General features: G+C 64.3%; 208 protein-coding genes, 1 tRNA gene and 1 pseudogene (2 of these 210 only partly in view). 98 read left to right on the forward strand and 112 right to left on the reverse strand.

Going from position 1 to position 227,968, the window contains the following annotated elements; translation table 11 throughout:
- Positions 1-618, reverse strand: partial view of an NADP-dependent oxidoreductase gene (locus IVB45_RS02430; RefSeq protein WP_247363000.1) — the 5' portion only. It extends 384 nt beyond the left edge of the window; only the first 618 of its 1,002 coding nucleotides appear in the window; the start codon lies at positions 616-618; its stop codon lies beyond the left edge, outside the window.
- A 208-nt stretch (positions 619-826) separates the two neighbouring features.
- On the opposite strand from IVB45_RS02430, the gene IVB45_RS02435 reads away from it, so the two are divergent.
- Together IVB45_RS02435 and IVB45_RS02440 are read left to right on the forward strand one after the other, a co-directional pair.
- The gene (locus tag IVB45_RS02435) at positions 827-2,122 is read left to right on the forward strand and encodes a dicarboxylate/amino acid:cation symporter (RefSeq protein ID WP_027569994.1); all 1,296 of its coding nucleotides are present in this window, start codon (positions 827-829) and stop codon (positions 2,120-2,122) included.
- Positions 2,123-2,134: 12 nt separating this feature from the next.
- On the forward strand, positions 2,135-3,055 hold the full coding sequence (locus IVB45_RS02440; RefSeq protein WP_247362998.1) for an amino acid ABC transporter substrate-binding protein: 921 nt from the start codon (positions 2,135-2,137) through the stop codon (positions 3,053-3,055).
- A gap of 72 nt (positions 3,056-3,127) precedes the next feature.
- Here the strand turns inward: IVB45_RS02440 and IVB45_RS02445 are convergent, their stop codons facing one another.
- From IVB45_RS02445 to IVB45_RS02460, 4 genes are all read right to left on the reverse strand, one after another.
- Entirely contained in the window at positions 3,128-3,493 is a 366-nt protein-coding gene (locus IVB45_RS02445) for a nuclear transport factor 2 family protein (RefSeq protein WP_027569996.1), read from the reverse strand.
- Positions 3,494-3,651: 158 nt separating this feature from the next.
- Positions 3,652-4,002: a RidA family protein gene (locus IVB45_RS02450; RefSeq protein WP_007599359.1), complete on the reverse strand. Its 351-nt coding sequence runs from the start codon at positions 4,000-4,002 to the stop codon at positions 3,652-3,654.
- Between the two features lie 114 nt (positions 4,003-4,116).
- A complete protein-coding gene (locus IVB45_RS02455; RefSeq protein ID WP_247283113.1) occupies positions 4,117-5,037 on the reverse strand; it encodes a PHB depolymerase family esterase in 921 nt (306 codons plus the stop codon).
- A complete protein-coding gene (locus IVB45_RS02460) occupies positions 5,038-6,696 on the reverse strand; it encodes an FAD-binding dehydrogenase (protein ID WP_247363195.1) in 1,659 nt (552 codons plus the stop codon). It lies immediately after the preceding gene.
- Between the two features lie 292 nt (positions 6,697-6,988).
- Between IVB45_RS02460 and IVB45_RS02465 the strand changes: the two genes are divergently transcribed.
- The 5 genes from IVB45_RS02465 to IVB45_RS02485 all read left to right on the forward strand — a co-directional run bounded on the left by IVB45_RS02465 (position 6,989) and on the right by IVB45_RS02485 (position 11,424).
- On the forward strand, positions 6,989-7,459 hold the full coding sequence (locus IVB45_RS02465) for a hypothetical protein (RefSeq protein ID WP_027569999.1): 471 nt from the start codon (positions 6,989-6,991) through the stop codon (positions 7,457-7,459).
- Positions 7,460-7,763: 304 nt separating this feature from the next.
- Complete coding sequence (locus IVB45_RS02470) at positions 7,764-7,958, forward strand: hypothetical protein (protein WP_027570000.1); 195 nt, start codon at positions 7,764-7,766, stop codon at positions 7,956-7,958.
- Between the two features lie 24 nt (positions 7,959-7,982).
- Positions 7,983-8,573, forward strand: a complete 591-nt coding sequence (locus IVB45_RS02475) for an SCO family protein (protein WP_247283115.1) — start codon at positions 7,983-7,985, stop codon at positions 8,571-8,573.
- A 92-nt stretch (positions 8,574-8,665) separates the two neighbouring features.
- Positions 8,666-9,601: a transporter substrate-binding domain-containing protein gene (locus tag IVB45_RS02480; RefSeq protein ID WP_247362996.1), complete on the forward strand. Its 936-nt coding sequence runs from the start codon at positions 8,666-8,668 to the stop codon at positions 9,599-9,601.
- A gap of 179 nt (positions 9,602-9,780) precedes the next feature.
- Positions 9,781-11,424 (forward strand): lysine--tRNA ligase, encoded by a 1,644-nt coding sequence (locus tag IVB45_RS02485; protein WP_247362995.1) that lies wholly within the window; start codon positions 9,781-9,783, stop codon positions 11,422-11,424.
- Positions 11,425-11,551: 127 nt separating this feature from the next.
- Here IVB45_RS02485 and IVB45_RS02490 read toward each other — a convergent pair whose 3' ends face one another.
- Positions 11,552-12,205, reverse strand: a complete 654-nt coding sequence (locus tag IVB45_RS02490) for a helix-turn-helix transcriptional regulator (protein WP_247362994.1) — start codon at positions 12,203-12,205, stop codon at positions 11,552-11,554.
- A 204-nt stretch (positions 12,206-12,409) separates the two neighbouring features.
- Here IVB45_RS02490 and IVB45_RS02495 point away from each other — a divergent pair, with 204 nt between their 5' ends.
- Complete coding sequence (locus IVB45_RS02495) at positions 12,410-12,754, forward strand: DUF952 domain-containing protein (protein WP_247283121.1); 345 nt, start codon at positions 12,410-12,412, stop codon at positions 12,752-12,754.
- Complete coding sequence (locus IVB45_RS02500) at positions 12,751-13,848, forward strand: quinone-dependent dihydroorotate dehydrogenase (protein WP_247283123.1); 1,098 nt, start codon at positions 12,751-12,753, stop codon at positions 13,846-13,848. Before IVB45_RS02495 ends, IVB45_RS02500 begins: the two co-directional genes overlap by 4 nt.
- A gap of 100 nt (positions 13,849-13,948) precedes the next feature.
- Here the strand turns inward: IVB45_RS02500 and IVB45_RS02505 are convergent, their stop codons facing one another.
- The 5 genes from IVB45_RS02505 to IVB45_RS02525 form a co-directional block, all read right to left on the reverse strand.
- A complete protein-coding gene (locus tag IVB45_RS02505) occupies positions 13,949-15,280 on the reverse strand; it encodes an MATE family efflux transporter (protein WP_247362993.1) in 1,332 nt (443 codons plus the stop codon).
- 1 nt (position 15,281) lies between these two features.
- Positions 15,282-16,016, reverse strand: coding sequence for an MBL fold metallo-hydrolase (locus IVB45_RS02510; RefSeq protein WP_027570008.1), 735 nt, complete (start codon positions 16,014-16,016; stop codon positions 15,282-15,284).
- A 78-nt stretch (positions 16,017-16,094) separates the two neighbouring features.
- Positions 16,095-16,397: a DUF6460 domain-containing protein gene (locus IVB45_RS02515; protein WP_247362992.1), complete on the reverse strand. Its 303-nt coding sequence runs from the start codon at positions 16,395-16,397 to the stop codon at positions 16,095-16,097.
- A gap of 121 nt (positions 16,398-16,518) precedes the next feature.
- Positions 16,519-18,177: a cisplatin damage response ATP-dependent DNA ligase gene (locus tag IVB45_RS02520; protein WP_247362991.1), complete on the reverse strand. Its 1,659-nt coding sequence runs from the start codon at positions 18,175-18,177 to the stop codon at positions 16,519-16,521.
- On the reverse strand, positions 18,174-19,211 hold the full coding sequence (locus tag IVB45_RS02525; RefSeq protein WP_247362990.1) for a ligase-associated DNA damage response exonuclease: 1,038 nt from the start codon (positions 19,209-19,211) through the stop codon (positions 18,174-18,176). The genes IVB45_RS02520 and IVB45_RS02525 overlap by 4 nt, the downstream gene beginning before the upstream one ends.
- A gap of 66 nt (positions 19,212-19,277) precedes the next feature.
- Between IVB45_RS02525 and IVB45_RS02530 the strand changes: the two genes are divergently transcribed.
- The 4 genes from IVB45_RS02530 (at position 19,278) to pdeM (ending at position 24,954) form a co-directional block, all read left to right on the forward strand.
- The gene (locus tag IVB45_RS02530) at positions 19,278-20,204 is read left to right on the forward strand and encodes a methyltransferase domain-containing protein (protein WP_247362989.1); all 927 of its coding nucleotides are present in this window, start codon (positions 19,278-19,280) and stop codon (positions 20,202-20,204) included.
- 114 nt (positions 20,205-20,318) lie between these two features.
- Positions 20,319-21,548, forward strand: a complete 1,230-nt coding sequence (locus tag IVB45_RS02535) for an ABC transporter substrate-binding protein (protein ID WP_247283131.1) — start codon at positions 20,319-20,321, stop codon at positions 21,546-21,548.
- Between the two features lie 104 nt (positions 21,549-21,652).
- Complete coding sequence (locus tag IVB45_RS02540) at positions 21,653-24,229, forward strand: ligase-associated DNA damage response DEXH box helicase (RefSeq protein ID WP_247362987.1); 2,577 nt, start codon at positions 21,653-21,655, stop codon at positions 24,227-24,229.
- A gap of 53 nt (positions 24,230-24,282) precedes the next feature.
- Entirely contained in the window at positions 24,283-24,954 is a 672-nt protein-coding gene (gene pdeM, locus IVB45_RS02545) for a ligase-associated DNA damage response endonuclease PdeM (RefSeq protein WP_247283134.1), read from the forward strand.
- Here pdeM and IVB45_RS02550 read toward each other — a convergent pair.
- Positions 24,951-25,814, reverse strand: coding sequence for a LysR family transcriptional regulator (locus IVB45_RS02550; protein WP_247362985.1), 864 nt, complete (start codon positions 25,812-25,814; stop codon positions 24,951-24,953). The genes pdeM and IVB45_RS02550 overlap by 4 nt on opposite strands.
- A 99-nt stretch (positions 25,815-25,913) precedes the next feature.
- Here IVB45_RS02550 and IVB45_RS02555 point away from each other — a divergent pair, with 99 nt between their 5' ends.
- Positions 25,914-26,825: a DMT family transporter gene (locus tag IVB45_RS02555; RefSeq protein ID WP_247362983.1), complete on the forward strand. Its 912-nt coding sequence runs from the start codon at positions 25,914-25,916 to the stop codon at positions 26,823-26,825.
- A 12-nt stretch (positions 26,826-26,837) separates the two neighbouring features.
- Complete coding sequence (locus tag IVB45_RS02560; RefSeq protein WP_247362981.1) at positions 26,838-27,611, forward strand: MBL fold metallo-hydrolase; 774 nt, start codon at positions 26,838-26,840, stop codon at positions 27,609-27,611.
- 54 nt (positions 27,612-27,665) lie between these two features.
- Here the strand turns inward: IVB45_RS02560 and IVB45_RS02565 are convergent, their stop codons facing one another.
- From IVB45_RS02565 to IVB45_RS02580, 4 genes are all read right to left on the reverse strand, one after another.
- Positions 27,666-28,436, reverse strand: a complete 771-nt coding sequence (locus tag IVB45_RS02565; protein ID WP_247362979.1) for a TIGR02186 family protein — start codon at positions 28,434-28,436, stop codon at positions 27,666-27,668.
- The gene (locus tag IVB45_RS02570) at positions 28,433-29,350 is read right to left on the reverse strand and encodes a sulfite exporter TauE/SafE family protein (RefSeq protein WP_247283142.1); all 918 of its coding nucleotides are present in this window, start codon (positions 29,348-29,350) and stop codon (positions 28,433-28,435) included. The genes IVB45_RS02565 and IVB45_RS02570 overlap by 4 nt, the downstream gene beginning before the upstream one ends.
- 332 nt (positions 29,351-29,682) lie before the next feature.
- Positions 29,683-33,120: a tetratricopeptide repeat protein gene (locus IVB45_RS02575; RefSeq protein WP_247362977.1), complete on the reverse strand. Its 3,438-nt coding sequence runs from the start codon at positions 33,118-33,120 to the stop codon at positions 29,683-29,685.
- Positions 33,121-33,347: 227 nt separating this feature from the next.
- Entirely contained in the window at positions 33,348-33,938 is a 591-nt protein-coding gene (locus IVB45_RS02580) for a PadR family transcriptional regulator (RefSeq protein WP_106941654.1), read from the reverse strand.
- Between the two features lie 214 nt (positions 33,939-34,152).
- On the opposite strand from IVB45_RS02580, the gene IVB45_RS02585 reads away from it, so the two are divergent.
- From IVB45_RS02585 to IVB45_RS02600, 4 genes are read left to right on the forward strand one after another with little or no spacing between them, the layout of a single operon-like run.
- A complete protein-coding gene (locus IVB45_RS02585) occupies positions 34,153-34,539 on the forward strand; it encodes a hypothetical protein (protein ID WP_106941655.1) in 387 nt (128 codons plus the stop codon).
- A gap of 38 nt (positions 34,540-34,577) precedes the next feature.
- On the forward strand, positions 34,578-36,368 hold the full coding sequence (locus IVB45_RS02590) for an acyl-CoA dehydrogenase C-terminal domain-containing protein (RefSeq protein ID WP_247362975.1): 1,791 nt from the start codon (positions 34,578-34,580) through the stop codon (positions 36,366-36,368).
- 57 nt (positions 36,369-36,425) lie between these two features.
- Complete coding sequence (locus tag IVB45_RS02595; RefSeq protein WP_247362973.1) at positions 36,426-37,634, forward strand: acetyl-CoA C-acetyltransferase; 1,209 nt, start codon at positions 36,426-36,428, stop codon at positions 37,632-37,634.
- An 18-nt stretch (positions 37,635-37,652) separates the two neighbouring features.
- The gene (locus IVB45_RS02600; RefSeq protein WP_247362971.1) at positions 37,653-39,866 is read left to right on the forward strand and encodes an FAD-dependent oxidoreductase; all 2,214 of its coding nucleotides are present in this window, start codon (positions 37,653-37,655) and stop codon (positions 39,864-39,866) included.
- A gap of 71 nt (positions 39,867-39,937) precedes the next feature.
- Here the strand turns inward: IVB45_RS02600 and gstA are convergent, their stop codons facing one another.
- Entirely contained in the window at positions 39,938-40,552 is a 615-nt protein-coding gene (gene gstA, locus IVB45_RS02605) for a glutathione transferase GstA (RefSeq protein ID WP_063994563.1), read from the reverse strand.
- Positions 40,553-40,678: 126 nt separating this feature from the next.
- Between gstA and IVB45_RS02610 the strand changes: the two genes are divergently transcribed.
- The 3 genes from IVB45_RS02610 (at position 40,679) to IVB45_RS02620 (ending at position 43,316) form a co-directional block, all read left to right on the forward strand.
- Entirely contained in the window at positions 40,679-41,173 is a 495-nt protein-coding gene (locus IVB45_RS02610) for a MarR family winged helix-turn-helix transcriptional regulator (RefSeq protein WP_027570026.1), read from the forward strand.
- A gap of 99 nt (positions 41,174-41,272) precedes the next feature.
- Positions 41,273-42,643: a glutamate--cysteine ligase gene (locus IVB45_RS02615; protein WP_027570027.1), complete on the forward strand. Its 1,371-nt coding sequence runs from the start codon at positions 41,273-41,275 to the stop codon at positions 42,641-42,643.
- A 112-nt stretch (positions 42,644-42,755) separates the two neighbouring features.
- The gene (locus tag IVB45_RS02620) at positions 42,756-43,316 is read left to right on the forward strand and encodes a PAN domain-containing protein (protein WP_027570028.1); all 561 of its coding nucleotides are present in this window, start codon (positions 42,756-42,758) and stop codon (positions 43,314-43,316) included.
- 123 nt (positions 43,317-43,439) lie between these two features.
- Here the strand turns inward: IVB45_RS02620 and IVB45_RS02625 are convergent, their stop codons facing one another.
- The 4 genes from IVB45_RS02625 to IVB45_RS02640 form a co-directional block, all read right to left on the reverse strand.
- Positions 43,440-44,006 (reverse strand): nucleotidyltransferase family protein, encoded by a 567-nt coding sequence (locus IVB45_RS02625; protein WP_247362969.1) that lies wholly within the window; start codon positions 44,004-44,006, stop codon positions 43,440-43,442.
- A gap of 54 nt (positions 44,007-44,060) precedes the next feature.
- Entirely contained in the window at positions 44,061-44,837 is a 777-nt protein-coding gene (lepB, locus tag IVB45_RS02630) for a signal peptidase I (protein ID WP_247362967.1), read from the reverse strand.
- Positions 44,834-46,261, reverse strand: coding sequence for a metalloprotease TldD (gene tldD / locus IVB45_RS02635; RefSeq protein WP_027570031.1), 1,428 nt, complete (start codon positions 46,259-46,261; stop codon positions 44,834-44,836). The genes lepB and tldD overlap by 4 nt, the downstream gene beginning before the upstream one ends.
- 118 nt (positions 46,262-46,379) lie before the next feature.
- Complete coding sequence (locus IVB45_RS02640) at positions 46,380-46,925, reverse strand: invasion associated locus B family protein (RefSeq protein ID WP_247362966.1); 546 nt, start codon at positions 46,923-46,925, stop codon at positions 46,380-46,382.
- Between the two features lie 448 nt (positions 46,926-47,373).
- On the opposite strand from IVB45_RS02640, the gene coxB reads away from it, so the two are divergent.
- The 9 genes from coxB to IVB45_RS02685 all read left to right on the forward strand — a co-directional run bounded on the left by coxB (position 47,374) and on the right by IVB45_RS02685 (position 54,466).
- The gene (gene coxB / locus IVB45_RS02645; protein ID WP_247362964.1) at positions 47,374-48,213 is read left to right on the forward strand and encodes a cytochrome c oxidase subunit II; all 840 of its coding nucleotides are present in this window, start codon (positions 47,374-47,376) and stop codon (positions 48,211-48,213) included.
- 88 nt (positions 48,214-48,301) lie between these two features.
- A complete protein-coding gene (ctaD, locus tag IVB45_RS02650; RefSeq protein ID WP_007605061.1) occupies positions 48,302-49,927 on the forward strand; it encodes a cytochrome c oxidase subunit I in 1,626 nt (541 codons plus the stop codon).
- A gap of 60 nt (positions 49,928-49,987) precedes the next feature.
- Entirely contained in the window at positions 49,988-50,932 is a 945-nt protein-coding gene (locus IVB45_RS02655; protein ID WP_027570034.1) for a heme o synthase, read from the forward strand.
- Positions 50,929-51,105 (forward strand): hypothetical protein, encoded by a 177-nt coding sequence (locus IVB45_RS02660; RefSeq protein WP_007599435.1) that lies wholly within the window; start codon positions 50,929-50,931, stop codon positions 51,103-51,105. Before IVB45_RS02655 ends, IVB45_RS02660 begins: the two co-directional genes overlap by 4 nt.
- 5 nt (positions 51,106-51,110) lie before the next feature.
- On the forward strand, positions 51,111-51,761 hold the full coding sequence (locus IVB45_RS02665) for a cytochrome c oxidase assembly protein (RefSeq protein ID WP_247283160.1): 651 nt from the start codon (positions 51,111-51,113) through the stop codon (positions 51,759-51,761).
- A gap of 77 nt (positions 51,762-51,838) precedes the next feature.
- Positions 51,839-52,735 (forward strand): cytochrome c oxidase subunit 3, encoded by an 897-nt coding sequence (locus tag IVB45_RS02670; protein ID WP_007599437.1) that lies wholly within the window; start codon positions 51,839-51,841, stop codon positions 52,733-52,735.
- A gap of 100 nt (positions 52,736-52,835) precedes the next feature.
- Positions 52,836-53,237, forward strand: coding sequence for a DUF983 domain-containing protein (locus tag IVB45_RS02675; RefSeq protein ID WP_247362962.1), 402 nt, complete (start codon positions 52,836-52,838; stop codon positions 53,235-53,237).
- Entirely contained in the window at positions 53,234-53,986 is a 753-nt protein-coding gene (locus IVB45_RS02680) for an SURF1 family protein (protein ID WP_247362960.1), read from the forward strand. The genes IVB45_RS02675 and IVB45_RS02680 overlap by 4 nt, the downstream gene beginning before the upstream one ends.
- A 114-nt stretch (positions 53,987-54,100) precedes the next feature.
- The gene (locus tag IVB45_RS02685; protein ID WP_027570038.1) at positions 54,101-54,466 is read left to right on the forward strand and encodes a nuclear transport factor 2 family protein; all 366 of its coding nucleotides are present in this window, start codon (positions 54,101-54,103) and stop codon (positions 54,464-54,466) included.
- 64 nt (positions 54,467-54,530) lie between these two features.
- Here IVB45_RS02685 and IVB45_RS02690 read toward each other — a convergent pair whose 3' ends face one another.
- Positions 54,531-55,871, reverse strand: coding sequence for a histidine kinase (locus tag IVB45_RS02690; RefSeq protein WP_247362959.1), 1,341 nt, complete (start codon positions 55,869-55,871; stop codon positions 54,531-54,533).
- Between the two features lie 85 nt (positions 55,872-55,956).
- Here IVB45_RS02690 and IVB45_RS02695 point away from each other — a divergent pair, with 85 nt between their 5' ends.
- Positions 55,957-56,601 (forward strand): response regulator transcription factor, encoded by a 645-nt coding sequence (locus IVB45_RS02695; protein ID WP_008541266.1) that lies wholly within the window; start codon positions 55,957-55,959, stop codon positions 56,599-56,601.
- A 66-nt stretch (positions 56,602-56,667) separates the two neighbouring features.
- Here the strand turns inward: IVB45_RS02695 and IVB45_RS02700 are convergent, their stop codons facing one another.
- Complete coding sequence (locus tag IVB45_RS02700; RefSeq protein WP_247362957.1) at positions 56,668-56,979, reverse strand: hypothetical protein; 312 nt, start codon at positions 56,977-56,979, stop codon at positions 56,668-56,670.
- Positions 56,980-57,156: 177 nt separating this feature from the next.
- On the opposite strand from IVB45_RS02700, the gene thrC reads away from it, so the two are divergent.
- The 4 genes from thrC (at position 57,157) to IVB45_RS02720 (ending at position 61,268) form a co-directional block, all read left to right on the forward strand.
- Positions 57,157-58,575, forward strand: coding sequence for a threonine synthase (gene thrC, locus IVB45_RS02705; RefSeq protein ID WP_247362955.1), 1,419 nt, complete (start codon positions 57,157-57,159; stop codon positions 58,573-58,575).
- Positions 58,572-59,861: a pitrilysin family protein gene (locus tag IVB45_RS02710; protein ID WP_247283171.1), complete on the forward strand. Its 1,290-nt coding sequence runs from the start codon at positions 58,572-58,574 to the stop codon at positions 59,859-59,861. Before thrC ends, IVB45_RS02710 begins: the two co-directional genes overlap by 4 nt.
- Before the next feature lie 40 nt (positions 59,862-59,901).
- Positions 59,902-60,489 (forward strand): GNAT family protein, encoded by a 588-nt coding sequence (locus IVB45_RS02715; RefSeq protein WP_007605081.1) that lies wholly within the window; start codon positions 59,902-59,904, stop codon positions 60,487-60,489.
- Between the two features lie 122 nt (positions 60,490-60,611).
- A complete protein-coding gene (locus IVB45_RS02720) occupies positions 60,612-61,268 on the forward strand; it encodes a hypothetical protein (protein ID WP_027570042.1) in 657 nt (218 codons plus the stop codon).
- A 125-nt stretch (positions 61,269-61,393) separates the two neighbouring features.
- Here IVB45_RS02720 and IVB45_RS02725 read toward each other — a convergent pair whose 3' ends face one another.
- The 5 genes from IVB45_RS02725 to IVB45_RS02745 form a co-directional block, all read right to left on the reverse strand.
- Complete coding sequence (locus tag IVB45_RS02725) at positions 61,394-61,879, reverse strand: ATP F0F1 synthase subunit B (protein WP_027570043.1); 486 nt, start codon at positions 61,877-61,879, stop codon at positions 61,394-61,396.
- A 5-nt stretch (positions 61,880-61,884) separates the two neighbouring features.
- Complete coding sequence (locus tag IVB45_RS02730) at positions 61,885-62,448, reverse strand: ATP synthase subunit B (protein WP_027570044.1); 564 nt, start codon at positions 62,446-62,448, stop codon at positions 61,885-61,887.
- Between the two features lie 60 nt (positions 62,449-62,508).
- Positions 62,509-62,739 carry a F0F1 ATP synthase subunit C gene (locus IVB45_RS02735; RefSeq protein WP_007599451.1) on the reverse strand — a complete coding sequence of 77 codons (231 nt, stop codon included), beginning with the start codon at positions 62,737-62,739 and terminating at the stop codon, positions 62,509-62,511.
- A 53-nt stretch (positions 62,740-62,792) separates the two neighbouring features.
- Positions 62,793-63,542 carry a F0F1 ATP synthase subunit A gene (locus tag IVB45_RS02740; protein ID WP_018459993.1) on the reverse strand — a complete coding sequence of 250 codons (750 nt, stop codon included), beginning with the start codon at positions 63,540-63,542 and terminating at the stop codon, positions 62,793-62,795.
- A gap of 114 nt (positions 63,543-63,656) precedes the next feature.
- Positions 63,657-64,031, reverse strand: coding sequence for an AtpZ/AtpI family protein (locus IVB45_RS02745; RefSeq protein ID WP_247362952.1), 375 nt, complete (start codon positions 64,029-64,031; stop codon positions 63,657-63,659).
- Between the two features lie 406 nt (positions 64,032-64,437).
- Here IVB45_RS02745 and IVB45_RS02750 point away from each other — a divergent pair, with 406 nt between their 5' ends.
- On the forward strand, positions 64,438-64,974 hold the full coding sequence (locus IVB45_RS02750; RefSeq protein WP_247362951.1) for a hypothetical protein: 537 nt from the start codon (positions 64,438-64,440) through the stop codon (positions 64,972-64,974).
- Between the two features lie 127 nt (positions 64,975-65,101).
- Positions 65,102-65,575: a secondary thiamine-phosphate synthase enzyme YjbQ gene (locus IVB45_RS02755; protein WP_247362949.1), complete on the forward strand. Its 474-nt coding sequence runs from the start codon at positions 65,102-65,104 to the stop codon at positions 65,573-65,575.
- 80 nt (positions 65,576-65,655) lie between these two features.
- Here the strand turns inward: IVB45_RS02755 and IVB45_RS02760 are convergent, their stop codons facing one another.
- Positions 65,656-67,281 carry an MFS transporter gene (locus IVB45_RS02760; RefSeq protein WP_197031213.1) on the reverse strand — a complete coding sequence of 542 codons (1,626 nt, stop codon included), beginning with the start codon at positions 67,279-67,281 and terminating at the stop codon, positions 65,656-65,658.
- Positions 67,282-67,624: 343 nt separating this feature from the next.
- On the opposite strand from IVB45_RS02760, the gene IVB45_RS02765 reads away from it, so the two are divergent.
- Complete coding sequence (locus IVB45_RS02765) at positions 67,625-68,296, forward strand: response regulator transcription factor (protein ID WP_247283180.1); 672 nt, start codon at positions 67,625-67,627, stop codon at positions 68,294-68,296.
- 400 nt (positions 68,297-68,696) lie between these two features.
- Here IVB45_RS02765 and IVB45_RS02770 read toward each other — a convergent pair whose 3' ends face one another.
- Positions 68,697-71,537, reverse strand: a complete 2,841-nt coding sequence (locus IVB45_RS02770; protein WP_247362947.1) for a winged helix-turn-helix domain-containing protein — start codon at positions 71,535-71,537, stop codon at positions 68,697-68,699.
- 200 nt (positions 71,538-71,737) lie between these two features.
- Here IVB45_RS02770 and IVB45_RS02775 point away from each other — a divergent pair, with 200 nt between their 5' ends.
- The 3 genes from IVB45_RS02775 to IVB45_RS02785 all read left to right on the forward strand — a co-directional run bounded on the left by IVB45_RS02775 (position 71,738) and on the right by IVB45_RS02785 (position 73,851).
- The gene (locus IVB45_RS02775; protein WP_247362945.1) at positions 71,738-72,157 is read left to right on the forward strand and encodes an organic hydroperoxide resistance protein; all 420 of its coding nucleotides are present in this window, start codon (positions 71,738-71,740) and stop codon (positions 72,155-72,157) included.
- A gap of 37 nt (positions 72,158-72,194) precedes the next feature.
- Positions 72,195-73,226 (forward strand): alpha/beta hydrolase, encoded by a 1,032-nt coding sequence (locus tag IVB45_RS02780; RefSeq protein WP_247362943.1) that lies wholly within the window; start codon positions 72,195-72,197, stop codon positions 73,224-73,226.
- A gap of 73 nt (positions 73,227-73,299) precedes the next feature.
- Entirely contained in the window at positions 73,300-73,851 is a 552-nt protein-coding gene (locus IVB45_RS02785; protein WP_247362942.1) for a cytochrome P460 family protein, read from the forward strand.
- Between the two features lie 10 nt (positions 73,852-73,861).
- Here the strand turns inward: IVB45_RS02785 and IVB45_RS02790 are convergent, their stop codons facing one another.
- From IVB45_RS02790 to IVB45_RS02820, 7 genes are all read right to left on the reverse strand, one after another.
- Complete coding sequence (locus IVB45_RS02790) at positions 73,862-77,371, reverse strand: PAS domain-containing hybrid sensor histidine kinase/response regulator (RefSeq protein WP_247362941.1); 3,510 nt, start codon at positions 77,369-77,371, stop codon at positions 73,862-73,864.
- 144 nt (positions 77,372-77,515) lie between these two features.
- Complete coding sequence (hemA, locus tag IVB45_RS02795) at positions 77,516-78,745, reverse strand: 5-aminolevulinate synthase (protein WP_247362940.1); 1,230 nt, start codon at positions 78,743-78,745, stop codon at positions 77,516-77,518.
- 201 nt (positions 78,746-78,946) lie between these two features.
- Positions 78,947-80,008 carry an MBL fold metallo-hydrolase gene (locus IVB45_RS02800; protein WP_247362939.1) on the reverse strand — a complete coding sequence of 354 codons (1,062 nt, stop codon included), beginning with the start codon at positions 80,006-80,008 and terminating at the stop codon, positions 78,947-78,949.
- A gap of 94 nt (positions 80,009-80,102) precedes the next feature.
- The gene (locus IVB45_RS02805) at positions 80,103-82,256 is read right to left on the reverse strand and encodes a methyl-accepting chemotaxis protein (protein ID WP_247362938.1); all 2,154 of its coding nucleotides are present in this window, start codon (positions 82,254-82,256) and stop codon (positions 80,103-80,105) included.
- A 165-nt stretch (positions 82,257-82,421) separates the two neighbouring features.
- Positions 82,422-83,147, reverse strand: a complete 726-nt coding sequence (locus tag IVB45_RS02810) for an outer membrane beta-barrel protein (protein ID WP_027570056.1) — start codon at positions 83,145-83,147, stop codon at positions 82,422-82,424.
- A 223-nt stretch (positions 83,148-83,370) separates the two neighbouring features.
- On the reverse strand, positions 83,371-83,691 hold the full coding sequence (locus IVB45_RS02815) for a hypothetical protein (protein WP_247362937.1): 321 nt from the start codon (positions 83,689-83,691) through the stop codon (positions 83,371-83,373).
- A gap of 84 nt (positions 83,692-83,775) precedes the next feature.
- Entirely contained in the window at positions 83,776-84,180 is a 405-nt protein-coding gene (locus IVB45_RS02820) for a Rid family hydrolase (protein ID WP_247362936.1), read from the reverse strand.
- Positions 84,181-84,295: 115 nt separating this feature from the next.
- Between IVB45_RS02820 and IVB45_RS02825 the strand changes: the two genes are divergently transcribed.
- The gene (locus IVB45_RS02825) at positions 84,296-85,063 is read left to right on the forward strand and encodes a helix-turn-helix transcriptional regulator (RefSeq protein WP_247362935.1); all 768 of its coding nucleotides are present in this window, start codon (positions 84,296-84,298) and stop codon (positions 85,061-85,063) included.
- Positions 85,064-85,105: 42 nt separating this feature from the next.
- A complete protein-coding gene (locus tag IVB45_RS02830; protein ID WP_247362933.1) occupies positions 85,106-85,396 on the forward strand; it encodes a hypothetical protein in 291 nt (96 codons plus the stop codon).
- A 133-nt stretch (positions 85,397-85,529) separates the two neighbouring features.
- Here the strand turns inward: IVB45_RS02830 and IVB45_RS02835 are convergent, their stop codons facing one another.
- Both IVB45_RS02835 and IVB45_RS02840 read right to left on the reverse strand, forming a co-directional pair.
- Positions 85,530-85,739, reverse strand: a complete 210-nt coding sequence (locus IVB45_RS02835; protein ID WP_027570060.1) for a hypothetical protein — start codon at positions 85,737-85,739, stop codon at positions 85,530-85,532.
- A complete protein-coding gene (locus IVB45_RS02840) occupies positions 85,736-85,900 on the reverse strand; it encodes a hypothetical protein (protein WP_247362932.1) in 165 nt (54 codons plus the stop codon). Before IVB45_RS02840 ends, IVB45_RS02835 begins: the two co-directional genes overlap by 4 nt.
- Before the next feature lie 343 nt (positions 85,901-86,243).
- Here IVB45_RS02840 and IVB45_RS02845 point away from each other — a divergent pair, with 343 nt between their 5' ends.
- The gene (locus IVB45_RS02845; protein ID WP_247362931.1) at positions 86,244-86,513 is read left to right on the forward strand and encodes a hypothetical protein; all 270 of its coding nucleotides are present in this window, start codon (positions 86,244-86,246) and stop codon (positions 86,511-86,513) included.
- 18 nt (positions 86,514-86,531) lie between these two features.
- Here IVB45_RS02845 and IVB45_RS02850 read toward each other — a convergent pair whose 3' ends face one another.
- The 5 genes from IVB45_RS02850 to IVB45_RS02870 all read right to left on the reverse strand — a co-directional run bounded on the left by IVB45_RS02850 (position 86,532) and on the right by IVB45_RS02870 (position 92,133).
- Complete coding sequence (locus IVB45_RS02850) at positions 86,532-88,151, reverse strand: ABC transporter ATP-binding protein (protein WP_247362930.1); 1,620 nt, start codon at positions 88,149-88,151, stop codon at positions 86,532-86,534.
- A gap of 2 nt (positions 88,152-88,153) precedes the next feature.
- Entirely contained in the window at positions 88,154-88,993 is an 840-nt protein-coding gene (locus IVB45_RS02855; protein ID WP_247283205.1) for an ABC transporter permease, read from the reverse strand.
- Positions 88,990-89,961, reverse strand: a complete 972-nt coding sequence (locus tag IVB45_RS02860; protein ID WP_027570062.1) for an ABC transporter permease — start codon at positions 89,959-89,961, stop codon at positions 88,990-88,992. The genes IVB45_RS02855 and IVB45_RS02860 overlap by 4 nt, the downstream gene beginning before the upstream one ends.
- A 91-nt stretch (positions 89,962-90,052) precedes the next feature.
- Positions 90,053-91,603: an ABC transporter substrate-binding protein gene (locus IVB45_RS02865; protein WP_247362929.1), complete on the reverse strand. Its 1,551-nt coding sequence runs from the start codon at positions 91,601-91,603 to the stop codon at positions 90,053-90,055.
- A gap of 218 nt (positions 91,604-91,821) precedes the next feature.
- A complete protein-coding gene (locus IVB45_RS02870; protein WP_247362928.1) occupies positions 91,822-92,133 on the reverse strand; it encodes a hypothetical protein in 312 nt (103 codons plus the stop codon).
- Between the two features lie 177 nt (positions 92,134-92,310).
- Here IVB45_RS02870 and irrA point away from each other — a divergent pair, with 177 nt between their 5' ends.
- Positions 92,311-92,793 carry an iron response transcriptional regulator IrrA gene (gene irrA / locus IVB45_RS02875; protein WP_247283207.1) on the forward strand — a complete coding sequence of 161 codons (483 nt, stop codon included), beginning with the start codon at positions 92,311-92,313 and terminating at the stop codon, positions 92,791-92,793.
- A gap of 7 nt (positions 92,794-92,800) precedes the next feature.
- Here irrA and IVB45_RS02880 read toward each other — a convergent pair whose 3' ends face one another.
- A complete protein-coding gene (locus IVB45_RS02880) occupies positions 92,801-94,351 on the reverse strand; it encodes a winged helix-turn-helix domain-containing tetratricopeptide repeat protein (RefSeq protein WP_247362927.1) in 1,551 nt (516 codons plus the stop codon).
- 134 nt (positions 94,352-94,485) lie between these two features.
- On the opposite strand from IVB45_RS02880, the gene mddA reads away from it, so the two are divergent.
- Both mddA and IVB45_RS02890 read left to right on the forward strand, forming a co-directional pair.
- The gene (mddA, locus tag IVB45_RS02885) at positions 94,486-95,271 is read left to right on the forward strand and encodes a methanethiol S-methyltransferase (protein ID WP_027570067.1); all 786 of its coding nucleotides are present in this window, start codon (positions 94,486-94,488) and stop codon (positions 95,269-95,271) included.
- 230 nt (positions 95,272-95,501) lie between these two features.
- Positions 95,502-95,924 carry a GFA family protein gene (locus tag IVB45_RS02890; protein ID WP_027515305.1) on the forward strand — a complete coding sequence of 141 codons (423 nt, stop codon included), beginning with the start codon at positions 95,502-95,504 and terminating at the stop codon, positions 95,922-95,924.
- A 44-nt stretch (positions 95,925-95,968) separates the two neighbouring features.
- On the opposite strand, the gene IVB45_RS02895 is transcribed toward IVB45_RS02890, so the two are convergent.
- Positions 95,969-97,528, reverse strand: a complete 1,560-nt coding sequence (locus tag IVB45_RS02895) for a winged helix-turn-helix domain-containing protein (protein WP_247362926.1) — start codon at positions 97,526-97,528, stop codon at positions 95,969-95,971.
- A 420-nt stretch (positions 97,529-97,948) separates the two neighbouring features.
- Here IVB45_RS02895 and IVB45_RS02900 point away from each other — a divergent pair, with 420 nt between their 5' ends.
- Together IVB45_RS02900 and IVB45_RS02905 are read left to right on the forward strand one after the other, a co-directional pair.
- Entirely contained in the window at positions 97,949-99,310 is a 1,362-nt protein-coding gene (locus IVB45_RS02900) for an adenylosuccinate lyase family protein (protein ID WP_247362925.1), read from the forward strand.
- A 113-nt stretch (positions 99,311-99,423) separates the two neighbouring features.
- On the forward strand, positions 99,424-100,680 hold the full coding sequence (locus tag IVB45_RS02905) for an aminopeptidase (RefSeq protein ID WP_027570071.1): 1,257 nt from the start codon (positions 99,424-99,426) through the stop codon (positions 100,678-100,680).
- 159 nt (positions 100,681-100,839) lie between these two features.
- On the opposite strand, the gene IVB45_RS02910 is transcribed toward IVB45_RS02905, so the two are convergent.
- Positions 100,840-101,394 carry a hypothetical protein gene (locus IVB45_RS02910; RefSeq protein ID WP_247362922.1) on the reverse strand — a complete coding sequence of 185 codons (555 nt, stop codon included), beginning with the start codon at positions 101,392-101,394 and terminating at the stop codon, positions 100,840-100,842.
- A gap of 235 nt (positions 101,395-101,629) precedes the next feature.
- Here IVB45_RS02910 and IVB45_RS02915 point away from each other — a divergent pair, with 235 nt between their 5' ends.
- Positions 101,630-102,085: a cupin domain-containing protein gene (locus tag IVB45_RS02915; protein ID WP_027570072.1), complete on the forward strand. Its 456-nt coding sequence runs from the start codon at positions 101,630-101,632 to the stop codon at positions 102,083-102,085.
- 98 nt (positions 102,086-102,183) lie between these two features.
- Here IVB45_RS02915 and IVB45_RS02920 read toward each other — a convergent pair whose 3' ends face one another.
- The 6 genes from IVB45_RS02920 to IVB45_RS02945 form a co-directional block, all read right to left on the reverse strand.
- Positions 102,184-103,233 (reverse strand): amidohydrolase family protein, encoded by a 1,050-nt coding sequence (locus tag IVB45_RS02920; protein ID WP_247362920.1) that lies wholly within the window; start codon positions 103,231-103,233, stop codon positions 102,184-102,186.
- Positions 103,234-103,350: 117 nt separating this feature from the next.
- The gene (locus IVB45_RS02925; protein WP_247362918.1) at positions 103,351-103,872 is read right to left on the reverse strand and encodes a hypothetical protein; all 522 of its coding nucleotides are present in this window, start codon (positions 103,870-103,872) and stop codon (positions 103,351-103,353) included.
- 75 nt (positions 103,873-103,947) lie between these two features.
- Complete coding sequence (locus IVB45_RS02930; protein ID WP_247362917.1) at positions 103,948-104,892, reverse strand: EamA family transporter; 945 nt, start codon at positions 104,890-104,892, stop codon at positions 103,948-103,950.
- Positions 104,893-104,962: 70 nt separating this feature from the next.
- Complete coding sequence (locus tag IVB45_RS02935) at positions 104,963-105,775, reverse strand: MBL fold metallo-hydrolase (RefSeq protein WP_027570076.1); 813 nt, start codon at positions 105,773-105,775, stop codon at positions 104,963-104,965.
- A gap of 109 nt (positions 105,776-105,884) precedes the next feature.
- Complete coding sequence (locus tag IVB45_RS02940; protein WP_247362915.1) at positions 105,885-107,411, reverse strand: permease; 1,527 nt, start codon at positions 107,409-107,411, stop codon at positions 105,885-105,887.
- A complete protein-coding gene (locus tag IVB45_RS02945) occupies positions 107,408-108,157 on the reverse strand; it encodes an ABC transporter ATP-binding protein (protein WP_247362914.1) in 750 nt (249 codons plus the stop codon). Before IVB45_RS02945 ends, IVB45_RS02940 begins: the two co-directional genes overlap by 4 nt.
- 252 nt (positions 108,158-108,409) lie before the next feature.
- Here IVB45_RS02945 and IVB45_RS02950 point away from each other — a divergent pair, with 252 nt between their 5' ends.
- The 6 genes from IVB45_RS02950 to IVB45_RS02975 all read left to right on the forward strand — a co-directional run bounded on the left by IVB45_RS02950 (position 108,410) and on the right by IVB45_RS02975 (position 115,238).
- Positions 108,410-109,285 carry a branched-chain amino acid ABC transporter permease gene (locus IVB45_RS02950; RefSeq protein WP_027570079.1) on the forward strand — a complete coding sequence of 292 codons (876 nt, stop codon included), beginning with the start codon at positions 108,410-108,412 and terminating at the stop codon, positions 109,283-109,285.
- Positions 109,286-109,289: 4 nt separating this feature from the next.
- Positions 109,290-110,441, forward strand: coding sequence for a branched-chain amino acid ABC transporter permease (locus tag IVB45_RS02955; protein ID WP_247283228.1), 1,152 nt, complete (start codon positions 109,290-109,292; stop codon positions 110,439-110,441).
- Positions 110,438-111,196: an ABC transporter ATP-binding protein gene (locus tag IVB45_RS02960; RefSeq protein ID WP_027515318.1), complete on the forward strand. Its 759-nt coding sequence runs from the start codon at positions 110,438-110,440 to the stop codon at positions 111,194-111,196. The genes IVB45_RS02955 and IVB45_RS02960 overlap by 4 nt, the downstream gene beginning before the upstream one ends.
- A gap of 4 nt (positions 111,197-111,200) precedes the next feature.
- Complete coding sequence (locus tag IVB45_RS02965; protein ID WP_247363193.1) at positions 111,201-111,989, forward strand: ABC transporter ATP-binding protein; 789 nt, start codon at positions 111,201-111,203, stop codon at positions 111,987-111,989.
- 131 nt (positions 111,990-112,120) lie between these two features.
- Positions 112,121-113,959: an AMP-dependent synthetase/ligase gene (locus IVB45_RS02970; RefSeq protein WP_247362913.1), complete on the forward strand. Its 1,839-nt coding sequence runs from the start codon at positions 112,121-112,123 to the stop codon at positions 113,957-113,959.
- Between the two features lie 79 nt (positions 113,960-114,038).
- A complete protein-coding gene (locus IVB45_RS02975) occupies positions 114,039-115,238 on the forward strand; it encodes an ABC transporter substrate-binding protein (protein ID WP_027570084.1) in 1,200 nt (399 codons plus the stop codon).
- Between the two features lie 185 nt (positions 115,239-115,423).
- On the opposite strand, the gene IVB45_RS02980 is transcribed toward IVB45_RS02975, so the two are convergent.
- Positions 115,424-116,548 (reverse strand): lysozyme inhibitor LprI family protein, encoded by a 1,125-nt coding sequence (locus IVB45_RS02980; RefSeq protein ID WP_247362912.1) that lies wholly within the window; start codon positions 116,546-116,548, stop codon positions 115,424-115,426.
- Between the two features lie 180 nt (positions 116,549-116,728).
- The gene (locus IVB45_RS02985) at positions 116,729-117,460 is read right to left on the reverse strand and encodes a transglutaminase-like cysteine peptidase (RefSeq protein ID WP_247362911.1); all 732 of its coding nucleotides are present in this window, start codon (positions 117,458-117,460) and stop codon (positions 116,729-116,731) included.
- Between the two features lie 728 nt (positions 117,461-118,188).
- On the opposite strand from IVB45_RS02985, the gene IVB45_RS02990 reads away from it, so the two are divergent.
- Positions 118,189-127,395, forward strand: a complete 9,207-nt coding sequence (locus tag IVB45_RS02990; RefSeq protein ID WP_346015321.1) for a VCBS domain-containing protein — start codon at positions 118,189-118,191, stop codon at positions 127,393-127,395.
- A 161-nt stretch (positions 127,396-127,556) separates the two neighbouring features.
- Positions 127,557-129,788: an adenylate/guanylate cyclase domain-containing protein gene (locus IVB45_RS02995; protein WP_247362909.1), complete on the forward strand. Its 2,232-nt coding sequence runs from the start codon at positions 127,557-127,559 to the stop codon at positions 129,786-129,788.
- Between the two features lie 199 nt (positions 129,789-129,987).
- Here IVB45_RS02995 and IVB45_RS03000 read toward each other — a convergent pair whose 3' ends face one another.
- Complete coding sequence (locus IVB45_RS03000; protein ID WP_247362908.1) at positions 129,988-131,583, reverse strand: ABC transporter substrate-binding protein; 1,596 nt, start codon at positions 131,581-131,583, stop codon at positions 129,988-129,990.
- Positions 131,584-131,793: 210 nt separating this feature from the next.
- Between IVB45_RS03000 and IVB45_RS03005 the strand changes: the two genes are divergently transcribed.
- The 13 genes from IVB45_RS03005 to IVB45_RS03065 all read left to right on the forward strand — a co-directional run bounded on the left by IVB45_RS03005 (position 131,794) and on the right by IVB45_RS03065 (position 146,402).
- Positions 131,794-133,452: an ABC transporter substrate-binding protein gene (locus tag IVB45_RS03005; RefSeq protein WP_247362907.1), complete on the forward strand. Its 1,659-nt coding sequence runs from the start codon at positions 131,794-131,796 to the stop codon at positions 133,450-133,452.
- 193 nt (positions 133,453-133,645) lie between these two features.
- Positions 133,646-134,599 (forward strand): ABC transporter permease, encoded by a 954-nt coding sequence (locus tag IVB45_RS03010; protein WP_247362906.1) that lies wholly within the window; start codon positions 133,646-133,648, stop codon positions 134,597-134,599.
- Positions 134,600-134,601: 2 nt separating this feature from the next.
- Positions 134,602-135,504, forward strand: coding sequence for an ABC transporter permease (locus tag IVB45_RS03015; RefSeq protein WP_027570091.1), 903 nt, complete (start codon positions 134,602-134,604; stop codon positions 135,502-135,504).
- Positions 135,505-135,506: 2 nt separating this feature from the next.
- A complete protein-coding gene (locus tag IVB45_RS03020) occupies positions 135,507-136,568 on the forward strand; it encodes an ABC transporter ATP-binding protein (protein ID WP_247362905.1) in 1,062 nt (353 codons plus the stop codon).
- Entirely contained in the window at positions 136,565-136,762 is a 198-nt protein-coding gene (locus tag IVB45_RS03025) for a hypothetical protein (RefSeq protein ID WP_247362904.1), read from the forward strand. Before IVB45_RS03020 ends, IVB45_RS03025 begins: the two co-directional genes overlap by 4 nt.
- The gene (locus IVB45_RS03030; RefSeq protein WP_247362903.1) at positions 136,759-138,174 is read left to right on the forward strand and encodes an amidase; all 1,416 of its coding nucleotides are present in this window, start codon (positions 136,759-136,761) and stop codon (positions 138,172-138,174) included. Before IVB45_RS03025 ends, IVB45_RS03030 begins: the two co-directional genes overlap by 4 nt.
- Positions 138,171-139,148: an ABC transporter ATP-binding protein gene (locus tag IVB45_RS03035; RefSeq protein ID WP_247362902.1), complete on the forward strand. Its 978-nt coding sequence runs from the start codon at positions 138,171-138,173 to the stop codon at positions 139,146-139,148. The genes IVB45_RS03030 and IVB45_RS03035 overlap by 4 nt, the downstream gene beginning before the upstream one ends.
- A gap of 95 nt (positions 139,149-139,243) precedes the next feature.
- Complete coding sequence (locus IVB45_RS03040; RefSeq protein ID WP_007605178.1) at positions 139,244-139,513, forward strand: GlsB/YeaQ/YmgE family stress response membrane protein; 270 nt, start codon at positions 139,244-139,246, stop codon at positions 139,511-139,513.
- Positions 139,514-139,771: 258 nt separating this feature from the next.
- Entirely contained in the window at positions 139,772-141,517 is a 1,746-nt protein-coding gene (locus IVB45_RS03045; protein WP_247362901.1) for a type I secretion system permease/ATPase, read from the forward strand.
- Complete coding sequence (locus IVB45_RS03050; protein WP_027570097.1) at positions 141,514-142,848, forward strand: HlyD family type I secretion periplasmic adaptor subunit; 1,335 nt, start codon at positions 141,514-141,516, stop codon at positions 142,846-142,848. Before IVB45_RS03045 ends, IVB45_RS03050 begins: the two co-directional genes overlap by 4 nt.
- Before the next feature lie 178 nt (positions 142,849-143,026).
- Positions 143,027-144,505 (forward strand): AMP nucleosidase, encoded by a 1,479-nt coding sequence (locus tag IVB45_RS03055; RefSeq protein WP_247362900.1) that lies wholly within the window; start codon positions 143,027-143,029, stop codon positions 144,503-144,505.
- A gap of 77 nt (positions 144,506-144,582) precedes the next feature.
- The gene (locus tag IVB45_RS03060; protein WP_027570099.1) at positions 144,583-144,858 is read left to right on the forward strand and encodes a DUF1488 family protein; all 276 of its coding nucleotides are present in this window, start codon (positions 144,583-144,585) and stop codon (positions 144,856-144,858) included.
- Between the two features lie 167 nt (positions 144,859-145,025).
- Positions 145,026-146,402, forward strand: coding sequence for a hypothetical protein (locus tag IVB45_RS03065; RefSeq protein WP_247362899.1), 1,377 nt, complete (start codon positions 145,026-145,028; stop codon positions 146,400-146,402).
- Between the two features lie 21 nt (positions 146,403-146,423).
- Here IVB45_RS03065 and IVB45_RS03070 read toward each other — a convergent pair whose 3' ends face one another.
- Together IVB45_RS03070 and IVB45_RS03075 are read right to left on the reverse strand one after the other, a co-directional pair.
- Positions 146,424-147,512, reverse strand: a complete 1,089-nt coding sequence (locus IVB45_RS03070) for a Zn-dependent alcohol dehydrogenase (protein ID WP_027570101.1) — start codon at positions 147,510-147,512, stop codon at positions 146,424-146,426.
- 44 nt (positions 147,513-147,556) lie between these two features.
- A complete protein-coding gene (locus IVB45_RS03075) occupies positions 147,557-149,341 on the reverse strand; it encodes an acyl-CoA dehydrogenase family protein (protein ID WP_247362898.1) in 1,785 nt (594 codons plus the stop codon).
- Between the two features lie 231 nt (positions 149,342-149,572).
- On the opposite strand from IVB45_RS03075, the gene IVB45_RS03080 reads away from it, so the two are divergent.
- Positions 149,573-150,274, forward strand: coding sequence for an SDR family NAD(P)-dependent oxidoreductase (locus tag IVB45_RS03080; protein ID WP_247362896.1), 702 nt, complete (start codon positions 149,573-149,575; stop codon positions 150,272-150,274).
- A 124-nt stretch (positions 150,275-150,398) separates the two neighbouring features.
- Positions 150,399-151,229, forward strand: coding sequence for an enoyl-CoA hydratase (locus IVB45_RS03085; RefSeq protein WP_027570104.1), 831 nt, complete (start codon positions 150,399-150,401; stop codon positions 151,227-151,229).
- 51 nt (positions 151,230-151,280) lie between these two features.
- Here the strand turns inward: IVB45_RS03085 and IVB45_RS03090 are convergent, their stop codons facing one another.
- Positions 151,281-151,904 (reverse strand): GNAT family N-acetyltransferase, encoded by a 624-nt coding sequence (locus IVB45_RS03090; protein WP_247283337.1) that lies wholly within the window; start codon positions 151,902-151,904, stop codon positions 151,281-151,283.
- Between the two features lie 80 nt (positions 151,905-151,984).
- Positions 151,985-152,188 (reverse strand): DUF1127 domain-containing protein, encoded by a 204-nt coding sequence (locus tag IVB45_RS03095; RefSeq protein ID WP_247362894.1) that lies wholly within the window; start codon positions 152,186-152,188, stop codon positions 151,985-151,987.
- 110 nt (positions 152,189-152,298) lie between these two features.
- Between IVB45_RS03095 and IVB45_RS03100 the strand changes: the two genes are divergently transcribed.
- On the forward strand, positions 152,299-153,198 hold the full coding sequence (locus IVB45_RS03100) for a transcriptional regulator GcvA (RefSeq protein ID WP_027515345.1): 900 nt from the start codon (positions 152,299-152,301) through the stop codon (positions 153,196-153,198).
- 33 nt (positions 153,199-153,231) lie between these two features.
- Here IVB45_RS03100 and IVB45_RS03105 read toward each other — a convergent pair whose 3' ends face one another.
- Genes IVB45_RS03105 through IVB45_RS03115 form a run of 3 tightly spaced genes read right to left on the reverse strand, consistent with a single transcriptional unit; the run spans position 153,232 to position 155,836 of the window.
- Positions 153,232-153,645 carry a Rieske (2Fe-2S) protein gene (locus IVB45_RS03105; RefSeq protein WP_027570108.1) on the reverse strand — a complete coding sequence of 138 codons (414 nt, stop codon included), beginning with the start codon at positions 153,643-153,645 and terminating at the stop codon, positions 153,232-153,234.
- Positions 153,645-154,754 (reverse strand): amidohydrolase family protein, encoded by a 1,110-nt coding sequence (locus tag IVB45_RS03110; protein ID WP_027570109.1) that lies wholly within the window; start codon positions 154,752-154,754, stop codon positions 153,645-153,647. The genes IVB45_RS03105 and IVB45_RS03110 overlap by 1 nt, the downstream gene beginning before the upstream one ends.
- Positions 154,755-154,777: 23 nt before the next feature.
- Positions 154,778-155,836, reverse strand: coding sequence for an amidohydrolase family protein (locus tag IVB45_RS03115; protein ID WP_247283339.1), 1,059 nt, complete (start codon positions 155,834-155,836; stop codon positions 154,778-154,780).
- A 167-nt stretch (positions 155,837-156,003) separates the two neighbouring features.
- Between IVB45_RS03115 and IVB45_RS03120 the strand changes: the two genes are divergently transcribed.
- Positions 156,004-156,486 carry a CinA family protein gene (locus IVB45_RS03120; RefSeq protein ID WP_027570111.1) on the forward strand — a complete coding sequence of 161 codons (483 nt, stop codon included), beginning with the start codon at positions 156,004-156,006 and terminating at the stop codon, positions 156,484-156,486.
- A gap of 57 nt (positions 156,487-156,543) precedes the next feature.
- On the opposite strand, the gene IVB45_RS03125 is transcribed toward IVB45_RS03120, so the two are convergent.
- The 9 genes from IVB45_RS03125 to IVB45_RS03165 form a co-directional block, all read right to left on the reverse strand.
- A complete protein-coding gene (locus IVB45_RS03125; protein WP_247362892.1) occupies positions 156,544-156,897 on the reverse strand; it encodes a nuclear transport factor 2 family protein in 354 nt (117 codons plus the stop codon).
- A gap of 10 nt (positions 156,898-156,907) precedes the next feature.
- Positions 156,908-158,380 (reverse strand): amidase, encoded by a 1,473-nt coding sequence (locus IVB45_RS03130; RefSeq protein ID WP_247362890.1) that lies wholly within the window; start codon positions 158,378-158,380, stop codon positions 156,908-156,910.
- Positions 158,381-158,611: 231 nt separating this feature from the next.
- Positions 158,612-159,583 carry an iron exporter MbfA gene (mbfA, locus tag IVB45_RS03135; protein WP_027570114.1) on the reverse strand — a complete coding sequence of 324 codons (972 nt, stop codon included), beginning with the start codon at positions 159,581-159,583 and terminating at the stop codon, positions 158,612-158,614.
- Positions 159,584-159,645: 62 nt separating this feature from the next.
- Positions 159,646-160,797 (reverse strand): alpha/beta hydrolase, encoded by a 1,152-nt coding sequence (locus IVB45_RS03140; RefSeq protein ID WP_247362889.1) that lies wholly within the window; start codon positions 160,795-160,797, stop codon positions 159,646-159,648.
- A gap of 133 nt (positions 160,798-160,930) precedes the next feature.
- Entirely contained in the window at positions 160,931-161,800 is an 870-nt protein-coding gene (locus IVB45_RS03145; protein WP_247362888.1) for an MBL fold metallo-hydrolase, read from the reverse strand.
- 16 nt (positions 161,801-161,816) lie between these two features.
- Entirely contained in the window at positions 161,817-163,013 is a 1,197-nt protein-coding gene (locus tag IVB45_RS03150; RefSeq protein WP_247362887.1) for a serine hydrolase, read from the reverse strand.
- Positions 163,014-163,032: 19 nt separating this feature from the next.
- Positions 163,033-163,644, reverse strand: coding sequence for a glutathione S-transferase family protein (locus tag IVB45_RS03155; protein ID WP_247362886.1), 612 nt, complete (start codon positions 163,642-163,644; stop codon positions 163,033-163,035).
- Between the two features lie 144 nt (positions 163,645-163,788).
- Positions 163,789-164,631: a fumarylacetoacetate hydrolase family protein gene (locus tag IVB45_RS03160; RefSeq protein WP_247362885.1), complete on the reverse strand. Its 843-nt coding sequence runs from the start codon at positions 164,629-164,631 to the stop codon at positions 163,789-163,791.
- 72 nt (positions 164,632-164,703) lie between these two features.
- Positions 164,704-165,609, reverse strand: a complete 906-nt coding sequence (locus tag IVB45_RS03165) for an MBL fold metallo-hydrolase (RefSeq protein ID WP_247362884.1) — start codon at positions 165,607-165,609, stop codon at positions 164,704-164,706.
- Between the two features lie 123 nt (positions 165,610-165,732).
- On the opposite strand from IVB45_RS03165, the gene IVB45_RS03170 reads away from it, so the two are divergent.
- On the forward strand, positions 165,733-166,212 hold the full coding sequence (locus IVB45_RS03170) for a DUF3775 domain-containing protein (RefSeq protein ID WP_247362883.1): 480 nt from the start codon (positions 165,733-165,735) through the stop codon (positions 166,210-166,212).
- Positions 166,213-166,224: 12 nt separating this feature from the next.
- On the opposite strand, the gene IVB45_RS03175 is transcribed toward IVB45_RS03170, so the two are convergent.
- The 3 genes from IVB45_RS03175 to IVB45_RS03185 form a co-directional block, all read right to left on the reverse strand.
- A complete protein-coding gene (locus IVB45_RS03175; RefSeq protein ID WP_247362882.1) occupies positions 166,225-167,214 on the reverse strand; it encodes an NADPH:quinone reductase in 990 nt (329 codons plus the stop codon).
- Positions 167,211-167,993 carry an SDR family oxidoreductase gene (locus IVB45_RS03180; RefSeq protein WP_027570121.1) on the reverse strand — a complete coding sequence of 261 codons (783 nt, stop codon included), beginning with the start codon at positions 167,991-167,993 and terminating at the stop codon, positions 167,211-167,213. The genes IVB45_RS03175 and IVB45_RS03180 overlap by 4 nt, the downstream gene beginning before the upstream one ends.
- Before the next feature lie 127 nt (positions 167,994-168,120).
- The gene (locus tag IVB45_RS03185; protein WP_027515361.1) at positions 168,121-168,633 is read right to left on the reverse strand and encodes a CvpA family protein; all 513 of its coding nucleotides are present in this window, start codon (positions 168,631-168,633) and stop codon (positions 168,121-168,123) included.
- 127 nt (positions 168,634-168,760) lie between these two features.
- Between IVB45_RS03185 and IVB45_RS03190 the strand changes: the two genes are divergently transcribed.
- Entirely contained in the window at positions 168,761-169,522 is a 762-nt protein-coding gene (locus tag IVB45_RS03190) for an SDR family oxidoreductase (RefSeq protein ID WP_247362881.1), read from the forward strand.
- Between the two features lie 63 nt (positions 169,523-169,585).
- Here IVB45_RS03190 and IVB45_RS03195 read toward each other — a convergent pair whose 3' ends face one another.
- Positions 169,586-171,178: a choline dehydrogenase gene (locus IVB45_RS03195; protein ID WP_247362879.1), complete on the reverse strand. Its 1,593-nt coding sequence runs from the start codon at positions 171,176-171,178 to the stop codon at positions 169,586-169,588.
- A gap of 120 nt (positions 171,179-171,298) precedes the next feature.
- Entirely contained in the window at positions 171,299-172,768 is a 1,470-nt protein-coding gene (locus IVB45_RS03200; RefSeq protein ID WP_247362878.1) for a coniferyl aldehyde dehydrogenase, read from the reverse strand.
- A 311-nt stretch (positions 172,769-173,079) separates the two neighbouring features.
- On the opposite strand from IVB45_RS03200, the gene IVB45_RS03205 reads away from it, so the two are divergent.
- Together IVB45_RS03205 and IVB45_RS03210 are read left to right on the forward strand one after the other, a co-directional pair.
- Positions 173,080-173,156, forward strand: a tRNA-Met gene (locus tag IVB45_RS03205).
- Positions 173,157-173,442: 286 nt separating this feature from the next.
- Positions 173,443-174,342, forward strand: a complete 900-nt coding sequence (locus tag IVB45_RS03210) for an alpha/beta hydrolase (RefSeq protein WP_247363191.1) — start codon at positions 173,443-173,445, stop codon at positions 174,340-174,342.
- 143 nt (positions 174,343-174,485) lie between these two features.
- Here the strand turns inward: IVB45_RS03210 and IVB45_RS03215 are convergent, their stop codons facing one another.
- Complete coding sequence (locus IVB45_RS03215; RefSeq protein ID WP_027570125.1) at positions 174,486-174,977, reverse strand: hypothetical protein; 492 nt, start codon at positions 174,975-174,977, stop codon at positions 174,486-174,488.
- A gap of 291 nt (positions 174,978-175,268) precedes the next feature.
- Here IVB45_RS03215 and IVB45_RS03220 point away from each other — a divergent pair, with 291 nt between their 5' ends.
- From IVB45_RS03220 to IVB45_RS03230, 3 genes are all read left to right on the forward strand, one after another.
- Entirely contained in the window at positions 175,269-178,322 is a 3,054-nt protein-coding gene (locus IVB45_RS03220; protein WP_247363189.1) for an adenylate/guanylate cyclase domain-containing protein, read from the forward strand.
- A 313-nt stretch (positions 178,323-178,635) separates the two neighbouring features.
- Positions 178,636-179,853 carry an OpgC domain-containing protein gene (locus IVB45_RS03225; protein WP_247362877.1) on the forward strand — a complete coding sequence of 406 codons (1,218 nt, stop codon included), beginning with the start codon at positions 178,636-178,638 and terminating at the stop codon, positions 179,851-179,853.
- Between the two features lie 46 nt (positions 179,854-179,899).
- Positions 179,900-180,388, forward strand: a complete 489-nt coding sequence (locus IVB45_RS03230) for a DUF2059 domain-containing protein (RefSeq protein ID WP_247362876.1) — start codon at positions 179,900-179,902, stop codon at positions 180,386-180,388.
- A 47-nt stretch (positions 180,389-180,435) separates the two neighbouring features.
- Here the strand turns inward: IVB45_RS03230 and IVB45_RS03235 are convergent, their stop codons facing one another.
- A complete protein-coding gene (locus tag IVB45_RS03235; protein WP_247362875.1) occupies positions 180,436-181,638 on the reverse strand; it encodes an ABC transporter substrate-binding protein in 1,203 nt (400 codons plus the stop codon).
- A 212-nt stretch (positions 181,639-181,850) separates the two neighbouring features.
- Here IVB45_RS03235 and IVB45_RS03240 point away from each other — a divergent pair, with 212 nt between their 5' ends.
- A complete protein-coding gene (locus IVB45_RS03240) occupies positions 181,851-183,464 on the forward strand; it encodes an acyl-CoA synthetase (protein ID WP_247362874.1) in 1,614 nt (537 codons plus the stop codon).
- Positions 183,465-183,480: 16 nt separating this feature from the next.
- The gene (locus IVB45_RS03245; RefSeq protein WP_247362873.1) at positions 183,481-184,488 is read left to right on the forward strand and encodes an NAD(P)-dependent alcohol dehydrogenase; all 1,008 of its coding nucleotides are present in this window, start codon (positions 183,481-183,483) and stop codon (positions 184,486-184,488) included.
- A gap of 144 nt (positions 184,489-184,632) precedes the next feature.
- On the opposite strand, the gene IVB45_RS03250 is transcribed toward IVB45_RS03245, so the two are convergent.
- Entirely contained in the window at positions 184,633-185,835 is a 1,203-nt protein-coding gene (locus IVB45_RS03250) for an MFS transporter (RefSeq protein WP_247362872.1), read from the reverse strand.
- Positions 185,836-186,026: 191 nt separating this feature from the next.
- Between IVB45_RS03250 and IVB45_RS03255 the strand changes: the two genes are divergently transcribed.
- The 3 genes from IVB45_RS03255 (at position 186,027) to IVB45_RS03265 (ending at position 188,961) form a co-directional block, all read left to right on the forward strand.
- Positions 186,027-186,827: an MBL fold metallo-hydrolase gene (locus IVB45_RS03255; protein WP_247362871.1), complete on the forward strand. Its 801-nt coding sequence runs from the start codon at positions 186,027-186,029 to the stop codon at positions 186,825-186,827.
- Between the two features lie 154 nt (positions 186,828-186,981).
- Positions 186,982-187,998, forward strand: a complete 1,017-nt coding sequence (locus IVB45_RS03260) for an alpha/beta fold hydrolase (protein ID WP_247362870.1) — start codon at positions 186,982-186,984, stop codon at positions 187,996-187,998.
- Between the two features lie 15 nt (positions 187,999-188,013).
- Positions 188,014-188,961, forward strand: a complete 948-nt coding sequence (locus IVB45_RS03265) for a fatty acid desaturase (protein WP_247362869.1) — start codon at positions 188,014-188,016, stop codon at positions 188,959-188,961.
- Between the two features lie 68 nt (positions 188,962-189,029).
- On the opposite strand, the gene IVB45_RS03270 is transcribed toward IVB45_RS03265, so the two are convergent.
- Both IVB45_RS03270 and IVB45_RS03275 read right to left on the reverse strand, forming a co-directional pair.
- Positions 189,030-189,263 carry a hypothetical protein gene (locus IVB45_RS03270; RefSeq protein WP_027570136.1) on the reverse strand — a complete coding sequence of 78 codons (234 nt, stop codon included), beginning with the start codon at positions 189,261-189,263 and terminating at the stop codon, positions 189,030-189,032.
- 99 nt (positions 189,264-189,362) lie between these two features.
- A complete protein-coding gene (locus IVB45_RS03275) occupies positions 189,363-190,382 on the reverse strand; it encodes a YafY family protein (RefSeq protein ID WP_247363187.1) in 1,020 nt (339 codons plus the stop codon).
- 82 nt (positions 190,383-190,464) lie between these two features.
- On the opposite strand from IVB45_RS03275, the gene IVB45_RS03280 reads away from it, so the two are divergent.
- Entirely contained in the window at positions 190,465-191,109 is a 645-nt protein-coding gene (locus tag IVB45_RS03280; protein WP_247362868.1) for a glutathione S-transferase family protein, read from the forward strand.
- A 17-nt stretch (positions 191,110-191,126) separates the two neighbouring features.
- Positions 191,127-191,561 (forward strand): DUF6157 family protein, encoded by a 435-nt coding sequence (locus IVB45_RS03285; protein ID WP_247362866.1) that lies wholly within the window; start codon positions 191,127-191,129, stop codon positions 191,559-191,561.
- Here IVB45_RS03285 and IVB45_RS03290 read toward each other — a convergent pair whose 3' ends face one another.
- The 4 genes and pseudogenes from IVB45_RS03290 to IVB45_RS03305 all read right to left on the reverse strand — a co-directional run bounded on the left by IVB45_RS03290 (position 191,562) and on the right by IVB45_RS03305 (position 195,386).
- Positions 191,562-192,347: an enoyl-CoA hydratase/isomerase family protein gene (locus IVB45_RS03290; protein ID WP_247362864.1), complete on the reverse strand. Its 786-nt coding sequence runs from the start codon at positions 192,345-192,347 to the stop codon at positions 191,562-191,564.
- Between the two features lie 30 nt (positions 192,348-192,377).
- Positions 192,378-193,487: pseudogene (locus tag IVB45_RS03295) on the reverse strand (cyclic nucleotide-gated ion channel).
- A gap of 112 nt (positions 193,488-193,599) precedes the next feature.
- The gene (locus tag IVB45_RS03300; RefSeq protein WP_007605264.1) at positions 193,600-193,818 is read right to left on the reverse strand and encodes a hypothetical protein; all 219 of its coding nucleotides are present in this window, start codon (positions 193,816-193,818) and stop codon (positions 193,600-193,602) included.
- Positions 193,819-193,940: 122 nt separating this feature from the next.
- Positions 193,941-195,386, reverse strand: a complete 1,446-nt coding sequence (locus tag IVB45_RS03305) for a TAXI family TRAP transporter solute-binding subunit (protein ID WP_027570142.1) — start codon at positions 195,384-195,386, stop codon at positions 193,941-193,943.
- Between the two features lie 402 nt (positions 195,387-195,788).
- Between IVB45_RS03305 and IVB45_RS03310 the strand changes: the two genes are divergently transcribed.
- The gene (locus IVB45_RS03310; protein WP_018458457.1) at positions 195,789-196,136 is read left to right on the forward strand and encodes a DUF3307 domain-containing protein; all 348 of its coding nucleotides are present in this window, start codon (positions 195,789-195,791) and stop codon (positions 196,134-196,136) included.
- 276 nt (positions 196,137-196,412) lie between these two features.
- Positions 196,413-196,811: a hypothetical protein gene (locus tag IVB45_RS03315; RefSeq protein ID WP_247362862.1), complete on the forward strand. Its 399-nt coding sequence runs from the start codon at positions 196,413-196,415 to the stop codon at positions 196,809-196,811.
- Here the strand turns inward: IVB45_RS03315 and IVB45_RS03320 are convergent.
- On the reverse strand, positions 196,808-197,131 hold the full coding sequence (locus IVB45_RS03320; protein WP_247362860.1) for a YkgJ family cysteine cluster protein: 324 nt from the start codon (positions 197,129-197,131) through the stop codon (positions 196,808-196,810). The genes IVB45_RS03315 and IVB45_RS03320 overlap by 4 nt on opposite strands.
- A 13-nt stretch (positions 197,132-197,144) precedes the next feature.
- On the reverse strand, positions 197,145-197,843 hold the full coding sequence (locus IVB45_RS03325) for a YafY family protein (protein WP_027570145.1): 699 nt from the start codon (positions 197,841-197,843) through the stop codon (positions 197,145-197,147).
- Between the two features lie 112 nt (positions 197,844-197,955).
- Between IVB45_RS03325 and IVB45_RS03330 the strand changes: the two genes are divergently transcribed.
- Together IVB45_RS03330 and IVB45_RS03335 are read left to right on the forward strand one after the other, a co-directional pair.
- On the forward strand, positions 197,956-198,261 hold the full coding sequence (locus IVB45_RS03330; RefSeq protein WP_247362858.1) for a hypothetical protein: 306 nt from the start codon (positions 197,956-197,958) through the stop codon (positions 198,259-198,261).
- 38 nt (positions 198,262-198,299) lie between these two features.
- The gene (locus tag IVB45_RS03335) at positions 198,300-199,028 is read left to right on the forward strand and encodes a glutathione S-transferase family protein (protein ID WP_247362856.1); all 729 of its coding nucleotides are present in this window, start codon (positions 198,300-198,302) and stop codon (positions 199,026-199,028) included.
- Between the two features lie 215 nt (positions 199,029-199,243).
- On the opposite strand, the gene IVB45_RS03340 is transcribed toward IVB45_RS03335, so the two are convergent.
- The 11 genes from IVB45_RS03340 to IVB45_RS03390 all read right to left on the reverse strand — a co-directional run bounded on the left by IVB45_RS03340 (position 199,244) and on the right by IVB45_RS03390 (position 208,690).
- Positions 199,244-200,395, reverse strand: coding sequence for an ABC transporter substrate-binding protein (locus tag IVB45_RS03340; protein ID WP_027570148.1), 1,152 nt, complete (start codon positions 200,393-200,395; stop codon positions 199,244-199,246).
- A gap of 78 nt (positions 200,396-200,473) precedes the next feature.
- Positions 200,474-200,905: a thioesterase family protein gene (locus IVB45_RS03345; RefSeq protein WP_247283456.1), complete on the reverse strand. Its 432-nt coding sequence runs from the start codon at positions 200,903-200,905 to the stop codon at positions 200,474-200,476.
- A gap of 10 nt (positions 200,906-200,915) precedes the next feature.
- Positions 200,916-201,677 carry an SDR family NAD(P)-dependent oxidoreductase gene (locus tag IVB45_RS03350; RefSeq protein ID WP_027570150.1) on the reverse strand — a complete coding sequence of 254 codons (762 nt, stop codon included), beginning with the start codon at positions 201,675-201,677 and terminating at the stop codon, positions 200,916-200,918.
- A 25-nt stretch (positions 201,678-201,702) separates the two neighbouring features.
- A complete protein-coding gene (locus tag IVB45_RS03355; protein ID WP_247362853.1) occupies positions 201,703-203,589 on the reverse strand; it encodes a feruloyl-CoA synthase in 1,887 nt (628 codons plus the stop codon).
- Entirely contained in the window at positions 203,586-204,395 is an 810-nt protein-coding gene (locus IVB45_RS03360; protein WP_247362851.1) for a crotonase/enoyl-CoA hydratase family protein, read from the reverse strand. Before IVB45_RS03360 ends, IVB45_RS03355 begins: the two co-directional genes overlap by 4 nt.
- 181 nt (positions 204,396-204,576) lie before the next feature.
- Positions 204,577-204,876: an addiction module antidote protein gene (locus IVB45_RS03365; protein ID WP_007605286.1), complete on the reverse strand. Its 300-nt coding sequence runs from the start codon at positions 204,874-204,876 to the stop codon at positions 204,577-204,579.
- Between the two features lie 3 nt (positions 204,877-204,879).
- Complete coding sequence (locus IVB45_RS03370) at positions 204,880-205,176, reverse strand: type II toxin-antitoxin system RelE/ParE family toxin (protein ID WP_247363185.1); 297 nt, start codon at positions 205,174-205,176, stop codon at positions 204,880-204,882.
- A gap of 66 nt (positions 205,177-205,242) precedes the next feature.
- On the reverse strand, positions 205,243-205,704 hold the full coding sequence (locus tag IVB45_RS03375; protein ID WP_247362847.1) for a DUF3237 domain-containing protein: 462 nt from the start codon (positions 205,702-205,704) through the stop codon (positions 205,243-205,245).
- 11 nt (positions 205,705-205,715) lie between these two features.
- A complete protein-coding gene (locus IVB45_RS03380) occupies positions 205,716-207,035 on the reverse strand; it encodes a TRAP transporter permease (protein ID WP_027515392.1) in 1,320 nt (439 codons plus the stop codon).
- Between the two features lie 2 nt (positions 207,036-207,037).
- Positions 207,038-207,547, reverse strand: a complete 510-nt coding sequence (locus IVB45_RS03385; RefSeq protein WP_007599673.1) for a TRAP transporter small permease — start codon at positions 207,545-207,547, stop codon at positions 207,038-207,040.
- A 126-nt stretch (positions 207,548-207,673) separates the two neighbouring features.
- On the reverse strand, positions 207,674-208,690 hold the full coding sequence (locus tag IVB45_RS03390) for a TRAP transporter substrate-binding protein (RefSeq protein ID WP_247362846.1): 1,017 nt from the start codon (positions 208,688-208,690) through the stop codon (positions 207,674-207,676).
- A gap of 214 nt (positions 208,691-208,904) precedes the next feature.
- On the opposite strand from IVB45_RS03390, the gene pobA reads away from it, so the two are divergent.
- Together pobA and IVB45_RS03400 are read left to right on the forward strand one after the other, a co-directional pair.
- On the forward strand, positions 208,905-210,074 hold the full coding sequence (pobA, locus tag IVB45_RS03395) for a 4-hydroxybenzoate 3-monooxygenase (protein WP_247362845.1): 1,170 nt from the start codon (positions 208,905-208,907) through the stop codon (positions 210,072-210,074).
- 238 nt (positions 210,075-210,312) lie between these two features.
- On the forward strand, positions 210,313-210,732 hold the full coding sequence (locus IVB45_RS03400; protein ID WP_007599679.1) for a PaaI family thioesterase: 420 nt from the start codon (positions 210,313-210,315) through the stop codon (positions 210,730-210,732).
- 5 nt (positions 210,733-210,737) lie between these two features.
- Here the strand turns inward: IVB45_RS03400 and IVB45_RS03405 are convergent, their stop codons facing one another.
- Positions 210,738-211,622 carry a LysR family transcriptional regulator gene (locus IVB45_RS03405; protein ID WP_247362844.1) on the reverse strand — a complete coding sequence of 295 codons (885 nt, stop codon included), beginning with the start codon at positions 211,620-211,622 and terminating at the stop codon, positions 210,738-210,740.
- 119 nt (positions 211,623-211,741) lie between these two features.
- Between IVB45_RS03405 and IVB45_RS03410 the strand changes: the two genes are divergently transcribed.
- Positions 211,742-212,377: a pyridoxamine 5'-phosphate oxidase family protein gene (locus tag IVB45_RS03410; RefSeq protein ID WP_247283502.1), complete on the forward strand. Its 636-nt coding sequence runs from the start codon at positions 211,742-211,744 to the stop codon at positions 212,375-212,377.
- Between the two features lie 131 nt (positions 212,378-212,508).
- Here IVB45_RS03410 and IVB45_RS03415 read toward each other — a convergent pair whose 3' ends face one another.
- The 3 genes from IVB45_RS03415 to IVB45_RS03425 are packed head-to-tail and all read right to left on the reverse strand — an operon-like array spanning position 212,509 to position 216,054.
- Positions 212,509-213,240, reverse strand: coding sequence for an ABC transporter ATP-binding protein (locus IVB45_RS03415; protein ID WP_027570159.1), 732 nt, complete (start codon positions 213,238-213,240; stop codon positions 212,509-212,511).
- Positions 213,237-215,006 (reverse strand): branched-chain amino acid ABC transporter ATP-binding protein/permease, encoded by a 1,770-nt coding sequence (locus IVB45_RS03420; protein ID WP_051462974.1) that lies wholly within the window; start codon positions 215,004-215,006, stop codon positions 213,237-213,239. Before IVB45_RS03420 ends, IVB45_RS03415 begins: the two co-directional genes overlap by 4 nt.
- Positions 215,007-215,013: 7 nt before the next feature.
- Complete coding sequence (locus IVB45_RS03425) at positions 215,014-216,054, reverse strand: branched-chain amino acid ABC transporter permease (protein WP_247362843.1); 1,041 nt, start codon at positions 216,052-216,054, stop codon at positions 215,014-215,016.
- A 176-nt stretch (positions 216,055-216,230) separates the two neighbouring features.
- Between IVB45_RS03425 and IVB45_RS03430 the strand changes: the two genes are divergently transcribed.
- Complete coding sequence (locus tag IVB45_RS03430; protein ID WP_027570162.1) at positions 216,231-216,752, forward strand: MarR family transcriptional regulator; 522 nt, start codon at positions 216,231-216,233, stop codon at positions 216,750-216,752.
- Positions 216,753-216,809: 57 nt separating this feature from the next.
- On the opposite strand, the gene IVB45_RS03435 is transcribed toward IVB45_RS03430, so the two are convergent.
- From IVB45_RS03435 to IVB45_RS03475, 9 genes are all read right to left on the reverse strand, one after another.
- A complete protein-coding gene (locus IVB45_RS03435) occupies positions 216,810-218,906 on the reverse strand; it encodes an EAL domain-containing protein (RefSeq protein ID WP_247362842.1) in 2,097 nt (698 codons plus the stop codon).
- Positions 218,907-219,128: 222 nt separating this feature from the next.
- Positions 219,129-220,412, reverse strand: a complete 1,284-nt coding sequence (locus tag IVB45_RS03440) for a glycerate kinase (protein ID WP_247362841.1) — start codon at positions 220,410-220,412, stop codon at positions 219,129-219,131.
- Between the two features lie 193 nt (positions 220,413-220,605).
- Entirely contained in the window at positions 220,606-221,835 is a 1,230-nt protein-coding gene (locus IVB45_RS03445; RefSeq protein WP_027570165.1) for an ABC transporter substrate-binding protein, read from the reverse strand.
- 239 nt (positions 221,836-222,074) lie between these two features.
- Positions 222,075-223,301 carry an ABC transporter substrate-binding protein gene (locus IVB45_RS03450; RefSeq protein WP_247283526.1) on the reverse strand — a complete coding sequence of 409 codons (1,227 nt, stop codon included), beginning with the start codon at positions 223,299-223,301 and terminating at the stop codon, positions 222,075-222,077.
- A 120-nt stretch (positions 223,302-223,421) separates the two neighbouring features.
- The gene (locus IVB45_RS03455; protein WP_247362840.1) at positions 223,422-224,657 is read right to left on the reverse strand and encodes an ABC transporter substrate-binding protein; all 1,236 of its coding nucleotides are present in this window, start codon (positions 224,655-224,657) and stop codon (positions 223,422-223,424) included.
- A 31-nt stretch (positions 224,658-224,688) separates the two neighbouring features.
- Positions 224,689-225,705: a branched-chain amino acid ABC transporter permease gene (locus tag IVB45_RS03460; protein WP_247362839.1), complete on the reverse strand. Its 1,017-nt coding sequence runs from the start codon at positions 225,703-225,705 to the stop codon at positions 224,689-224,691.
- Between the two features lie 2 nt (positions 225,706-225,707).
- Positions 225,708-226,586 carry a branched-chain amino acid ABC transporter permease gene (locus tag IVB45_RS03465; protein WP_007599708.1) on the reverse strand — a complete coding sequence of 293 codons (879 nt, stop codon included), beginning with the start codon at positions 226,584-226,586 and terminating at the stop codon, positions 225,708-225,710.
- 12 nt (positions 226,587-226,598) lie between these two features.
- On the reverse strand, positions 226,599-227,312 hold the full coding sequence (locus IVB45_RS03470) for an ABC transporter ATP-binding protein (protein ID WP_007599709.1): 714 nt from the start codon (positions 227,310-227,312) through the stop codon (positions 226,599-226,601).
- Positions 227,309-227,968, reverse strand: partial view of an ABC transporter ATP-binding protein gene (locus IVB45_RS03475; RefSeq protein ID WP_007599710.1) — the 3' portion only. Its footprint extends 138 nt past the window's final position; only the last 660 of its 798 coding nucleotides appear in the window; its start codon lies beyond the right edge, outside the window; the stop codon is at positions 227,309-227,311. Before IVB45_RS03475 ends, IVB45_RS03470 begins: the two co-directional genes overlap by 4 nt.

The raw sequence follows: 227,968 nt of genomic DNA on the forward strand, positions 1-227,968 counted from the left end.
CGCCTTGAACACCGCGCCGTCCTTGTAGTCGACGGCTGCATCGAAGCCGAGCTCGGAGGTCAGCCAGTTGCACTTGTCGGCGCCGCCGGCGATGCCGACCACGCGGCATCCCTTGATCTTCGCGATCTGCCCGACGATCGAGCCGACCGAGCCCGCGGCCGCGGAGACCACGACCGTCTCGCCCTCTTTGGGCTTGCCGATCTCCAGCAGTCCGAAATAAGCCGTGAGGCCGGCGATGCCGAACACGCTGAGCAGATGCGTCATCGGCTCGAGCTTCGGCATCTTGGTGAGGTGCTTGGCGGGCACTGCCGCCAACTCCTGCCAGCCGGTGTCGCCGAACACGATGTCGCCCGGCGCAAGCCCCGGCGCCTTCGAGCTGACGACCTCGGCGATGGCGCCGCCGGCCATCACGCTGTTGGCTTCGACTGCTGAACGATAGGTCGCGCCGTGCATCCAGGCGCGGTTGGCGGCGTCGAGCGAGATGTATCGCACGCGCAGCAAGGCCTCGCCGTCCTTCGGCTCGGGCACCGCACCTTCGACCAGCTTGAAGTGCTCGGGGCCGAGCTTGCCGCTGGGCTTTTCCACCAAAAGAATCTGACGATTGACGCTGCCGCTCATGATGTTTCCCCTCGGTCGTTTGACGATTATTGATGCAGCTGCCGCAAGAAAAACGTGCAAGCCGCTTTCGTTGTGCGCTGCATGAAGGCTAGATCGCGGGCGCCAGTTTCGCAACGGGAACATCCGCCCCGACGATCGCACGCCAAGCGTGTTGCGCAGCCGTCATATCTGCGACATCATGAAGCGGTCGGTGTAGCGGGGGTGTTCAATGTCGAACAGGTTTACGCAATTCATTCTGGTGGCGATGGTGCTCGGCATCATCATGGGCGCGGCGATCTACAACTTCCTGCCCGATACGCGGGGCGATTGGGCCTCGTCCATCAACCTGATCGCCGTGATTTTCCTGCGCCTGATCAAGATGATCATCGCGCCGCTGGTGTTTGCGACCCTGGTCGGCGGCATTGCTCATATGGGTTCGGGCTCCAAGCTCGGCCGCATCTTCGCCAAGACCATGGGCTGGTTCGTCAGCGCCTCTTTCGTCTCGCTGATGCTCGGCCTCGTGATGGTCAATCTGCTCCAGCCCGGCGCGAATTTCCCGGGTACGCTGCCTGACAAGGCGCAGTCGACCGGCCTGCCGGTTTCCGCCTTCTCGATCGAAAAATTCCTGACCCATCTGATCCCGACCTCGATCGCGGACGCGATGGCGCAGAACGAGATCCTGCAGATCGTGATCTTCGCCGTGTTCTTCTCGGTGGCGATGGGTTCGATGCCCGAGCGCTCCAAGCCGATCCTGGCGCTGATCGACGATATCGGCCACATCATGCTCAAGGTGACGGGCTATGTGATGCTGTTCGCGCCGTTCGCGGTCTGGGCCGCCATCACCGCGACGGTTGCCAAGAACGGCCTGCTGGTGCTCTGGAAGCTCATCGTCTTCATGGGTGGCTTCTATCTCTCGCTCGCGCTGCTGTGGGGCATCCTGGTGGTCGTGGGCTTCATCGTGATCGGGCCGCGCTACGCCCATCTGCTGAAGCTGATCCGCGAGCCGCTGATGATCGCGTTCTCCACCGCGAGCTCCGAAGCGGCCTATCCGAAAACCCTGGAGGGGCTGAACAAGTTCGGCGCCTCGTCGCGGATATCGAGCTTCGTGCTGCCGCTCGGCTATTCCTTCAATCTCGACGGCACCATGATGTACTGCACCTTCGCGAGCGTCTTCATCGCGCAGAGCTACCACATCGACATGCCGCTCGGCACCCAGCTCGCGATGCTGGCGACCCTGATGATCACCTCGAAGGGCGTCGCCGGCGTGCCGCGCGCTTCCCTCGTGGTGATCGCCTCGACGCTGTCGCAGTTCGGCATCCCCGAGGCAGGCCTGTTGATGATCATGGGTATCGACACCTTCCTCGACATGGGCCGCAGCGCCACCAACGTGATCGGCAACACGCTCGCGACCTCGGTGGTAGCCAAGTGGGAAGGCGAACTCGGGCCCGAGCACGAGCTTGAGCCGGGCGATGCCGTGCCGGGGGACATGATCCCCGGCGAAGTGCCTGCGATGGCCGGCCATTGATCGGAGTGCATCATGCGCCTTTCAATGGCGATATCGGGCGGCTTGTTGCTGGCAGCGTGCCAGCTGGCCACGGGTGCCTCCGCCCAGACCGGTGGCAGCGAAGGGCTTAGCCCGACGCTGTCAGCGATCAAGACCGCGCACACCGTGCGGCTCGGCTATCGCGAGAGCTCGCCGCCGTTCTCCTTCCTCGATCAGGCCAACCGGCCGATCGGCTACAGCCTCGAGCTTTGCGAGGCCATCGTCGAGGAGATCGGCGTCGAGGTCGACGATCCCAATCTCAAGATCGCCTACGTCAAGGTCACCTCGGATGACCGCATCGACGCCGTGCTCCAGAACAAGATCGACCTGGAATGCGGCTCGACCACGGCCAATGCCGAGCGCGGCAAGCGCGTCGCCTTCTCGCCGCTGATGTTCGTTGCCGGCACCAAACTGATGGTGCCGAAGGCGTCCAGCGTCCAGTCACTGGCTGATCTGAAGGGCAAGACTATCGTGGTGACGAAGGGGACCACCAACGAGCAGGCGATCCAGGCGGCCGACAAGAAGTCCTCGTTGGGACTGACCATCGTTGTCGGTGCCGATCACGAACAGTCATACCAGATGCTCGTCGACGGCAAGGCCGATGCGTTTGCGACCGACGACATCCTGCTGTCCAGCCTGATCGTGCGCCACAAGGCACAGGACAAGTTCCGCGTCACCGGCGATTACCTGTCCTACGATCCCTACGGCATCATGTTCCGCAAGGGCGAGCCGCAACTGACGGCCGTGGTCGATCGCACCTTCCGCAAGCTCGGCTCCAACCACGACCTCGTTCCGCTCTACAACAAATGGTTCACCGCAAGGCTTCCGACCGGCGAACGGCTGAACGTGCCGATCTCGCTGCAGCTGGAGGAAGCCTTCAAGGCGATGGACGATTCTGCGAGCGCGAATAACTAGTGCCTGTGCGACGAGCGCCGCTGCGCCCTCTCCCTTTACAAGGGAGAGGGCCTGGCAACGATCAGCGCGTGCTCACGCGCCTGCGGGCACCTGGTCCAGAAATCCCGTGATGCTCCTGATGCGGCCGTCCTTCAGCACGGCGAAATCAGTCCCCTTGATCGGGCTGTCGATGCCATCGGGACCAAGGCCCCAACTGAAGCGGACATGGTCGCCGTAGCCGTTGGGCTCGCCGATCAGCTTGAACTTGAAATCGGGAAAGCGCTGCTGCACGCCTGCGATCAGCGCATCGACGCCGTCATGGCCATCCCCCTTCATCAGGGGATCGACATAGCTCGCATCCGCCGTCCAGTTCTGGCTCAGCAGTTCGCGCCGGCGGCCGGCTGCACGTTCGTTCCAGAGATCGATGTAGCGGCGGGCGATGGTGATGGGGTCGGTCATTGTCGTCTCCTTCGATGGCGCCGTGTCGTTCGGCTGACCTGACTATCGAAGGTTTGCGCGCGCTGATCGATTACCTCGGAGGTCATGCGCATGATCCGGGAAGGCGGTTTCCCGATCGGATCATGCGTCGACAAGCGCGCGCAAATGTCGTCGCGAACTTACTTCGCCGCGGTGACCATGATTTCGACGGTGTATTGGGCTGCCGCGAGCTTGGCTTCGACGGTGGCGCGTGCCGGCGTGTTGCCGGGCGAGACCCAGGCGTCCCACACCGCGTTCATCTCGCCAAACGTCTTCATGTCGGTGATGTAGATCGTGGCCGAGAGCAGCTTCGACTTGTCGGTGCCCGCTTTGGCGAGATGGCTGTCGATGGTCGCCAGGATGTCCTGGGTCTGCTTCGTCACGCTTTCGCCTGCGGCGTTGTTGGCGACGACACCGGCGAGATAGACGGTGTTGCCGTGCACCACGACCTGGCTCATGCGCGGGCCGGTTTCAAGACGCTGAATGCTCATTGGGGTCTCCTTTGAATGGCGGCCCTGTCTAGCGCAGCGGCTTGCCTCGTGCCACCCCAGGCACGCATGCGTTGCCGGGCACGCATGCGTCGCCGGCTATGCATGCGCTGCACTTCAAGGAAACTGGCCGAAGAACGTCCAGATCGTCTCGGCGGCGTCGATGTCGCCGTTCTGCGATCCGAGCAAGCTGGCGGCGACCTTCGGGAAGCGGGCATCCGGAGAAAATCCGGGCATGCGGTGACCGCCTTGATTGATGCGATAAAGCACGACGTCGTGCCCTCCAGGACAGCGCGACGAGATCCGTGTCACCGTGGACTGATCTGCGGGCGCCCTGTCGGGCAAATCGGTCGCGTCGGCGTTGTCGGTCTCGCAGCCGTTGAGCTTGCGCCAGAACGCAAGCGTCTCGTCGGTGGACCAGAACCCGTCTGCGGCATAATAGCTCGATCCGCGGCCGCCCTCGTAGGGGACCAGCGGATCGGCGGTGCCGTTCATCAGCAGCATCGGCAGCGGCCGCGACGGATGGCACGTGACCGCGGCCTCATCGGTGAGGTTCATGCTCACGCTCGCGCCGGCAGCAAACAGATCGGCGCGGGCACAGACCAGCGTCATGGCCATGGCGCCGCCATTGGAGATGCCGGTGACATAGACGCGGCGAGGATCGGCGGTGCCGCTCGCCACCAGCTTCTCGACGAGCTTTGCGATGAAGGCGACGTCGTCGGTGCCCGCGGGCGGGCCACGGAGCGCCGGTCCCGCCTTGGTCCTCGCATCGGCCCATGCGTGGTTGAGGCCATCAGGAAAGACCACGGCAAACCCTTCGCGCTTTGCGACCTGCGGCCACGCCGTCCGTGTCATCATGTCGGCGCCGCGCTGGGTCTTGCCATGCAGCACGACGACGAGCGGCACGAGCCGCTTCGTTGGCAGTTGCACAGTGTAGGACCGCTTCACGCCGTCGATGTCGATCGTGTCGGCGGACGCAGCCGAAGTGGCGGCCAATGCCGCGACAAACGCCGCGATGCGCGTTCGCCGCCGCATCATCTAGCCCACGGCTTTCGCCGCGGCGCGGCCCGCATTGCGGCCCGAGAACAGGCAGCCGCCGAGGAACGTGCCTTCCAGCGAGCGATAGCCGTGCACGCCGCCGCCGCCGAAGCCGGCGGCTTCGCCCGCTGCATAGAGACCGGGGATGACGCTGCCCTCCTCGCCGAACACGCGCGAAGAGAGGTCGGTCTCGAAACCGCCCAGCGTCTTGCGCGTGAGGATGTTGAGCTTGACCGCGATCAGTGGCCCTTGAGCGGGATCGAGGATGCGGTGCGGGGAGGCGGTGCGGATCAGCCTGTCGCCGATATAGCGCCGCGCATTGTGGATGTTCATCACCTGCGCATCCTTGACGTAAGGATTGGCGATCTCACGGTCGCGCGCCTCGATCTGCATCTTGATGTGCTCGAGCTTGAGGAGGTCGCTGCCGGCCAGCTTGTTCATGGCCGCAACGAGATCCTCGATATTGTCGCGCACGATGAAGTCGACACCATGGCTTTTGAACGCTTCCACCGGCGCCGGCGCGCCCTTGTTGGTGGCGCGCTTGATGGTCATGCGCCAGCTCTTGCCGGTGAGGTCGGGGTTCTGCTCCGAGCCCGACAGCGCAAACTCCTTCTTGATGATGCTCTGGGTCAGGATGAACCAGGAATAATCGTAGCCGGTGGACATGATGTATTGGAGCTGGCCGAGCGTGTCGGAGCCGGGAAACAACGGCGCCGGCAAGCGCGTGCCGGCGGCGTCGAACCACATCGAGGAGGGGCCGGGCAGGATGCGGATGCCGTGGCGCGGCCAGATCGGTGACCAGTTCTGGATACCTTCGACATAATGCCACATGCGGTCGCGGTTGATCAGCCGCGCGCCTGCTTTCTCGGTGATGCCGATCATGCGGCCGTCCACATGCTCGGGCACGCCGGAGATCATGAATTTCGGCGGCGCACCGAGCCGCTTCGGCCAGTTCTGCCGCACCAGCTCGTGATTGCCGCCGATGCCGCCGGACGCCACGATCACGGCTTGCGCCTTCAACGCAAACTCGCCGACGACGTTGCGCGATGAGCTCTTGCCGCGCTCGACATTATCCGGGGCGAGAATGGCGCCGCTGACGCCATCCACCGTGCCGTTGGTGATCGAGAGCGCATCGACGCGACGGCGGAACCGGAAGCTCAGCCGGCCGCTTCTGACGGCCTCGCGCGCGCGGCGTTCGAACGGCTCGACGATGCCGGGCCCGGTGCCCCAGGTGACATGAAAGCGCGGTACCGAATTGCCGTGGCCCATGGCGTCATAGCCGCCGCGCTCGGCCCATCCGACCACGGGGAAAATGCGATGGCCCATCGCGCGCAGCCACGCACGCTTCTCGCCGGCCGCGAACGCCACATAGGCCTCGGCCCATTGCCGCGGCCAGAAATCCTCGTCACGGTCGAAGCCGGCGGTGCCGAGCCAGTCCTGCATCGCGAGGTCGAAGGAGTCCTTGATGCCGAGCCGGCGCTGCTCCGGCGAATCGACCAGGAACAATCCGCCGAACGACCAGAACGCCTGGCCGCCCAGCGACTGCTCGCCCTCCTGGTCGACCACGATCACGTTCTTGCCGGCGTCCGCGATCTCGGTTGCGGCCACGAGGCCCGACAGTCCTGCGCCGACAACGATGACGTCAGTCTCTTCAGCCATCTGTTCGGCCATATGTTTCCCCCTTCATGTGTCTCCCCTTCACAGGTTCCCCCCTGTAGTTGCCCGGATTGAAGCCGGCGGTTGCAACTGAGATCAAGAGTGTGCCGCGTAAGACATCGTTAACTTGTTCCACTTCGGGAAAAAGACCGGCTGAGTGCAGCGCCGGCGCAACACTGGATGTGAATTTGTTTTGAGCGAGCCGGCATGCCTAGACAAAACCGCGGTTACGACGGACCCTAGCAGGGCATCACCACCTGACACACAGATTCGAATTCGACTGGGGCGGGGGCCAATGAAGTTTCTGACGGGGTTGCTTGCGGCGGTTCTCCTGATCGCGAGCATGGGCGCTTCTCACGCGGTGGTTCGGATCGCGGATGACCGCGGTGGCCGGATCGGAACCTACGTCGACAAATACCAGGACCTGCGACAGTCGGGCGACACCGTCATCATTGACGGTCTCTGCGCCTCTGCCTGCACCATCGTCCTCGGCGCCATCCCGCCTGACCGCATCTGCGTGACGTCGCACGCGACACTGGGCTTCCACGCCGCGTGGGATTTCGGCAGCAACGGCCGCGCCGTCACCAATACCGAAGCGACCCAGATGCTCTATGCGATGTATCCTTCGCAGGTGAAACGCTGGATCAATCAGCGCGGCGGCCTCACCCCGCATATGCTCTTCCTGAAGGGCAGGCAGCTCCAGGCCATGTACAAGCCCTGCTACCTCGACGCGCAGGCCTCCGCCAACAAGCCATCGCCGCGGTAGGGCGCGGCAGTCATTCGCCTTTCACTAATTGATCGTCATGGCCGGGCGTAGCCGTCCGAAGGACGGCGTCGCTTTCGCTCGCCTATGTCCCGGCCATCCACGTTTTTGGCCCGGCTGGAAAGTCCGTGGATGCCCGGGCCTTCGCCTCGCCGGAGCGGCTTCGGCCGCGCAGGCGGGACAAGCCCGGGCATGATGGAGATCCTCCGCCCCAATTGATCTCCGGCCCGCCGGCTGCGCTTGCCCGGTCCCGTCCCAGCGCCTATTTGAAAGGCAGGGAATTCCGGCCTTCACCCCGATCGTTGTCATGGCTCAACCACTGCACCCCGCACATCCTGTATCGGACAATTCGCCCACTGCCGGCCGGATGCCGTTCGTGCTGCTGTTGGCGGGTGCTGGCGTCGGCGGCCTGGTCGTGCTCGGCGTGCTCGCGCTCTGGTTCCACTACGGCAGCCAGGTGTTCTTCGAAATGATCAGGACCGGTTTCGCCGCCTGCTTCTGACCCGCGACAGGAAGTTTTCCGCCCATGAGCTCCGCCGCCCGTCCGCTGGTGATCGCGACCGCCTTCGCCGCAAGCCTCATCCTCGGGCTGCTGATCGTATTCTGGGCCATGGGCGGGGTCAGCAAGGTGGCGCAGCCGGCCGCGATCGGCGGCCCGTTCCAGCTCACTGACCAGAACGGCAAGGCCGTCACCGACAAGAACCTCAAGGGCAAGCCGACCCTGATCTTCTTCGGCTACACCCATTGCCCCGACGTCTGCCCGACCTCGCTGTTCGAGATCTCGGAAGTGCTGCGCGCGTTGGGCAAGGACGCCGACAAGGTCAATGCTGTCTTCATCTCGGTCGATCCCGAGCGCGATACGCCGGCGGCGATGAAGGATTATCTGTCGAGCTTCGACCCGCACCTCGAGGGCCTGAGCGGCGATCCTGCCGAGACCGCCAAGGTGATCACCTCCTACCGGGTCTACGCCAAGAAGGTCCCGACCAAGGACGGCGACTACACCATGGACCACACCGCGCTGATCTATCTGATGGACCGCGACGGCCGCTTCGTCTCGCCATTCAACCTGAAGCGCACGCCTGAAGAGGCCGCGGTGGACTTGAAGCGGTATCTGTAGGCTTCCCTATTGGCCGCAATCCGCGCTCGCGTTCCCGGCCGGATGGGCTATAAGGCCCTCCGATCTCAACGAAATTCGTTCATTTTCAGCCGATGGCCCCATCGCAACAGGCGAAATCGTCCAAATCCGCCCGTGGCTTGCTGACCGGGCTGGTCGTCGGCGTCTGCCTGCTCGCTGCTGCGCCGCGCGCGCAGGCGCAGGCCCCGGCCAAGCAGCCCCCAACGGCGCCGCAAGCCTCACCCCAGCTCGCGCCGCAAGCCGCCCCGCAGGCCGTGCCGGGCTTTTGGGACCCGCGGCGGCGGCCGGAGCGGCCGGATTTGTCGCGCCTGACCGTGATCCGCTTCCTGACCGAGACTGATTATCCGCCCTTCAACTATACCGGCGCCGACGGCAATCCGGCCGGCTTCAACGTCGACTTCGCCCGCGCGCTGTGCGAGGAGATCAAGGTCACCTGCACGGTGCAGATGCGCCGCTTCGAGACGCTGGTCGATGCGCTTGCCTCCAACCGGGGCGACGCCATCATCGCCTCGATGGCGGTGAGCCCGCAGCTCCGCGCCCGGGTCGACTTCACCGACCCCTATTACCGCGTGCCGGCGCGCTTCGCCTCGCGCAAGGACGCGGTGATGCCGGAGATCCGTCCCGAATATCTCGAGGGCAAGAAGGTCGGCGTCATCGCCGGCTCCGCGCATGAAGCCTATCTCAAGGCGATGTTCACCGACGCCGAGCTGCACCCCTATCCCAACGACGATGCCATGCGCGGCGCCTTGCGCAAGGGCGAGGTCGATTTCATCTTCGGCGACGCCATCGCGCTCGCGTTCTGGATCAACGGCACCGATTCCGGCGATTGCTGCGCCTTCTCCGGCGGCCCCTTCGTCGAGAGTCGTTTCTTCGGCGAAGGCATCGGCATCGCCGTGCGCAAGGGCAACGACGTGCTGCGCCAGGCCCTGAACTGGGCGATGTTCCGCGTCTGGGAAAAGGGCCGCTACACAGATCTGTGGCTGCGGTATTTCTCGGTGAGCCCGTTCTAGTTTCGCTGCCTGCTCTGCCGTCATTGCGAGGAGCCCTTGCGACGAAGCAATCCAGGCTGTTTCCGCAGTGGCAGTCTGGATTGCTTCGCTTCGCTCGCAATGACGGCGCGGTGGCAGTACCCCGCAAAATTGCATTCTGCCTGGAAATCGCTATTTTCCGCGCCCCGGAGGCCCCTTAGATGTCCGTTATCGATCTTGCCGCGAACCCGAGCGATCTGCGTGCGCTCGCCGAACAATCCAACGCCTGGCCGTTCGAGCAGGCGAAGGCCATTGTCGCGCGGCTGAAGAAAAGCCCGAAGGACGAGGTGCTGTTCGAGACCGGCTACGGGCCATCAGGCCTGCCGCATATCGGCACCTTCGGCGAGGTCGCGCGCACCTCGATGGTGCGGCACGCTTTTCATGTGCTGACCGAAAACAAGATCAAGACCCGCCTGCTCGCGTTCTCCGATGACATGGACGGGTTTCGGAAAGTGCCCGACAACGTCCCCAACAAGGAGATGCTGGCCGCGCATCTCGGCAAGCCGCTGACCCGCGTGCCGGATCCGTTCACCAACGAATATCCGTCGTTCGGGCACCACAACAATGCGCGGCTGCGCGCCTTCCTCGATCATTTCGGCTTCGACTACGAATTCGCGAGCTCGACCGACTATTATACGTCCGGCCGTTTCGACGCGACGCTGCTCAAGATGTTAGCTGCCTACGACAAGGTGATGGCGATCATCCTGCCGACGCTCGGACCCGACCGCCGCGCGACCTATTCGCCGTTCCTCCCCATCAGCAAGACCACGGGTGTCGTGCTGCAGGTGCCGATGATCCGCCGCGACGTTGCGGCCGGCACGGTGACCTATCTCGATCCCGATACCAACCAGGAGGTCGAGACACCGGTCACCGGCGGCAACGTCAAGTGCCAGTGGAAGGCCGACTGGGCGATGCGCTGGGTCGCGCTCGGCGTCGATTACGAGATGGCCGGCAAGGATTTGATCGACTCGGTCAAACTCTCCGGCGCGATCGCGAGGGCGCTCGGCGCCACGCCGCCGGAAGGCTTCAACTACGAGCTCTTCCTCGACGACAAGGGCCAGAAGATCTCGAAGTCGAAGGGCAACGGCCTCACCATCGACGAATGGCTGCGCTACGCCTCGCCGGAATCGCTGTCGCTGTTCATGTATCGCGAGCCGAAGGCGGCCAAGCGGCTGTATTTCGACGTCATCCCGCGCAACGTCGACGACTACCAGCAATTCATCGACGGCTTTGCCAAGCAGGACGCCAGGCAGCAGCTCGGCAATCCGGTCTGGCATGTCCACAGCGGCCATCCGCCGAAGTTCGACATGCCCGTCACGTTCCAGCTCTTGCTGACGCTGGTGTCGTCGTCGAATGCGGAGAATGCCGAGACGCTGTGGGGTTTCATTGGCCGCTACCGGCCCGGCGTGAGCCCGCAAACGCATCCCAAGCTCGATGCGATGGTCGGCTATGCCATCAACTATTATCGCGACTTCGTCGCGCCGACGAAGACGTTCCGCGAACCGACCGACACCGAGCGCGCGGCGCTGCAGGATCTGCGGGATGCATTATCGCAGCTTCCGCAGGACGCCTCGGCCGAGGACATCCAGAACGTCGTCTACGAGATCGGCCGCCGCGAGCCGTTCCTCGACCAGGTCAAGAAGGGCAAGGACGGCCGTCCCGGCGTGACACTCGACTGGTTCAACATGCTCTACCAGGTGCTGCTCGGCCAGGAAAAAGGCCCGCGCTTCGGCTCCTTTGTCGCGGTGTATGGCGTGCAGAACGCGGTGAACATGATCGACGGCGCGCTGGCGCGGAGTGCGTGAGTCCAGCACTCACCGTCATCGTCCGCGAAGGCGGACGATCCAGTATTCCAGAGACCGCCGTGCTGAACCGAGACGCCGCGGCGTACTGGATTCCCCGCTTTCGCGGGGAATGACAGCGGAGCACCCCTCACTGGCTCGCCCACACGATCCTTGCGATCCACGCAACCTCGCTCGCTGCCATCGTCCGCTCGGGCTGTGGCGGATCGAGCGGCTGCAAATCCAGAACCTTTGCTGTGCGGCGCTTCAGCGTTGCCACCGTGACCTCGCCCGCTTTGGTCTTCACCACCACGCGATCGCCTTTGCGGACCGGTGTGCCGGGTGAGACCAGGATGACGTCGCCGTCGCGATAGGCGGGCTGTAGCGCTTCGCCGGAAATCTGCAGCGCGAAGCTGTGGCTGTCTTCGGCGGTGGGAAGCGCAAACTCGGTCCAGCTCTTGCCGATGGGAAAGCCGGACTCGTCGAAGGCGCCGCTCGCGCTCGCCTGCGCGAAGCCGAGCAGCGGCACCGAGCGGCCGCCGCCCGTCTCGTCGCCGACCAGCCTGGCAAAGGTGTCGATCGAGGAATCTGCCGCCGCCAGCGCTTTCGCGATCGATTCGGTCGAGGGCCAGCGCTCGCGGCCGTCGGAGGTGACGCGCTTGGACTTGTTGAAGGTGGTGGGATCGAGCCCGGCGCGCTTGGCAAGGCCCGACGGTGACAGGCCGGCACGCTCCGCCAGCCGATCCAGCGCGCCCCAGATCTGGTCGTGAGAGAGCATCCTCTGCGCTTTGGCCTGTCTGACCATGGAAGGTCCAGCCCGTCGCAACTCAGGAAAACTATCCTCAAATCAATCGGTTTTCCGTTTTCGGTGCAAGAGGCGGCGTCTAAGTCTTGAGTTCGGCAGGGGTGGCCTTTACGGTCCCGCCCGGGATTTAACGACCCACGAGAGACGAAAATCCCCAGGAGACTCAAAGAGCTGTCTCCACGGGCAAACAGGACTGCGTAAGCGGTGGTCAAGATCTACAAAATCTGTCCGGCCTCGGCCTGGCGTGAGGCGGAACGGCAGGGTGTCTACCGCGGCAGCGCGGACGATTCGCGCGACGGATTCATCCATTTCTCGACCGCATCCCAGGTTCCCGAGACCCTGCAGAGGCATTATGTTGGGCAGCGCGCGCTGTTCCTGGTCGAGGTCGACGGCGATGCGCTCGGCAGCGCATTGCGCTGGGAGCGTTCGCGCAATGAGGAGCTGTTTCCGCATCTCTATGGCGAGCTCGATCTCGGCGCTGTGATGGCCGTGATGAACCTCAACACGCGCTCCGACGGCGGCCACGACGTTCCGGAGCTTGCCCCGTGATCCGCGCTTTCGACGCTCTCTCGCTGCCGGTGTTGCGTTGGCTCGATCCGGAGGATGCGCATCGCCTCGCGATCCAGGGCCTGCGCTTCCTGCCGCCGGGCAAGCCGCAGGCTGACGATCCCAAGCTCGCGGTGCGTGCCTTCGGGCTCAACTTCCCCAATCCGATCGGCATGGCCGCGGGCTTCGACAAGAGCGCCGAAGTGCCGGATGCGCTGCTGCGGCTCGGCTTCGGCTTCGTCGAGATCGGCTCGGTGACGCCGAAACCGCAAAGCGGCAATCCGCGGCCGCGGCTGTTTCGCCTGGAGCGCGACGAGGCCGTGATCAACCGCATGGGCTTCAACAATGACGGCGCGGAGACCGCCCTGCGCCGGCTCGCGGCGCGCGCGCAGCACGGCGGCATCGTCGGCGTCAATGTCGGCGCCAACAAGGATTCGCCCGATCGCGTCAATGACTACGTCAAGCTGATCGAGACCTTTGCGCCGGTCGCGAGCTATTTCACCGTCAACGTCTCCTCGCCGAACACGCCGGGCCTGCGCAATCTGCAGGAAGGCGCGCTGCTCGACGATCTCCTCGCCAGGGTGATCGACGCGCGCCAGCGGGTGCGCGAGAGCGCCGGCGACACGCCGGTGCTGCTCAAGATCGCGCCGGATCTGAGCCTCGCCCAGCTCGACGACGTCGTGCAGGTCGCGCGCTCGCGCCGGGTCGACGGCATGATCGTGTCGAACACCACCATCGCGCGGCCGAGCACGCTGCGCGAGGAGATGCGCGCCAAGGAGCAGGGCGGCCTGTCAGGCCGGCCGCTGTTCCGGCTGTCGACGCGGATGGTCGCCGAGACCTATGTGCGCGTCGAGGGCGCATTCCCCCTGATCGGCGTCGGCGGCGTGGATTCGGGCGGCGCCGCGCTGACGAAAATCCGCGCCGGCGCGAGCCTGATCCAGCTCTATTCGTCGCTGGTCTACAAGGGCCTCGGCCTCGTCGACGAGATCAAGCGCGACCTCACCTCAACCCTATTGCGCACCGGGCGGGATTCTCTCTCCGAGATCGTCGGCTCCGACGCCGCCACGTTGACGGCGGAAACCTGGCCGGGGATGTAGCTCTTCGCGGTGTAGCCCGGATGGAGCGAAGCGCAATCCGGGATTCGATCCGCGGACGCGAAGGCCCCGGATTACGCTTTCGCTCCATCCGGGCTACGCGTTACAGCGACTGCTTCGAAAACGTCTTCCTGTACAGCGCCGGATAGCGCGCGGCCTGCAAGCCGCCGCGCGAGACGTAGGAGGCGATCAGCGCGCTCCACAGCCCGGCATTGCCGAACGATTGCAGCGCCCACCATGTGGCGAGGAAGATCGCGAGCGAGGCCAGCATCAGATTGCGCATTTCGCGCGCCCAGGTCGCGCCGATATAGATGCCGTCGAAACCGAAGGCGAACACGCCGGGAATGGGCGCAAGCACGACGAACGGCAGGAATTCCCGCGCACCGCGACGGACGGCCTCGCTCGCCGTCATGACATCGATCAAATTCGGCCCAAACAGCGCGAACAGCGCGGACACGACCAGCGCGAAGCCGAGCCCCCATAGCAGCACCAGCCGGGTCGAATCCGCAAATCCCCTCGCGTCGCGTGCGCCGAGCGTACGGCCGCAAAGCTGCTGGGCTGCGTTCGCTAGACCGTCGAGGAAGAAGGCGCTGACCAGCAGAAAATTGTTGAGCACGGAATTGGCGGCCAGCGTGACGTCGCCAGCCCGTGCGCCCTTGGCGGTGAAAAACAGAAACACGGCGATCAGTGCCGCGGTGCGGATCAGGATGTCGGAATTCACCGCCAGCAGCCGCATCAGCTTGGTCCGGTCGAACAGCTCTGCGTATGGCACCGCGAACCCGCCGTCCGCATAGCGGCGGCAGACCATCATGCCGAGCCCGAATCCGGCCGCTTCAGATAGCAGTGCGGCGATCGCAGCACCCGCGATGCCGGTGTCGTAGAGCAGCACCAGCAGGATCGTCGCCGCCGCGTTGACGAGATTGATGACGACCTGGAGCGCGAGCGCCGGATTGGCGCGGGCCTGGCCGACCAGCCAGCCGAGGATGACATAATTGGCGAGCGCCAGTGGCGCCGACCAGATCCGGATCACGAAATAGGTTTTCGCCGCGCGCGTAACGCCTTCGCTGCCGCCCATCAGGTCGAACAGCACGGCGGCCAGCGGCAGTTGCAGCGCGATCAGGGCTATGCCGATCAGGCCCGCGACGATGAAGCCGCGAACCAGAATCGCGGTCAGCTCGCGCGTCTCGCCGGCGCCGAGCGCCTGCGCCGTGAAGGCGAGCGTGCTCATGCGAAGGAAGCCGAATAGCCAGAACAGGCAGTCGAAGATGACGGACGCGATGGCGACGCCGCCGAGCAGCGCGGCATCGTCCAGCCGTCCGATCGCGGTGGTCGAGACCACGCCGATCAGCGGCGTGGTGAGGTTCGCGACCATCGCAGGTCCTGCGATGGCGAAGACCTGACGGGAACCGATCTTCACGTGAACGGGTGCGTGCATGTCAGAACACGAGCACCATGCCGTCTTCGGCGGCGAGATGGGCGATGTCGTCGAGGCGCGACAGCACGTCTTCGCTCATATGGGTGAGCACGAGCCGTTTTGCGCCGATTTCGGGAAGGTGCTGTTCCAAGGTCTTCAGGCTGAGGTGATTCTTGACCACCTTCTCGTACATATAGGCCTCGGCGATGAAAAGGTCCGCGCCATGCGCCAACGGAATGAGCGTCTCCGTCCATTCGGTATCGGCGCTGTAGGCCAGCGTGCGGCCTTCCGCTTCGACGCGATAAGCGAGGAACGGTCCGCCGGATTCACCGTGCACGACGGGGTAGGGCGTCACCGTCACCGCGCCGAAGCTTTGGCTCTGCTCGGGCGCGAGCTCGACGACCGACAGCTCGAAGCGCTGTTTCGTCTTCGAGGAGTGCTCGAACAGAGCCTCCATCACTGCACGCAGCCGCGTCTCGATGCCTTTGGGGCCGGCGATCGTGAGCGGCCGCGTCCGCCGCGAGAATTGCGCGTCGAGCAGAACAAACGGCAGCCCCGCAAAATGGTCGCCGTGGAAATGCGTGATCAGGATGAGATCGATCTCATTGCAGTCGATCTCAAGCCGCTTCAGCGCCGGCAAAGCCGACGCGCCACAATCGATCAGGAAGTTGGCTTCGCGCCCCGAGACGTGGAAGCAGGTGTTGAGCCTGCCCCCCGATCCGAAGGCGTCGCCGCAGCCGACAAAGCGCAATTGCATCGGCTGCGAGCTCCCTAGAGCATGATCCGGAAAAGTGTGAAGCGGTTTTCCGACAAGATCATGCTCAAAACTAACGGCCTACCTGCGCGGCGCGCCGAAAACGCGCATCAGCAGCCAGATCGGGATCACGATGACAGCGCCGAGCAGGAAGTAGCGCCACAGCCAGTTCACGGTATCGAAGCCGAGATCCCACAACCGCTGGAACAAGAGACGAATGCTGTAGAGAATATTCCAGGGATCGAAGCCGATCGTCGCCAGCACGACGCCGACCAGGATCGAGAGCAGCACCAGGCGAAACGCGACCGCCAGCGGCGAGCCGCCGAGAAAGCGGTTCAGGCCATCACTGCGGCCGGCCGGCAAATCTCTGACGTCGTGGGCCATCTCAAACTCCTCAGGGGATTCGACCCTATCATAGGGCAAGGCGGTGGACATGGGGAACCCGTGAGGGGGCGTCAATCGGCTTACGGGATTTTAATTCGGGCAAGCACACGCCCGGGGCTTCTTAAGCCTCAATCTCCGCCGCCTCCGCTTTCAGCATCTTTTCCAGCGTTTCCAGTCGGTCGGCCTCCCGCGGCGGCTTGTCCCAGCGCAAGCGGCTGATGCGGGGAAAGCGCATCGCGACGCCGGATTTGTGCCGTGGTGAGCGCTGCAGCCCCTCGAAGGCGACCTCCAGCACCAGGCCTTTGTCCGGCTCGTGCACGACGTGGCGGACGGGACCGAATTTTTCGGTTGTATTGCGACGCACGAAGCGGTCGATCTGGAGCAGCTCCTCGTCAGTGAAGCCGAAATAGGCTTTCCCGACCGGCACCAGCTCGTCACCGCCCGCGCCTGCGGTCCAGACACCGAAGGTGTAGTCGGAATAGTAGGACGAGCGTTTGCCGTGGCCGCGCTGCGCATACATCAGCACGGCGTCGATGATGTGCGGATCGCGCTTCCACTTCCACCACTGTCCCTTCGGCCGTCCCGGCAGATAGGGGGCATCGCGCCGCTTCAGCATCACGCCTTCGACGGCGTCCGCGTCTTCGCCCGCACCGGCGCTGGCGGGATCGGCGCGTGCGGCGGTCAGCGCCTCCCAGCTTGCGAAGGGCACGGTGGGCGAGAGATCGATGCGGGAATCGTCGAGCTTGCCGATGAAGGTCTCCAGTCGCTCGCGGCGCTCCGCGAACGGCAGCTCGCGCAGATCATTCTCGTCGTCCCCGAGCAGATCGTAGGCGCGCAGATGAATTGGAAACTCCTTGATCAGCTTCGGAGACACGACCTTGCGGTTGAGCCGCTGTTGCAGAACATTGAAACTCTGCACGCGCCCTTCGCGCAGAATCAGAAGCTCGCCGTCAATGGCGCCGGGTAGCCGCAACGATGGCACGAGATCCGGAAAGCTTCCGGTGATGTCCTCGCCGGTGCGCGAATAGAGCCGCGCGGTGATCTGGCCGTGCTCGTCGCGGCCGGCGACCGCCTGCACGCGGATGCCGTCCCATTTCCATTCGGCGATGTAGTCGGCGGGATCGAGCGCGGCGAAATCGGTGTCCTCGATCGCATGCGCCAGCATCACGGGGCGGAACGGGGCGGGATCGCGATTGACCGGCTTGTCGCCGCGGCCTTCCAGCCAGGCGAACAGGTCGAGATAGGGCGGCGCGAGACCGGGCCAGATCAGCTCGACCTCATGCGGGTCCTTGTCGCCGAGTGCCGCGGCCGCAGTCTTGGCCAGGCGCGCGGAGATGCCGATGCGCAACGCGCCGGTGACGAGCTTCAACAGCGCCCAGCGGCCGGTCTCGTCCAGCTCGTCGAGCCAGCGCTCGAGCTGTTTTGGCAGCTCGGTCTTGCCGAGCGTGCGCAGCGTGGTGACGACCTCGGTGAGGGTTGGGGGTGGCGGGTTGTTGTGGACACCCATGGCCTTCGGCCACATCAGCGCCACCGTCTCGGAGAGATCGCCGACATAATCGTAACTCAGCCCGAACAGCACCGGATCGGTGCGCGAGGCGATCAGGTCGCGGATCAATGCGGGCTTGGCGTGCTTGAAGCTGAGCGCACCGGTCAGCGCGGCCAGCGCGTAGCCGCGGTCGGGATCGGCGACCTCGCGAAAATAGCTGGTGATCAGGCGCAGCTTGTTGTTGCGGCCGGGCTCGTAGGCGAGGCGGTCGAGCAGTTCGGCGAAGCGGTTCATGCTTCGGCCTCGTCAGCGAGCGGGGTCTCGGTCTCCTCCTCGTCGCCATAGCCGACCAGATCGAGCGGCCGCGCCCGCAAGCCCTTGCTTTGGCACCAATGCACCAGCGCGTCTTCCTGGCCGTGGGTGACCCAGATCTCGCCGGCACCGGTCGCCGCGATCGTGGCGGTGAGGCCGTCCCAATCGGCATGATCCGAGATCACCAGCGGCAGCTCGATGCCGCGTTGCCGCGCGCGGGCGCGCACCCGCATCCAGCCGGAGGCGAATGCCGTGACCGGATCGGGAAACCGCCGGGTCCAGAGATCGGATGTCGCAGAGGGCGGCGCCAGCGTGATGGTGCCGGCGAGCGCCGCCTTCTTCACCCCCTTCACCGGCCGCAACTCGCCGAGCTCGATCCCGCGGCTCTGATAGTAATGCGTGATCTTCTCCATCGCGCCATGCAGATAGATCGGCGCGTCGTAGCCGGTTTGGCGCAGCAGCGCGATCACGCGCTGCGCCTTGCCGAGCGAATAGGCGCCGACGAGATGCGCGCGCTCCGGAAACAGCGCCACCGAAGCCAGCAGCTTCTTGACCTCGTCGGCCGCATCGCCATGGCGAAACACCGGCAGACCGAACGTCGCCTCGGTGATGAAGACGTCGCAGGGCACGAGCTCGAACGGCGTGCAGGTCGGGTCGGGTGCATCCTTGTAGTCGCCGGAGGCGACGATGCAGGTGTCCTTGCAGGTGACCGCGACCTGCGCCGAACCGAGCACATGGCCGGCCGGGTGAAACTTCACGCTGACGTCGCCGAGCCGGATCTCCTCGCCATAGCGGATCGCCTGCGTCGAGCCGGCGAAATTCTCGCCATAGCGCAGCCGCATCATGTCCAGCGTTTCCTGCGTCGCCAGCACCGCGCCGTGGCCGGCGCGGGCATGGTCGGAATGGCCGTGGGTGATCACGGCCCGCTCGACCGGCCGGACGGGGTCGATATGGAAGCCGCCCGGCTTGCAGCATAGGCCGGCGGCAACTGGCAGCAGGATGTCTTGCGGACGCATGCCTGTTATATAGGTCGCGACCCCGCATCTTCGAGTCACCCGCTCACTTCGCTTCCTGGTTCCCCAATGCCCCTGCGCCTGTTCCTGACTTCCGGCGATCTCATGGCCGACCGGCGCTTCGAGTTCGCGCGCGATCTTCAGCTCAAGGGCGATCTGGCGGCCGCTGCCGATCTGCTGGAGCAGACCATCGAGCTTGCGCCGAATTTCACCTCGGCCTGGTTCACGCTCGGCGAAATCTGCGCGCAACTCGGCGAGCGCGACAAGGCGATTGCGGCCTTTCGCAAATCGCGCGAGTCCGACCCGAGCGATCAGCACGGCGCTCATCTGCATCTGATGCGCCTCGGCGACGCGCAATTTTCCGAGATGCCAAAGGCCTATGTGCAGGCCTTGTTCGATCAATACGCGCCGCGCTTCGAGCACGTTCTGATCAACGATCTCGGCTATCGCGCGCCGTCGTTGATCTTCAAGGCGGTGGTGGCTGGCCGCGTCGCCGCGAAGAAGCCCGCGCTGTTCAAGCGCGCCATCGATCTCGGATGTGGGACGGGGCTTGCGGCCGCCGCCTTCGCAAAACAGGTCGACCAGTTCATCGGCATCGATCTGTCGCCCGGCATGGTCAAGGAGGCGCGCGCCACCGGCCTCTATGCCGAGCTCGAAGTCGCCGACATGATCGAGGGCCTGCGCAGCAGGAGCGATGCGAGCACGAACCTCGTCGTCGCGGCCGATGCGTTCGTCTATCTCCCCGATCTCGCCCCGGTGCTCGGTGAAGCCAGGCGCGTGCTCGCGTCCGGCGGCGTGCTTGCGTTCACGCTGGAGACTCATGACGGCAGCGGCATCGTTCTCGGCGAAGGTCTGCGCTATGCCCATTCGGCGGAATATGTGCGCGATACGATGGCGCAGGCCTGCTTCAAGCTCCTCACTTTGGAGCAGGCTTCGCCACGCACCGAGAACAACGAGCCGGTGCGCGGCCTCGTCGTGGTCGCCGAGAAAACTTGAGTCTAGGCGCTATATGTGGCGCTTTAAGCGTCATTGCGTCGCAAAGCCGTGACTTCCCACTTGCGAGCCGTGCGGCGATGCCAGCACAATGCGCGCACCAGGGAGAAACGAATAATGACGAAGAATCCATCGCGGCGCGATTTCAGCGCCGCCGCGCTCGCGACCATCGCTGCATCCACCTTGCCCGCGCCCTACGTCTGGGCCGCGGAGAAGAAATATGATGCCGGTGCCAGCGACACCGAGATCAAGATCGGGCAGACCGTGCCGCACTCCGGCCCCGGCTCGCTTTACGGCGTGCTCGGGCGCATCGGCGAAGCCTATTTCCAGATGCTGAACGAGAAGGGCGGCATCAACGGACGCAAGGTCAAATTCCTGACCATGGACGATGCCTACAGCGCGCCGAAATGCGTCGAGGCGACGCGGCGCCTGGTCGAACAGGAAGAGGTGCTCGCGCTCTACGGCTCGCTCGGCACCGCGCCGCAAACCGCCGTGCACAAATATCTGAACTCAAAGGGCGTGCCGCAGCTTTTGCTCAACACCGGCGCCTCCAAGTGGAATAATCCGAAAGAGTTCAAATGGACGATGGCGGGCCTGCCGCTCTATCCGACCGAAGCCCGCATCCTGGCGCGGCACGTCCTCAGCGTGAAGCCGAATGCCAAGGTCGGCATCCTCTATCAGAACGACGATTTTGGCCGCGACTTCCTCGGGCCCTTCAAGAAAGTCTTGGAAGACGCCGGCGGGGCCGCAAAGGTGATCATGGAGCAGACCTACGATCTGACCGATCCGACCGTCGATTCCCAGCTCATCAATCTCTCGAAGTCCGGCGCCGACGTCTTCTACAACATCTCCACCGGCAAGGCCTCGTCGCAGTCGATCCGCAAGGTCACCGAGCTCGGCTGGAAGCCGCTGCAACTGCTGTCGGCCGGCTCCACCGGCCGCTCGATCCTCAGTGCCGCCGGACTCGAGAATGCGACCGGCATCGTCGCGATCCGTTACTCCAAGGATGCCGGGCCCGGCCCCTGGGAGGCGGATAAGGACGTGATGGCGTTCGACGCGCTGCGGAAAGCCTATTTGCCGAGCGTCGATCCCGACAACACCATCGCCTACGCCGGTTACGGCCAGGCGGTGACCATGGGCGAGATTCTGCGCCGCTGCGGCGATGAGCTCACGCGCGAAAACGTGCTCAAGCAGGCATCGACCCTCGACGGCTTCCATTCGCCGTTCTTCCTCGACGGCGTCAATTACAACTACACGCCCGGCGACTACACCCCGATGAAGACGTTGTTCATCTCGACCTTCAACGGCAAGGATTGGATCGTGTCCGACAAGCCTGTGACGGAGTAGAGGCGAGCACTGCTGTATCTTACCCTCTCCCCGCAAGCGGGGAGAGGGTAAGGAAGGCCTCCCACCCCTCGACGAACCCCGCCCCACGGCTTACCTGTCATGCCGTGCCTCCCCGTATCCGCAAAATATCGGCCCAGCCGGCCACGCTGTTGCCCGACCGCTTCCAGGCGTGGTTCGCGGCCCGCGGCTGGTCGCCGCGCGAACATCAATTGGCGCTGCTGGAGAAAGCCCGCGAGGACCGTTCCGCGCTGCTGATCGCGCCGACCGGCGCCGGCAAGACGCTGGCCGGTTTTTTGCCGACGCTGGTGGAGCTGAGTTCCGCGCCCGCAGCTCCAGCGAAATCCGTCGTCTCCACCGGGCGCACCCTGCAACGCAGCGGCGGCCTGCATACCCTTTACATTTCGCCGCTCAAGGCGCTCGCCGTCGATATCGCGCGCAACCTCGAGCGTCCCGTCGCCGAGATGGCGCTGCCGATCAAGATCGAGACCCGCACCGGCGACACGCCAACATCGCGGCGGCAGCGGCAGCGGCGCTATCCGCCTGATATCCTGCTGACGACGCCCGAACAGCTCGCGCTGCTGCTGTCCTCCGACGACGCGCCGTTCCTGTTCTCCTCCTTGAAGCGCATCGTGCTCGACGAGCTGCATGCGCTGGTGACATCCAAGCGCGGTGATCTTCTGTCTCTTGGGCTCGCGCGGCTGTGGCGATTGGCGCCGCAGATGCGCGCCATCGGCCTGTCGGCGACCGTGGCCGAGCCGGAATCGCTGGCGCGCTTCCTGGTGCCGCAGCCCGGCGGCAAGGAAGCGGCGGCCGACATCGTCATTGCAGGCGGCGCGGCGCCGCCGCTGGTCGAGATGATGGACACGCGCGAGCGCCTGCCCTGGGCCGGCCACAGCGCGCGCCATGCGCTTCCCGAGATCTACGAGCTGATCAAGGCCAACAAGACCACGCTTGTTTTCGTCAACACCCGCAGCCAGGCCGAGATGCTGTTCCAGAACCTCTGGAGCATGAACGACGACAACCTTGCCATCGCGCTGCATCACGGCTCGCTCGACGTCGCCCAGCGCCGCAAGGTCGAGGACGCGATGTCGGCGGGCAAACTGCGTGGCGTGGTCTGTACCTCCTCCCTCGATCTCGGCGTCGACTGGGGCGACGTCGATCTCGTCGTCAATATCGGCGCGCCCAAGGGCTCCTCGCGCCTGATGCAGCGCATCGGCCGCGCCAACCACCGGCTCGACGAAGCCTCGCGCGCGGTGCTGGTGCCCGCGAACCGCTTCGAGGTGCTGGAGTGCCGCGTCGCGATCGACGCCATCGCGGAGAATGCGCAGGACACGCCGCCGCTGCGGATCGGGGCACTAGACGTGCTGGCCCAGCACGTGCTCGGCTGCGCCTGCGGCGAGCCGTTTTTCTCCGACGAGCTCTACGACGAGGTGCGCACCGCCGCGCCCTACGCCGATCTCACGCGGCAGGATTTCGACGACGTGGTCGATTTCGTCGCCTCCGGCGGCTACGCGCTGAAGACCTATGAGCGTTTCGCCCGCATCAAGCAGGACAAGGAGGGGCGCTGGCGCGTCGCCAATCCCAGGGTGCGGCAGAGCTACCGCATGAATGTCGGCACCATCGTCGAGGACGACATGCTCAAGGTGCGGCTGGTGCGCTCGCGCGGCGGCGGCCAAGGCAAGGCAGGCGGCTCGACGGGCGTGATCGCGCGCGGCGGCAGGCTGCTCGGCGAGATCGAGGAAGCCTTCATCGAGGGCCTCAGTCCCGGCGACACGTTCGTGTTCAGCGGCGAGGTGGTGCGCTACGAGACCCTGGTCGAGGACCAGGTCTACGTCTCGCGCGCCAACGACAAGGACCCGAAAGTGCCGTCCTACATGGGCGGCAAGTTTCCGCTCTCGACCTACCTTGCCGAACGGGTCCGCCGCCTGCTCGACGACGGGCGCGCGTGGGGCGCCTTGCCGGAGCAGGTGCGCGATTGGCTGTCGTTGCAGAAGGATGTCTCGCGCGTGCCTGAAGTGCGCGAGCTGCTGGTCGAGAGTTTTCCCCGCGCCAACAAGCATTACATCGTCTGCTACCCCTTCGAAGGCCGTCTCGCCCACCAGACGCTCGGCATGCTGTTGACGCGGCGGCTGGAGCGCGCCCGCGCCAGGCCGCTCGGCTTCGTCGCCAACGAATATGCGATCGCGGTCTGGGCGCTCGGCGACCTATCCTTCATGATCCGGGACGGCAGGATTGACCTCGACGCGCTGTTCGATCCCGACATGCTCGGCGACGACCTCGAAGCCTGGCTCGCCGAATCCGCGCTGATGAAGCGCACCTTCCGCAATTGCGCGATCATCTCCGGCCTGATCGCGCGCCGGCACACTGGCGAGGAGAAGAGCCGTCGCCAGGTGCTGTTCTCGACCGATCTCGTCTACGATGTCTTGCGCAAGCACCAGGCCGATCACGTGCTATTGCGTGCCGCACGGGCCGATGCCGCCACCGGCCTGCTCGATCTGCGCCGCCTCAGCGACATGCTCACCCGCATCCAGGGCCGCATCACGCATCGGGAACTCGACCGTGTCTCCCCGCTCGCCGTCCCCGTGATGCTGGAAATCGGCCGCGAGTCAGTCTATGGCGAAGCTGGAGACGAGCTCCTGGCCGAAGCCGCCGACGAGCTGGTCAAAGAGGCGATGGGATAACAGCAGGTTTTGACGTGACGGCAGGCGCGCTGGGTTCAGGGGATATCGAGGACATGCGCGTTTCGAATGTCAGCATCAGCAGCGTGACGTTCGCGGCCGATCTTTCCGGCGCGCTGTTCTGGGAAGAGCAGCGCCTGCTCGTCGTCTCCGATCTGCATCTGGAAAAAGGTTCCAGCTTCGCCATGCGCGGCGTGCTGCTGCCGCCTTACGACACCATCGCGACGCTCAGTCGTCTCGCTGCTGTCATCTCCCGCCATGATCCGCGAATCGTCATTGCGCTCGGCGACAGTTTTCACGATCGCACCGCGCATGGACGGCTGTCGGCGGAGGATCGCGACGCGGTCGCCGCCATGCAGGCCGGCCGTGACTGGATCTGGATCTCAGGCAATCACGATCCGGCGCTGCCGCGTGATCTCGGCGGCACCGTCGCCGACGAAGTCGCGATCGGCGCGATCACCTTCCGCCACGAACCGACCGGCGCGAGCGGCGAGATCGCCGGCCATCTTCATCCCAAGGCTCGCGTCTCCGCGCGCGGCCGTTCGATGGAGCGCCGCTGCTTCGCCTGCGACGGGATGCGCGCCGTGATGCCCGCCTTCGGCGCCTATGCCGGCGGCCTCAGCATCCGCGACGCGGCGTTTGCAAAGATCTTTCCAAAGAACGGTTTTGTCGCGCATTTGCTCGGCGACCGCCGCGTCCACGCGATCGCCGCGTCACGGTGCAGTTAAGCCGCCTTCGCCTGCACATCGTCGCAGAACTCAGCCAGCCGATCGGCGAGCCGCAGCGTCGCGGGACTTGCGCCCGGCGCGGCCATCAACGCGACTTCCGTCCGGTTGATTGGCGCAAAGCCGTCCTTTGCGGTCAGCACGCGATGGTCGGACTGGATCGCCATCTCCGACAGGATGCTCAAGCCCATGCCGGCGGCGACCGCGGCCTGGATGCCGGCGAGGCTCGATGACGTATAGGACATGTGCCAAATGCGGCCCGCGCTTTCCAGCGCGTGGATGGCGCCGGCGCGGTAGAGGCAGCCGAGCGGAAAGCCGATCAGCGGCACCGAGGCGACATCGGCATGGATCGGATGGCTCTTGCTGGTGACCCAGTGCACCTGCTCCGGCCACACCGCAATGGCGCCCTTCTCACCGGCCGCGCGCTTGAACAGCGCCAGATCCAGTTCGCCGCGATCGAGGTCGCGCGCGAGATTCTTGCTCTGGTCGGCGCGCACATCGAGCCGCAGACCCGGATGCGAGCGCGAGAAGGCGCCGAGCAGTTTCGCCAGCCGATACGCCGCGAAATCCTCGGGAATGCCGAGCCGGATCGCGCCTTCGCCGTCGGGCTCGCGCAGCACGTCGCGCGCCTCTTCCGCAAGCGACAACAACCGCCGCGCATAGGACAGCAGCCGCTCGCCGGCTTCGGTCGGGCGCACGTCCTTGCCGTCGCGATGCAGCAGCACCTGGCCGACATCCTCCTCCAGCCGCTTGATCTGCTGGCTGACGGTCGATTGCGTCCGATGGACGCGCTCGCCGGCGCGGGTGAAGCCGCCGGCATCGACCACCGAGACGAAGCTGCGCAGGAGTTCCAGATCGAGCATGGACCGCCTCCATTCGAAAATCCACTGATCGGTAGTTAATCATTTAATTTCCAAATGGCAAGCGGGCTCTCTAGATCGAGGGCTAGGAGAATGTCCCTCATGTCGCTCGCCCCTTCGATCTCCGTTCCCCGCAGTCGCTTCAACACGCTGCCGCTTGCGATCGGCCTGTTCTGCCTGCTCTGGAGCTACGCCTTCGTCGCCGGCAAGATCGGCGTGACCCATTGCCCGCCGCTGATCCTGCTCGCCGCGCGCTTCTCGCTGGCCGGCATCCTGATCCTCGGCGCCACGCTGGTTCGCGGCGATGACTGGTCGCTGTCGTGGCGCGATGCCGCCATCTTCGCCGTGCTCGGCGTCGCCAACAACGCGCTCTATCTCGGGCTCGGCTACACCGGCCTGCAGTCGGTTTCGGCCGGCCTCGGTGGCCTGATCGTGTCGGCCAATCCGGTGTTCACGGCCGGCCTCGCCGCGCTGCTGCTCGGCGAAGGCATGACGTGGCGCAAGGCGAGCGGCCTCCTGCTCGGCATCATCGGCGTGACCTTGATCGTCTGGCACCGCCTGTCGGTCGGCACCGACTCGCTGCACGGCATCGTGTTCACGCTGGCCTCGCTTGCCTCCCTCGTCGCCGGCACCATTTTGTTCAAGCTGCTCGCGCCAAAAGGCTCGTTGTGGATCGGCAATGGCGTGCAGAATCTCGCCGCCGGCATCGTGCTGACGCCGGTCGCGCTGACCTTCGCCGATGTTCATGCCATCGACTTCACGCCGGGCCTGATCGGCGCCTTTGCCTTTCTCGTGCTCGGTGGCTCGATCCTGGCGTACTGGCTCTGGTTTCATCTCCTGAAAGTGTGTGGCGCGACGGCTGCCAGTGCCTATCATTTCCTGATGCCGCCGCTCGGCATGCTGTTTGCGTATCTCGTGCTCGGCGAGCACGTCGAGGCGTGCGATCTGCTCGGAATCATTCCGGTCGCACTCGGCATCTACCTGGTGACGCGGCCCGCCAAATCCGTCTCGTAACAGGAGTCCATCATGCCCATTTCCATCACCCTGATCGGCGGTCCCACTGCGCTGATCGAGATCGATGGCTTTCGCCTGCTCACTGATCCGACCTTCGATGCGCCGGGCGCCTATCAACTGCCGCACGTGAAGCTGGAGAAGACGATTGGACCCGCGCTGAAGGCAGACGCAATCGGCCCGATCGATGCGGTCCTGCTCAGCCACGACCAGCACTCGGACAATCTCGACAATTCCGGCCGCGACTTTCTCAAACATGTGAAGCACGTGCTGACCACCGAGGCCGGCGCGCAGCGCCTCGGCGGGCATGTCGAAGGTTTGGCGCCGTGGGGCACGGCGCAGCTGAAAGATCGTGACGGCAACTCGCTGACGATCACCGCGACCCCGGCGCGTCACGGCCCGGCCGGCATCGAGCCGCTGTCAGGCGATGTCATCGGCTTCGTGGTGACGTCGAGCCGGACCGACACCACATCGGTCTACATCAGCGGCGACACCACCTGGTTCGACGGCGTCGCCGAGGTCGCGCGCCGCTTCAAATGCGGCGTGGTGATGCCTTTCGCCGGCGCCGCGCAAACGCGCGGGCCGTTCCATCTCACCATGGACACCAACGACACCATCGAGACCGCACGCGCCTTCCCCGATGCGATGATCGTGCCGGTTCATACGGAGGGTTGGGCGCATTTCCGCCAGAACAGCGAGGATCTGCGCAAGACGTTTGATGTGCTGGGTTTCGGGACGCGGCTGCGGTTGCTCGAGCCCGGCGTGCCGACGGTGGTGCAGGCGCCGTAGTTAGCACCACAGCCGTCATTGCGAGCGCAGCGAAGCAATGACGAGCGCATGCGGCTAATCCTTCCTGAACACAATCGACGCCATCCACCCCGTCATCAGCGCCATCGCCGCGGTGACGAGGCCGTAGATCAGCCCGTTCTGCCGCGCGGTGGTTGCGACGAACTGCTCGAAGCCGACCTTGACGATCTCGAACGCGGTCTCGGTCTTGCCGATGAACGCGCCGTCGGCGAACAGCTTGATCTCGACCTCATAGGTGCCGATCGGCACCTCCGCCGGCAGTGGAATGCCGGTGCGGAACAATGTCGGTGTCAGGAACGTCACCGCGCTCGGATCCTCGCGGTAGAGACCGCGCTGGGTGCGCAGGCGGATGAAGGCGGAGCGGAACGCGTCGTTCGGCACCACGTCGGCATAGTCGCCGCTGACACGCTGGGTCAGCAGCACGTTATTGAGCCCGATCTGCTGGCGCCGCGCGATCTCGGGCGAGGTGATGACATCGAAGGAGCGGTTGGCGAACAGCGCAAGATAGCTCGGCACCGCCAGGAACTGACGGTAGTCGGTGTTGATCCAGATCCCGAAGGTACGCTCCTTGCGCCGCGTCACCATGTCGGCGCGCGGGCCCATCACGGTGACGACGAGATCGTAGGTCTTGCGGTCGGCGGCCGTGGAGGCGTCCTTCTCAACCGAGCCAAACAGTACCAGCTCCTCGCCGGAATAGTTTGGCGTCACCGTGACGCGATGGTTGGAGACCGACACGATCAGCCGCTCGGCGCGCGCGGCGGAGCCGAGCAGCAGAACGAGCAGGACCGCGAGAGCTGCGCGCATCATCCGTTCACCCCCAGTTCGCGGATGGTGAAGAGGTCCTCGGGCCGGATCACCAGCTCGATGGCGAAGCGAACGCCGACCGAGAGGATCAGCAGGCCGAGCAGCAGCCGCAGCTGCTCGCCGCGGATCTTCTGGCCGGCGCGTGCGCCGAACTGCGCACCGGTGACGCCGCCGACCATCAGGATCAGCGCCAGCACGGCGTCGACCAGGTGGTTGGTCACGGCATGCAGCAGGGTCGCAAACAGCATCGTGACCAGCGTCAGGACCATCGAGGTGCCGATCACCGTCGAGGTCGGCACCCGAAGCAGGTAGATCATGATCGGCACCAGGATGAAGCCGCCGCCGATGCCCATGATGGCGCCGATGAAGCCGATCAGGATGCCGACGATCACGACCGGAATGACCGAGAGGTAGATCTTGGAGCGCTTGAACCGCATCTTCAGCGGCAGGCCATGAATCCAGTTATGCGTGCGTCGTGGCGCCAGCGCGCCGCGCCGGGTCCGCATCAGGGCACGCAGGCCTTCGGAGAACATCAGGCTGCCGACGGTGGTGAGCAGCACGACGTAGGACAGTGCGATCATCAGATCGAGCTGGCCGAGCGCGCGCAGCTGCGTGAAGGTCCACACGCCGAGCGCCGTCCCGGTGACGCCGCCGCACAACAGCACGCTCGCCAGCGCGGGGTCGATCGCGCGGCGCCGCCAATAGGCAAGCGCGCCGGAAAAGGACGAGGCCGCGATGTGGCTCGCGACGGAGGCGACCGCGACCGCCGGCGTGATGCCGATGAAGATCAAAAGCGGCGTCATCAGGAAGCCGCCGCCGATTCCGAACATGCCGGAGACGAAGCCGACCGCGGCGCCCATCGCCAGCACGAGGAAGACGTTGACCGGAAGATCGGCGATCGGGAGATAGAGCTGCATCGAGAGACCACGCTTCCCGCGAGACGGATCGGTTGCGCGGAATGCTCGCAGGAGGGCAGAACGATTGCCGCGTCCCTCAATAGCGGAATTCGGCGGCGGGCGGGACCAGGAATTTCGGGCGTGGTGAATGGGGGTGAGGAGGGTGATCGAGGAAGCCGTGGCTCCTCCAATGTCGTCCTGGCGAAAGCCAGGACCCATTATCCCGACTGGTAGTTATCGCGGCAGGCTGTGGCCACACCGTCCTCCAAAAACGATCGCTTGTGGTAATGGGTCCTGGCTTTCGCCAGGACGACCAGTCCAGATTTTCGTCAGAGACGGTTGAGTGACCGCTCTCAATGCATCGCCGACGCCGCGCGCTTGGCGGCAACCGGCTTCGGCGCAGGCTTCGCGTTGGCCTGCGGCGCGCTGTCCCAGCCGCCGTTCGGGGCCGCAACATTGACGGCGTCGTCGGGCTGCGGCTCGGCGCTGAAGGTCTGGATCGCGAGCTTGGCAGCGGCGAGCGATTGAGGGTCGAGCCGCTTGGCAACATCATCGCGCTTGGTTGCTGCGTCCGCATCGCCCTGGGCGGCGGCGAGGGTGAACCATTTGTAGGACTCGGCGAGGTTCTGCTCCACCCCGATGCCGCGGGCATAGAGGATGCCGAGGTTGAACTGGCTGTCGGCGACGCCGCGGTCGGCGGCCTTGCGGAACCACAGTGCCGCGCTCTTGTAGTTGGCGCCGCGTCCGCCGCCATCGGCGTCGAGCACCGCGAGATTGTGCATCGCCTTGGCGTTGCCGCGCTCGGCCGCCTGCGTGTAGTAGCGGCGGGCGATGTCGGCGTCCTTCTTCACGCCGAGACCCTTTTCGTAGAGTGTCCCGAGGCGGAAGGTCGCGGGTACGACGCCGGCCTGCGCCGCGCGGTCGTACCATTTGGCGGCTTCTTCATAGTTTGCAGCCACGCCCTTGCTCTCGGCAAAGCGTACGCCGATCTCGTAGGCCGCGGTCGCATCGCCCTTCATCGCGGCGGTACGCAAGCCGGGGCCACCGATGCCGTCAGGCAGCTTTTCGGTCGGCGGCACCTGGATCATCGCGAGTTTCGCGCGGCTCGTGCCCGACAGCGCGCCGGTGACGTCGCTGGAGGCCGGCTGCGGCGCTGCGGCAGGCACCGGCGGAATTTCGACCGAGGCCGAGTTGCCAGAATTGGCGGCAGCAGGCGCGGCATTGTTCTGGGATTGCCGGCCGATCGGGGTCGGCGAGGTCATTGACGGCGTGACCTGCTCGGGCGTGGCGGGCTTGTTCTCGACCGGCGGCGGTGCCTGCGGCGCGGGTGCGGGCGACGAATTCTCCATCGCCTGCGGCGACGGTGACGAGCTGCTGCCATCGAGCAGGTTCATCGCCATCTTGAAGGTGCCGAGCACGATCACGACCACGCTCGCGCCGACCAGCAGCGAGCGGATCTTCGAGGTGATGGTCGAACCGCCATCCTTATCGCTGGCCTTACCCTTGTCCTTTGCGCCGCCGGCAGACGCCTTGGCGGCCCGGCCTGTTTTCTCGGGTGGCTGCGCGGCGGCGGCTTGCGCTGCGCGGCGCGCGGCCGCGATGAAGCTCGACGACGACACCGGCTCCTTGGGCGCGGCCGGGATTTCGCTGATCGCGCTTTCGGACGCAGCAATGCGCTCCGACGGCGTGGCGATGCGTGCACCCGGCCTTGTGCCCGGCTCGAGCGGATGATCCGGCGGCAGTTCGGGCGCAAGCGCGGCGCGCGTGGGCGCCGTATGCGGCTCCAGGATTTCGCTGATCGCGCGTGGCGGAACCGGCGGCGCCATCGGCATCGGCGGCGGCGCTGCCGGCGCGGCGGCATGGAATTCGCGCGGCGCGGCGGCGAAGGCGGCGTGCGCCGCCTGCGCGGCGGCCGGGTTGGGCAACTCGGGCTTCGGATCGTATTTCGGGTGCTGCTGTGGCTGCGGCCGTGGCTCGCGCGCCATCGGCGCGGGCTCCATGGGAGCGGCCATCGGCATCGGCATCGGCTGCGGCGCAGGGGCGGGCGGCGCGGTGCGCACATTGCGAAGATCGCCCTCGATCATCGAGAGACGATCGACGACGTGGCCAAGGGCGTTGTGGACGGCCTCCAGCGAATCCTGGGTGGTCCGGTTGGTCTCGGCCTGGCTGAAGCGGATGTCGGAGAGCTCGCGCTTGACGAGATCGACCATGCCGGAATCGGCAGGCGGCGTGGAGTTGCGGCTCTCGGCGAGCGCGGAATAGGTCGCCTGCTGCCGCTCCAGGTGGCGCAGGATGTCGTGCAGCCCGTCCTCGACGCGGCTGAAATTGCCGTTGCGCGGATCGGCGGCGGCCTCGAGCCGCTCCAGCAGATACGAGACCCGCTGTTCAAGATGAGCAAAGGTCGAAGCCGAGTCGTTGCCGACCTGCATGCGGTCGAAACGGTCGGACAGGGCGCGGATCGCGCTTTCGAGCTGCTCGCTGCTCTCGGATGGCTGAGGGCGCTCGCGCGTTTCCAGAGCGGCGGTGAGCGCCGCGATGCGCTGCTCCAGCACCGCAAAACTGTCGCCCTGGCCGGACGCACGGGTGACCTGGTCGACCTTGGACGACAGCAGCTGCACGTCGTCCGAGAGCCGTGCCAGCGCTTCGTTGGAGGCGACGTTGGAGACGATGCCGCGCAGCGCCGAGATCGCGCCTTCGAGCTGGCGGACCGTCGAGGGATCGTCATTGGCGCGCAGGATCAGATCGAGCTTGGCGCCGAGATTGCGGATCGCCTCGTCATAGCCGGTGAGCTGCTCGGCCGGGGTCAGCGTGCGGAGCACCTGCTTGATCTCGGACAGCGCGTGCTCGATGCCGGACAGGACCTGACCGTCGGTGCCGTTGGAGCGGGTCTCGTCGATGCGCCGATGCAGCGAGCGGATCTCGTTCTCGATCGATTCGATCGCGCGGCGCGGCATTGCCTCGGTGATGGCGTTGCGGATATCCGCAAGCTCGCTGCGGAACGTGTTGATCGCCTGCTCGGTATTGTCAGGGCGCTGCAGCGATTCGATCTGGCTCGTGATCTTGAGCAGATGGCGCTCGAGCGCAGAGAAATCCGGCCCCGGCTGCGGTGGCGGTGGAGCGTAGGCAGGCGGCGCGGGGGGCGCGTAAGGAGCTGCCGCAGGCGCGATCGAGGGCGCGGCGCGCGGCGGCATCTGCCTGGGCGTAAAGCCGTCGAGCTCGCTCTGCCGTGCCGTGATCTCGGCGACCGCGACGTCGAACGAAGCGGGGCTCAGGGGCGGTGAGCTGCGATAGACCTGCGCTGCCGCGCGCTCGACCGCATCGGCCTGGCGCTGGCGCGTTTCAACGGGGGCCTGTCGCGGTGCCGGAGCCTGCTGCGGCTTCGAAATTTGCGACAGCCTTGCATCGAGCCGTGAGATCGCGTCGTTGAGCTGGCGCGCAACGCCCTGCTCGCGCGAAACGTCTTGCCGCGGAGTGTCTTGCCGCGAAGGATCTTGGCGCGGCGCCGGCTTTGAAATCCGTTCGATCTGCTGGGTGATGGCGTCGAGCCGCTGGTGGATGTCGGCGACTTCGCGGCTTTCCTGGCTCGGCACGTGACTCGGCAGTTGACTCGGAACGTGCTGGGCTTGCGGACGCTGGTCGTAAAGTCCGCGAAAGTTCGGCGGGGCGGTCTCGCCGAGCGTGGAGTTCAGCCAATCGTTGAGTGACATTCCGGCGCGACGCGCAGCAGCTTCGGCCCGCTCCCGGACGGATGGATCGATGCCGTCAACACTCCACGATACGCGCGAATTCATGACTCTGTCCGGTTCCGACTCCGGCGCCCCACCCGGCGCCTCCAGTCTTCCCTCGCGTGCCGGTTGCAAAGACAATCGGATTTGGCGCGGGTCGTCTGCCTCGAAAACCGACTTTTGTCTGTTACGGTAAATAACGGGTTAAGGAACCCGTTGACGGTGTCTTAAAGTTGGGCGGCGGGGTGCGGGTGGCTTGCACACAAGCCCGGCCATGACGAAGCAGAGACACCTCAGCCCTTGCCCTCGCGCTTGCCTTCCTCCAGCGGCACCACGGTGCCCCCTGCGCTCATTGCCGACAGGGCCTCGAGCGCCTCTTCGCAGAAATCGGCCACCATCTGCTCGTGCCGGGCGCCGAGCTGAAGCAGCAGCAGGTTACCGAGGTCGAGCACGCCGGAGGCTGCCCCTTCCGGAAAGCGCTTCTTCAGGATGCGCTCGTAGTTCTCGTGGCGATCGCGGTGGTGCTCGAGCCGGGCCATCAGGTCGGTGCGCATGGGCTCGAGGCCGATACTGTCCAGCGCATGCAGCCGCACCAGGAGGTCGTCCTTGATGGAGGGGGGCGTGCTTGGGCGCGCGGCCCAGTGCCGCAGCGCTGTTCGGCCCTCCGGAGTCAGCGTATAGATCAGCTTGTTGGGCTTGCCTGTCTGCACGACCTCGCGGCCCTGGATGTAGCCGCGGTCGCGCAACTTGGAGAGCTCGCGGTAGATTTGCTGGTGGTCGGCCTTCCAGAAGAAGCCGATCGAGGAATCGAATGTCTTGGCGAGCTCGTAGCCCGTCATCGGACGTTCCGTCAGGCATGCGAGGATTGCGTCGCCGAGTGCCATGATCGGTCCTCCTGTTCTCGACTTAACCAATTGGCTTGACTTTATGCGCATCGGCGCATATGCGTCAATGTGCATATGAGGCGACCCAACAACGAGGGCAAAAACCGCCCCGAAAAACTCAGTGGAATCAACGTTCGCGCTACTGTGCATGGGGTTGTTTTCGCGCTTTTTGCCCAAGCCTTTCGTTGCTTTGCCTTTAGGGAGGCACCCGAGAATGACCGGCCTCGATTCCTGGTACGGCTACATGAAGTCGCATGACCGGGCAGCCCTCTGGGACCTGCTCCATCCCGACGCCGTCTTCGAAAGCCCCGTCGTGCACGCACCGCAGCGCGGCCGCGACATCACCTTCAAATATCTGGCCAGCGCCGAGAAGGTGCTCGGCGGTCCCGGCTTCATTTATGTCGGCGAATGGAAGAGTGAGAGGGGCGCCGTGCTCGAATTCAAGACCATGATCGACGGCATCGAGATCAACGGCGTCGACATCATCAGCTTCGACGGCGAGGGGCGCATCACGCATTTCAAGGTGATGGTGCGGCCGCTCAAGGCGATCAACATGCTGCATCGCCTGATGGCGGAGCAGTTGGCCGCCGCCCAATCCTAAACCAGCATCATCACTTCAAGGCCTGCCGGGAGACCACCATGCCGATCTACAAAGCCCCCGTCGAAGACGTGAACTTCCTGCTCAACGACGTCTTCCAGATCGACCGCTACGACAATCTGGCCGGCTTCTCCGATGCGTCGAGCGACGTGCGCGAAGCCATTCTCGGCGAAGCTGCCAAGCTCGCCGAAGAGGTGCTGCAGCCGCTCAACCGCATCGGCGATCTCGAGGGCTGCAAGCGCGCCGATGACGGCAGCGTCACCACGCCGAAGGGCTTCAAGGACGCGTTCAAGCAGGTCGCCGAGGGCGGCTGGCTCGGCCTGTCGGCGCCGACCGAGTTCGGCGGCCAGGGCCTGCCGGTGACGCTCTCCCAGGCGGTCAACGAATTCCAGATCTCCGCCAACATGGCGTTCTCGATGTATGGCGGCCTCACCATGGGCGCGACCGCGGCGCTGATCGTCCACGGCACGCCGGAGCAGAAGCAGACCTACGTGCCGAAGATGGTGGCGGGCGAGTGGACCGGCACCATGAACCTGACCGAGCCGCATTGCGGCACCGATCTCGGCATGCTCCGCACCAAGGCGGTGCGGCAGGCCGACGGCAGCTTCAAGATCACGGGCACCAAGATCTTCATTTCGGCAGGTGAGCATGACCTCGCCCCCAACATCATCCACCTCGTGCTCGCCCGCGTCGAGGGCGCGCCCGCCGGCATCAAGGGCGTGTCGCTGTTCGTGGTGCCGAAATTCCTCGTCAATGCCGATGGCTCGGTCGGCGCACGCAATGGCGTGGTCTGCGGCTCGATCGAGCACAAGATGGGCATCCACGGCAATTCCACCTGCGTGATGAACTACGACAACGCCGTGGGCTGGCTGATCGGTGAAGAGAACAAGGGCATGCAGGGCATGTTCGTGATGATGAACGAGGCCCGCCTCGGCGTCGCCGTGCAGGGTCTCGCGCAATCGGAAGTGGCCTATCAGAACGCGGTTGCCTATGCCCGCGATCGCATCCAGGGCCGTTCGCTCACCGGTGCCAAGGCGCCCGACAAGCCGGCCGATCCGATCATCGTCCATCCCGACGTGCGCCGCACGCTGCTGTCGATCCGCTCCTTCAACGAGGCCGCGCGCGCCTTCGTGATGTGGACCGCGCTGAAGAGCGACGTCGCCCATCGCTCCGAGGATCCCAAGGACCGCCAGGCCGCCGACGATCACATGGGCCTGATGACGCCGGTGCTGAAGGGTTTCCTCACCGACTACGGCTTCGCCAATGCGGTGCAGGCGCAGCAGATGTATGGCGGCCACGGCTACATCGCCGAGCAGGGCATGGAGCAGTTCGTGCGCGATGCCCGCATCGCCATGATCTACGAAGGCGCCAACGGCATCCAGGCGCTCGACCTCGTCGGCCGCAAGCTGCCGCGCGACGGCGGCCGCGCCATCATGGCGTTCTTCGGCGAGGTCATGGCCTTCGCCAAGGAGAACGGCGGCGACGAGGCGATGAAGCCCTACGTTACCCCGCTCTCGGCTTCGCTCGGCCATCTCCAGCAGGCCACGACGTGGCTGATGCAGAACGCGATGGCCAAGCCCGACAATGCCGGCGCCGCCGCGACCGATTACCTGAATCTCTTCGGCTTCGTCGCGCTCGGCTACATGTGGGCGAAGATGGCGAAGGTGACGCAAGCCAAGATTGCCGAGAGCGGGGCGACTCCCTATCTCTCGACCAAGCTCGTCACCGGCCGCTTCTTCATGGAGCGGATGCTGCCGGAGACCGCCGCCAATCTCGCGCGCATCCAGGCCGGCTGCGCCACCATTATGGAACTGCCGGCGGAAGCGTTCTGAAGCCGCTTTCGCTGCGACCCGATCAAGACCAGAAGATCATCACATCAGGAGGGCGTCATGCCTGAGGCATTCATTTACGACCACGTCCGCACCCCGCGCGGCCGCGGCAAGGCGGACGGCGCGCTGCACGAAGTCACCGCGCTCGCGCTCGCGACCGTGCCGCTCAAGGCGCTCAAGGACCGCAACAACCTGCCGGAAGATTCCGTCGATGACGTCATTCTCGGCGTGGTCGATCCGGTCGGCGAAGCCGGCTCCGACATTGCGCGCTTCGCCGCGCTGAAGGCGGGCCTCGGCGAAGCGGTACCGGGCGTGCAGATCAGCCGCTTCTGCGCCTCCGGCCTCGACGCCGTGAATTTTGCCGCAGCCCAGGTGATGAGCGGCCAGCACGAGCTCGTGATCGGCGGCGGCGCCGAATCGATGAGCCGCGTCGGCATCGGCGCCTCCGGCGGCGCCTGGCCGATGGACCCGTCGATGGCAGTGCCGGCCTATTTCATGCCGCAGGGTGTCTCGGCCGATCTGATCGCGACCAAATACGGCTTCTCGCGTGACGACGTCGACGCCTATGCGGTGCAGAGCCAGCAGCGTGCGGCGAAGTCCTGGGATGAAGGCCGCTTCGACAAGTCGGTCGTTCCGGTGAAGGACATCAACGGCCTCACCATCCTCGCCAAGGACGAGCATATGCGTCCGTCGACGACGATGCAGTCGCTGGCGCAGTTGCAGCCGGCGTTCACGATGATGGCGCAGATGGGTGGCTTCGACGGCGTCGCGTTGCAGTCGCATCCGGAAATCGAGCGCGTCAATTACGTGCACCACGCCGGCAATTCGTCGGGCATCGTCGATGGTGCCGGCGCGGTTCTGCTCGGCAGCAAGGAAGCCGGCGGCAAGTACGGCCTGAAGCCGCGTGCGAGAATCCGCGCGTTCGCCAATATCGGGTCCGAGCCGGCGATGATGCTGACCGGTCCGGTCGACGTCACCGAAAAGCTGTTCGCGCGCTCCGGCATGAAGAAGTCGGACATCGACCTGTTCGAGCTCAACGAGGCCTTCGCCTCCGTCGTGCTGCGCTACATCCAGGCCTTCGACATCGACAACGCCAAGATCAACGTCAATGGCGGCGCGATCGCGCTCGGCCATCCGCTCGGCGCGACCGGTGCCATGATCCTCGGGACCGTGCTCGACGAACTCGAGCGCACCAACAAAGCGACCGCACTGGTGACGCTGTGCATCGGCGGCGGCATGGGCACCGCGACCATCATCGAACGCGTCTAAGGGTAGGGAGCAACCAGCATGACTTACAAGAACTTCAAGGTTGAGACCGATTCCGACGGCATCGCGCTCGTCACCTGGGACATTCCGGGCCGTTCGATGAACGTGCTCGACGAGACCTCGACCAACGAGCTCGACGCGATCGTCAAGGCGACCACGGCGGATGCTAGGGTTAAGGGCGTCGTCATCACCTCTGCAAAGGAGGCGTTCTGCGCCGGCGCGGACCTGTCCATGCTCGAGGGCATGAACCAGGCCTACGCAAAAGTGTTTGGGGAGCAGGGCGAGACCGCCGCGAACCAGATGCTGTTCGAGCAGAGCCGACGCTTCTCGCAGGTGCTGCGCTCGATCGAAACCTCCGGTAAGCCGTGGGCGGCGGCGATCAACGGCCTCGCGCTCGGCGGCGGTTTCGAGATCACGCTGTGCTGCCACTATCGCGTGGCGGCGGAGAATCCCAAGACCCGCCTCGGCCTGCCCGAGGTCAAGGTTGGCCTGTTCCCGGGCGCCGGCGGCACGCAGCGCGTGCCGCGCCTGGTGCCGCCGCAGGACGCGATGACGATCCTGCTCAAGGGCGATCCGGTCACGATCGAGAAAGCCAAGGCGCTGAATCTGATTCACGCCGTCGTTCCCGCCGCCGATCTCATCAAGGCGGCAAAGGACTGGATCAAGGGCGGCGGCAAGGCCGTTGCGCCCTGGGACGAGAAGGGCTTCAAGCTGCCAGGCGGCCCGGTGTTCTCCAAGGCCGGCATGATGATGTTCCCCGCCGGCAACGCGATCTATCGCCGCGAGACCTACGACAATTATCCGGCCGCACGCGCGATCATGAGCTGCGTCTATGAGGGCCTGCAGCTGCCGATCGACGCCGCATTGCGCGTGGAATCGCGCTACTTCACCTCGGTGCTGCGCTCGAAGGAAGCGGCGGCGATGATCCGCAGCCTGTTCCTGTCGATGCAGGAATTGAACAAGGGTGCGCGCCGTCCGAAGGATGTGCCGCCGACCAAGGTGAAGAAGATCGCCGTGATCGGCGCCGGCTTCATGGGTGCGAGCGTCGGCTATGTCTCGGCCCGTGCCGGCCTCGACGTCGTCCTGATCGATCGCGACCAGGAGAGCGCCGACAAGGGCAAGGCGCATGCGCAAAAGGTGATCGAGGAGCAGATCAAGAAGGGCCGCGCCAAGCCCGGTGACGCAGAAGCGCTGCTCGCCCGCATCACGCCGACCGCGGACTATTCCGCGCTGAAGGACGTCGATCTCGTCATCGAGGCCGTGTTCGAGGACCGCAAGGTCAAGGCTGATACCTTTGCCAAGGCGCAGGAGCATATGAAGCCGGACGTGATCTTCGCGTCCAACACCTCGACGCTTCCGATCAGCTCGCTGGCGGAATCCTTCAAGGACCAGGGCCGGTTCGTCGGCATCCACTTCTTCTCGCCGGTCGAGAAGATGATGCTGGTCGAGATCATCCAGGGCAAGAACACCGGCGATCTCGCGATCGCGACCGCGCTCGATTACGTCCGGCAGATCGGCAAGACGCCGATCGTCGTCAACGACTCCAGAGGCTTCTTCGCCAATCGCTGCGTCGGCCGCTACGTCGCCGAAGGCAACGAGATGTTCCTCGAAGGCGTGCCGCCCGCGATGATCGAGAACTGCGCCAAGATGGCCGGCATGCCGGTCGGCCCGCTCTCGCTGTCGGACGAGGTGGCGCTCGACCTCGGTCTCAAGATCATGAAGGCGACGGAAGCCGACCTCGGCCCCAACGCCATCAATCCCGATCAGAAGAAGCTGATGGTGGAAATGGTCGAGAAGCAGGGCCGTCTCGGCCGCAAGAACAGCAAGGGTTTTTACGACTACCCCGAGAAAGGCAAGGGTCAGAAGAGCCTGTGGCCGGGCCTCTCCGCGCTGCAGCCCAAGCAGCTCGATCCTGATACCCTCGACGTCGAGGAGCTGAAGCAGCGCTTCCTGGTGGTGCAGGCGGTGGAGGCCGCGCGCACGGTGGAGGACCACGTCATCACCGATCCGCGTGAGGCGGATGTCGGCTCGATCCTCGGCTTCGGCTTCGCGCCGTTCACCGGTGGCACGCTGTCCTACATCGACTTCATGGGTCCCAAGAAGTTCGTCGAGCTTTGCCACAAGCTGGAAGCGAAATACGGCTCGCGCTTCACCCCGCCGAAGCTCCTCGAGGAGATGGCCGCGAAGGGAGAAACCTTCTACGGCCGCTTCGCGCCGAAGAAGGCGGCCGCGTGATTCTCTGAACCCCTAGCCGGGATGAAAAATACGAAAGGCCGGATCTCGATCCGGCCTTTCGCATCTGCGCCTCAGGCAGCCTGAATCAGCCCTTCCTTCTTCATCGCTTCCTGCACCTGCGGCCGCGCCGCGACGCGGGTCTTGTACGCGGCAAGGTTCGGCATCGCCGAGAGGTCGAACTTCATCCGGTCGCCCCAGGTCAGCATCGTGAAGAGATAACCGTCGGCCACCGTGAACTGCTTGCCCATGAGGTAGTCGCGGCCGGCGAGCTGGCTGTCGATGTATTTCAGCTTGCCCATGACGCGGTCCTTGAAGAAGGCCTTGGCCTCGTCGTTCAGCGCCGGCGCGAACATCGGGCCGAAGCTCTTGTGGACCTCCGAGGTGAGGAAGTTCAGCCATTCGAGCAGCTTGTAGCGCTCGGAGCTGCCGTGGGCCGGCGCCAGCGCCTTGGCTGAGGCCTGATCGGCGATCATCTGGACAATCACCGGGCCTTCGGTCACGATCTCTCCGCTATCGAGGCCCAGCGCAGGGACCTGGCCCTTGGGGTTCAGCTTCAGATAATCCTCACCGTTTTCGAGCTTCTTGGCCCGGATATCGACCTTGACCAGTTCATAGGGCAGGCCGGCCTCCAGGAGCGCGATATGGGGGGATAGCGAGCAGGCACCGGGCGAATAGTACAATTTCATGGAATTTCCTCCTCTTGTTGCTTGGCTCAGGCGAAAGAACGACTACATGCATCTGCTTGAAATAGTCAAGATTGATGCAGGTGCATCGAATAGGGTAAGAGACGGGCGACGAGCTTGAGCGGGACCATGAAACGCAAACCATCGACCGAGGCGACTTCCGCCTGGATCCGCTTGATGCGGGTGCAGAGCCGCGTGCTCAATTGCGTCGAGCAGGACCTGAAGAAGGCCGGCTTCCCGCCGTTGGCATGGTATGACGCGCTGCTCGAACTGTCACGGGCGCCCTCGGGCGAGCTCCGGCCGGTCGAACTCGAACGGCAGATGCTGATCCCGCAATATTCGACATCGCGGCTGATCGACCGTCTGGTCGACGAAGGCCTCGCCTCGCGGCGTGAATGCAAGATCGACAAGCGCGGCCAATTCGTGGAGATCACGGAAGCCGGCCGCGAATTGCAGAAGCGGATGTGGGGCGCCTATTCGGCCGCGATCGAGAAATATGTCGGTTCGAAACTGTCCGATGCGGATGCCGTGAAGCTCAGCGGTCTGCTCGACCGTCTCGGCTGCTCGTGCGGCGAGATGAAACTGCCGCCTGCCCACGTCAACGAAACCACGCCGTCGCGATGAGCGCGCGGCACACCAGCTCGTCCGTGCAGCCGGTGGCTGCGCGGACCATCCCTGTCACCCACGCGCGTTCGATCGAAGCGCTTTTGATTAGAGTCTGATATGGCGCGAGACCAGATCGATATGACGCCGTTGCAATCGCGTGACGAGCTCGTCAAGTGGTTCGAGGAAGGCTGCAAGGACCCGTCCGAATTCCGCATGGGCACCGAGCATGAGAAGACGCCGTTCACGCTCGAAGGCCACCGCCCGGTGCCCTACGAAGGCCCGCGCGGTATCGGCGCGCTGCTCGAAGGCATGAAACTCCTGCTCGGCTGGGAGCCGATCATGGAGAAGGGCAACATCATCGGCCTCTACGACGTCACCGGCGGCGGCGCGATTTCGCTGGAGCCCGGCGGGCAGTTCGAGCTTTCGGGCGCCCCGGTCGAGAACGTGCACCAGACCCAGAGTGAGCTGATGGCGCATCTGGCGCAGGTGCGCGAGATCGCGACGCCGCTCGGCATCGGCTTTCTCGGGCTCGGCATGACGCCGTCCTGGTCGCGCGCCGACATCCCGGTGATGCCCAAGGGCCGCTACAAGATCATGACCAATTACATGCCGAAGGTCGGCCAGTACGGCCTCGACATGATGTACCGGACCTGCACGGTCCAGACCAATCTCGACTTCTCCTCCGAAGCCGACATGGTCAAGAAGCTGCGTGTCTCGCTCGCGCTCCAGCCAGCCGCAACCGCCTTGTTCGCCAACTCGCCGTTTACCGAGGGCAAGCCGAATGGCTTCCTCTCCTTCCGGTCCGAGATCTGGCGCGACACCGACAACGCGCGTGCCGGCATGATGCCTTGGGCATTCGAGGATGGCATGGGCTTCGAGCGCTATGTCGACTACGCGCTCGACGTGCCCATGTATTTCGTCAAACGCGACGAGGACTACATCGACGTCTCGGGCTCCTCGTTCCGCGCCTTCTTCGATGGCCGCAACAACAATTTGCCCGGGGAACGTCCGACGTTGTCGGATTGGGCCAACCATCTTTCGACGATTTTCCCGGAGGTGCGGCTCAAGCGCTATCTCGAGATGCGCGGCTCTGATGGTGGCCCGTGGGGCCGACTGCCGGCGCTATCGGCGTTCTGGGCCGGGCTGCTCTACGACGATGTGTCGCTGGATGCCGCCTGGGACCTGGTAAAGCAGTGGAACGCGCATGAGCGTCAGGCCCTGCGCGACGACGTGCCGCGCTTCGGCTTCAAGTCGCGGATCAAGGACCGCTATCTGTTCGAGATCGCCAAGGAGTGCCTCGCTTTGGCACATGCAGGCTTGCGCCGGCGCGGCCGGATCGACCAGCTCGGCCGCGACGAGACCAGGCATCTGGAGCCGCTTGACCGCATCATCGATTCCGGCCGCACGCCAGCTGAGGAGATGCTCGACAAGTTCAAGGGCCCGTGGAACGGCTCGGTGGAACCGGCGTACGCGGAATACGCGTTCTAGACCAAGGTCCCAACGGTCGGGACTCGAGCCGTTCATCGCCCGTACAGGTTTGCGGCGATCAAATGGCCGGCTGAAAAACCCGAGCGTCGTCAATAACTCGAAAGCTGTTCCGATGGGGAAGGGCCGCCTGGCCGTCATGGCAAGCGTCGTGGCCTGCGCCGCGCTGCTTTCGCTCGCGTTTGCGAGCTGGCCTGCGCGCGCCCAGACGGCGTTCGATCGGCCCGGCGGAGACTATTTCAGCACCCCCGTCACGTCGGGCGATCCCGAGGATTGCGCACTGCTGTGCGAGCGCGACCGCCGTTGCCGCTCGTGGAGCTTCAGCTATCCTGACGTCGAAGGCGGCTCGGCGGTGTGCTGGCTGAAGAACACCGTGCCTGCGCGGGTGCCGGGAAGCTGCTGCATCTCCGGTGTGCGCGGCGCCGGCGTGATCGAGCCGCGTGTCGAAGGCGTGGAGACCTCGATCGACCGCCCCGGCGGCGATTTGCGCAATTTCGAGATGAAGGACGGCGAAGGCGAAGAAGCCTGCAAGGCCGCCTGCACCGCCGACAACAAATGCCGCGCCTTCACCTATGCCCGCCCCGGCTACACCGGACGCGAAGCGCGCTGCTTCCTGAAAAAGGAAATCAAGCCGCCGCGGCGGAAGGCGGGGTTCACGTCGGGCGTGGTGCGGTAGCATGCAGCTCTCACCACCGTCATTGCGAGCGTAGCGAAGCACTCGAGAATTGCTTCCGCGGCGGCAGTCTGGGTTGCTTCGTCGTTTCGCCCTCGCAATGACGAGGAGGGTGAAGCGGACATCTCACTCGGCCGCGATCACCGTGATCTCGGGCCACAGCGTCTTCCAGCGTGCCGCCTTCGCCACGTAATTGGCCGCGGAAAAATTCGGCGCCCGATTGGGTCGCACGATCAGCTTCGCCACGTCGTCGAACCCGTGCGGCGCGTAGACGTCGAAATCCCCACCGGCAGGGCGAATGCCCAATTGCGTATTCTCCGTGAGGAAGCGGTCGATACCGTCGGTTGCGCGCATCAAGGGCGGATAGGGCAGACCGTGCTTGCCGGGATACCAAAGATGCACCCGCGCCTGGTTGCGGATTTCGACCTTGGGACTGAGATGCGCGAGCTGCGCGTGCAGCTTGCGGATCACCGCATCTTCCGCCTCCCATGAGGTGTCGGAATCGAAATAGAACACGTCGTAATCGGCGATGCCGTGATCGATCGGGCGGCCCGTGAGCACGTTCCACACCGTCTGCACCAGGCAGCCCGCGACGAGCCACGCATCCGGCAGCGCGAGGCGATGGAGTTCATCGAGGATCGCTGCGTTGAACGGATTTCGCAGGGCGAGACCCAGAAATTCGTCGCGGGTCATTACTGTTGCGCTCCCTCTCCTGCGTGCAGGAGAGGAGTGAAGACATTCTGGCCTTCAATGCACGGCGGTGAAAAACCGTGCCATGCGAAATCCGGACAGCCAGGTCCACACCGGCTGGCCCCGGATGCCGAGATCCCAGGATCCGAGCACGGCATCCGCGCGGCCGACCAGATTGTCGATAGGCAGCATGCCGACGCCGCCGGAGCGCAAGGGCACGCGGCTGTCGGCGGAGTTGTCGCGGTTGTCGCCGAGCACGAAGAGATGGCCGGCCGGCACCGTCACTTCCTGCGTATTGTCGAGCGGACCGTTGTCGCGCATCTTGAAGATCAGATGCGAGACGCCGTTCGGCAGTGTCTCGACATAGCGATAGGCGGGTTCGCTGCCGCCATTGTCGTCCTCGGCGGCGCCAACGCCGTCCGGCTTCAGCTCGGCGGGGCGGTCGTTGACGAAGAGCTGGCCCTGGCGCAGCTGGATGCGGTCGCCGGGCAGGCCCACGACGCGCTTGACCCAGGCCTGCGAGCGGTCGCCGGGCCAGCGGAAGACCACGACGTCGCCCTGTTTCGGCGTCTCCGCGAACACGCGGCCGCTCTCGGGCAGGTTGATCTGGATAGGCAGCGACGAGGTGCCGTAGCCGTAGGGAAATTTCGAGGCGATCAAGGCGTCGCCGATCAACAGTGTCGGCTCCATCGACCCCGACGGCACGTAGAACGGCTCGGCCAGCGCACCCTTGGCGATGAACACCGCCGCGACGATGCCTGCGAGCTGCACGAGCTGGCCGCCCCAGCCGCTGCTCTTCCGCTTGGTGGGGACAGTTATCTTCTCGACACTCATCCGCCTGTTCCACCCACCGTAATGCGTTCCATCAACAGCGACGGCTGGCCGACGCCGACCGGCACGCCCTGACCGTTCTTGCCGCAGGTGCCGATGCCGGTATCGAGCGCGAGGTCGTTGCCGATCATGCGGATGCGATGCAGGTCGGTCGGCCCGTTGCCGATCAGCATGGCGCCCTTCAGGGGCGCACCGATCTTGCCGTTCTCGATCTTGTAGGCCTCGGTGCACTGAAACACGTATTTGCCCGAGGTGATGTCGACCTGGCCGCCGCCGAAATTCGCGGCGAAGACGCCGTTCTTCACCGAGGCGAGGATCTCGGCCGGATCACGGTCGCCCGCGAGCATGTAGGTGTTGGTCATGCGCGGCATCGGCACATGGGCATAGCCCTGGCGGCGGCCGTTGCCGGTCGGTTTCATGTTCATCAGGCGCGCGTTCTGACGGTCCTGCATGTAGCCGACCAGGACGCCGTCCTCGATCAGCACGGTGCGGTTGGTCGGCGTGCCCTCGTCGTCGATCGACAGCGAGCCGCGGCGCGAGGCAATGGTGCCGTCGTCGACCACGGTGACGCCCTTGGCCGCGACCTGCTGACCCATCAGGCCGGCAAACGCAGACGTCTTCTTGCGGTTGAAGTCACCTTCGAGGCCATGGCCGACCGCCTCATGCAGCATTACGCCGGGCCAGCCGGCCCCGAGCACGACGTCCATCTCGCCGGCGGGGGCGGGAACCGATTCCAGATTGACCAGGGCCTCGCGCAGCGCGCCATCGGCGGCGTCGCGCCAATTCTTGCTTTCGATGAATTCGGCGTAGCCGGCGCGGCCGCCATAGCCCTTGCTGCCGCTCTCCTGGCGGTCGCCCTGACCCGCGACGACGGAGACGTTGACCCGCACGAGCGGGCGGATGTCGCGATAGCTCTCGCCGTCGGGCCGCAGGATCTCGACCACCTGCCAGGTCGCGCCAAGGCTGACGCTGACCTGCCGCACCCGCGGATCCTTGTCGCGCAGATAGGCGTCGATCTCGGCGAGCAGCTTGACCTTGGTCTCGAAGCCGGGGGCATCGAGCGGATTGTCGTCACTATAAAGCCGCACGTTGGTATGCGCTGGAGGCGCGGCGAAGCTGCCGGAATAACCACCGCGCACCGCCGCGACCGCGTCCGCAGCGCGAATCAGCGCCGGCAGCGACACGTCGGAGGAATGCGCATAGCCGACGGCGTCGTCCTTGACGGCGCGCAGGCCAAAACCCTGCGAGGTGTCGTAGGTCGCCTGCTTCAGCCGTCCATTGTCGAACATCAGCGCTTCGGTCTGGCTGTATTCGAGGAACAATTCGCCGTCGTCGGCACCGGCAAGCCCGCGCGCGAGCTCGTTGCGAACCTGGTCGCGGTCGAGATTGGCGCGGTCGAGCAGGGAGGTTGTGGCAGGGTTGGTCATGCGTCCGTCCATTATCGGGGGATGTGAGGCAAGATAATGGTTTCCCGGCAGTTCCGCGAGGGCGCCAAGTCTCACATTACGGAAACAATAGGATTCGCGGGCCTAACCGCCCTTCGCACTACGGCAGCTTATCATATCCCTCGCCGAGCCCGTTCAGGCTGAGCGGGAAGCCGATGCCTTCTTCCGGGGTCTCGAAGATGATGAAGGTCGCGGTCTTGGCGGTGCGGAGCTGGCCGAGCAGCTTGTCGTCCATGACGACCTCGGCGACGCAGCCATTGGGCAGGCAGCGGACAAAGCCGGCACGGCCGACATCCTGGTTGTCGAGCTTGAGGCCGAGGCCGGAGGGCAGGAGAACGCCGAGGGGGGCGACCACCCGCATCAGGCGGCTCTTCTGGTCGGCGGTCTTGAGAACGATCACGGTCAGGCCGGCGTTGGAGCGGTCTTCGGCCACCACGCTCTGGATCAGGGCGCATTGCTCGGACTGGGCGCCCGGCGGGGTGTCGCAGCGGATCTGCCAGTCGCCATGGACGGAGCGCACCGCGCCCTGCGCATGGGCGAGGCCCGGAAGCGCCAGGACGACGACCGCCGCCAGCAGGGCAATCAGCATCGTGAGGCTGCCAGCCCGGCTTTTAGCTCGCCTTGCCATGGATCTCGAAAACCCCATCGGGTCGGTCCCTCTGCTCGCCTGGGTCGCTCGCGCCGGGCGGACTGATACGGGAATGACGGCGTCTTGAAGGCGATTCGCAAGCAAATTCCACGCCGCCACGGCCGCCGTCGCCCGCACGAATCAGGTTCCTGTGCGGCTGTCTGCCAGTGCCTACCGCGGGCAATTCCGCTGTCAAGCCGCAGCATCCCGGGAAATGGTAATTTTGTCTGATGTTACTAGGAAATATCTTGCGGGTGATGGCTGACAGACGAGGCTCAAGACTGCATTGCGATAGATCAAGAATTATGGTTTGAGAGGCTTGATTTCGGCGTTCTAGCGATCTGGCCCCGATTCCTCTTAGAGGTATTCTTGCGCGGCGGTTTGTCAGACGGGGGGATCGAATAAAGCGTTTCCCGAAAATAGGGGAATGCACTTGGGGTGATTTCGTTAGGGGAGCGCGAACGGCATGAAGATGTCGATGGGCCCGGTGGGCCGGCACTTGCTGGGATTGGCCGTGGCGGGTCTGACGCTGGCGACGGGCGGCGCGGCATTTGCCGAGCTCGGGCAACCGGCTGCGTGGGAGTGGACTCTTCAGCAGTCCGCGTCCCCGGTGATGGACAACATCGTCTGGTTCCACAATTTCCTATTCGTGCTGATCACGCTGATCACGCTGTTCGTTCTGGCGCTGCTCGTGATCGTGGTCGTGAAGTTCAACGCGAGAGCCAATCCTGTGCCGTCGCGGACCACGCACAACACGCTGATCGAGGTGGCGTGGACGCTCGTTCCGGTGCTGATTCTGGTCGGTATCTCGGTGCCGTCGTTCCGCCTCCTGTTCCTCGAGCTCGACGTGCCGAAAGCGGATCTGACCATCAAGGCGACCGGCAAGCAGTGGTACTGGTCCTACGCCTATCCGGATAACGGCAAGTTCGAGTTCGACTCGCTGATGGCCCAGGACAAGCAGCCCCGTCTGCTCGGCGTCGACAACGAGATGGTGGTGCCCGTCAACAAGGTGGTCCGGGTTCAGGTCACCGGCGCCGACGTGATTCATGCCTTTGCGCTGCCGGCCTTTGGCGTCAAGATCGACGCCATTCCGGGCCGGCTCAACGAGACCTGGTTCAAGGCCACCAAGACCGGCATGTTCTACGGCCAGTGCTCGGAATTGTGCGGCAAGGACCACGCCTTCATGCCGATCGCTATCCGCGTGGTGAGCGACCAGGAGTTCGCCTCCTGGGTCGAGACCGCGAAGAAGAAATACGCGAGCGGCGGCACCAGCACCTACGCCTCCACGGCCGGCCCGACGCAGTAAGCGCCGGGCGAAGGGTTCGAGGAAACTGAAAGCGACATAAGGCGAGACCTCCAGAGGTCCGATCGGGACGCAAGGCAGGATTTAGAAAATGGCAACGAGCGCAGCGGCACACGGCGATCACGCGCAAGACCACGGACATGACGAGCACGCCCATCCGACCGGATGGCGGCGCTACGTCTATTCGACCAACCACAAGGACATCGGCACGATGTACCTGATCTTCGCGGTCATCGCCGGCGTCATCGGCGCCGCGATGTCGATCGCGATCCGTGCCGAGCTGATGTATCCGGGCGTGCAGATCTTCCACGAGACGCACACCTACAATGTGTTCGTGACCTCCCATGGTCTGATCATGATCTTCTTCATGGTCATGCCTGCGATGATCGGCGGCTTCGGCAACTGGTTCGTGCCGCTGATGATCGGCGCGCCCGACATGGCGTTCCCGCGCATGAACAACATCTCGTTCTGGCTGCTGCCGGCGTCGTTCGCGCTCCTGCTGATGTCGACCTTCGTCGAGGGCGAGCCGGGCGCCAACGGCGTCGGCGCCGGCTGGACCATGTACGCGCCGCTGTCGAGCTCGGGCCATCCGGGCCCGGCCGTCGACTTCGCGATCCTGTCGCTGCATCTGGCGGGCGCCTCGTCGATCCTCGGCGCTATCAACTTCATCACCACCATCTTCAACATGCGCGCGCCGGGCATGACCCTGCACAAGATGCCGCTGTTCGTGTGGTCGATCCTGGTGACGGTGTTCCTGCTGCTGTTGTCGCTGCCGGTGCTCGCCGGTGCGATCACGATGCTGCTCACTGACCGCAATTTCGGCACGACGTTCTTCAACCCCGAAGGCGGCGGCGATCCCGTGCTGTTCCAGCATCTGTTCTGGTTCTTCGGTCACCCCGAAGTGTACATCCTGATCCTGCCCGCCTTCGGCATGGTCAGCCAGATCGTCTCGACCTTCTCGCGCAAGCCCGTGTTCGGCTATCTCGGCATGGCCTACGCCATGGTCGCGATCGGCGGCATCGGCTTCGTGGTGTGGGCGCACCACATGTACACGGTCGGCATGTCCTCGGCGACGCAGGCCTATTTCGTCGCCGCCACGATGGTCATCGCGGTCCCGACCGGCGTGAAGATCTTCTCGTGGATCGCCACGATGTGGGGCGGCTCGATCGAGTTCCGCGCGCCGATGATCTGGGCGGTGGGGTTCATCTTCCTGTTCACCGTCGGCGGCGTCACTGGCGTGGTGCTGGCGAATGCCGGCGTCGACCGCGTGCTGCAGGAGACCTACTACGTCGTCGCCCACTTCCACTACGTGCTCTCCCTCGGCGCGGTGTTCGGAATCTTCGCCGGCTGGTACTACTGGTTCCCGAAGATGTCGGGCTATATGTACAATGAAGGGCTCGCCAAGGCGCACTTCTGGGTCACCTTCATCGGCGTGAACCTGGTGTTCTTCCCGCAGCACTTCCTCGGTCTGTCGGGCATGCCGCGGCGCTATGTCGATTATCCCGACGCGTTCGCTGGCTGGAACCTGGTCTCGTCGGTCGGCTCCTACATCTCCGGCTTCGGCGTGTTGATCTTCCTCTATTGCGTGATCGACGCCTTCGCGAAGAAGGTGCCGGCTGGCGACAATCCGTGGGGTGCAGGTGCGACCACGCTGGAGTGGACGCTGCCCTCGCCGCCGCCCTTCCACCAGTTCGAAGTGCTGCCCCGCGTGCAGTAAGCCAACGCTCGCGGCGCCCGTGACGGGCGCCGCGGCTCGACAAAGAAGCGAGTCAATCTAGTGTCCGTCCTCGACCACAATGCCGTCGACATCAATCCCCGCATCTCCGAAGCGGAGGTTGGCGATTACATCGCGCTCCTGAAGCCGCGGGTAATGTCGCTGGTGATCTTCACCGCGCTGGTCGGAATGGCGATGGCGCCCGGGCATTTCCACCCGGTGCTGGCCTTCACCTCGCTGCTCTGCATCGCCGTCGGCGCCGGCGCGTCCGGGGCGCTCAACATGGCGCTGGAAGGCGACATCGACGCCAAGATGTCGCGCACGGCGAACCGGCCGATTCCGCGCGGCCGCATCACCCGTCCCGAGGCGATGACCTTCGGCATGACGCTCGCCTTCTTCTCGGTGATGACGCTCGGCATCCTCGTCAACTGGATCGCGGGCGCGCTGCTCGCCTTCACCATCTTCTTCTACGTCGTGATCTACACGATCGGCCTGAAGCGCTGGACCGCGCAGAACATCGTGATCGGCGGTGCCGCGGGCGCGCTGCCGCCGGTGGTGGCCTGGGCCGCGGTCACAGGCACGGTCGACGTCGAGCCTCTGCTGCTGTTCGCCATCATCTTCTTCTGGACCCCGCCGCACTTCTGGGCGCTGGCGCTGTTCCGCTCCGACGACTACGCGCGCGCCGGCATTCCGATGCTGCCCAACGTCGCCGGTCCCGACGCGACGCGGCTTCAGATCCTGCTCTATACCATCGTGCTGATCGCAGTCGCGGCTGCGCCCTGGGCGCTCGGCTATTTCGACGCCATCTACGGCATCGTCTCGCTGATCCTCGGCGCCGGCATGCTGGCGTTCGCCATCAATGTCTATGTGCGTCGCGAGCGCAGCCAATCGCTGCGGGCGACCCGCAAGCTGTTCGCGTTCTCCATCCTTTATCTGTTTGCGCTGTTTGCGACCTTGCTGGCCGAGGTCGTGTTCCGGGCGCTTGCGCCGATGGTAGGGGGCGCATGATCGCAGGAATGGCCGACAAACCCGAGATAGATGGAATCGTCCTCACTGAGGCGCAGAAGAAGAGCCGTCGTCAGCGCTCGATCGCGATCGCGCTCGCGCTCGGCGTGCTCGTGGTGCTGTTCTTCGCCGTGACCATGGTCAAGGGGCCGGCCGTGCTCGTCCGGCCGATGTAGGAAACATGGATCAGAAGCCGACCATATCGCGGGATCAGAGCCGGACGGCCACCAAGGGCCGCAGGCCTGCCAAGGGGCTTGGCCGCGACGTGGTGGTCGCCTCGATCTGCGGCGGCGTGGTCGCGCTGATGGTCGGCGCCTCCTACGCGGCGGTGCCGTTCTACAACTGGTTCTGCCGCGCCACCGGCTTCAACGGCACGACCCAGGTCGCGACCTCGGCGCCGGCCAGCGGCCCGATCGCACGGAAGATCGCGGTGCGTTTCGATTCCAACGTTGCGCCCGGCCTGCCCTGGAAGTTCGAACCGGAGCAGAGCGAGATCGAGGTCAATATCGGCCAGGTCGTGACCGTCTTCTACACGGTGACCAACCAGGCCGCGCGGACCACCGCAGGCCAGGCCGCCTACAATGTCGCGCCGCTGACGGTCGGATCCTATTTCCAAAAGATCAACTGCTTCTGCTTCACCGAGCAGACCATGGCGCCCGGCGAGAAGCGCGAGATGCCGGTCGTGTTCTACGTCGACCCGTCGATTGCCGACGACCACGAGAACGACGGTCTCAACACGATCACGCTGTCCTACACGTTCTATCCGGTGAAAGATCCGGTGGTGAAGCCGCTCGCGGCCAGCGAAGACGACAAACGCAAGGGAAATCTCTGATCTCCGGGCTCACGCGCCGGGGTTGGAATAAGGGGATAAGTGCCTGACAGGCACGGGATTGAGGAGCGAGACCGCAAATGGCAACGGCGCACACCAAGCATCACGACTACCACCTGGTCGATCCCTCGCCATGGCCCGTCGTCGGCTCCATCTCCGCCTTCATCATGGCGGTCGGCGCGATCACCTGGATGCACCACATGTTCTCGGCTGCGCCGATCATCTTCGGTGTCGGCACCGTCGGTGTGCTCTACACCATGGCGAGCTGGTGGGGCGATGTGATCAGGGAAGCCCAGTACAAGGGCGATCACACCCGCGTGGTGCAGCTGCATCACCGCTACGGCATGATCCTGTTCATCGCCTCGGAGGTGATGTTCTTCGTCGCCTGGTTCTGGGCCTATTTCAACGCGGCGCTCTTCCCGGCCGACGCCGTCCACGCCACCCGCGATGCGGTGTTCGGCTGTGGTCTCGGGACGGCGGCCGGCGCCTGCGCCGTGCCGGGCACCTGGCCGCCGCACGGCATCGAGACCTTCGATCCCTGGCATCTTCCGCTCCTGAACACGCTGATCCTGCTCACCTCCGGCACCACGGTGACCTGGGCCCACCATGCGCTGCTCGAGAACGATCGCCAGGGCCTGAAGTATGGCCTGATCCTCACCGTCGTGCTTGGCGCGCTCTTCACCTGCGTGCAGGCCTATGAGTACAGCCACGCGGCCTTCTCCTTCGGCGGCAACGTCTATGGCGCGACCTTCTTCATGGCGACCGGCTTCCACGGTTTCCATGTGCTGGTCGGCACCATCTTCCTGCTGGTGTGCCTGTTCCGCGCCTATGCCGGCCACTTCACGCCGACCCAGCATCTCGGCTTCGAGTTCGCCGCCTGGTACTGGCACTTCGTCGACGTGGTCTGGCTGTTCCTGTTCCTCTGCATCTATGTCTGGGGACACGGCGCCGAGACCATGGCCCACGGCGCGCACTAAGCGGGCTGACTTCGGATCGAGAAAGGGCGGCCTCCGGGGCCGCCCTTTTGCTTTTTTGCGCGCAGGGGTTTCGGCAGAAACTGTGATAGACCCTGTCATCATGAACGAAGTCGCCGATACGTCCGAGCCGCAAGCCACCGTCCTGCAGAGCGCGCTGCGCGGGCTTGCCTGCAAATGCCCGCGCTGCGGCCAGGGCAAGCTCTATGCGGGCTTCCTGACGCTAGCGCCGTCCTGCGAGCGTTGCGGCCTCGACTATGCCTTCATCGATTCCGGTGACGGTCCGGCGATCTTCATCATCATGCTGGCCGGCGCGATCGTGGTCGGCTGCGCGCTCGTCGTCGAAGTCAAGTACCAGCCGCCGTACTGGCTGCACGCGGTGTTGTGGCTGCCGCTGATCCTCGCGACGACCCTGCTGCCGTTGCGCGCGATGAAGTCGCTGCTGATCGCGCTGCAATTCCACCATAAGGCGGCGCCGGGCCGGCTGGTCGACCGCGCGAAATGAACGAGATCGCGCGCAAGCCCCGCGTGGCCGGCTTCGCGCTGTTCACGCTATTCCTGACCGCGGTCTGTATCGTGCTCGGTGTCTGGCAATTGCAGCGCCGCATCGCCAAGCACGAGCTGATCGCCGCACTGACCGAGCGCCTCGCGGAGGCACCGGTCGCTCTGCCGCCGCCGGCACGATGGGCCGCGCTAAGTCCCGCGCGCGATGAATTCCGCCGTGTCAGCTTTACCGCGATCTATGCGCCCTTGCCCGACGCGATGGTCTATTCCCCCGGCTCCGCCGTGCGCAAGGACGCGTCGGGCCCCGGCACCTGGGCGTTCCTGCCGGCGCGGCTGCCGAGCGGGGAGACGGTGGTGATCGATGCGGGCTTCGTCGAAAACACCATGCAGGATCGCAGCGTCGAGGATCGCGCGGTCAAGAAGCTCGTCACGGGGCAGGAGGTCTCGTTCACCGGTTATCTGCGCTTCCCCGAGGCGCCCGGCTGGCTGACTCCGGCGGAGAACCGCGACAAGCGGCTGTGGTTCGTGCGCGATCACGTGGCGATCGCGAGCACGCTGGGCTGGGGCGCGGTTGCGCCGTTCTATGTCGACCTCGAGCAGCCGGCGCCCGAGAACGGCATTCCGCGGCCGGGGCCGCTCGACGTGCATCTCAAGGACGATCACCTGCAATACGCCATCACCTGGTTCACGCTTGCAGGCGCCGTGCTCATCGCCTTCGCCGTGTGGGCAAGAGGGCGGCGGCGGGGCTGAGCTCCGTAGATCCACCTAGGGAACCCGGTATCGCCCGGGGTTTACCATTCAGCGCACATTCACGAGTGTGGTCCTAAGCCGCCATCGTTTTTTCGCGGCAGACAGGATTGCAGCGTGAGCGATTTCGACCAGATGGGAATTGTCGTCGACTGGGTGGATGCCTGCAGGAAGGGCGACCTCGCGACGCTCCTCGACCTCTATGCGGACGATGCCCAGGTCGAATGCACGTGCAACGGCACGCAGCACTATCGCGGCCGGAGCGAGCTCGAAGCCTATTGGCAGCCGCGGCTCAGCGCTTTCTCGTCGGCCGGTTTCGGGCTGGAGGAAATCCATCCTGCGCCCCACGGCATCGATCTCGAATATTCCGTCGCCGGCGCGCTGCGCATTCGCGCCTCGTTTTGCTTCAGCCCGGACGGCAAGATCCGCGCCACGCTGTGCGAACCGGCGCGACAGAGCGCGCAGCTTGGCTGTGCTTGCTAGAGACTCCAGATTCTTGTTTTGACGCGTTTTCTTCACGCGAACCGGTATCCACCTCGCGAAAACGCTAGCCCGTGACCGGCGCCTCGCGCGCCGGTCCGGCGGGAAGGCGGCAGCGCACATAGGTCCGGTCGTCCACGCGCAGCAGTGACAGCGATCCGCTGAGTGCGCGCACGCGCTCATGCATGCCGGTCAGGCCGCGACCGAACACATTGCCTTCGGGGAAGCCGCCGCCGTCGTCGGAAATCTCGATGACAACCGCCTCGCCGGCGAAGGTCGCCTGCACATGGGCATTGCTGGCGCCGGCATGACGCAACACGTTGGTCAGCGCCTCCTGAATCACGCGATAGACGGTTTGAGCCAGCGGCCCGTCGATCGCGTTGAGATCCGGATCGATCGTGTCCGTCAGGTCGAGTGACGGCGCCTGCTTGCGGAAATTCCGGAGCAGCGTCTGCACGGTGGTCTCCAGACCCAATTCCTCGATGTAGAGCGGTCGCAACCGGTCGAGGATGCGGCGGTTGGTCTGCTGAAGCGCCTCGACCGATTGCAACACATCCTGCGCCGAACTGCCGGGATTTCCCGCCGGGGGCGAGGCATCAACCAATGCGATCGTGCCGGCGCGGATGCTGAACAGCAGCGGACCGAGTTCGTCGTGCAGTTCGCGCGCAAGATCGCGCCGCTCGTCGTCCTGGAGCGACACCAGGCGGTGCAGCAGGTCGCGATTGTCCTGGCTCAATTGCGCGAGCGTTTCGGCCAGCGCATTGGCCTCCTCGCAGCTTTGCCGGATTTCCGGCGGTCCTCCGACCGGGATCAGCGTTGCGTAGTCGCCGCGCCGTAGCCGCGTGAGGCCTGCGCCGAGATCTTGCAGCGGGCGCAGGGCCGATCCCGCGAAAACATAGGCAATGGTGCCGGTGAGCACCATCAGCACGGCAACGAGGCTGGTCAGCGCGAGAAAGCCGATCCATTTCTCGAACAGGTCGGCCGACAGGTCCGGCCGGAAGACGAGATCGCCGACACGCTTGTCGCCGATCGTCACCGGAGCTGCCACCTCCATGTCCGGAATGGTGAGCAGGTCGACAAACCATTGCGGGACGCCATGCGGCTTGCGCGGGCCGTCCCTCGCTGAGGACGCGGGACCCATCTCCGCGGCACGGAATTGGATATCAGAGGAGTTGTCCAGAAAATGGACAAAGGCGTCGAGCGTCTGCCGCGGATTGTTCGAGGTGCGCAGGGCGTTGTTGAGCGCGGCGGCAACGGTCTGGATCGAACGCCGCCCCGGCTCGTTCTCGTCCGCCAATTGGTCGGTCGCGAAGATCTGGAGCAGCACGCCGCTCATGATCAGCGCGGCGAGGAAGCTCAGGCCGAGCGGCAGAAACAGTTGGGTTCGGAACGAGAGGCGTTGCCACATTAGGTCAATTCTAACGCGCATCGGTCGGATTTGCTCTTTCCATTTGTTCCCGTCGGTTTATGAGTCGAAAAACTAGAGAGTTACAATGCAAGATACTGCCAAGCCGGCGACCCGCGTCCTGATTGTCGACGACCATCCCGTGGTCCTGTCCGGTTGCCGCACCCTGTTCGCCTCCGACCATTCGATCCGGATCGACGAGGCGACCGACGCCAAATCCGGGCATCGCGCCTATGTCAGCAAGCGGCCCGACGTCACTGTGATCGACATCAGCCTGCCCGACGTCTCCGGCTTTGAACTGATGCGGCGCATTCGCAAGGACGATCCCGACGCCAAGATCATCATGTTCAGCATGAACGACGATCCGGCCTTCGTGGTGCGGGCGGTCGAGCTGGGCGCGCAGGGCTACGTCTCCAAGGGCGACGATCCCCGGATCCTGCTCAAGGCGGTGCGCAAGGTCGTTGCGGGCGACAATTTCATCTCACCGCAGCTCGCGGAAGCCGTGACGTTTTCCGGCGCGGCGATCAAGGCCAATCCCGCCTCGCAGATGACGCCGCGGGAGCTCGAGATTCTCCGCCTGCTGGGGCGAGGCGACAAGATCGTCGAGGTCGCCGAGGCGCTCGGTATCTCCTACAAGACCGTCGCCAACACCACCTCCCTGCTCAAGCAGAAGCTCGGTGCCAAGAACCATTCCGACCTGATCCGGATCGCGGTGGAAATCGGGATGAACTGACGCCCGGGGCGCCGAACCGGCTGCTCCAGGATGCTGCCGGTTCGGCGGGCGGACCGGTCTCGGCGCTCAGCCGGGCAATGCATGGATAGCGCCGACACCATCCGCCGACACAATGAGCGCAGCCGTGGTTCGTTCCTGGACTGTCCGGTCGTTCGGGATATAACGGCAATGCGTGACGCACCCCGCTGGCGAACGCTTGCCCGCGCCGAAATCCGTCGGGAAAAACAGGAACATTTTCTCACACATCCCGTTTTGTCCCTTGACGATGTCGTGACAGCCGACGAAAGCTTGCGCGAACAGTTTTTGCGGGTCGGTGACCCCAAGAGGCCAAACCGGTCTGCACACAACGACAGACCTTCCAAGAGAGGGCTGCGGCATTGCCGCAGCCCTTTTCCTTGGCAGCCTTTTTACTTGGATGGCCCCAGCCGCGAAGCGGTTTCCTGATGCCGCAAAACACTTTATGGTGGCTCAAAGCCTCTGGCTGTTGACAAGTAATTTCGTAAAATCAAAGGCTTGCGGATCGAGCCCAGGCTCGGCCGGCCTTTGGAGGGCAGTTTGACTCGTTATATCTCGACCCGGGGCGAGGCCCCCGAACTCGGCTTCTGCGATGTGATGCTGACCGGGCTCGCCCGCGACGGCGGCCTGTATGTGCCGGCCACCTGGCCGCAACTCTCGACTGACGCCATCGCCGGCTTCTTCGGTCGTCCCTATTGGGAGGTCGCGGTCGAGGTGATCCGCCCCTTCGTCGCCGGCGAGATCTCGGACGCCGAGCTCGGCCGCATGGCGAACGAGGCCTACGCCACTTTCCGCCATCCGGCGGTGGTGCCGCTGCGCCAGATGGCGCCGCACCAGTTCGTGCTGGAGCTGTTCCACGGTCCGACGCTCGCTTTCAAGGACGTGGCGATGCAGCTGATCTCGCGGCTGATGGACCACGTGCTCGCCAAGCGCGGCCAGCGCACCACCATCGTGGTCGCGACCTCGGGCGACACCGGCGGTGCTGCAGTCGACGCGTTCGCAGGGCTCGAAAATGTCGATCTCATCGTGCTGTTCCCGCATGGCCGCATATCCCAGGTGCAGCGGCGGATGATGACGACGACGGGCGCGGCCAACGTCCATGCGCTCGCCGTCGAGGGCAATTTCGACGATTGCCAGGCCCTCGTGAAGGCAATGTTCAACAACCATCGCTTCCGCGATGCGACGTCGCTGTCCGGCGTCAATTCCATCAATTGGGCGCGGATCGTCGCCCAAGTGGTCTACTATTTCACCTCCGCCGTTGCCGCCGGTGCACCCGCGCGCGCGGTGGACTTCGTCGTGCCGACCGGCAATTTCGGCGACATCTTCGCCGGCTATGTCGCCAAGCGCATGGGTCTTCCGGTGCGGACCTTGGGCATCGCCGCCAACGTCAACGACATCCTGGCGCGCACGCTGAAGACCGGGATCTACGAGGTGCGGGAGGTCCACGCGACGGCGTCGCCGTCGATGGACATCCAGATCTCCTCGAATTTCGAGCGGCTGCTGTTCGAGGCTGGCGGCCGCGATGCTGCCGGCGTGCGCCGTCTGATGGATTCGCTGAAGCAGTCCGGCCGCTTCGTGCTGCCCGATGCGACGCTGGCTGCGATTCGCGAGGGATTCGACGCGGGCCGGGCCGACGAGACCGAGACCGCGGCCGCGATCCGCGCCGCCTGGCGCGAGGCGGGCGAGCTGGTCGATCCCCATACCGCGGTCGCGCTTGCGGTCGCCGACCGCGACACCACGGACAGGACGGTTCCCAGCATCGTGCTGTCCACCGCCCATCCGGCCAAATTCCCCGATGCGGTCGAAGCGGCCTGCGGCCAGCGGCCGCAACTGCCGGCCTGGCTCGATGGCCTGATGACCAAATCCGAACACATGAAGGTGATGAAGAACGACCAGGCCGAGGTCGAGCGGTTCGTGCTGTCGGTCAGCCGCGCCGCGAAACAGGGAGTTGCCGGATGAGCGTCGAGATTTCCAAGCTTGCGTCCGGCCTGACTGTCGTCACCGACAAGATGCCCCATCTCGAGACTGCGGCGCTCGGCGTCTGGGCCGGCGTCGGCGGGCGCGACGAGAAGCCCAACGAGCACGGCATCTCGCATCTCCTGGAACATATGGCGTTCAAGGGCACGACGAAGCGCTCCTCGCGCGAGATCGTCGAGGAGATCGAGGCGGTCGGCGGCGACCTCAACGCGGGCACCTCGACCGAGACCACGTCCTATTATGCGCGGGTGCTGAAGGCCGACGTGCCGCTTGCGCTCGACGTGCTCGCCGACATCCTGGCCAACCCGGCCTTCGAGCCCGACGAGCTTGAGCGCGAGAAGAACGTTATCGTGCAGGAGATCGGCGCGGCGCAAGACACGCCTGACGACGTCGTGTTCGAGCACCTCAACGAGCTCTGCTATCCCGACCAGCCGATGGGCCGCTCGCTGCTCGGCACTGCCAAGACCTTGCGTGCCTTCAGCCGCGACTCGCTGCGCGACTATCTGTCGACCCATTACCGCGGGCCGGACATGGTGGTGGCGGCCGCCGGGGCGGTCGATCACAAGCAGGTGGTCGCCGAGGTCGAGCAGCGCTTTGCCAGTTTTGAGGGGACGGCGGGTCCTAAGCCGCAAGCCGCGCAGTTCGGCAAGGGCGGCACTAAGGTGGTGCATCGCGAACTCGAGCAGGCGCATCTGACGCTGGCGCTGGAGGGCGTTCCGCAGACCGATCTGTCGCTGTTCTCGCTCCAGGTCTTCACCAACATCCTCGGCGGCGGGATGTCGTCGCGGCTGTTCCAGGAGGTGCGTGAGAAGCGCGGTCTCTGTTACTCGATCTACTCGTTCCACGCCCCCTATACCGACACCGGCTTCTTCGGCCTCTACACCGGCACCGATCCGGCCGATGCGCCCGAGATGATGGAGGTCGTGGTCGACATCATGAATGATTCGGTCGAGACCCTGACCGAGGTCGAGATCGCGCGGGCCAAGGCGCAGATGAAGGCGGGGCTGCTGATGGCGCTGGAGAGCTGCTCGTCCCGCGCCGAGCAGCTCGCCCGGCATGTGCTGGCCTATGGCCGGCCCCAGACCGCCGAGGAGCTGGTGGCCCGGATCGACGCTGTCAGCGTCGAATCGACCCGTGATGCGGCGCGTGCGCTGCTTTCGCGCAGCCGCCCTGCGGTTGTCGCATTGGGCAGTGGCAGGGGTCTGGACACGGCGGTGTCTTTTGCGGAAGGATTGACCCGGGCACGCGCCAAGGCGCGGCTGCATTAGGGGCCGCGCACGGGTTGATCCGCCCCCGGGAAGCATCACCATGGCCCTCTTCCGCCTGCCATCCAGTGGACCCGCCGCTCTCGCGCCGCGCGGCAACGGCCTGTTGCTACGCGCGCCGCAGATGTCGGACTTCCTGCAGTGGGCCCATCTGCGCGAGTCCAGCCGCGATTACCTGACGCCCTGGGAGCCGATCTGGCCGTCGGACGATCTCACGCGCTCCGGCTTCCGCCGTCGCCTGCGCCGCTATTCCGAGGACATCGCCGCAGACCGGTCCTATCCCTTTCTGATCTTCCGGGAGCTCGACGGCGCCATGGTCGGCGGCATCACGCTCGCCAATGTCCGCCGCGGCATCGTCCAGGCCGGCACCATCGGCTATTGGGTCGGCAAGCCCCACGCCCAGCGCGGCTACATGACGGCCGCGCTGCGGGTGCTGCTGCCGACGCTGTTCGGCGAGCTCAATCTGCACCGGGTCGAGGCCGCCTGCATCCCGACCAATGCGCCGTCGATCCGGGTGCTGGAGAAGTGCGGTTTCTCCCGCGAGGGGCTGGCGCGCCGCTATCTCTGCATCAACGGGATCTGGCAGGACCATTTGCTGTTCGGCCTGCTGCACGAGGATTTCCGCGGCTGAGCCCGCTTATCCATGTGACCAAAGTCTGCTTGTTTGCTGCCTTGGGTTCGCCGGTTTTGACGATATAACGGCGCAGCCCGGCCGGTGATCGGCCGTGATGTCGTCATGGAGTTTGGGTGTTGATGGTGCAGGAGCTTCGGTCACCGCGGAATGCGTTGCGGCGGGGGGCAGCGGTCGCGCTGGTGTTGTCAGTTGCGCTCGTCTCCGTCTCGCCAGTCGCGGCGCAGTCGCTGACCGATCGATTCAAGGGCCTGTTCGGCGGCAAGTCGGACGAGCCGGCCCAACCCAAGCCGGCGCCTGCACCGGGACAGCCGGCGGCTGATGACGATCTTGATTGCCCGCAGGTCACGGTGCGTGCCGGAGCCTCCACCTACGCGGTCGGTGCCACCGGCAAACCGGCCGTTGGCAACGAGATCCGCTTCCAGGCCACCATCACCAAGATGGCGCGCGAATGCACCCGCAATGGCGGCGACATCACGGCCCGGATCGGCATCCAGGGCCGCGTCATTGCCGGTCCCGCCGGCGCGCCGGCGAGCGTCGAGGTGCCGCTGCGCGTCGCCGTGGTGCACGGCGGCATCGGCGAGAAGGTGATCGCTTCCAAGGCCTACCGGACCACGGTCGGAATGTCGGAGGGCGGCAGCGTCCCCTTCACCTTCGTGGCCGAGGATCTGGTCTATCCGATGCCTTCGGCCAAGGACGCCGATAGCTACATCTTCTATGTCGGCTTCGATCCGCAGGCGCTGTCACCCGAGCCGAAGGCGCGGGCGAAGAAGAAGTAGCGAATGATTTGCAAGTGATCGTCATGGCCGGGACAAGCCCGGCCATGACGACGAGAAAGCAAACTATCAAACCAAAAAGCCGGCGCTCATGGCGCCGGCTTTCTTGATTGGTGAAGGCGAGGCCCTCAGTTCAGCTTCTGCCGAACCTCGGTGATGCCCTTGGCGAGCAGATCGTCGGCGACTTGGCCCCTGACCGACTGCGACAGGATCGTGGAGGCGGCCTGGACGGCGGCTTCCGCGGCTGCGGCGCGAACATCGGCCACCGCCTGAGCCTCGGCGAGCGCGATCTTGCCCTCCGCGGTCTTGGTGCGGCGAGCGACGAAATCTTCCACCTTGGCCTTGGCCTCGATTGCGATGCGCTCGGCTTCGCTCTTCGCGTTCGCGATGATGTCGGCGGCCTCGCGTTCGGCCGAGGCGGTGCGCGCCTTGTAGTCGGCGAGCACCTTGGCGGCTTCCTGCTTGAGGCGCGTCGCGTCGTCGAGCTCGGCCTTGATGCGATCGGCGCGATGGTCGAGCGCAGTCATGGCCTTCTTGAAGACCCCGAGATAGCCGAACACGACCATCAGGATCACGAAGGCGATGGCGACCCAGGTTTCAGGATCGAAGAACATATCGATTAACCCTTCAAGGACGCATCAACGGCGGCATTCACCAACGCCGCGTCCGGAACCACGCCGGTGAGCTGCTGCACGATGGTGCCTGCCGCATCGGCCGCGATGCCGCGGACGTTGCTCATGGCGGTCGCACGGGTCGAGGCGATGGTCTTCTCCGCCTCGGCAAGCTTGGCCGCCAGTTGCTCTTCCAGCGCCTTGCGCTCGGCGTCCGCCTGCGCATTCGCCTTGTCGCGGGATTCGTTGCCAATGGCCTGCGCGCGCGAGCGTGCCGAAGCAAGCTCGCTTTCATAGGCCTTCAGCGCCGCTTCGGACTGGTCCTTCAGCTTCTGCGCTTCGGCGAGGTCGCCCTCGATCTTGTTCTGACGCGCCTCGATCGCACCGCCGACGCGCGGCAGAGCGAGCTTGGACACGATCACGTAAAGCGCGACGAAGAAGATCGCGAGCGACACCAGCTGCGAAGCATAGGTGCCGCTCTCGAACGGCGGAAAGCCGCCACCGTGACCGCCTTCGGACCCGGTGTGGGCGCCCGCCGCCGGACCTTTTGCGCCGCCATGACTCTCAGCCATGGAGTACTCCTGTTGCTGTCATGCGCGTCGCTTCGGTCGAAGCGGCGCGAAAAATCGTCCTCAGAGCGGAACGAACAGCAGCAGCAGCGCGATCAGCAGCGAGAAAATGCCGAGCGCTTCGGTCACGGCGAAGCCGAAGATCAGATTGCCGAACTGGCCCTGAGCGGCCGAGGGGTTGCGAACGGCTGCGGCAAGATAGTTGCCGAAGATCACGCCGACGCCGACGCCTGCGCCGCCCATGCCGATGCATGCGATGCCCGCGCCGATAAGTTTTGCTGCTGCCGGATCCATTTTAGACTCCTTGGAAGAAAGATTGGGTTTTGGGTGGAAATTCCCCGGACCGCTCAGTGTCCCGGATGAATGGCGTCGTTGAGGTAGATGCAGGTCAGGATCGCAAACACATAGGCTTGCAGGAACGCGACCAGAATTTCGAGAGCGTACAGCGCGACCGTGAGCGCCAGCGGCAGCACGCCGCCGACCCAGCCAAGGGCGCCGAGCGAGAAGCCGAGCATGGCGACGAAGCCCGCGAACACCTTCAGCGCGATGTGGCCGGCCAGCATGTTGGCGAACAGACGGACGCTGTGGGAGACCGGCCGCAGGAAGAACGACAGGATCTCGATGAACATCACCAAGGGCAGGATGTAGCCGGGGACGCCGTGGGGCACGAAGATCGAGAAGAATTTCAGGCCGTTCTTGGCAATGCCGTAGATCAGGACCGTGAAGAAGACCAGCAGCGCCAGAGCGGCGGTGACGATCAGATGGCTCGAGATCGTGAAGGTGTAGGGGATGATGCCGACCAGGTTCGAGACGCAGATGAACATGAACAGCGAGAAGATCAGCGGAAAGAACTTCATGCCTTCCGCGCCGGCCGTCGAGCGGATGGTCGAGGCCACGAACTCGTAGGAGATTTCGGCGACCGACTGCAGGCGCCCGGGAACCAGCTGCGTGCCGCTGGCAAGCATCAGGATCGAGATGATCGCGACCGCCACCAGCATGTAGAGCGACGAATTGGTGAAGGCGATCGTGTGGTTGCCGATATGGCCCAGGGTGAAGAGAGGCTCGATGTTGAACTGGTGGATCGGATCGATTTTCATCAGCGCGGCATCTCTTGGTCTGCCGGGCGACGCCGGCGGGTCTCGGTCTGCCGGTCGGGCCCGGCCCGTACCGGCACGAGCCGGCACGATCATTCCTCTCCTGGTGTGGATCGCTTAAGAACCACCGCGCCTGTTTTGACCCACGCCTGCCGTTCTCACCACATTCACCACGCCGGCGACGAAGCCCAGCAGCAGGAACACGATAAATCCGAAAGGCGACGTCGACAGCAAGCGGTCGAACCCCCAGCCAATCCCCGCTCCGACAACGACCCCGGCGACCAACTCGGAGGATAACCGGAAACCAAGCGCCATCGCCGAGGCTCTGGCCGCTCTGTCCTCACCGTCACCTGCGGGTTGCTCGGTCTTGACGTGGCGGCCGCGAAATTCGGACAACCGCTGATCAAGATTTCCGAGCCGATCGGAAAGCGCAGCTTCCTCGGGCGATCTATCGCGATCTCCATTCTCGCCGTGTCCCGTGCCCTGTGTCATGCAACGAAGACCCGAAACGCCGCGGCTGAATGGAAATTACGCCCGCCACCCTCAAAAGCCGCGCGGACCATACTGATGGCCCATAATCAAGTCAAGCCAAGTCACGATTGTGTCCATTCCAGTTATGTGACTGATTTATTTGACAATATTGGCGCAAGCGGCAGCGCTGCACACAGCGTGACGCCGCACCGCAGCAGGTCTCCGCTTGATCGGCGGACGCAGTCGCCATTTCGCGCGGCTGCCGGGATCAAAGGGGGCGCCGTGATCGTTCATATCAGAGGCGCGTTTTGAGCGGCGGATCGCCTCGCCGGGGTGTAGAATTCGCAAGAAGTGCCACCCTTATGAGTGCCACCTTTATGAGCGCCATCTTTGGACGTGCTACCGGCCCGTCGTGGCGGAGAACGCGATGAGACCAGCGAATTCATCCACAGCATCATGGCTTACGGCGGCGGCGTTCGCGGCGGTGATGGCGGTCAGCGCCGGCGGCCTCGCCGCGCAATCCGCGCCCGACGGCGAAAACGGCCGCTACAGCATGACCCCCATCCCCGAGGGCGTGCTGCGGCTCGACAGCCGCACCGGCACGGTGTCGACCTGCACCCGCAGCGGCGCCGGCTGGGCCTGCTACGCGGTGCCCGATGAACGTACCGCGCTCGACGCCGAGATCGGCAGGCTCCAGGCCGAAGTCGAGACGCTGAAGGGACGGCTCGCGGCGGGTCCGACCGTCTCGGGCAAGATCGACGAGGCGCTGCCGAAGACCGATCCGCTCAAGAAGGCGGAGCCGCAAGCACGAGAACCAAAGGCCGCCGAGGGCGAGCGCAGGATCGAGATCCCGCTGCCGAGCGACCAGGACGTCGATCGCGTGATGTCGTTCCTGGAAAGGGCCTGGCGCCGGCTGATCGACATGGCCAATCGCGTGCAGAAGGACGTGTCGGGGAAGATTTAGCGCGCGGCGAGATGCCGTAGGGTAGGCAAAGGCGCGACGCGCCGTGCCCACCATCTATCCGACTATGCAGGGTGGGCACGCTTCGCTTTGCTCACCCTACGGCAGCTTTCGATCAGGCGAGACTTTCATGACATCAGCCAAATCCATCACGCGCTCGGCGCCATCGTCGGTGCAGGCCACCACCCTCACATCGTCGCTGTTGACCGTGCAGACGCCGGGCCGCGGCTTCACCGACCTCACGGGCGAAGCTGCGAAGTTCGTTGCCGAGACAGGCGCGCGAGATGGCGCGTTGACGCTGTTCGTCCGTCACACCTCGGCATCGCTGACGATCCAGGAGAACGCCGACCCTTCCGTGCTCGTGGATCTCACCACGGCATTGTCCCGGCTCGCGCCGGAGAACGCCGGCTGGACGCATGATGCCGAGGGACCGGACGACATGCCGGCGCACGTCAAGACAATGCTGACCCAGACTTCGCTTCATGTGCCGGTCCTGAGCGGCAAGCTCGCGCTCGGCACCTGGCAGGCGATCTACCTGATCGAGCACCGCAAGCGCCCGCACCGACGCGAAATCGTGCTGCAATTCATCGGCGGCAATCAGTAGAGCGTTTTCGAGCGAAGTGGATAAAACAAAACCGGCCGCGGAGACCGCGGCCGGCTGGTGTTGATCTGGATCTGCGTCGATCAGGTCGACTTGATATCGACGTCCTTGGTCTCCGGCAGGAAGAACAAGCCGATCACGACGGTAATCGACGCGAAGATGACCGGATACCAGAGGCCCGCATAGATATCGCCCGTCGAGGCCACGATGGCGAAGGCGGTCGCCGGCAGCAGGCCGCCGAACCAGCCGTTACCGATGTGGTAGGGCAGCGACATCGAGGTGTAGCGGATGCGGGTCGGGAACAGTTCGACCAGCATCGCGGCGATCGGGCCGTACACCATGGTGACGAAGAGCACCAGGACGAACAGCAGTCCGACGACCGCGGCCACCTGCGGACGGAAGATATCGAACGGATGCGCCATCTTCACGATGCTCGCATCGCCGGGCTTCGGATAGCCGGCTCCCTGCACGGCGGCGAGGACTGCCGGGTTGCCGTCCTTGGCGTTGGCGTAGGCAACTTCCTTGCCGTTGACCATCACCTTCACGCCGGAGCCTGCCGCACCCGGCGTGGTCGAGTACTTGACCGACGACTGCGACAGATAGGCACGTGCGGTGTCGCAAGGCGAGGTGAAGACGCGGGTGCCGACCGGGTTGAACAAGTCGCCGCAGCCTGCGGGATCCGCCACCACGTCGACCTTGACCGTCTCGATCGCCTTTTCCAGCGCCGGGTTGGCGTTGGTGGTGATCATCTTGAAGATCGGGAAGAAGGTCAGCGCCGCGATCAGGCAGCCGCCGAGGATGATCGGCTTGCGGCCGATCCTGTCGGAGAGCATGCCGAACACGATGAAGAAGCCGGTGCCGAGCAGGAGCGACCAGGCGATCAACAGGTTGGCAGTGTAGCCGTCGACCTTGAGGATCGATTGCAGGAAGAACAGCGCGTAGAACTGGCCGGTGTACCAGACCACGCCCTGGCCCATCACGCCGCCAAGCAGCGCCAGCAGCACGAGCTTGCCGTTCTGCCAGTTGCCGAAGGCTTCCGTCAGCGGGGCCTTCGAGCTCTTCCCCTCGTCCTTCATCTTCTGGAAGATCGGGGATTCGTTGAGGCGAAGCCGGATCCAAACCGAAACGCCGAGCAGCAGCACCGAGACCAGGAACGGAATGCGCCAGCCCCATGCCGCGAACTCGGGTTCGCCGAGCGCGGAGCGCGTGAACAGGATCACCAGCAGCGACAGGAACAGGCCGAGCGTCGCCGTGGTCTGGATGAAGGAGGTGTAGTAGCCGCGCTTGCCGTTCGGAGCATGCTCCGCGACGTAGGTGGCCGCACCGCCATACTCACCGCCGAGCGCCAGGCCCTGGGCGAGACGCAGCGCGATCAGGATGATCGGGGCCGCGATGCCGATGGTCGCCGCGTTGGGCAGGAGGCCGACGATGAAGGTCGACAGACCCATGATCAGGATGGTGACGAGGAAGGTGTATTTGCGGCCGACGATGTCGCCGACACGGCCGAACACGATCGCGCCGAACGGGCGCACCAGGAAGCCCGCCGCGAAGGCCAGCAGCGCGAAGATGTCGCGGGTTGCCGGCGGATAGGCCGAGAAGAACTGCGCGCCGATGATGCCGGCCAGCGAACCGTAGAGATAGAAATCGTACCACTCGAAGACGGTACCGAGCGAGGAGGCGAGAATGACGAACCGTTCGTCCTTCGTCATCCCTCCCGCGCCTGCTTGAGACACAGCCATTGTCGACATATTGAGTCGCTCCCCGAAAAATCGTTTCCTCGCGTCCTGGATGTCCGGTCATGCCGGATCAACCCAAGCCTTGTCCCCAAGGTAACATTGGCGTGAAACCCGCCCCAATACGACTTTCGGCCTTTCGCACTGACGCGCACCTGACGTCGCGGGCGTTCCATTCGGCAACATAGTGCCGGCATGTGGATTAACCCCGTTGCCGCAAAGGGATAATGTCCACTTGCATGCCACGGCTGGTCGGGAAACAATTGACCGAGGCCCCGCGCCGGCCTACTGGCCCGGTGCGATTGCCAGCAAGAGAACGATGAACGCTCCCTCGACCCATCTCGTCATTGCCGATGACCATCCATTGTTCCGCGCCGCGCTGCGGCAGGCGGTGGCGGGCGTCCTGAGCTCGGCCAAGATCGACGAGGCTGGATCGTTCGAGGATTTGACCAAGCTTTTGGAACAGACCTCCGACGTCGACCTTATCCTGCTCGACCTCTCAATGCCCGGGATCTCCGGCTTTTCAGGCCTGATCTATCTGCGCGCGCAATATCCGGCGATCCCGGTGGTGATCGTCTCCGCTTCCGACGATAGCGCCACGATCCGCCGCTCGCTCGATTTCGGCGCCTCCGGTTTCATTCCGAAGCGATTCGGCGTCGAGACCTTGCGCGACGCCATCCTCAAGGTGATGGAGGGCGACGTCTGGGTTCCGGCAGACACCGATCTGTCGGCCGTCGCCGATCCCGACATGACGCGCCTGCGCGACCGGCTGGTGACGCTGACGCCGCAGCAGGTCCGGGTCCTGATGATGCTGTCGGAGGGGTTGCTCAACAAGCAGATCGCCTATGAGCTTGGCGTCTCCGAGGCCACCATCAAGGCGCATGTCTCGGCGATCCTGCAAAAGCTCGGCGTCGAAAGCCGGACCCAAGCCGTGATCGCCGCCGCGAAGATCGCCGGCGGCCAATGGAAGCAGGGCACCCAGACGGGGTGAGTATGGAGCGAGCGTCCCGTAGCCCGGATGCGCTCGCTGTGTCGCCCTTCTGTCAGTCCGCGCTCGCAAAAATATTCCACTTTACCGAAATTCGGTTTTGACGTATGTGTCGGCCATCCCGGCTCATTCTTGAGGGGCGATCTTGTGGTCGTCATGTTCGCGAGCCGGACTTGCGGTGGACGCGGCAGCGTTTGGGTGCGAGAGGCTAAGGGCAGGGCGGATTGCTCTCCGTGAGCCCAAGGCTGCGTTCCGACGAGCGGCGCTGCTAGGCTTCGACGGTGCGCTGCAGAGCCGGGGCCCATGTCGCTGCATTGTACCGTGTCGCTTGTGGATCCCGGCTCTGCGCAGCAGCGCAAGAGCCTTGCAGTGCGCCCGGGACACGAGCGGCACCGAGTCCGCGTCATAATGTTTGCAACAACTTGTCGGCGGCCCGGATATCCGCTGTCTCCGAGCCCGCGGCGAAGCCTTCATACGCAGATTGAAGCCACCGCCTCGCTTCCTCGCGCCGGCCGCGTTCGGCAAGGAGACCGGCGAGATCGATCGCGGCCCGCAGCTCCCAGGCTTTGGCGCCTTTGCGACGACTCAATTCCAGTGATTGGACGAAGTGGGCTTCTGCTTGATCAGCGTCGGGCTTGGGCCTCGCCAAGAGAACCCTTCCCTTCATGCGCAGCAGCTCGGGCATGTACAGATGATCGCCGCTTTGCTCGACGAGGCGGATCGCATCGTCGATCAGGGACGCACTCCGCTCGATCTGCCCAAGCGCCATCAAGCCCTGAACAAGCGCGATGTTGAACGTCGTGGTGAGCAGCTCGTAGCCGGCATCGTGGAGCTCACGCAGACACGTCCCGATCGTCTCGACGCCTTCGGCGGCATGGCCGCGCCGGATCGCCAGTTCGCCTCTGACGCCGCGGCCTACCGCAAGATAGGGGCCCATGGAGCGCGATTCGGCATGGGCGATGAAGCGGTCGATGTTCTCTTCCGCGGCATCGAGGTCTCCGCTCCAGAGATCGATCGAGACCGCCCAGATCAACGCAATGCAGAGCGTGATCGGATGGTCCATCTGCGCGGCCTCGACGACCGTCTGTCGGGCCAGTTGCAGCGCATCCGCGGGGCGGCCCTGCAACCAGAACTCGCGCGCGAGCGAGATGCCGGTCCGGTTGCGGTGATCGAAGCCGTAGACGGTGCTGATCCGTTCCGTGCCCGGCCCATGCCAGGCGGCCTCCAGCATCGTCAGCGCGTCGCGATGCTCGCCGGCAAGATGCAAGGAGACACCGAGGAGCGAATGGGCGAGGGCGAGGGAGGCGGCCCCGCCGAGTGTCCCGGCGACCGTAAGGCTTTGCTGCGCATAGCCGAGCGCGGCGTCGAACTGTCCCATGCGCTCGTGGAAGATATGCATGCGCCCGAGCAGCTGGAGCTGGTTCGGCGCGTCGCCGCGCGCCTCGGCGATCGCAAGGCTCCGGCTCAACGCGGCACGCGCCGCTTCGCTGCCGCCGCGCGTGAACATCAAGGTCAGTCCGAGAGCGGCCTGGATGTGCATTTCCTCGGCGCCGCCGCGCGAGGAGGGATCGATCGCAAGCAGCGCCCGTTCAGACCAGCGCCGGCACTCGACCAGCAACGACATCGCGAGAAAAATTGGCGCTGCAGCTGCGGCCAGTGCAATGCCGATGCTGGCATCGCCGTCCGTGCCAAAACACCAGTCCAGCGCCGCGCGCACGTTGTGAAGCGCGGAGAAGTGGATCGCGCGCTCGTCGGCGCTCGGCACCGTGGCCCACGTCGTGCCGGCCTGCTCCAGCCATTGCCGGTAATAGGTCGCATGCCGGGCGGCGAGCGCCGCGTCATCAGGCTCGATCTCGAGCAGATAGGCGCGCGTCGTGTCGAGCAGACGGTAACGCATCATGGCGCCGATCGGCCGCGCCGCGACCATCGACTTGGCCACCAGGCCGTCGATGGCGTCGAACAGGCGGGAGCGGTCGACACGTTCGTCCGGCACGATCTCGAGTGCGGCGTCGATGGTGAAGTGACCGGCGAAAACCGCGAGCCTGCGTAGCACGAGGCGTTCGATGTCGGACAAGAGCCCGTAGCTCCATGCCAGCGTCGCCTGCAACGTCTTTTGTCGCGGCGGCGCCGTGCGCTGGCCCTGCCAGAGCAGATTGAGGCGCTCGTCGAGCAGTGCTGCGGTCTGCTCCAGGCCGTAGGCTTCGACGCGGCCGGCGGCGAGTTCGATCGCCAGCGCCATGCCGTCGAGCTTGCGGCAGATCCCGGCGACGATCGCGGCATTGGCATCGTCGAGCGCGATCTGCGCGCCGCCGGCCGTGGCACGTTCGAGGAAGAGTTGAAGCGCGGGATAAGTCTGCGCAGCGGCCGCCGTCAGCCCAGGATTGTCGGGCGGAACGGCGAGCGGCGCCAAGCGATAGACCTGCTCACCCTCGACCCGCAGGGCTTCGCGGCTCGTCGCCAGGATATGGACATGCGGTGCGGCGTGGAAGATGTCGGCGGCCAGCGGCGCCGCCGTGGCGATGACGTGTTCGCAATTGTCGAGGATCAGCAGCATCCGTTTGTCCCTGAGATGCGCGAGCAGCGCAGGCAGGGGATCCTCGGTTTGCGCCGGCAAGCCCAGCATCAGCAGGATCGAGGTGATCACGAGATCGGGATCGCTCAGCGCGGCAAGATCGACGAAATGTGCGGCGTCGGAAAATGTCGCGAGCAGATCGTGAGCAATCGCAACCGCAACGGCGGTCTTGCCGACACCGCCCGGGCCGGTGATCGTGACGAAGCGGGAGCCGACGAGCCTGTCGTAGACGGCGGCGACCGCATCGTCGCGCCCGACCATCCGTTGCAGCCGGTTCGGCAGTTTGACGGGCGGCAATTCCGTTCGCGCGGCGGTGCGCCGCTCTGCCGGGATATTCACCTGCGAGATTAGCGCCACGAAGCAATAGCCGCGGCCGGAGAGTGTGGTGATGTAGCGGGCACCGTCCTTGCCGTCGCCAAGGGCCTTACGAAGCGCCGCGACGTGAAAGCGGAGATTGGCGTCCTCGACCGTCATGCCGGGCCACACCAGCGCCATCAGATCATACTTGCTGACGACCTGGTTCGGCCGCGACATCAGTGCGAGCAGCGTGTCGAAGGCCTTTGCGCCGAGCGGCAGCGCGACGCCATCGCGGGTCACGAGTCTTTCATTTGGCATCACGGTGAATGGCCCAAACGAGAGGGTTCCCGTTGCGGTGTCGGCCGGCTCGGTCATGGCGAAATCCTGATCCTTTCGAACGGACCGGATAGCCAGATGACCGCAATCCGGCAAGACCGTTCCCCGCGTCGCGATCAGACTGCGGTTGCAGGCCTCTGTGAGGCGCGCGAGCGGAGACCTCACAACTTCTCACAAGTCCCAACGGGTGTGTCGCGGCAGCCGCTGCTAGTCACTTGTGCGACGGCAAGGAGACCTTCATGACCCAGGCGACAAAGTTGCTTTACACGGCCCGGACCCACACCAGCGGCGGGCGACAGGACGGGATATCTCGCAGTTCCGACGGCCGCCTGGATGTCAAGCTGTCGCCGCCGGGCGGCACCGGCATCGGTACCAATCCCGAGCAATTGTTCGCGGCCGGCTGGTCGGCCTGCTTCGAGGGCGCGATGGAGATCGCGGCCCGCAAGCGGAAGATCGAGCTCCCCAGGAAATGCGCGATAGATGCGGAGATCGACATGGTGCTCGACGAGGGCGCCTATTCCCTCAGGGCACGCCTCGATGTCAGCCTGCCCGGCCTCGATCGCGAGATCGCGCGCGGGATCGTCGATGAGGCGCATCAGACCTGTCCCTATTCCAAGGCCGTCCGCGGCAACATCGACGTCACGGTCGCGCTGATCTGACGGCACCACCTCCAACCATCAACAAGGTAGCACCATCATGAAACAGATCATCGACCAGCACCGCCGCCAGTTTTTCGGCATCGCCGCGGGAACTGTCGCCGCCGGCCTCGGCGTGATCGGCCTCGCCCGCGCCGAATCGGAAGCGCCGCGCTCGGCCGCGACGAATGCGCCGTTCGGCGCGATCAAGCAGATCGATGCCGGCGTCCTCAACGTCGGCTACGCCGAGGCCGGTCCCGCGAGCGGTCCCGTCGCGATCCTGCTGCACGGCTGGCCCTACGACATTCACGCCTTCGTCGACGTCGCGCCGATCCTGGCAAAGGCCGGTTACCGCGTCATCATTCCCTATCTCCGTGGTTACGGCTCGACCCACTTCCTCTCCGCCGAGACGCCGCGCAACGGCGAACCTGCAGCAATGGCCGTCGACATCATCGCACTGATGGACAAGCTCGACATCAAGAAGGCGGTTGTCGCCGGCTTCGACTGGGGCGCGCGTACCGCCGACATCATCGCTGCGCTGTGGCCGGATCGCTGTCGTGCGCTGGTGTCGGTCAGCGGCTATCTGATCTCCAGCCAGGCCGCAGGCAACGCGCCGCTGCCGCCGTCGGCCGAGCTGCAATGGTGGTACCAGTTTTATTTCGCGACCGAGCGCGGCCGCGCCGGATACGAGAAGTACACGCATGATTTCGCAAAACTGATCTGGAAGCTGGCTTCGCCGCAGTGGAAGTTCGACGACGCCACTTTCGATCGCAGCGCGGCGGCGCTGGACAACAAGGATCACGTCGCGATCACGATCCACAATTACCGCTGGCGGCTCGGGCTCGCCCAGGGTGAAGCGAAATACGAGGAGCTCGAAAAGAAGCTCGCCGCAGCTCCCGTCATCAGCGTCCCGGCGATCACGATGGAAGGCGACGCCAACGGCGCGCCGCATCCCGATCCAAGCGCCTATGCTAAGAAATTCTCGGGCCGGTACGACTATCGCCTGATCACCGGCGGCATCGGCCACAATCTGCCGCAGGAAGCACCGGAAGCCTTTGCCAAGGCCGTGATCGACGCCGTCGGCGGTGCGTGAGGATTTTGGCAGCACCTCGGTCCGGCAAGGCCGGGCCCAGGCCTGATATGCGATCGCAGCTCAGTGAGGCGTCATGACGACAATGAAATCTGAAAAGTCAAAATTTCCATCGTCTACGACGATGATCGTGCTGGCCGTGCTCCTCCTCGTCGTTGTCCTGACCTGCGTGCCGTATCTGGTCACGATCGCTTTCGCGCAGGGCGAGGCCGATGCCTCGCCGATCTTCGGCGTCACTGTCCCGGAAGGCTACAAGCAGTGGGAGCTGATCGCGCCGGCCGAAGAGGCGGCTCCCCTGGACGAGCTGCGTGCCGTCGTCGGCAACAGCACCGCGATCGATGCCTATCAAGGCGGCAAGCTTCCGTTCCCGGACGGCACAATTCTGGTCAAACGCGCCTGGAAGCGGAAGCAATCCCCCGAATTTGCGTCCGCGACGATTCCCGGTGAGGCCACCACCGTCCAGGTGATGGTCAAGGATACCAGAAAATATGCCTCGACCGGCGGCTGGGGATTTGGTCGCTTCGTCAACGGCAGGCCGGTCGACGAGGCTCAGCATCGCACCTGCTTCGCCTGCCACGAAGCTCGTGTGAAGAGCCGCGACTACGTGTTTACGAGGGTTGCGCCCTGAGAGCGGAGGCTCACTCCGCCGCCACCATCTGCTGCGTGCGCCACTGGCCGAGCAGGGCGCGGAGCGAAGCCGGCTTGACCGGCTTGTTGAGCACCGCGACCTTTTCGTCGCGCGCCGCCATTTGCACGGCGGGGCTGCGGTCGGCGGTGATGAGGATCGCGGGAATGCCGTCACCGAAGCGGCGGCGGATGTCGCGGATCGCGGCGATGCCGTTGCCGCGGTCGAGATGGTAGTCGACCAGCAGGCCGGTCACGCGGCGGCCGGCAGTTTCGATCGCGGCGATCGCGCCCTCGGGATCGGCGACCGCGATCACTTCGGCGTCCCACGCCTTCAGTAGTGTGCGCATGCCGTCGAGGATCGCGGCGTCGTTCTCGATGCAGACGATCAGGGTCCCCGAGATCGAGGTGCGTGCGAGCGGCGTTGCGCTGGTCACGGCCGCGGTGTGGGTGATCGCCTTCGCCGTCGGCACCGTCACGGAAAAAACCGAGCCGCCGCCGACATTGGAATCGATGGCGATGCCGTGCTTGAGCACGCGCGCCAACCGCTCGACGATCGACAGGCCAAGGCCGAGGCCGCGGGCGATCCGCGCGCCCTGCTCGAGGCGGTGGAATTCCTTGAAGATCTCGCCGCGCTTGACCGTCGGGATGCCGACGCCGGTGTCGTAGACGCAGATCTTGAGCGAGGCGCCATGGCGGCGGCAGCCGACCAGGACGCGCCCGCGCGGGGTATATTTGATCGCGTTGGAGATCAGGTTCTGGAGCAGCCGTCGCAGCAGGAGACGATCCGACTCGACGGGCAGCGAGCACGGCACGAAGACGAGCGCCAGATTCTTGGCGCGTGCGATCGGAGCGAACTCGATCTCCAGCGAGCGCATCAGATCGGCCATCTTGAAGCTCGAGATCGAGGTCGTCATCGCGCCGGCGTCGAGCCTGGAGATGTCGAGCAGCGCGCCGAGGATCTCCTCGATCGCCTGAAGCGATTCGTCGATGTTCTCGACCAGCCGTGTCTCCTCGCCGCTGTGCTGGCGCTCCACCAGGCTCGTGACATAGAGCCGCGCCGCGTTCAGCGGCTGGAGAATGTCGTGGCTGGCGGCGGCGAGAAAGCGCGTCTTGGAGATGCTGGCGTCTTCGGCCGCGCTCTTGGCCAACGCCAGCTCGGAATTCAGCCGGGTCAGCTCCTCGGTGCGGTCGCGCACCCGCTTTTCCAGTGTCGCATTGGCCCGCTCCAGCGCTTCGGCCGCCTCGAACGTGGGCGTGACGTCGGTGAAGGTGATGACGAAGCCGCCGCCGGGCATGCGGTTGGTCAAGATTTCGATCACCATGTGGCGGTCGGGCAGGCGCTCGAGATAAGGCTCGCCGTCGGTGGTGTAAGCCACCAGCCGGCGCTCCAGCATGGCCTCGCGCTCGATCGGATCGGCCGGCTCGCTCACGCCCATGAATTCCAGGATTTCACGCAACGGTGTGCCGAACTGGATGAAATGCGGGGGAACGTTGAGGAGATCGCCGAACTGCCGGTTCGAGCAGATCAGTTGCAGATCGGCATCGAACACCGCGATGCCCTGGCGCACATGGTTGAGCGCGGTCTGGAGGATCTCGCGGTTGAAGTGTAGCGCCGCATGGGAATCGTCCAGCAGTTTTAGCGCCGCCTTGGCGGAGACCGTCCGCTTGCGCAGCAGTAGCGACATCACCAGACGCGATGAGGCCGCACCGATCGAGGAGGCGATCAGGTGCTCGGCGTGCTGCAGCAGCTCGAAATCGGCGGGCGCCCCGGACTCCAGCCGCACATTGCGCCGCGCGGAGAATGCCTCGAAGGAATGCCGCGCCCGGTCAGGCCCGAGATATTGCGCCACCGTGGTCTGGATGTCCTGCACCGTGACGGTGGTGCGCCAGCGCCGGAAGCTCGGGGAGATCGGCGCGAGCGTGTTGGGGACGAACAGATCGGCTTGCACCAGCTCGATCGAAGACGGCCGGCGCGCCAGCGACAGCAGCACATAGGTGAGGATGTTGAGCGACAGCGACCAGACCACGCCGTGCATCAGCGGCGGCAAATCGGCGCCGAACAGCGCCTGCGGCCGCAGCGCCTCGATCCCGAACGGGCCGTGCTGGAGCAGCAGGATGCCCGCCGTCGAGGTATCCATGAAGCTCGGGATGAACAGCGTGTAGAGCCACACCGCAAAGCCGACCAGCATGCCGCCGATCGCGCCGCGCGCGGTCGCTCGCCGCCACAGCAATCCGCCGAAGAAGCTTGGTGCAAGCTGGGCGATGGCGGCAAAAGACAGGAGCCCGATCGCCGCGAGCTGGGTGTTGCCGAGCGCGCGGTAGTAGAAATAGGCCATCACCATGATGGCGAAGATCGCGAGCCGGCGCGAGCGCAGCAGGAAGTCGCTGAAATCGGCGCCGCCGGTGCGCCCCTCGGGCCGTCGTTGCAGCACCAGGGGCACCACGAGATCGTTCGAGACCATGATGGAGAGCGCGACGCATTCGACGATCACCATCGCGGTCGCCGCCGACAGCCCGCCGACGAAGACGGCGACGCTGAGCAGATCCGCGCCGCCCTCCATCGGCAGCGCCAGCACGTACATGTCAGGATCGGCGGCGCCGAACGGGAAGCTGACGAGGCCGGCGAACGCGATCGGGATCACGAACAGATTGATGGCGACGAGATAGAGCGGAAACAGCCAGCGCGCGCGGCCGACCTCGGCGTCCGAGGAATTCTCCACCACGCTGACGTGGAACTGGCGCGGCAGCAGCATGATCGCGCACAGCGACAGCAGCGTCATGGTCAGGAAGTTGCCGATCGACGGCGCATAGTTGATGACGCGCACCGCCTCCGGTGTCTTCATCGCGCGCTCGATCAGTTCGTGCGGCGAGAACATCCAGAACGTGACAAAGATGCCCGCGGCGAGGAAGGCGACGAGCTTGATGATGGATTCGGTTGCGACCGCCAGCATCAGGCCGTGCTGGTGCTCGGTGGCGTCCGTCTGCCGCGTGCCGAACAGCACTGCGAAGGCCGCCATCGCCAGCGTCACCATCAGCGCCACGTCGCCGACGATCGGGATGTGGGAGAAGGCCTGGTCTTCGCTCAGGATGGTTTCGAGCGAGGAGGCGACCGCCTTGAGCTGGAGTGCGATGTAGGGCACCGAGCCGATGATCGCGATCAGCGCGACGGTTGCCGCCACCGCCTGGCTCTTGCCGTAGCGCGCGCCGATGAAGTCGGCGATCGAGGTGATGTTGTGGGCTTTCGCGAGCTGGATCACGCGGCGGAGAACGCCGGCCCCTAACCCGATCATCAGGATCGGGCCGACATAGATCGCGAGGAAGTCGGTGGAGGTGCGGGTGGCGAAGCCGACCGAGCCGAAGAAGGTCCAGGAGGTGCAGTAGATCGCCAGCGACAGCGGATAGATCAGCCCCGAGGCGCGGCCGCGCCCGGCCGGCGAGCGGCGGTCGCCATGGCTCGCCACCAGGAACAGAAAGCCGATATAGCCGAAGGCGGCGGCGATCACGCCCCAATCGTGCAGCATGGCGAGCGTGCTTCTCCCGGGGCGCGCTGGCCGCGCCCGATCTCATTTTCCCTGTAAATCTAGCGCGTTGGACGGCCGCAGGCGACAGCGAAATGCCGTGCGGGTGCGGGAACTGGGGTTGTCGTTAAGCAGGACGACCCGGAGCTACTCCGCCGCCAGCGACTTCTCGCGCAGCGGCAGACCCAGGCGGTCCCACACCTGCAGCAGGGCTTCGGCGAGCTGATCGATCAGGCCGTCGTCGTGATAGGGCGAGGGCGTGATGCGCAGGCGTTCGGAGCCCTTGGCGACCGTCGGATAGTTGATCGGCTGGATGTAGATGCCGTGCTGCTCGAGCAGGAGGTCGGAGGCCTGCTTGCACTTCTCGGCATCGCCGATGAACAGCGGGACGATGTGGGTGTCGCTCGACATCACCGGCAGGCCGGCCGCGTTGAGGATCGCCTTGACCCGGGCGGCGCGATCCTGGTGACGCTCGCGCTCCCAGCTCGACGTCTTCAGATGCTTGATCGCGGCGGTCGCGGCGGAGCAGATCGCCGGCGGCAGCGCGGTGGTGAAGATGAAGCCCGGCGCATAGGAGCGCACCGCGTCGATGATCTGACCGTTGGCGGCGATGTAGCCGCCGAGGCAGCCGAACGCCTTGGCGAGCGTGCCCTCGAGAATGTCGATGCGATGCATCACGCCGTCGCGCTCGGCGATGCCGCCGCCGCGCGGGCCGTACATGCCGACGGCATGGACCTCGTCGACATAGGTCATTGCGCCGTACTTCTCGGCGAGGTCGCAAATCCTGGCGAGCGGGGCGATGTCGCCGTCCATCGAGTAGAGGCTCTCGCAGGCGATCAGCTTGGGCCGGCTCGGGCCCGCAGCCTGCAACAGCGCTTCGAGATCGGCGAGGTCGTTGTGGCGGAACACGACCCGCTCGCAGCCGGACTGGCGGATGCCCTCGATCATCGAATTGTGGTTGAGCTCGTCCGACAGGATCAGGCAGTTCGGGATCAGCTTCGCGATGGTCGCGATGCCGGTCTGGTTCGAGACGTAGCCGGACGTGAAGAGCAGCGAGGCTTCCTTGCCGTGGAGATCGGCGAGCTCGGCCTCGAGCTGCACCAGCGGATGATGCGTGCCGGCGATGTTGCGGGTGCCGCCGGCGCCGGTGCCGACGCGGGTCGCGGTCTCGACCATTGCGCCCACCACCTTCGGGTGCTGGCCCATGCCGAGATAATCATTGGAGCACCAGATCACGACGTCGCGCTTGCCCTTCGGCGAGTGCCAGAGCGCATGCGGGAACCGGCCGGCAATGCGCTCGAGATCGGCGAACACGCGGTAGCGCCGCTCGGTGTGGAGACGATCAAGGGCGGAATTGAAGAACTGGGCGTAATCCATCGTCAAACCTGCAGCGGAACCGACCAAAGACCCGCATATCCTTAGAGCTTTTCCAGCTCCAATGTCTATGCGCTATCCCACATTTGGACCTGCGGGGCATTTGGGCAAAATGCCCTATCGTGCGATTTGAAACTTGATCCGGATCAAGTTCGCGCGAGATGCAATGGTGCTCTGCACCATCCGGTGAATTGAGCGCAGCCTTCAGGTCGTCCTGAACTGCAACACGCCGTCTTTCATCTCCGCCGTCAGCCGGCCTTCCACGATCATGTAGTTGACGTGGGCGACCAGTTCGCCGGCGGCGAAGCCCATCTGGTGTTCGTCCAGCACGTGCTTGTTAAACACCACGGGCACCAGGGCGCGCGAGGTCTGCGGCACCTCGCGGCAGGCTTCCGCGATCAGGCGGCAGCGCTCCTCGTGGTGATCGGCGAGCTGCTTGATGCGGGTCTTCAGGCCGTAGAACGGCACGCCGTGGCCGGGCAGCACCAGCACGTCATAGGGGAGAGTCGTCGTAAGGCTGGCGAGCGAGGCCAGATATTCGCCCAGTGAGTTCTGATCGGGTTCGACCGCCCACACGCTGACGTTCGGCGAGATCTTGCTCAGCACCTGGTCGGCCGAGAGGAACAGCTTGTCGTCGGCGCAATACAGCATCACCTGGTCGAGCGCGTGACCGCCGCCGGTGATCACCTTGAAGCGGCGCGTGCCGATCACGACGTCCTCGCCATGCGAGATGCGGCGGTAGGACGGGGGCAGCACCGAGACGCGCTTGAGGTAGTCCTGGCCGCGGCCGAGCAGTTTTTCGGTGAGCGACTCGTCCATGCCGTGGCGGCGGAAGAACAGCCGCTGCGCTTCCTGCCGCTCCTCGGTGCCGCGGTTCTGGTGATAGACCGATTGCAGATATTCGACCTGCGACATCACCAGCGGGCAGTTGAACCGCTCGACGATCCACCCGGCCAGACCGACATGATCGGGATGGGAATGGGTCACGATCAGGCGCGTGATGTTGACGCCCCTCAGCGGCCCGTCGAACAGCTTCGTCCAGGCTTCGATCGTCTCCTCATTGCCGAAGCCGGCATCGATCATGGCATAGCCGTCACCGTCGGCGAGCAGGTAGATGTTCACATGGTTGAGCCGGAACGGCAGCTTCAGCCGCGCCCACAACACACCGGGCTTCACCTCGACGACCTGTTCGGGGCCGGGATGCTGTTCCCAGGGATAGCGCAGGGCGTCGGCGGAGGACTGCACGGTGTCGGTCTTTGCGTTCATGCTACCGACTTAAACCCGCCGCCCCCGCCGCGCCAGCCGAAAAAGGACGCTGGCGGGGTCCGCATAGCGGTCATTCCGGGTTACGGAACGGCGCCTACGCCGCCCGCATGTTGTTGAGGAACGCGTCGATCTCTCCGCGCAGCATGTCGGCCTCGCGGCGGAGCGCGTCGGAGGCGCCGAGCACTTCGTTCGCCGCTGCGCCGGCTTCCGCCGAAGCCGTGGAGACGCCGACGATGTTGCTGGAAACCTCGCTGGTGCCGCCAGCGGCATGCTGGATGTTGCGGGCGATCTCGCGGGTCGCCGCGCCCTGTTCCTCGACCGCGGCGGCGATCGTCGTGGTGACGTCGTTGATCTCGCCGATGATCCGGCCGATGCCCTGGATGGCGCCGACGGCCGAAGTCGTCACTGACTGCATGCTGGCGATCTGGCTGCGGATCTCCTCCGTCGCCTTGGCAGTCTGGCTCGCGAGGCTCTTCACCTCGGAGGCGACCACCGCGAAGCCACGACCGGCTTCGCCCGCGCGCGCCGCCTCGATGGTGGCGTTGAGCGCCAGCAGATTGGTCTGCGAGGCAATGGTCTGGATCAGGTCGACCACCACGCTGATGCGGCTCGCGCTGTCGGCGAGGCTCTGCACCGTGGCATCGGTCGCGCCGGCTTCGTCGACCGCCTTCCTGGCGATCGCGGCCGAGGTCACGACCTGCTTGCTGATCTCCTCGATCGAGGACGAGAGCTGCTCGGTGCCTGATGATACGGTCTGCACGTTGACCGAGGTCTCTTCGGCTGCGGAGGCAACCGCGTTCACCAGCGCATTGGACTGGTCTGCCGTGTTCGACATGCTCTGCGCGGTCGATTGCATCGAATTGGCTGACTGCGCGAGATTGTCGAGTGCGGTGCGGACCGCGCCCTCGAATTCTGCAATCTTCGCTTCCATCTGCGCCGCACGCTCGGCCTTGGCGACGCGATCCCTGTCTTGCTCGCTCGCAAGCGCGCGAGCTTCGATCATGCTGTCGCGGAACACCGTCAGCGTTTCCTTCATCGCGCCGATCTCGTCGTTCTGCCGGGAGCGGACGATCTCGGTGTCGAGGTCGCCGGCCGAGAGCAACTGCATGGCGCGTTGAAGCTCGCGAATGCGGCGCAGGATGTTGCGGCCGACATAGAGCCAGACGAACAGCGCCGAGCCGACCAGCGTCAGAGCGCCGAGTGCCAGCATCGCGGTGGTCGCGAGCGAGATCTCATGCCGCGCCTGGAAGGTCGACGCGTTGGTCTCCTTCTGCACGCCCTCGACGAGCTGCTGCACGCTGATGCCGAGGCCGACATTGAGCTTGCGGGTCTCGTCCAGGATGGTCTGGCCGTAGTCGATCGCGTCGAGCTCTTTCTGGCGGATCTTGAACACGCCGGACTTGCCTTCGCCGAAGGCGAACAGCTTTTGCACGGTGTCGCGCACCGCCTGCATCGAGGCCATGTTCGGCAGGTCCTCGAGGTTCGACTTGACGCGGTCGCGCGTCGCCTTGAACTCCTTCTCGATCGCCTCCAGGGTATCGCTGTTGTTGGCCGACAGCGCCGCCATCATGTCGGCAGCCATCAGATTGCCGTTGGCGGAGATGGTCGCGACCTGGGAGACGGTGCGGGCGGCTTCGGTGGCATCGTCGGCGGAAACTTCCGCCGCGCCGAGGATCGCGTTCAGGCGCGTTTGCGCATCCAGCATGGCAGGACCGGCCGCACCGACGAAGGTGAGCTGCGCCTTGCGGAGCGCTTCATATTGCTTGTCGTGCAGTGCGCCGGTATCCAGCCGTTCGCGCGCAGCCGACACCAGGCTCTGGGTCGCCTCGTCGATGCTCTTGGCGGTGTCGCGCAACGCGGTTGCGATCTGCTTGTCGGCGCCGAGCTCGATGATCTCGCCGAGCTTGGCCATGGCGAGCTGCTGGATCTCCTGCACCTTCTTGGTGCGTTCGTTCAGCGCCTCGTCGGACGGCGACGCCAGGAGGCCCGGCCCCTGTGCCGCAAGCGTTGCGCTTTGCGATGCGAGTTGAAGGCTGGCGGAAAGGCGCGGGATGTCGCGGCCGCTCAGGTCCATCATGGTGCTGCCGAGATGGTTGAAGACGAAGCCGGCGCCGGCTGCAATCACGAGGCCCATGCCCGCGATCACCGCGAAGGCCGTGAACAGGCTGCCGCGCACGCCCCATGTCGGCATTTTGAAACGAGGCCGGATACGACCAAGCAAGCGGCCAAGGCCCAGACGGATCGCCATCGAAATTCCCCCACGCGTGATCTTTATGTTTTCGCCGCGGAGTATCCTCGGGCCAGGTTAAAAAATCGCAAGTTACTCAATCGGTTGCCTACGTTCCGCACAGCGAAAAAAGAAAGGGCCGGCAATGATGCCGGCCCTTCATCATGATAAGGTCTTGGTAACCGTTCAGTAGCGCGCGACCGCCGAGTTGGCCCAGTTGAAGCGGTAGTTGACGCCCGCCTTGATGGTGTGGTCGTCGGTGGTGAAGTTGCCGGTGCCCGCCAGCGGACCACCGGTGAAGTGCGCGTCGCCGAAATTGTAGTACTGGTACTCGGCCTTGGCCGACCAGTTCGGCGCGAACATGTATTCGAGCCCGGCGCCGACGGTGTAGCCGTTGCGGTGATCGCCCGTGATGACGAAGGCAGCCGGCACGCCGCCGACGGTCACCTTCTCGTTGTTGTCCGAATAAGCGTAGCCGCCCTTCACATAGAGCAGGCCCGGACCCCAGGTGTAGCCGACGCGGCCGGTGATCGAGCCGAGACCACGCTGGTCGTTGGTGTAGGCGACGCCGCCCGGGAACACCGCGCCGACGCTGCCGGAGAGCCAGGAATACTGGCCTTCGACGCCGACAACGAAGTTCGGGTTGAACTGCCAGTCCGCGCCGGCCTGCAGACCGCCGAGGAAACGGCCGTTGCCGTTGTTGCCGGTGGAGAGGCCGCTGAAATTGTTGTCGCTGGAGAACGCGCCGCCGACATGGCCGCCGATGTAGAAGCCGGTCCAGTTGTAGATCGGCGCGGCATAGGCGGGCGCGGGCGCCTTATAGTAATTGCGGTTACCGAGATCGGCACCGACCGCCGGCGCGGCAGCGCCCACCACGAGCAGCGCAACGGTCGCAAACAGAATCTTCTTCATCATCCAAACTCCAACACTTAGGTCCGCGGCAGGCGCGCTTTCCGCGCCGTCGTTGGTTCTGCAGATAGCTCGCTTTTGACGAAAATGCTGTCACATCCGTGGCACAGCGGCAGCCAACCTAACTTATTGGGCTGTAAATGATTTTCGTGCTTAATGGCGGCTTAAGAAGTGGTGAAGGAAGGCTTAACTCGGCGCTATCAGGGTAACTTGCGCGCGCATCTCGTTAACCAAGGCGGCGCCGCGCCTCATCGCGCATCTGTTCGCGGAATGCAGCGCGCTTTGCGGGCCGGTCTTCCTCGCGCACGTCATGACGATCGAACACGTCGAACTTCTCCAGGATCGGATAGCGCTCGCTCGCCATCGCGAGCACGCGCAGCACCTTGGTCGCCGACGGTGCCGGGCCGCTCACCTCCCAGCGCCGGATGGTGTCGGCGCCGCCCTTCTCCGGCAATCCGCAAAGCCGGGCCATGTCGGCCGCGGTGAGCTTGCGCTCGAGGACCTCCGAGAGATCGTTGCGGAGTTGCTTCAGTTCGGGACCGGTCATGTCGCCTCAATACGCGAAGTCGATGAGGTGAATGCACTAGCGCTGATTCGGGTCCATCCGAAGGCGGGCAATCCGCGCCTGACCTCATCCATGTTGCCTCGCCAGCGCGACGCAATCGACCTCGATGTCAAATGGCCCAGGCCACGACGGAACGTGCAGGAAGATGCGCGCCGGTGAACAGTCCTGGAAGTAACGGGCATAGACCTCGTTGAACGTGGCGAAATGCGCGGGATCGGGCGTACAATAGACATTGCACTTGATCACCTCCGCCAGCGACGACCCCGCCGCTTCCAGGCAGCATTTCATCTGGTCGAGCACGATCTCGGCCTGCCGCTCGAACGGTAGCGCTCTGACCTCGCCCGTTTCGGGATCGAATGGCGGCAAGCCGGATAGATAGACCAAGCCTTCGACGACGACGATGGGATAGATCGGGCCTCTGCGGCGGCGCTCCAGATAGGTCGATATCGGCTCCACGCGGATGCGTTTCATGCTGGGTCTCCGGATTGTGTCGGAGCCACGGTAGAGCGCGCTCGGCGTCCAATGGTTCGGCCGCGGCCAAACCATCACCGTTGTCGTGCCGGGACGGTCGCGATACGCTTTCTCCATGGTCGCAGCGGCAAACATGGTCGAGGTGGCGGCACTGGTCGGCGATACCGCGCGGGCCACGATGCTGGCGGCGCTGATGGGCGGGCAGGCCCTGACCGCGAGCGAACTGGCGGCGCGCGCGCGAATATCGAGGTCGACGGCAAGCGGACATCTCGGCAAGCTGGTCGGGGCGCGGCTGCTCATCGTGACGCAGAAACGTCGCAACCGCTATTACCGCATCGCGTCTCCTTTGGTGGCCAGGATGCTGGAGAGCATCAAGGCCGTTGCCGCCATCGAGGTTCCGCCGCGCCATCAGTCACGCTCGATCGCCGACGATCAACTTCGCTTTGCGCGCACCTGCTACGACCATCTGGCCGGCTATCTCGGCGTCGCCATCGCCGACGCCCTCGTCGCCAAAGCGCACGTCGTGCTCACCGATGACGGCGGAGAGTTAACGGCCTCCGGAACGCATTTCCTCTCCGCGTTCGGCGCGGTGCTGGAGCCGAAATCCGGAAGCAGGCGAATCTTCTGCCGCCCATGCCTGGACTGGAGCGAGCGTCGCTTTCACGTCGCCGGTCACGTCGGCGCAGAGATTCAACGTTGCTGCCTGGAGCGCGGCTGGCTGAGACGGGACCGCGACACGCGGATCGTGCACGTCACGCCAGCCGGGCAAATCGGTTTGAGCAAGACATTCGGCATCCATCTGAGCGGTAACGGCAACCGCTCCCCGGCACCTTCGCCCGCGCACGAAGTTATGAATGGGATACCCATGGAAATCCGCCGCTGAATGAACAAATGCCAAGGGGGCCGTAGAATGAAGTGATCAGCCATGACAAGCATCAAACCCGCCATTGCCGCCCTCGTCACCATCGGGCTGCTTGCCACGCCGTTCGCGGCTGAAGCCAAGAAGCACCGGTCAAGCCGATCTTACAGCACCGGCGTGGTGGCTCCGAATTATGGGAGCGCCGGATCGTTGGCAGCACAGCCCAGAGCCTACGGGTCCAGCGGACAGTCGGTCGGGACGGTCACGGCGCCATCGATCGGCACGTATAATTGGCCGTCCGTCGGCGTGACCAACGCAGTCCCGACCTGGAACAACACCAACCCGCCCATCCGATAGGCGCGCCTGTCCGGCGAGCCAATGCCGGTCAACCTGCGCCGGTCGCAAGGCCAGAGAAGATCAAGCGCGACCAGCAATGATCATGGCGGTGGCCCAGGCATTTCGGATCGTTCAGGGACAGCGCAGCCCGATCCTAAATTCCCCGACCGACCTGTTGGCCGATCACGCAGCGCCATCCGGCGAGGCGCTCGGCTGGATGCTGGTTCATCCATTCGGCGAGCTGTGGCGCACCCATCAGGCACGATTGCATCGAGACGTCGGCGAAGTCGGATGTGGTGACGGTTTGCTCATGACAGTTCGCTGGAGAGGCGAGGTTGCAGAGCACGGCAATGATCTTGATCACGCGAGGTTTCCTCCGTCGCTGCGACGCGCGCAGGCTCCGCTCGATCGTTCGCCTACCGGATCAGCCGGCGGGAAGATGCTGTCGTAGATCGCGCGCGCTTCCTGGATGAGGCGAATGCGCTCGCGCTCGGATTTCGAGATAAACTCAATAACCTGGCCCATGTCGGCTCCAATAGATCCTCAATCCATCATCACATGATGGAAATCATTTCATGCGGATGTGGGGTGCCGGCTTCGGCTTTGCAGCCGTGCGGGCGGTCACGAGGGATAAAAAGCCCGTGAGTATTCCGTTCCTGAAGTGGACCGGGATACCTTCAGCGATGCGCCGGTCTCACGACGCATCTGTTCGGCCGGGATCGCTTCGCAGCTTCGTGATGACGTGTTGAGCTCTGCGGTGTGAGGGCATTGCGGCACATTTTCTCGCGCGCGGAGTTGTAAGATCACTCAGTGCACGTGCGCCTGACGAACGGCATTGCGATTGAGAGACCGCCCGAAAGGATCAGCCATGACAACAACGAAACGCCCCATTGCTGCACTCATTGCTCTCGGATTGGCCGCAGCGCCACTCGCTGTCAACGCACAGACGTCGGCGACAGGTACACCAGGCAGCACGAGCGGACGCACCGGAGCGCCGGTACAGCAAGGAACTATCGGAAGTTCCGGGCAGACCGTCGGCACCGTGACGGCGCCGTCGGTCGGAACGTCCAACCAGCCCTCCGTCGGCGTAACAAACTCAGTCCCCACCTGGAACAACACGAATCCTCGAACGAAGTAGAAATCGGGATCAGCTGACTCACGCCGCCGGCGCGCGATCCTTCCGTCCAGGCACCGCCGCGAGCAGTTCGCGCGTATAGACATGCTCGGGCGCGGCGAAGAGCTCCGCGGTCGGCTTCAGCTCGACGATGACGCCGCGCTGCATCACGGCGATGCGGTCACAGATCTGGGCGGCAACGCGTAGATCGTGGGTGATAAACAGCATCGAGAGGCCGAGGCGGGCCTTGAGGTCTTCGAGCAGCCTCAGGACCTGCGCCTGCACGGAGACGTCGAGCGCCGAGACGGCCTCATCCGCGACGATGATCTCGGGCTCGAGTGCGAGCGCGCGGGCAATGCCGATGCGCTGGCGCTGGCCGCCGGAGAATTCATGCGGATAGCGCTCGAACGCGCCGGCATCGAGGCCGACCATCTTGAGGAGATCGCGGGCGCGGTCGAACGCGACTTTCGGATCGGTGCCGGCCGCGATCGGGCCGTCGACAATGATATGACCGACCTTGCGGCGCGGATTGAGCGAAGCGAACGGATCCTGGAAGATCATCTGGATGCGATGGCGCTCGGCGCGTAGCGCCTTGCCCGCGAGCTTTGTGAGATCGGTCTCGCCGATCCGCACGGTGCCGCGGTCGACCTCGATCAGCCGCATCACAAGGCGGGCCACCGACGATTTGCCGGAACCGGATTCGCCGACCAGGCCGAGCGTCTCGCCCTTGAGAATCGTGAAGTTGACTTGGCGCGCGGCATCGACGCGGCGGTCCTCGCGGAACCAGCCGCCCGAGGTGACGTAGGTCTTGTCCAGTCCGATCACCTCGAGCGCCTTGGCCTGGTCGTCGAGGGCGCTGCGGGCGGGCGGGTCCATCGAGGGCACGGCGGCGAGCAGCGCCTTGGTGTAGTCGTGCTGCGGCGCGTTGAAGACGGCCGAGGCGGGGCCTTCCTCGACCACCTTGCCGTGGCGCAACACGACGACCTGGTCGGCGATGTCGGCGACCACGCCGAAATCATGGGTGATGAACATCACCGCCATGTTGCGATTGCGCTGGAGGTTGCGGATCAGTTTCAGGATCTGCGCTTGCGTGGTGACGTCGAGCGCGGTTGTCGGCTCGTCCGCGACCAGCACCGCCGGTTCGAGCGCGAGCGCCATCGCGATCATGGCGCGCTGGCGCTGGCCGCCGGAGAGCTGGTGCGGATAGGCGCGCACGATGCGCTCGGGATCGGGGAGGCCGACCTCGCGCGCCAGCGACAGCGCCTTGGCGCGCCATTCCCTCGGCGTGAGCAGCCCGTGCGCCTCGAACATCTCCGCCATCTGGTCGCCGATCCGCATCAACGGATTGAGCGCGGTCATCGGCTCCTGAAAGATCATCGCGAGCCGGCGGCCGCGCAGATCGCGCCAGCCGTCGTCGTCGAGCTTGAGCAGGTCGCGGCCTTCGAACTGGATCTCGCCGGAGGTGACGGTGACCGTGTCAGGCAGCAGGCCCATCAGCGCATGCGCGCACATCGATTTGCCCGAGCCGGATTCGCCGACGACGCAGACGATCTTGCCCGGCCGCAGATCGAGCGAGACGCCGTCGACCGCGAACGGCCGTTCCGCGCCCTTGGGCAGCGCGATCCGCAAGTTCTTGATGGAGACGGCGGGCGGTGCGGTCATGATCAGCGGCCCTCCCGTGACAGCCGCGGATTGAGCGCGTCGTTGAGGCCTTCGCCGATCAAATTGAGGCCGAGCACCGAGATCAGGATCGCGACGCCGGGAAATACGGTGATCCACCAGGCCTGGCGGATCACGGTACGGCCGGCACCGACCATGTAGCCCCAGGAGATCAGATTGGGATCGCCGAGGCCGAGGAACGCCAGCGAGGATTCCAGCAGGATCGCGGTCGCCACCATCAGCGAGGCCAGCACGATCACCGGCGACAACGTGTTCGGCAGGATTTCGCGCAGGATGATCCAGGTGTTGCTCTGGCCCGTGACCACCGCGGCCTGGACGTACTCCCGCGTGCGCAACGACAGCACCTCGCCGCGGACGAGGCGCGCGACCGGCGGCCAGCTTACCAGCGCGATCGAGGCGACGATCGAATAGATCGAGGGCTGCAGGATCGCGACCAGCACGATCGCGAGCGCAAAGCTCGGAATGGTCTGGAAGAACTCGGTGAAGCGCATCAGGGCGTCGTCGACCCTGCCGCCAAAATAGCCGGCCATGGCGCCGATGGGAACGCCGACGACCAGCGCCACCAAGGTGGAGACCATGCCGACGAGCAGCGAGACGCGTGCGCCAAAGATCATTCCCGCGAACACGTCGCGGCCGAGTGCATCGGTGCCGAGCGGCACGGTCGCGAGCGTGAACGGCGGCAGGAACGGCCGCTGCACCATGCGCCAGGGCGAGTTCGGGAACAGCATCGGACCAAACAACGCGACCGAGATCGCAAGGAGCAGGATGATGAGCCCGATGACGCCGCTCGGGCTCCTCAGCATCGATTTCCAGAACTGGTTCATGTGGTGAATTCGATGCGCGGGTCGACCAGGCGATAAACCAGGTCGGTGATGAGGTTGAAGATCAGGACCATGGCGGAGCAGATCACGAAGACGCCGAGCAGCAGATTGTAGTCGCGCTGGAGCAGGGCGTCGTACATCAGGCGTCCGATGCCGGGCCAGGCGAACACGGTCTCGGTGATGACGGCGCCGCCGATCAGGGTGCCAGAGTGGACGCCGGCGAGCGTCACGACGGGGAGCAGCGCGTTGCGCAGGACGTGGCGACGCTGGATCACGGCATCGGAGAGGCCTTTGGCGCGCGCGGTCTTGACGAAGTCGAGACGCTTCACCTCCAGCATCGAGGCGCGCGTCATGCGGGTGTAGGTCGCCATAAAGAACAGGCCGAGCGTCATCGCCGGCATGATCAGGTGCTTTGCCACATCGACGGCATGAGCGAAGCCGGTGAAGTTGGCGCCGACGGTCTCGTAGCCGAAGCTCGGCAGCCAATCCATGGTGACCGAAAACAGCAGGATGCTCATGAGCGCCACCCAGAAGATCGGCATTGCGTAGAATATCAGGGCAAAGACGGTGATCGCGGTGTCGAGAAAGGTTCCGGCAAAGCGCGCGGCGAAGGTGCCGAAGAGAATGCCGAGTACGAGCGAGATCGCAAACGCCGTCAGCGTCAGCAGCAATGTCGCGGGCAGTCGTTCGCCGATCAGCTTCGCGACCGGTGCCTGCTGGCGGAACGAGAAGCCGAGGTCGAGGGTAGCAATGCCCTTGACGTAGATGAAGAGCTGCTCAGGCAGCGGCTTGTCCAGACCGAACTTCTCCCTGAGCTGCTGGACGAAGATCTGGTCGCTGGCGCCCGCCTCGCCCGCCATCACGACGGCGGGATCGCCGGGCGCGAGCCGGATCAGGAAGAAATTGAGGACGACGATCGCAAGCAGGACGATCACGCCCTTCGCGATACGCTGAGCGACAAAGGAGAGCATCTAGAGGATCATATCGGTGACGTGACCTGGAGCGACAGAGATGGAGCGATCACCTCTCCCCGCGAGCGGGGAGAGGTGACGGAGGCAGCCCTCACTTGTCCAGCCATGCATCCTTGAAGCCGTCATTGACGCCGATGCCGGTCGTGATCAGGTTCTTGACCTTGCAGCGCATGATGGTCGGGAATTGCAGCTCGAGCATCCAGGCCACCGGCACGTCCTCGACCAGGATCTTCTGCGCCTTCTCGTAGATCTCCTTGCGCTTGGAGTCGGGCGTCGCCACCGCGCCGTCGGCGAACAGCTTGTCGATTTCCGGGTTGGAGTAACCCTCGACGTTGTTGAACACCTGGCCCTTGGCGATGGCGCTGGAGACGTAGTTGCGACCGACGCCGAGGGCCGGATCGCCGTACTGGTAGAGATAGGTGAAGGCAATGTCGTAGTCCCAGTCGCCGATCTTCTGGTTGCCGCCGGCGACGTCAGTGGCGATGGTCTCGATGTTCATGCCGACGTCCTGGAGGTTCTGCTTCACGGCTTCACCCCAGCGCTGCCAGGTCTCGCCATAGGCGAGCGGCAGAAGGCGGATCTTCTCGCCCTTGTAGCCGGCTTCCTTCAGCAGCGCCTTGGCCTTGGCGGGATCGTAAGGGTATTTCGGCACGTCGTCGGTGTAGTATTTGATGGTCGAGGCCGACGGGCCGGTTGCGACCTTGCCGAGCCCGTTCCAGATCACGTCCTTGGCGAAGTCGCGGTCGATCGCAAACATGACCGCCTGCCGCACCCGCTTGTCGGCGAGCGGACCCTGGCGATTGTTGAGCCACAGCCAGGCCAGCGGCGAGAAGAACTCCCAGCCGGCGCCGGTGACGCAGGTGTCCTTCAGCTTGGACAGCCGCGGCACGTCGAAATTCTCGACCGAGCCGCCGGGCAGCACGTCGACCTTGCCGGTCTCATACGCCACCGAGCGCGCCGCGGCATCGGGAATGATCTGCCAGTAGATCTCGTCGAGATAGGGCTTGCCCTTCTCGCAATAGTTCGGGTTCTTGACCAGGCGGATGAATGAGCCCTTCTGCCATTCCTTGAACATGAAGGGGCCGGTGCCGACGGGGGCGTTGTTGTAGGGATTGGTCTTCCAGTCGGTGCCTTCATAAAGATGCTTCGGCACCATCGGCATCGAGCCGACCTCGAAGATGCCGAGGAACGGGCCGAACGGCTGCTTCAGAGTGAACACCACCGTGTAGTCGTCGGGAGCCTCGACCTTGTCGACCTGCGCCAGATTGTTGCGGGCGCGCGCGTGGGTCTGTTTCAGCATCTCGAGCGAGAACAGCACGTCGGCGGCGGTGAAGGGCTTGCCGTCATGCCACGTCACGCCCTTCCTGAGCTTGAATGTGTAGGTTTTTGCGTCCTCGCTGACACTCCAGCTCTCGGCGAGCTCCGGCTGCGGTTCGAGCTTGGGGCTGTAGCGAAGCAGGCCTTCGAAAATGTTGCCCGACACCATCTGCACCGGGCCGTTCTGGACCATTGCCAGCATCAGGCCGGGCGGCTCGGGCTGAATCACGGCATTGATCGCTCCACCCGCTTTCGGCTCTTGCGCCAGTGCCGGGGCCGCGAGACCACAAGCCAGGAGGACACCAAGCAACACTCGTTTTGACATGTCGTATCTTTCTCAAGCGAGACCAGCCGCAAACGCTTCGCACGTCATGGCGCGCAAAGCTATGGCCGGCCCATCCCAGTCCCCATCCGGGATCGAGGCTCACACAGTCTCGTTCGGCGCCGCAAGATGAAAGTCTCGACAGTGTTCGCACAAAAAATGTACAGCGCGTCCTGTTATGGCATTTGACGGCCAAGCCGGCGCCGCCGCGCCGCACGGCTTCAGGAGGGCCGCAGCACCCGTTGCAACTCGGCAAGCGCATCCGGGAGTTGCTCCCGGTGCGCGATGTCGTCCTTGGGGATGGCTGCGACACTGCCCGCGAGCTCGCGCAGGATTCCGGCGAGCAGGCCGAAATTGAGGTGCAGGTGCACCGATTTGCGTTCCTCCGCCGTCCCCGGATGCTGCAGCACCAGCGCAACGCCGCTGCCGTCGAGGCGAGCCTCGAACCGCGATGAATGCCCGAAGGTGCCGACATAGAACTTGTCGGGATATTCGAGCGCGATCTCTGCCTTGTCGGGAACCGGCTTGGACATGCGAGCCTCATTGATGTCAGGCTATTCTGGCCGGGAATAAACTCGGCCGCCTTGCGATAGGTCAGAGGCGGGCTCGTTCCGGATTTGATCGGGATCAAAGCCGGGCTGCCGCTTCTGCGATCTGATGGCAGGACGCGTGAAGCCCCGCGTGCCCGGTCAACTGCGAGTGCATCGGCGATGAACGTCCATTCCACCCCACCCGAAGCGGATTCAGACGATATCGCCATCTCCTTCGCGGACGAGGCGTCGGCACGTTGCGCGCAACTGCTCGGCGATGCCGGCCTCAGGCTGACGCGCCACCGTCTGGCGCTTGGTCAAATGCTGTTCCTCTGCCCCCATCGTCATGTGACAGCGGAGGGGCTTTATGAAGAAGCGACGGCCGCCAATCTGCGGCTGTCGCTTGCGACCGTCTACAACACGCTGAACCAGTTCACCGAAGCCGGCCTGTTGCGCCGGATCGCGGCCGACGGCATCAAGTCGTTCTTCGACACCGATACGTCCGTGCATCCGCATTTCTACCTCGAAGGCGAGGATGTGCTGGTCGACGTCACCGACCGCCTGACCTTCACCAGGATACCCGGGGCGCTTCCGGGCCACGAGATCGCGCGGCTCGACGTCGTCGTCCATCTGCGCCGGAAGCGCGACGCAGACCCGGCATGAGGATCGTCTAGCGCAAGCCCGCCCGCCGAAATCCTTCCAGATAGTGCTCGCGGTCGGCCTCGTTGGCCCACGGCAATTGCGTCGCGATCCAGTGCAACGAGATGTTGGGCTGGGTGCGGCGGAGCTCGCCCAGCGCCATCTCCGCAACCATGCCGTCGCCGGTCATACCGGCAGAAACCGCCAGCACGCGGTAGGCGCCGGTGAGGTCGCCGCGGTGGCGGATCGCCTCGCGCGCGAGCGCGATGGCCTCGCCATAGCGCCGCTCGGTGAAGCGGGCATAGCCGGCGATGCCATGATAGATCGCCAGGGATGGATCGCGCGGCGAGAGCCGCATTGCCCTCTGCGCTGCCTCGAATGAATCCTTCGGTCGCCCGGCATAGGACAGCGCCAGTGCGTAATAGCCCTGCGCCAGCGAGAAGTTTGGATTGAGCGCGAGCGCCTGCTCGAACTCGGACAGTGCGTCTGCAAGCCTTCGCGTCGAGAAGTAGACGCTGCCGAGCGCGGCGTGCGCCCAGGCATCCTCGTGGTCGCAGCGCACCGCGGCGAGCGCGGCGACTTCCGCCACCGGCGCCACCAGCGCAAGCTCGGCCCAGCCGAGATGCACGCCGAACATGTGGTTCGCCGCGAGCACCGACAGCGCCTGACCGTAGTTCGGGTCGATCCCGATCGCGCGTTCCAGCAGCACCCGTGCGGTCTCGTGATCCCGCCGCGTCACGCGCCAGTAATGCGATAGCGCCCGCATCAGGAGATCCCAGGCATCCAGGCTCGCGGGGGGCTTGCGATGGGCGCGAAAACTTTCCGCAGCATGAATCTGCGGCTCGATCGCCGCGGCGATCGCGTTGGTGATTTCGTCCTGCACGGCGAACACGTCGACCAGCTCGCGGTCGTAGCGTTCGGCCCAGAGATGGCTGCCGGTCGTGGCGTCGTTGAGCTGAGCGGTGATGCGCACCCGGTTGTCCGACTTGCGCACGCTGCCTTCGACGACGTAGCGGACGCCCAGTTCCTCGGCGATCTGCCGGATGTGGACCGCGCGGCCCTTGTAGGTGAAGGACGAGTTGCGGGCGATCACCATGAACCAGCGCTGCTTCGACAGCGCGGTTAGGATGTCCTCGCTGATGCCGTCGCCGAAATAGTCCTGTGCGGGATCGCCGCTCATGTTCTCGAAAGCGAGCACCGCGACCGCCGGACGGTCCGCCTGGGCGCGCGGCAGAACAGCGACGGGTTGCGCAGGCGCCGTCGCGGCTGCCACTTCTTCCCGGACTTCGCCGACGAAACGAAAGCCCTTGCGCGGAATGGTCTTGATCAGCCGCTGGCTCGCACCGTCGTCGCCGAGCGCCTTGCGCGCGGCGTTGATCCGGCTGTTCAGGGCGGAATCAGAGATGATCCGATCGCTCCAGATCTGGCTGATCAGGTCATCCTTGCTGACCACACGGGTGCGCTGCGCCACCAGATAGAGCAGGAGATCGAACACCTGCGGCTGCAACGGCACGGCGGCGCCGCTGCAGGTGAGTTCCCGCAGGTCGCCGTCGAGCACGTTGTTTTCAAAGCGAAATCGCACGTTTCTGTCGTCTCAAGCAAAAATCAAAGTCGTCTCAGGCGAAAATCAACCGTCCGCGAAAGTCTTGAGACCTCCGGTGCGGCATGGTGCAGCGACCAATGAAGTGTCGGCGTTTTGGCACAACGGAGCTGTTTATGACCCAAATTGATCATCAGGTTCATCCTATCGGCCCGGTTGCGGGCTCACGCATTTTCAAGTTCATCGCATTTCTGTACGGAATTGCGGCGTATCTCGTGTTTTTCGTCACCATTCTGTACGCCATCGGCTTCGTCATGGGGCTGGTGGTGCCGAAGACCATCGACACCGGGACCGACACGCCCGTGGCCGAGGCCGTCATCATCAATCTGCTCCTGATGGCCCTGTTTGCGGTCCAGCATAGCGTGATGGCGCGCCGGCAATTCAAGGCCTGGTGGACGCAGTACGTCCCCAAGCCGGTCGAGCGCAGCACCTATGTGCTGTTTGCGAGCCTGTCATTGCTCCTCCTGTTCTGGCAGTGGCGTCCGCTGCCCACGGTCGTATGGGACGTCGCGAACCCGGATCTTGCTGTGACGATCGTCACGCTGTCGCTGGTGGGCTGGGTCCTGGTATTCACCTCGACCTTCATCATCAATCACTTCGAGTTGTTCGGATTGCATCAGGTGACCAATCATCTCGTCGGCAAGGAGGCGTCGCCGCCGCGCTTCAAGACGCCGTTGCTATACAAGTTCGTCCGTCATCCGATCTATCTCGGCTTCATCATCGCGTTCTGGGCGGCGCCAGTCATGACCGCGGGCCATCTGCTGTTCGCCGCCGTGACCACGCTCTACATCTTCGTCGGCATCGCGCTGGAGGAGCACGACCTCATCGATCTCTTCGGCGACGAGTACCGGCAGTACAAACAACGGGTGTCGATGCTTATTCCCTGGCGCAAGTCGGTATAGCTTCCGCGTCTTCTCGTCGCGTCCCCCGAAAGGAGGACGCGCGGCGGCGCAGAGGCGCGTAACGGATCCTGCCGGACGCAACCTTCAACGTTTCTCGGGGTGAATCCCCCTCATCCCGACGCTATCAGTGCGAGCAAAGCTCGTCGCGACCCCCGCATTCGTTCTCGCCGAGTTATCGGCAAACAGGAGCGGGGAGAGGAATCTGAACAATCATCAACGGAGACGACCTAATGAAACATGTTGGAAACTGCTTCTGTGGCGCAGTCACGATCGAGGTCACGGGCGCGCCGGAGGCGATGGGCTATTGCCATTGCAGCTCGTGCCGCTCGTGGTCGGGCGGTCCGGTGAACGCCTTCAGCCTGTGGAAGCCCGAAGCCGTGCGCATCACCGAAGGTGCTCAGAATGTCGAGACCTTTGCGAAGACGCCGCTCAGCCAGCGCAAATATTGCAAGAAGTGCGGCGGCCATCTCATGACCAACCATCCGCCGCTCGGCCTGGTCGACGTCTTCACCGCCACCATCCCCACCCTCGCCTTCGCGCCCGGCGTCCACGTCAACTACGCCGAGACGGTGCTGCCAATGCGCGACGGCCTGCCCAAGCTCAAGGATTTCCCGGCCGAATTCGGCGGCAGCGGCGAGATGATGCAGGAGTGATGCGCTTTCCTCCTCTCCCCGCAAGCGGGGAGAGGAGAGATTCGCTACCTCATCCCCGCGCGCCGCAATCCCTCGAGATAATGCTCGCGATCCTCGTCCCGCAGCATCGGCAGCTCGCGCGTGATCCAGGCGAGCGAGATGCCGGGTTGGGCGCGGCGCAAGCCTTCCAGGGCGGAAGCCGCGCGCGCGGGATCGCCCGACATTCCGGCGGCGGCCGTCAGCACGCGATGCGCGCCGACGAAATCGGCGCGCTGCCGCATCGACTCGCGCGCCATCTGTGCGGCGCCTTCGTAATCGCGGCCGATGAACCGGGCATAGGCCGCGACGCCGCAATAGATCGCCGCGAGCGGGTCGCGCGGGCTCAGCCGCAGCGCGCGGCGCGCGGCGACATCGCCGTTCTGCCATCGTCCCGCGTAACACAGCGTCACGCCGTAGAAGGCGTGTGCCATCGCAAAATTCGGATTGAGGTTCAGCGCCAGCTCGAACTCCGCCAGCGCGTCATCGAAGCGGCGACGGAATAGATAAGTATAAGCCAGACCATGATGAGCCCAGGCATCCTCGCGATCGGCCTCCACCGCCGCGAGCGCGGCGCGCTCGGCGACCGGCACGGTCGGGGCCATGTCGGACCAGCCCATATGCGCGCCGAAGATGTGGCTGGTCGCGAGCAGGCCGAGTGCCTTGCCATAGGCGGGATCGAGCGCGACGGCCTTTTCGAGCAGTCCCTGCGCGGCGGCATTGTCCTCGCGGGTGATGCGCCAGTAATGCGACAATGCGCGCATCACGAGGTCCCATGCATCCAGGCTTCCCGGCGGCTTCTGCTGGGCGCGAAAACTCTCGGCGGTATAGAGCTGCGGCTCGATCGCGGCGACGATCGCCTCGGTGATCTCGTCCTGCACCGCAAAGATGTCGGCAAGCTCGCGGTCGTAACGTTCGGCCCAGAGATGGCTGCCGGTCGAGACGTCGTTGAGCTGCGCGGAGATACGCACGCGATCGCCGCTCCGCCGCACGCTGCCTTCGAGCACGTAGCGCACGCCGAGCTCGCGCGCGACCTCGTTCATGTGCACCGCGCGGCCTTTGTAGACGAAGGAGGAGTTGCGCGCGATGACGAAGAACCAGCGCAGCTTCGACAGCGCCGTGATGATGTCCTCGCTGATTCCGTCCGAGAAATAATCCTGCTCGCGGTCGCCGCTCATGTTGGTGAAGGGCAGCACCGCGATCGCCGGCCGGTCCGGTAGCGGCAGCGGGGCCCGCAGAAGCTTCGCTCCGAAATCGGATTCCGGCGCGGTTGCCCCACGCTTGGTTTCGACGTCGCCGACGAAACGAAAACCTTTGCGTGAGATGGTGCGGATCAGCGCCTGGCTTGCGCCGCTGTCTCCGACCGCCTTGCGTGCCGCATTGATCCGGCTGGTCAGCGTGGATTCGGAGACGCTGCGCCCGTGCCAGATCTTGTCGATCAGTTCGTCCTTGCTGACCACCCGATCGCGGTTCTCCATGAGGTGGACAACGAGATCGAACACCTGCGGCTCCACGGCAACGGGAACCTGCTCGCGGCTCAGCTCGCGCAAGTCGGTATCGAGCAGGTGATCCCGGAACAGAAACTGCACGTCGAAAACTCAGACCTCAAGGCAACATCGGGCAATGATGAAAGCAAAACGGATTTCGGCTGATGTCTGTGAGTCCGCCAAGGGGCCTGTCCGGTTCACCACGATCGCGTGATGGCAGCCATGCGATTTACGGGGAGGAATGCAACCTGGATTAGAATAAAGCCGTTTCGGCCGGATTGTCGCGATTTCGTCACGGCGTTGCGAGCAATCCATCCTGCCGCCGCGGAGCTAGCGTGGATTGCTTCGTCGCAAGGGCTCCTCGCAATGACGGTGTTCAGGCAATGGTGTGCGGCAGCTTCCCATGTTGTCCTGGCCTTCGCGACAGCATCGAATACCTGACGAATAGTGAATGTCCATTGCCGAACAGTTCCGTGTGCGTAAGCTGCCCTCACACAAAACACCAACCACGAAGAAACGCCCATGCCCGCTTTTCATGCCTCAACCACCGTGCTCGATTCCATGCTGTTCCGCGATGCCTTCGGCACGCCGCAGATGCGGGAGGTGTTTTCCGATATCGCGACGGTCGCGCGCTATGCCGAGGTCGAGGTGGCGCTGGCGAAGGCGGAAGCGAGATGCGGGGTGATTCCGCAGGACGCGGCCGATCAGATCGCGGCGCGGACCGACGTTGCCGCGCTGGATTTCGACCTGTTGCGGCAGGAGACCGATGTCGTCGGCTATCCGATCCTGCCGCTGGTGCATCAGATGGTGAAGCAATGCGGCGATGCCGGCCGCTATGTGCATTGGGGAGCGACCACGCAGGACATCATGGACACCGCCGTGGTGCTGCAACTGCGCGCAGGCCTCGAGATCGTCGAACAGGATATCGCGGGCTTGCGCAAGATCCTCGCCGACCTCTCGAAGCGCTACCGCGACACGCCGATGGCGGGGCGCACCCATCTCCAGCAGGCGCTGCCGGTCACCTTCGGCTACAAGACCGCGATCTGGCTCGCGATGTTCGATCGCCACGCCGAGCGTATCAGTGAATTGAAGCCGCGCGTTCTGGTCGGCCAGTTCGCCGGTGCCGCCGGCACGCTGGCCTCGCTCGGCGACAAGGGGTTCGAGGTGCAGGAGGCGCTCTGCGCCGAACTGAGGCTCGGCGTTCCCGCCTCGACCTGGCACGTCGCACGCGACGGTTTTGCCGAGGCTGTGAATTTCCTGGCGCTCGTCACCGGCTCGCTCGGCAAGATCGCGCTCGACATCATGATCATGGCCTCGACCGAATTCGCCGAGGTCTACGAGCCCTTCGTCAAGGGACGCGGCGCGTCCTCGACCATGCCTCAGAAGCGCAACCCGATCTCCTCGGAACTGATGCTTGCGGCGTCCAAGGCGGTGCGCCAGCACGCCGGCCTCATGCTGGATGCCATGGTGCAGGATTTCGAGCGCGCCACCGGGCCCTGGCACGCCGAATGGATGGCGATCCCCGAGAGCTTCGTGCTGACCGCTGGCGCGTTGCACCAGGCGAAGTTCGCGCTCGCCGGCCTCATCGTGGACGAAAGCAAGATGAACGAGAATCTCGCCGTCAGCCGCGGTCTGATCGTGGCCGAAGCCGTCATGATGGGGCTCGCGCCGCAGATCGGGCGGCAGGAGGCCCATGACGTGGTCTATGACGCCTGCCGGCTCGCCAATGAGAAAGGTCTGACATTGGCGGACGCACTGTCGTCCGATTCCCGCGTCTCCGTCAGAATCGATCGTGCCACGATCGAGGCGCTGACATCACCGAAAAATTACCTCGGCCTTGCTCCCGCCATGGTCGACCGGGTGCTGAAATCGGCAACGCGTTGAAAACCAAAATGCGCGAAACTGCGTATCTTTGGGGTGTCGCAAGGCACTCGCGCACTTGTGTCTCGCGATGCTAGACTTAGATTGAGCGAGAGACGTTCGGCAGAGGATTCGGCATGACTGATCAACGCATCACCTCCACTCCCATCGATCCCGTGAAGCTCGACCGGCTGGCCGAGGTTGCGGTGAAGGTGGGCCTGGGCTTGCGGCCCGGCCAGGATCTGCTCTTGACGGCGCCTGCGATCGCGTTGCCGCTGGTGCGGCGGATCGCCGTGCATGCCTACAAGGCCGGCGCCGGCATCGTGACGCCCATTCTCTCCGACGAAGAGATGACGCTGGCGCGCTACCGCCACGGCCACGACGACAGCTTCGATCGCGCCGCCAACTGGCTCTACGAGGGCATGGCCAAGGCGTTCTCGAACAACACCGCGCGTCTCGCCATCGTCGGCGACAATCCGATGCTGCTGTCGGGCGAAGATGCATCCAAGGTCGCGCGCGCCAGCAAGGCCAATTCCATGGCCTATCAGCCCGCACTGGAAAAGATCGTCAATTTCGACACCAATTGGAACATCATCGCCTATCCGAGCCCGTCCTGGGCGAAGCAGGTCTTTCCGAACGATCCTGAAGAGGTCGCGATCGGCAAGCTCGCGGACGCGATCTTCGCGGCGTCCCGCGTCGATCGCGAGGACGCGCCGGCCAATTGGGCGAGCCACAACGCGGTGCTGCGGGAGCGCACCAACTGGCTCAACGGCCAGCGTTTCCGCGCGCTCCAGTATTCAGGACCGGGCACCGACCTCACGATCGGCCTCGCCGACGGCCATGAATGGGAGGGCGGTGCTTCGCTCTCCAAGAACGGCATCAGCTGCAACGCCAATATCCCGACCGAAGAGGTCTTCACCACGCCGCATTGCCGGCGCGTCTACGGCCATGTTGTGAGCTCGAAGCCGCTGTCCTACCAGGGCACGCTGATCGACAACATCGCGGTGCGCTTCGAGGACGGCAGGATCGTCGACGCCAAGGCTTCGCGCGGCGAGGAGGTACTGAACAAGGTGCTCGACACCGACGAGGGCGCGCGCCGTCTCGGCGAGGTGGCCCTGGTGCCGCATTCCTCGCCGATCTCGCAGAGTGGGCTGTTGTTCTACAACACGCTGTTCGACGAGAACGCGGCCTCGCACATCGCGCTCGGCCAGTGCTATTCGAAGTGCTTCGTCAACGGCGCCCAGCTCACGCCGCAGCAGATCGCGGCGCAAGGCGGCAACCAGAGCCTGATCCATATCGACTGGATGATCGGCTCGGCCGAGACCGACATCGACGGCATTCTGGCCGACGGCAGCAAAGTGCCGGTGTTTCGCAAGGGCGAATGGGCGAAGTAACGCGTCTTGCAGTCCATCCTTCTAGACGCCCGCTTCGCGGGCTCCTCAGGATGAGGTTTCTTCTTGCGGTGAGATATTAGACCCTCCTGGTGAGGAGCGCCGTTCACGGCGCGTCTCGAACCATGAAGGCCGAGCACGTTCCTATTCTCAAAGCCCGCCTTACGCCGCCGCGTTGCGCAGCATCGGGCTGTTGTCGATGCTGAAGCGGTTGAACAGCGTCGTGAACGGGCTGCCGTCGGTGGCCCGCACGACGGCGTCGGAGGCCGCCACCGCGTCGTAGAGCGCACCGACCGGATCATTCGCCTCGGGCAAGTCGAGGCCGTTGCGGATTTGCTCGCGGGCCTCGTTGACGTCGTCCTCGTCGTCGAGTGTGGCCTCCAGCGCGTCGGCCGCCCGCCGCATTTCATGGAGGTCACCGCCGGCGGAAAATTTGAGGATGTCGAGCCAATAGGGGCGCGCCACGACGAGCTGGACGAAAGCCTCGAAACTTTCCGCGATGATTCCCGCGCGGCCTTCCGATGAGACATAGAGCACGTTCTGAGACGGCAGCAGCACGAACGCGCCACCGGAGCCGTCACTGCCGATCTGCCGGGGGCTGTCGATTCCGTCGACCGTGAACCAGGGCTCCTCTTCGGTTGCGAAGGAGACATCAAGGCTGCCGAGCCAAGCGACGACCTCGCCTTGAGTTGCGAGAACCTCCGGGGTGAGGGGCATCGGCATGGCTCCTTTCAGATAGCTTCGCGCACTTTGTCGCACCCCGGAAAAGAAGGGTTCATGTGCGCGAAATTGCAGGGAAATTGCGACGTTAACCGTTTCGCGTCTGCAACTTGCGGCTGATTGTCGGCCCCTGCGTAAGAAAGAATTAAAAACCGGCTACTAGCGTTCCCGCCATCTTTGAACAATCCGGGCCGAGACCCGGCGGATCATATTTTATCCCTTGGGGAAACAGATGTCGCGTACATTGATTGAAATCAGCAGTTGCAATGTAGACCTCGAGCTGCGGCCGATCGAACCGTCCTGGATCATCGAAGGCAATCCGGTGTCGCGCTCGCACATCCTGTCCACCAGCGCTGACGGCACCGCTTCGACCATCATCTGGGCCTGCACCGAAGGGCGCTTCAACTGGTACTACGATATCGACGAAACGATCATGATCATGGAAGGGTCGATCGTGCTCGAAAGCGACGGCATGCCGCCGAAGCGCTACGGCCCGGGCGACGTCATCTTCTTCCGCAACGGCGCGCATGCCAAATGGCATGTCGAAGGCCACGTCAAGAAGATCGCGTTCTGCCGCAAGACCAATCCCGTGATGATCGGCTTCCTGATCCGCGTCGTCAACAAGCTCAAGAAGATCTTCGTCTCCACCGGCGAGCGCCGTCCGGCCTCGCTGATGGGCGCCGGCTAGAGTTCAATCAGTTTCAAGGACGCTTCCCAGCGGTCACGACGGAACGGGGGCCGGGATCAAGATCCCGGCCCCTGTTCTCGTCATGACGGCAATCCTTTTTAAGGCAAATCGAGCCGGTAGAAGTTGCTCGCGGTCTGCGAGAACAACGCCGTCTTCTCGGTCTCGCTCAGGGGCGCCGCGATACGCTTGAAGGCGTTGAAGATCACCTGGTAGCTGCACTGGCCCTTGTCCGGCGGGAAGTTGCTCTCGAACATCGCGCGCTTGGGTCCAAACGCCTCGATGCAGGTCTCGACGTAAGGCCGCCACGCGGCGGCAAGCTCCTCGGATGACGGCGGCCTCTCGCGCAAATGGAAGTCGTAGCCGAGCAGGCACATCGCGAGCCCGCCGAGCTTCACCACCACGTTCTCGCATTTGGCGATCTCCTGGATCGACGCCCGCCATTGCGGAAACACCTCCTCGCGTCGCCCGGCAAACCGGCCGATTCCGGCCGGGCCGCCGCAATGGTCGAGCACGATCCTGGTGTCGGGAAATGCGCGGGCGAGCTCGGTCAGCTCGCCGATCTGCGGATGGAACAGCCAGGCATCGAAGCTCAGATTCAGCGGCGCGAGACAGGCGAAGCCCCTGCGGAAGGTCGGGTCCTGCAGCAATCCCTGCGGCCGGTTCGCATACATGCCGGCGACAGCAGGATCCGGGTCCCAGGCCGAGGAATGCCGGATGCCGCGGAAGCGACCGTTGCCTGCCGCGATCTCGGCCTCCAGCACCGGCTTTGCGGCATCGCCGAGCAGCAGATTGACGTGGCTGACGATGCCGGCGCAAATCGCGGCCTTGCCGTAACCGCCGCTGGCGCTCATCGCGGCGACGCCATTGGCGAACTCGACCTCGCCCACCGGCCGGAATGCTTCTGGCCCGTGCGCACGATACATCGAGCGGCAATCGACATAGACGGTGGCGATGACGTTGTGGCCGGAGGCGATATCGGCCGCCATCTCCTCGATCAGATAGCGGTGCCCGCGATTCCAGAGATGGTGATGGGGATCGACGATCGGCCGTAAGGGATCGATGATCTCCTCCTGATGCAGCGCGAGCCAGTCCTCGCGCGGCTCGACGAATAACCCGCTCGTGTTGGCGGGCAGACCGCTTGCGGCCATCGGTGTTCGCTCCCCTTATGAATGCTTCTTGTTCGGGGAGCCTAGCACCTCGTCATCGCACACAGCAGCGCGCGTTGCGCAACCGCACCCGGCATCACGGGCACAGCGGCGCCGTCGTCAACCGTTGCGCCGCTTCGCCCTCACATCGACCACCAGCCGCCAATCGGTTGCGGTGGCCGGCTTGACCTCGCCGAGCCAATGGAAGAAATCCTCTGTGATTTCTGTAAAACTCCAGCGCGTCAGGTCGCCGGCTTCGGTCGTGCCTTCCTGCACGATGTCGGCATCGCGCGGATGGCCGATCTGCTGGCGGAATATGCAGCGACCGGGATCGACCCAGGAAATCCGCCAGGCATCGATGGTCGGATCGTAGACCCGCAGCGTCGTGCCGTACCAATTGCCGGCGACCGGCAAGGCCGGGTTGCCAGCCGGGCGCGGAATGATCCAGACGTCCTGCACGGCGCGGCCCTCCAGCACCCAGCCGAAATGGATTTCGCCGGGCGCGGTGTGTTTCGTTCCATCGGGTCCATGGGCGGTGATCTCGGCGTCCCAATCGCCGACGAAACGGCCGTAAAGCCGCAGCGCCGCCGCGTGCTCGGGGTTCGGTCCGTCCGCGTGCAATAATCTCGCAAAGTCGGTCATGTCGATCTCCTGTTGCGAGGAGATCAGCACGACCGGCCGGCAGCCGACTTGGAGAAAATTGCGCGGCGCCCGCCGTCAAGTCTTGTTGGGCGACAGATGCCCTATGCCAGGATTAGACTTTTCGTTCGTTGGTCGGCTCGTTGAACGTTCCGCGAGCCAAATGACGATCACGGAGACAATGACGAGACCCGCACCAAGCAGCATCATGCGCGAAAATGGCTCGTTCAGCACGACAGTGCCGAGCAGCACAGCGATCACCGGGTTGACGAAAGTGTAGGTCGACACCAACGAGGTCGAGACGTTTTCCAAAAGCCAGTTGTAGGCGACGAATCCGATCACGCTGCCAGCGATGATCAGCCAAAGCGCCGCTGCGAGCGAGACCAGCGAAACCTCGCTTGGCCTGAAGTTTCCGATCTCGCCTGTCAGCCAACTGATCGCGAACAACACGGTGCCGCCGATCGAAAGCTGGATGCCCGAAAGCAGGATAGCGGATGCCTGGCTCGACATGCTCCGGGACAAGACAGTCCCGGCCGACCAGGACAAGGCCGCAGCCAGCAGCCAGACGACGGGAAAGATGCTGATGCCAGCCTGCTCGACGTTTTGCCACGCCACGAGTCCGACGCCGAAGAAGCCCGGCGCGAGAGCGAGCAGGGCAAGGGCCTTCGGTCGCTGATCGCCGGGGAACAAGATATCGATCAGCAGGATCCAGAACGGGATCGTGGCCAGCACGATGGCCGCCACGCCCGACGGAACCGATTGCTGCGCGAAGGCGAGTACGCCGTGGCAACCGACAAAGAACAGGAGCCCGCACAGGCTCGCCCTTATCCATGCCTGCGCGGATACGTTCGCGACCTCACCGGCACTCATGGCCAGCAACAAGATGCCGCCACAGAACGAACGTAACGCCATCAGCAGAAATGGCGGAATCGATTTCAGGCCCAAAGTGATGGCGAAGTAGGTGGAACCCCACAGCAGGTAAATGGCCGCAAATGAGCCTATGACCAGCAACCGTCTGCTCATGATTGCTCCGATCGTAACTGATCTCGAAGCAACCAAGTCGGAGGAGGCTGATGTGTTCCGGCTTCGCGCCTCACACCCCGTCGAGGATGATCACCGTCGGCTTCGACGGCAGCGCATCCCGGGACATCCGGAAACTTCGTTCCATGCGGCGATCGATCTCGAACTGCTGGCCGATGCGTTGCATGAAATCGTCGAGCGGGGTGGCGAAGCGGTGCATCGGCAGCACGACCGAGGCGCGCAGCCGCTTGGTGATCTCGGAGACGCCGTCGAGCGACATGGTATAGGTGCCGTCGATCGGCACCATCACGATGTCGAGCCGCCCGATCTGGGCAAAATGGCTGTCGTCGAGCTTGTGGTGAAGATGGCCGAGATGGCCGATGCAGAGGCCCGCGACCTCGAAGATGAAAATGGAGTTGCCGTCACGGATCATGTCGGCGCCGGAATCGTCGCCGAAATAGCGGCGGATGTCGGTCGTGACGTTGCGAATGAAGGTGTCGCCGATGCGCTCCGACACGATGGCCGGCTTGCCGTCCTCGCCCCAGCCATGCAGCACACGTGGAATGCGCTTGTCGGGATATAAAGAGTAGTGCGTGCTGTGGGCCCGGTTCATGGTGACGACATCGGGCAGCCGGCCCACCTGGTAGGCCCCGCTATAGTCGGTGGCGATGCGCAAGCCGCCGGGCGTGTCGATGAAATAGGTGGAATGGCCGGCATAGGTGATCTCGACCTCGGCCGCCGCCGCCGCCTGCTTGAACGCGACCGACATGAGGCGCGGCGCAGCATTGGCCATCGCCAGGCATTCGCTGCGCTGTGGCTGTTGGGCGAGGGCATGCGACAGAGTTGCGCCGAACAGCGCCAGAGCCACCGAAACCAGTCGCCGCATGAATCCATCCCCGATGACTTCAGGGGAAAGTCTAGCGTGCAATGCAACGCATGGCCAACAGCGCGCGATCAACAGCGCGTCAGTGTCGCACCCTCACGACGGCCCATTGTCACTCCCGCCGCGGGCTGAACTTCCAGGTGATGGCGACGAGGCCCGCGGTGATCAGGCCGCTGACGAGACCGACGATGGGCAGCGTGAGCACCAGGGCAGCGCTGGCAGCCCAGCCGATCGAGGAGAACGCCTCGGCAAAGGTCGCAAGCCGCGACGAGGTCTGGCGGCGGCGAAATTGGCTGCGCCGGGCCTGCACCCGGAACCAGAGCTGGATTGCGGTGGCGGAGGCCGCGCTGACGATGACCGCACCGGCGCTGACCGCGGCCTGGAACGCCGAGGCGAAAGCGAGCGCCGCGATCAGCGGGCAGAAGATGACGGCGATCGCGATCAGCACCACCTCGATCTTGGCGCGGACGACGCTGGACGGCGTCAGCGGCGCGGTCGCAACCAAGTCGGGCGCGTCCTCGCCCGAGATCGTCAGCCAGGCAAGCCCGCCGGCGAGTTGTCCCGCCGCCATGACGATGACGGGCGTGATCAGCGTCAGTGCCGCGGAGCTGTCGGCAAAGTTGCGCCAGAGCAGCAGCGCCGGTGGCACCAGATAGAGCAGCTGCATCAGCGTCTGCGAGATCAGCCAGGGATCGCGCCAGAGCAGCGAAAACTCCTTGCGCCGCAGCGCATGCTGCCGCGATCCGCCGCGAAACGGGCGCTCCTTCGCGCTGCGACGGCCGGACGCGCCATAGGCGGCGGCATCGATCGCCGTGTCTGCAAAGCGGCTCGAGAAGATCGCCATGACGCTTCCGAGCAACACGAGCCCGAGTGCCAGGAGCAGCAGCAGCGCCTCGGCATCCCCCATCGCCGCTCGCGCCGGCCACCACCAGATGCTCTCGGCATCGGGCGCGTAAGCGGCCAGGCTACCCGAAGTCAGGATGGTGAAGCGCGATAGCGTGCCGTAGGACATGATTGCCGCGACCTGGAGCGCGATCACGAAGCCGGCGCCGATGATCGCGGCGAGGATCTGGGCGACGAACCGTGTCCGCGCCGGACCGATCAGGCGGAACAGCAGGATGGTGACGGCGATCGCGACCGCTGCGGCCGACAGGCCCATCGCGACGACAACGCCGAACGCTGCAAGCCAGCGCGCGCCGCCCCCGAATACCAGCACGTCGATAAAGGGTGTCGAGAACAGCAGCGCCATCACCGTGACGGTGAGCGCGATCGCGGCGATGCGCACCGAGAACAGATTGGCCAGCGTCGCGGGTGAGGACATGATGAGGTCGAGATCGGCGCGGGCGTAAAACACCCGGGTCACCGATTCGATCGCCTGCGACAGCATCAGCGTCCAGGCGAGAAAAATCGTCGCCGAGATCACGATCAGCGAGGATTTGTCGAGCGGCAATTGCAGGTCCGCGAAGCGGCCGATCACCGCCCAGGCCGGCACGTGCAGCAGCGCCGCGAAGAACAGCAGGCCGATCACCGCGGCACGTGTTCGTTTGCGCCGCCCGCCGGTCATCATGGCGAGCCATTCGCGCCAGGCGAGCCGGAGCTCGTGGCGGGCGAACCAGGACAGCGCGGTGGCCGAGCTCATGCGGCTTCCTGGAGCGTCACCAGTGCGATGAAGAGATCTTCCAGGCTGGTATCGGCATGCCCGTTTTGCTGCCGCAGCTCAGTCAGCGTGCCCTCCGCAACCAGCCGGCCGGCTGCGATCACGCCGATGCGGTCGGCCATACGTTCGGCGACCTCGAGGATATGCGTGGTCATGATGACGGTGCAGCCGGCGCGGACGCGCTCGCTGAGGAGTCCCTTGACATGGCGGGCGGAGACGGCGTCCAGTCCCGTCAGCGGCTCGTCGAGGATGATGAGGCGGGGATCGTGCACCAGGGCGCCGGCGAGGGCGACCTTCTGGCGCATGCCCTTGGAAAAACCCTCGCAGCGTTCGTGCCGGTGCGGCTCGAGCCCGAGCGAGTTCAGGAGCTCCGCGGCGACCGGTTCCGAGGCCGATGGTGCGATGCCCCACAGACCGGCCACGAATTCGAGATATTCGAGCGGCGTGAGCTTGTCATAGATCATGGGCTCGTCGGAGACCCACGCCATCACCTGCTTGGCGGAGACGGGGTTTTGGAGCGCATCGATGCCGAAGATGGAGACTGCGCCGGCATCGGGCCGCAAAAGGCCCGCAACCATGCGCAAAGTGGTGGTCTTGCCGGCGCCGTTGGGGCCGACGAGCGCATAGAATTCGCCGGCATGGATGGTGAGATCGAGGTTATCGACCGCCAGACGGTCAAAACGCTTCGTTAACCCCAGGACTTCGAGCGCCGAGTCGTCCCGCTTCATCACGGCCACACCTTGCGGTTTTGCATCGCTCGCGACCATGCCCCGAAGATGTTTCGGCACCGTGAATCGCGCTGCGGCAAATTCCGTCATCCGGACTGGACTAATGGCAAGTCACCGTTTGTTGACAGCGCTTGGCGGTTCAGGCTGAATTGGCGAAGGGACGAATGGCGCGAACGCAGCGAAACGACTGCACACAAGATGCGGCAAGGCGGTCAGGAAGAACCGCCGGTTGTATCGGGAGGATGCGCGACGATGCTGGATTTCGTTCAGCAGCTGGTCAGCGGTGTTGCGCTCGGCTGCGTCTACGGCCTGATCGCGCTCGGCTTCGTGCTCGTCTACAAGGCCACCGAGGTCGTCAATTTCGCCCAGGGCGATCTGATGATGCTGGGCGGCTTCTTTGCCTTCACCTTCATCGGTATGATGGGCCTGAACTACTGGATCGGCTTTGCCGGCGCGGTGGCGGCGATGGCGCTGTTCGGCATGCTGGCCGAGCGCGTGGTGGTGCGGCCGATCCTCGGCTATCCGCAATTCTCCATCATCATGGCCACCATTGGGCTCGGCTATTTCCTGCGCTCGGTCTCCGGCATGATCTGGGGCACCGACGATTTCAAGATCGACACGCCCTTCAGCCAGGGCGTGCTGCGGATCGGTTCGCTGGTGCTCGCCCATGACAAGCTCTCGGTGATCGCGGCGACGGTCATCCTCTGCGCGCTGCTCTGGCTGTTCTTCAACAAGACCACGCTCGGCACCGCGATGCGCGCCAGTTCCGAGAACATGCTGGCGGCCTATTACATGGGCATCCCGGTCAAGCGCGTGGTGTCGATTGTCTGGGCGATCAGCGCGGCGGTTGCGACCTGCGCCGGCGTGCTGCTGGCGCCGATCACCTTCATCCATTCCAATGTCGGTCTGGTGCTGGGCCTGAAAGCGTTTCCGGCCGCCGTGCTCGGCGGCTTCGGCTCGATCCCCGGCGCCGTCGTCGGCGGCGTTCTGATCGGCGTCATCGAGAGCATGGCCGGCTTCTATCTGGCCGAGGGCTGGAAGGACGTCGCGCCCTATATCGTGCTGCTCGCCGTGCTCTTGCTCAAGCCCGAAGGTCTGTTCGGCCTTCACGTCCGCAAGAAGGTCTGAACGCATGCGCTTCCTGTTCAAGACCGACTACGAGGACGACATCAGGCTGTTTCCGCATTCGGGCTATTACGTCTCGTACGGTCTCCTGCTGGCCGTGCTGCTGATCGCGCCTTATGTGCTCTCCAGCTATCTGATGAGCCAGCTCGTCTTCGTCTGCATCTACGCGACCGTCGGCGTGGCGCTGCTGATTTTGACCGGTTTCACCGGGCAGGCCTCGCTCGGGCATGCGGCGTTTCTCGCGATCGGTGCGTATACGGCGGCCTATCTGCAGAAATACGGTGTGCCGTTCCCGGTCTACTTTCTCGCCGCCGGGCTCCTGACCGGGCTGATCGGTGCGCTGGTCGGCTTCCCCGCGCTGCGGCTGCAAGGCATCTACCTCGTCATCGCCACCATCTCCTTCGCCTTCATCGTCGAGGAGATTCTGGCGCGTTGGGAGAGCGTCACCAACGGCAACGAGGGCATGCGGATCAAGGCGGTGTCGCTGTTTGGGGTCGCGGTCTCGCGCGACAGCCCCACCTTCTATTTCCTCTGCCTCGCGGTGCTGGTGCTGACCATCGTAGGCACGCTCAATCTGCTGCGGTCGCCCACGGGGCGCGCCTTTGTCGCGATCCGCGACAGCGAGACCGCGGCGCGCAGCATGGGTGTCAATGTCGCGTTGTACAAGGTGAAGTCTTTTGCGATCTCGGCGGCGATCACCGGCTTCGCCGGCGTGTTGTTCGCGCACAAGCTCTCCTTCATCTCGCCGGAGATGTTCACGCTCCAACTCTCGATCGAGTTCATCATCGTAATCCTGATCGGCGGCACCTTCAGCCTGCACGGCGCGGTGCTGGGGGCGATCTTCATCGTGATGATCGATCCGTTCCTGACCTACCTCAAGGACGACATGCCCGGCATCATCGCCGGCATTGCCGCGACCTTCGGAGCGGGCACGCAGACCGCCGCCAATGTCCAGTCCAAGGTCGCGGCCTTTGCGTCGCTCAACGGCCTGAAAGGCGCGATCTACGGCATCATCATCGTATTGTTCGTGCTGTTCGAGCCGCTCGGGCTTTACGGCCGCTGGCTCAAGATCAAACTCTTCTTCCAGCTGTTCCCGCTCTACAAACGCGCCACCTTCAAGCGGCAGAAGATCTACGTGAAGTCGGAGCGCAACCGATGAGCTATTTTCGCGCCGAGAGCTTGTCGCTGCATTTCGGCGGGCTGAAGGCCGTCGATGCGGTGTCGTTCGCGGTCGAGAGGGGCGAGATCCTCTCGATCATCGGGCCGAACGGCGCCGGCAAGAGCTCGATTTTCAACCTGATTTCGCGGATCTACCGGCCGACCTCCGGCCGCATCTTCTTCGAGGATCAGGACATCACGGAGCAGCCGCCCCACGACATCGCAAGGCTCGGCATCGCCCGCACGTTCCAGAACATCGAGCTGTTCGAGAACGCGACGGTGCTTTCGAACCTGCTGGTCGGACGCCACCGGCATTCGACCACGCAGCTTTGGCAGGAACTGTTGTTCCTACCGGGCGTCCGCGCCGACGAGAAGGTGCATCGCCGCAGGGTCGAGCAGGTTATCGAATTCCTCGATCTCGAACCCTACCGCGACAAGCTGATCTCGGGTCTGCCTTACGGCGTGCGCAAGGTGATCGAGCTGGCGCGCGCACTATGCTCGGAGCCGAAGCTGATCCTGCTCGACGAGCCGTCCTCCGGCCTCAACGTGGAGGAGACCGACGACATGTCGTTCTGGATCCGCGACCTCAAGAGCGAGCTCGGCGTCACCGTGCTCATGGTCGAGCACGACATGTCACTGGTCAACCGCGTCTCCGACCGCGTCATCGCCCTGAACTACGGCCGGGTGCTGGCGATGGGCTCGCCCGCCGAAGTGCAACAGCACCCCGATGTCGTCGCCGCCTATCTGGGAGCCTGACGCGATGGATGCCGTGGTGACACCAGACATCATCCTGAAACTCTCCAACATCGAGAGCTATTACGGGCCGATCATGGCGATCCGCGGCATCTCGCTCGAAGTGCCGCGCGGCCGCATCGTCACGCTGCTGGGCGCCAACGGCGCCGGCAAGACCACGGTGCTCAAGACGATCTCGGGCATTCTCGATCCGCAGAAGGGCGCCATCGAGTTCATGGGCAAGTCGATCCAGCGCATGGAGGCGGACAGGATCGTGCGGCTGGGTCTCAGCCATGTGCCGGAGGGACGCGAGGTGTTCCCGTTCCTCTCCGTGCGCGAGAACCTGATGATGGGTGCCTATCCGCGCAAGGATCGTGACAGCGTTGCCGAGGATCTGGAGCGCGTCTACGGCTATTTCCCGCGGCTGAAGGAGCGCATCAACCAGCCGGCCGGACAGCTCTCCGGCGGCGAGCAGCAGATGCTCGCAATCGGCCGCGCGCTGATGAACCGACCGACGCTGTTGCTGCTCGACGAGCCCTCGCTCGGGCTGTCGCCGATCCTGGTGAAGGAGATCTTCGCTATCATACGCCGCGTCAACGAGGAGCAGGGCATGTCGATCCTGCTGGTCGAGCAGAACGCCAAGGTGGCGCTGGAGACGGCGCATTATGGCTATGTGCTGGAGATCGGCCGGATCGTGATGAACGACAGCTGCGACCGTTTGATGCATTCGAAGGACATCCAGGAATTCTACCTTGGCGCCAAGGAAGCGGGCGCACGAGGCGAGCGGCGCTGGAAAAAGAAGAAGACTTGGCGTTGAAGCAAGCCTTGGCGTTGAAGCAAGACTTGGCGTTGAAGGAAGAATTGGCGTTAGATCGGGAGACCCGTCCGAAACAATAGACCGCCGGCAAGGCGGGCAGCGGAGGGGAATGCGACAAGGAGGAGACGTGAATGGCCCGACCGGCGGTGCTGACGGTCGCTGACACGATCGCGAAGAGCTTTTTGCGCGCCGCGGAAACGCGGGGCGACAGGACGGCTATACGCGAGAAGAAATTCGGGATCTGGCAGCCGACCAGCTGGCGCGAATGGTTGGAGATCTCGAAGGAGATCGCCTACGCGCTGCACGCCATCGACTTCAGACCCGGCGACGTTGCTTCCATCATCGCCAACGCAGTGCCGGAATGGGTCCATGTCGACATGGGCATTCTGTGCGCCGGCGGCGTCTCCTCCGGCATCTACCCGACCGATGCCTCATCCCAGGTCGAATATCTCGTCAACGATTCCCGGACGAAAGTGATCTTCGCCGAGGACGAGGAGCAGCTCGACAAGGTCCTTGCCTGTCGCGCACGCTGTCCCTCTCTGCGAAAGATCATCGTGTTCGACATGGAGGGCCTCAGCGGCTTCTCCGACGACATGGTGATGTCGCTCGACGAGTTCCGCGCGCTCGGGCGCAACCACATGGCCGGCCGTGACGCGCTATGGCAGGAAATGGTCGACAGTCGTAGTGCGAGCGATCTCGCGGTCCTCGTCTATACATCCGGCACCACGGGCCCTCCCAAGGGCGCCATGCATGCCAATCGCAGCGTCACGCACCAGATGCGGCACGCTAACGATTTCATTCCGGCGCGCGAGAACGAGGACCGGCTGATCTTCCTGCCGCTCTGCCACGTCGCCGAACGGATTGGCGGCTATTACATCTCGGTCGCGCTCGGCTCGGTGATGAATTTTGCCGAGAGTCCGGAGACCGTGCCGGACAATCTGCGCGAGGTGCAGCCGACCATCTTCCTCGCGGTGCCGCGGATCTGGGAGAAATTCTATTCCGCGATCACTATCGCCCTAAAGGACGCGACGCCGCTGCAGCAATGGGTCTACCGCCGCGCCATCGATATCGGCTATCGCATGGTCGATTGCAGGATCGAAGGGAAACCGCCGCCGCTGTCGTTGCGTATCGCGAACGGCATCGCTTATCGGCTCGCATTCCGCAACATTCGCCGCATGATCGGGCTCGACCGTTGCCGCATCGCCTTCACCGGCGCGGCGCCGATCGCGCCGGAGCTGATCCGCTGGTATCTCGCGCTCGGCATCGACATTCATGAGGTCTACGGCCAGACCGAGAATTGCGGGGTCGCCACCATGATGCCGGCGGAGCGGATCAAGCTCGGCTCGGTCGGCAAGGCGGTGTCGTGGGGTGAAGTGGCGCTGTCGCCCGACGGGGAGATCCTGATCAGGGGCGACTTCCTGTTCATGGGCTATCTGAACCAGCCGGAGAGGACAGCAGAGACCATCGACCATCGCGGCTGGTTGCATACCGGTGACGTCGGCACCATCGACAATGAGGGCTTCGTCCGCATCACCGACCGGATGAAGGACATCATCATCACCTCGGGCGGCAAGAACATCACGCCGTCCGAGATCGAGAATCAGCTGAAATTCTCGCCCTACATCTCGGATTCCGTGGTGATTGGCGACAAGCGGCCATACCTCACCTGCCTCGTGATGATCGACCAGGAGAATGTCGAGAAGTTCGCGCAGGACCACGACATCCCCTTCACCAATTATGCCAGCCTGTGCCGCGCGGCGGAGATCCAGGACCTGATCTGGCGCGAGATCGAAGCGGTCAATGCCAATTTCGCCCGCGTCGAGACCATCAAGAGATTCTATCTGATCGAACGGCAACTCACTCCGGAGGACGAGGAGCTGACGCCGACCATGAAGCTGAAGCGCGGCTTCGTAAACAAGCGCTATGCCGCCGAGATCGACGCAATGTATCCGACGCGGGCGGTGGCTTGAACAATCCTGTTTGAATAACAGCGAAGGAGTGATGGCCCCACCCTTCGCATCATAAGGGCCCCAAGGAGAGGAGACGTCAATGTCGAGATCGTTGAGAACGTTCGGCTTTGCGGCAGGCGCGGTGGTGCTCACCTGTTTGCCTGCCGCGGCGCAGACCAAGGTCACCAATGAAGGCATCTCGGCCTCCGAGATCGTCATCGGCACCCATCAGGATCTGTCGGGGCCGATCAAGGTCTGGGGCGTGCCGGTCTCCAACGGCATGAAGATGGCGGTCGAGGAAATCAACGCGGCCGGCGGCATCAATGGCCGCAAGATCAGGATGATCCTCGAGGACAACGGCTACGATCCGAAGAAGGGCGTGCTGGCGTCCCAGAAGATGGTCGAGCGCGACAAGATATTTGCAATGATCGGCTCGATGGGATCGGCGCCGACGCTCGCCGCGCAGGATATCCTGTTCGATGCAGGCGTGCTCCAGCTCTTCCCGCTGACCGCCGCCGAGTTCACCTTCAAATTCGACCCGGCCAAGCCGCAGGAGCGGCTGAAGTTCAACAACCTCTTGCCCTATGTCGAGAGCACGCGCGCCGCGCTGAAATACATGGTGGAGTGGAAGAACTTCCAGAAGCCCTGCATCATGCATCAGGATGACGAGTATGGAAAGAACGTGCTCGACGGCTTCACCCAGCAATTGACGGCCATGAAGCTGCAGCCGGCGTCGGTGACGAGCTACAAGCGCGGCGCCTCCGATTTCAGCGCGCAGATCGCCAAGATGAAGTCCGACGGCTGCGATCTCGTCGTGCTCGGCACCGTGATCCGCGAGACCATCGGCGCGATGACGGAGGCGAAGAAACTCGGCTGGGACGTCACCTTCCTGGGGGCGACGCCGACCAACGTGCTGGAAGTGCCGGCGCTCGGCAAGGACGCCGTCGAGGGCCTCTATGCGGCGAGCGGCTTCGAGATCCCCTACGAGGACACCGCCAAGGGCAAGGTCCACGACTGGCTCATCAACTACAAGAAGATGTTCAACACCGATGCCAACACCCAGGCGATCATCGGCTACAACGCGGTGACGACGTTTGCGTTCTACGCCAACAAGGCGGGCAAGGATCTGACCGGCCAGAAGATGCTGGACGCGCTGGAATCGGGCGACAAATTCCTCGACATCTTCAACTCGCCGCCGACCAAATTCTCCAAGACCGACCACCTCGCCAACACCATCACCCAGGTGCAGCAGGTCAAGGGCGGCCGCTGGGTTCTGGTGAAGGACAATCTGATGTTTTGATTTCTTCGCCTCTCCCCGCATGCGGGGAGAGGCCGGAATTTACGCAGCAAATTCCAGGTGAGGGGGCTCTCCGCGCGTCCAACTGTCACCGGATTCGCTGAAGCAGCCCCTCACCCCAACCCTCTCAGCGCGAGCGAAGCTCGTCGCGACCCCGTAAGAACCGGGAGAGGGAGAGCACACAGCCCCTACGATCCCCCACCCGCGGTGCCTGAATTCACCGGGGCCAGTTCGTCTTCCCGGCAGCGCCAGCCGTCGGCGGCTTTGACAAACGCAAAGGTGCGCTGGATCCGCAGGCGGCGTGTGACGTTGAAGGCGTCTGCGGAGCGCTCCTTGTTGCCGACGCCAGGCTGCGGACGACCCGTTGTGGCGTTCCAGCAGGTGCCAGTGCACGTCGTGGCGATCTTGCTGCAGGTGGCGAAGGGTGCCAGCACGGCCATCTCGATTTCGCCCGTGACCTGCGCCTCCTGCTCGCCCACCTGGCTGTCGAGCGCGTAGACGCGGTTGATGCGGAGGAAGTTGCCGCAGGAATTGGCCGCGTGGATTCGCGCGGCGCAGAAATCGATGGCATCGGTGTCGGGCGCGCGGGCTGCGACCTGCCGGCCAAACACCTTCTTCGGATCGCCTTTCGCCGCGCCAATCTCGTCGGCCTTGTGCTTCAGATAGCCGGCGAGACAGTCCTCCGCGGACTCGAGCTCCCCGAGCGGCACGTTCTCCTTGCCGACCAGATTGCATTTGCGATCGCGCTCCCGCGTCCACCGGCCATATTCGGCGAAGGCAAAGCGGGCCGCGGTCGGATCGAGCTTGCCGATCAGGCCGAGAACCTGGCTGTTCAGCTCGGTCTCGGCAAGGGCCAGCGAAGGGTCCGCGCAGATCAGTGCGCCCGCGGCGGTGTTGGCGGCGAGACAGTCGAAATCCGGATCGCGTACGATCGCGGCGCGCTCATCGGTCACCTTGAGAAGACATGCCTTCACCCGGTCGAAATCGTCGGTGCGGATCGCGGTCTGGCCGACGATGCCGCAACCGAGGTTGCGCTGGCGAACCCAGATCGCGTTCTCCTCGATCCCAGGCAGGCGATCGGGCAGGCGGGCAAGCCGCGCCTCGATTCCGGTACTCAGCTTCTCGGCGGCGGCGGCAAGCTCGGCATCACCGCAGAACAATTGATTGCCGGGATCTCGGATCTGCTGGCAGTTGTTCCTGGCGAACAGCGGCAGCCTGTCGGCGACGGAGCGGGCGGACGGGCTGGATTGCGCGAAGCCTGGAGCCGCCGGCAAGGCCAGCAGCGCAAGCATAGTCAGCACGATGAACCGCATTCCAGTCGCCCCCGCATAGCCGCGGCCATGCTAGCGTCCCGGATCGCACTGTGGAATGGGTTTGTGGGTAAGCGTACTTTGTGCTGGTAGCCCGGATGGAGCGAAGCGCAATCCGGGATTCGTGCGACAGGCGGCAGCGGCCCCGGATTTCGCTTCGCTCCATCCCGGCCTACAAGAAAATCAACGCGCCTCGGCGGCGACCATCGAGAACCGCACGGGTTCGTCGACATATTTCAGCACGGCCGACTGGTAGAGGACGAACAACGGCTGATAGCTCCGCGCAGCGTCGTCCTCGACCATTGCCATGCGGCGGTTGTCGAGCATCAGCCAGTGGCCGTCGAGCCGTGCAGCGGCAACCGCATGCTCTTCGCCGGCCCTGACGTCACGCACGACGACGATGCGGAGATCTTCGGTGGCGACGCCCGCGAGCCGCAGGGCGGCGATCTTGGCAATGGCGTAATCCTCGCAATCCCCGGCGCCGCGCGCGAAGGTCGCGAGCGGTGAGCTCCAGACGTCCTCGGAACCGTCATCGGCGGCACGGATGGCGAGGTTGATGGCGCGATTGGTTTCGCCCAGCAGAGCGCGGCCGTCACGGCTGCGGGCCTGGTCGACGATGGCGAGCAGTTTCAGCGCAGCGGGCGACGCGCAATTGTCCCGGTCGCCGTCGCACAGCGCGAGCTGCACCATGTCATCGTCGAGCCTGGACCTCAGCGCGAGCCATTTCTGTTGCAGGCTGCCGGCGGAGATAGCGAAGGCGAACACGCCGAACGGCTCGGCGGATTTGCGCACGAGGACGCCGGCCCCCGGCGACAGTAGTGTTCCAGCGCGAAGCTCGGCGGCCGATCCGAGCAGGATCAATCCGCACAGCACAACGATTGCGCGCCAAGCGCGCGAGCGAGCAGCGGTCTCCATTTGACATCCCCTTCCGGCTTCGCCAGGTCCCCCTCGACCTGCACGTGCCGGGCTTTGTTGCTTTCGCGGAGATAGTGCGAGGCCGCCGGTTTTGTTCTGCTTAACGCGCCCGGCTGGGGTGCCAAAACCGGGCAACAGGCTGAAATGGGCCTGCTCAAATTGCGTAAAATTTTACGATTCGCCGGCTAGGAGGGCGGCAGTTGCCGCGAAGAAGGACCAATTGCAGGCACAAGTTGTCGTGGAACTGATTCTGCGCCTTATGGCTAACGGCTCGCTATTTCACGGCTTCTGTTAGTTGGATCACAGATTTGGCCCCGTATTTGCCGCAGGGTGGTGCGGGGATCCACGAACAAAAGATGACATAAGTATCTATTGTAGGATTTCTACAACGGAATACATGGGGTTACTGGAAATGAGCGAAAATAAGCGCTATTTTACTTATGAGTATTCCAAAAATTACTTTGGCTTCTCTGCGGGCGCCCAGCCGCCTGAGAGCATCGACCGCTTGGTGATGCCAAATCACACAAGCAATAGGTGGTTTCGCTAAGGACTTGGTAATGATATGCAAGTTTAGGCGAGCGATACTTACTTAGATTTTAACTCCTTTTTTGGTGCCCGGATTGAATTACGCTGGCAAATTTGACGCCGCGATTTCCTTGGACGGCTTGGGTTCCCTATCGCCCGCCGATAGCCATGTTGATTCCTTTACCGCGAAGGCACACGGTCACGTGCCCGAAGGCGCGGTCGTTGTTGCCGACCCGAACCTGATCTTTCACGGCGAGTACAAGCGCGCCGGCGCCGACCTCGTGGTGTCCCATGAGGGTCACGAGTTCGTCGTTCACGATTACTTCAGGGGTGACAAGCGCGCGGCGATCGCCTCGCCCGATGGTGCCCACCTCACCGGCGATATCGTCAATGCGCTCACGGGCCATGTGCAATACGCGCAGGCCGCCTCCGGCATTGCCGCGGCCCAGGTCATCGGCCACGTCACCAAGCTCTCCGGCAGCGCCACCGCGGTCCGCAACGGCGTGTCGATCGTCCTGAACAACGGCGACAATGTCGAGAAGGGCGACGTGGTCTCGACCGGCGGCGACTCGACGCTCGGCATCACCTTCATCGACGGCACCGTGTTCGGCCTGTCCTCCAACGCGCGGATGGTGCTGAACGAGATGGTCTACGACCCCAACGGGTCGAACAATTCCTCGCTGCTCAGTCTGGTCGCGGGCACCATCACCTTCGTCGCTGGCGAGACCGCCAAGCACGGCGATATGAAGATCGACACGCCGGTCGCCACGATGGGCATCCGCGGCACGGCGGTGTTGAACCAGATCAATTTCGTCGTTCCCGCCGGCGGCGGCGATCCGCAGCCGCAGGTGAGCTTCCAGGTGCTGGTCGAGCCGAACGGCACGACCGGCTCCTACATCCTGTTCGACAAGGTCACGCTGCTGCCGATCGCGACGGTCAACCAGGCCGGCCAGATGATCCAGATCAGCGGCGGCAACGTCTCGATCTCCAATGCGCTGATGTCGCCGGACATCCAGAAGCTGATCACCGACGTGTTCACGCTGAAGTTCACGGACAACAACAGCAACACCAAGCTGACCCAGAACTTCACCGACTCGATCACGCAGACCGGCAACGTTGTCTTCATCAAGACGGATACCGGTGCCACCGCGACCGCGACCTTCACGCATCTCCCTGAGCCGGGATCGCAGGGGCCCGGCCATGATCCGGCGACCAGCACCCGCATTCCCGGCCCGCCCCTTGCGCGCAGCCTCGATCTCAATGGCAATGTGCAGAAGGCGTTCCCGCTGACCGAGCGCGCGGACACGACCGGCGACACGACCCATTACGATACCATCTCCGGCCTGATCACCTTCGACGACCAGAACCTGGGCGACCGGCCGACTGTGAGCATGAGCGTCGCCGACGCGCCCAACTACGTCTACAAGGACGCCGGGCTGCACGATGTCACCGGATCGCTCACCGCGCTCCAGAAGCAGGACATTGCTGCGACGCTGATCAACATCGACGTGGTCGCCAATGGCGGCAACACCAACCACGGCTCGGCGGTCTGGACCTACACGATTCCCGACCACGTCTTCGACTTTCTCGCGGCGGGTGAGACGCTGACGCTGACCTACAAGGTCCGCGTCAACAATAATTTCTCGGTCAATCCCGAAGCGTCGACCATCGACATCACCATCACGATCACCGGCACCAACGACAAGCCGGTGATCACCACCAGCGTTCCGGTCATCATCTTCGAAGGCGGCACCAGCGTGCCGGGTGGCCCGCTCACCAGCGAGGTGCCGACTTCGGGCACGCTGACCTTCAAGGATGTCGACCTCACTGACACCCACACGGTCGCGGTCAAGCTGACCAGCGCGACCCTGCCTGACGGTAGCGTTCCGCCGGGCCCGCTCGCGGCGTTCCAGAGCGCGATGTCGGTCGCGATCGCGGCGGGCGCCGACAGCAAGGGCAGCGGCACCGGCACCATCAATTGGTCGCTGGCTGACCTGCCGGTCTATCTCGCCGACTTCATCCCCAAGGGTGAAGTGCTGACGCTGGTCTACACCGTGACGCTCAAGGACGCGCAAGGCGCCACTTCGCAGCAGACCATCACCGTCACGATCACCGGCACCGACGCTCCCGCCGTGGTGTGGATCGCCACCGACCATGCCGGCGCTCCCTCCGGCGGCTTCTGGAAGGACGCGGCCAACTGGGAAACCGGCACGGTCCCCACCATCAATGACGACGTCATCGTCATCACGGATCAATTGCACGGGCTGACGCCGTCCTATCCGGTGACGATCGACGCGGCTGCCTATGCCAAGTCGATCACGATGAACGACTACGACACCACGGTCGGCCACACGGCACCGGAGGTCATCAACAAGAGTGCGTTGACGATTGCGGGCGAGGTCAGCCTCAAGGCCGATTCGAAGCTCACCAATTTCACGGCAAGCACGATCTCGGTTGGCGGCAAGGCCGAGTTCCTGGACAGTAGCGTGCTCACCAACGCCGGCGATCTGACGCTCAAGGGCGGCGGCGATTTCGCCGAGGGCACCACGATCACCAATTCCGGCACGATCGAGCTGTTCGGCGGCACGCTGAAGACGCTCGCCGGAATTAACAATGCCGGCGGCACGCTGAAGGCGGATGCCGGCACGACGCTGATCGTCGACACCGCCACCATCAGCGGCGGCACGGTCACCATCGCCGGCACGCTGGAACTCGACGGCAGCAGCGTCCTCAAGGACGGCACGCTGAACAATTCAGGAGCCGTCAACGTCAAGGGCACCGCGGATTTCGCCCATGAGACCGTCTCCAACACCTCCGGCGGCACGATCAAGGTGCTGGCGAATGGCTGGCTGACGATCGACCAGGGCTCGACGGTTGCGAATGCCGGCAACGTCACGGTCGATGCCAACGGCAAACTGACGGTGAACGGGGCCACGATCAGCGGCACCGGTACGGCTACAGGCAACGGTGAGATCGATCTGACCGGCGCTGCGGTGCTAAGCGGCGGCATCCTGAACAACAACGCGGCCTTCAAGGTCAGCGGCTCCGGCAATGCGCTGGACCACGAGACGATCACGAATGTGACAACCGGCACGATCGAAGTGCTGGCGAACGGCGCGCTGACGATCGACCAGGGCTCGACGGTTGCGAATGCCGGCAACGTCACGGTCGATGCCAACGGCAAGCTGACGGTGAACGGGGCCACGATCAGCGGCCCCGGCACGGTGACGGTCACGGGCAACGGCGAGATTGATCTGACCGGCGCTGCGGTGCTGAGCGGCGGCATCCTGAACAACAATGCGGCCTTTAAGGTCAGCGGCACCGGCAACGCGCTGGACCATGAGACGATCACGAATGCGGCCACTGGCACGATCGAAGTGCTGGCGAACGGCGCGCTGACGATCGACCAGGGTTCAACGGTTGCGAATGCCGGCAACGTCACGGTCGATGCCAACGGCAAGCTGACGGTGAACGGGGCCACGATCAGCGGCGGTACGATCGACGGTCTCGGCACGATCGACGTCACTGGTGCCAGCAAGATCGACGGCGGCGCGACGCTGAGCACGGCCACAGTTAGCGCCAATGCCCAGTTGACGCTGGACGGCATCACGGTGTCGGGCTCGGCGATCACGGACAATGGCGGCATCGAGCTCGACAACACCGTCAAGCTCAAGGACGGCGCCAGCATCCAGGGTGGCGCGGTCGCCAATACCGGCCTGCTGGAGATCGCCGGCGCTGCGACGCTGCTCAACGACGTCGTGACCAATACCGGCACGGTGACGGTTGACGGCGGCCAGACGCTGACACTGTCCGGCACGGAGATTTCGGGCGGGGCCGTCAACGGCACCGGCACGATCGATGTCATTGGCAGCAGCAAGATCGATAAATCAGCGACGCTGAGCACCACTGCCGTGACGGTTGAGAGCGGCGTCATCCTGACGCTGGATGACGTGACAATTGCGGGCACCGCAATCGCCAATCACGGCACGGTCAAGGTCGATGCAAGCAGCAAGCTGACATTGAACGGTGCGAGCCTGACAGGTGGCGCGCTCACCGTTTCGGGCACGCTGAATTCGACCGGCACAACTGCGATTACCGACGCCAATATCTCGAACAACTATCTGATCGAGGCAACCCTGGGCGCCTTGACGCTGCTGGCGACGACCTCCGCAAGCTCGATCGCGAATGACGGCATCCTCCGGGCCAATGGCGCCGAGCTCGACATCAACGGCGAAGCCGTCGCAAACACCGGCACGTTGGCGGCGATCAATCACGGGACACTGAAGCTGATCGGGATGACGGTGACCGACACCGGCAGCGGTCATGTCTCGGTCGAGTCCGGCTCGATACTCGATCTCCAGGGCGCGACCATTGACGGCGGTACGGTGACGATTGCCGGTACGCTGGAATCGACCGGCACGAGCGCGATCAACAACGCCGACATCACCAACACCGGCACGATCACGGTCACCAGCGGCACCCTGACGATTGATCCGGCCATCCTCCACACCATCAACAATCACAATCTGATTCAGGCGAATGGCGGTGAACTCGATATTTCCGGTGACCTGATCGTCAACTCGGCCGATATCATGGCGGTCCACGGCGGCACGCTGAAGCTTGCGAGCGTCATCGTGACCAATTCCGGCGGGACGATTGCGGTCGACGGAAGTTCGAAGCTCTATCTGTCCGACGTTTCGATCAATGGCGGCAGCCTGAGCAATGCCGGCAATCTCTACAGCGTATCCGGCTCCAATACCGTTTCGGCAATGGTCACGAACACCGGCACCATCGAGGTGCAGGCCGGCACGCTCAACCTCGCCGGCGGCCTCAGCGGTGTCGGTTCGGTTATCATCGATAACGGCGCGACGCTCGAACTCGCGGGGGCGACGGCGCAGACCATTGCCTTTGCCGGTGGCACCGATACGCTCCAGCTCGACAAGGTGGCGGGCCAGAGCTTCACCGGCACCATTGCCGGTCAGTCGACGAAAGCCGGCACGTTCACGATCAAGGGCGCGGCCGATATCACGACATCGAGCGGCGATGCGCTCGACTTCACCGCATCGGGCGGCACATCAGCAGCGCCCGCCGACATCGTTCTCACGCCCACCGGTGCACTGACGGGCGCGGCCAATGGCGTCGCAATCACCCAGAACGGTACCGGCGATATCTCGTTCACGGCGACCGGCGACATCAAGGGCCTCGCCGGCCACGGCATCTGGCTGCGCGACAGCGCGACCGGCGCTGGCGATATCACTGTCAACGATCTCACCGGCAAGGCGACGGGCACCGGCGCGAATTCGGTCGGCGTTCTCGTCGAGAATTTGAACAGCGCCAATGCCGGCGGCATCTCGATCACCCAGCTCGGCGGCGCTGTCGGCGGCGCATACGGCATCGACGCGACCACGCAGGGCAACGGCGACATCGCCATTGACGCCGGCGGTACCATCACCGGCAGCTCCGTCTACGGTATCCGCGCGCGGAGCTATGGCAGTGGCAGCGAGACCGTCACGACCGAGGCCGGCAGCGCCGTCACGTCGGGCAGCTCCGCCATCATCGCGGTCAATCGGGCAAACTCGATCGACGCGTCAGACGGCAGCACCATCACCGTCACGACCTACGGCACGATCAATTCCGGCAGCAGCCTGAACCAGAGCGGCAACACGCCGGCGGGCATCCAGGCCGGCTACACCGGTGCCACGACCGGATCGACCGCCAATACCAACGTCAACGGCACCGTCACCATCAGCAATCACGCCAACATCACCGCCGCGGCGGGCTATGGCATCGACGCCTACAATTACGGCAATGGCGACGTCAGGGTGACCAGCTTCGCCGGGACCACGATTTCGGTCTCCGGTACCCAAAGCGTCGGCATCAACGCCTCGGCATTGAGCGGCGGCACTGGCGACGTGACGGTCACGCTTGGCGAAAATGTTACGATCTCGGGTGCGACGAGCTACGGCATCAGGGCTTACAGCATCGATGCGGGCGACGTCAGCGTTACCATGGCGAACGGCGACAGCATCACGTCCGGCAGCACCGGCATCGTGGCGGTCAACTACGCCGCTGCGATCGCTGACGGCCTCGGCAGCACGATCTCCGTCGAGGCCCATGGCACGATCCACTCCGGCTCGACCTCGAATAACGACGGCACCACTCCCGGCGGGATCATCGCCGGCTACAAGCCCGGCGGGACCGGCACGTTCTCGAATGCGGTCAAGGGCGACGTCACCGTCACGAGCGATGCAACGATTATCGCCGATGCGGGCTACGGCATCGAGGCGTTTACCTGGGGTGCCGGCAACCTCACGGTCACGACCGGCGCGACCTCCTCGATTACGGCCGCCGGTACCGCCATCGGCGCCTTCGATCACGGTGGCGGCGACGTCAGCGTCACCAATAATGGCTCCGCCATCGGTGCGGTCGGCGTGTCTGCCGTCGCCAACGGCAGCGGCGACGTCACCATCGTCAATCACGGCGGTATCACCAGCACGAGCCTCGCCGGCATCAGTGTGACGCAGAACGAAATGGGCGCGACCGGCTCGACCCATATCACCAATACCGGATCGATCGTGGCCCCGAGCGCCCATGCGGCGATCTTCATCCAGGAGAACGCGACCGGCATCGCGCAGATCGACAATTCCGCCACCGGAACGATCGGACCAGCCGTCGCCTCGACCGTGACCGCCGCGACTTACGCCATCGTCGAGACCGGCGGCCACATCACGATCAACAATGCCGGCCACATCAACGGCAATATCTCAGTCGCCAGCGCGACCTTCAACAACGAGCTGGGCGGCACCTGGACGGTCGCCGGCAGCGGCATCTTCGGCAACGCGTCGTCTATCGTGAACCACGGCGCCATCGATCTGCATGGCGCGTCGATCTCCGGGTCCGGGCTGAGCGTCGAGAATTACGCGACCATCGACAGCTGGGGCACGGCGTCGATCACGGGCACCGTCGCCAATACCGGCAGCATCGAGGTCCACGCTGGGACCCTGACGCTGTTCGGCTCGCTGTCGGGCGCAGGCTCGGTCACCGTCGACGTCGGCGCGTGGCTGAAGCTCGAGGGCACGGTGACGGCCACGCAGACGATCACGCTCGATGGCGACGGCGCCCATCTTCAGATCGATGCGTCGACCTTCGGCGGATCGATCGCGGCGTTGTCCGCGCACGATACGATCGATCTGTCGAGTATTGTTTATGATGACGGCACGTCGGCGACCTATAACACCGCGGCCGGCGAGCTCGTGGTGAGCGACGCCCACAACCATACGATTACGCTGAAACTCGCCGCCGGCGTCGACTATAGCAACTATCATTTCGCCGGCAGCGACGACGGCCATGGCGGCACGCTGATCACGATCAATTCGGATGACGACAAGCCGGTGTTCGATACGGCAACGGCAACGTTGACCGCGACCGTCCCCGAACGCGAGAACACCACCGGCTCTTCGGCACTCGACCCGACACCCACTGCCGCGACCGGCTCGATCGATTTCAAGGACGTCGATCTCACCGATCGGCCGACGGCGGAGATCACAGGTCAATCCGTGACCTGGCTCGATACCGACGGCACGACTCCGTTGACGCTGACGGGCCAGGAAGCCGCGCTCGAACACGCCCTGACCCTTCTGCAGCAGACCGGCAAGAACAACGGCACGGCCACCTGGAGCTATTCGATCGCCGACGGCGCGCTGGATTTCCTCGGCGAGAACCAGAGCGCCAAGGTAGTCTCCACCGTTACCCTTGATGACCACCAGGGCAAGACCGATACAGCCGAGGTCACGGTCACGATCATTGGCAAGAACGATGCGCCTGCGATCACGGCGGAAACGAACGACCATTCCGGCGCGGACCTGCTCGAGACGAATACGGAACTGGTGAAGCACGGTACGCTGACGGTTTCGGATGCCGATGCCACCGATCACGTGACGGTCGCGGTTGATCATCTCGATATCTATCTGGACGGCGTGCTCCAGACCGACTATGTCGGCGAGCCCTCGAGCGCGACGCTGCTCGACTATCTGGCGGTGCAGCCCGGGGACATTCTCAACGGCTCCGCCACCAACGCCGCGTTTACGTGGGACTTCAATTCAGGCAGCGAGGCCTTCGACTTCCTTGCCGCCGGCCACACGCTGTCGCTGCAGTACACGATCGTGCCCGACGACAGCCACACGCCGACCGGCGCCGGCAACGGCGTCCTCACCTTCAACATCGCCGGCAGCAACGATGCCCCGACTCTGGGTGACGCGACGCTAGCCTCCGTCAGTGGAGATAACAGAGATCCGGCTGGCTCCAAGGTCAGCGATCTCTTCGCCGGCAAGTTCCACGACGCCGACGATGGCGCGAGCTTCCAGGCCGTCGCGGTCAGCGCAGACGACGCCAATTCGGATCAGGGAGTCTGGCAGTACGAAATCGCCGGCTCTAACCAGTGGGTCGACATCGCCGGCGTCAGCGACACGACTGCGCTTGTGCTGAGCACGGATACGCTGGTCCGGTTCGTGCCAGCCGACGGCTTTACCGGAACGCCGGCCTCACTGGGCGTGCATGCGATCGACAATACTTACACTGGCGATGTCACGACTGACGTGTTGACGCCGGCGACGATCGATCTCACGGCGACGGGCACCGGCGGCGCCACGCCGGTCTCGCACGAGCTCACCGCCATCGACACCAAAGTGACGGCGCCCCCCGCCAGCGGCCCTGTCATCAACACCGATCACTTCCAGGTCTGGCACACCAACGAGCCGAACACCGACTCCATCACCGGTCTCTCGGTCGTCGATACCGATTCCGGTGCCGCGACGGACGACTTCAAGATGACGGCCGTAACCGGGCAAGATCCGGACAGCAGCGTCGATCCGGGGACCGCTTGCGGCAACCTCGACGATATCAACTCGGTCCTCGCCGACGGCGTCACCTACAGTCCAGGAGCCACCCCGCCCGCGACTGACCAGATCACACTGACGGTGACGGACAAGACCACGGGCCTGTTCGACACCGTCCACTTCATCTTCAACGAGGCTGGTGAAACGAGCCAGGGCGTCAGCCTGGAAGGCACCAGCGGCAAGGACGTCATCTTCGCGACCGAGACGGGCGACACGTTGACCGGCGGCGGCGGCAGGGATCAGTTCGTGTTCTCGCCAAACGCGTCGGGAAGCGATAGCGAGCACACCATCACCGATTTCGCGACGGGTCTCGACAAGATCGACCTGCGGCAGTTCTCGGATGTCGGCTCCATCGACGATCTCTCCTTCACCCCGCAATCTGACGACACGCTGGTGTTATGGAGCCACGAGATCGGCCAGCGTGATGGAGAGCCGGTTCTGGAGCAGGAGTCGATCCTGCTGAAGAATGTGACCGCAAGTCTCAAGGCCAGCGATTTCATCTTCCACGTCACCTGATGAACGGCCGACCGATGACCAATTGGCTTTCCTTCGGCCGGCACGCGCCTTGACCGGGGCAAAAAATCCATAATCCTCCACCGCCAGGGAATGGCCAATCGCGTTCCGGCGCTGCATGATCAGTGCGCACGGCGCGAGGCAGGGCAGGAAGTCCTACTGAAATGAAACGTCTCAAGATCCTGCGGCGGTGGTTTGCGCGGAAGTTTGGGTTTGCGCGGCTGATGTGCCTTGCGCTGCTCGTCGTGTTTGCCGGCGCTCGCCTCTGGGATCCGCCGCCGATCCAGGAACTGCGGCTGCGCACCTTCGACATGTTTCAGTTGATCGATCCGCGTCACAAGACGGTGCGGCCGGTCACCATCGTCGACATCGACGACAAGAGCCTCGCCAAGCTCGGCCAGTGGCCGTGGCCGCGGACACGGATCGCCGACCTGATCCAGAACCTCACCAATAACGGTGCGGTGGCAATCGGCTTCGACGTGGTGTTCTCGGAGGCTGATCGGCTCAATCCGGATCTGGTCGCGAGCCAGATGCGGTACCTGGACGACGCCACCCGCGCCAAGCTGCGCGAGCTGCCGAGCAACGACCAGATCCTCGCCGACGCGATCAAGCGCTCGCGCGTGATCCTGGGCGAGACTGGGCAGCGGGCGATTTCGTCCGAGGTCGACAAGACGCTGCCCTTTACGGGCGTCGCAACGGTCGGCGAAGAGGGCGCCGAGCGCTTCCTGTTCGAATTTCCCGGGCTGTTGCGCAACGTGCCCGAGATCGAGAAGGTCGCGGCCGGCCGCGGCCTGTTCTCGATCAAGACCGAGCGCGACGGCCTGATCCGGCGCGTGCCGATGATCATGCGCGCCCAGGGCATGGTCATGCCCTCGCTCAGCCTCGAGATTTTGCGCGTCGTCACGGGCACGCCGACGCTGCTGGTTCGGACCGACAAGACCGGCGTGCGGGCCGTGCGTCTCAAGGGCGTGGAGATCCCAACCGACAGGAACGGTCAGCTGTGGGTGCATTATGCGCGCCAGGATCCCTCGATCTACGTCTCGGCTGCCGACGTGCTCGACAATACCGTGCCGCCGAACAAGATCGCCGGCAAGCTGGTGCTGATCGGCACCTCCGCGGTTGGGCTCAATGACATCAAGACCACGCCGGTGTCCTCGACCATGCCGGGCGTCGAGATCCATGCGCAGGTGCTGGAGAGCGTGCTGAGCGGCGCGGTAATATCCCAGCCGAACTACGCGCTCGGCGTCGAGCTGCTCGCCGCGCTCATCATCGGCTTGCTCGTCATCATCTTCACGCCGAACCTCGGACCGGTCCGCCTCGTGCTTGCCGGCGCGACCTTCGCCGCGATCCTGATCGGAGTGTCCTGGTTCTTTTACGTGCAATACCGCTATCTGATCGATTTCACCTATCCGCTGCTCTCGACCACGGCGATCTATTTGACGCTGATCTTTGCCAGCTTCGTGCGCGAGCAGCGGCAGCGCGTGCAGATTCGCGGCATGTTCGCGCAATACATGTCGCCGGTGCTGGTCGAGCAGCTCGCGCAGTCACCGGAAAAGCTCGTCCTCGGCGGCGAGGAGCGCGAGATGACGATCATGTTCTCCGACGTGCGCGGCTTCACCACCATCTCGGAAACCTACAAGCACGATCCGCAGGGCCTGATCGCGCTGATGAACCGTTTCCTGACCCCGCTGACCGACGTGATCATCGATCAGAAGGGCTATATCGACAAATATATGGGCGACGCCATCATGGCGTTCTGGAACGCGCCGCTTGACGATGCCGAGCACGAGGTCAACGCCTGTGAGGCCGCGATCCAGATGTTGGAGAGGATCGACGCGGTGAACAAGGACCGCGAGCAGGAAGCCGTCGATGGCGGCCACGTCTACATCCCGCTCAATGTCGGTATCGGTCTCAACACCGGCATCGGCGTGGTCGGCAACATGGGCTCCGACCTGAAGAAGAACTATTCGGTGCTCGGCGACAGCGTCAACCTGGCGTCGCGCCTGGAAGGCCAGTCGAAGGAGTACGGCTTTCCGATCATCGTTGGCTCGCGCACCGCGCTCGCCGCCAAGGACAAGTTCGCGATTCTCGAGCTCGACTTCATCATGGTCAAGGGCAAGACCGAGCCGGAAGTGATCTACGCGATCGCCGGCCGCGCGGACGTGATGCTTTCGGGCGCCTTCCAGCGCCTGCGCAACGTCACCATCGAAATGCTCGCCTGCTATCGCAGCCGCGACTGGCAGGGCGCACTGGATGCGATCGAGCGCGGCCGCAGGAGCGAGGATGCCGACACTCTGGAAAAGCTGTTCAAGCTCTACGAAGTGCGCATCAAGGAATTCCAGATCAACCCGCCGCCGGAGGGCTGGACCGGGGCGTATGCGCTGCTGACGAAGTAGGGGGCAGATGTGCGGTTTGAAGCTAACCACACACTCGCTGTCGTCCTGGCGACGCCAGAACCCATTACCCCAGGGAGAAGTTGTTGCGGCGAGCGGCCAACCACCAATCTTCGCCAAACGAAATTCGGTGGTTATGGGTCCTGGCTTTCGCCAGGACGACGGTGTGTTTGCGGAAGCTGAGTGCCGCCGGCCTTGAGCCTCACTCCGCCCCGATCGTCGTGAGGTCCTGGAACCAGTGCTGCGCCTGTGCGAATTGCTTGACCTTGGGCGACAGCGCATGCGGGTTGGTGTCGTGCACCACCCACACCAGCGTGGCGTCGTCGACGATCAGCGCGTGCGCCTGCGCCAGCAGCTCGTCCTGCTTGGTGCTGTCGAAGGTCTGCTTGGCCTCGTCGATCAGCGCGTCGACCTTCGGATTCTTGTAGCCGCCCCAGTTGACACCGACCGGCGCGATCTGGCTCGAATGGAAGAAGCGGACGATGGCGTAGAGCGGGTCCGAGGTGACATAGGCGATGTTGTTGGCGGTGATGCCGGCGTTCATCTCGTCGGCCGCGCCCTTGCGCCAGTGCGTGTATAACGTCTCGAGCTCGACCACCTTGAAATCGATGTCAATGCCGATCTCCTTGAAGCTCTGCTGCAAAAATTCGTTCATTGGCAGCGACAGCATCTGGCCGGTGCCGCCCTGTGCGATGATGAAGGTCGCCTTCAGCGGCTTCGCCTTGGAGTAGCCGGCTTCCTCGACCAGCTTCTTCGCCGCGGCGACATCGTATTTCAGCTCGAAGCTCGGCTTGCCGAACCACGGGCTCGACGGATCGACCTGTCCCTTGGCGGGTTTTGCGAGGCCGTTCATCAGGCCCACCACGGCTTCACGATCGATCGCGAGGTTCAGCGCCTTGCGCAGGCGGATGTCGGTCCAGGGCGAACCCGGCAGCACGCTCAGATGATAATTCCAGACATGCGGCGTGACGTTGTCGACGAGCTTCATGCCGGCAGCCTTGAGCTGCGGCACGGCATCCGGCGCCGGCGTCTCGATCAGATCGACTTGCCCGGCGAGCAGCGCATTGGTCCGCGTCAGCGCTTCCGGCATCGGCACCAGCACGAGCTTGTCGACCTTGGGAATGCGCTTCTTGTTCCAATAATCCGGATTCTTGGTCAGCTCGGCGAGCTCGCGCGGCACCAGTTTTGTCAATTTGAACGGGCCCGTTCCCGAAGGCTGGCTCGCGAACTTGTCCCAATCCTTGCCGAGCTTTTCGTATTGCGTCGGGCTCGAGACCAGGAACCACAGCATCTGATAGGGGAAGAACGAGTCGACCGTCTTGGTGGTGATCTCCACCGTGGAGTCGTCGATCTTGGCGTAGCTCGCGACCGAAGGCAGGCGGGTCTTGACCTGCGCGCTCTGACGCTTGTCGAATTGTGGCGCCTTGTCGTTGAGCACCTTGTCCAGATTCCAGATCACGGCATCGGCGTCGAACTCGCTGCCGTCGTGAAACTTCACGCCCTTGCGCAAGGTGAAGCGCCATTTGGTCTTGTTCTCGTCATCGACTTTCCACTCGGTGGCCAGTCCCGGCACCAGCTTTCCCGGGCGGTCGGCGACGTCCATCTCCCACGCCACGAGCGGATCGTAGATGGTGTAGGCCGTGAACTGATAGGCGCCGGCGCCGCGATCGGGCTGACCGGTCGTCAGCGGGATGTCCGCCATCGAGATGCCGTAGCGCAGCACCGTCTCGGCGCCCGCGGGAATCGCGGACAACGCCAGTGCAAGCACGGCGAAACAGGTCGATAGTCGGATACGCATGGGCCAAAGCTCCAGGGAAGGCTTCAAGGACAATCGGAGCCAAACCTGCAATCTTGATGCCAGAATAGGCAGCAAGGTGCTTTCACCGAGGCGTCATCACAAGGACTTGTCGTCGCAGGGGCAATTTGCAGAATAAGTTTCCCCATTGGCATAGGCATTGCATACGATTGCATCAAAATTAGTCATCGAAGCCGGAAAAGGATTGAGTCAATGCTTATCAATAAGAACAAGACCCGCGCGGCGCTGATCGCGTTGCTGGCGCTCAGTAGCGCGGCTGCGTGGCCGCGCTCCGCAAGTGCCGAAACCGTGCTGCGCATCGCCATGACGGCTGCCGATATTCCGCGCACGCTGGGCCAGCCCGATCAGGGTTTTGAAGGCAACCGCTTCACCGGCCTCACCATGTATGACGCGCTCACCGGCTGGGATCTGTCCTCGGCCGACAAGGCGAGCGTGGTGATCCCCGGCCTTGCCACCGAGTGGAAGGTCGACGATGCCGACAAGACCAAATGGACTTTCAAGCTGCGGCCGGGCGTCACCTTCCATGACGGCTCGCCGTTCAATGCAGACGCCGTGGTGTGGAATGTCGAGAAAGTGCTGAAGCAGGACGCGCCGCAATTCGACGCCAGCCAGGTCGGCGTCACGGCCTCGCGCATGCCGACGCTGGCATCCGCGAAGAAGGTCGACGACATGACGGTCGAGCTCACCACCAAGGAGCCCGACAGCTTTTTGCCGATCAACCTCACCAACCTCTTCATGGCGAGCCCGGCGAAGTGGCAGCATTTCTACGACAAGGCGGAGGGCGCCGACGCCAAGGCGAAGTCGCAGGCGGCTTGGACCGCGTTCGCCAAGGACGCCGCGGGCACCGGCCCGTGGAAGATGGCCGCGTTCACGCCGCGCGAGCGGCTCGAACTGGTCAAGAATGCGGGCTACTGGAACAAGGACCGCGTGCCAAAAGTTGACAAGATGGTGCTGTTGCCGATGCCGGAAGCGAATGCGCGCACTGCGGCGCTGCTTTCCGGGCAGGTCGATTGGGTCGAGGCGCCGGCGCCGGACGCTTTGCCCGAATTGAAGCAGCGCGGCTTCAAGCTCTACGCCAACGAGCAGCCGCACGTCTGGCCGTGGCAGTTCTCGCGCGTCGAGGGCTCGCCCTGGAACGATATCCGCGTGCGCAAGGCCGCGAACCTCTGCGTCGATCGCGAAGGGCTCAAGGACGGCTTGCTCGCGGGGTTGATGGTGCCCGCGACCGGCACCTTCGAGGCCGGCCATCCCTGGCGCGGCAAGCCGACCTTCGAGATCAAGTACGACAAGGTGGCTGCGCAGAAGCTGATGCAGGAGGCAGGCTTCGGCCCGAACAAGAAGCTGACGGTGAAGACCCAGACCTCGGCGTCCGGCTCGGGCCAGATGCAGCCGCTGCCGATGAACGAATATCTCCAGCAGGCGCTGGCCGAATGCTATTTCGACGTGCAGCTGGACGTGATCGAGTGGAATACGCTGTTCACCAATTGGCGCCGCGGCGCCAAGGATCCCAGCGCCAACGGCTCGAACGCGACCAACGTCACCTACGCGGCGATGGATCCGTTCTTCGCGCTGGTGCGCTTTCTGCAATCGGGCATGGCGCCGCCGGTCTCGAACAATTGGGGCTTCATCAACAATCCCAAATTCGACGAGCTGGTGAAGAAGGCGCGGCAGACCTTCGATCCCGCCGCGCGTGACGCCGCGCTCGCCGAACTGCACGCGGCCTCCGTCGACGACGCAGCCTTCCTCTACGTCGCCCACGACGTTGGCCCGCGCGCCATCAGCCCGAAGGTGACAGGCGTCGTGCAGCCGAAGAGCTGGTTCATCGACTTCTCGCTGGTGTCGTTGCAGTAATTCTCTCGGCTTGCTCAGTGCACCCTCTCCCCTTGCGGGAGAGGGTGGCTTCGCGAAGCGAAGCCGGGTGAGGGGTCTCTCTCCGCGAGAGACGCTCTCTTATTCGTTAACACTGCATCCGGGGAAACAACCCCTCATCCGGCGCTTCGCGCCACCTTCTCCCACAAGGGGAGAAGGGAAGAAAAGAAACAACGTGCTCGCCTATATCGCCAGACGCATCGTCTACGTCGTCCCGATCGTCATCAGCGTCGCGCTGGTGTGTTTTCTGCTCGTGCACATCACGCCGGGCGATCCGCTCGTCGCCGTGCTGCCGGCCGACGCTTCGCAGGAGCTCGCCGCGCAGCTCCGCACCGCCTATGGTTTCGACCGCCCGCTGCCGGTGCAGTTCGGGCTTTGGCTGCTCCGCGCGCTGCATGGCGATCTCGGCAATTCCATCGCCACGGGCCGCCCGGTGCTCGCCGAGGTCATGCGCGCGGTCAGCAACACCGTCACGCTGGCGATCGCGGCGGCGATCATCGGCTTCACGATGGGCGTCCTGCTCGGCCTGATCGCCGGCTATTTCCGCGAGACCTGGATCGACAAGCTGGCGACGTCGTTTGCCATCGCTGGCGTTTCGGTGCCGCATTATTGGCTAGGCATGGTGCTCGTCATCATCTTCTCGGTCCAGCTGAACTGGCTGCCCGCCGTCGGCGCCGGACCCGGCGGCTCGGCCGCCTGGGCCTGGGACTGGGCGCATTTGCAATATCTCGTGCTGCCGGCGATCACGACCTCCGTGATCCCGATGGGCATCGTCACCCGCACGGTGCGCGCGCTGACCGGCGACATCCTCAGCCAGGACTTCGTCGAGGCGCTGCGTGCAAAAGGCCTGCATGAGCGCGGCGTGTTCCGCCACGTCATCAAGAACGCCGCGCCCACCGCGCTCGCGGTGATGGGACTTCAGCTCGGTTACATGCTCGGCGGCTCGATCCTGATCGAGACGGTGTTCTCCTGGCCGGGCTCGGGCTTCCTGCTCAACTCGGCGATCTTCCAGCGCGACCTGCCGCTGCTCCAGGGCACGATCCTGATCCTGGCGCTGTTCTTCGTCTTCCTCAATCTGCTGGTCGACATCGCGCAAGCCGCGATCGACCCGCGCATCAAGCGGGGCTAGCGATGAGCGAGCTTCCGTTGTCAGTCACAAGCGACGCCGCGCTTCAGTCCGCGCCCGCGACCAAGGCGCGCGGCTATTGGGCGACCGTCGGCCGTCGTATCCGGCGCGACAAGGTCAGCATGGTCTGTGCGCTGGTGCTGCTGCTGATCTTCCTGTCCGCGATCGTTGCGCCGTGGCTCGGTCTGGAAGATCCCTACAAGGGCTCGATGATCCGCCGCCTGCGCCACATCGGCACATCAGGCTACCCGCTCGGCACCGACGAGCTCGGTCGCGACATGCTGGCGCGCCTGATCTATGGCGGCCGGCTGTCGCTTCTCATCGGCATTTTGCCTGTGATCCTCGCCTTCTGCATCGGCACCTCGCTCGGCCTCGTTGCCGGCTATGTCGGCGGCAAGCTCAACACCGCGATCATGCGCACGATCGACGTGTTCTACGCGTTTCCGTCCGTGCTGCTGGCGATCGCGATCTCGGGCGCGCTGGGCGCGGGCATCCTCAATTCCATCGTGTCGTTGACCGTCGTGTTCGTGCCACAGATCACCCGCGTCGCCGAAAGCGTCACCACCGGCGTGCGCAACATGGACTTCGTCGATGCCGCGCGCGCCTCGGGCGCGGGACCGTTCACCATCATGCGCGTTCATATCCTCGGCAATGTGCTCGGTTCGATCTTCGTCTACGCCACCAGCCTGATCTCGGTCTCGATGATCCTCGCGGCAGGCCTGTCCTTCCTTGGCCTCGGCACCAAACCGCCCGAGCCGGAATGGGGCCTGATGTTGAATACCTTGCGGACCGCGATCTATGTCAACCCTTGGGTCGCCGCACTCCCCGGTGCGATGATCTTCGCGGTCTCGATCTGCTTCAACCTGCTCTCGGACGGCCTGCGCAGCGCCATGGACATCAGGAACTAGCCATGAGCGAAGTCAGCACGTCAGTCGTAATGCTGGAGCCGATCGAAGACCTCGGCGGCGTCGCTCAACCGCTGCTCCAGGTCAACGGCCTGACCAAGCATTTCCCGGTGCGTGGCGGCCTGTTCGCCGCAAAGCGCACCGTGCGGGCGGTTGATAATGTCTCGTTCACCGTTGCCAAGGGCGAGACCGTCGGCATCGTTGGCGAGTCCGGTTGCGGCAAGTCGACCACCGCGCGGCTGCTGATGCATCTGATGCCGCGTGACACCGGCGATATCATTTATGATGGCATGAGCGTCGGGCAGTCGCTCTCCCTGCGAGAGCTGCGCCGCGGCATGCAGATGGTGTTCCAGGATTCCTACGCCTCGCTCAATCCGCGCCTGACCATCGAGGAGTCGATCGCCTTCGGCCCCAAGGTGCACGGCATGGCCGACGGCGCCGCGCGCGCGCTGGCGCGCGAGCTGCTGGGCAAGGTGGGCCTGGTTCCTGCAAACTTTGCCAACCGCTACCCCCACGAGATTTCCGGCGGCCAGCGCCAGCGCGTCAACATCGCACGTGCACTGGCGTTGTCGCCGCGGCTGGTGATTCTCGACGAAGCGGTTTCCGCGCTCGACAAATCGGTCGAGGCGCAAGTGCTCAATTTGCTTGCCGACCTCAAGAGCGAGTTCGGCCTGACCTATCTCTTCATCAGCCACGATCTCAACGTCGTGCGCTACATCAGCGATCGCGTGCTGGTGATGTATCTCGGCGAGGTCGTCGAGCTCGGCCCGGTCGACCAGGTCTGGGACCAGCCAGCCCATCCCTATACTCGCGCACTTCTCGCCGCGATGCCGTCCTCGGATCCGGATCGCCGCACCGAGACGCCGCCGATCACGGGCGACCCGCCCAATCCGATCGATCCGCCCTCGGGCTGCCGCTTCCACACCCGTTGCCCGTTTGCGGAGCCGCTCTGCGCAAATGCGACACCAAAACTCACCGCGCTCGATAGAATGGGCCACGAGGCCGCGTGCTACATGGCGATCCCGGGTTCAGGCCATAGCCGCGCGCCCAAGGAGGAAACCGTATGACGAGACCGACGACGAAAGAGATCAAGGCGACGGCACAGGTCGCCGGCGTTCCCGTCGACGACGAGATTGCGACGCGCATCTCCAATTCCATCGGACCGGCCTTCGAGGGCTTTGCGGCCATTGCCGGCACGCTGCCGTTCGATCTCGAGCCCGCGCTCTATCCGATCGCGCAGACTGCGAAGGTCTCGAAATGAGCACCGAGCCCGCATTGATGACGCTTACCGAGGTCGCGCGCGCGATTGCGATGAAGCAAGTGTCCTCACACGAGGTGACGCGCGCGCTGCTGCATCGTATCGCGCAGTGGCAGCCGCATCTCAACGCCTTCATGTCGATCGAATCGGAGGCGGCGCTGAAGGCCGCCGATGCCGCAGACGCCAAACTCGCCAAGGGCGAAGTCCGCGGATCGTTGCATGGCGTGCCGCTCGCGCACAAGGACATGTATTACGATGCCGGTCACGTCGCGACCTGCGGCTCGCTGATCCGCCGCGATTTCGTTCCGACCGTCACCTCCACTGCCTTGCAGCGGCTGAAGGACGCCGGCCAGGTTCGGCTCGGCACGCTGCATCTGGCGGAGTTCGCCTATGGCCCGACCGGTCATAACGCCCATTATGGTCCGGTTCGCAATCCCTGGAATGTCGCGCACATCACCGGCGGCTCGTCGTCAGGCTCGGGCTCGGCGGTCGCGGCGCGATTGACCTATGCCGCGCTCGGCTCCGACACCGGCGGCTCGATCCGCATGCCCGCGCATTTCTGCGGCGTGACGGGACTGAAGACCACCGTTGGCCGGGTCAGCCGCGCCGGCGCGATGCCGCTGTCGCAGTCGCTCGACACGGTCGGCCCGCTCGCCCGCACCGCCGAGGATTGCGCGCTGCTGCTGGCGCTGATGGCCGGCCCTGATCCCGAGGATTCGACCTGCAGTCATGAGCCGCTATCTGACTATGTCGGCGCGACCAAGGGCTCGCTGAAGGGCCTCAAGGTCGGCGTCCCCTCGTCCTTTTATGTCGACGATCTCGACGGCGAGGTCGCGCGCGTGCTGGACGAGACCATTGCGGTGCTCAAGCGCGAGGGCGCCGACATCGTCACGGTTGAGCTGCCCGACCAGCGGCAATTGTCCTCGGCAAGCCAGCTCGTGCTTGCAGCCGAAGCCGCCGCTTTCCACAAGCGCTGGATGATCGAGCGGCCGCAGGATTATGGTCCGCAGGTGTTGATGCGGCTTCAGAACGGGCTCGCGGTGCCCGCCATCACCTATCTCGAGGCGATGCGCTGGCGCGGACCGGCGCTCGCTGCGCACCACGCTGCGACATCAGGTGTCGATGCGATCATCGCGCCCGCGTCGCCGGTGCCGGCGCCGACGATCGAGGAGAGCGACGTCGGCGGCGGGCCGAACGCGCCGGCGCTGTTGCAGCGGCTGACGCTGTTCACCCGTCCGGTGAATTACCTCGGCCTGCCGTCGCTCACGGTGCCCTCGGGCTTCACCAAGAGCGGTCTTCCGATCGGCATGCAATTGATCGGCCGCTCGTTCGATGAAGCGACGCTGCTCACCATCGGCGCCGCATTCCAGCGCGCCACCGACTATCACGACAGGCTGCCGAAACTTCCGTCATGACAAAGCTCGTCGAGATCTCAGGCCTCAACATCCGCTTCACCGGCGAGCGTACGGTCTATGCCGTGAACGATCTCAGCCTCTCGCTCGGCGACGGCGAGGTGCTGGGCCTGCTCGGAGAGTCCGGCTCGGGCAAGAGCGTGACCTTGCGTGCACTGATGCGGCTGTTGCCGAAGAAGCGCACCCAGATCACGGGCAAGGTCAACGTGATGGGTCGCGACGTGCTCGCCATGAACGACGGGCAGCTGTCGTCGTTCCGTGGGCAGACCGTGTCGATGATCTTTCAGGAGCCGGCGCTCGCGCTCGATCCGGTCTACACCATCGGCGCGCAGATCGCCGAAAGCGTGGTGCGTCACGAAGGCAAGTCTTACGCGGAGGGTAGGGCGAGGGCGCTCGAAATGCTCGAGGTCGTGCGCATTCCTTCCGCAAAGCGCCGGCTCGATGCCTATCCGCACGAGATGTCCGGCGGCATGCGTCAGCGCGCGATGATCGCGCTGGCGCTCGCGTGTCGTCCCAAGATATTGCTCGCCGACGAGCCGACCACCGCGCTCGATGCCACCGTGCAGATCCAGATCCTGCTGCTGTTGCGCGAATTGCAGCGCGAGTTCGGCATGTCCGTCATCTTCGTCACCCATGACATCGGGGTCGCCATCGAGATCTGCGACCGGGTCGCGGTGATGTATGCCGGCCAGATCGTGGAGCAGGGCACGCTTCGCGACATCGTCCGCTCGCCGGTGCATCCCTACGCCAAGGGCCTGCTCGCCTCGACCGTCCACGGGGCCAAGCGGGGACAGCGGCTCGAGACCATCCCCGGCACCCCGCCGTCGCTCGGCGAGAGGCCGCACAACTGCTCCTTTGCGCCCCGCTGCGCCGTAGCCCAGCCGCGCTGCCTGGAACAACTGCCAGGGACGGTGGAGGTCGGCCCGGGCCGGGCGGCACGGTGCGTGCTGGCGGAGCCGGTCACCGCACTGTCCTGACATTCGACCGCGACCGGGAAGCGGGGAACAGCATTCACACCTCGTTCATCCCGGTTCCGCTTCCATGGAACCGTTCACGGAGAGGGACCTCACTTATGTACATTTCCAATGAAGGCCTGCTTGTCATCCTGTTCGTCGGCTTGGTGGCGGGTTGGCTGGCCGGCAAGGTGGTGCGCGGAACCGGATTCGGCATTATCGGCGATATCGTGGTCGGCATCGCCGGCGCACTGGTGGCAAGCTTCCTGTTTCCGAAGCTTGGCATTCACATCGGCACCGGACTGATATCGGAGATCATCTATTCCGCGATCGGCGCGGTCATCCTGCTGCTGGTGGTGCGGTTGGTCCGCGGCGGTGGCCGGTTCTAATGGCGCCCGAGTTCAATTGATCGAACTTTTGACCTCTCCCCCCGGGGAGAGGTGACATGTCTGCAAGAAAAAGCCGCAAGATCGTGAGATTCCGGACTTGCGTGCAGGGCCGGTCGGGGGTGATGTGGGCCATAGGGGTCCCGGGTATTCGACTGCGTTGGGCGATGAGCGCAAACGCGATGTTAATCCGGGTCAATTACTCCTGAATTTGCCTTTGAAATCAGGGACTTTGGCCCCTACCCGAAAGAGATCAGACTGATGGCAGCCGTTCCCGGCGTCCGCCGCTCAGAGCTCGGTGATGCGCTGCGCGCCTGTCGCACGGCGTTTGTCGGCGTCGGCTTGATGAGCTGCATGATCAACCTGCTCTATCTGACCGGGTCGATCTTCATGCTGGAGGTCTACGACCGGGTGCTGCCGAGCCGCAGCATTCCGACCCTGGTCGGCCTGATCGTCCTCGCCAGTTTCCTCTACATGGCGCAGGGCGTGCTGGACATGATCCGTAACCGGATCCTGGGTCGGGTCGGCACCGCGCTGGACGAAGCCCTGAACAAGCGGGTGTTCGACACCATCGTGCGCCTGCCGCTGCTGGTCGGCAGCCGCAACGAGGGGCTTCAGCCGCTGCGCGATCTCGACAATGTCCGCTCCTTCCTCGGGGGCATGGGACCGAGCGCGTTCTTCGACCTGCCCTGGCTGCCGCTCTATCTCGCCATCTGCTTCGCCTTCCACGTCATGATCGGCCTCACCGCGCTGGTCGGCGCCGTCATCCTGGTCGGGTTGACGCTGGTCACCGAGTTCATGTCGCGCCAGCCGGCGAAGGACGCGATGGGCCTTGCCGCCCAGCGCAACGATCTCGCCCAAGCCAGCCGCCGCAATGCCGAAGTCATGGTGTCGATGGGTATGGCCGGCCGGATGAACGCGCGCTGGAGCGAGGCCAACGAAAAATATCTCGACGGCAACCAGCGTGCGAGCGACGTCGCCGGCGGTCTCGGCGCGGTCGCAAAAGTGCTGCGCATGATGCTGCAATCGGCGGTGCTCGCGGTCGGCGCCTATCTCGTCATCCATCAGGAGGCGACCGCCGGCATCATCATCGCCGGCTCGATCCTCTCGGCCCGTGCGCTCGCGCCGGTCGACCTCGCGATCGCGCACTGGAAATCCTTTGTCGCGGCACGCCAGAGCTGGCATCGCCTGACCCGCCTACTGGAGCAGATGCCGGCGCAGACGATGCCGACCCAGCTGCAGGCGCCGACCAGCCGCCTCTCGGTCGAAGGCATCGCCATGGTGCCGCCGGGCGACCAGCGCCTCATCGTGCAGGACGTCACCTTTGCGCTCGAAGCCGGCAACGGCCTCGGCGTAATCGGACCGAGCGGCTCCGGCAAGTCGTCGCTGATCCGCGCGCTGGTCGGCGTCTGGCAACCGGTCCGCGGCAAGGTGCGGCTCGACGGCGCGGCGCTCGACCAATGGTCGTCGGACATGCTTGGCCGCCATATCGGCTATCTGCCGCAGGACGTCGAATTGTTCGGCGGCACCATCGCGCAGAACATCAGCCGCTTCGATCCCGAGGCCACGTCTGACGGCATCATCGCCGCCGCCAAGGAAGCCGGCGTGCACGAGATGATCATCAAGATGCGCGAGGGCTACAACACCCAGGTCGGCGAGCAGGGCACGGCGCTCTCCGCGGGCCAGGCGCAGCGCGTGGCACTGGCGCGCGCGCTCTATGGCAACCCGTTCCTGATCGTGCTCGACGAGCCCAATTCCAATCTCGATACCGAAGGCGACGAAGCGCTGACCCGCGCCATCCGTGCGGCGCGCGAGCGCGGCGCCATCGTCGTCGTGGTGGCACATCGCCCGATCGGCGTGGAAGCGGTCGACCAGATCCTGGTGCTGCGTGACGGCCGCATGCAGGCCTTCGGGCCGAAGGAGCAGGTGCTCGCCCAGGTGCTCCAGCCGCGTGTGACGCCGCCGGCGCCGATCAAGATCGTCAGCGAAGGCGGAGCCAAGGCATGAGCACGATGGCGCTCGGCGGGGCGAAGCCCGCCGCGAAGCGGACCGTACGGCAGTCGATCCGGTTTCACCTGATGCTCGGGCTTGGGATCGTGCTGGTGCTCCTGGTCGGGCTCGGCGGCTGGGGATCGACCGTGCAGATCTCGGGCGCGCTGATCGCGCCCGGCCAGATCGTGGTCGAATCCAACGTCAAGAAGGTGCAGCATCCGACCGGCGGCGTGGTCGGCGAGCTGCGCGCTCGCGATGGCGACGTGGTCAAGGCCGGTGACATCGTGGTGCGGCTGGACGACACCGTCACCAAGGCCAACCTCGCCATCGTCACCAAGAATCTCGACGCAGCGCAGGCGCGTGCCGCGCGGCTCCAGGCCGAGCAGCGCGGGATCGACAGGATCGACTACCCGCAAGCGCTGCTCGATCGCGGCAACGATCCCGACGTCAAGGCGCTGCTCTCCGCCGAAACCAAGCTGTTCGACGTTCGCGTCAACGGACGCGCCGGCCAGAAGGCGCAGCTGCGCGAGCGCATCCAGCAGCTCAACGAGGAGATCGAGGGCCTCTCCGCGCAGGAGCGGGCCAAGGACAGGGAAATCTCGCTGGTGCAGCAGGAGCTCGTCGGTGTCCGGGATCTCTATGACAAGCACCTGGTGCAGATCTCCCGCCTGACCACGCTCGAACGCGACAGCGCCCGCCTCAACGGCGAGCGCGCGCAGTACATCGCCTCGCGCGCGCAGGCCAAAGGCAAGATCACCGAGACCGAGCTCCAGATCATCCAGGTCGACAAGGACATGGTCAGCGAGGTCTCCAAGGATCTGCGCGAGACCAACGACAAGATCGGAGAAATGATCGAGCGCAAGGTCGCCGCCGAGGACCAGCTTCGCCGCGTCGACATCCGCGCGCCGCAGGACGGCATGGTGCTGCAATCGACCGTGCATACGGTTGGTGGCGTCATCACCGCCGGCGACGCCCTCATGCTGATCGTGCCGCAGGCCGACGATCTCCAGGTCGAAGCCAAGGTCAATCCGGTCGATATCGACAAGCTCCAGATCGGCCAGAAGACGCTGCTGCGCCTGTCCGCCTTCAACCAGCGCACTACGCCCGAGCTCAACGGCATCGTCAGCCGCGTCTCGCCCGACGTCACCACCGATCAGCGCACCGGCCAGAGCTACTACACCATCCGCGTCTCGCTGTCCGCGGAAGAGGTCGCCAAGCTCGGTGACTCCAGGCTGATCCCCGGCATGCCGGCGGAAGCCTTCGTCCAGACCGGCGACCGCACCATGCTGTCCTATCTGATGAAGCCGCTGCACGACCAGTTCATGCGCGCGTTCCGGGAGAAGTGACGCGCGAAGGCGCGTCATCGCCTCCTTTCGTCATTGCGAGCGCAGCGAAGCAATCCAGGTTGCCTCCACGGCGAGATTTCTGGATTGCTTCGCTACGCTCGCAATGACGGGCGGCTTCTTTCTTGCTTTAGTTTTCTTGCTATAGTTCGATTCAGCCCCAGCAACCCGGCGTCGAACAATGCAATCGATCCAATCTCCACCCTCCGTCTCCACCGAATCCTTTTTCGACGCCGGCCTCGCCGTCGCCCGCCTCGAACAGATCTACGAGCGCAACACGAAGTTCCTGCGAGACCGGTTCGAAGCTTACGTCAACGGCGAGGCAATCACGACGCGGGTGCGGGCCTTCTATCCCTTCGTCCGTGTCACCACCGCGACGCATGCGCGGCTGGATTCGCGTCTCGCCTACGGCTTCGTCGCCCGGCCCGGCGTGCACGAGACCAGCGTCACGCGTCCGGATCTGTTCCGGACTTATCTGACCGAGCAGATCGGATTGTTGATCCAGAACCACGGCGTTCCGGTCGAAATCGGCGAGTCCGACGAACCGATCCCCGTTCACTTTGCCTACCGCCGCGACATCAACATCGAAGCCGCCATCACCACCAGCGAGAATTCGCCCGTGACGCGGTCGCTGCGCGATGCGTTCGACGTGCCTGATCTTGCGACCATGGACGATGCCATCGCCGACGGCACTTTCGAGCTCCAGCCTGGCGCGCCCGAGCCGCTGTCCCTGTTTCGGGCGGCCCGCGTCGACTACTCGCTACGCCGGCTCTACCATTACACAGGCACCGACCCCGAATATTTCCAGAACTTCGTGATCTTCACCAACTATCAGTTCTACGTCGACGCCTTCGCGCAACTCTGCCAGCAGCGGCTTCAGGCTGGCGAGGCCGGCCTCGATGCCTTCGTCGCTCCAGGCAATGTGATCACGCGCAGCGGCGGCGCGACGACGGGCGTTGCGCCCGCGCGCGGGCCGCAGATGCCAGCCTTCCATCTGGTCGCGCCCGGCTATCGCGGCATCACCCTGATCAACATCGGCACCGGTCCGTCCAACGCGCGCAACGTCACCGACCATGTTGCCGTGCTGCGGCCCCATGCCTGGCTGATGCTCGGCCATTGCGCGGGCCTGCGCAACACGCAGCGGCTCGGCGACTACGTGCTCGCCCATGGCTACGTTCGCGAGGACCATGTGCTCGATCGTGAATTGCCGCTGTGGGTGCCGATCCCGGCGCTCGCGGAGATGCAGGTCGCGCTCGAGGACGCGGTGGAGGACGTCACCGGGCTCGAAGGGTTCGAGCTCAAGCGCCTGATGCGCACCGGCACCGTCGCGAGCGTCGACAACCGCAATTGGGAGATCAGCGGGCCCGATGTCATTCGCCGCTTGTCGCAGTCGCGCGCGGTTGCGCTCGACATGGAATCGGCCGCGATTGCCGCTAACGGCTACCGCTTCCGCGTTCCCTACGGCACGCTGCTGTGCGTCTCCGACAAGCCTCTGCACGGCGAGATCAAGCTCGCAGGCATGGCCAGCGAATTCTACCGCCGCCGCGTCGGCCAGCATCTCGAGATCGGCTTGAAGGCGCTGGAACGGCTCAAGCAGCAGGAATCCGAGCGGCTGCATTCGCGAAAGCTCCGCAGTTTCGCCGAAGTTGCGTTCCAGTAGGCGATGGATTGCCTTTGCTGCTGACAAGCAGCGGGATTTTCGGCATTTTCGGCGCGGGGGTCGACCGGGACGATTTGATGCCACTCATGCGCGACAGGATCATTGGCCATGATCTCGAACGGCTCGCCTTTCGCTTCACCATGCTGAACGACGACGAGGTCGTGCAGTGCCAGATCAGCGACGCCGCGATGGACGAGCTTGCGGGCATGCAGGGCACCGAAAGCAGCGCGCGGCAGGCCCAGTTCCTGTCGCTGCGCGAGACCATCGAGCGGCTCGCCTCAGACCTCTACGACGAGGCGCCGCGGGTCAGGGGTCACGTGGTGCGGATCTTTACGCGACATTTGCAGCGGTAGTTCCGCTCGATCCTCCGCATCATGCCCCGAAGCAGTTCATAAAGTATTCGCTAACCAAGCAACCGGTTCGCCGCAATCCTAAGACCTGCGAAACCAGACGTTATGCAACTGTGAATTGATGGCCCGTAGAGGTTAGGTCACGAAAATGGAGCCTCACGAGTGATCGCGTGACAAACGACATTGTTGGAAGCGACGCGATCCGCGGGGCTGGTCATGACGTCAAGGCGGACAAGACGCCACCAAACCATTGGCCGCTTGCAATTGCCGTAGCGATCGGATGCGGACTCGTGGGCCTTGCGCTCCGCTACTTCGCCCGGAAGCACGCGACCGACGACGCCATTCAGCATCTGATCCCCTGGTATGTCTTCGCTCGCGATCACGGTGTCGCTGGACTGGCCGAAGCCTTTACCAACTATACGCCGTTCTACAGCTATCTCCTGCTGATTGCCGCCCGATTTGATTGGCTAGGCGAGCCACTTTCCCATGTGAAAGCGATCTCGGCAGTATTCGAGTTGGGCTGCGCGATCACTGTGGCCCAGATCGTCTGGCGAGCGACAAAGTTGCCATTACGCGCTTCCCTGGCCTTCTGCGCGGTTTGGCTTGCACCGACGGTGATTTTCAATGGCGCAGTGTGGGCGGAGAGTGATTCGATCTGGACCTTCTTCACGCTGGTTTCCGTGGCGCTGTTCATGCAGGACCGAAATGGCGTTGCGTCATTTGCGATGGCCTTTTCGGTGAAGGCTCAGGGCGTGTTCCTGGGACCCTTCGTGCTCGGCATGATTCTGCGCCGCAGGATCCACCTGGCATGGCTCGCCACCGTTCCCGGGATCTATGTTGTCCTCGCCATTCCGGTTCTGGTCGCGGGGAGATCCTTGGCCTCCGTGTTCGCGGTCTATTTGGACCAGGCTCACACCTTCGATCGCCTCACCATGAACGCAGCGAACATCTGGGTGCTGGCTGGCGGAATGCCGTACGCGATCGGAGTCGCCGTCGGCATGGTGCTCGCGGCCGCGAGCGGGCTCGCCTTGTCGATCTTCATCGCGCGCTCTCGACGGACGGGGCCGGAGTTTATTCTGCTGGCCGCGTGTGTATCGCTCATGCTCATGCCGTATCTGCTTCCGAAGATGCACGAGCGGTATTTCTACGCGTTCGAGCTTGCGTCGATCGCCCTGGCCTGCCTCAATCCGCGCTATGTGCCCTTCGCGGTGATTGCCCAGGTCAACGGCGTATTATCCTATCTGGCGTTCGAAAGCGGAATCGTCCTGGGCGTGCTGCCGGCGGCACTCTGCAACACCATTCTCGTGTACTACCTCGTGCTTGATCTTTGGCGCGGCGAACGTGGATTTCGTTTTCCGAGCCTTGCCTGGCTCGGCTTCATCGTGTCGACCGCGGGACTGTTCTCTTATCTGGTCTTCGAGGGGCCCGGTTTGAACATATCGCCCGTGTACCTGCTCACCACCGGTCTCGTCACAGCTGCGGCGCTGCTGCTCCTGAAAGAGTCGCGTTGCGACCTGGCCGGCCCGGACCAGTTGCCTCAATCCTGAGCGTCCCGCCTCATCCAGCCATCAGCTGTCGAACATGATCACGCTGCGCAGCGTCTTGCCGGCTTTCATGTTTGCAAAGCCTTCGTTGATCTCGGAGAGCTTCAGCTTGGCCGAGATCCAGTCTTCCAGGTGCAGCCGACCGCGCAGGTAGAAATCCACCAGCCGCGGCATGTCGACGCGAAAATGGTTCGAGCCCATCGAGGAGCCCTGGATCCTGCGCTCGCGCAGGAAGTCGAAGCCATGCAGCTCGATCTTCTGGCCGAACGGAATCATGCCGACGATGGTGGCCGTGCCGCCCGAGGCGAGCATACCGAAGGCCTGCTCGGCGGTCTCCTTGCGGCCGAGCACCTCGAAGGAATGATGCACGCCGCCATTGGTGAGATCGCGCACCTGCTTCACGACGTCGCCGTCTGCCGGGTTGATGATGTCGGTGGCGCCAAGCTTGGTCGCAAGCTGGAGCTTGGCCGGATTGGTGTCGATGGCGATGATGCGGCCGGCGCCTGCGATCTGCGCGCCGTTGATCGCAGCCATGCCGACACCGCCGCAGCCGATCACGGCCACGGTCTCGCCGGCCGTCACCTTCGCCGTGTTCACGACCGCGCCGTAGCCGGTAATGACGCCGCAGCCGATCAGCGCGGCGAGATCGAGCGGCATCTCCTTGCGGATTTTGACGATCGCGTTCTCGTGCACCAGCATCTGCTCGGCGAAAGAAGAGAGGTTGAGAAACTGATGAAGCTTCTCCGAGCGGGCCCACTGCATCCGATTAGAGGCCCCCGGCAGCAATTTCACCGTGGTGTCGGTGCAGAGCACGGTGCGGCCCGTGGTGCAATTGTCGCAGGTGCCGCAGAACACCGAAAGGCAGGTCACGACATGATCACCGGGCTTCACATAAGTCACATCGGAGCCGACCTGCTCGACGACGCCGGCGGACTCGTGCCCGAGCACCGCAGGCAGCGGATGCGGATACAGGCCTTCCATGAAGTGCAGATCGGAGTGGCAGAGACCTGCGACCGACGTCCGGATCAGGACCTCGCGCGGGCCGGGCTTCGGCAGGCTGACATCCTCGATGACCAGAGGCTTGTTGACTTCATGGAGGACGGCGGCCTTCATCGAGCACTCCCTATCGCCTTTTTTGCTTTGAACGTGGGTGCAGCCTACGCCGCCAAGACCAGTTCGCCAACCTCGCTCATATCAGCTGCGCGGTCGCCGAGCAGCAGCGTGGCGATCTTCTGCTGCACGGCATTTTCCGTCAGCCGGAACGGATCGCTCGGCGACACCCGGTGATCGATCACCAGCCGCGACAACAACAGCCTTCGCGCATCGCCACGCATGCCGTGAATACGATGCGCCTCCCAGGCGAGCGCAACGGCGCTGGCGACATGATAGAGCAGGCTGGTGGCGCGGCGCGCATCGGCTTCGTTTTCGGATTTGGCCGCGACCTCGCGCGCAAAACCGACCGCGCGATCGGTGAGGCCGCGGAGCCGGTCGCGCCAGGCCTGTGGCACCGAGGGGCTGTCATCAAGGCGGGCGTGCAGATCGGCGGCGAGCGCGGATTCGGCGCCGTGGCGGCCGACCGCACGCCGGAGCGCATCGATCGCGACGATGTTGCCGGTGCCTTCCCAGACCGAGCCGAGATGCGCGTCGCGGAGCAGGCGGGCGGTCGCGAATTCCTCGATATAGCCGATGCCGCCGCGCATCTCGAGCGCGTCGCCACAGACCTTTCGCGCATCGCGGGTCGCGCGGAATTTCAAGGTCGGCGTCAGGATGCGCAGCAGTGCGGCTGCATCCTGGCTGCCGGCCTCGGCGCGGTCGAGCGCGTCCGCGGTGAGAAAGCTCATCGACAACGCCTGCTCGACCGGCAGCATGATCTTCAGCATCTGGCGCCGGCCCAGCGGCAGGTCGATGATGCGGTTGCCGAACACCACTCGGTTCTTGGCGACCGTCATCGCGTCATGGTAGGCCCGCCGCATCAGCGCGGTGGATTTGACGCCGTTTGAAAGCCGCGACGAGTTCACCATCTCGGCCATCTGCACGAAGCCGCGATCGAGCTTTCCGACCGCGTAGGCGATCGCGCCTTCGAGCTTGATCTCACCCGAAGCCATCGAGCGCGTGCCGAGCTTGTCCTTCAGACGCACGATCCGGTAGTGGTTCTGCGAACCGTCGTCCAGGAAGCGCGGCATCAGGAACAGGCCGACTCCGCGCGTGCCGGGGCCGGCGCCTTCGGGGCGCGCCAGCAGCATCACGACTTTTGCGTCGGCGTTCGAGCAGAACCATTTTTCGCCGGTGAGGCGCCAATGGTCGCCTTCCTGCACCGCCGTCGTGGTCAGCGTCCCGACGTCGGAGCCGCCTTCCTTCTCGGTCATGAACTGGCCGCCCTGGGTCAGCTTGCTCATGTCGGTCTGGGTCAGGCCGTCGAGATATTTCGCCTTCAGCGCGTCGCTGCCGAAATTCGCGAGTAGCTTGGCGCAGCCGTCGGTGACGTTGATCGGGCAGCCCATGCCAAATTCGGTCTGGTTGAACAGGAACGTGAAGGCGTGCTTGGCTACGACGGGATATTTGTCCGGCCAGCCCATGATGCCCTTGCGGATCGAGAGCGCGTGGATGCCGAACTCGCCGAAGGCTGCCTTCTCCAGCTCGCGATAGGCCGGGTGGTATTCGATCCACTGCACGTCGCAGCCGAACTTGTCGCGCTGGTGCAGCACCGGCGTGTGCCGGTCGGCGAGCCGCGCGCATTCATCGAGCACGCCGCCGGCGAGTTCACCCAGGCGATCGAGATGCGGCTCGATGTGACGGAATAGCGTGTCCGGCAGATGAATGCGCAGGAGATCGGTGAGCGCCTGATCGGCGCGGTAGAAATTCATGCCGGTGGTATCGGGAGCCAGCAGTCCGGATGGCGCGGCCGCGACCTGTTTTGCCTGCGCGGGAGCCGGCTTGTGCATGATCGTCCTCTTCGTTTCCGCCTTGCGGTCACTTTGCGCTGATTTGGCGCTTGCCGCTTGGGATGATGTCGATCATGCTCCAGTCGCGAAAGCGGATAAAGCCGCAAATTGTCAGGGAGGCATGATCGCCGCGTGGGAGCAATTCGCTCTGCGGAATTGTGATCGTCCTGGCTGGTTGTCCGCGCGGACCGTGCATAGATCAGCGGCTTCCCGTCTTCGAGAGATCACGTCATGGAACACCCCAAATACAAGATCGCCCTCATCGTCGGCGCCGGCGAAGGCCTGAGCGCATCGCTGGCGCGGCTGCTGTCCGCCCAGGGCATCCGCGTCGCACTGGCCGCTCGAAAAATCGAGAAGCTCGGCGCGCTCTGCAGCGAGACTGGCGCCAAGGCCTATGCCTGCAACGCCACAGACCCTGATGAGGTCGAGCGCCTGTTCGGCCTGGTCGAACGCGAGATCGGCACGCCCGACCTGGTCGTCTACAACGCCAGCGGCCGCGCGCGCGGGCCGTTCGTCGATCTCGTTCCGGCCGACGTGGCGAACGCCATTGCGGTCAGTGCCTATGGCGGCTTCCTGGTGGCGCAGCAGGCGGCCAGGCGCATGCTGCCGAACCAGCACGGCGCGATCCTGTTCACCGGCGCCTCGGCCAGCGTCAAGGGCTATGCGCAGTCCGCACCGTTCGCGATGGGCAAGTTCGCACTGCGCGGGCTCGCACAGAGCATGGCGCGCGAATTGTCGCCGCAAGGCATCCATGTCGCGCATTTCGTGATCGATGGCGGCATCAGGAGCGTAGCGCGCGCGGAAGCGCCGGAGAAGCCGGATTCGATGCTCGATCCCGATGCCATCGCGGAGAGCTACTGGAACGTGTTGCAGCAGCCGCGCAGCGCCTGGAGCTGGGAGCTGGAGCTGCGGCCCTGGGTGGAGAAGTTTTGAAGGCGATAAATTCACAACGACCGTCATTGCGAGCGAAGCGAAGCAATCCAGAAATGCCGCCACTGAAAAAGGCTGGATTGCTTCGTCGCTTCGCTCCTCGCAATGACGAAAGAGAGGGAGCGGCATGACCACGGAAACCACCATCGATACCGGCACCAATGAACTCCTCTGCGTGATCCGCGATCGCGTCGCCGTCATCACGCTGAACCGGCCCGAGGCGCGAAACTCGCTGTCGGACGCGCTGACCCCGGCGCTGCGCACGATAATCCGCTCCTGCGGCGAGAACCCCGATGTCGGCGCGCTGCTGATCACCGGCGCGGGCGAAGCGTTCTGCGCGGGCGGCAACGTCAAGGGCATGGGCGCGCATCGCGACCCGAAGAAGCTTGAAATGTCCTTTGACGATAAGGTCGCCGATCTCCAGGAGCGGCAGCGCCTGCTCACCGGCGCGCTGGTGTCGGTGCGCAAGCCGACGATCGCGGCGCTGCCGGGGCCGGCGGTCGGCGCGGGGCTCGCCATCGCCATGGCCTGCGACATCCGCATTGCCGCGCAATCGGCCTTCGTGGCCACCGGCTATGCGCGCATTGCGCTCAGCGGCGACTATGGCATCGCGTGGCTGTTGACGCGCCTCGTCGGCACCGCGCGGGCGCGCGAGCTGCTGTTCACCGGCGATCGGGTCGATGCCGTCAGGTGCGAGGCCATCGGTCTCGTCAACCGCGTGGTGCCCGACGATAAATTGCAGGCAGAGGCCCTTGCGTTGGCGAAATCCCTTGCCGGAGGTCCGCGCCTCGCGTTGCGCTACATGAAGGACAATCTCGACGAGGCCCTGCTGTTCGACTTCGAGACCGCGCGCGACCACGAAGCCGAGCGTCTGGTCCGCCTGACCACGACCGCCGACCACAAGGAGGCGGTGCAGGCCTTCATCGACAAACGCAAGGCGGTGTTCACGGGGAAGTAGGGGCGAAAAAAATGCCCGGCACTGGTTTCGCCAGGCCGGGCACGAGTGGAGTCAGGCCGAGGCTGAGGGGCTATCGGCCTGACGGGAAAGGGCGACGAGACGCCAGCTCGCGCAAGGAATGTCTTTCGGTGCGACGGAGATCTCCTTGTCGAAGCGCACCAGCTTCCAGTCGTCAGGATGTTTGACGAAGGCGAAGCTCGATTTGCGTGCGAGCGAGATCATGGCCGCGTTGGAGCGCAACGTGTCGCCGAACATGTGGTCGGCGCCAAGCGCGGCGGCGCGGCATTCAAGATTCTTCATCAGCACGGTGGCGATACCGTGGCCCTGCCAGCGGTCGGCAACCGACAGGCCGAATTCAAGCGTCGCGGTTTCGGCATGCAGCGCATAGCGCGCTTCGGCGACGATGGTCTCGAAGCCGTCGACCATCATGGTCGCCACCACGGTGAAACGTTCGCGTTCGCCGATTTGAAGGAATTCGTGCAGCAGGCCCTGCGGCAGTTCGCTGATCGCGCCGAAGAAGCGGTTGTAGCGGGACCGCGTCGAGAGCGAGCGAAAATAGTGCTGGAGCTCCTCGGTGTCGCGCGGCTCGACGAAGCGAACGCGCAGCGCCTCGCCGTGTCGCGTGCGCAGCGTGTCCGAATATTGCTTCAGATCTTCCAGGCGAAGGGTGCTCATGACACGCGCCCCCAAGGGGACCAAAGGGAAAAGGGACCGCCGGCGCCCCCACAGTCAGGCGGCGCCGGCCTGGCGGCCAATCAGGCCCGCCAGAAGGGTTTGTCGGCCTCGTAGGCCACATCGCTCCAGGACAGCCCGACGTCCTGAAGGTCGCGCGCGGACCAGTTGGTGAGCTCCCGCCGGGTCCGGTAGCGCTCGTGCCAGATGTGAAGGGTCTCGCCGATCTGGTGGATCAGCCCTGGCGCATGATGATTTGTCATCGAATTCTGGGTCAAAGTAGACATTGTCAGCTCCTGGAGCTAAGTTGACCGCTAATATCTGCTTACGGGTGCACTGCGACAAACGACAATTTGTACTCTTTCGCATGAAATAACGTCATGTATCCTGCTGCCGTATGACTGCCAGATTGCCCTCCCTGAACGGATTGCGGGCCTTTGAGGCCGCCGCGCGCCATCTCAGCTTCACGCTGGCGGCGTCCGAGCTGAACGTGACCCAGACCGCGATCAGCCATCAGATCCGCAGGCTCGAGGAGGAGCTCGGCATCCGCCTGTTCGTCCGGCAGAACCGCGCGCTGACGCTGACGCCGGAGGCGCGCGACTATCTGCCGGGCGTCCGCGCCGCCTTCAACGACCTACGTCTCGCCACCGACCGGCTGCTGCGCAAGGACGATGACAAGGTGCTGACGGTCTCGACGCTGGCTTCGCTGGCCGCAAAATGGCTGCTGCCGCGGCTGACCGATTTCCAGGAGCACCATCCCGGCATCGACGTCCGCATCACCACCTCCACCAGCCTCGTCGACTTCCAGCGCGACAATGTCGATGCCGCGATCCGTTACGGGCGCGGCCAGTGGGCGGGCTTGCGCGCCGACTGGCTGATGGCGGACGAGCTGTTTCCGGTGTGCAGCCCGTCTCTGCTGCGCGGTGACAAGCCGTTGCGCTGTCCCGAGGACCTCAAGAGCCACATGCTGCTGCACACCTCCAATGCCAACAGCGACGACTGGCGGCTGTGGTTGACGGCGGCGGGTCAGCCGGCCGACATCGCCAGGCAGCCCGGCATCACCTTCGACATGATCTTCATGACCATTCAGGCCGCGATCGACGGCATCGGCGTGGCGATGGGGCGGACCTCCTACGTTCAGGACGACATTGCCAAGGGGCGACTAGTGGTCCCGTTCAAGATCGCGCTGCCGGCCGATGCCGGCTTCTACCTGGTCGCGCCGGAGGGCCGCCGCGAGGCGCCGAAGCTCGCCGCATTCCGCGACTGGATGATCGCGGCAACGCAGAATAAAGCTTGAGATCGCCGGCGCAATTCCGCGCCGTCTGCTTCGCTACAGGTCCACCACGACGTAGTCGCTCTCGACTTTCACCGGTATCGTCTCGGCGACATACGGCCCCTTCACCACGCTCGCACCCGGCTCGACATGGGCCGGGTACGCCTTGACGCGGAAGCGGCGGGGGTCGCAATAGGACTGGCCGGTGCGGATGTCGAACTCCCAGCCGTGCCAGGGGCAGCGGAGGATCTCGCCGAGCTTGGTGTATTCGATCTCGCCCGGATCGGTCGATTGCGCGAGTCCGATCAAGGGTCCCTCGCACAGCGCCGCGCCCTGATGCGGGCAGCGGTTCATCAGGCCGAAATATTCACCCTTGATGTTGAAGATTGCGATCGGCCGTCCGTCGATCTCCAAAAATTTTCGCGTGCCGGGCGGAAGCTCATCGGCCGCGGCAATCACATGCCGCGCCATCAAGCGATCCCGTACAGCTTCTTCGCATTGCCCAGATAGAAGGCCTCGCGATCATCGTCGTTGACGCCTGCGGGCAGCACGCGCGAGGGCTCGTCGTAATCCCAGTGCGGATAGTCGGTGGCGAACAGCAGCCGGTCCCAGCCGATCCACTTGATGACGTCGAACAGATCCTCGCGCCGCTCCGGATCCTCCATCGGCTGCGTCGTCCACCACACCTGCTCGCGGATATATTCGGACGGCGGCCGTTTGACATGCGGCACCTCGCTGCGCAGCCGTTGCCAAACCTTGTCGAGTCGCCACGCCAGCGACGGCGCCCAGCCGAAGCCGGCCTCAATCATCACCATCTTCAATTTCGGGAAACGCTCGAACACGCCCTCCAGCACCAGGCTCGCGAGCGCCGATTGCTGGCACTGGGAGTGGCCGACCATCTCCTCGATGTAATAGGAGGGCCAGCCCGACGGCGTGATCGGGTTGCCGCCGAAGCCGAAGGCGTGGACGCCGACGGGAAGGCCGGCCTCTTCCGCGGCCTGATAGATCGGCCAGTAGCGGCGCTGGCCGAGCGGCTCGACATTGCGGCTGAGCAGCAGCACCTGCACGAAGTTCTTGTCGCCGGCGCGCTCGCGGATTTCGGCTGCGGCCGACAGCCCGTCCTCATTACCGACGACGATGGAGGCCTTCAGCCGCTTGTCCTTGCTGGTCCATTTGTCGATCTGCCAATCGTTGATCGCCGAGCACAAAGCGGCCGAGAGCTCGTGATTGCGGATGCCCTGGCCGGTGTTGAGCGGATTGAGCACGCCGAGCTGCACGTTGTTGGGATCGAGCAACTGCTTCTGCATGAAGGACAGCGAGGAGCCCTGCGGCCCGCCTTCCGGCGGATAGGCGTCGCGGCGCGAGGCGTTGGGCTGGGCCTTCGGATAGGGCGGACCTTCCATCATGCCCTGATAGGCATGGACGCCGTAGACTTCGAGATGATGCTGCCAGCGTTTGGCCAGATAGGGATAGAGCTCGGCGCGGGTCGCGCGTGCCGGATGGATGTCGCAGTCCGCGATCGCGGTTTTGACGGCCAGTGGGGAAGCGGCTTCGGAGCTTTCGCGGAACTGAATATTCATCGCCTTGCCTCCTTTGGCAGCGGCTAAGTCAGGCGGGGATAGGTCGCATGCGGATTATCGATCATGATCTTGCGCACGAGATCGGGGGTGAGACCTGCGGGCAGCGCCTCCTGGCCGTCGAACTGCCAGTGCGGATAGTCGGTGGAGAATACGACCAATTCGTCCGACTGCATATGATCAAACAGGCGAATTAATGTCGCCTCATCCGGCGGTGCATCGAATGGCTGTAACGAGAACCGGATGTTGCTGCGCACAATGTCCAGCGGTGCGCGATCGACCCACGGCGTCTCCATCCGCACCCCACGCCAGAACTTGTGCAGGCGCCACAGAAATGGGGAGATCCAGGACACCCCAGATTCCAGCATCACCATCTTCAGGCGTGGATATTTGGCGAACACGCCCTCGACGATCAGGCTGGTGAGCTGGGTCTGGAACGCCTGGGCCTGACCGGCATAATCCTCGATGTGGTAGGACCCCCAGCCCACGGCCGTCGGCGGATTGTGATAGGCGGAACCGGCATGAATGCCGATCGGAAGTTCCAGCCGTTCTGCCGCCTCGTAGATCGGCCAGAGCGCGCGCTTGCCGAGCGGCGTGTCGCCCATCACCAGCATCAGCACCTGCACGAAGCGGCGATCCGTCGCACAGCGCTCGATCTCGGCGACGGCCTTCTCGACGCTTTGGGTGGGAATCACGATCGAGCCGCGCAGCCGCGGATCGCGATCGAGCCATTCCTTCGCGAGCCAGTCGTTCAGTGCGCGGCAGAAGGCGGCCTGCAGATCCTCTGAAAACACCATCTGCACGCCATAAAGCGGATTGCAGATAGCATGCGAGAGCCGGAAGGGATCGAGCACATGGCGCTGCATGTCCGCTAGGCTCTCGCCCGGCTTGCCGCTTTCGGGGCGCCAGTCGGGCCGCGCCGTGATCGGCGAGTTTTGCGGGTAGGATTGCGAGATGAGATCGACCATGCCGCGCGTCGTCACCTGATCGCGCCAATAGTCGTTCAGGTAGGGCAGCAGGCTGGTCAGATGCGGCACGGCCGGATGCACATCGCAATCCACCCCGCCGGCGATCAGGGACGCCATGACGTGTCCTTCACGTTTCCTCGTCGCGTCGTCTCGCGGGCGGCGCTTGGCCGCTCCGCCTTTGGCCGCCATTCAAGCAGGCCTGCCCGTTGGCTGCAACTCGGCCAACGGCGCTGTCATATGCTAGAAAGGCCGAGCTCGGTTGCGAAGGCATAAGGGGTCAGGGAATGAAAGAGCTCGTTAGCATTGCGGAACAGGTCGCCGCAAAACTGATCGCGCGCAAACAGACCATTGCCGTGGCGGAATCCTCGACCGGCGGACTGATCTCGGCCAGCCTTCTCGCGGTCCCCGGCGCGTCCGCCTATTTCCTCGGCGGCGCCGTGGTCTATACCCGCGATGCCCGGCGCGTGCTGATGGATATTTCGGACGAAGGAATGAAGGGCTTTCGTTCCTCGTCGGAGCCCTACGCGCAACTGCTGGCCGAGCGGATGCGCATCCGCTTCAACTGCGACTGGGGCCTGTCCGAAACCGGCGCGTCCGGTCCCACCGGCAATCGCTACGGCGATGCGGCGGGCCACAGCTGCATGGCGGTCGCCGGGCCCGCAGTCGAGGTGACAACGCTGGAGACGGGCGACAATGACCGCTTCGCCAATATGCAGATATTTGCAGCGACAGCGCTGAAATTGCTGCTGAAGAATCTGGGGCGGTGACCTCGCGGTCTCCCGGATATCTGGCTGTCCCGGAGAATGTGCAGTCTGACGCGCTCCCTACCGCGACACGTGCGCCGACAGAGCCAGCCACGTCTCGTCCTTCTTCGCCCAGCAATCGGTATATCGCCCGGAGGCCTGCTGGCCGTCCGCATTGGTGTAGCTCGTTGCCGCATGGATGATGGCGAAATCGCCCATAATACGGATGATGACCTCGTGTGCCCTGAGGTCACAGATCGCAATCGGCCGCGCCGTCTGCTTCAGGAAGGCCTCGCGATCGACCAGCGTCTTGTCGGGATTGGAGCAGTAGAACTCCGGCGCCAATATTTCGTCGAAGCGCTTGACGTCGCAATTCTGCACCGAGGCGACATAGTCGCGGTTGAGCGCGGTGAGCTGTTCGAGGTCGTTGTTCATGAGATTTCTCTCAGTCATTGAACAAGGGCGGCGGCACGAACCCGCCGAACTCGCGTTCGATCAGCTCGGCGAGCTTCAGCGGTGTGCGGTCCTCGAGGAAGGGCCCGATGATTTGCACGCCGACCGGCAGGCCATCCTTCGACAGACCGAGCGGAACGGCCGTTGCCGGCAGTCCTGTCAGCGTGGCGATGCCGGGCCACGCAAGCTGGTCCGGATAGGCGTGGTCCTTGCCATCGATGTTGATTCGGCGCTTTTCCTGCTCCGGCGAATGATCATGCGGATAGGCCGGGGTCGGCATGATCGGGCAGATCACCGCATCGAATGTCCTGAACAATTGCCGCCATTGCGCGCGCAGGCCGGCGCGAGCGCCCTCGTCGAACACCCAGGCCTGATGTGTGCTGGTCATGCCGCGCAGCCGCTCGGCAGCAAGGCTCTTGTCTTCTGGTGAGAGCTGCGCTGCCCCGGCACGCGCGCCGGCGAGAATGTCCGGCGGAAAGAAGGCGCCGAGAAAACCCATCAGCATGCGCATGTAGAGGCGGGAGGCTTCCGTGAAGTCAGGAAACATCGGGCTTTCACGTGTGATGCTCGCACCTGCTCCCGCCAATTGTTTCGCCAGCTTCTCGATCGCGGTGCAAATGTCGGCATTCGCAGGCAGCAGCGGGTGGCTGTCGATCACCAGCACACGGAAATCCTTCAACGCACGGTGTCGCGCCTCCGGCAGCGCGAGCTTGTATCCGATGCCCAGGTCCAACGGATCGGGGCCTGCCATCACATCCAGGAGCAGGGGCAGGTCGACGGCGCTGCGCGCCATCGGACCGATCACCGCCATATCGCGCTCCATCGGGATGGCTGGAAACGGCGGCGGCGTGTGGCCACGCGTTGGACAGAGATTGTAGGTCGGCTTGTGCGCATAAACCCCGCAATGGAAGGCGGGCACGCGCAGCGAGCCGCCGATGTCGGACCCGAGCGAGAGTGGTCCGTAGCCTGCCGCCAGCGCCGCAGACGAGCCGCCCGACGAGCCACCCGGCGTGCGGCCGAGATCGAATGGATTGTTCGTCGTGCCGTAGATCTCGTTGTAGCTCTGCCAATCCGCCAATCCCACGGGCACGTTGGTCTTGCCGAGGATGACGCCGCCGGCACCCTTCACCCTGGCGATCGACAGCGCGTCCTCCGCCGGCTTGAAATCTTTCTGCGGCGTCCAGCCCCAGGTCGTGGGTAGGCCGGCGATGTTGAAGGATTCCTTGATCGTCATCGGCAGGCCGAGCAGCGGCTTGCGCTCGCCGCGGGCCAATGCGGCGTCCGCCTCGCGTGCGGCGTCCAACGCACGGTCGAAATCCCGCACGCAGATCGCGTTGACCTTGCCGTCGTGCCGTTCGATGCGGTCGATCGCATCGCGGGTGAGCTCGACCGACGAGACCTTCTTCGCGGTCAACGCGGCCGACAGCGCGACCGCGCTCTTGAAGCTCCATTCGGATTTGGCCATGGCGCATCTCCTGTTCTTATTGTCGAACGATGATGCGCAGTTTGGCCCAGCACCGCAACCGCCGTTTGATCGCGATTGACATGTGAGCAAGACGGAACGCGGTGAGCCAAGCAACCATTCGCAGTCATCGCCCGGCTTGACCGGGCGATACAGTATTCCACCGGCGCAGATCGGATACGGAGAGGTCGCGGCGTACTGGATGCCCCGGTCAAGCCGGGGCATGACAACGTCCTACGCCGCTCCGATCAAAATCCCCACCGCCAGCACGATCGCGCCGCCGAGCACGATCTGGAACACGGCCTGGAGAAACGGCGTGTCCATGTAGCGCGCGCGGATGAAGGCGATCGCCCACAATTCGAAGAACACGACAATTCCGGCAATTCCGGTCGCGATCCAGAATGCGTTGGACCAGGTATCGGGCACGAGATAGGGCAGGGTGTGCCCAAGCCCGCCGAGCGTCGTCATCAAGCCGCAGGTGAGACCTCGCAGCCAGGGTGAACCTCGACCCGTCAGCGAGCCGTCGTCGGACAGCGCTTCCGCAAAACCCATGCTGATGCCGGCGCCGATCGAGGCGGCGAGGCCGACCAGAAATGTCTGCCAGTTCTGATGCGTGGCGAACGCAGCCGCGAACAGCGGCGCCAGCGTCGAGACGGAGCCGTCCATCAGGCCGGCGAGACCTGGCTGCACATATTGCAGCACGAACATGCGCCGGTTGGTGCGGTCTTCTTCGGCGCGCACGTCTGAGCTCAGGATCTGGTCCGTCAGCTTGGCGGCCACCTCTTCGTGGCCTTTCTCGGCTTCGGCCAGATCGCCGAGCAGGCGGCGCACGCCGACATCCTGCGCCTGTTCGGCGGCCTTCACGTAAAAGCGCTCGGCCTGCAATTCCATTGTCTCGACTTCCCTGCGGACGGTGTCGAGCGGCAGGTTTTTGGTGAGCCAGACCGGACGACGGCGCAGGAAGCCTTTGACGTCCTCGCGGCGGATCGGGGGCAAATGCGGACCGAAACGCTGCTCGTACATTTCCAGCAGCATGTGACGATGGCCGCGCTCTTCCTCGGCCATCTGCTCGAAGATCTTGGCCGAGTCCGGATAGCGCTCCTTCAGGTCCTCGGCGAAGCTCATATAGATGCGGCTGTCCTCCTCCTCGGAGGAGATCGCGACAGCAAGCACTTCGCGTTCGGTCAGATCGGCAAAATTCTTCACGGCCACCCTGCCTATATAGTTTAGAATAGTTCTAAACTATATAGGACGCCGAAGTTCCCGGGTCAAACCACGCCGCGGCTCTTCGCCAGGAAATCGAGCAGCAGACGGCTCACCTCGGCCGGTTGCTCCTGCTGCACCCAGTGACCGGCGCCGTCGACGAGGTGGCAGCCGAGCAGCTTCGTGCAGGTACGCGCCTGCATGGCCTCGAACACGCCGGGACGCTGGTAGGTGCCCCAATCCTGCTTGCCCGAGATGAAGCAGGAGGGAACGTCGATGTTGCGGCCGGCCAACAATTGGAGCTGGCTGTTGAATGCACCCGATGTGCCGCAGCGATACCATTGCAGGCCGCCCTGGAATCCGGTGCGGCCATATTCGGCGCTGTAGTAAGCGAGCTCGCGGTCGGGCAGCCATTGATTGGCGGCGATTGCGGCCGGCGAAGGCATCTCCTTCGCGACCGTCTCGGCCATGGTCTCGTTCAGGTCCATCACATAATAGGTCGGCAGCTTCGCAAGCTCGTTCGCCGACCAGGATTTCAGCGGATACGGCTTGTTGTCGGTCCAGTCCGCGCTCTTGTGATGATAGTAGGCGCGCAGGAAATCATGCACGCCCTGCGGCGCGCGGTGGATGTCGGCATTGGCCGGACGTGTCGCATAGTACCACTGATAATGCTTGCGCGGACGCGGCAAGGCGGCGAGCTCGCGATGCACGGGGTCTTCGGCCGGTGGCTTTGCCGGCGTGTCGACCGTGTTGAACGGCAGCGGCGGCGCTCCGCCGAACGGCGCGCTCATCATCGCCACCGAACGAAATACGTCAGGCCGCATCAGCGCGCACCAGGCCGCGACCGGACTGCCGAAATCATGTCCGACCAAATCGACCTGCCTGTATCCGAACGCCGACACCAGCCCGAGCGCATCCCGCACCAGGTTGAAGAGCGAAAACGGCGCGAGGTCGCCGTCGTACTCCGCGCTCGATCCCGTCGTCCGGCCATAGCCGCGCTGGTCCGGCGCGATCACGTGATAGCCGGCCGAGCTAAGCGCCGGCATCACCTTGCGCCAGGAGAAGGCGAGCTCCGGAAAGCCGTGCAGCAGCAGGATGCAGGGCCGGCCCTTGGTCTCGAAGCCGGCCTCCAGCACGTGCATGCGCAGGCCGTTGATGTCGTCGACATAGCGTGAGCGGATGCCGGCGGGCAGCGGGATGTCGGGGAGGTCGGTCATTGCTTTCTCCACACGGGTGGAATCGTAGGGTAGGCAAACGCGTGCTTCGCGCGCCGTACCCACCATCATTCTACAACGCGTTTGGCATGGTGGGCACGCTTCGCTTTGCCTACCCTACGGCATCTCGGCTAGATCACACCGCCGCGCAGACGAACCCGCTGCCCTTGCGCCGGATCTTTCCCACCGACGGCGATGGGAAATGCGCGGTGCAGCACAGCGTGTCGGTGTCGCAATAGCGTTCCAGGAAGCTGCGGCGCGTCGTTGCCGCCATGGCCTGATCGAGGTCGAACTTGACCGACAGCTCCGGATAGAGCATCTGCAACGGCGAGTGCATGAGGTCGCCGGAGAACACGGCCTCGTCCTTGCCGCGGCCCATCGTGATGGCGATATGGCCCGGCGTATGGCCCGGCGTCGGCAGGATGCGGACGTGATCGCCGATCTGGTGATCGTTGCCGACGAGCTCGTGGCGTTTGGCCTCGACCACCGGCAGCACGCTGTCGGCGAAGGGCGGCACCTCCGCCTTCGCGTTCTGCTCGCTCCAGTGATCGAACTCCTGCTTGGCGAAGACGTAGCGCGCTTTCGGGAAGGTCGGCACCCAGCGGCCGTTCTCCAGCCGCGTGTTCCAGCCGACGTGATCGACATGCAGATGCGTGCACATCACGAAGTCGATGTCGCCGACCGAGAAACCTGCGGCGGCGAGACCGCGCAGATAGGCATCATCAGTCTTCATGTTCCATTTCGGCCGCTGCGGCCGGGGCTTGTCGTTGCCGATGCAGCTGTCGACCAGAATGGTGTAGTGAGGCGTCTTGATCACGTAGGACTGGAAGCACAGCATCAATGTGTCGCTGTCATCCAGGGCTTTCGCCTCCCTCATCCATGCCCGGTTCTCGGCCAGCAGCTCCGGTGTCAGTCCCGGCAGCATCTCCAGCGCCGGGACGAACGAGGTCTCCTGCTCGATGATGCGATGGATGGTGAGATCGCCGATCGCGTATTTCAGGCTCATGCTCGCTTCCTTGCACTCACCGTGCATCACGCACGGACGGAATGACGATGTTGGAGAGGACGTCGATCGCGGCCAGCCCTTCCTTCGGCTGGCCGTATTGGGCAGCGGTGGTCATCATGACGAGATCGAGCTCGGGCACGATGAAAATGCGTTGTCCGCCCCAGCCGAAGGCGCCAACCCATTTGATTTCCCTCCCGCTGGCCAGCGAGCGGCCCATCCACCATTGATAGCCGTAGAACAGCGTGCCGCCGAAATAGCCGATCGCCTGGAACCGCGGTGCGATCGATTGTGCAATCCAATCGGCCGAGACGATTTGTTGGCCGTTCCACCGGCCGCGATCGAGCACGAGCTGGCCGAGCTTGGCGGCATCTCGCGGACGCAAGCGCAGGCCGGCGGCCGCCGCGATCTTGCCGTTCTTCAAATAGGCCTTCCACTCGAAATCGGTGATTCCGAGCGGCTGGAACAGCACCTCGCGCGCAAACGTCTCCAGCGGCTTGCCGGAGACGCGTTCGAGGATGTTGCCGAGCAGTTCAGTCCCGCCGCCATTATAGGTCCAGAGCACATCCGGCGGCGCGGCGACGGGCCTTGCGAGCACATAGCCGATCGGATCGACCTCAAAGCCGAGATGCGGCTCGTCGTTGTTCGGATCCGTCCAGGCCCGCGCCTCGTCCCATTTCATTCCCGAGGACATCGTCAGCAGATGGCGCAGCGTAATAGCCTCCCAGCCCGCCTGCTTCACAGCCTGATGGTCGGGGAAGAATCTGAGCACAGGTTCGTCGACGCCTTCGATCAGCTTGCGATCGAGCGCGATGCCGACGAGCAGCGAAACGACACTCTTCGATGCCGAGCGCATGTCGTGCTTTGTCGTCGCGGTGAATTCGCGCTGGCCTTCCGGTTGTCCCCAGGGTTGGTCGTAGCCGGCGAAGTATTGCTCGAAGACGAGCTTGCCGTGGCGCGCGACGACAACCGAATGGACCGAAGTCGCGCGTTGCCCGAGTCGTGCAGCGATGCCACAGAGTTGCGCGCCGTCCATGCCGACGCTGTCGGGCGACGCAGCCGTCCAGCCGTCGTCGGTTGACGATGGCGGTTCGCAGGCGAGGTTTCGCTGTCCAGGCACCATGCCGTCGGCTTGCACGGAAGTGGTTGAGACGGTCAACGCGAGCACGAGGCTCGCGCCGAGAATGCCGAGGCGGGCGAAGCGATCGTGCATCATCCTCTCCGCCGTCGCGATACTATGCCGCGGGCGGCACCGAAATCTTCACGGAGGGCCGCTCCAGCATCTTCTGGTGGAAGGCGTCGAGCTTCGGATAGGCCTTGCGCCAGCCGCATTCGGCGAAGCGGAAGTCGGCATAGCCGAGCACGCAGACCAGGCCGATCTGCGAGATGTCGAACGGGCCGTTGAGGACATCGGGCATGTTCTCGAAGCGCGCCATGCCGGTCCAGGCCCGGTTCCAATGGTCGTCCGACCACGCCTGCCATTGCAGGCCCTGCGGCCGCACCATCTTCTCGTAGCGGCACAGCAGCATGGAATCGAGCATGCCGTTGATCAGGGCATGATTGGTCTTGGCCTTCCAGCGCCGCGGACCGTAGTCGGGGATCAGGCTGCCGCCGGCCATCTCGTTGAGGTATTCGACGATGACGTAGGAGTCCAAAATAACATCGCCATCATTGGTGATCAGCACCGGCAGCTTCTTCAGCGGCGTGATGCGCGAATAGTCCTCGTTGGCCTGACCCGGTGCCACCGCTGCCGGCGTGAACTCGATCTTGTCGATCAGCCCGAGCTCGATCGCGGCGATGCGCACCTTGCGGGCGAAGGGCGAGGCGGGGGAGAAGGTGAGCTTCATGGCGAGTATCCAAAAAATAAAAGTTTTGCTTCGTCATTGCGAGGAGCACTTGCGACGAAGCAATCCAGACTGTCTCCGCGGATGGATTAGTGGATTGCTTCGCTTCGCTCGCAATGACGGTGTGGCGGCAGTGATGATCGCGGCTTACGCCGCGACGATCTCCTGGCGCTGCTCGCCGAGGCCCTCGATGCCGAGCGTGATGACGTCGCCGACATTGAGGAAGGTCGGCGGCTTCATGCCGAGGCCGACGCCGGGCGGGGTGCCCGTCGTGATGATGTCGCCCGGCAGCAGCGTCATGAACTGCGAGACGTAGGAGATGCACTTGGCCATCGAGAAGATCATGGTCTTGGTCGAGCCGGTCTGGCGGCGCTGACCGTTGACGTCGAGCCACATCGGCAGGTTCTGCACGTCCTTGATTTCGTCCTTGGTGGCGAGCCAGGGGCCGAGCGGGCCGAACGTGTCGTGCGACTTGCCCTTGGTCCACTGACCTAGGCGCTCGATCTGGAAGGCGCGCTCGGAGACGTCGTTGCAGACGCAATAACCGGCGACGTGGTTGAGCGCGTCGGCTTCCGAGACGTATTTTGCGCGCGTGCCGATGATCGCGGCGATTTCGACCTCCCAGTCGAGCTTGGTCGAGCCGCGCGGCTTCTCGACGGGATCGTTCGGGCCGGACAGCGAGGTGTTGGCCTTCATGAAAATGATCGGCTCGCTCGGGATCGCCGCGCCGGTCTCCTTGGCGTGGTCGCTGTAGTTGAGGCCGATCGCCACGAATTTCGACATGCCGGTGACGGGGGCGCCGAACCGCGGCTTGCCGGAGACGGCGGGCAGCGAGGCGGGATCGAGCGCCGCCAGCTTCTTCAGGCTCTCGGGCGCATAGGCCTCGCCGGTCAGGTCCTTCACATGCGCCGACAGGTCGCGCAACTGGCCGGATTTGTCGATCAGGCCGGGCTTTTCCGCACCCTTCTCGCCATAACGAACAAGCTTCATTCTCGTTTCTCCCTGGACTGGACCGATCGGTTGAACAGCTTCATGGAACAGGGCGGCGGGAAATTCAACCGCTCAAAGAGGGCGCATTGCAGCCCTCTCAATTCGGGAGGTTCGTCCGGGGCACGAGACCTGGGCCAGCGCCTCGAACCTGAACGCGTCCCCGTCCTGGCTGATATGCCCGGCCGAAAAATGCCCGCCGATCACCAGCGTCGGGGTCTCGGCAAACCGGCCGAACAATTCGCGCCGCGTCGCGGCAGATTGGCTCTGATCGGAATCCGCGGTCGAGGACCAGCCGAGATGCGCCATCTGGCAGGGATGATGGGCGACGTCGCCCGTCAGCAGTCCCTGCTCGCCGTCCGACTGGATCAGAATGCTCATATGCCCGGGGCTGTGGCCGGGGGTCGGGATCATGCTGATCTCGTCGCTGAGCCGGTGGTTGCTCGCGACCAACTCCGCCCGCTCTGCATCGACGATCGGCTCCACGGAATCGCCAAATACCGCCCGCTTGTCCGGCTCGGTGGAATGGTCGCGCCAATGCTCATACTCGGTCTTGCCGAAGACATAGCGCGCGTTGGGGAAGGTCGGCACCCATTTGCCGTCGACCCATTTCGTGTTCCAGCCGACATGGTCGACGTGAAGGTGCGTGCACAGCACGGTATCGATACTCTCGGGCGGAAAGCCCGCCGCAATCATCGTCTCCAGGAACGGTGTGGTGCGATTGTTCCAGGTCGGGACGTTGCGGCCCTGCTTGTCATTGCCGAGCCCGGTATCGACCACGATGCGGCGCGTCGGCGTCTCCACCACCAGCGAATGGATCGACATTTTCAGCCGGCCTTCTTCCGTGGCGAAATGCGGGATCAGCCAAGGCAGCTTCTGGATTTCTGCATTGCTCGCCAAGGGCAGAATGAAGCGGGTCGAGCCGACCGTCTCCAATTCCACGACTTTGGTGATTTTGACCCTGCCGACCTTCCACTGCATCCGGCGCATCCTCATGTTCTTGCTTTGGCGGGGAACATGCGCAGTTTCGCGGGCAGGCGCAATGGATCATCTGACGCGGTGCGGCGTTATCGCGGGAACCCAGGGAAAGACAAAGGGCCAGCCATGCCAGAGCTTGCGATTTCCGCGGAGAAGGTCGCCTTCATCATCGAAAAGGCGCGTGAATTCGACGTCAAGCAGGCGGATTCCGATCCGGATTCCGGCTCGAATGCGACGGATGATGGTGCGGTCGACGTCCTCGAGGATGACGGCTCCGATCCGGTGGTCAACGAACTCGGAAGTTTCATCGTGGCTATGAACGAGGACGAGCAGATTGATCTCGTCGCGCTGACCTGGCTCGGCCGCGGCGACGGCACGATCGACGACTGGGACGATCTGCGCGCACGCGCGGTGGAGGCGCGCGCCGAGTATCGCAGTCCCCGGCGCGAGACGGCGCATTATCTCCTCGGTGAGCCGATGCTGGGCGATCTGCTCGCCGACGGGCTCGACGAATTCGGCGTCGACTGGACCGACGGAAACCCAGTCGCCGATTCATCCAGTCCGAGCCAGCGGGACGAAGACGAGCCCACCAAGCAACAGCGGTGATTCCGGCCGATATCAGCGCGCGCAGTCAACGACCACGGTGCCGAGCTTGTCGCCTTTCTCGACGGCGACATGGGCTTGCGCCGTCTCCGACAGCGCAAACTGCGCCGCGACATTGTGGATTCGCGGCCCCGCTGCCAGCCATTTCGAGATGTCGGCCTGCGCCGCCGCGAGCAGCGCCGGCGGCAGCGCGAACAAGACGAGCGAGCGGAGCGTGATGCACTTCTCCATCAGCTCGCGCATCGGCATGGTCGGCGTGCGGTTGCCGTTGGTGGCGTAGACCGCGATTGTCGAATTCATTGCCATCAACTTCAGGGTCGTCGCGATGTTGCCGCCGAAATCGACATCGACCAATTGGTCGACCCCGCGTCCGCCGGTGAAGGCCATCGCCTTGGCAACGACGTCTTCGTCCCTGTAATTGACCACGAGATCGGCACCAGCTTGTCGCGCCTGCTCGCCTTTCATCGCCGAGCTGACGGTCGCGATCACCTGCGCGCCGCCCCATTTCGCGAGTTGCACGGCGTAATGCCCGACTGCACCCGCGCCGCCGGTGACCAGCACGGTCTTGCCGACGATCGGTCCGTCCGCAAATAGCGAGCACCACGCCGTCATAGCGGGAATGCCCAGCGTCGCGCCTTCCGCAAAAGTGAGGTTGTCCGGCAGCGGCGTCACCAGATGCTCGGCAAGCGCGATATGTTCGGCCGCGGTGCCAAAGGCGCGGCCGTTGCGCTGGCCGTTGAACAGCCAGACCCTGTCGCCGATCTTGAACCGCGTCGCGCCATCGCCGGCCTGGTCGATAAACCCCGCGCCATCGCTGTTCGGAATGACGCGCGAAAATTCCTTCGCGCGATAGCTGCCCCCGCGCCGGCCGACATCGGCCGGATTGACGCCGGAGGCTTCCAGGCGAATACGAACTTCGCCTGGACCTGCGACCGGCGTCGCCATCTCACCATAGGTGAGGACGTCCGCCGCCGGTCCTGTCTCCTCGTACCAGACCGCCCTCACAGCGTTCCCGGGAAGGCACCGCCATCGAGCAGAAGGTTCTGACCGGTGATGAAGCCGGCCCTGCTGCCGCACAGGAAGGCGCAGGCGTAGCCGAACTCGTCGGGATCGCCGAAGCGGCCCGCGGGATTGAGCTTGGCGCGCTCGGCCAGAACCTGGTCCGGCGTGATGCCGCGCTTCTCGGATTCCCCCTTCGCGGTGCTGCGCAGGCGATCGGTCTCGAACGGGCCCGGCAGCAGGCCGTTGATGGTGACGTTGTTGATCACGGTCTTGCGCGACAGGCCGGCGATGAAGCCGGTGAGGCCGGCGCGCGCGCCGTTGGAGAGACCGAGAATGTCGATCGGCGCCTTCACCGCGGCCGAGGTGATGTTGACAATGCGGCCGAACTTGCGCGCCATCATGCCGTCCACGGTCGATTTGATCAGCTCGATCGGGGTCAGCATGTTGGCGTCGATCGCCTTGATCCAGTCGTCGCGGGTCCAGTTGCGGAAATCGCCGGGCGGCGGTCCGCCGGCATTGTTGATCAGGATGTCCGGCTCGGGGCAGGCCTTCAGCACGGCCTCGCGGCCCGCCGGCGTCGTGATGTCGCCGACAATCTCGGTAACGGTCACATCAGGATAGGCCTTGCGGATGTCGTCGGCCGTCTTCTTCAGGGCCTCGGCGCCGCGCGCGGTCAGCGTGACGTGAACGCCAGCCTCGGCCAGCGAGATGGCGCAGGCGCGTCCGAGGCCTTTGCTGGATGCGCAGACGATGGCGCGGCGACCTTTGATCCCAAGATCCACTGTTTCACTCCCGTAATGTCATGCAGGTTTTTAGAGCCGCTATTCTAGCCAACCTTGGCGCCGCTGATAAGGGATTGGCTCGCATCAAAATGCATGCGCGCTTGCCCGGCGATGCAAATGCGCCTCATCAGATGCGCCGCTCCTGCTTGAGGCGGTCGATCGCGGAGGCCGCCTCCGGCGGCAGCGACTTGAAGCCCATCCGGCCGGCCGTCGAGAACAGCGGCCGCAGGTGCGAGCCGGCGAGAAACGGCGGCTGGCGGTTGGCCGGCACGATCTGGTCGAACACAAGCACCAAGGTGGTGGCGACGAGGCCGACCCTGATGGCGCCGAGCGCTGCGCCGCCGAGCCGGTCGCCGATGCCGGCCTGCCGTATCGTGTCGCTCAGCGCCAGCCGGCCGAGATATCCAAACAGCATGCCGACCACCACGAAGATACCGAAGAACCAGATCCAGTTCTGCAGCAGCGGCGCGTTCGGATTGCTCGCGACCTGCGGGACGATCAGCGGCATCAGCGCGACGGCGATGGGGGCGGCGAGGAGATAGGCCAGGATCGTCATGGCGCTGCCGAGCAGGCCGGTCCTGAAACCGAAGCCGATCGCGATGGCGAACGCCGCATAGACGGCGAGATCGAAACTGTTCATGCGCGGGAGCCTGCCATGGAACGAGTGAACGCAGAACCGATCATTCCGGTTTCAGATCGTTAAAATCGTCTGTATTGATGGCCAAAAGCTCAGGGATCGCCCGAAGGAAAGCGTCAAGGAAAGCGTCATGTCAGACCTATTCGACGTTAGTCAGGAAACCATCCTCGTCACAGGTGCGAGCCAGGGCTTGGGGCGGCAATTTGCCCGGGTGTTGGGGGCACATGGCGCGGCCGTCGCGCTCGCGGCGCGGCAGACCGACAAGCTGAAGAGCCTGGAAAACGATATCCGCGGCAAAGGCGGCCGTGCCGCCGCCGTCGCACTCGACGTCACCGACACCGCATCGATCGCCAGGGCCGTCGATGCCACGGAAGCCGCGCTCGGCCCGGTCACGGTGCTGATCAACAATGCCGGCATCGCCATCGAAAAGCTCGCGACCGAGCAGACCGAGGCCGATTGGGACGCGGTGATCGGCGCCAATCTCAAGGGCGCCTATTTTCTCGCGACCGAGACCGCGCGCCGCATGATCGCGCGCAAGCAGGCAGGCAACATCGTCAACATCGCCTCCGTGCTCGGCACCGGCGTGCTGAAGGCGCTGTCGCCTTACGCGATCTCCAAGGCCGGCATCATCCAGGCGACCAAGGCGATGGCGCTGGAGCTTGCGGGGCAGAGTATCCGCGTCAACGCGCTGGCGCCCGGCTACATCGACACCGAGATGAACCACGCGTTCTGGTCGACGCCGCCGGGCGAGCGCCTGACCAAACGCATCCCACAGCGCCGCATCGGCGCCGAGTCCGATCTCGACGGCGCGATCCTGCTGCTCGCGTCGAAGGCCTCGCGGTACATGACGGGCAGCGTGGTGACGGTGGACGGCGGGTTCTTGTTGAATTGAGCGCACCGCTGTCGTCCCGGCCTAGTGCGCAATTGCGCACTAGGCCGGGACGACGAGGTAGAGTCACCGCATCTCCGCCCTGATCATATCCGCCGCCTTCTCCCCGATCATGATGGTCGGCGCATTGGTGTTGCCGCCGATCAATGTCGGCATGATCGAGGCATCGACGACGCGCAGGCCTTCGACGCCGTGCACCTTCAGCGCCGGATCGACCACGGCCATGGCGTCGGTGCCCATCTTGCAGGTGCCGACGGGGTGATAGACGGTGTCGACACGCGCGCGCAGGATGGCGCGGATGTCGTCGTCCGTTCTCACATCGGACGTGAACATGTCCTTCTTCTGCAACGCGCGCATCGCGGGCGTCTCCATCAGCCGCCGCGTGGTCTTGAAGCCGGCGACCATCGTCTCGAGATCCTCCGCCTCGCCCAAGAAGTTCGGATCGATCATCGGCGCCGCCAGCGGATCGGCGCTTTTCAGCCAGACGCTGCCACGGCTCTTCGGTCGCAACAGGCAGACATGGCACGAGAAGCCCGCCTCCTTGTGCTTCTTGCGGCCGTGGTCGTCGAGCATCGCGATGATGAAGTGCAGCTGGATGTCGGGCACATCGAGATCGGTTCGGGTTTTCAGGAAGCCGCCACACTCGGCGAAATTGGTGGTCATCAGTCCGCGCCGGTCCCCGCGATATCGCTGGATGGCGCGGAGGAGGGATGGCAGCCGGCCGAGCGATGAGTGGACGAAGTGCGGGTAGTCGGAGGCGTAGACGAACACGAAATCCGGATGATCCTGCAGATTGCGTCCGACGCCCGGCAGGTGATGCACGACGCCGATACCGTGCGCGGCAAGCGCCTCGCCGTCGCCGATGCCCGACAGCATCAGCAATTGCGGCGACTGGAAGGCGCCGGCGGCGAGGATCACCTCGCGGCGGGCGCGCAGCTGCTTTGTTTGCTTGCCCTGGACATATTCGATGCCGACCGCGCGCCCACCTTCGAACAGGATGCGCGTGGCATGCGCCTGCGTCTCGACACGCAGATTGGCGCGCTTGCCCATGTGCGAATTCACATAGGCTCGCGCCGCGCTCCAGCGCTCGCCATTATGCTGCGTCACCTGGTAGCTGCCGAGCCCTTCGTGGTCGTCTTCATTGAAGTCCTCGCGGATGCGGAACTGCGCCTCGCGGGCGGCCTGATGGAAGATTTCGTGGATCGGATTGTCCGAGCGCAGCCTGTTGACATGCAGCGGGCCGCCCTTGCCATGATACGCGCCGTCGAAATCGGCGTTGTTCTCCGAGCGCTTGAAATAGGGCAGTACTTCCGCGTACGACCAACCGGCATTGCCGAGCGAGGCCCAGTGGTCGTAGTCCCATTTGTTGCCGCGGATATAGACCATGGCGTTGATCGCCGAAGATCCGCCGAGCCCCTTGCCGCGCGGTTGATAGCCGACACGGCCATTCAATCCCTTCTGCGGCACGGTATCGAAGCCCCAGTTCGCGACCTTGTATGGCAAAGCGAGTCCGAACGGCGTGGTGATCCGCCAATTGTCGTTCCGTCCGCCGGCATCGAGCAGCGCCACGGATGTCCCCGCATCCTCCGACAGCCGCCCCGCCACCGCGCAGCCGCCGGAGCCCGCGCCCACAACGACGAAATCGAATGTGTCCGTCACTGATGTTTCCCCCTGCATTCATTCTTTCCGTCATTGCGAGCGCAAGCGAAGCAATCCAGACTTTTGCCGCGGAGGGATTCTGGATTGCTTCGCTGCGCTCGCAACGACGAATGTTGAAACCTACGACATGAACCGCATCATCTTCTCCAGCCGCGCGATCTTGCCGCCGTAGGGCGGATAGAGGTCGGCGAGGCGGTTGAATTTTGAGCGGTAGAACACCGGCTTCAGCTTGCTGAACGTGCGAAAGCCCCATTCACCGTGATAGGCGCCGGTGCCGGATGCGCCGACGCCGCCCATCGGCTGGTTGATTTGCGCGAAATGAAAGAGGCAGTCATTGATGGTGACGCCCCCGGAGACGGTCCGCGCCAGCACCTCGTCGCGCGCAACGTGGTCCTTGCCGAACCAGTACAGCGCCAGCGGCCGGTCGCGGGCGTTAACGAAGGCGATGGCGTCCGCCGGTTCGCGATAGCCGAGCACGGGGAGCACAGGACCGAAAATCTCCTCCTGCATGACCGCCATGTCTGCGGTTGCGCCCACGATCAGCGTCGGCGGGAATTTGCGGTGCGCTTTCCAGTTGGGATCGTCCGCCTTCGCCGGCTGCAGGATCTTGGCGCCGCGGCGTGCCGCATCCGCAACGAGAGTCTCCAGCCGGGCATAATGCCGGTCGGAGATCACGGAGGTGTAGTCCTTGTTGGCGGGGTCGGTGCCGAACATGCGTCGCATCTGCGCGCGCACTTTTTCGGCGAAGGCCTGCAGCGAGCGCTCGGGCATCAGCACATAGTCCGGCGCGATGCAGGTCTGCCCGGCATTGAGCAGCTTGCCGTAGGCGATGCGTTCGGCGGCCTCTTCGAGGTCGGCCGAGGCGTCGATGATAACAGGCGACTTGCCGCCGAGCTCGAGCGTAACCGGCGTCAGATTGCGCCCCGCGGCCTCCGCCACCAGCCGTCCGACCCGGGTCGAGCCGGTGAACACCAGATGATCGAACGGCAGCGATGCGAAGGCCTTCGCGACCTCATCCTCGATGCCGGTGACGAGCACTTCCGCAGCGTGGAACCGCGCGGCGACCGTCTCCTTCAGCAGGCCTGCGAAGTGCGGCACGAGCTCGCTCGGCTTGATGATGACGCGGTTGCCGGCGGCGAGCGCGCCGATCGCGGGCGCGAGCGTCAGCTGGAGCGGATAATTCCACGGCGCGATGATGCCGACGACGCCGAGCGGCTGCGGCATCAGCCGATTGCGCGCGGGCAGGAATTGCAGCGCCGTCGAAACGCGCTGCGGCGCCATCCAGCTCTTGAGGTGCTTGGTGGCATGGCGGATCTCGGAGAACACCATCATGGTCTCGGCGATGGTGGTCTCGACCGCGCAGCGGTGGCCGAAATCCGCCGAGATCGCCTGCCGGAAGCGCTCCTCGTTGTCGGCGACCACGGCGCGCAGCCGCGCCAGCCGGTCGAGCCGCTCGGCGAGGCCAGGCGCCGGCTCGGCCCGCGACCGCGCGACCATGGCATGGCAGGCGTCTTCGAGGCCCCGAAGGGGGGCGCTCGGCGGGGGGCGTTCCAAGAAGCGATCCGAGGGGCGATCCAAGCCGTGGTTCATGGCGTTCTCCCCCTTGAAGTGGCGTTTCCGCCTGGTTTGTGGCCGCAAGCTGGCCCCTTGTGGAACTTCTGGCAAGGGCGGGCCAAACAGGCCGCAAATTCGTCCACCGCGCTGTCATAAAGTCGAAAAAAACGTCCCCGCAGCCCTTTCCAAAGGCAGCCCGGGTTGGTACATACCGCCCGCACCCAACGGGCTTTGCCCGGGGTTGCCTTCCAAGGAAGCCTTCGGGACGGACGAAGCAAGCCACGCGAACAGCGCCGGCCCTTCATTCACCGTCCCCGGCACTTTCACGAAGGCAAGGCAACGGTTAACGCGGGGTGGAGCAGCCCGGTAGCTCGTCAGGCTCATAACCTGAAGGTCATAGGTTCAAATCCTATCCCCGCAACCAAGTTCGGACCTTACCGGTCCCGACACGAAAATGGCCCGCCTCGCGCGGGCCATTTTTGTTTTGGGTGTCCTCGAGCATGCATGTCCTGCTTTGGCTGAGCCTTGGTTCGTTCGGACCATGCCGAAGCACGTCCCGTCGCCGTCGGTGGAGGTCCCGAGCGCAAGCGCGATCCGTCCAGAGCATGCCGTCCGGGAAGGAACCCAGGATGCCGCCGGGCGTCAACACGAGTCACCGGCGCGTCCGGTGCTCACTTGTTGGCTTGCCGTCGTTCGGAAGGAGAGGGCCAATGCAGTTCGAAGATTTCGAGGCCGCCGATGTTCGGGCGGATGAGACACGAATCTTCATCCGTCGCGCCGGTTCGGGGCCGGCCGTTCTCCTGTTGCACGGATTTCCGCAGACGCATCTGATGTGGCGCGACGTTGCGCCGGTGCTCGCGCAAAACTTCACCGTGGTCTGCGCCGATCTTCGCGGATATGGCCAAAGCGATTGTCCTCCCTCCAGCCCGGACCATGCGCCCTATGCAAAACGAGCAATGGCAAAGGACATGGTGTCCGTCATGACGAAACTCGGCTTCGACCGTTTTTCGGTCGCGGGCCATGATCGCGGTGGCCGTGTCGCCTATCGGCTCGCGCTTGATCACCGCGAACGCGTGCAGCGGCTTGCCGTCCTGGACATCGTTCCGATCGCCGATGCCTGGGAGCGCGCCGACAAGAACCTGACGGTCGGCTATTGGCCGTGGTCGTTGCTTGCGCAGCCTGAACCTCTTCCCGAGCGGCTGTTGTCGGCAGCCCCCGATGCCATCATCGATAATGCGCTGCATGGCTGGGGGTCTTCAGCTGGCAGCTTCAGTCCGGCGGTGCGGGCAGCCTATATCGACGCGTTGAGCGATGAGGCGCATGTTCATGCGATCTGCGAGGAATATCGTGCGGCCGCGACACTCGATCACGCGCACGATCTGGCGGACCGTCGTTCCGGCCGCCGAATTGACTGCCCTGTGCTCGTGCTCTGGAGCGGTCGCGGCCCTCTGAACGCGTGGTATGCGGGCGAGGGCGGCCCGTTGGGGCTCTGGCGGAGCTGGGCCGATGATTTGGACGGAAAGCCGCTTGATGGCGGGCACTTCTTCCCGGAGGAGCTTCCGCAGCAAACTGCGTACGAGCTGAACCGGTTTTTCGGAAGCGGCGGATAGGACCAGCGGCTTGGCCGTGCTGCTTCCTTCGACAGCTCTTGGCGAGCGCGAGGGCTGCCCCTTGGGGCGGGCGGCGATCGGAAGCAAACATTAAGCCCGCGCTAATGCGCAGGCGTAATGCGTTCTTGCGTACTATCCGAAGCTCAGGGTCTGTGCGGACAGACCATCGTCAGATTGAGCAGCGTGGGCGTCTTGCTGTCTGCCTCGTACTCCCACTCCAGTCGAATCTCGTGCCGGTCAGCGTCGCGATCGGCCGGCGCATGCGTGATGATGTTGGTCTTCATGGGAATCGGAGGCTCCGAGTTGAAGCACTTCCGGACACAGGCATCGAGCAACGCGCATCGCGTCAGGGGAATCACGTCCGGCTCGTCCTTCGACAGCGGTGTGGTATTCGGTTGGAACGTGAGATCGACGCGAGCGCGGCCCTTCTCCTTCTGCCAGTGCTTCGCGCTTCCCTGCGGCCACTTGCTCTTCGGCGTCAAAACTAGGTGATATTGGCCGTATTCCAATGTCGGGAGGTGGATATTTTCCGAGGCCTTGAGCTTCTTTACGCTCTTCTTCATGTTCTCCAACGGGTAGTAGTTGCCATTCATCAGGTCCTTAAATGGCTTACCCGTATATACTCTCATGCCCATGTATTTTGCCCCTCAATGAGTACTTGGCTTCCCCGGGAAATGTGCAGCTCCGCGAAGCTTGACGACCACAACACGAGCCTGGCGGCTCGTCATACGCAGCCTGTTTTTCGCGCAGCTTTCGGCAAGCTACCACCTGGGACTGTGAATCGTCCAGATCAGCAACCGGTTCGAGGATGTTTGCCCAAGATGAGCCGCATGCCCCGTTGCTAACCAGGTTTCCATAAGCGATCTTATTGCTTCGTTCGCAGAGGCCGACCGACGATGCCGCTGCAAGGCCTTGAAAGCACGGGAATGCATTGCGCGGCATGTCAGTCGACGATCGACCCTGGCGACAGCCGGTGTCCCAATTGCGGTGCAGGCGTGCAACGTTCCGATCCCGACAGCGAACGACGGTTCGTCACGATTTTACGGGCCGATGTGATTGATTCCACCGGGCTTGTTGCCGAACTGGATCCGGAGGAGGCGGTCTCGCGCCTGGAGCCGGCCCTGGCGTCCATGAGAGGCGCGGTTCGGCAGTTCGGCGGCATCGTCAGCAAGGAGCTGGGCGATGGGCTTGCCGCGGTGTTCGGCGCCCCGATCGCGGATGACAATCATGCCCCGATGGCCTGCCACGCCGCGATCGAGCTCGTCCGCCGCGTCGCAAGCCTGGGTGACCCCGGACTTCAGGTGCGGGTCGGTCTCCACTCTGGCCATGTCGTGGCCTACATGGTCGCCAGCGAGTTCTCCAAGGTTTACGAGATCGGGGGCGCCGCCCAGCATCTGGCCGCTCGGTTGGAGGCGGCGGCAGAGGCGAATCAGATCTACGTCTCGGAGGCCTGTCAAAAGCTCGCCGAGGGACATGTCCGGTTCGAATCATTGGGCGACAAGTCCCTGCGCGGCTTCAATCAGCCCGTGCCGGTCTACCGGATCGTGGGCGCGAGCGACCTGTCGAGCTGGCGGGTACGGCGGGCGCGTAGCGTTTCTCGCTTCGTCGATCGCACGATTGAGCGGGCTCTGCTGGAGCGCACCTCCGGAAACGCCAGGACAACCCGGCAGAGCGTCCTGCTGCTGGGCGATGCGGGTATCGGAAAATCGCGGCTTGCGCACGAGTTTGCCCAGCAGCTGAGAGCGGATGGCTGGCGGTTGATCGATGCGGAATGTAGCCCGAACCTCCAAGGCGCGCCCTTCAGCACGCTCAAGCGGCTCTTGCTCTCGATCCTGGAGGGGACAGCAAGACACCCCGGCAGTCCAAGCGATCCTCGGGACGATCTGCCGGCGATACAACAGTGCGCCCTCGACGCAGTGCTCGACCTACCGATATCGAATCCGTACTGGGACGAGCTGGAGCCTCACGCACGGGGACAAGCGATCGCAGACGCAAGCTGTGCCCTCGTTGGAAGCCTGGCCCATCGCCAGCCAACGGTAGTCTTGCTCGAGGATCTGCACTGGATTGACCGTGCGAGCGATATCGTCGTAGCCGCCGTTGCGTCGCTACAGGCGCCCGGTCTTCTCGTGCTGTTCACCTCCCGGCCGAATGGCATGCCGGTCTGGATCGCGCGCTGTCACGCCGAGATCGTCGCGATGCGGCCCCTCGACGACGATTCGGGGTTGGCCATGCTGGCAGACATGCTTGGCTCCTCGGAGACCAACGCCGATTTGAAGAGCCGGATCATTTCTCATACTGCCAACGTTCCCCTGTTCATCGAGGAGGTCTGCCGCGGGTTGAAGGATAGCGGCACGCTGCGTGGCCAATGGGGCGATCTTGCGCTCGTGCGTCCGATCGACGAACTCGGCATTCCCAGCAGCATCCAGGGCGTGATTGCAGCGCGCCTCGATCGGGTATCGAAGCAAGAACGGTCCATTCTGCAGATCGCCGCCACTTTGGGGCCGAGATCGAACGAAGCCTTGCTTGAAAAGATCGCAGCCCTGTCTCGTGACGTTCTCCAGGGGTGCCTCGCGGCGCTCGATCGCGCTGAGTTGCTTGTCAGGATCGATAGCGAATTGGAGAATTCCCTGGAATTCCGGCATGAGATGGTCCGGCAGGTCACCTATGACTCGATGGTCGAAAAGGTACGCGAAGACATCCATGCGCGCGTTCTTTCGGCCCTGGAGGACAGCGAAGGCAGTGCCGACGATCCCGACAAGCTCTGCTACCACGCCACGCGGGCGAAGGATTGGGACAAGTCGTTCAGCTATGGCAGGGCTTCGGCGAGAAGATGTCTGGCGCGGTCGGCATTTGCCGATGCGGCTGACTATTTCGAGGTAGCCATGAGGTCTTTGGACATGATGCCGGCGAATCCCTTGAGGGAGGCGAGCGCCGTGGATGTTCGTATCGAGGCGCGTGCGGCATTCATTGCGTCTGGCCAGATTGCCGAATGGCTCAACCTCGGCAAGGAGGCTGAGCGTCGCGCCGATGCGATCAACGACATCGGACGGAAGGTGGCGGCCATGACGGTCATGGCGGCTGCACAAAACTTCTACGGCACGCCCATCGAAGCGATCACCCTCGGTGAGCGAGTCGCGCACCTCGCGGAGGAGTGGGGTAATCCTGGATGGCTCAATGCCGCGCACTACGGGCTCGGACAGGTGTATTTTCTTGCCGGGCGCTACCGTGAAGCTGATCGATTTTTCGCCCGGAGCTGCGCTCAGCTGATGGGGCCGGAGCCCAGCGCGCCTTTCGGCTCGACACCGAAATACGCATTGTTGCTCTGCTGCATGATGAGCAGCATTACCCACACCGTCATGGGCGAGCTCGATGCCGCCGAACAACTCCAGCAACAAGCCGCCGCGATCGCGGAGGAGACGGGCCGGCCCTATGACCGCGTCGCCGCCGCCTACAGCGGCGGCTGGCTGAAGCTCGGCCGCGGCGAGCCGGCGGCGGCCGCGGCCATTCTCGAGGATGGTTTTGTCCTGGCGCAGAAGCACGGCATCCGGCTGTTCGTGCCGGTGCTCGCCTGCCATCTCGGCATGGCCTATCTGGAGCAGGGGCGGTTCGACCGGGCGCGCGGCATGCTGACGGAGGCGCGTGAGGAGGCCAAGGCCGTCGGCTATACCTCGGCGGTGCTACGCAGCTCGATCTACCTGGCGCTCGCCACCCACCGGCTCGGCGACGTCCAGGCCGCGCAGAACATGCTGCGCGAGGCGCGCAACACCGCGCGGCAACAGGGGTTCTCCGGCCTGGAGGCGGAGGCGCTGTTCGGCGAGGCCGTGGTGACGCCGCCGTCGGATGCGGAGGCCAAGGCGGCGATCCTTGGCGCCGTGCGCGCGACCGTCGCGATCGCCGCCGAGAGCGGCGCGCTGCCGCTGCGGCACAAAGCCGAGGCGATGCTCAACGAGATGCAGGCGGCGGGTGACGAGCTCAGCTGACGGTAGCGGCGGCCGGGCTGCCATCGCGGCCGAAATCTGCCCGACGCGTCAAATAAATTCAGCAGGCGTCGCAAGGAGTTAGCTACTGTGCATGGGGTTGTTTTCGCCCTTTTATCTTGAAGGGCCCTTCATGGCGCGGCGCAGAGGACGGCACGCTGGTGCGGCCCGCTCCGATGACTATGCCCTTGCACGCGCAGCAAGGTCGGCTACCGTCGGCCCTGGCCACACGGCCAGGCGACTTTTGATTTCAATTTTTTAGCATTCGATTTTCCGGCGCCGCGACGGCGCGACGCCCACCGAACGAGGCGGGGCCATGATCACACGGGACCAGTCAGCGCTGCTCGCGCCGGTCGAGCGCGACCTGCGGCTCGATCTCTTCCGCGGCATCGGTCTGTGGATGATCTTCCTCGACCACATCCCGCACGACGTCGTGGCTTGGCTGACCTTGCGCAATTACGGCTTCAGCGACGCCGCCGAATTCTTCGTCTTCATCTCCGGTTATCTGGTCGGCTGGATCTACGGGCCGATCGTCGCGGGCGGCTGGTTTCTCGCCGCCCTGAAGCGGCTGTGGCGGCGCGCGGTCGAGATGTATGTCGCCCACATCATGCTGTTCCTGCTGTTCACGGCGCAGATCGCCCGCACCGCGCGCCGCTTCGACAATCCGATGTACGAGCACGAGTTCAACGTGTTCAATTTCCTGTCGCATCCGGACGAGCTGATCGGGCAAGCGATCCTGTTGAAGTACAAGCCGGTCAATCTCGACGTGCTGCCGCTCTACATCACGCTGGTGTTCGCCTCGCCTTTCATCGTGTGGTGCCTGGTGCGGCGGCCGAACCTGACGCTCGCCGCGTCCGTGGTGCTCTACGTGCTGGCGCGCTGGTTCGACTGGAACGTCGCCTCCTATCCGCCCGGCACGCACTGGTACTTCAACCCGTTCTGCTGGCAGCTGATGTTCGTGTTCGCGGCCTGGTGCGGCATCGGCCAGATCGACAAGATCGCGAAATGGGTGTGGTCCAAGGCGGCGATGGCGCTGGCTGCGGCTTGGCTCGCCTTCGCGCTGCTGATCGTGATGACCTGGCACGTCCCCGTGCTCGAAGCCCTGATCCCGAAATGGATGATCAAGGCGATCTACCCGATCGACAAGACCGACCTCGACATGCTGCGCTTCACGCATTTCCTGGCGCTGGCGATCTGGGTGACGCATCTCATCTCGCGCAAATGGCGGACCCTGCACGGGGCCTGGCTGCGCCCTGTGATCCTCTGCGGCCAGCATTCGCTGCCGATCTTCTGCCTCGGCGTCTTCCTGTCGTTCTCGGCGCACTGGATCCTGACGCAATACACCAAGGGGGTCTGGGAGCAGCTCGCGGTCTCCGTCGTCGGCATCGTCATCATGATCGCAGCCGCCTGGCTGCTCGACCGGGCCGGACGGGTGCCGAACCTGTTCGTGAAGGTGACGGAGATCGAGGAGGCCGACACCGTCCTGGAAAGCGCGCCCGCGGACAGGTCTGCCGTGGCGCCCGCGGGTCATTGAGGTTCGCCGGCCTGTATTTTGGCGGAGAGATCCAACGGAGAAGTTCATGTCCAGACTTGTGTTGACGATCGCCGCCGCCCTCCTGCTCCTGATTTGTGGTGCGTCGGCGCAAGCACCGTCGCCGGAGGCGATGAGCGCGGCGCGCAAGCTCGTGGTCACCTTGAAGATCGCGGACCAGTATCGCGCGCTGTTGCCGCAGCTCCTGCTCAAGCTGAGGCCCGTGATCGCGCAGGACAGGCCTGAGATCGAGCGCGACTATGACGCGGTGACGGCACCCGGTTCCGAGATCTACACCCCGGCCCTCAACTCGATGGTCGATCAGGTCTCAGCCCTCTATGCCCAGAGCTTCAGCATCGACGAACTGCGTCAGATCGAGGCTTTCTATGTCCAGCCGGCCGGGAAGAAGCTTCTGGAGAAGTCCGATGCGCTGGCGCAGGCAAGCGCGCAGATCGGCCAGGACCTCGGCCAGAAGACGGCCGACGAATTGAAGCAGCGCCTGATCGAGGCGCTGCGTCAGAAGGGGCACAAGCTCTGAGCTTACCGACAGGGCTCGCGACCCTATACCTTGTCCGTCCTGCTGGCTCACTTCACAAGAGGGCAGCCGCCGTCCTTCAGGGGCCGGAAGGCCTGGTCGGCAGCGACTTCGGCGAGCAGCTTGTAGTAGTCCCACGGGCCCTTGGACTCCTCGGGCTTCTTCACCTGGAACAGATACATGCTGTGCACCATGCGGCCGTCTTCGCGTAAGCTGCCGTTGTCGGTGAAGGCATCCTTCACCGGCAACTCGCGCATCTTGGCCATGACGGTTTTGGTGTCCCTTGTGCCGGCGGCCTGCACCGCCTTCAGGTAGTGCAGCGTCGCGCTGTAGGTCGCCGCCTGGTTCATCGTCGGCATGCGCTTGACGCGCTCCATGAAACGCTTGCCGAAAGCGCGGGTCTTGTCGTTGAGGTCCCAGTAATAGGCCTCGGTGATGATCAGTCCCTGCGCGAGCTTCAGCCCTAAGCTGTGCACGTCGGAGATGAACATCACGATCGCAGCCAGGTTCTGGCCGCCGGCGACGATGCCGAACTCACCGGCCTGCTTGATTGCGTTGATGGTGTCGCCGCCGCCGTTCGCAAGCCCGATGATCTTGGCCTTGGAGGCCTGGGCCTGGAGCAGGAAGGAGGAGAAGTCCGCGGTGTTTAGCGGATGCTTGACGCTGCCGAGCACCTTGCCGCCCGCGGCCCTCACGACGTCGCCGGTGTCGCGTTCGATCGAATGGCCGAACACATAATCCGCGGTGAGGAAAAACCAGCTGTCGCCGCCGTTCTTGACGATGGCGCTGCCAACCGTGTGTGCGTTGGAATAAGTGTCGTAGGTCCAGTGCGCGGTGTAGGGCGAGCAGGACTTTCCGGTAATGTCGGAGCTCGCCGCATCCGTCACGATCATGATCTTCTCGTACTGCTTCGACAGCTCCATCACCGCGAGCGCGGTGGCGGATGTCGGCAGGTCGATGATCATATCGACGCCTTCGGTCTCCCACCACTTTCGCGCGATGGTCGAGGCGACATCGGGCTTGTTCAGCACATCGGCGCTGACCATGTCGATAGGCTTGCCGAACATCTGCCCGCCGAAATCCTCGATCGCCATTTTGGTGGCCTCGACATTCCCCTGGCCTCCGATGTCGGAATAGACCGAGGAGAAGTCGGAGAGCACGCCGATCTTGAGCGGCGCCTGCTGGGCGAGAGACGGGCTGATCAGAAACGCAGTCAATCCGGCCGCTAGGGCGGCACGCATAATTCGGCACATGGCATTTCCCCAAACTCTATCGTTGGTGCACGAGGCTAGATTTGCCCCCCTGAAGCGTCAACTCTTGCGTAACGGCGCCGCGCTCGCTGGCTGATTTGACGCGGCCGGTTGCCCCGACTACGCTTTTGCAGAGAACAAGAAGCGGGTGAATGCGGTGGCCTGACCTGTGCTCAGGCGGCCCTCACGAAGAGAAAAAATCCAGGGGAACGGAAATGACCGGCGATATCGCAGCCACCATCTCGAAGGCCCGCGAGCATTCCATCGGCGACCTTCTGCGCCGCGCAGCGGGTCGCGATCCTGGCAAGCTCGCGGTGAGCTGCGGCCACGTGAGCTGGACCTTTGCCGAGATGGACGCGATCTGCAATCGGCTCGGCCGCGGCCTGCTTGGCCTCGGCGTGAAAAAGGGTGACCGCCTCGCCGTGCTCTCGCGCAATTCGCACGCCTTTGCGGCGCTCCGGTTCGCATTGGCCAGGATCGGTGCGGTGCTGGTGCCGATCAACTTCATGCTCAATCCGGACGAGATCAATTTCATCCTGAAGAGTTCCGGCGCAAAGCTGCTCGCGGCCGGCCCTGATTTCGTCGAGTCCGCGCGCGCGGCCAGCGCCAGGGATTGCGCGGTCGAGAAGATGATCTGGCTGCCGGGTGAGGATCCTGCCACGGCGCCCGCGGGCCTCACCAGCTTCGACGATCTCCTCAGCCCAGACGGCTCGTACCTCGAGGCGTCGGTCGACAGCCGGGATCTCGCACAGATCGTCTACACCAGCGGCACGGAGTCGCTGCCCAAGGGCGCGATGCTGACCCATGAAGCGGTGATGTGGCAGTATGTCAGCTGCATCATCGACGGCGGCATGACCGTGGACGACAAATTCCTGCACGCGCTTCCGCTCTATCATTGCGCGCAGCTCGATGTGTTCCTGGGGCCGCAAATCTATCTCGGCGCCTCCGGCGTGATCACGGACAAGCCGACCGCCGACAACATTCTGTCATTGATCCAGACGCACAGGATCACGTCGTTCTTTGCGCCGCCGACGATCTGGATCGCGATGCTGCGCTCGCCCAATTTCGACAAGACGGATTTGTCGACCTTGCAGAAGGGTTATTACGGCGCCTCGATCATGCCGGTGGAGGTGCTACTCGAACTCCAGCGCCGCCTGCCCAGCGTGAAGTTCTGGAACTTCTACGGCCAGACTGAGATCGCGCCCCTCGCAACCGTGCTGGGTCCTGCGGACCAGCTGCGCAAGGCCGGCTCTGCCGGCAAGCCCGTGCTCAATGTCGAGACCCGCGTGGTCAATACTTCAATGGAGGATGTGAAGGTCGGCGAGGTCGGCGAGATCGTGCACCGCTCGCCGCATCTGCTCTCCGGCTATTACAACGATCCGGTCAAGACGGCGGCGGCGTTCTCCGGCGGCTGGTTTCACTCCGGCGATCTCGCTACCGTCGATGACGAGGGCCACATCACCGTGGTCGATCGAGTCAAGGACATGATTAAGACCGGTGGCGAGAACGTCGCGAGCCGCGAGGTCGAGGAGATGGTCTACCGCATCCCCGCAGTGTCCGAGGTAGCGGTGGTAGGCCTGCCCGATCCGCGCTGGATCGAGGCAGTGACTGCGATTGTCGTGGTCAAGAGCGGCGAGAAGCTCGACGAGGAATCCGTCATCAAGTATTGCGCCGGCCAGATGGCGCATTTCAAGGTGCCCAAGCGCGTCATCTTCGTCGATGCCCTGCCCAAGAACCCGAGCGGCAAGTTGCTCAAGCGCGAGCTCCGCCAGCGCTTCGTCGGCGGCGAAACGCTCGACAAGGCGATCCAGAAGAATTTTGGGACCTGACGCGGAGCGCCCGACCATGAAAGTCTGGCAAATCGCGCGGGACTGGTCGATCGAGGGAATGGAGCTCGCCGATCTACCCGAGCCCAAGCCCGGTCCGGGGCAGGTCGCGGTGCGCATGCGGGCGGCATCGCTGAATTATCGCGATCTGCTCACGGTGCAGGGCAAGGGTGGCGTCACCAGATTGCCGCTGATCCCGTTCTCCGATGGCGCCGGCGAGGTGATCGCCGCCGGCGACGGCGTTTCCTGCGTAGCAGTCGGGGACCGCGTCTGCCCGATGTTCTTCCAATCGTGGATCGACGGAGCGGTTTCAGCCGCGAGCCGGCGCTACGCGCTCGGTGGCACGCGTCCGGGTGTGTTGCAGGAAGTCATGTTACTGGACGCGGAGGGTGTCAGCCGCATTCCGTCGCATCTCTCTTTCCAGGAAGCGGCGACGCTGCCTTGCGCCGGGCTAACCGCCTGGCGCGCACTGTTCGAGGAAGCCAAGGTGAAGCCCGGCGACACCGTTCTGGTGCAGGGTACCGGCGGCGTGTCGATCTTCGCATTGCAATTTGCCAAACTTGCAGGCGGGAGCGTGATCGTAACGTCATCGAGTGACGAGAAGCTCGAACGCGCTCGTGCGCTTGGTGCCGATCACACGATCAACTATCGCTCGGTTCCTGAGTGGGGCAAGGCCGCGGCAGAGTGGACCGGCGGCGGCGTCGACCACGTCGTCGAGGTCGGCGGCAAGGATACGTTCTCGCAGTCACTCGAGGCGGCGCGGATCGGCGGTACCATTCTGGTGATTGGCGTGCTCTCCGGCTTCTCGCAGCAGATCGCGATTCCAAGCCTGTTCTCCAAGAATTTGCACGTCATCGGCCTTTCTGTCGGCAGCCGCCGTATGTTCGAGGGTATGACGGGAGCGATTAGCCGCAATGGCATGAAGCCGGTGATCGGCCGCAGTTTTGCCTTCGATGCCGTGGGCGACGCGTTGCGGTTGATGCAGCAAGGCGGCCATTTCGGCAAGATCGTGGTGGAGTTTGGTTGAGCAGAATTCGGCGAGAGCTGCAGCGCGCAACTCGTCCTACATCGTCATTGCGAGCGCAGCGAAGCAATCCAGAATCTTTCCGCAGGGACAGCCTGGATTGCTTCGTCGCTTCGCTCCTCGCAATGACGGCTGAGAAGGCTGGCCTCAATACTTCTTTACAGCCGCGCCGAACGCGAACCACAGCGCCATGGACGCGAGGCCAAAACCGCCGAGCAGCAGGAAAGTCGGGCCGTAGCCGATCCATTGCGCAATCCAGCCGCCCAGCGCGGGACTGAGGCTCGCGCCGATGCCCTGCACGGTGATCACGGCACCCTGGCCGAGATTGATGCGGCCGGTGCCGTTGAGCGAGCGTGCGACCATGCCGGGAACGGCAACCGTCTGGAGCCCGGTGCCGATGCCGTCGAGCACCTGCATCGGTACGACGCCCCACCATCCCGTGACGAAGAAGGCGAGCACGCCGCGGATGGGCAGGAACATGAAGGAGACGAGGATGATGGGCCAGTAGTTGCGCTTGCTCGCCGCCTTCATTGCGATCAGCGAGGTGATGATCATGACGCCTTGTGCGATCACGACGGTGGTCGCGACGAAGCTCGGGCCGTTGGCCTGGCCTTCGGCGACCGCCGCCAGGCTATAGAGCGGCACGATGGCGGCATTGCCGAGATGAAACAGCGCGAGCGCCATTGCCAGCACCAGCAGCGCGCGGTGCTTGAGCAGCATCGTGAGCGCGTCCGGCGCGCTGTCCGGATCGTCCTCCTTGCTGCCGCGCGCGGCGCGATCGTCGATCGCCTTGGCCGGGATCATCATCACGCAGGCGATCGCGATGGCGCCGAACACCGCCGCCAGCACGAACACGGCGACATAGCCGAACTTATAACCGAGATAGCCCGACAGCGCGGCGCCGACCATGTTGCCGGCGTGGTTGAATGCCTGGTTGCGGCCGTTGAGCGCGTTAAAGCCCTTCTGCTTGGCGATGCCGAGCGTGATGCCGGTGACCGCCGGCACGATCGCGGCGCTCGCCAGCGATTGTGCGACCTGCGAGAATGTCACCGCCCAGAAATTCTGCGAGATCAGGATGATCGCGGACGCGAGCACCACGCAGATGCCGGGAATGACGACCCACATGCGCTTGTTGCGGCTCGCGTCGATGAAGCCGCCGATCGGCGTCGTGATCAGCATGCCCGCGACATTGCCGATCGTCATCGCGGTGCCGATCAATCCGCTCGCCCAGCCGCGCTCCTGGAGGAAGACGCCGACGAAAGGGCCGATGCCCGACTGCATGTCGGCCATGAAGAAGTTGAGAGCGAACAGGGGCCAGATACGAGACGAGGAGGGGGACCGCGATGTCATCGATACCAAAACGTGGTCTCAGCCGGGATGCGGCGGGTGGGACATGATCCTTTCAGCCAATCGTTCTGGCGCGGACGAGAGTTTAACGAGCGCTGATCGGGTTGGTTCCAGGTTTCGCCCGGTCGGTGGGGCTTGCGGTCACCGCCAGCAATTCCTTATTGACGTTGGATCGTCTCTGTCGGGAGTACGGCATGCCCCTCTGGACCTGCGAAACCTGCGGCGCGCAATTTCTGGGCGAAAATCCGCCAACGTCCTGTGAAATTTGCGAGGACGAACGGCAATACGTCGGGTGGAAGGGCCAGACTTTCCTCACGCGCGAGGCGCTCTCGGAACGTCACCGCATGGTCTGGCGCGACGATCTCGGCCTGACCGGCCTCGCGCTCGAGCCAAGCTTTGCCATCGGCCAGCGCGCGCTGCTGGTGCCGCTCGCGGACGGCTGGCTGATGTGGGACTGCGTCCCGCTGGCGACGCCGGAGGCGATCGCGCATGTGCGGTCAATCGGCGGGCTGAAGGCGATCGCGATCTCGCATCCGCATTACTATGGCGCGCTCGCCGACTGGAGCGAGGCGTTTGGCGGGGTGCCGGTCTATTTGCACGCCGACGATCGCCAATGGGTAACGCGTCCGCATGCTTCGATCGTGCACTGGACCGGCGACAGCCATCGCATCTCCGAGGATGTGCTGCTGCTGCGCACCGGCGGTCATTTCGCCGGCGCCGCCATGCTGCATCACGCGAGCGGTGCGGACGGCAAGGGCGCGCTACTCACCGGCGATATCGCGCAGGTCACGATGGATCGCCGCTTCGTCAGCTTCATGTACTCCTATCCGAACTACATGCCACTCAATGCCGCCGCGGTGCGACGGATTGCGGCTGCCGTCGAGCCGCTGGCCTTCGATCGCATCTACGGCGCGTGGTGGGACCGCAACATCGCCGCAGGCGCCAAGGCCGCATTCGCGGCCTCTGTCGCGCGCTATCTGGCCGCCATCGCCTGAGCTGGCGCGCGACCGGATTTATCTTGCTGGTCCCTAATAAATGGACTATAAGTACAGTTATTAAGCGTGACGCGACGATGCGTCTGCGGGACCGGCATGATCGATGCATCGCTGTTTCCGCGGCGCGCTTGCCGCGTGAGCGGGAGTTCGGTCGATGACGGCAGGGCGCGACTACGAGATTTTCGAGGCCGGCGACGTCGCGCTCCGGTCCGGGGCCGTCGTCCCTTCGCTCAAGCTCGCCTACAAGACCTACGGCACGCTCAGTCCGGACAAGGACAACGTGGTTCTCTATCCGACCTCGTTCAGCGCGCAGCACGCCGACACCGAGTGGCTGATTGGCCCCGACGGGGTGCTCGACGCCACGCGCTACTTCATCATCATCCCGAATCTGTTCGGTAACGGGCTGTCGTCCTCGCCGTCGAATACCGCCGCGCCGTTCCCGATCCTGACCTATCACGATGCCATCGCGGTCCAGCACCGGCTGCTCACCGAGCGGTTCGGCATCTCGAAGCTTGCCCTGGTCTATGGCTGGTCGATGGGCGGCATGCAGGCCTATCACTGGGCGGCGCTGCATCCCGATATGGTCGAGCGGGCGGCCGTTGTCTGCGGCAGTGCCCGCTGCGCGCCCTATAATTACGTCTTCCTGGAAAGCGTGAAGGCCGCGCTAACCGCCGATCCCGCCTTCCGCGACGGCCGGTTCGTCGAGAAGCCTGTCGCGGGCTATCGCGCCATGGGGCGCGTCTACGCAGGTTGGGCGATGTCGCACGGCTTCTATCGCGACGAGATCTGGCGCGAAGCAGGCTTCACCTCGCTGGACGACTATCTCGTCCGCACCTGGGATGCGGCGTTTGCCCGGCGCGATGCCAACGATCTCCTGGCGCAGATCGGGATCTGGCAGAACGGCGATGTCAGCCGCTGCACGACCTTCGATGGCGATTTCGATCGCGCGCTCGGTGCGATCAACGCGCACATGTTGCTGATGCCCGGTGCGACCGACCGCTATTTCGACGTCCGCGACAACGAGGACGAACTCGGCCGGCTGGTCAATGCGCGCTCTGCGGTGCTGCATCCGATCCCGTCGCTGCACGGCCATCGCGCCGGCAACCCCGTCAACAATGCGCGCGATCGGGCCTTCATCAAGGCCGAGATCGCAGAGCTTCTCGGCAAGTAGGGCAGGCATCCGATCATGATCGACGCAACCGTTTCAGAGTCCGGCCATCGGCTGAAGCCGCTGGCGCCGGCGATGCTGCGTGAACTGTCGGTGCGGTCCAACCTCAGGGGTGCCGTGCAGAGCCTCGGCCATTACGGCGTGATCCTGCTGATCGGCGGGCTGATCTGGATGGTCGCCTCACGCCATGGCGTGCTCTGGGCGCTGCCGCTGATGGCGGTGCAAGGCTATCTCGTCGCCTTCCTGTTCATGGCTGTGCACGAGACCGCACACAAGACCGCGTTCAAAAGCCGCGGTCTCAACCTCGTGGTCGGCTATCTCTCAGGCTTCATCATCGGATTGCCCTACGAATATTATTGCCTGTTTCACTGGGACCATCATCGCTACACCCAGGATCCTGACAAGGACCCCGAACTGATCGTCGGCGTGAAGCCCACATCGGACACGCAGCTCGCGATCGCCTATAGCGGCCTGCTTCAGGTCGCCGGACGCTTGCGGTTGATGCTCGACCATGCCGTCACCGGCAAGGTCGTCGTGCCCTGGATCCCCGAGAACAGACGCACCATCATCGTCACCGAGGCGCGCGCTTACGTCGCACTTTATGCGCTGCTGCTCGTGCTCTCGCTGTGGTTCTCGTCGGCGCTGCTGCTCTGGGTCTGGATCGTGCCGCTGATCATTGGGCAGTTCTTCCTGCGACCCTATCTCTACGCCGAGCACACCGGCTGCGAGCGCACTCGCAGCGCATTCCAGAACACCCGCACCACCTACACCGGCGCACTCGTCAAATGGGTTGCGTGGAATATGCCTTACCATGTCGAGCACCACGCTTATCCCACGATCCCGTTCCACGCGCTGCCGAAGCTGAACGGGATCGTCGACGGCGAGATCGTCCACCGCGGCCGCGGCTACATCAGAACGACGCGCGAGACCTGGGCCTGGTTTCGCCGACATCGACAGGCCGGCTAGTAGAAAAAAATTGACGTGCAAAGGCCCCGATCGCGGTGCGATCGGGGCTTTGTCGTGAATGCGGGATATCAGTAGATCCCGTACGCGCAGACGTTCACGACGCGGACGCGCAGGCCGTGGCGGGTCTGGACGACGCGCTCCTGATAGCAATTGTTGACGCCGCTGTTGACGTAGACCCCGCCAAAGCCCCAGCCGGGACCCCAGTGATGGTGGAAGCCGTGGGCCGACGCGGCGGTGGGGGCGAGAGCGGCAACGCCGAGCGAGCCGGCGGCGATCAGACCAAGTGCAAGCTTACGAAACATCTTCATTCTCCAGTGTGGCGCAGGGGCCGTTGTTGTGTCCCTGCATCTCGGTCGAGCCGAAACGCGGATGCGTTCATGCAGGCAGGGGAGAATCGTGTTTCAGGAGTGTTTCGTCGGTCGCGGTGCGTTGCGCCGCCGTCCTGCTTTCCGCGCCGCGCGATAGCGCACAGCCATCGCCTCTGTCAGCTCGGCCATCTTCTCGCGCAGATCGGCCGGCTCCAGCACTTCGGCCTCGGGCCCGAGCCGCAACAATTCGGCGGCGGCATGCCATGACGTCTTGCCGGTCGGCACTCTGGCAATGCGCCAGCCGTCCGCATCCGCGGTCTCTTCGAGCTGCGTACGCGCCCTGACGTAAGGCTGGCTCAGCGCGTCGAGCAATTTCACGCCGAAGGACGACAGCCGAACGATCGCGACGTTGGGATGCATCTCGGCCTCGAGACGCAGCGTTGCGTCCCGCCAATAGGCGGCGAGATCGAAACCGGCGGGCCGCTCACAGCGATCTTCGAGCGCCGTGCAGTCGAGCACGCGCGCGACGCGATACGTCCGCACGCTGCCGTCGACCAGACCTGCCAGATACCAGCTGCCACCTTTCAGCACGAGACCGAGCGGCGCGACGCGACGCTGCTTCTCGGCGCGCCAGCTCTGGTAGCGGATCTTGATCAGTGTCCCGCGCAGGGTCGCGGCAGCGATGGTGCGCAGATGCTTGGGTTCTTCCGCCTCGCCGAACCAGCCCGGCGCGTCGAGGTGAAAACGGTCCTGCATCCGTCCGGCGTCTTCGCGCAAATTGGCGGGCAGCGCGGCCATCAGCTTGTTCTGTGCGGCGATCATCGCCGCATCCAGCCCGAACGCTGCCGCCGGGCCCGGCAATCCCGCCAGGAACAGCGCTTCCGCCTCGCTTTGCGACAGACCGTTCAGCCGCACGCGATAGCCATCGAGCAGGCGATAGCCGCCCTCCGCGCCGCGGTCGGCATAGACAGGGACGCCGGACGCCGCGAGCGCGTCGATGTCGCGGTAGATCGTGCGCACCGAGACTTCGCAGGCCTCCGCGAGCTCAGGCGCGGTGACCTGCCCCCTGGCCTGCAGGGTGGTGAGGATCGACAGCATCCGGCTCGCGCGCATAATCCTTTTAACCATACCTGACACAGGATGTCAGGTATGGTTCGCTATAACGCCATCGCCAGCCGGCCAGATGGAGACCGCCATGACCGATCCGAACCGCATCACGCTGTATTATTCGCCGCAAACCCGCGCCACCGGCACGCGGGTGCTGCTTGAGGAACTGGGGGCGCCCTATGATCTTCATGTCCTCAACATGAAGGCCGGCGAGCAGCGCCAGCCGGCCTATCTCGCCGTCAACCCGCTCGGCAAGGTGCCGGCGATTCACCACAGCGGGCAGCTTGTGACCGAGCAGGTCGCGATTACCGTCTATCTCGCCGATTTGTTTCCGCAGGCAGGGCTGACGCCCGCGCTGAACGATCCGCTGCGCGGCCCCTATCTGCGCTGGATCGCCTATTACGGCGCCTCGTTCGAGCCGGCCCTGATCGACAAGTTCATGCAGCGCGAGCCGGCACCGATCACGCAATCGCCTTATGCCGACTACGACGCCATGCTCGGCGCGCTCGAGGCGCAGCTGTCGAAGGGACCGTATCTGCTCGGCGAGCGCATGACGGCCGCGGATGTGCTGTGGGGCGTCGCGTTCAGCTGGACGATGATGTTCGGCATTGTGCCGAAAAAGGACGTGTTCGTCCGCTATGCCGAACGCATGACCTCGCGGCCGGCGTTCCAGCGCATCAACGCGGCGGATGCTGAGATGGCGGCGCAGCATGCTGCGGCGCTTCAGGGCTGAGTGATCCAAGGTTGAAGATGACGAAGCCGATGCACACGACCAACTGCTTCAACACCTTCATCCAGGTTGCTGAAGATTGTCCTGCGCGCACAGGCGAAGAGCCGCCGCTACGCGCGGGAAAGCCGACGGTGGCGTGCCTGCAATACGGGATGATCGCGAAGGCGCCTTACAAATACACGTCCGACGACGTGATCTTCGCGACGTCTGCGCCAGGACGCGAACTCGCCGTGAAGGCGATGGAAACAGAGAAGCAGGCGGCCCGTGAAGCGTTCTTCTCCCGAGGGCAGGCGTGCATGAGGGCGTCGAGCCTGGGCAAGCGCTTCGGCTGGGGCGTTCATGCCGATAGCAAGGGCCGGATCGCGCTCTATCCCATCGAGAGCAAACGCTACCAGGCGCTTGCCCGCGATCCCAAGCTTACGCAGGTGCGGGCGATGCGGTCGAAGCGGGCGTGATCAGAAAATTGGCGGCCGCTTCTCCGCGAAGGCCTTGATGCCTTCCTTGATCTCGTCGCCGCGCATGCTGTCACGGTGGCGCTGGTCGGCGCCTTGCTCGTCGAGTTCGCCGCGGGCGAATTCGTTGATCGCGCGCTTCATGCCGCGCATCGCCTGCGGCGCGTTGCCGGCGAGGATGTTGACGAGCCTATCGACCTCCTCGTCCAGAAACTCGACCGCCACCATATCGGTGAGATAGCCGATCCGCAGCATCTCCGGCGCGCTGATCTTTTGCGCGGTCAGGAACAGCTTTTTTGCATTGTCGACGCCGAGCCGTGTCACGTAACGCTTGATGCCGCTGCTGTAGTAATGCAGCCCGAGGCGTGCCGCGGGCATGAACATCTCGGCGGTATCCACGCCGATGCGGAAGTCGCAGGCGAGCGCGAGATCGGTCGCGCCGCCATAGACGCCGCCGTTGAGCCGGCAGATCGTGGGGACGCCGAGATCCTCCAGCCGGTTGACGACTACCTCAAAGGCGGAGCCCGCGCTCTGCTGCTCGTTCGCACTGACCGCGCGCTCGGCAACCGAGTTGAGATCATAGCCCGCGGAGAAGGCGCGCCCGGTGCCGGTCAACACCAGCACGCGGATAGCAGGATCGGCCTCGACCCGATCGAACAGTTTGACCAGCTCGCCGAGATCCTCGGCCTGGAGCCGGTTGAGGTGTTTGGGACGATTGAGGCGGATGGTGGCGCGTGCACCAACGAGGTCGAGCAGCGGGCCAGTGGCTGCGTCGGTGATGTCCGACATTCTTGTCTCCATTTATTTGCTTGTCGCCATTTATTTGTTTTCGAGCGTGCGCCGCTTCGCCTCGGCATCGATGGTCTCGGCGAGATCGGGATGCCGCGCCATCAGCACGCGGAAGTCGACGAGGTCGAGCACGAGCAGCCGCGACACCTTGGTGGTCGAGACATTGGCGCCGCGCAAATTGTTGCCGAGCAAGGCCATCTCGCCGAAGAACGCGCCATCGCCGAGCTGCACCTTCTTGCCGGGCAGGTCGACCTCGACCTCGCCCGCGGCGATGAAATACATGCAATCGCCCTGCGCACCCTTGCGAATGATCATGGTGCGCGCCGGCAGCTCCATGGTTCGCAGCATGTGGGTGACGTCGGCGATGGCCGCCGGTCCGAGCGCCGCGAAGAACGGCACCTTGCTGACGGATTCCCAGGTCTTGAGGAAATTGTCGCGCCGGGTCTCCGCGGCAAAGCCGGTCGCCAAAATACCGGTCCAGAGGCCGAACACACCGAGGCCGGAGATCATCACCAGCGCGGCCACCATGCGGCCCAGCGGCGTCACCGGCACGACGTCGCCATAACCCGTCGTCGTCAGGGTTGCGACGGCCCACCACAGCGCGGCGGGGACGCTGCCGAAGGTCTGCGGCTGCACGTCCCGCTCCAGGAAATATTCGGCGACCGAGGCCAGGAAGACCACCATCAGGAAGATCACGAGCACGCTGAGCAGCGGCCCCGATTCGAGCACCAGCACGCGGCGGAGCTGCCGCAGGCCGGGAATGCCCGGTACCACCTTCAGCACTCAGAGCACGCTGAGCAGCCACGCCGTCCTGGGCTCGATTCCGAGAATCAGCGCGGCCGGCACGGCCAACGCACCGACCGCGTCGACCAGCCCGGCGGAGGAGGACATGTAGAGTGCAAGGCGCCCCTGTCGCGCCATATGGCGCAGCCGGACCACCCATTCGAACACGAAGTAGACGAGGCAGGTCCAAAGCAGGGCATCGACCCAGCGATGTGCCGCCTCATAGGCCGGGTTGACCGTCAGCAGCACCATGCCGAGCACGCCGACGCCGACGGCCACATAGGCCGCCCTGGTCATGTTGCGGCCGGCCGTGGCGGCCGCGAACTGGGCCAGAGCGGAGATCAGCGGCTTGGACATGCGGGAAGGCGGCTCGGTTTTGTCTTTGCGGTCCCCGGCTGGAACCTCGGTGCCAAAGTGCCTGCCCGGGTCGAGGCCGTCAACGACGGGCGCGGCCGCGGGCCACGTGCCGCTACTTGAAATGCGGCGGTTCGTCGTAGCCGCGACGGCTGCTGAAGAACAGCAGCACCATCAAGCCGATGCCGACAAGAACGGAAAACCCGGCCCCCAGCGCCAGCGCCACATAGCCTTCCGTTGGAATCGGCTCGCCCTCGACCGCCATCGCGGAGTAAGCGAAATAGCCAACCGCGGCCAACATTCCCAGCAGGAAGATGATGAGGAGTGCACGCATGGCGCGGTCTCCGGTTGATCCGAGAACAAACGGTTGTGGACAGGGACGGTTCCCGGACGAGGGTCCCCCGGTCCTTCGCGGACGTGCCGGCAAGCGTCACCGCAGATCTTCAAATCGATAGGTCAGGCACTCTGAGCTGTCTTCACCACCACGACATTGCTCTCGTCGTGGTGGGGAGGGGCCGCATCCTGAGCGGCCTTCTCGCCCTCGCCCGCATGGCGCTTGAGGTAGTCGCGGCGCATGCCGATCTCGTCGCGGACGAATTCGTAGCCGAGCTTGAAGGTATCGAGCCCGTCGGTACTGATCGTGCCGTCTCGCAAGCCGATGACCGCGCCGCGCAAGATGCCTTCCAGCTCGTCCTGGAGACATTCGAGCTGGTCGAGCGAATGCGCGTGTTCGATCCGCTCGCCGATGTCGAGGATGGCGGTGGAAAGCTCGCTGGCCTTCTCCGGCGCGATCCGGGTGATCTTGGCGTAGATCGCGGCGAAGATCGAGCCGATGACGCTGAGCGCGGCAGCGGCCAGATACATCAGGTCGCTGTACTTATCCATGAACGACTTGGTGTCGTCGTTGATGTAGTCGGCCGCCCCTTGATGCGCCATCACGAAGGCGTCCTTCTCGACGGAGGCGGGTTCGATTCTGCTGGCAAAGCCACTGTCGAGCCCGAGCGCGGACTTGTTCTCGTAGACGCTGCGCGCGAGCTCCCCGGCCGCCGTCGGCGACATCCGGGATTGGGCGACCAGCAACCATTCGAGCCCGATCGTGTCGAGATCGTCGTCGGGAATTTCCGGTGATGCAGACAGCGTGCCCGCCGTCAGCGTCTCGCTGGAAATGCCGGGGATCCTGCGCGCCAGCGCTTTCGCCTCGTCAATCGCATTCAGCGTGAAGCCGCCGCGCCTGGCGACCTGCTCATACGCCTTGTCCCGCACCGCCCTCGAGGCGTGGACGATGGCGACGACCGCGCCAAAGCCGCTTGCCGGCGCGAACAGCTTGTCGAGCGTTGCGCCCGGTGGCGCCATCTGGATCCTCGCCGCGTCCGCGCCGTCGGGAATGTCGAGGATGCCGCGGACGAAGGCGAGCGATGATTCGTTGTCGGCGAGGACGGCGACCTTCTTCTTCTTCAGTTCGGCGAGCGACTTGATCTTCTTGTTTCCCGGCCCGAGCAGCAGCACGAGATCGTGCTCGAGGATCGCGAGCGTGCGCGCCCGCAGCGGCACCTTGGCGTCGGTGCGCAGCACCGCGAGGTCAGCCTGCTTGCGATCGAACTGGGCGATCGCCTTGGCGTTGTCGGCGTTGTTGACGATCTTGATCCGGAAGCGCGAGGCGTTGTTCTTCAGGACGGCGGCGAGCTTGGCTGCGAACAGCGCCTCGTCGCTGTTAGGGGCGCCGACGGCAAAGGTCAGCGTTTCCGAACTGTGCACCAGCATGCGGCCGCCCCAGACGGTGGCAAGCGACAACAGCAGGGTCAGCACGACGTAGAGGAAGACCTGCTGCTGATTGGTCTTGATCACCTTGGGTCGCCGGGGCGGTGGCTCGATCGGCGATGAGGTCGGGCCCTCAGTACTCATGGCAGCACTCTGGCCTTATGCTTCCGGTGGCGGGCGGCATCGCGGATGCGATCGCTGCGGTCGCCCTGTAATTCGTAAACGTCTGAAAAAAGAACGATATTCTCTGCCGGCAATGATAGCGCGCAGGCCGCGGAATGCAAATTCCGAGCCGAAGGTAACCTTACTCAACCCGGCCGCGGCGATTGGTCATCCTATCACCAGTTAGCCACAGTTGGCGATTTTCCGGTTCCCCCCGGCTGCATTCCGCCGCGGGAGGTGTCATAAATCGCAGGTCCCGGCGATTTGACCGGTCCAGGAAGAGATTGCGCTGAACGCTCCAACTCTTCTTGCCACGTCAACGAGGGCGCCTTGTCGTTTCCACCCCTGTCATCGGCGGTTCCGGTCGAAGCCCTCATTGGTTGGATGTTGCTGCTGACGTTCAAGCACATCATCGCCGATTTCGTCCTCCAGACCGCCTGGATGGCGCATGGCAAGGACCAGAAGCACGGCTGGGCCCTGCCGCTCCTGGTGCACTGCCTGGTTCACCTTGCGGTTGCGCTGCCGCTCATCCTGATCGTGGCGCCGAAATTCTGGTTTGTGGCGCTGATCGACTTCGTGATCCACATCACGATCGACCGCGCCAAGGGGCTCGTCTCGGCCAATTTCGGTGTCGATCTTGCGCATCCCTGGTTCTGGACCTTGATCGGTGTCGACCAGGCCCTGCACCATCTGACCGGCTTCGGCCTCTCCATCTTCATGGCGGCGAACTGAGCGCTGGCGGCCGTCTGGAGTGGCTGGCGGGCCTGCATGGTTCGAGACAGCGCTTCGCGCCTCCTCGCCACGAGGACTGAGAATCTTTCAGCAGAAGCAGACCTCATCCTGAGGGCCCGCCGAAGGCGGGTGTCTCGAAGGATGGCCACAGAGAAAACCCTTTCCAGCCCATTGATTCGCGGCCCACGCGCAAGCACCCCGGGTGACTACCGGGCAGCGTGGTTAACCTTTCATTAGAGAATTGCACTGCATCTTCCCAGACGAGGGAGAACTGCAATGTTTTCAAGCCGCGATACCTTTGAAGGCGATTCGTGCCCGGTCCGCGACGAACTCCTTGGCGAGATGTACCGCGCCAGCGAGAGTGGCCTGCCGAGGCTGGTTGAAAGTGTTTCCCCTGACGCGCGCGCCACGCTGGCGCTGTTCTGCTATCGCCGAAGCCATCTGCATTCGCTGGCGGTCGCGATCGCAGGCAGCTGCAACGAGCGCGACCTGATCGAGAACGGCGGCCGTGTCGGTTCGACGCTCTACGCGCTTGCGCGCGAAGGCGCGGCGAAATCCTCGCCGTCGCTGTCCGGTGGGCGCAAGCCGATCACGCTGTCGACCAAGCCGCTCTCGGTGCTCGCGCCGCTGGACGACGAGATCGACGACGAGATCAGCGAAGCCGTCCCGGCCTAAACGCTCGCGATCATTGGCAGCCCGAATTTCCGTCGCGCCATCGCGCATTCGGCGTCGCCCGGCATGCACGTGCGGCACACGTCCGGCCGCACTGCGTAGATGCCGCACGCGGTCGCTTGTCCGATCTCTCCCTGCAGCGCCGAACAGCGATCGCCTTCGCAGCGCATGCCGGATTGACGGTCGTTGACGAGCGCTTCGGGAATCGCGGCGAGCTCCTCGTCGCTCTCGATCGAGAAGCGCGGCCAGTTCGCCGAATAGCCGCAGCAGGCGCCGCAACTCTGGCAGCAGCTCGACAGGTCGATGTGGGCGTTCTCGTCCATCGTCACGTGTCCTTCACGTATCCTTGGGCGGGCCCCAGACCAGGCTCTGCCGCCATTTTGCGCGCAGCACGTCGCGCCTTTCAGGATATCTCTCATCGGGATAGGTCGCGTCGACCACGCGGTCGGTGCGGAAGCTGCGGAAGTCTCCGCGCAGCTCGCACCAGGCCGCGAGCAGGCGCACGGCTTCGAGATAGCCGATCGAAATCGGCCAGATCATGCGCTCGCTGGCGCGGCCCTGCTCGTCGCGATAGCGCAGCATGATCTTCTTGCCTTCGTGGATCTGGGTGCGTGTGCGCGCCATGTCCAGGCGGTCGGGCTCCCTGTTCCAGCTCGGCCGGGCCCGGCTTGCCGGCTCCAGCACGAAGGGACGCAGGCGCTCCGGGACAGTGTCGGCGATCTTGGCCATCAGATCTTCAGCCGCGCGCGCCAGCGCGGGATCGGCATGGCCGGCGACCCATTGCGCGCCCAGCACCGCCGCCTCGATCTCGTCGGGTGTCAGCATCAAAGGCGGCAGGTCAAAACCCTTTTCCAGGATGTAGCCCATGCCGGCTTCACCGCGGATGGGCACGCGCTGGCCGATCAGCGTGGCGATGTCGCGATAGATCGTGCGCTTCGAGGTCTCGAGCTCGGCCGCGATGGCGTCCGCCGTCAGCGGCTTACGCGTGCGCCTCAGCACCTGGATGATTTGAAACAGCCGGTCGGCGCGTCTCATGACGGGTCTCTTGTCGGTGGTTTTTCAGATGGTGGCGCGCGGCTGCTGACAGGATGTTGGCAGCAGGGGAGTTCTATACCGGGTCAACACGTCGACTGAAGAGGATTTGTCCATGATCATTCCAACTCATTTCGGCCCGGCCGCTGCGCTGTGGCGGACCCAGCCTCTACAGGTCCAGCCTTTGCAAGTCCTGCGTTTGCAACTCCGGGCTTGGTACGCATGGGCGTTCGGCCGCCTCGTATCCCTTGATCTCATGGTCGTCGACCTCCGCCTTGCGCTCGCGACCATGGTGGCTCGCTTCCTGGTCCAGGCCGCGGACGCGCTGGTCCGTCATGTCATGGCCCGCGCCTGGCGAGGGGCCCGTTTCGCAGAAGATATCACGGCTGCTGCCACCATGGTGGCAGCAGCCCGCGGTTAAGTTCCCTCAACTCTTTCGGTGGTTTCAGGAGAGCCTTCATGATCACGCTTTACGGCTTTGGCACCGGCTTCGGCCTGCCGGAAATCAGCCCCTTCGTCGCCAAGACGGAGGTGCAGCTCAAGATGGCGGGATTGCCTTACCGCAAGGAGCGGGCGATGCCGCCCGCCTCTCCCAAGGGGCAGCTGCCTTTCATCGACGATGGCGGCGAGGCGGTGGCCGATTCCACCTTCATCCGCGCCCATATCGAGCGCCGCTACGGCTTCGATTTCGACGCCGGGCTGTCTCTTGCCGAGCGCGCACAGGCTTGGGCGTTCGAGCGCATGATCGAGCATCACGTTTATTTTGCGCTGGTCGGGGCGCGCTGGGTCGACCCCGTCAACTTCGCCAAGGGGCCTGCGCATTTCTTCGACGGCGCGCCGGAGCACAACCGCGAGAAGTTGCGCGAGGACGCGCAATTCCGTGTCGCCGAGAACTATTTGCTCTCCGGGCTCGGACGGCACGCGCCCGATGACGACGTCGATCTCGCCGTGCGCTCGCTGTTTGCGCTCTCGGTGCAGCTTGGTGACAAGTCCTATCTGATGGGCAACAAGCCCTGCGGCGTCGATGCCACCGCCTTCGGTGCACTCGCCGGGATCCTGACGCCGTTCTTCGAATCCGCCCTGCGCCGTCGCGCCGAAGGATTTTCGAACCTCACCGCTTATGTCGACCGGATGATGGACACTTACTATCCGGAGTTCGCCTGGACCCCGCTGCGGCAGGCGGCTTGACGACAGCGCGTCCGCAGAGCGTGGCGGGTGAGGGCTATCTCCTCTGGGCGCTTTGCCGGTAGACGTCAGACAATCCCAATGCGGAGGCACCCTCACCCCAACCCTCTCCCGCAAGCGGGAGAGGGGGCGACACCGGAGGTGCGGCTCGCTCATACAGCCAAAACAAAAGAGCCGGCCCATCGGGCCGGCTCTGTCGTCTCTAATTTTCGCCGCGTCTACTTCACCAGCGAGTACTTGCCGTTCTTCACCGTGAGCAGGATGCGCGAGCGCTCGTCGAGGCCGTAGCGGTCCTTCTCGGTGAAATTGTAGACACCCTGGCTCGCCGCAAGCTCCTTCTCCGACAGCAGCGCCTGGCGGATCGCTTCGCGGAATTCCGGCGTGCCGGGCTTCGCCGTCTTGAGTGCCGCCGGGATGATGCGCTTGAGAATCTCGAACGCATCGTAAGAGTGACCGGCGAACTGACTGCGGCTGTTCGGGCCGTACTTGGCTTCATAGGCCGAGTTGAGCGCGAGGCCCGGCTTCTTGGTGGCAGCTTCGTCCGGCTGGTCCTCGGGATCCATGACGGGACCAGAGGCCATCAGCACGCCTTCCGCCGCTTTGCCGGCGATGCGGATGAAGTCCATGCTGGCGGCGCCATGGGTCTGGTAGATCAGGCCCTGATAGCCACGCTCGCGCAGCTCGGTCTGCGGCAGCGCGGCCGCGGTGCCGGAAGCGCCGACCAGAATGGCATCGGGATTCGCTGCCACGAGCTTCAGCACCTGTCCGGTCACCGACGTGTCGGGGCGAGCGAAGCGCTCCTCGTCGGCGATGGTTATGCCCATCGGCACGGCCTGCGCCTTCAAATCGTTGAACCAGAGGTCGCCATAGGAGTCGGAATAGCCGATATAGCCGACGGTCTTCACGCCCTTGGCCTTCATGTGGTCGTACAGCACCTTGCCCACGATCGGGATCGGCTGCGGCATCGCCACCGACCACTTCATGCGCTCCGGCGTGATCGGGAAGGGCGCCAGGCCGAAATGCGGAATGCCGGCTTCGTTGGCGACGTTGGACACGGCGATGGTCGGCGGCGTCAGCGCCGAGCCCATGATGATGTCGGCCTTGGATTCGGTCACGAAGCGGCGTGCGTTGGTGGTCGCGGTGGTGGGATCGCCACCGTCGTCGAGCACGATCACCTTCAGCGGCACGCCGCCGATCTCCTTCGGCACGAACTCCAGCGCATTGCGCTCGGGAATGCCCAGCGCTGCGCCCGGGCCGGTCGTGGTGGTGGTGATGCCGATGGTGACCTCGGCGGTCTGAGCCAGCGCGGGCACGGCCGGCAGCGCAAGCGCGGCCGCGGTGACGGCGGCGGTCAGGTAAAAGCGTTTCATCTATTCCTCCCTTTATGTGTTTCTTTGAAAGCAGAAATCGGGGGGTAATTCAGCCCCCTCTTTTGGTGATGTGGCGATTTAGCTCCGGGTCTCGCTCCCCGTGAATTTGGCTACCATTTCCGCAGGAAACGGTGCCGATTTCAGTTTGTCGGGGTTAACGGGATCGCGCCCGACCAGGACACGGGTCTCGAAACCCTCGATCGCAAGCGCCTCGCCCTTGAAGACGCTGTGCTTTACCTCGAAACTCGAGCGCTTGATGCTCTCGACCTTCGTTTCGATGGTGATCCAGTCGCCATAAGTCGAGGGGATGTAGAACTTGGCGCGCGTATCGACCATGGGAATGCCGACCAGGCCGTATTTCTTGACCAGGTCCTGCTTGGAGAAGCCGGCGACTTCGAACAGGGTCGACGTCGAATCGTCGAACATCGCGAAATAGCGCGGGTAATAGACGATGTTGGCGGGGTCGCAGTCACCCCACTGGATCTGGACGTCGCGCCGGTTCACGAACATATGCCGCGCCCTATTTCGGCGCCATGCGCAGCGAGCCGTCGAGGCGTACCACTTCGCCGTTGAGGTAGGAATTCTCGACCATGTGCAGGGCGAGCGCCGCGAACTCGTCGGCGTGGCCGAGCCGGCGCGGGAACGGGATTGCGGCGGCGAGTGAGTCCTGGGCTTCCTGCGGCAGGTTGGCGAGCAGCGGCGTGAGGAACAGGCCGGGCGCAATCGTCAGCACGCGGACGCCGAACTGCGCCAGCTCGCGCGCGATCGGCAGCGTCATGCCGACGATGCCGCCCTTCGAGGCCGAATAGGCCGATTGCCCAATCTGGCCGTCATAAGCGGCAACGGACGCCGTGTTGATGATGACGCCGCGCTCGCCGGTGGCCTGCGGCTCGAGCTTGGACATCTCGTTTGCGGCGAGACGCAGCATGTTGAAGGTGCCGATCAGGTTGACCTTGATCACCTTGTCGAAATCGGCGAGCGCCATCGGGCCGTCGCGGCCGACGACGCGCTTGGCAACGCCGATGCCAGCGCAATTGACCAGCACGCGCGCGGGTCCATGGGCTTTGGTCGCCTGCGCGATCGCAGCTTCCGCGGACGCGGCATCGGAGACGTCGCAAGCCACAGCCACGCCCTTGATCTCGGCGGCGACAGTCTCGGCGAGCTTGGCATTGAGATCAAACACCGCGACCTTGGCGCCCTGGCCAGCCAGCTTTCGCGCGGTCGCCGCACCAAGTCCCGACGCGCCGCCGGTGACGATGACAGCCTGATCCTTCAACAACATGGCGTTCTCCCTGGTGCGATATTTCTTAGCCGACCGATATCACACGGTCCGATGGATTGGCAGCGTAGAGCTCCTCGATCAGCAGGCTGCGATGCTCGAGCACCGCGCGCTGGTTGATCGAGCCCTTGTCGGTGACCTCGCCCTTGTCGATCGAGAGCGGCGTGTCCATGAGGATCGCGCGCGTGATCCGCGTCGAGGATCCCGTGGCCGCGCCGAGAAAGCGGGTCAGCCGTTCGCGAAATGCCTCGCGCACCAGCCGGTCGCGGGTCGCGACGACGAGATCGTCGGTCGGCAGCGTCGGGTTGATCAGCCTGCAGCCGTCGAGATCGAGCACGACGAGCGCGGAGACCTCGTCACGGTTGATGCCGGCGATGACGACGTCGCGCACCAGCGGTGCGCAGGCCGCAACGAAGCGCGCGCGCAACGGGCCGACACTGACCCAGGTGCCGCTGCCGAGCTTGAAATCCTCGCCGATGCGGCCGTCGAAATCGAAGCCGGCATTGAGATCGTCGGGATCGACGGGCTTGAGTGCATCGCCGAGCTTGTAGAAGCCTTCTTCGTCGAACGAACTTGCGGTGATGTCGGGCTGGCGCCAGTAGCCGGGCATCACGTTCGGCCCCTTGCAACGAACTTCCATCTTGCCGTTGTTCGGCACCAGCTTGGCGTCGTTGCCGGATACGGGAAGCCCGACATGGCCGGAGCGGCTGGTGCGCGGGTTGACCGACATGAAGAACGGCGCGGTCTCGGTTGCACCGAGGCCGGTCAGCATCGGCACGCGGTAGCCTTTTTCCTTCACCGCGAGCTCGTCGAGGCTGTTCCAGACGAACGGCGACAGGGCCGCGCCCGAGAAGAACATCGTGTGCAGCCGGTCGAAGAATTTTGCGCGCAGGCCCTGGTCGTCGCGTAGATAAGGCAGCAGCGACTCGTAGCCCTTGGGGACGTTGAAATAGACCGTCGGCGATATCTCCTGGAGATTGCGCACGGTCTCCTCGATGCCTCCAGGCACCGGCTTGCCGGCGTCGAGATACATCGAGCCGCCATTGTAGAGCGTCAACCCGATATTGTGGTTGCCGCCAAAAGTGTGATTCCAGGGCAGCCAGTCGATGATGACGGGCGGCTCGTCCTTGAGGAAGGCGAGCGTCTCGCGCAGCATCACCTGGTTGGCGCAGATCATGCGCTGGGTGTTGACGACTGCCTTGGGGTTGCCGGTCGAGCCCGACGTCAGCAGGAATTTCGCGATGGTGTCGGGGCCGATCCTGCCGTGGACCTCGTCCAGATCGCCGCGGATCGGCGTTGCCATGAGGTCGGCGAGCAAGGTGACGTCGCGGCCCGGCACATGGCCGTAGGACGCGGCGATCTCGGTGCCGAGCGAGACGTTGGCCGCGAGCGCGTCGGCGAACTTGTCGGCGTCCTCGGCGAAGACGAGGCCGGGCGTCAGCAGCTTCATCAGGTAGGAGAGCTTGCCGTAATCCTTCGACACCAGCGAATAGGCCGGCGACACCGGGCAGAACGGAATGCCGGCATAGAACGCTCCGAACGCCAGCAATGCATGGTCGATCGAATTGCCGGAGAGGATGACGACCGGCCGCTCCGCCGACAACCCGCGCGCAATGAGTCCTGAGGCAATGTGCCGGCTCGCGGCGAGCAGCTCGGCGTAGCTGATCTTGCGCCAGCCGCGGCCGCCTTCGCGCTCGGCCATGAACACGCGATCGGGGGTCGCGCTCGCCCAGTGATGCAGGCGGTCGGTGATGCGAGCCGGATAGTCTCCGAGCGGCTGTTTGGGCCGCAGGTAAATCGTGCCGTCGTCGCGCCGCTCGATATTCACGACCGGATCGCCGAACGAAATGGGCCGCAGCGGGGAAGTGCTCGCGCCGCGCTCCATGCTGGAAGAGGACGACGGCTGCGCGCTCATGATTTCGGCTTCACCTTTGCGGTCTTGTGTTCGAGGAACTCGCGGATCCTGCGCTTGGCTTCCTTGTCGCTCTGCGCCACCGTCGCCATCAGCGATTCCATCAACAGGCCGGTCTGCGGATTGGCCTCCGCGATCATCGGTAGCGCCTGGAGCACGGCGAAGTTGGTCAGCGGCGCGTTGGAGGCGACCTTGTTCGCAAGCTCCATCGCCTTGCCGAGGCCGTTGCCGGCTTCCGTGACATATTGCGCAAAGCCGTAGGAGGTGCCTTCCGTCGCGGAATAAACGCGGCCGGTCAGCATCATGTCCATCATCCTGGCGACGCCGATCAGCCGCGGCAGGCGCACCGAACCGCCGCCACCGACAAAGATGCCGCGCTGCCCCTCCGGCAGCGCGAAATAGGTCGAGGGTTCGGCGACACGGATATGCGCCGCACATGCGAGCTCCAGCCCGCCGCCGATCACGGCCCCCCTGAGTGCCGCGATCACGGGCACCCGGCTGTACTGGATGCGGTCGAACACCCGGTGCCACATCTGGGAATGGAGAAGGCCGCCGGTGGCATCATGGTCGGTCAGTTCGGAGAGGTCGAGACCGCTGGAGAAATGGTCGCCGATGCCGTGGATGACGACCGCGCCGATATCCTCGGGCAGGGACGCAAAACACTCGCCGATTTCCAGGATGATGCCGTCGTTGAGCGCATTGCGCTTGGCCGGCCGATTCAGGCCGACCGTCAAAACCCGGTCCGCCCGCTCGATCCTCAAAAGCCCGGAGGCGCCCGCGTCAGCGGTCTCGGCGTTTCCCTGTGTCATTTGCGTCCTTGTCAGAATAGTTATGTTGTATAACGAATTCAGGGGGAGTCAATACGGCTGACAGCGGGGAAGCCGATGCATAGTCCGGAAAAGGGACGACAGTCCGGGTGCAGCGCCCGTACCCGGATGCCCGATCCGCAAGATTGGGATCGATATTACGGACGCCGATGCGATCCGGTCGCTACGCCGCCTTCGTTCCACTTTGGGGTTGCGCCACAAGATTGATACCCATGGCGTGGAGAACTTTTATCACAGTGCCGAATTCGGGTTTGGCCTCGCCGCCAAGCGAGCGATACAAGTTCTCACGGGATAGACCGGCCTTTTCGGCAATGGCGCCCATGCCCTGAGAACGGGCTACGGCACCGATTGCCATCGTTATTGCGGACGGATCGTCAGATTCAAAGGCTTCGGTGAGATAGGCCGCAATCATCTCGGGGCTGTCGAGGTACTCCGCAGCATCGAATGATTTCACTTTTGCCATTGCTCAGACCTCCAATTCGCTCGCGATCTTCTTTGCCAACGCTATGTCCCCCGGCTGAGAGCCTTTATCGCCACCGCAAAGAAGGACGATGATCTCCTCGCCTCGGGCAACGTAGTAGATCCGGTATCCGGCGCCCTCATGGACTCTCATTTCGCTGATGCCGCCTCCGACCGCAGCAACGTCTCCGGGATTGCCGAGCGCCAGCCGATCGATCCGGGCGAGGATTTTTGCCTTCGCTCTCCGGTCTCGCTGTTTTCTAAGCCAGTCAGAGAATTCGTCGGTTCTCTTGATTGTCGGTATCTGTAGCGTATACGCTACAGATACCGACATGTCAATGGACTAGCCGGCCCTTGCGGCGCGACGCGTTCACATCACCTGATGCACGTCGATCACCACGCGATCCGCATGCCGCGCTGCTGAACCGACAAAAATGTGCTCCATCAGCCAGCGGTATTTCTCATGCCCGGTCTCGAACCTCGGCACGGTGCGGAAATAGATCTGCTTCGGGTCGACCGGCTCGCCGCGCTTGAGCTTTTGCAACAGCTCGACCGGGCCGAAGCGCATGCCCTTGTTCTCGACATAGACGATGGCGCCGTCGTCGGTTTCAAACGCATACTTCGCTTCGAGATCGATCAGCTCATTCGGGCGGATGGTCTGGAAGTCCGCGCCGAACGGCAGCACCTTGCCGGTGATCGCACCCGAGACCTCGCCGCCGATGATCGGGATGATTCGGCGAATGCCGATGCCGGTCTCGCCGGCGGTGACGACGTCGCCGATTCGTGCGGTGACGGTAAAGACGTATCTGGTTTCCAGCGCCGGTATGGTCATCGATTCACCCCTCAATGGGCCATCATCCGCGTCGGCAGCCACGTCGCCAGCAGCGGGAAGGCGATCAGGATCACCAGGCGCACGAGGTCTGTTGCAACGAACGGGATCACGCCCCTGAAGATCGTGGAGAAGGAGACGTCCTTCACTACGCTTTTGATGACAAAGACGTTCATGCCCACCGGCGGATGGATCAGGCCGAGCTCGACCGTCATGACGATGATGACGCCGAACCAGATCGGGTCGAAACCGAGATGCATGATCACGGGGAAGATGATCGGCACGGTGAGGATGATCATCGCCATGGCGTCCATCAGGCAACCGAGCACGAGATACATCACCATGATCAGCGCCAACACGCCGTAGGGGCCGAGGCCGAGGCCGGTGAGGAATTCCGTCACCTTCTGCGGGGTCTGCGTCACCGTGAGGAAGTACCCGAAGATCAAGGCGCCGATCAGCACGGTGAACACGGCGGCCGCCGTGCGCGTCGCCTGCAGCAGCGAGGCCAGAATCTTCTCGCGGTCGAGCCGGCCGGTCGCCACGCCGATGATGAAGGCGCCGGCAGCGCCGACGCCGCCGGCTTCCGTCGGCGTGAAGCGCGGCAAATAGGGCAGGCCGTAGAGGCCGCCGATCACGAACACGAACAGCAGCACCGGCGCCCAGATGTCCTTCAGGCCGGCGAAGCGCTCGCGCCACGGCAGCACCTTGCCCTTGGGCAGAAAGTCCGGCCGGAAATAGCCGATCAGGAAGATCGTGATCATGTACATGGTCATCGCCAGGATGCCCGGGATGATGCCGGCGATGAAGAGCTTGCCGATGTCTTGCTCGGTGATGATGCCGTAGACGGCGAGCACGGTGGAGGGCGGCAGCATCGCGCCCAGCGTGCCGCCGGCCGCGATCACGCCGGTGGCAAACGATTGCGGATAGCCGAAGCGGCGCATCTCGGGATAAGCGACCGCGGAGAAGGTCGCTGCGGTCGCGACCGAGGAGCCGCAGATCGCGGCAAAGCCGCCGCAGGCGCCGACGGTAGCGATGCCGAGCCCGCCGCGCAAATGGCCGACAAAGCCGTTGGCGGCGCGGAACAGCTCGCGGCTCATGCCGGAATTGCTGACGAAGGAGCCCATCAGCAAGAACATCGGAATGACGCCGAAGGTGTAGTCGGTCACCGTGCGCATCGAGGTCTGGCCGACCAGCTTCAGCGCCGGCGTGGCGCCGACGAGATAGGAGAAGCCGGAGACGCCGACGAGGCCCATGGCCATGCCGACCGGCACGCGCAGCAGCATCAGGGCGAACAGGGAAACGAAGCCGATTACGGCGACGGCATCGGTGCTCATGATTACTCCGTCGCCTTCAGCTTGGGGTCGTGCATTTCTTCGGGATGGAAGATCAACCGGTAGGTGCGGATCGCGATCAGCAGCACGGCCGAGACGTCGCCGATCCAGGCGATCGCGAAGAACGGCCAGGTCGGCATGTGCATGTCGAAGGTCTGGACGTTGTCGTTGTAGGTGCCGCGGACCTTGTCGAACAGCGTCCAGGTCTGCACCGTCACGACGAACAGCAGCACCAGGGTCGCGAACACGTCGATCCAGCGCTGGTAGCGCGGCCCGACATTGCCCCAGACCAAATCGACCGTGATGTGGGTGCCGCGATAGGAGGTGGCGGCGATGCCCCAGAAGATCAGGATGCCGAGCAGCATGCGGCCGATGTCGAAACTATCGGGGATCGCATAGTTCAGCGTGTTGCGCAGCAGCACCGACAGGAAGATGTCGAGCGCGACGATGCCGACGAAGGCCGCTGCGATCCATTCGATCGAATCGATAACGCGATCCATCCAGCTGCGCTTCATGTGAGCTTCCTAGGAGATGTCATCCTCAGGCGGGAGAGGGAGAGGACGCGCTCCTCGCGTCTCGACCCGCTTGCAGAACAACGGCGGCGAGATGCATCCCGCCGCCGCCTGTGTTTCGACGAAGAGCTACTCCGCCAGCGCGTTGTACTTCTTCAGCGAGGCTTTCAGCTCGGTAAGCGCCGCGTCCGGATCCGCGCCGGTCTTCTTCGCGCCGTCGCTCCAGGTTTTCACCAGGGGCTCGGCGGCTTTCTTCCAGGCGGCGGTCTGCTCGGGTGTCAGCTTGTAGACCTCGTGACCGGTCTCCGCCTTGACCTTGTCAATGCCGGCATCCTCGAACTTGCCCCAGTGCTCGCCGACCACACCGGCCATCTCGACCGTGCAATTCTTGTCGATCGCGGCCTTCTGCTTGTCGGACATCGCATTGTACTTGTCCTTGTTCATGACGAACACGAAGGTCGTGGTGTAGAGCGGCGCCTCCATGTCGTACTTTGTCACCTTGTCGATGCCGAACAGCACGAGAGAGCCCCAGGGGAAGGTGACGCCGTCGGCGACGCCGCGCTCGATGATGTCGCGCACTTCGGGCGCGGAGGACTGCACATTGGTGCCGCCGAGCGAGGTGACGAAGTTCGCCATGGTGGCGTGGGCGGGCCGGATCTTCAGGCCCTTCACGTCCTCCGGCATCACGATCTTCTTGGTCTTGGAATGGAACGAGGAGGGCGAGTGGACGAAGGCGAGGCAGTATTTGACGTCCTTCATCTCCTTCTCGGCGTATTTGCGGTACCAGGCGTCCAACCCCATCGAGCCGCCCTTGGCGTCCGAGATCAGGAACGGCAATTCGCCAGCGCCGATGATCGGGAAACGGCCCGGTTGGTAGCCGGGATTGACATAGGTGACGTCGGCGATGCCGTCGCGCGCCATGTCGTAATGGTCGAAGGCCTTGCCCATCTGCTGGGCCGGAAACACCTTGCCCTTGATGGTGCCGCCGGAATCCTTCTCGACCGCGGCTGCCCAGTCCTCGAGCGATTTCTGCAGCGGATGCGAGGCCGGCACCCAGTGCGAGATCTTCAAATCGAAGGTCTTGTCCTGCGCGAGCGCAGGGCTCACGCTTGCTGCCAGCAGCAACGCCAGACAGGCTTTCCTCATCACGTGTCTCTCCCTCTTTTGACGGCGGGCTTCGATGGCCCGGTCTCGTTAATTAACATGTTATCTAATTGGCCGGCGCGTTCAAGCCGGAACTGGCGCGGCGTGCCGCCGCGCACTCCCTTTTGCCCAACCGTTATATGATATAATTATCGTGCGCGGACGGCTGCGACAAGCGAGCCGCGCCGAAAGCCTACAGGATCGGGAGGAGCAAGTATTGCGGACAAAAGTCGCAATCATCGGGGCAGGGCCGGCGGGATTGTTGCTTGGGCAACTGCTGCACGGTTACGGCATCGACAATGTCATTCTGGAGCGGCAGAGCCCGGACTATGTGCTCGGCCGCATCCGTGCAGGTCTCCTGGAAGAGGGGACCGTCGCGCTGCTCGACCAGATCGGCGCCGGCGCGCGGGCGCATGCCGAAGGTCTGGTGCATGAAGGGATCGAACTCGCCTTTTCGGGGCGCCGGCACCGCATCGACATGAAGGCTTCGACCGGCAAGACGGTCATGATCTACGGCCAGACCGAGGTCACGCTCGACCTGATGAATGCACGCGCGGCCGCCGGTCTCACCTCGGTCTACGAGGCCAGGGACGTGCAGCCGCATGATTTCGACGGCAGTCACCCGCGCGTAACCTACGTGAAGGATGGCGTCACCCACACGATCGATTGTGATTTCATCGCCGGCTGCGACGGCTTTCATGGCGTCAGCCGCGCCAGCGTTCCGGCTTCGGCGATCGAGGAGTTCGAGCGCATCTACCCGTTCGGCTGGCTCGGCATCCTCTCCGAGACGCCACCGGTCAGCCACGAGCTGATCTATTCCAACCACGCCCGCGGCTTTGCGCTGTGCACCATGCGTTCGACCAGACGCAGCCGCTACTATGTGCAGTGCGCGCTCGATGACCATGTCGACCAATGGCCGGACGACCGTTTCTGGGACGAGCTCAGGCGCCGGCTCGACCAGGACGCCGCCGACAGCCTGATCACGGGCCCCTCGATCGAGAAGAGCATTGCGCCGCTGCGCAGCTTCGTCGCCGAGCCGATGCGCTTCGGCAGGATGTTCCTGTGCGGTGACGCCGCCCATATCGTGCCGCCGACCGGCGCCAAGGGGCTGAACCTGGCGGCCAGCGACGCGCATTATCTGTCGAGCGCATTTCGCGAGTTCTACGACGAAAAATCCAGCGCCGGCATTGATGCCTATTCGGCGAAGGCACTGGCGCGGGTCTGGAAGGCCGTGCGCTTCTCCTGGTGGATGACCTCGATGCTGCACAAATTCCCCGACACCGGCACCATCGGCGCGCGCATCCAGCTCGCCGAGCTCGACTACGTCACGCAGTCGCAGGCCGCGATGACGTCGCTGTCGGAGAATTACGTGGGGCTGCCGTTTTAGGACGGTCACCGTCATGCCCCCGCGAAGGGCGGGGCATCCAGTACGCCGCGGCCTCTCCGTATCACGTCGCCGTCTCTGGAATACTGGATCACCCGCTTTCGCGGGTGATGACAGTCCTGGTGAGGCGACGCCGCCGTCCATTTCAAACGCCCGCGCAAATGTCGTTTAAAACTTTGTAGGTGATGCAACCGTCACGTCCCTCGCGTTCAATGGCGGCAGCCACCAACGCGAGATGGACATGACCAGCACCGACATCCCCGCCGGCTTCGAGCCGCACTTTCGCAAAGCCCCGCTCACCGATCCCTGGGAGCCGCTTTACTCCAGGAAGACCGACAACGGCGTCACCGTGGGATTGCGGCTGGCAACACCGCACACCAACGCGCGCGGGCTGATCCATGGCGGCCTGATCGCGGCGCTGGCCGATGCCGCCATGGGCTACAGCTGCGCGCAGGCGACGGGCTGGACCACCTCGTTGGTCACGATCTCGCTGTCGGTCGACTATGTCGGCGCCGGCGAGATCGGCCAATGGCTGGCAGTTGAGGGTGAGGCGATCAAGACCGGCAGCACGATCTGCTTCGCGCAGTGCCTCGCGAAGGCCGACGGCGCCGTGATCGCGCGCGCCAGCGGCACCTTTCGCGTCGTGCCGAAGAAGGGGTGAGGGCGTCACCCAAATTTCCACTCCGCGGTCTCCACCACGAGATCGACGAAGGCGCGCACCTTGGCGGAGAGCAGGCGCGAGGTCGGGTAGACGATGTGGATTGGCAGCGCCGGCTGCTCGTAGTTCGCCAATACGATCTTGAGCCGCCCGCGCCGCAAGCCTTCGTCGGCCTGATAGGCCAGCACTCGGGTCACGCCGCCGCCGGCCTCGGTATATTGCAGGGCGGCGTCGGCGCTGTTGCTGGCGAAGCGTGGATTCGGCGCCACCTCGATGTCGCGGCCGTCCTGCTCGAAGCGCCAGTTCGCGGATGGACCGAAGGCGATGGTCTGGTGCGCGAGCAATGCCTCCGGCGTCTTCGGCTCGCCATGCCGCTTCAGATAGCCTGGCGTCGCCACCACGATCCGCCGCATCTCGCCGACCTGGCGCGCGACGAGCGAGGAGTCGGTGAGATGGCCGATCCGCACCGCAACATCGACGGCATCTTCCACGAGGTTGACGAGGTGGTCCGACAGCCGCAATTCGCAGGCGACCTCGGGATAGCGCTTGAGGTAGGCGATCATGACAGGGCCGACATGGAGCCGGCCGAAGCCGACCGGCGCCGCCACTACCAGCCGCCCGCTCGGCCGGCTGCGCTCCTCCCGTGCCGAGCCGTCGGCCTCCTCGACATCGGCGAGGATGCGACGCGCACGCTCCAGATAGCGCGTTCCGACGTCGGTCAGGGTCACTTGACGGGTGGTCCGCTGCAACAGCCGCGCCCCGAGATGCTCCTCCAGAGCCGCGATCAGCCGCGTCACCGCCGAGGGGGACAGCCGCAGCTTTCGTGCCGCCGGCGCGAAGCCGCGCAAATCGGCGACGGCGACGAAAACATGCATGGCTTCGAGGCGATCCATGGCATTGTTGCATATACCGCAATGATGAAGTGTCAAGCGGACCGATTGTTTTAGCCTGCGAAAAGTCCACTTTAGCTGGCGAAGACGCAGGGATGCGTCGGATTTCAGGAGATGGTCCGATGACGGCAACTCACACCTACGCCAGCGACGTGGCATTCACGCCGGCGGTGAAGTCGATCCAGACCCGAAAGGGATCACGCGAAGGCTATGCGCATGCCGAGCAGCGCGGCTGGCGCACCGAGGTCGATGAGAACCTCGCGGCGTTCCTGGCCGATGCCAACAGCTTTTATCTTGCCACCGCCTCGGCCGATGGCCAGCCCTACATTCAGCATCGCGGCGGCCCGAAGGGCTTCTTGAAGGTGCTGGACAAGCAGACGCTGGCGTTCGCGGACTACGCCGGCAATCGGCAATACATCACGCAGGGAAACCTGTCCGAAAATCCCAAGGCTTACATCTTCCTGATGGACTACGCCCATCGCCGCCGGGTGAAGATCTGGGGCGAGGCCCGCGTGGTCGAGGACGACGAGGCGCTGACGACATCGCTGATGCCGAAAGGCTATCGGGCGCGCCCGGAGCAGGTGATCCTGTTCAAGATCGAAGCGTGGGATACGAACTGCCCGCAGCACATCCCGCAGAAGTTCGACGCTGGCGATGTGGCAGCGGCGCTGGCGGCGAGGGATGCGAAGATAGCGGAGCTGGAGGCGGAGGTCGCGGCGCTGAAGGGGGAGGCGAACTCACCATCCAATGAAAGCTAGAGCGACTTGCGCGGGATGAGGGGTCCCTCTCCGCGAATGAAGCGCTTTCCGTTTGGATGGATACCCCTCATCCGGCGCTTCGCGCCTCCTTCTCCCGCAAGGGGAGAAGGGAAGAGGAGTTCACGGCGCACTTACAACACACTCGCGCCTTCGTGCTGGAAGCCGAGATAGCTGGCGGCGACGCGTTCATTCGCCGCGATGTCGCTGGCCTTGCCGCTGAGCACGAACTCGCCGAGCTCCATGACGTAGGCTTGATCCGCGATCTTGAGCGCGGCCTGCGCGTTCTGCTCGACCAGCAGCACGGAGACGCCGGCGGCACGCAACTCGGTGACGATGCGGAAAATGTCGGCGACGATGATCGGGGCGAGGCCGAGGCTCGGCTCGTCCAGCATCAGGAGCTTGGGCTCGCCCATCAGCGCGCGGCCCATTGCGAGCATCTGCTGCTCGCCGCCGGAGAGCGTGCCGGCGAGCTGCTTGCGCCGCTCCTTGAGCCGCGGAAACAGCGTGTAGACCCGCTCCATCGAGGCTTTCGCCTTGCTTCTCTCGATGCGGAAGGCTCCTAACTCGAGATTGTCCTCGACATTCATGGTCACGAACAATTCGCGGTGCTCGGGAACGAGGCCCAGCCCCATGGCGACGCGGTCCTCGATGTCGAGCCGCGACAGATCCTGACCTGCGAATGAAACGCGCCCCTTCAGCGGCAAAATGCCGATGATGGCGGACAGCAGCGTGGTCTTGCCGGCACCGTTGGCGCCGACGATGGTGACGATCTGGTTCTGGCCGACTTCGAGCGAGACAGAGCGCACGGCCTCGACCTTGCCATAGGCGACATGGGCGTCGGCGACGGACAACAGCGCGCTCATGCCGCCACTCCGAGATAGGCCTTGATCACTTCGGGATTGGTCTTGATCGTGGCCGGCGTTCCTTCCGCGATCTTGGTGCCGAAATCGAGCACCACGATGCGGTCGGCGAGGTTCATGACGAAGCCCATGTCGTGCTCGACGAGCAAGACGCTCATGCCGCCGTCGCGCAGCTCCCGCAGCAACGTCGCGAGCTGCTGCTTCTCCATGTGGCGCAGGCCGGCCGCCGGCTCGTCGAGCAGCAGCAGCATCGGATCGACGCACAGCGCGCGGGCGATCTCGACGATCCGTTGTTGTCCCAGCGACAGCGAGCCTGCGAGCTGATGCATCTGCTCGCCCAGTCCGACCCGCTCGATCTGGCGGGCGGCTTCGGCGAGCAGCTTTGCCTCATCAGTGCGGTCGAGCCGCAGCATTGAGGAAATCGGCCCCGAATGGCCGCGCAGATGCGCGCCGATTGCGACGTTTTCCAGCACGGTCATGTCAGGCACCAGCTTGACGTGCTGGAAGGTGCGGGAGATGCCGAGCTTGACGATCTCCTGCGGGGGCGCCCTGTCCACCTTGTTGCCGAGCACGGAGATCGAGCCCGAGCTGGCCGACAGCACGCCGGTGATCAGGTTGAAGGTGGTGCTCTTGCCTGCGCCGTTGGGGCCGATCAGCGCGACGATCTCGCGAGCCTGAACGTCGAAGGAGACGTTGTTCACCGCGACCACGCCGCCGAATTGCTTCCGCGCCTTCTCGACCTGAAGCAGGACGCTGGATTGGCCGGGCGAGCGGGTGCGCTGCTCCAGTTTCAGCGAAGTGTCCGGCTTCTTGCCACTGGTACGCTGGGGCAGGAACGACATCAGCCAGGGCCAGACGCCGCCGGGTGCGAGCTGGAGCAGCGCCACCAGCATGATGCCGAACACGATGGTCTCGACCTGGCCGGAGCCGGGCAGGATCAGCGGCAGGTAGCTCTGCAGCACTTCCTTCAGGACCACGACGAGCGCCGCACCGAGGACGCCGCCCCAGACATAGCCGGCGCCGCCGACCACGGCGATGAAGAGATATTCGATGCCGGCCTGCGCGCCGAACGGCGTCGGATTCACCGCGCGTTGAAGATGGGCGTAGAGCCAGCCGGAGAGGCCGGCAAGCACGGCGGCATGGATGAACACCAGCATTTTCGCCCGCGGCGTGTGCACGCCGAACGCCTCGGCCGCGACATGGCCGCGCCGGAGCGCGCGGATGGCGCGGCCGGTACGGGAGTCCAGCAGGTTCATCGTGAGCAGCGCCGAGAGGATTACGGCAACCCAGATCGCGTAGTAGATCGAACCGGGCGAGAGCATTTTGAACGAGCCGATCGATAGCGGTGGGATCGCCGAGATGCCGTCGTTTCTTCCCAAAAACTCCAGCTTGCTGAAGAGATAGAACAAGCCGAGTCCCCAGGCCAACGTGCCGAGCGGCAGATAATGGCCGGACAGACGGACCGTGACGAGGCCGAGCAGCACCGCCAACAATCCGCTGACCACCAGCGACAGCGGCAGCGTCAGCCAAGGCGACATGCCGTAGGTCGTCGACAGCACCGCGGTGGTGTAGGCGCCGAAGCCGACGAAGGCCGCTTGTCCAAACGAGGTCAGGCCGCCGACGCCGGTCAGCAGCACGAGGCCCATCGCGACCAGGGCGGTGAGGCCGACATTGTCCAGCAGCACGATCCAGAACGGGGGCATGCCCGGAACGAACGGGATCGCCGCCATGATCAGCGCGAAGATGAGGATGGGAAGCCGGCTCTGCATCTTGGCATCAGTCCTTTTCTTCCTCGACCGCAGGCGCCGCGAGCGAGCGCAGCAGCAGCACGGGAATCAAGAGCATGAAAACGATCACCTCCTTGTAGTTGGAGGCATAAAAGGACGAGAACGCCTCGACGATGCCGACGACCAGCGCCGCGACCGCGGTGAGGGGATAGCTGACAAGCCCGCCGATGATGGCGGCGACAAAGCCCTTCAGGCCGATCAGGAAGCCCGAGTCGTAATAGAGCGTCGTGATCGGCACGATCATGATGCCCGACAGTGCGCCGATGACGGACGCCAGCAGGAAGGCGATCTGCCCGGACAGCGTGGTGCGGATGCCGACGAGCCGGGCACCCAGCCGGTTCACGGCGGTCGCGCGCAGCGCCTTGCCGTAAAGTGTCAGCCCGAAGAACAGCCACAGCCCGACGATGAAGGCGATGGTAATGCCGTAGACCGTGATGCTCTGGCCCGTGAAGCGCAGCGCGCCGGTGGTGAAAGATCCGGCCAGCACGGCAGGTCCGCGCTGGCCTTCGGCGCCGAAGAACAAGAGGCCCAAACCCTGAAGCGCCAGGTGGACGCCCACCGAGGCGATCAGCAGCACCAGCACCGAGGTGTGCGCCAGCGGCTGGAATGCGATGCGGTAGAGAAACAGGCCGATCATCGCCACGATCACCAGCGACAGCGCGATGCAGGCCGCAACCGGCGGCTTCTGGGTGGCGTAGTAGACGGTCAGCGCCAGCACGATGGCCGGCAGCACGATGTTGGTGAGGACGCTGCGCAGCACCAGGCGTCCGTGCAGCGCCTTGCGCGCGGCGAACAGGTCGAACGCGAAGGCGCCAATGCCGAGGGCGAGCGCAAGTTTGGCCGTGCCCGGCATCTGGCCCGCGGCCAGCGAGGCATAGGTCAGCGCGCCATAGGTGACGAATTCGCCTTGTGGAATGAGGATGACGCGGGTGACGGCGAACACCAGCACCAGCGCCAGGCCGAGCAGCGCATAGATCGCGCCATTGGTGATGCCGTCCTGCAGCAGGAACAGCATGATGGTGGTATTCAAGACCGGACGCTCCCCCTCAAAGATTCAGGACCGGTCCCCTGATTGTGGTGGACGGTCCGCTCACAGCCATTGAACAGCGCTGACGATATTTGATATGGTCCATAACAATTATCAAATATAACATCAAGGGTGGCGAACGATCCTCCCGAACTTAACGGGATTGCGAGCATGAGGCGATGACCGTTTCCAAAAGCGCTGAAAAGTCCTCTGAAAAACCCGCCGAGACCGCCAAGGGCCGCAAGGACGCGGCCGACGGGCCTGGCGAAGCCCTCCAGCTCGGCGAGCTCTCGGAGCAGCTCGGCTATGTCCTGAAGCGGGCACAGCTCAAGGTGTTCGAGAACTTTCTGCGCTGCATGGCCTCGCTCCAGCTCACGCCGGCGCAGTTCTCCGTGCTGCTGCTGGTCGAGAAAAACCCCGGCCGTAATCAGACCGAGATCGCCTCCACTCTCGGCATCCTGCGGCCGAATTTCGTGGCGATGCTCGATAATCTCGAGAGCCGCGACCTTTGCGCGCGGATCCGCTCTACCAACGACCGCCGCTCGCACATCCTGGTGCTGACCGACAAGGGCAAGGCCGTGCTGGCCCGCGCCAAGAAGCTCGTCGCCACCAAGCACGAGGCCCGGCTGAACGAGCTGCTCGGGCCGTCCAACCGCGAAGCCCTGCTCGGGATGCTCTCGAAGATCGCCAACGAGTTTTGACGCTTTCATTGCTCCGAAGACGGAGCATCGAACCTGGAAACGCGGGCGGGGCGGCGGTTACGCCGCGGCGAACCGATCGGGCATGGCAGGTGCTTCCGCGAACAGGAAGCGGCGCTCGATTTCCAGGGCGGGCAAGGGCGGGCTGAACAAATAGCCCTGCATTTCCGTGCAGCCTTCCGCTGCGATCCGGTCCCGCTGCTCCTCGGTCTCCACGCCCTCCGCCGTCGTCGTCATGCCCATCCCGCGCGCCAGTGCCGCCACCGCCCGCACGATGCTGAGGGAGGCCGCATTGTTTTCCACGCCGCTGACGAAAGACCGGTCGATCTTGATCTTGTCGAAGGGGAAGCATTGCAGATAGGTCAGTGACGAATAGCCGGTGCCGAAATCGTCCATGGCGACCTTGATGCCCAGCGCCCGGAGCTGGTGCAGCGTCGTCAGCGTCCCATGCCTGTCCTGCAGCAGAACGCTTTCCGTGATTTCGATTTCCAGCCGCCGCGGATCGAGGCCGGAGGCCGCGAGCGCGCCGACGATCACCTCTGTCAGGCCCGGCTGGCGGAATTGCACCGCCGAGATGTTGACGGCGACGTGCAGATGGTCCGGCCATCGGCTTGCAGTGGCACAGGCCTGCCGGATCACCCATTCGCCGATCGGCACGATCAGGCCGATCTCTTCCGCAAGCGGGATAAAGCTGTTCGGCGCGACCAGTCCGCGCCCTGGATGTCGCCAACGGATCAAGGCTTCGAAGCCGCTGATCTCGCCGCCGTCGGTCTTCACGACCGGCTGGTAGTGCAGTTCGAACTCGCCGGCGGCAAGGCCGTTGCGAAGGTCCTGCTCCAGCGCGCGACGGCTTTGCGCCTCTTCGCCCATGGCCGGTTTGAAGAAGCAGTACATGCCGCGGCCGTCGCTTTTGGCGCGATACAGGGCCAGATCGGCATTGTGCAGGAGTTGCTCGGGCGTCGAGCCGTCGCCGGGCGCAATGGCGATCCCGATGCTCGCGCCCACAATAGCCTGGTGTCCGTCGAGCCCGAACGGAGCACTCAGGGTGCTGACAACATCGCGCGCCAGCGTGTCCGCTTCGCTCGAATCGGAAATCGGCGACTGGAGGATGACGAATTCATCGCCGCCCATGCGCGCGATCGTGTCGCTGTCGCGCGCGAGCTGCTTGAGGCGGCGGCTGACATCCTGCAGCAGGATGTCGCCGGCCTGGTGGCCCAGGGTGTCGTTGACGGCCTTGAACTTGTCGAGATCGATGTGGTGGATCGCGAACATCCCGCCCTGCTCGAGCGCCTGCTTGAGGCGCTGACCGAGCAGGGCGCGATTGGCGAGGTCCGTCAGCGCATCGTGGTGCGCCATATGCGCGATCTGCAATTCCGCCTTGCGCTGCTCGGTGATGTCTTCGTGGGTCGCCACCCATCCGAGATCGGGCATCGGTCGGTGCCTGATCTTGAAGGTTCGCCCGTTCCGCATCTCGACGATGCTGTCCATGGCCTCGGCCGACGTGGCGACATCGGTCCGCCATGTGGCGTATTCCTCCCGCGTCATCGCCGGCACGCTGCCGGCTTCGAAGCGCAGGTCGAGGATCTCCTGGAGCGGCGTGCCCGGACGAACGCGGTCGGGCGGCAGGCCGTACATTTCGATATAGTGCGTGTTGCAGACGAGCAGCCGATGGTCGGCGCTGAAGAAGCAAAGTCCCTGCGACATGTTGTTGATCGCAATGTCGAACTGAAAATTGCGCTCCTGCAGCCGCGCACTGAGCTCTTCGCGCTCGGTAATGTCCTCGTGGGTCGCCATGCCGCCGCCGTCGGGCAGGGGATGGATGGTGTAGGCGATGATTCTTCCGTCGGCGAACTGCTGGACCGTCTGCTCGCTGACGACCGAGCCTTCCGTGCGGGCGCGGACATAGGCGCCGGCTTCTCCGCCGATGTTCAGGCCCAGTTTGAGCCGATGCTGGATCAGGTCCTTGATCGGCGTTCCCGGGCGCACCTGCTCGGGCGAGAGCGCGTACATCTCGCGGTAGCGCGGATTGCAGAAAATGACCCTGCGGTCGCTGCCAAAAAGGATGATCCCAAGCCACAGATTATTGGCGGCGCACTTGAGCAGCTCGCCGAGCACGAGCGGATCAATGCTTGCGACCTCCTGATCACTTTGCGCCATGTGCGTTGCCCCCGGGACGACGCGATTAGAGCAGGCGGTGGTGAATCAGCCCAACAATACGCCCAGTTTCGGGACATGTTCCTGAAACTGCGGCGAATGCGAGGTTAAAGGCGGCGATGCCCGCCCCCTGGAAAAGAGGACGCCGACGAGAATTCAGAGATCGTTAACCAGGCCGTCCCGCCGAACCGCGCGCGGCGCCGGCGGGATGGCGATGCCGCCGTGTCAGTCGACCAGGATCACCCTGATGTCGTTCACATTGGTCAGCGTGGGACCCGGCAGCAGCAGGTCGCCCGTCGCCTCGAAGAACGTCGTCGCATCGTTGTTGTCGAGATAGGCCTGCGGCTGCAGCCCCTGCGCCGTCATCTTCGCGAATGTCGCCGCGTCGATCAGCGCGCCGGCGGGGTCGGTGGGATGGCCGGCACCGCCATCGGCGCCGTCGGTGTCGCCGGCGAGCGCGGAGATGTCAGGCGTGTCCTTCAAGAGGGCGGCGAGCGCCAGCGCGTATTCCTGGTTCGGGCCGCCGCGGCCATTGCCCCGCACGGTGACCGTGAGCTCGCCGCCGGAGAGGATCGCGACGCGCTTGCCCTGGGCGCGGGCCTGAAGCGCCAGCCTGGCGTGATCGGTGGCAACATCGCGGGCCTCGCCTTCGAGGTCGGCGCCGAGATCGATCGTCTCGTAACCGGCCTCATGCGCGAGTTTGACCGCAGCGTCGAGCGATTGCTTCGGACGTGCGATCAATTCGAAATGCGCGCGCGCGAACGCGGCGTCTCCCGGCTTGCAGCTTTCGTTGGCGGGGTCGTCCAGCGCGCGGCGAACGGCATCGTCGATGTCGAGCTTGTACCGGGCGACGATGGCGCGCGCATCATTGAGCGTGGTCGGATCGGGCACGGTCGGACCCGAGGCGATCGCGGAGGGATCGTCATGCGGCACGTCGGAGATCGCAAGCGTCACGATCTCGGCGGCATTTTTGCCCGCGCGCGCGAGCCTGCCGCCCTTGCTCCGCGACAGATGCTTGCGCACGACATTCATCTCGCCGATCGGAGCGCCGGAGCGGAGCAGCGCCTTGTTGACCGCCTGCTTCTGCGCGAAGCTGATGCCGTTGACGGGCGCGATCCAGTTCGCCGAGCCGCCGCCGGTGAGCAGCACCAGGAGCAAATCGTCCGGCCCGGCCTCGGCTGCGAGCGCAAGCGTATCGGCCGCGCCCTTCAGGCCGGCTTCGTCAGGCACAGGATGACCGGCCTCGACCACGCGGATGCGGCGGGTCGGTACGCCGTAGCCGTGACGCGTGGTGGCGATGCCGACCAGGCGCTCCGGTGCGATCCCGAGCGTGTCGAGATAATGCCGCTCGGCGGCGGCGGCCATCGCGGCCGCGCCCTTGCCGGCGGCGAGACAGATCACGCGTCCACTCGGAACGGGCCGCAAATGCGGCGCCAGCACCGTGTTGGGATGAGCGGCGGCAACGGCGGCGTCGTAGAGCGCGCGGAGCAGGGGGCGTCGGTCGGTCATGACGAAGGGCCTTGAGCGGGCAGGAAAGACGGGCGGCAAACGCGCCGCTCACCTGCCTACCGCATCATGCGCCAAAGCGTAAGCCGGCTTTGCCATCATTCGATTGTGCAATCGCGTGATCATAATCGACGCGCAAGCAAAAACCCCCTGCGATGGTTCGCAGGGGGTTTTCATCGTCGTGGGTATCAGGCGGTTAGCCGCCGACGTCGGCGCTGATCACGTCGCCGAACAGTTCCCACTTCTCGCCCTTGAACTTCTCGAGCTGGAGCTGGCTGATCGGCGCGAAATCGGTCGGCGAGGTGTTGATCTGCACGCCCGGCAGCAGCACTTCGGTGCGGAAGTCCTTCAGGCTGGCGGCCTGTTTCATGACGTTCGCGCGGGTGAGATCGTCGCCGCACTGCTTCAGGATCTGGACCAGGGTCTGCGCCACGCCGTAGCCGACGATAGTGCCGTGATCGAGCTTGTCGCCGTCAGGAAAGTACTTGTTCATGAAGGCGACGAAGTCCTTCATGCCGGGGTCGCTGTTCCACGTCGAATCCGAAATGTCCTTCAGATAGTCGGCGGAGATGATGTCCTGCGAGTTCTCGAACCCGGCGGGCTTGAGCACGCTGCCGACGGAGGCCGAGACGTTGTTGAGGAAGTGCAGCGGCTTCCAGCCGATCTCGGCCACCTTCTTGATCGCCTGCGCCGCGAATTTCGGCGTCGTGATGTTCATGAAGACGTCGGCGCCGGTCGACTTCAGCTTGACGATGTGGTTGTCGATGGTCGGCTCGGAGGTCTCGTAGCTCTCCTCCATGACGATCATCGACGCGGCCTTGGCGCCGAGGCCGTCCTTCAGACCTTTGAGATAATCCTTGCCGTAATCGTCGTTCTGGAACAGCACGGCGATCTTGGCGTCCGGCTTGTTCTTGAGCAGCCATTTCGCGTAGATCTGCGTTTCGCTCTGGTAGTTGGGCTGCCACCCCATCGTCCAGGGGAAGTTCTGCGGATCGTTCCACTTGGTGGCGCCGGTGGCCACCAGGAGCTGCGGCACCTTCTTCGAGTTCATGTATTTGTGGATCGCCGAGTTCGGCGGCGTGCCGAGCGAGTTGAAGATGAACAGCACCTCGTCGCTCTCGACCAGCTTGCGCGCCTGCTCCACCGTCTTCGGCGGCGAATAGGCGTCGTCGTAGCTGATGTAGTTGATCTTGCGGCCGTTGATGCCGCCTTCGTCGTTGATCTTCTTGAAATAGGCGGCTTCCGTCCGCCCGATGATGCCGTAGGCGGAGGCCGGTCCGCTGTAGGGCATGATGTTGCCGACCTTGATCTCGGTATCGGTCGCGCCGGTATCGTATTTCTTCTGGGCCGATGCAGTGGAGGCCGAGGCCGCAATGAGCGCGAGCGCCAGTGACGCGGCCGCAAGTTTGCCGGTGACAGCGGGCATTCCTATCTCCCTATTTTCTTGGTGTGTGTGCGTCCCTTTTCTTGTGTTGCCTGTTCTTGGTGACGCAGCCGCAATTCAATACGATTTACCTGATGCCTACAACAGAAAGCCCCTGCGGCGGGGTCGCAGGGGCTGCTTCTTTAGTAGTCAGGGACGGGCGCGCGCGCGTGTGCGACTGCGAGAAGGTGCATCCGTCTGAGTTGACGAGCCGATCAGGAGCGAGTTTGAGTTGCGCGGCTTCAGTGGCCGAGTTCGCTCGAGATGACGTCCCCGAACAGCTCCCATTTCCGGCCCTTGAACCGCATCATCTGGAGCTGCTCGATCGGGGCGAAATTATCCGCTGCGGTGTTGATCTTGATGCCGGGCAACAGGGTGTCGGGCTCGAAATCCTTCAGGCTTGCCGCCTGCTTCATGACGTTGTCGCGGGTGAGATCGTCGCCGCACATCTGCAGCACCTTCACCATAGTCTGCGCGGCAGCATAGCCGAACACGACGCCGGCATCGAGCTTGTTGGCCTTGGGATCGTATTTGGCGAGGAAGTTGTAGAACTTCTTCATGCCGTCGTCGGCATTCCATTGCGGGTCGGACCCGTCCTTGGTGTAGCTCGCCGACAGGATCCCTTGCGAGATCTCGAGCCCCGCCGGCTCGAGCACGCCGCCGACCGAGGCCGAGACGTTGGAGATGATGTGGACCGGATGCCAGTTGATCTCGGCCGCCTTCTTGATCGCCTGTGCCGCAAATTTCGGCGTGGTGATGCTGACGAAGATGTCGGCGCCGGAGGCCTTCAATTTCACGACGTGCTCGTCGATTGCCGGCTCCGACGTGTCGTAGCTATCTTCCAGCACGATCATCGAGGCCTTGGGCCCAAGACCGTCCTTCAGTCCTTTCAGATAGTCCTTGCCGAAATCGTCGTTCTGGTAGAGCACGCCGATCTTGCCGTCCGGCTTCTCCTTCATGATGTACTTGGCGTAGATGCGCGCCTCGCTGGCGTAGCTCGGCTGCCAGCCCATGGTCCAGGGATATTGCTTCGGATCGTTCCACTTCGAAGCGCCGCTCGCCACGAACAATTGCGGCACCTTCTTCTCGTTCATGTATTTGCGAATGGCGCCGTTGGTGGAGGTGCCGAGCGAACCGAAGATCAGCAGCACCCCGTCGCTCTCGACCAGCTTGCGGGCCTGCTCCACCGTCTTCGGCGGCGAATAGCCGTCGTCGTAGGAGATGAACTTGATCTTGCGGCCGCCGATGCCGCCCTCGGCATTGATCTTGTTGAAATAGGCTTCCTCGGCCTTGCCGATCGCCGCATAGGCGGAGGCCGGGCCGCTATAGGGCATGATGTTGCCGATCTTGATCTCGGTATCGGAAGCGCCGCTGTCGTATTTCTTTTGCGCCAGGGCCGGGCCGCTCATCGCAGTGCACAACGCGAATGCGGCCAGAACGCCCGCAACCTGAAATCGAACGGCAGCCATCTTTCTCCACCCGGAACGGATCGTCGCCGCATTGAACAAGATTGATGCGCGACGTCAACAAAAAGCCCCCGCGATCGTTCGCGGGGGCTTCTCGACGTGTCGGACTATAGCGTCAGGGTGTCACTCGGTGGCGATGTCGCCGCTGATGATCTCGCCGAAGAGTTCCCACTTCTCGCCCTTGAAGCGCTGCATCTGGAGCTGGGCGATCGGGGCGAAGTCGGTGGGCCCGGTGTTGATCTTGACGCCGGGCAGCAGGGTGTCCGGTGCAAAATCCTTCAACGAGGCCGCCTGCTTCATGATGTTGGCCCGGGTCAGATCGTCGCCGCACATTTCCAGGACCTTGGTCAGCGTCGACGCCGCGCCGTAGCCATAGACCATGCTGGTGTCGGACTTGTCGGCACCCGGCATGTACTTGTCGACGAACTCGTTCCACTTCTTCATGCCGGGGTCGTTGGCCCACTGCGGGTCCGTGGAGTCCTTGGCATAGGCTGCCGACAACACGCCCTGCGAGGCCTCGAAGCCGGCCGGCTTCATCACGCTGCCGACCGAGATCGACACGTTGGTGAGGATCTGCAGCGGCTTCCAGCTCAGCTCGGCGGTCTTCTTGATGGTCTGGGCGGCGAACTTCGGCGTCGCGTAGATCAGCAGGACGTCGGGATTGGCCGCCTTGATCTTGACGATGTGACCGTCGATCGAGGGCTCCGACACCTCGTAGCTCTCTTCCATGATGATCATGGACGCGCCCTTGGCGCCTAGGCCGTCCTTGGTGCCCTTGAGGTAGTCTTTGCCGAAATCGTCGTTCTGATAAAGGATCGCGATCTTGGCGTCCGGCTTCTCCTTCAACAGCCATTTCGCGTAGATCTGCGCTTCGCTCTGGTAGGAGGGCTGCCAGCCCATGGTCCAGGGGAAGTTCTTCGGGTCGTTCCACTTGGTGGCGCCCGTGGCGACGAACAGCTGCGGGATCTTCTTGGCGTTCAAATACTTCTGGATCGCGCTGTTCGAAGGCGTACCGAGCGGGTTGAACACGACGATCACTTCGTCGCTCTCGACCAGCTTGCGGACCTGCTCGACGGCCTTCGGCGGCGAATAGCCGTCGTCATAGGTGACGAAGTTGATCTTGCGGCCGTTGATGCCGCCCTTGTCGTTGATCATCTTGAAATAGGCTTCTTCGGTCTTGCCGATGATGCCATAGGCCGACGCCGGACCGCTATACGGCATGATGTTGCCGATCTTGATCTCGGTATCGGATGCGCCGGTGTCGTATTTCTTCTGGGCAAATGCGGCGCCGGAGCTGAGAGTGATGACCGCCGTTGCCGTCACCAGCGCAGCGGTTCGCAGTGTTCTTTCAAAAAACAATTCGGGTCTCCTTAGCTTAATCAACGGGTTGTCAGTTCTTTCTGAGCCGGCCGACGAGTTGCTGGCCCATGATCGCGATCTGCCTCGCGCCGTGCGGCACGAGGTAGATGACGGCGAACAGGAGTACGCCGAATACGGCGCCGGAGAGGCCCTTGGAGATGCCCTCCGCCATGTTCGGCACGAAGATGATGAAAGCTGCGCCGACGAACGAGCCGGGCAGCCAGCCGACGCCACCGACGACCATGCCGAGGAACAGCGAGATCGCCAGCGTGATCGTGTAGCTGTCGGGCGCGACGAACTGCACGGCGATGGCGCCAAGCGAGCCGGCAACGCCGGTGATGCCGGCGGACACGCCGAAGGCCAGCGTCTTGTACAGTGCGACGTTGACGCCCATCGAGGAGGCCGCGATCTCGTTGTCGCGGATCGCCATGAAGGCACGGCCCGAGCGGGAGCGCAGCAGGTTTACCGAGAAGATGTAGATCGCGAGCACGACGGCGAGCGAGAAGTAGTAGAGCCAGGTGTCCTGCGACATCGGCAGCCCGAACGGCGCGTCGGGCTTGGTGACGACGAGGCCCTGCACGCCGCCCGTCCAGTGCTCGAGGAAGTTCAGCTTCAGCAGCTGCGGCATCGCGGTGGCAAGCGCAAAGGTCGCGAGCGCGAGATAGACGCCCGATAGCCGCAGCGCCGGCTTGCCGAACAGGTAGCCGAATGCGAAGCAGACCGTCGCGGAAATCGGAATTGTCAGCGCATAGTTGACGTTGAAGTACTCCATCAGCACCGCCGACGTATAAGCGCCCACGGCGTAGAAGGCGCTCTGGCCGAGCGAGAACTGGCCGGAGCCGCCCGTCAGGATGTTCAAGGCCAGCACCGCGAGCCCGTAGATCAGGAGCATCGTCATCTGGAAGATGATGAAGTTCTTGACGAACACCGGCACGATCAACAGCACCGCCAGCACTAACAGGGAGGTGCCCGTGCCCAGCGTCATCGCCCGCTTCGGAACCGCCTCGACGGCCGGGGCTTCCGTGACGACGTCTTCTGCAGCGCTCATGATCAAACTCGCTTGACGATTTGCCGGCCGAACAGGCCAGCGGGTTTGACGACCAGGACGGAAATGATCAGCGCGAGCGCGATCGGGAGCTTCAACTCGTTGCCGACGCCGGGAATGTAGGTGCCGGCGAGGTTTTCGAAGACACCGACCAGGAAGCCGCCGACCACGGCGCCGAACGGGCTCGTCAGTCCGCCGAGCACCGCCGCGGCGAAGCCGTAGATCAGCACGCCGCCCATCATGTTGGGCTCGAGGAACACGACCGGTGCGATCAGCATGCCGGCGATCGCACCGATCGCGGACGCCATGCCCCAGCCCAGCGCGATCATCCAGCTCGTGTTGATGCCGACCAGCCGTGCCGATTCAGGTACGGAGGCGGCCGCGCGCATGGCGAGGCCGATCTTGGTGTACTGGAAGAAGAAGTAGAGGCCGAGCAGCAGCAGCACCGTCACGCCGATCATGCCGGCCTGGTGGGTCGAAATCAGCTGGCTGCCGAGGAACGGCGAGGAGCCGAACGGGGTCGGATACTGCTTGATGGTGAAGTCCCAGATCAGGCCGGCCGAGGAGTTGATGATCGCGAACAGCGCGATGAAGCCGGCGACGTTGGTCAGCACCGGCGCCTTGGCGAGCGGCTTGAACAGGATGCGCTCGATCGCGATGCCGCCGACAAAGGACAATGCCAGCGTGATCACGAAGGCGGCCCAATAGGGAATGCCCCATTGCATCAGCTGCCAGGAGATGAAGGTCGAGAACATCGCCATCTCGCCCTGCGCGAAGTTGAGATGGTCGATCGCCTGGTAGATCATGACCACGGCGAGCGCCATGCAGGCGTAGATCGCGCCCGTGGCGATGCCGGCCAGCACTTGGTTGGTGAACAGCTCCATCGTGCCGGCTCCTCAGTAACCCAGGTAGGATTTGCGGATTTCTTCGTTGTTCGCGATGTCCTTGGCGTTGCCCGACATCACGATGCGTCCGGTCTCGATCACATAGGCCTGGTCGGCGAGCTCGAGCGCGAGCTGGGCGTTCTGCTCGACCACCAGGATCGACACCTTGTCCTCGCGATTGATCTTGCCGAGGATGCCGAACAGGTCGCGCACCACCAGCGGCGCCAGGCCGAACGAAGGCTCGTCCAGCAGCATCAGCCGCGGCCGCAGCATCAGCGCGCGGGCGACCGCGAGCATTTGCTGCTCGCCGCCCGAGAGCGTGCCGGCCTGCTGGGTATGCCGCTGCTTGAGCACCGGGAAATGCGCATACATGCGCTCGATGTCGGAGACGATGCCGGCGCTGTCCTTGCGGGTGATTGCGCCGAGCTGGAGGTTTTCCTCCACCGTCATGGTGGTGAAGGTGCCGCGGCCCTGCGGCACATGGGCGATGCCGAACCGTACGATGCTTTCGGTGGAGCGGTTGTTCAGCGGCTTGCCGTCGAACTCGATGCCGCCGGTCGAACGCACCATGTTGCAGATCGCGCGCAGCGTGGTGGTCTTGCCGGCGCCGTTGGCCCCGAGCAGCGTGGTCAGCGATCCCTCGCTGAGCGAGAAGGAGAGGCCGTGGAGCGCCTGGACCTGGCCGTAATAGGCGCGCAGGTCCTTGACGTTGAGCAGTGTCGTCATTGGTCCTTGCTCCCGAGATAGGCCTTGATGACGTCGGGATCCGCCTGCACCTGGGCCGGCGTGCCTTCCGCGAGCTTCTTGCCGAAATTCAGCGCGACGACGTGGTCGGCGATCGACATCACGAGGCCCATGTGATGCTCGACCAGCAGCACGGTCATGTGGCGTTCGTCGCGGATGCGGCGGATGAGGTCGCCGAGCACGTAGACTTCCTCGTGGTTGAGGCCGCCGGCGGGCTCGTCGAGCAGCAGGATCTTCGGATCGGCAGCGAGCGCGCGCGCCAGTTCGACGCGCTTCTGCGTGCCGAACGGCAGGCCCGACACGACGGTGTGGGCGACGTCCTCGAGGTCGAGATAGGCGAGGATCTCATGCACCTTCTTGTTGACGTCGCTCTCGCTGCGGCGAACCCAGGCCAGCCGCAGCGAGTCGCTGATGATGTCGCTGGAGGTGCGGGCATGGGTGCCGACGCGGACATTGTCCATCACCGACAAATTCGGAAACAGCGCCACGTTCTGGAAAGTGCGGCCGATGCCGATCTCCGCGATCCGGTGCGGCGGGCGCGTCAGGATGCTTGCGCCCTCCATCAGGATGTCGCCGGACGATGGCTGGTACAGCCGCGAGAGGCAGTTGAAGAGCGTGGTCTTGCCGGCGCCGTTAGG

It is taken from the genome of Bradyrhizobium sp. 4 (assembly GCF_023100905.1).
In the GTDB taxonomy this organism is placed as follows: domain Bacteria; phylum Pseudomonadota; class Alphaproteobacteria; order Rhizobiales; family Xanthobacteraceae; genus Bradyrhizobium.

Excerpts from the sequence above, each read along its gene's own strand:
- IVB45_RS02435 (WP_027569994.1), top strand. The coding sequence starts at position 827 with ATGTCGAACAGGTTTACGCAATTCATTCTGGTGGCGATGGTGCTCGGC.
- IVB45_RS02440 (WP_247362998.1), top strand. The coding sequence starts at position 2,135 with ATGCGCCTTTCAATGGCGATATCGGGCGGCTTGTTGCTGGCAGCGTGC.
- IVB45_RS02445 (WP_027569996.1), bottom strand. The coding sequence starts at position 3,493 with ATGACCGACCCCATCACCATCGCCCGCCGCTACATCGATCTCTGGAAC.
- IVB45_RS02450 (WP_007599359.1), bottom strand. The coding sequence starts at position 4,002 with ATGAGCATTCAGCGTCTTGAAACCGGCCCGCGCATGAGCCAGGTCGTG.
- IVB45_RS02455 (WP_247283113.1), bottom strand. The coding sequence starts at position 5,037 with ATGATGCGGCGGCGAACGCGCATCGCGGCGTTTGTCGCGGCATTGGCC.
- IVB45_RS02460 (WP_247363195.1), bottom strand. The coding sequence starts at position 6,696 with ATGGCTGAAGAGACTGACGTCATCGTTGTCGGCGCAGGACTGTCGGGC.
- IVB45_RS02465 (WP_027569999.1), top strand. The coding sequence starts at position 6,989 with ATGAAGTTTCTGACGGGGTTGCTTGCGGCGGTTCTCCTGATCGCGAGC.
- IVB45_RS02470 (WP_027570000.1), top strand. The coding sequence starts at position 7,764 with ATGGCTCAACCACTGCACCCCGCACATCCTGTATCGGACAATTCGCCC.
- IVB45_RS02475 (WP_247283115.1), top strand. The coding sequence starts at position 7,983 with ATGAGCTCCGCCGCCCGTCCGCTGGTGATCGCGACCGCCTTCGCCGCA.
- IVB45_RS02480 (WP_247362996.1), top strand. The coding sequence starts at position 8,666 with ATGGCCCCATCGCAACAGGCGAAATCGTCCAAATCCGCCCGTGGCTTG.
- IVB45_RS02485 (WP_247362995.1), top strand. The coding sequence starts at position 9,781 with ATGTCCGTTATCGATCTTGCCGCGAACCCGAGCGATCTGCGTGCGCTC.
- IVB45_RS02490 (WP_247362994.1), bottom strand. The coding sequence starts at position 12,205 with ATGGTCAGACAGGCCAAAGCGCAGAGGATGCTCTCTCACGACCAGATC.
- IVB45_RS02505 (WP_247362993.1), bottom strand. The coding sequence starts at position 15,280 with ATGCACGCACCCGTTCACGTGAAGATCGGTTCCCGTCAGGTCTTCGCC.
- IVB45_RS02510 (WP_027570008.1), bottom strand. The coding sequence starts at position 16,016 with ATGCAATTGCGCTTTGTCGGCTGCGGCGACGCCTTCGGATCGGGGGGC.
- IVB45_RS02515 (WP_247362992.1), bottom strand. The coding sequence starts at position 16,397 with ATGGCCCACGACGTCAGAGATTTGCCGGCCGGCCGCAGTGATGGCCTG.
- IVB45_RS02520 (WP_247362991.1), bottom strand. The coding sequence starts at position 18,177 with ATGAACCGCTTCGCCGAACTGCTCGACCGCCTCGCCTACGAGCCCGGC.
- IVB45_RS02525 (WP_247362990.1), bottom strand. The coding sequence starts at position 19,211 with ATGCGTCCGCAAGACATCCTGCTGCCAGTTGCCGCCGGCCTATGCTGC.
- IVB45_RS02530 (WP_247362989.1), top strand. The coding sequence starts at position 19,278 with ATGCCCCTGCGCCTGTTCCTGACTTCCGGCGATCTCATGGCCGACCGG.
- IVB45_RS02535 (WP_247283131.1), top strand. The coding sequence starts at position 20,319 with ATGACGAAGAATCCATCGCGGCGCGATTTCAGCGCCGCCGCGCTCGCG.
- pdeM (WP_247283134.1), top strand. The coding sequence starts at position 24,283 with ATGCGCGTTTCGAATGTCAGCATCAGCAGCGTGACGTTCGCGGCCGAT.
- IVB45_RS02550 (WP_247362985.1), bottom strand. The coding sequence starts at position 25,814 with ATGCTCGATCTGGAACTCCTGCGCAGCTTCGTCTCGGTGGTCGATGCC.
- IVB45_RS02555 (WP_247362983.1), top strand. The coding sequence starts at position 25,914 with ATGTCGCTCGCCCCTTCGATCTCCGTTCCCCGCAGTCGCTTCAACACG.
- IVB45_RS02560 (WP_247362981.1), top strand. The coding sequence starts at position 26,838 with ATGCCCATTTCCATCACCCTGATCGGCGGTCCCACTGCGCTGATCGAG.
- IVB45_RS02565 (WP_247362979.1), bottom strand. The coding sequence starts at position 28,436 with ATGATGCGCGCAGCTCTCGCGGTCCTGCTCGTTCTGCTGCTCGGCTCC.
- IVB45_RS02570 (WP_247283142.1), bottom strand. The coding sequence starts at position 29,350 with ATGCAGCTCTATCTCCCGATCGCCGATCTTCCGGTCAACGTCTTCCTC.
- IVB45_RS02575 (WP_247362977.1), bottom strand. The coding sequence starts at position 33,120 with ATGAATTCGCGCGTATCGTGGAGTGTTGACGGCATCGATCCATCCGTC.
- IVB45_RS02580 (WP_106941654.1), bottom strand. The coding sequence starts at position 33,938 with ATGGCACTCGGCGACGCAATCCTCGCATGCCTGACGGAACGTCCGATG.
- IVB45_RS02585 (WP_106941655.1), top strand. The coding sequence starts at position 34,153 with ATGACCGGCCTCGATTCCTGGTACGGCTACATGAAGTCGCATGACCGG.
- IVB45_RS02590 (WP_247362975.1), top strand. The coding sequence starts at position 34,578 with ATGCCGATCTACAAAGCCCCCGTCGAAGACGTGAACTTCCTGCTCAAC.
- IVB45_RS02595 (WP_247362973.1), top strand. The coding sequence starts at position 36,426 with ATGCCTGAGGCATTCATTTACGACCACGTCCGCACCCCGCGCGGCCGC.
- IVB45_RS02600 (WP_247362971.1), top strand. The coding sequence starts at position 37,653 with ATGACTTACAAGAACTTCAAGGTTGAGACCGATTCCGACGGCATCGCG.
- gstA (WP_063994563.1), bottom strand. The coding sequence starts at position 40,552 with ATGAAATTGTACTATTCGCCCGGTGCCTGCTCGCTATCCCCCCATATC.
- IVB45_RS02610 (WP_027570026.1), top strand. The coding sequence starts at position 40,679 with ATGAAACGCAAACCATCGACCGAGGCGACTTCCGCCTGGATCCGCTTG.
- IVB45_RS02615 (WP_027570027.1), top strand. The coding sequence starts at position 41,273 with ATGGCGCGAGACCAGATCGATATGACGCCGTTGCAATCGCGTGACGAG.
- IVB45_RS02620 (WP_027570028.1), top strand. The coding sequence starts at position 42,756 with ATGGGGAAGGGCCGCCTGGCCGTCATGGCAAGCGTCGTGGCCTGCGCC.
- IVB45_RS02625 (WP_247362969.1), bottom strand. The coding sequence starts at position 44,006 with ATGACCCGCGACGAATTTCTGGGTCTCGCCCTGCGAAATCCGTTCAAC.
- lepB (WP_247362967.1), bottom strand. The coding sequence starts at position 44,837 with ATGAGTGTCGAGAAGATAACTGTCCCCACCAAGCGGAAGAGCAGCGGC.
- tldD (WP_027570031.1), bottom strand. The coding sequence starts at position 46,261 with ATGACCAACCCTGCCACAACCTCCCTGCTCGACCGCGCCAATCTCGAC.
- IVB45_RS02640 (WP_247362966.1), bottom strand. The coding sequence starts at position 46,925 with ATGGGGTTTTCGAGATCCATGGCAAGGCGAGCTAAAAGCCGGGCTGGC.
- coxB (WP_247362964.1), top strand. The coding sequence starts at position 47,374 with ATGAAGATGTCGATGGGCCCGGTGGGCCGGCACTTGCTGGGATTGGCC.
- ctaD (WP_007605061.1), top strand. The coding sequence starts at position 48,302 with ATGGCAACGAGCGCAGCGGCACACGGCGATCACGCGCAAGACCACGGA.
- IVB45_RS02660 (WP_007599435.1), top strand. The coding sequence starts at position 50,929 with ATGATCGCAGGAATGGCCGACAAACCCGAGATAGATGGAATCGTCCTC.
- IVB45_RS02665 (WP_247283160.1), top strand. The coding sequence starts at position 51,111 with ATGGATCAGAAGCCGACCATATCGCGGGATCAGAGCCGGACGGCCACC.
- IVB45_RS02670 (WP_007599437.1), top strand. The coding sequence starts at position 51,839 with ATGGCAACGGCGCACACCAAGCATCACGACTACCACCTGGTCGATCCC.
- IVB45_RS02675 (WP_247362962.1), top strand. The coding sequence starts at position 52,836 with ATGAACGAAGTCGCCGATACGTCCGAGCCGCAAGCCACCGTCCTGCAG.
- IVB45_RS02680 (WP_247362960.1), top strand. The coding sequence starts at position 53,234 with ATGAACGAGATCGCGCGCAAGCCCCGCGTGGCCGGCTTCGCGCTGTTC.
- IVB45_RS02690 (WP_247362959.1), bottom strand. The coding sequence starts at position 55,871 with ATGTGGCAACGCCTCTCGTTCCGAACCCAACTGTTTCTGCCGCTCGGC.
- IVB45_RS02695 (WP_008541266.1), top strand. The coding sequence starts at position 55,957 with ATGCAAGATACTGCCAAGCCGGCGACCCGCGTCCTGATTGTCGACGAC.
- IVB45_RS02700 (WP_247362957.1), bottom strand. The coding sequence starts at position 56,979 with ATGCCGCAGCCCTCTCTTGGAAGGTCTGTCGTTGTGTGCAGACCGGTT.
- IVB45_RS02710 (WP_247283171.1), top strand. The coding sequence starts at position 58,572 with ATGAGCGTCGAGATTTCCAAGCTTGCGTCCGGCCTGACTGTCGTCACC.
- IVB45_RS02715 (WP_007605081.1), top strand. The coding sequence starts at position 59,902 with ATGGCCCTCTTCCGCCTGCCATCCAGTGGACCCGCCGCTCTCGCGCCG.
- IVB45_RS02720 (WP_027570042.1), top strand. The coding sequence starts at position 60,612 with ATGGTGCAGGAGCTTCGGTCACCGCGGAATGCGTTGCGGCGGGGGGCA.
- IVB45_RS02725 (WP_027570043.1), bottom strand. The coding sequence starts at position 61,879 with ATGTTCTTCGATCCTGAAACCTGGGTCGCCATCGCCTTCGTGATCCTG.
- IVB45_RS02730 (WP_027570044.1), bottom strand. The coding sequence starts at position 62,448 with ATGGCTGAGAGTCATGGCGGCGCAAAAGGTCCGGCGGCGGGCGCCCAC.
- IVB45_RS02735 (WP_007599451.1), bottom strand. The coding sequence starts at position 62,739 with ATGGATCCGGCAGCAGCAAAACTTATCGGCGCGGGCATCGCATGCATC.
- IVB45_RS02740 (WP_018459993.1), bottom strand. The coding sequence starts at position 63,542 with ATGAAAATCGATCCGATCCACCAGTTCAACATCGAGCCTCTCTTCACC.
- IVB45_RS02745 (WP_247362952.1), bottom strand. The coding sequence starts at position 64,031 with ATGACACAGGGCACGGGACACGGCGAGAATGGAGATCGCGATAGATCG.
- IVB45_RS02750 (WP_247362951.1), top strand. The coding sequence starts at position 64,438 with ATGAGACCAGCGAATTCATCCACAGCATCATGGCTTACGGCGGCGGCG.
- IVB45_RS02755 (WP_247362949.1), top strand. The coding sequence starts at position 65,102 with ATGACATCAGCCAAATCCATCACGCGCTCGGCGCCATCGTCGGTGCAG.
- IVB45_RS02760 (WP_197031213.1), bottom strand. The coding sequence starts at position 67,281 with ATGACGAAGGACGAACGGTTCGTCATTCTCGCCTCCTCGCTCGGTACC.
- IVB45_RS02765 (WP_247283180.1), top strand. The coding sequence starts at position 67,625 with ATGAACGCTCCCTCGACCCATCTCGTCATTGCCGATGACCATCCATTG.
- IVB45_RS02770 (WP_247362947.1), bottom strand. The coding sequence starts at position 71,537 with ATGACCGAGCCGGCCGACACCGCAACGGGAACCCTCTCGTTTGGGCCA.
- IVB45_RS02775 (WP_247362945.1), top strand. The coding sequence starts at position 71,738 with ATGACCCAGGCGACAAAGTTGCTTTACACGGCCCGGACCCACACCAGC.
- IVB45_RS02780 (WP_247362943.1), top strand. The coding sequence starts at position 72,195 with ATGAAACAGATCATCGACCAGCACCGCCGCCAGTTTTTCGGCATCGCC.
- IVB45_RS02785 (WP_247362942.1), top strand. The coding sequence starts at position 73,300 with ATGACGACAATGAAATCTGAAAAGTCAAAATTTCCATCGTCTACGACG.
- IVB45_RS02790 (WP_247362941.1), bottom strand. The coding sequence starts at position 77,371 with ATGCTGCACGATTGGGGCGTGATCGCCGCCGCCTTCGGCTATATCGGC.
- hemA (WP_247362940.1), bottom strand. The coding sequence starts at position 78,745 with ATGGATTACGCCCAGTTCTTCAATTCCGCCCTTGATCGTCTCCACACC.
- IVB45_RS02800 (WP_247362939.1), bottom strand. The coding sequence starts at position 80,008 with ATGAACGCAAAGACCGACACCGTGCAGTCCTCCGCCGACGCCCTGCGC.
- IVB45_RS02805 (WP_247362938.1), bottom strand. The coding sequence starts at position 82,256 with ATGGCGATCCGTCTGGGCCTTGGCCGCTTGCTTGGTCGTATCCGGCCT.
- IVB45_RS02810 (WP_027570056.1), bottom strand. The coding sequence starts at position 83,147 with ATGAAGAAGATTCTGTTTGCGACCGTTGCGCTGCTCGTGGTGGGCGCT.
- IVB45_RS02815 (WP_247362937.1), bottom strand. The coding sequence starts at position 83,691 with ATGACCGGTCCCGAACTGAAGCAACTCCGCAACGATCTCTCGGAGGTC.
- IVB45_RS02820 (WP_247362936.1), bottom strand. The coding sequence starts at position 84,180 with ATGAAACGCATCCGCGTGGAGCCGATATCGACCTATCTGGAGCGCCGC.
- IVB45_RS02825 (WP_247362935.1), top strand. The coding sequence starts at position 84,296 with ATGGTCGCAGCGGCAAACATGGTCGAGGTGGCGGCACTGGTCGGCGAT.
- IVB45_RS02830 (WP_247362933.1), top strand. The coding sequence starts at position 85,106 with ATGACAAGCATCAAACCCGCCATTGCCGCCCTCGTCACCATCGGGCTG.
- IVB45_RS02840 (WP_247362932.1), bottom strand. The coding sequence starts at position 85,900 with ATGGGCCAGGTTATTGAGTTTATCTCGAAATCCGAGCGCGAGCGCATT.
- IVB45_RS02845 (WP_247362931.1), top strand. The coding sequence starts at position 86,244 with ATGACAACAACGAAACGCCCCATTGCTGCACTCATTGCTCTCGGATTG.
- IVB45_RS02850 (WP_247362930.1), bottom strand. The coding sequence starts at position 88,151 with ATGACCGCACCGCCCGCCGTCTCCATCAAGAACTTGCGGATCGCGCTG.
- IVB45_RS02855 (WP_247283205.1), bottom strand. The coding sequence starts at position 88,993 with ATGAACCAGTTCTGGAAATCGATGCTGAGGAGCCCGAGCGGCGTCATC.
- IVB45_RS02860 (WP_027570062.1), bottom strand. The coding sequence starts at position 89,961 with ATGCTCTCCTTTGTCGCTCAGCGTATCGCGAAGGGCGTGATCGTCCTG.
- IVB45_RS02865 (WP_247362929.1), bottom strand. The coding sequence starts at position 91,603 with ATGTCAAAACGAGTGTTGCTTGGTGTCCTCCTGGCTTGTGGTCTCGCG.
- IVB45_RS02870 (WP_247362928.1), bottom strand. The coding sequence starts at position 92,133 with ATGTCCAAGCCGGTTCCCGACAAGGCAGAGATCGCGCTCGAATATCCC.
- irrA (WP_247283207.1), top strand. The coding sequence starts at position 92,311 with ATGAACGTCCATTCCACCCCACCCGAAGCGGATTCAGACGATATCGCC.
- mddA (WP_027570067.1), top strand. The coding sequence starts at position 94,486 with ATGACCCAAATTGATCATCAGGTTCATCCTATCGGCCCGGTTGCGGGC.
- IVB45_RS02890 (WP_027515305.1), top strand. The coding sequence starts at position 95,502 with ATGAAACATGTTGGAAACTGCTTCTGTGGCGCAGTCACGATCGAGGTC.
- IVB45_RS02900 (WP_247362925.1), top strand. The coding sequence starts at position 97,949 with ATGCCCGCTTTTCATGCCTCAACCACCGTGCTCGATTCCATGCTGTTC.
- IVB45_RS02905 (WP_027570071.1), top strand. The coding sequence starts at position 99,424 with ATGACTGATCAACGCATCACCTCCACTCCCATCGATCCCGTGAAGCTC.
- IVB45_RS02910 (WP_247362922.1), bottom strand. The coding sequence starts at position 101,394 with ATGCCCCTCACCCCGGAGGTTCTCGCAACTCAAGGCGAGGTCGTCGCT.
- IVB45_RS02915 (WP_027570072.1), top strand. The coding sequence starts at position 101,630 with ATGTCGCGTACATTGATTGAAATCAGCAGTTGCAATGTAGACCTCGAG.
- IVB45_RS02920 (WP_247362920.1), bottom strand. The coding sequence starts at position 103,233 with ATGGCCGCAAGCGGTCTGCCCGCCAACACGAGCGGGTTATTCGTCGAG.
- IVB45_RS02925 (WP_247362918.1), bottom strand. The coding sequence starts at position 103,872 with ATGACCGACTTTGCGAGATTATTGCACGCGGACGGACCGAACCCCGAG.
- IVB45_RS02930 (WP_247362917.1), bottom strand. The coding sequence starts at position 104,892 with ATGAGCAGACGGTTGCTGGTCATAGGCTCATTTGCGGCCATTTACCTG.
- IVB45_RS02935 (WP_027570076.1), bottom strand. The coding sequence starts at position 105,775 with ATGCGGCGACTGGTTTCGGTGGCTCTGGCGCTGTTCGGCGCAACTCTG.
- IVB45_RS02940 (WP_247362915.1), bottom strand. The coding sequence starts at position 107,411 with ATGAGCTCGGCCACCGCGCTGTCCTGGTTCGCCCGCCACGAGCTCCGG.
- IVB45_RS02945 (WP_247362914.1), bottom strand. The coding sequence starts at position 108,157 with ATGAAGCGGGACGACTCGGCGCTCGAAGTCCTGGGGTTAACGAAGCGT.
- IVB45_RS02950 (WP_027570079.1), top strand. The coding sequence starts at position 108,410 with ATGCTGGATTTCGTTCAGCAGCTGGTCAGCGGTGTTGCGCTCGGCTGC.
- IVB45_RS02955 (WP_247283228.1), top strand. The coding sequence starts at position 109,290 with ATGCGCTTCCTGTTCAAGACCGACTACGAGGACGACATCAGGCTGTTT.
- IVB45_RS02960 (WP_027515318.1), top strand. The coding sequence starts at position 110,438 with ATGAGCTATTTTCGCGCCGAGAGCTTGTCGCTGCATTTCGGCGGGCTG.
- IVB45_RS02965 (WP_247363193.1), top strand. The coding sequence starts at position 111,201 with ATGGATGCCGTGGTGACACCAGACATCATCCTGAAACTCTCCAACATC.
- IVB45_RS02970 (WP_247362913.1), top strand. The coding sequence starts at position 112,121 with ATGGCCCGACCGGCGGTGCTGACGGTCGCTGACACGATCGCGAAGAGC.
- IVB45_RS02975 (WP_027570084.1), top strand. The coding sequence starts at position 114,039 with ATGTCGAGATCGTTGAGAACGTTCGGCTTTGCGGCAGGCGCGGTGGTG.
- IVB45_RS02980 (WP_247362912.1), bottom strand. The coding sequence starts at position 116,548 with ATGCGGTTCATCGTGCTGACTATGCTTGCGCTGCTGGCCTTGCCGGCG.
- IVB45_RS02985 (WP_247362911.1), bottom strand. The coding sequence starts at position 117,460 with ATGGAGACCGCTGCTCGCTCGCGCGCTTGGCGCGCAATCGTTGTGCTG.
- IVB45_RS02995 (WP_247362909.1), top strand. The coding sequence starts at position 127,557 with ATGAAACGTCTCAAGATCCTGCGGCGGTGGTTTGCGCGGAAGTTTGGG.
- IVB45_RS03000 (WP_247362908.1), bottom strand. The coding sequence starts at position 131,583 with ATGCGTATCCGACTATCGACCTGTTTCGCCGTGCTTGCACTGGCGTTG.
- IVB45_RS03005 (WP_247362907.1), top strand. The coding sequence starts at position 131,794 with ATGCTTATCAATAAGAACAAGACCCGCGCGGCGCTGATCGCGTTGCTG.
- IVB45_RS03015 (WP_027570091.1), top strand. The coding sequence starts at position 134,602 with ATGAGCGAGCTTCCGTTGTCAGTCACAAGCGACGCCGCGCTTCAGTCC.
- IVB45_RS03020 (WP_247362905.1), top strand. The coding sequence starts at position 135,507 with ATGAGCGAAGTCAGCACGTCAGTCGTAATGCTGGAGCCGATCGAAGAC.
- IVB45_RS03025 (WP_247362904.1), top strand. The coding sequence starts at position 136,565 with ATGACGAGACCGACGACGAAAGAGATCAAGGCGACGGCACAGGTCGCC.
- IVB45_RS03030 (WP_247362903.1), top strand. The coding sequence starts at position 136,759 with ATGAGCACCGAGCCCGCATTGATGACGCTTACCGAGGTCGCGCGCGCG.
- IVB45_RS03035 (WP_247362902.1), top strand. The coding sequence starts at position 138,171 with ATGACAAAGCTCGTCGAGATCTCAGGCCTCAACATCCGCTTCACCGGC.
- IVB45_RS03040 (WP_007605178.1), top strand. The coding sequence starts at position 139,244 with ATGTACATTTCCAATGAAGGCCTGCTTGTCATCCTGTTCGTCGGCTTG.
- IVB45_RS03045 (WP_247362901.1), top strand. The coding sequence starts at position 139,772 with ATGGCAGCCGTTCCCGGCGTCCGCCGCTCAGAGCTCGGTGATGCGCTG.
- IVB45_RS03050 (WP_027570097.1), top strand. The coding sequence starts at position 141,514 with ATGAGCACGATGGCGCTCGGCGGGGCGAAGCCCGCCGCGAAGCGGACC.
- IVB45_RS03055 (WP_247362900.1), top strand. The coding sequence starts at position 143,027 with ATGCAATCGATCCAATCTCCACCCTCCGTCTCCACCGAATCCTTTTTC.
- IVB45_RS03060 (WP_027570099.1), top strand. The coding sequence starts at position 144,583 with ATGCCACTCATGCGCGACAGGATCATTGGCCATGATCTCGAACGGCTC.
- IVB45_RS03070 (WP_027570101.1), bottom strand. The coding sequence starts at position 147,512 with ATGAAGGCCGCCGTCCTCCATGAAGTCAACAAGCCTCTGGTCATCGAG.
- IVB45_RS03075 (WP_247362898.1), bottom strand. The coding sequence starts at position 149,341 with ATGCACAAGCCGGCTCCCGCGCAGGCAAAACAGGTCGCGGCCGCGCCA.
- IVB45_RS03080 (WP_247362896.1), top strand. The coding sequence starts at position 149,573 with ATGGAACACCCCAAATACAAGATCGCCCTCATCGTCGGCGCCGGCGAA.
- IVB45_RS03085 (WP_027570104.1), top strand. The coding sequence starts at position 150,399 with ATGACCACGGAAACCACCATCGATACCGGCACCAATGAACTCCTCTGC.
- IVB45_RS03090 (WP_247283337.1), bottom strand. The coding sequence starts at position 151,904 with ATGAGCACCCTTCGCCTGGAAGATCTGAAGCAATATTCGGACACGCTG.
- IVB45_RS03095 (WP_247362894.1), bottom strand. The coding sequence starts at position 152,188 with ATGTCTACTTTGACCCAGAATTCGATGACAAATCATCATGCGCCAGGG.
- IVB45_RS03100 (WP_027515345.1), top strand. The coding sequence starts at position 152,299 with ATGACTGCCAGATTGCCCTCCCTGAACGGATTGCGGGCCTTTGAGGCC.
- IVB45_RS03105 (WP_027570108.1), bottom strand. The coding sequence starts at position 153,645 with ATGGCGCGGCATGTGATTGCCGCGGCCGATGAGCTTCCGCCCGGCACG.
- IVB45_RS03110 (WP_027570109.1), bottom strand. The coding sequence starts at position 154,754 with ATGAATATTCAGTTCCGCGAAAGCTCCGAAGCCGCTTCCCCACTGGCC.
- IVB45_RS03115 (WP_247283339.1), bottom strand. The coding sequence starts at position 155,836 with ATGGCGTCCCTGATCGCCGGCGGGGTGGATTGCGATGTGCATCCGGCC.
- IVB45_RS03120 (WP_027570111.1), top strand. The coding sequence starts at position 156,004 with ATGAAAGAGCTCGTTAGCATTGCGGAACAGGTCGCCGCAAAACTGATC.
- IVB45_RS03125 (WP_247362892.1), bottom strand. The coding sequence starts at position 156,897 with ATGAACAACGACCTCGAACAGCTCACCGCGCTCAACCGCGACTATGTC.
- IVB45_RS03130 (WP_247362890.1), bottom strand. The coding sequence starts at position 158,380 with ATGGCCAAATCCGAATGGAGCTTCAAGAGCGCGGTCGCGCTGTCGGCC.
- IVB45_RS03140 (WP_247362889.1), bottom strand. The coding sequence starts at position 160,797 with ATGACCGACCTCCCCGACATCCCGCTGCCCGCCGGCATCCGCTCACGC.
- IVB45_RS03145 (WP_247362888.1), bottom strand. The coding sequence starts at position 161,800 with ATGAGCCTGAAATACGCGATCGGCGATCTCACCATCCATCGCATCATC.
- IVB45_RS03150 (WP_247362887.1), bottom strand. The coding sequence starts at position 163,013 with ATGATGCACGATCGCTTCGCCCGCCTCGGCATTCTCGGCGCGAGCCTC.
- IVB45_RS03155 (WP_247362886.1), bottom strand. The coding sequence starts at position 163,644 with ATGAAGCTCACCTTCTCCCCCGCCTCGCCCTTCGCCCGCAAGGTGCGC.
- IVB45_RS03160 (WP_247362885.1), bottom strand. The coding sequence starts at position 164,631 with ATGAAGCTTGTTCGTTATGGCGAGAAGGGTGCGGAAAAGCCCGGCCTG.
- IVB45_RS03165 (WP_247362884.1), bottom strand. The coding sequence starts at position 165,609 with ATGCAGTGGAAGGTCGGCAGGGTCAAAATCACCAAAGTCGTGGAATTG.
- IVB45_RS03170 (WP_247362883.1), top strand. The coding sequence starts at position 165,733 with ATGCCAGAGCTTGCGATTTCCGCGGAGAAGGTCGCCTTCATCATCGAA.
- IVB45_RS03185 (WP_027515361.1), bottom strand. The coding sequence starts at position 168,633 with ATGAACAGTTTCGATCTCGCCGTCTATGCGGCGTTCGCCATCGCGATC.
- IVB45_RS03190 (WP_247362881.1), top strand. The coding sequence starts at position 168,761 with ATGTCAGACCTATTCGACGTTAGTCAGGAAACCATCCTCGTCACAGGT.
- IVB45_RS03200 (WP_247362878.1), bottom strand. The coding sequence starts at position 172,768 with ATGAACCACGGCTTGGATCGCCCCTCGGATCGCTTCTTGGAACGCCCC.
- IVB45_RS03210 (WP_247363191.1), top strand. The coding sequence starts at position 173,443 with ATGCAGTTCGAAGATTTCGAGGCCGCCGATGTTCGGGCGGATGAGACA.
- IVB45_RS03215 (WP_027570125.1), bottom strand. The coding sequence starts at position 174,977 with ATGGGCATGAGAGTATATACGGGTAAGCCATTTAAGGACCTGATGAAT.
- IVB45_RS03220 (WP_247363189.1), top strand. The coding sequence starts at position 175,269 with ATGCATTGCGCGGCATGTCAGTCGACGATCGACCCTGGCGACAGCCGG.
- IVB45_RS03225 (WP_247362877.1), top strand. The coding sequence starts at position 178,636 with ATGATCACACGGGACCAGTCAGCGCTGCTCGCGCCGGTCGAGCGCGAC.
- IVB45_RS03230 (WP_247362876.1), top strand. The coding sequence starts at position 179,900 with ATGTCCAGACTTGTGTTGACGATCGCCGCCGCCCTCCTGCTCCTGATT.
- IVB45_RS03235 (WP_247362875.1), bottom strand. The coding sequence starts at position 181,638 with ATGTGCCGAATTATGCGTGCCGCCCTAGCGGCCGGATTGACTGCGTTT.
- IVB45_RS03240 (WP_247362874.1), top strand. The coding sequence starts at position 181,851 with ATGACCGGCGATATCGCAGCCACCATCTCGAAGGCCCGCGAGCATTCC.
- IVB45_RS03245 (WP_247362873.1), top strand. The coding sequence starts at position 183,481 with ATGAAAGTCTGGCAAATCGCGCGGGACTGGTCGATCGAGGGAATGGAG.
- IVB45_RS03250 (WP_247362872.1), bottom strand. The coding sequence starts at position 185,835 with ATGACATCGCGGTCCCCCTCCTCGTCTCGTATCTGGCCCCTGTTCGCT.
- IVB45_RS03255 (WP_247362871.1), top strand. The coding sequence starts at position 186,027 with ATGCCCCTCTGGACCTGCGAAACCTGCGGCGCGCAATTTCTGGGCGAA.
- IVB45_RS03260 (WP_247362870.1), top strand. The coding sequence starts at position 186,982 with ATGACGGCAGGGCGCGACTACGAGATTTTCGAGGCCGGCGACGTCGCG.
- IVB45_RS03265 (WP_247362869.1), top strand. The coding sequence starts at position 188,014 with ATGATCGACGCAACCGTTTCAGAGTCCGGCCATCGGCTGAAGCCGCTG.
- IVB45_RS03270 (WP_027570136.1), bottom strand. The coding sequence starts at position 189,263 with ATGTTTCGTAAGCTTGCACTTGGTCTGATCGCCGCCGGCTCGCTCGGC.
- IVB45_RS03275 (WP_247363187.1), bottom strand. The coding sequence starts at position 190,382 with ATGCGCGCGAGCCGGATGCTGTCGATCCTCACCACCCTGCAGGCCAGG.
- IVB45_RS03280 (WP_247362868.1), top strand. The coding sequence starts at position 190,465 with ATGACCGATCCGAACCGCATCACGCTGTATTATTCGCCGCAAACCCGC.
- IVB45_RS03285 (WP_247362866.1), top strand. The coding sequence starts at position 191,127 with ATGACGAAGCCGATGCACACGACCAACTGCTTCAACACCTTCATCCAG.
- IVB45_RS03290 (WP_247362864.1), bottom strand. The coding sequence starts at position 192,347 with ATGTCGGACATCACCGACGCAGCCACTGGCCCGCTGCTCGACCTCGTT.
- IVB45_RS03300 (WP_007605264.1), bottom strand. The coding sequence starts at position 193,818 with ATGCGTGCACTCCTCATCATCTTCCTGCTGGGAATGTTGGCCGCGGTT.
- IVB45_RS03305 (WP_027570142.1), bottom strand. The coding sequence starts at position 195,386 with ATGAGTACTGAGGGCCCGACCTCATCGCCGATCGAGCCACCGCCCCGG.
- IVB45_RS03310 (WP_018458457.1), top strand. The coding sequence starts at position 195,789 with ATGTTGCTGCTGACGTTCAAGCACATCATCGCCGATTTCGTCCTCCAG.
- IVB45_RS03315 (WP_247362862.1), top strand. The coding sequence starts at position 196,413 with ATGTTTTCAAGCCGCGATACCTTTGAAGGCGATTCGTGCCCGGTCCGC.
- IVB45_RS03320 (WP_247362860.1), bottom strand. The coding sequence starts at position 197,131 with ATGGACGAGAACGCCCACATCGACCTGTCGAGCTGCTGCCAGAGTTGC.
- IVB45_RS03325 (WP_027570145.1), bottom strand. The coding sequence starts at position 197,843 with ATGAGACGCGCCGACCGGCTGTTTCAAATCATCCAGGTGCTGAGGCGC.
- IVB45_RS03330 (WP_247362858.1), top strand. The coding sequence starts at position 197,956 with ATGATCATTCCAACTCATTTCGGCCCGGCCGCTGCGCTGTGGCGGACC.
- IVB45_RS03335 (WP_247362856.1), top strand. The coding sequence starts at position 198,300 with ATGATCACGCTTTACGGCTTTGGCACCGGCTTCGGCCTGCCGGAAATC.
- IVB45_RS03340 (WP_027570148.1), bottom strand. The coding sequence starts at position 200,395 with ATGAAACGCTTTTACCTGACCGCCGCCGTCACCGCGGCCGCGCTTGCG.
- IVB45_RS03345 (WP_247283456.1), bottom strand. The coding sequence starts at position 200,905 with ATGTTCGTGAACCGGCGCGACGTCCAGATCCAGTGGGGTGACTGCGAC.
- IVB45_RS03350 (WP_027570150.1), bottom strand. The coding sequence starts at position 201,677 with ATGTTGTTGAAGGATCAGGCTGTCATCGTCACCGGCGGCGCGTCGGGA.
- IVB45_RS03355 (WP_247362853.1), bottom strand. The coding sequence starts at position 203,589 with ATGAGCGCGCAGCCGTCGTCCTCTTCCAGCATGGAGCGCGGCGCGAGC.
- IVB45_RS03360 (WP_247362851.1), bottom strand. The coding sequence starts at position 204,395 with ATGACACAGGGAAACGCCGAGACCGCTGACGCGGGCGCCTCCGGGCTT.
- IVB45_RS03365 (WP_007605286.1), bottom strand. The coding sequence starts at position 204,876 with ATGGCAAAAGTGAAATCATTCGATGCTGCGGAGTACCTCGACAGCCCC.
- IVB45_RS03375 (WP_247362847.1), bottom strand. The coding sequence starts at position 205,704 with ATGACCATACCGGCGCTGGAAACCAGATACGTCTTTACCGTCACCGCA.
- IVB45_RS03380 (WP_027515392.1), bottom strand. The coding sequence starts at position 207,035 with ATGAGCACCGATGCCGTCGCCGTAATCGGCTTCGTTTCCCTGTTCGCC.
- IVB45_RS03385 (WP_007599673.1), bottom strand. The coding sequence starts at position 207,547 with ATGAAGCGCAGCTGGATGGATCGCGTTATCGATTCGATCGAATGGATC.
- IVB45_RS03390 (WP_247362846.1), bottom strand. The coding sequence starts at position 208,690 with ATGAGGAAAGCCTGTCTGGCGTTGCTGCTGGCAGCAAGCGTGAGCCCT.
- IVB45_RS03400 (WP_007599679.1), top strand. The coding sequence starts at position 210,313 with ATGACCAGCACCGACATCCCCGCCGGCTTCGAGCCGCACTTTCGCAAA.
- IVB45_RS03405 (WP_247362844.1), bottom strand. The coding sequence starts at position 211,622 with ATGGATCGCCTCGAAGCCATGCATGTTTTCGTCGCCGTCGCCGATTTG.
- IVB45_RS03410 (WP_247283502.1), top strand. The coding sequence starts at position 211,742 with ATGACGGCAACTCACACCTACGCCAGCGACGTGGCATTCACGCCGGCG.
- IVB45_RS03415 (WP_027570159.1), bottom strand. The coding sequence starts at position 213,240 with ATGAGCGCGCTGTTGTCCGTCGCCGACGCCCATGTCGCCTATGGCAAG.
- IVB45_RS03420 (WP_051462974.1), bottom strand. The coding sequence starts at position 215,006 with ATGCAGAGCCGGCTTCCCATCCTCATCTTCGCGCTGATCATGGCGGCG.
- IVB45_RS03430 (WP_027570162.1), top strand. The coding sequence starts at position 216,231 with ATGACCGTTTCCAAAAGCGCTGAAAAGTCCTCTGAAAAACCCGCCGAG.
- IVB45_RS03435 (WP_247362842.1), bottom strand. The coding sequence starts at position 218,906 with ATGGCGCAAAGTGATCAGGAGGTCGCAAGCATTGATCCGCTCGTGCTC.
- IVB45_RS03440 (WP_247362841.1), bottom strand. The coding sequence starts at position 220,412 with ATGACCGACCGACGCCCCCTGCTCCGCGCGCTCTACGACGCCGCCGTT.
- IVB45_RS03445 (WP_027570165.1), bottom strand. The coding sequence starts at position 221,835 with ATGCCCGCTGTCACCGGCAAACTTGCGGCCGCGTCACTGGCGCTCGCG.
- IVB45_RS03450 (WP_247283526.1), bottom strand. The coding sequence starts at position 223,301 with ATGGCTGCCGTTCGATTTCAGGTTGCGGGCGTTCTGGCCGCATTCGCG.
- IVB45_RS03460 (WP_247362839.1), bottom strand. The coding sequence starts at position 225,705 with ATGAGCGCTGCAGAAGACGTCGTCACGGAAGCCCCGGCCGTCGAGGCG.
- IVB45_RS03465 (WP_007599708.1), bottom strand. The coding sequence starts at position 226,586 with ATGGAGCTGTTCACCAACCAAGTGCTGGCCGGCATCGCCACGGGCGCG.
- IVB45_RS03470 (WP_007599709.1), bottom strand. The coding sequence starts at position 227,312 with ATGACGACACTGCTCAACGTCAAGGACCTGCGCGCCTATTACGGCCAG.